General features: G+C 71.6%; 162 protein-coding genes and 1 riboswitch (2 of these 163 cut by a window edge). Of the genes, 85 read left to right on the top strand and 77 right to left on the bottom strand.

The window, feature by feature from the left end; all coding sequences use genetic code 11:
• Positions 1-2,159 carry the 5' portion of a TonB-dependent receptor gene (locus WMF44_RS05100; RefSeq protein ID WP_437297990.1) on the bottom strand. Its footprint begins 64 nt before the window's first position, so only the first 2,159 of its 2,223 coding nucleotides appear in the window; its start codon is at positions 2,157-2,159; its stop codon lies beyond the left edge, outside the window.
• A 238-nt stretch (positions 2,160-2,397) separates the two neighbouring features.
• Positions 2,398-2,605, bottom strand: a riboswitch (cobalamin riboswitch).
• A gap of 139 nt (positions 2,606-2,744) precedes the next feature.
• Here WMF44_RS05100 and typA point away from each other — a divergent pair.
• A complete protein-coding gene (gene typA, locus WMF44_RS05095) occupies positions 2,745-4,631 on the top strand; it encodes a translational GTPase TypA (RefSeq protein ID WP_437297989.1) in 1,887 nt (628 codons plus the stop codon).
• Positions 4,632-4,753: 122 nt separating this feature from the next.
• Positions 4,754-5,248 carry a hypothetical protein gene (locus WMF44_RS05090; RefSeq protein ID WP_437297988.1) on the top strand — a complete coding sequence of 165 codons (495 nt, stop codon included), beginning with the start codon at positions 4,754-4,756 and terminating at the stop codon, positions 5,246-5,248.
• On the opposite strand, the gene WMF44_RS05085 is transcribed toward WMF44_RS05090, so the two are convergent.
• Positions 5,236-6,174: a LysR family transcriptional regulator gene (locus WMF44_RS05085; protein ID WP_437297987.1), complete on the bottom strand. Its 939-nt coding sequence runs from the start codon at positions 6,172-6,174 to the stop codon at positions 5,236-5,238. The genes WMF44_RS05090 and WMF44_RS05085 overlap by 13 nt on opposite strands.
• A gap of 216 nt (positions 6,175-6,390) precedes the next feature.
• Here WMF44_RS05085 and WMF44_RS05080 point away from each other — a divergent pair, with 216 nt between their 5' ends.
• Entirely contained in the window at positions 6,391-7,200 is an 810-nt protein-coding gene (locus WMF44_RS05080) for a haloacid dehalogenase type II (RefSeq protein WP_437297986.1), read from the top strand.
• 207 nt (positions 7,201-7,407) lie between these two features.
• On the opposite strand, the gene WMF44_RS05075 is transcribed toward WMF44_RS05080, so the two are convergent.
• Both WMF44_RS05075 and WMF44_RS05070 read right to left on the bottom strand, forming a co-directional pair.
• Complete coding sequence (locus WMF44_RS05075) at positions 7,408-8,301, bottom strand: hypothetical protein (RefSeq protein ID WP_437297985.1); 894 nt, start codon at positions 8,299-8,301, stop codon at positions 7,408-7,410.
• Positions 8,302-8,775: 474 nt separating this feature from the next.
• Positions 8,776-9,408: a DUF1990 family protein gene (locus tag WMF44_RS05070; RefSeq protein ID WP_437297984.1), complete on the bottom strand. Its 633-nt coding sequence runs from the start codon at positions 9,406-9,408 to the stop codon at positions 8,776-8,778.
• A 266-nt stretch (positions 9,409-9,674) separates the two neighbouring features.
• On the opposite strand from WMF44_RS05070, the gene WMF44_RS05065 reads away from it, so the two are divergent.
• The 9 genes from WMF44_RS05065 to WMF44_RS05025 all read left to right on the top strand — a co-directional run bounded on the left by WMF44_RS05065 (position 9,675) and on the right by WMF44_RS05025 (position 17,423).
• On the top strand, positions 9,675-10,028 hold the full coding sequence (locus WMF44_RS05065) for a hypothetical protein (RefSeq protein ID WP_437297983.1): 354 nt from the start codon (positions 9,675-9,677) through the stop codon (positions 10,026-10,028).
• 5 nt (positions 10,029-10,033) lie between these two features.
• Entirely contained in the window at positions 10,034-11,215 is a 1,182-nt protein-coding gene (locus WMF44_RS05060) for a caspase, EACC1-associated type (RefSeq protein ID WP_437297982.1), read from the top strand.
• Between the two features lie 137 nt (positions 11,216-11,352).
• Positions 11,353-11,850, top strand: a complete 498-nt coding sequence (locus tag WMF44_RS05055) for an HD domain-containing protein (protein WP_437297981.1) — start codon at positions 11,353-11,355, stop codon at positions 11,848-11,850.
• On the top strand, positions 11,822-12,307 hold the full coding sequence (locus WMF44_RS05050; RefSeq protein ID WP_437297980.1) for a sigma factor-like helix-turn-helix DNA-binding protein: 486 nt from the start codon (positions 11,822-11,824) through the stop codon (positions 12,305-12,307). The genes WMF44_RS05055 and WMF44_RS05050 overlap by 29 nt, the downstream gene beginning before the upstream one ends.
• Positions 12,304-13,143, top strand: coding sequence for a nucleotide-binding enzyme (locus tag WMF44_RS05045; protein WP_437297979.1), 840 nt, complete (start codon positions 12,304-12,306; stop codon positions 13,141-13,143). Before WMF44_RS05050 ends, WMF44_RS05045 begins: the two co-directional genes overlap by 4 nt.
• 8 nt (positions 13,144-13,151) lie before the next feature.
• Positions 13,152-14,225 carry a DUF2169 family type VI secretion system accessory protein gene (locus tag WMF44_RS05040; RefSeq protein WP_437297978.1) on the top strand — a complete coding sequence of 358 codons (1,074 nt, stop codon included), beginning with the start codon at positions 13,152-13,154 and terminating at the stop codon, positions 14,223-14,225.
• Between the two features lie 122 nt (positions 14,226-14,347).
• Positions 14,348-15,190 (top strand): AraC family transcriptional regulator, encoded by an 843-nt coding sequence (locus WMF44_RS05035; RefSeq protein WP_437297977.1) that lies wholly within the window; start codon positions 14,348-14,350, stop codon positions 15,188-15,190.
• A gap of 43 nt (positions 15,191-15,233) precedes the next feature.
• Positions 15,234-16,421 (top strand): methylated-DNA--[protein]-cysteine S-methyltransferase, encoded by a 1,188-nt coding sequence (locus WMF44_RS05030; protein WP_437297976.1) that lies wholly within the window; start codon positions 15,234-15,236, stop codon positions 16,419-16,421.
• A gap of 279 nt (positions 16,422-16,700) precedes the next feature.
• Positions 16,701-17,423 (top strand): glutathione peroxidase, encoded by a 723-nt coding sequence (locus WMF44_RS05025; RefSeq protein WP_437297975.1) that lies wholly within the window; start codon positions 16,701-16,703, stop codon positions 17,421-17,423.
• Positions 17,424-17,628: 205 nt separating this feature from the next.
• On the opposite strand, the gene WMF44_RS05020 is transcribed toward WMF44_RS05025, so the two are convergent.
• Positions 17,629-19,122 (bottom strand): hypothetical protein, encoded by a 1,494-nt coding sequence (locus WMF44_RS05020; RefSeq protein ID WP_437297974.1) that lies wholly within the window; start codon positions 19,120-19,122, stop codon positions 17,629-17,631.
• A 196-nt stretch (positions 19,123-19,318) separates the two neighbouring features.
• Positions 19,319-21,115, bottom strand: a complete 1,797-nt coding sequence (locus WMF44_RS05015; RefSeq protein ID WP_437297973.1) for an AMP-dependent synthetase/ligase — start codon at positions 21,113-21,115, stop codon at positions 19,319-19,321.
• Positions 21,116-21,342: 227 nt separating this feature from the next.
• On the opposite strand from WMF44_RS05015, the gene WMF44_RS05010 reads away from it, so the two are divergent.
• Positions 21,343-23,070 carry a protein kinase domain-containing protein gene (locus tag WMF44_RS05010; RefSeq protein ID WP_437297972.1) on the top strand — a complete coding sequence of 576 codons (1,728 nt, stop codon included), beginning with the start codon at positions 21,343-21,345 and terminating at the stop codon, positions 23,068-23,070.
• Here WMF44_RS05010 and WMF44_RS05005 read toward each other — a convergent pair.
• Positions 23,021-26,872 (bottom strand): serine/threonine-protein kinase, encoded by a 3,852-nt coding sequence (locus WMF44_RS05005; RefSeq protein WP_437297971.1) that lies wholly within the window; start codon positions 26,870-26,872, stop codon positions 23,021-23,023. The genes WMF44_RS05010 and WMF44_RS05005 overlap by 50 nt on opposite strands.
• A gap of 169 nt (positions 26,873-27,041) precedes the next feature.
• On the opposite strand from WMF44_RS05005, the gene WMF44_RS05000 reads away from it, so the two are divergent.
• Positions 27,042-28,841 carry a sigma 54-interacting transcriptional regulator gene (locus tag WMF44_RS05000; RefSeq protein WP_437297970.1) on the top strand — a complete coding sequence of 600 codons (1,800 nt, stop codon included), beginning with the start codon at positions 27,042-27,044 and terminating at the stop codon, positions 28,839-28,841.
• 74 nt (positions 28,842-28,915) lie between these two features.
• Here WMF44_RS05000 and WMF44_RS04995 read toward each other — a convergent pair whose 3' ends face one another.
• The 3 genes from WMF44_RS04995 to WMF44_RS04985 form a co-directional block, all read right to left on the bottom strand.
• A complete protein-coding gene (locus WMF44_RS04995) occupies positions 28,916-32,251 on the bottom strand; it encodes a TIR domain-containing protein (RefSeq protein WP_437297969.1) in 3,336 nt (1,111 codons plus the stop codon).
• A gap of 272 nt (positions 32,252-32,523) precedes the next feature.
• Positions 32,524-34,380, bottom strand: coding sequence for a hypothetical protein (locus WMF44_RS04990; RefSeq protein WP_437297968.1), 1,857 nt, complete (start codon positions 34,378-34,380; stop codon positions 32,524-32,526).
• A 168-nt stretch (positions 34,381-34,548) separates the two neighbouring features.
• Positions 34,549-35,868: a glycoside hydrolase family 5 protein gene (locus WMF44_RS04985; RefSeq protein ID WP_437297967.1), complete on the bottom strand. Its 1,320-nt coding sequence runs from the start codon at positions 35,866-35,868 to the stop codon at positions 34,549-34,551.
• Positions 35,869-36,522: 654 nt separating this feature from the next.
• Between WMF44_RS04985 and WMF44_RS04980 the strand changes: the two genes are divergently transcribed.
• Together WMF44_RS04980 and WMF44_RS04975 are read left to right on the top strand one after the other, a co-directional pair.
• On the top strand, positions 36,523-37,242 hold the full coding sequence (locus WMF44_RS04980) for an RNA polymerase sigma factor (RefSeq protein WP_437297966.1): 720 nt from the start codon (positions 36,523-36,525) through the stop codon (positions 37,240-37,242).
• 338 nt (positions 37,243-37,580) lie between these two features.
• Positions 37,581-38,012: a hypothetical protein gene (locus tag WMF44_RS04975; RefSeq protein WP_437297965.1), complete on the top strand. Its 432-nt coding sequence runs from the start codon at positions 37,581-37,583 to the stop codon at positions 38,010-38,012.
• Positions 38,013-38,160: 148 nt separating this feature from the next.
• On the opposite strand, the gene WMF44_RS04970 is transcribed toward WMF44_RS04975, so the two are convergent.
• Positions 38,161-38,547 carry an NFACT RNA binding domain-containing protein gene (locus WMF44_RS04970; RefSeq protein ID WP_437297964.1) on the bottom strand — a complete coding sequence of 129 codons (387 nt, stop codon included), beginning with the start codon at positions 38,545-38,547 and terminating at the stop codon, positions 38,161-38,163.
• 14 nt (positions 38,548-38,561) lie between these two features.
• A complete protein-coding gene (locus tag WMF44_RS04965) occupies positions 38,562-39,557 on the bottom strand; it encodes a lysophospholipase (RefSeq protein WP_437297963.1) in 996 nt (331 codons plus the stop codon).
• A gap of 117 nt (positions 39,558-39,674) precedes the next feature.
• Between WMF44_RS04965 and lon the strand changes: the two genes are divergently transcribed.
• Positions 39,675-42,086 carry an endopeptidase La gene (lon, locus tag WMF44_RS04960; protein ID WP_437297962.1) on the top strand — a complete coding sequence of 804 codons (2,412 nt, stop codon included), beginning with the start codon at positions 39,675-39,677 and terminating at the stop codon, positions 42,084-42,086.
• A gap of 6 nt (positions 42,087-42,092) precedes the next feature.
• Here lon and WMF44_RS04955 read toward each other — a convergent pair whose 3' ends face one another.
• The 4 genes from WMF44_RS04955 to WMF44_RS04940 all read right to left on the bottom strand — a co-directional run bounded on the left by WMF44_RS04955 (position 42,093) and on the right by WMF44_RS04940 (position 47,614).
• The gene (locus tag WMF44_RS04955; protein WP_437297961.1) at positions 42,093-43,004 is read right to left on the bottom strand and encodes an N-acetylmuramoyl-L-alanine amidase; all 912 of its coding nucleotides are present in this window, start codon (positions 43,002-43,004) and stop codon (positions 42,093-42,095) included.
• A 162-nt stretch (positions 43,005-43,166) separates the two neighbouring features.
• Complete coding sequence (locus tag WMF44_RS04950; RefSeq protein ID WP_437297960.1) at positions 43,167-44,351, bottom strand: DNRLRE domain-containing protein; 1,185 nt, start codon at positions 44,349-44,351, stop codon at positions 43,167-43,169.
• A gap of 771 nt (positions 44,352-45,122) precedes the next feature.
• Positions 45,123-46,169 carry a hypothetical protein gene (locus WMF44_RS04945; RefSeq protein ID WP_437297959.1) on the bottom strand — a complete coding sequence of 349 codons (1,047 nt, stop codon included), beginning with the start codon at positions 46,167-46,169 and terminating at the stop codon, positions 45,123-45,125.
• A gap of 221 nt (positions 46,170-46,390) precedes the next feature.
• Positions 46,391-47,614: an MFS transporter gene (locus WMF44_RS04940; protein ID WP_437297958.1), complete on the bottom strand. Its 1,224-nt coding sequence runs from the start codon at positions 47,612-47,614 to the stop codon at positions 46,391-46,393.
• Positions 47,615-47,779: 165 nt separating this feature from the next.
• Between WMF44_RS04940 and WMF44_RS04935 the strand changes: the two genes are divergently transcribed.
• Both WMF44_RS04935 and WMF44_RS04930 read left to right on the top strand, forming a co-directional pair.
• A complete protein-coding gene (locus WMF44_RS04935; RefSeq protein WP_437297957.1) occupies positions 47,780-48,640 on the top strand; it encodes an MBL fold metallo-hydrolase in 861 nt (286 codons plus the stop codon).
• 270 nt (positions 48,641-48,910) lie between these two features.
• Positions 48,911-50,788 (top strand): hypothetical protein, encoded by a 1,878-nt coding sequence (locus WMF44_RS04930; RefSeq protein WP_437297956.1) that lies wholly within the window; start codon positions 48,911-48,913, stop codon positions 50,786-50,788.
• A gap of 103 nt (positions 50,789-50,891) precedes the next feature.
• On the opposite strand, the gene WMF44_RS04925 is transcribed toward WMF44_RS04930, so the two are convergent.
• The gene (locus WMF44_RS04925; RefSeq protein ID WP_437297955.1) at positions 50,892-53,354 is read right to left on the bottom strand and encodes an ATP-dependent helicase; all 2,463 of its coding nucleotides are present in this window, start codon (positions 53,352-53,354) and stop codon (positions 50,892-50,894) included.
• A gap of 179 nt (positions 53,355-53,533) precedes the next feature.
• Between WMF44_RS04925 and WMF44_RS04920 the strand changes: the two genes are divergently transcribed.
• Both WMF44_RS04920 and WMF44_RS04915 read left to right on the top strand, forming a co-directional pair.
• Positions 53,534-55,822: a D-alanine--D-alanine ligase family protein gene (locus WMF44_RS04920; RefSeq protein WP_437297954.1), complete on the top strand. Its 2,289-nt coding sequence runs from the start codon at positions 53,534-53,536 to the stop codon at positions 55,820-55,822.
• Complete coding sequence (locus WMF44_RS04915; RefSeq protein ID WP_437297953.1) at positions 55,819-57,021, top strand: P1 family peptidase; 1,203 nt, start codon at positions 55,819-55,821, stop codon at positions 57,019-57,021. Before WMF44_RS04920 ends, WMF44_RS04915 begins: the two co-directional genes overlap by 4 nt.
• A gap of 161 nt (positions 57,022-57,182) precedes the next feature.
• Here the strand turns inward: WMF44_RS04915 and WMF44_RS04910 are convergent, their stop codons facing one another.
• On the bottom strand, positions 57,183-57,560 hold the full coding sequence (locus WMF44_RS04910) for an STAS/SEC14 domain-containing protein (protein WP_272100194.1): 378 nt from the start codon (positions 57,558-57,560) through the stop codon (positions 57,183-57,185).
• Positions 57,561-57,713: 153 nt separating this feature from the next.
• A complete protein-coding gene (locus WMF44_RS04905; protein ID WP_437301530.1) occupies positions 57,714-58,949 on the bottom strand; it encodes a glycosyltransferase in 1,236 nt (411 codons plus the stop codon).
• Between the two features lie 185 nt (positions 58,950-59,134).
• Here WMF44_RS04905 and WMF44_RS04900 point away from each other — a divergent pair, with 185 nt between their 5' ends.
• From WMF44_RS04900 to WMF44_RS04880, 5 genes are all read left to right on the top strand, one after another.
• Complete coding sequence (locus WMF44_RS04900; protein ID WP_437297952.1) at positions 59,135-60,223, top strand: Gfo/Idh/MocA family protein; 1,089 nt, start codon at positions 59,135-59,137, stop codon at positions 60,221-60,223.
• Complete coding sequence (locus WMF44_RS04895; RefSeq protein WP_437297951.1) at positions 60,220-61,230, top strand: NAD-dependent epimerase/dehydratase family protein; 1,011 nt, start codon at positions 60,220-60,222, stop codon at positions 61,228-61,230. Before WMF44_RS04900 ends, WMF44_RS04895 begins: the two co-directional genes overlap by 4 nt.
• The gene (locus tag WMF44_RS04890; protein WP_437297950.1) at positions 61,227-63,692 is read left to right on the top strand and encodes a hypothetical protein; all 2,466 of its coding nucleotides are present in this window, start codon (positions 61,227-61,229) and stop codon (positions 63,690-63,692) included. Before WMF44_RS04895 ends, WMF44_RS04890 begins: the two co-directional genes overlap by 4 nt.
• Positions 63,693-63,840: 148 nt before the next feature.
• Positions 63,841-64,806, top strand: coding sequence for a hypothetical protein (locus WMF44_RS04885; RefSeq protein WP_437297949.1), 966 nt, complete (start codon positions 63,841-63,843; stop codon positions 64,804-64,806).
• 116 nt (positions 64,807-64,922) lie between these two features.
• Entirely contained in the window at positions 64,923-66,299 is a 1,377-nt protein-coding gene (locus WMF44_RS04880; RefSeq protein ID WP_437297948.1) for an O-antigen ligase family protein, read from the top strand.
• A gap of 66 nt (positions 66,300-66,365) precedes the next feature.
• Here the strand turns inward: WMF44_RS04880 and WMF44_RS04875 are convergent, their stop codons facing one another.
• Complete coding sequence (locus WMF44_RS04875; RefSeq protein WP_012233516.1) at positions 66,366-67,097, bottom strand: sugar transferase; 732 nt, start codon at positions 67,095-67,097, stop codon at positions 66,366-66,368.
• A 92-nt stretch (positions 67,098-67,189) separates the two neighbouring features.
• On the opposite strand from WMF44_RS04875, the gene WMF44_RS04870 reads away from it, so the two are divergent.
• The 5 genes from WMF44_RS04870 (at position 67,190) to WMF44_RS04850 (ending at position 73,311) form a co-directional block, all read left to right on the top strand.
• Positions 67,190-67,750, top strand: coding sequence for an ATP-binding protein (locus WMF44_RS04870; protein ID WP_437297947.1), 561 nt, complete (start codon positions 67,190-67,192; stop codon positions 67,748-67,750).
• Entirely contained in the window at positions 67,747-68,046 is a 300-nt protein-coding gene (locus tag WMF44_RS04865) for an STAS domain-containing protein (protein ID WP_012233514.1), read from the top strand. Before WMF44_RS04870 ends, WMF44_RS04865 begins: the two co-directional genes overlap by 4 nt.
• 328 nt (positions 68,047-68,374) lie before the next feature.
• Positions 68,375-69,934 (top strand): GumC family protein, encoded by a 1,560-nt coding sequence (locus WMF44_RS04860; protein ID WP_437297946.1) that lies wholly within the window; start codon positions 68,375-68,377, stop codon positions 69,932-69,934.
• Complete coding sequence (locus WMF44_RS04855; RefSeq protein ID WP_437297945.1) at positions 69,927-71,810, top strand: hypothetical protein; 1,884 nt, start codon at positions 69,927-69,929, stop codon at positions 71,808-71,810. Before WMF44_RS04860 ends, WMF44_RS04855 begins: the two co-directional genes overlap by 8 nt.
• A gap of 88 nt (positions 71,811-71,898) precedes the next feature.
• A complete protein-coding gene (locus WMF44_RS04850; protein WP_437297944.1) occupies positions 71,899-73,311 on the top strand; it encodes a hypothetical protein in 1,413 nt (470 codons plus the stop codon).
• 112 nt (positions 73,312-73,423) lie between these two features.
• On the opposite strand, the gene WMF44_RS04845 is transcribed toward WMF44_RS04850, so the two are convergent.
• The 4 genes from WMF44_RS04845 to WMF44_RS04830 all read right to left on the bottom strand — a co-directional run bounded on the left by WMF44_RS04845 (position 73,424) and on the right by WMF44_RS04830 (position 79,261).
• Positions 73,424-75,118, bottom strand: coding sequence for a SpoIIE family protein phosphatase (locus tag WMF44_RS04845; RefSeq protein ID WP_044963983.1), 1,695 nt, complete (start codon positions 75,116-75,118; stop codon positions 73,424-73,426).
• Between the two features lie 479 nt (positions 75,119-75,597).
• The gene (locus WMF44_RS04840; RefSeq protein WP_437297943.1) at positions 75,598-76,932 is read right to left on the bottom strand and encodes a nucleotide sugar dehydrogenase; all 1,335 of its coding nucleotides are present in this window, start codon (positions 76,930-76,932) and stop codon (positions 75,598-75,600) included.
• 233 nt (positions 76,933-77,165) lie between these two features.
• Positions 77,166-78,647: an oligosaccharide flippase family protein gene (locus tag WMF44_RS04835; protein WP_437297942.1), complete on the bottom strand. Its 1,482-nt coding sequence runs from the start codon at positions 78,645-78,647 to the stop codon at positions 77,166-77,168.
• Positions 78,648-78,649: 2 nt separating this feature from the next.
• Positions 78,650-79,261 (bottom strand): polysaccharide biosynthesis/export family protein, encoded by a 612-nt coding sequence (locus tag WMF44_RS04830; protein WP_012233507.1) that lies wholly within the window; start codon positions 79,259-79,261, stop codon positions 78,650-78,652.
• A gap of 272 nt (positions 79,262-79,533) precedes the next feature.
• Here WMF44_RS04830 and WMF44_RS04825 point away from each other — a divergent pair, with 272 nt between their 5' ends.
• From WMF44_RS04825 to WMF44_RS04810, 4 genes are all read left to right on the top strand, one after another.
• The gene (locus tag WMF44_RS04825) at positions 79,534-80,889 is read left to right on the top strand and encodes a 3-dehydroquinate synthase (protein ID WP_437297941.1); all 1,356 of its coding nucleotides are present in this window, start codon (positions 79,534-79,536) and stop codon (positions 80,887-80,889) included.
• On the top strand, positions 80,886-82,280 hold the full coding sequence (gene eboE, locus WMF44_RS04820; protein WP_437297940.1) for a metabolite traffic protein EboE: 1,395 nt from the start codon (positions 80,886-80,888) through the stop codon (positions 82,278-82,280). Before WMF44_RS04825 ends, eboE begins: the two co-directional genes overlap by 4 nt.
• Positions 82,280-83,161 (top strand): UbiA family prenyltransferase, encoded by an 882-nt coding sequence (locus tag WMF44_RS04815; protein ID WP_437297939.1) that lies wholly within the window; start codon positions 82,280-82,282, stop codon positions 83,159-83,161. Before eboE ends, WMF44_RS04815 begins: the two co-directional genes overlap by 1 nt.
• An 83-nt stretch (positions 83,162-83,244) precedes the next feature.
• Positions 83,245-84,909: a hypothetical protein gene (locus WMF44_RS04810; protein ID WP_437297938.1), complete on the top strand. Its 1,665-nt coding sequence runs from the start codon at positions 83,245-83,247 to the stop codon at positions 84,907-84,909.
• A gap of 76 nt (positions 84,910-84,985) precedes the next feature.
• Here the strand turns inward: WMF44_RS04810 and WMF44_RS04805 are convergent, their stop codons facing one another.
• From WMF44_RS04805 to WMF44_RS04790, 4 genes are all read right to left on the bottom strand, one after another.
• Positions 84,986-86,359 (bottom strand): alkaline phosphatase family protein, encoded by a 1,374-nt coding sequence (locus tag WMF44_RS04805; protein WP_437297937.1) that lies wholly within the window; start codon positions 86,357-86,359, stop codon positions 84,986-84,988.
• A 10-nt stretch (positions 86,360-86,369) separates the two neighbouring features.
• A complete protein-coding gene (locus tag WMF44_RS04800) occupies positions 86,370-87,254 on the bottom strand; it encodes a TatD family hydrolase (protein WP_437297936.1) in 885 nt (294 codons plus the stop codon).
• A gap of 23 nt (positions 87,255-87,277) precedes the next feature.
• Entirely contained in the window at positions 87,278-88,036 is a 759-nt protein-coding gene (locus tag WMF44_RS04795; protein ID WP_437297935.1) for an EboA domain-containing protein, read from the bottom strand.
• Between the two features lie 97 nt (positions 88,037-88,133).
• Complete coding sequence (locus WMF44_RS04790; protein ID WP_437297934.1) at positions 88,134-88,523, bottom strand: hypothetical protein; 390 nt, start codon at positions 88,521-88,523, stop codon at positions 88,134-88,136.
• A gap of 28 nt (positions 88,524-88,551) precedes the next feature.
• On the opposite strand from WMF44_RS04790, the gene WMF44_RS04785 reads away from it, so the two are divergent.
• From WMF44_RS04785 to WMF44_RS04775, 3 genes are all read left to right on the top strand, one after another.
• The gene (locus WMF44_RS04785) at positions 88,552-89,616 is read left to right on the top strand and encodes a PQQ-dependent sugar dehydrogenase (RefSeq protein WP_437297933.1); all 1,065 of its coding nucleotides are present in this window, start codon (positions 88,552-88,554) and stop codon (positions 89,614-89,616) included.
• 91 nt (positions 89,617-89,707) lie between these two features.
• Positions 89,708-91,564, top strand: coding sequence for an MYXO-CTERM sorting domain-containing protein (locus WMF44_RS04780; RefSeq protein ID WP_437297932.1), 1,857 nt, complete (start codon positions 89,708-89,710; stop codon positions 91,562-91,564).
• A 168-nt stretch (positions 91,565-91,732) separates the two neighbouring features.
• Positions 91,733-92,494 carry a YdcF family protein gene (locus WMF44_RS04775; protein ID WP_437297931.1) on the top strand — a complete coding sequence of 254 codons (762 nt, stop codon included), beginning with the start codon at positions 91,733-91,735 and terminating at the stop codon, positions 92,492-92,494.
• 17 nt (positions 92,495-92,511) lie between these two features.
• Here WMF44_RS04775 and WMF44_RS04770 read toward each other — a convergent pair whose 3' ends face one another.
• The 3 genes from WMF44_RS04770 to WMF44_RS04760 form a co-directional block, all read right to left on the bottom strand.
• Entirely contained in the window at positions 92,512-93,636 is a 1,125-nt protein-coding gene (locus tag WMF44_RS04770) for a glycosyltransferase family 2 protein (protein WP_437297930.1), read from the bottom strand.
• Positions 93,637-93,752: 116 nt separating this feature from the next.
• Positions 93,753-96,107: a peptidylprolyl isomerase gene (locus WMF44_RS04765; RefSeq protein WP_437297929.1), complete on the bottom strand. Its 2,355-nt coding sequence runs from the start codon at positions 96,105-96,107 to the stop codon at positions 93,753-93,755.
• Positions 96,108-96,109: 2 nt separating this feature from the next.
• Positions 96,110-96,655 carry a YdcF family protein gene (locus WMF44_RS04760; RefSeq protein WP_437297928.1) on the bottom strand — a complete coding sequence of 182 codons (546 nt, stop codon included), beginning with the start codon at positions 96,653-96,655 and terminating at the stop codon, positions 96,110-96,112.
• 451 nt (positions 96,656-97,106) lie between these two features.
• On the opposite strand from WMF44_RS04760, the gene WMF44_RS04755 reads away from it, so the two are divergent.
• Positions 97,107-97,940: an MBL fold metallo-hydrolase gene (locus WMF44_RS04755; RefSeq protein WP_020733205.1), complete on the top strand. Its 834-nt coding sequence runs from the start codon at positions 97,107-97,109 to the stop codon at positions 97,938-97,940.
• Positions 97,941-98,029: 89 nt separating this feature from the next.
• Here the strand turns inward: WMF44_RS04755 and WMF44_RS04750 are convergent, their stop codons facing one another.
• Positions 98,030-98,857 (bottom strand): sigma-70 family RNA polymerase sigma factor, encoded by an 828-nt coding sequence (locus tag WMF44_RS04750; protein ID WP_437297927.1) that lies wholly within the window; start codon positions 98,855-98,857, stop codon positions 98,030-98,032.
• 379 nt (positions 98,858-99,236) lie between these two features.
• On the opposite strand from WMF44_RS04750, the gene WMF44_RS04745 reads away from it, so the two are divergent.
• Positions 99,237-101,120: a S41 family peptidase gene (locus tag WMF44_RS04745; protein WP_437297926.1), complete on the top strand. Its 1,884-nt coding sequence runs from the start codon at positions 99,237-99,239 to the stop codon at positions 101,118-101,120.
• A gap of 34 nt (positions 101,121-101,154) precedes the next feature.
• Here the strand turns inward: WMF44_RS04745 and WMF44_RS04740 are convergent, their stop codons facing one another.
• From WMF44_RS04740 to WMF44_RS04725, 4 genes are all read right to left on the bottom strand, one after another.
• Positions 101,155-105,231, bottom strand: a complete 4,077-nt coding sequence (locus tag WMF44_RS04740) for a DnaJ domain-containing protein (RefSeq protein ID WP_437297925.1) — start codon at positions 105,229-105,231, stop codon at positions 101,155-101,157.
• On the bottom strand, positions 105,228-108,056 hold the full coding sequence (locus WMF44_RS04735) for a protein kinase domain-containing protein (protein WP_437297924.1): 2,829 nt from the start codon (positions 108,054-108,056) through the stop codon (positions 105,228-105,230). The genes WMF44_RS04740 and WMF44_RS04735 overlap by 4 nt, the downstream gene beginning before the upstream one ends.
• A 138-nt stretch (positions 108,057-108,194) precedes the next feature.
• The gene (locus tag WMF44_RS04730) at positions 108,195-109,151 is read right to left on the bottom strand and encodes a 3D domain-containing protein (RefSeq protein WP_437297923.1); all 957 of its coding nucleotides are present in this window, start codon (positions 109,149-109,151) and stop codon (positions 108,195-108,197) included.
• Positions 109,148-110,929, bottom strand: a complete 1,782-nt coding sequence (locus WMF44_RS04725) for a hypothetical protein (protein ID WP_437297922.1) — start codon at positions 110,927-110,929, stop codon at positions 109,148-109,150. The genes WMF44_RS04730 and WMF44_RS04725 overlap by 4 nt, the downstream gene beginning before the upstream one ends.
• A gap of 156 nt (positions 110,930-111,085) precedes the next feature.
• On the opposite strand from WMF44_RS04725, the gene WMF44_RS04720 reads away from it, so the two are divergent.
• The 6 genes from WMF44_RS04720 (at position 111,086) to WMF44_RS04695 (ending at position 121,527) form a co-directional block, all read left to right on the top strand.
• Complete coding sequence (locus WMF44_RS04720) at positions 111,086-112,228, top strand: SDR family oxidoreductase (protein WP_437297921.1); 1,143 nt, start codon at positions 111,086-111,088, stop codon at positions 112,226-112,228.
• Entirely contained in the window at positions 112,225-113,649 is a 1,425-nt protein-coding gene (locus WMF44_RS04715) for a GDSL-type esterase/lipase family protein (RefSeq protein ID WP_437297920.1), read from the top strand. The genes WMF44_RS04720 and WMF44_RS04715 overlap by 4 nt, the downstream gene beginning before the upstream one ends.
• A 132-nt stretch (positions 113,650-113,781) precedes the next feature.
• Positions 113,782-115,224: a serine/threonine-protein kinase gene (locus WMF44_RS04710; protein ID WP_437297919.1), complete on the top strand. Its 1,443-nt coding sequence runs from the start codon at positions 113,782-113,784 to the stop codon at positions 115,222-115,224.
• A complete protein-coding gene (locus tag WMF44_RS04705) occupies positions 115,224-115,877 on the top strand; it encodes a tetratricopeptide repeat protein (protein ID WP_437297918.1) in 654 nt (217 codons plus the stop codon). The genes WMF44_RS04710 and WMF44_RS04705 overlap by 1 nt, the downstream gene beginning before the upstream one ends.
• A gap of 374 nt (positions 115,878-116,251) precedes the next feature.
• Entirely contained in the window at positions 116,252-120,475 is a 4,224-nt protein-coding gene (locus WMF44_RS04700) for a protein kinase domain-containing protein (protein WP_437297917.1), read from the top strand.
• Between the two features lie 5 nt (positions 120,476-120,480).
• Positions 120,481-121,527: a tetratricopeptide repeat protein gene (locus WMF44_RS04695; RefSeq protein ID WP_437297916.1), complete on the top strand. Its 1,047-nt coding sequence runs from the start codon at positions 120,481-120,483 to the stop codon at positions 121,525-121,527.
• Between the two features lie 96 nt (positions 121,528-121,623).
• Here the strand turns inward: WMF44_RS04695 and rpsS are convergent, their stop codons facing one another.
• The 9 genes from rpsS to rpsL form a co-directional block, all read right to left on the bottom strand.
• On the bottom strand, positions 121,624-121,920 hold the full coding sequence (gene rpsS, locus WMF44_RS04690) for a 30S ribosomal protein S19 (RefSeq protein ID WP_437297915.1): 297 nt from the start codon (positions 121,918-121,920) through the stop codon (positions 121,624-121,626).
• Between the two features lie 2 nt (positions 121,921-121,922).
• A complete protein-coding gene (rplB, locus tag WMF44_RS04685; protein ID WP_437297914.1) occupies positions 121,923-122,753 on the bottom strand; it encodes a 50S ribosomal protein L2 in 831 nt (276 codons plus the stop codon).
• 2 nt (positions 122,754-122,755) lie between these two features.
• Positions 122,756-123,052, bottom strand: coding sequence for a 50S ribosomal protein L23 (locus WMF44_RS04680; RefSeq protein WP_012233478.1), 297 nt, complete (start codon positions 123,050-123,052; stop codon positions 122,756-122,758).
• A gap of 15 nt (positions 123,053-123,067) precedes the next feature.
• A complete protein-coding gene (gene rplD, locus WMF44_RS04675; RefSeq protein ID WP_012233477.1) occupies positions 123,068-123,691 on the bottom strand; it encodes a 50S ribosomal protein L4 in 624 nt (207 codons plus the stop codon).
• A 13-nt stretch (positions 123,692-123,704) separates the two neighbouring features.
• The gene (gene rpsJ / locus WMF44_RS04670; RefSeq protein WP_012233476.1) at positions 123,705-124,016 is read right to left on the bottom strand and encodes a 30S ribosomal protein S10; all 312 of its coding nucleotides are present in this window, start codon (positions 124,014-124,016) and stop codon (positions 123,705-123,707) included.
• Between the two features lie 10 nt (positions 124,017-124,026).
• A complete protein-coding gene (gene tuf, locus WMF44_RS04665; protein WP_437297488.1) occupies positions 124,027-125,217 on the bottom strand; it encodes an elongation factor Tu in 1,191 nt (396 codons plus the stop codon).
• A gap of 9 nt (positions 125,218-125,226) precedes the next feature.
• Positions 125,227-127,341, bottom strand: coding sequence for an elongation factor G (gene fusA, locus WMF44_RS04660; RefSeq protein ID WP_437297913.1), 2,115 nt, complete (start codon positions 127,339-127,341; stop codon positions 125,227-125,229).
• Between the two features lie 304 nt (positions 127,342-127,645).
• Positions 127,646-128,116 carry a 30S ribosomal protein S7 gene (rpsG, locus tag WMF44_RS04655; protein WP_012233474.1) on the bottom strand — a complete coding sequence of 157 codons (471 nt, stop codon included), beginning with the start codon at positions 128,114-128,116 and terminating at the stop codon, positions 127,646-127,648.
• Positions 128,117-128,153: 37 nt separating this feature from the next.
• Positions 128,154-128,552 (bottom strand): 30S ribosomal protein S12, encoded by a 399-nt coding sequence (gene rpsL / locus WMF44_RS04650; protein ID WP_012233473.1) that lies wholly within the window; start codon positions 128,550-128,552, stop codon positions 128,154-128,156.
• A gap of 1,428 nt (positions 128,553-129,980) precedes the next feature.
• Here rpsL and WMF44_RS04645 point away from each other — a divergent pair.
• On the top strand, positions 129,981-130,724 hold the full coding sequence (locus tag WMF44_RS04645) for a hypothetical protein (RefSeq protein WP_437297912.1): 744 nt from the start codon (positions 129,981-129,983) through the stop codon (positions 130,722-130,724).
• A gap of 78 nt (positions 130,725-130,802) precedes the next feature.
• Here the strand turns inward: WMF44_RS04645 and ppk1 are convergent, their stop codons facing one another.
• Positions 130,803-133,034 (bottom strand): polyphosphate kinase 1, encoded by a 2,232-nt coding sequence (gene ppk1 / locus WMF44_RS04640; RefSeq protein WP_437297911.1) that lies wholly within the window; start codon positions 133,032-133,034, stop codon positions 130,803-130,805.
• Positions 133,035-133,227: 193 nt separating this feature from the next.
• On the opposite strand from ppk1, the gene panC reads away from it, so the two are divergent.
• Both panC and tmk read left to right on the top strand, forming a co-directional pair.
• Complete coding sequence (gene panC / locus WMF44_RS04635; protein WP_437297910.1) at positions 133,228-134,118, top strand: pantoate--beta-alanine ligase; 891 nt, start codon at positions 133,228-133,230, stop codon at positions 134,116-134,118.
• Entirely contained in the window at positions 134,119-134,817 is a 699-nt protein-coding gene (tmk, locus tag WMF44_RS04630; RefSeq protein WP_437297909.1) for a dTMP kinase, read from the top strand.
• Between the two features lie 140 nt (positions 134,818-134,957).
• Here tmk and WMF44_RS04625 read toward each other — a convergent pair whose 3' ends face one another.
• On the bottom strand, positions 134,958-136,310 hold the full coding sequence (locus WMF44_RS04625) for a hypothetical protein (protein ID WP_437297908.1): 1,353 nt from the start codon (positions 136,308-136,310) through the stop codon (positions 134,958-134,960).
• Between the two features lie 606 nt (positions 136,311-136,916).
• Between WMF44_RS04625 and WMF44_RS04620 the strand changes: the two genes are divergently transcribed.
• Entirely contained in the window at positions 136,917-138,053 is a 1,137-nt protein-coding gene (locus WMF44_RS04620; RefSeq protein WP_437297907.1) for a vWA domain-containing protein, read from the top strand.
• Positions 138,054-138,089: 36 nt separating this feature from the next.
• Here WMF44_RS04620 and WMF44_RS04615 read toward each other — a convergent pair whose 3' ends face one another.
• Positions 138,090-139,262: a tetratricopeptide repeat protein gene (locus tag WMF44_RS04615; protein ID WP_437297906.1), complete on the bottom strand. Its 1,173-nt coding sequence runs from the start codon at positions 139,260-139,262 to the stop codon at positions 138,090-138,092.
• A gap of 338 nt (positions 139,263-139,600) precedes the next feature.
• Here WMF44_RS04615 and WMF44_RS04610 point away from each other — a divergent pair, with 338 nt between their 5' ends.
• Positions 139,601-139,822: a YdcH family protein gene (locus WMF44_RS04610; protein WP_437297905.1), complete on the top strand. Its 222-nt coding sequence runs from the start codon at positions 139,601-139,603 to the stop codon at positions 139,820-139,822.
• 259 nt (positions 139,823-140,081) lie between these two features.
• Here the strand turns inward: WMF44_RS04610 and WMF44_RS04605 are convergent, their stop codons facing one another.
• From WMF44_RS04605 to WMF44_RS04585, 5 genes are all read right to left on the bottom strand, one after another.
• On the bottom strand, positions 140,082-140,591 hold the full coding sequence (locus WMF44_RS04605; RefSeq protein WP_437297904.1) for a hypothetical protein: 510 nt from the start codon (positions 140,589-140,591) through the stop codon (positions 140,082-140,084).
• Positions 140,592-140,719: 128 nt separating this feature from the next.
• Complete coding sequence (locus WMF44_RS04600; protein WP_437297903.1) at positions 140,720-141,898, bottom strand: serine/threonine-protein kinase; 1,179 nt, start codon at positions 141,896-141,898, stop codon at positions 140,720-140,722.
• Between the two features lie 36 nt (positions 141,899-141,934).
• A complete protein-coding gene (locus WMF44_RS04595; protein ID WP_437297902.1) occupies positions 141,935-143,347 on the bottom strand; it encodes a serine/threonine-protein kinase in 1,413 nt (470 codons plus the stop codon).
• Positions 143,348-143,401: 54 nt separating this feature from the next.
• A complete protein-coding gene (locus tag WMF44_RS04590; protein WP_437297901.1) occupies positions 143,402-144,796 on the bottom strand; it encodes a formylglycine-generating enzyme family protein in 1,395 nt (464 codons plus the stop codon).
• Entirely contained in the window at positions 144,793-146,259 is a 1,467-nt protein-coding gene (locus WMF44_RS04585; RefSeq protein WP_437297900.1) for a formylglycine-generating enzyme family protein, read from the bottom strand. The genes WMF44_RS04590 and WMF44_RS04585 overlap by 4 nt, the downstream gene beginning before the upstream one ends.
• A gap of 164 nt (positions 146,260-146,423) precedes the next feature.
• On the opposite strand from WMF44_RS04585, the gene WMF44_RS04580 reads away from it, so the two are divergent.
• Together WMF44_RS04580 and WMF44_RS04575 are read left to right on the top strand one after the other, a co-directional pair.
• Complete coding sequence (locus tag WMF44_RS04580; RefSeq protein ID WP_437297899.1) at positions 146,424-147,380, top strand: hypothetical protein; 957 nt, start codon at positions 146,424-146,426, stop codon at positions 147,378-147,380.
• Positions 147,381-147,406: 26 nt separating this feature from the next.
• Complete coding sequence (locus tag WMF44_RS04575; RefSeq protein ID WP_437297898.1) at positions 147,407-148,441, top strand: PEGA domain-containing protein; 1,035 nt, start codon at positions 147,407-147,409, stop codon at positions 148,439-148,441.
• 167 nt (positions 148,442-148,608) lie between these two features.
• Here the strand turns inward: WMF44_RS04575 and WMF44_RS04570 are convergent, their stop codons facing one another.
• Positions 148,609-149,133: a GxxExxY protein gene (locus tag WMF44_RS04570; RefSeq protein WP_437297897.1), complete on the bottom strand. Its 525-nt coding sequence runs from the start codon at positions 149,131-149,133 to the stop codon at positions 148,609-148,611.
• Positions 149,134-149,473: 340 nt separating this feature from the next.
• Between WMF44_RS04570 and WMF44_RS04565 the strand changes: the two genes are divergently transcribed.
• A complete protein-coding gene (locus WMF44_RS04565; protein ID WP_437297896.1) occupies positions 149,474-149,602 on the top strand; it encodes a hypothetical protein in 129 nt (42 codons plus the stop codon).
• Between the two features lie 119 nt (positions 149,603-149,721).
• Here the strand turns inward: WMF44_RS04565 and WMF44_RS04560 are convergent, their stop codons facing one another.
• Genes WMF44_RS04560 through WMF44_RS04550 form a run of 3 tightly spaced genes read right to left on the bottom strand, consistent with a single transcriptional unit; the run spans position 149,722 to position 166,717 of the window.
• The gene (locus WMF44_RS04560; protein ID WP_437297895.1) at positions 149,722-157,605 is read right to left on the bottom strand and encodes a beta-ketoacyl synthase N-terminal-like domain-containing protein; all 7,884 of its coding nucleotides are present in this window, start codon (positions 157,603-157,605) and stop codon (positions 149,722-149,724) included.
• A gap of 11 nt (positions 157,606-157,616) precedes the next feature.
• On the bottom strand, positions 157,617-165,041 hold the full coding sequence (locus WMF44_RS04555) for an SDR family NAD(P)-dependent oxidoreductase (protein ID WP_437297894.1): 7,425 nt from the start codon (positions 165,039-165,041) through the stop codon (positions 157,617-157,619).
• Between the two features lie 26 nt (positions 165,042-165,067).
• The gene (locus tag WMF44_RS04550; protein WP_437297893.1) at positions 165,068-166,717 is read right to left on the bottom strand and encodes a PfaD family polyunsaturated fatty acid/polyketide biosynthesis protein; all 1,650 of its coding nucleotides are present in this window, start codon (positions 166,715-166,717) and stop codon (positions 165,068-165,070) included.
• Positions 166,718-167,215: 498 nt separating this feature from the next.
• Here WMF44_RS04550 and WMF44_RS04545 point away from each other — a divergent pair, with 498 nt between their 5' ends.
• Entirely contained in the window at positions 167,216-169,795 is a 2,580-nt protein-coding gene (locus WMF44_RS04545) for an ATP-binding protein (protein WP_437297892.1), read from the top strand.
• A gap of 60 nt (positions 169,796-169,855) precedes the next feature.
• Here WMF44_RS04545 and WMF44_RS04540 read toward each other — a convergent pair whose 3' ends face one another.
• A complete protein-coding gene (locus WMF44_RS04540) occupies positions 169,856-170,605 on the bottom strand; it encodes a hypothetical protein (protein WP_437297891.1) in 750 nt (249 codons plus the stop codon).
• A gap of 312 nt (positions 170,606-170,917) precedes the next feature.
• Here WMF44_RS04540 and WMF44_RS04535 point away from each other — a divergent pair, with 312 nt between their 5' ends.
• From WMF44_RS04535 to WMF44_RS04520, 4 genes are all read left to right on the top strand, one after another.
• Positions 170,918-172,114 carry a hypothetical protein gene (locus WMF44_RS04535; protein WP_437297890.1) on the top strand — a complete coding sequence of 399 codons (1,197 nt, stop codon included), beginning with the start codon at positions 170,918-170,920 and terminating at the stop codon, positions 172,112-172,114.
• Between the two features lie 105 nt (positions 172,115-172,219).
• Complete coding sequence (locus tag WMF44_RS04530; RefSeq protein WP_437297889.1) at positions 172,220-174,157, top strand: glycosyl hydrolase; 1,938 nt, start codon at positions 172,220-172,222, stop codon at positions 174,155-174,157.
• Positions 174,158-174,413: 256 nt separating this feature from the next.
• Positions 174,414-175,145 carry a hypothetical protein gene (locus WMF44_RS04525; protein ID WP_437297888.1) on the top strand — a complete coding sequence of 244 codons (732 nt, stop codon included), beginning with the start codon at positions 174,414-174,416 and terminating at the stop codon, positions 175,143-175,145.
• Positions 175,146-175,255: 110 nt separating this feature from the next.
• On the top strand, positions 175,256-176,749 hold the full coding sequence (locus tag WMF44_RS04520) for a carotenoid oxygenase family protein (protein WP_437297887.1): 1,494 nt from the start codon (positions 175,256-175,258) through the stop codon (positions 176,747-176,749).
• 200 nt (positions 176,750-176,949) lie between these two features.
• Here the strand turns inward: WMF44_RS04520 and WMF44_RS04515 are convergent, their stop codons facing one another.
• From WMF44_RS04515 to WMF44_RS04490, 6 genes are all read right to left on the bottom strand, one after another.
• Complete coding sequence (locus WMF44_RS04515) at positions 176,950-177,489, bottom strand: SDR family NAD(P)-dependent oxidoreductase (RefSeq protein WP_437297886.1); 540 nt, start codon at positions 177,487-177,489, stop codon at positions 176,950-176,952.
• A gap of 237 nt (positions 177,490-177,726) precedes the next feature.
• Complete coding sequence (locus WMF44_RS04510) at positions 177,727-178,386, bottom strand: hypothetical protein (RefSeq protein ID WP_437297885.1); 660 nt, start codon at positions 178,384-178,386, stop codon at positions 177,727-177,729.
• 630 nt (positions 178,387-179,016) lie between these two features.
• Positions 179,017-179,364 (bottom strand): hypothetical protein, encoded by a 348-nt coding sequence (locus tag WMF44_RS04505; protein ID WP_437297884.1) that lies wholly within the window; start codon positions 179,362-179,364, stop codon positions 179,017-179,019.
• Positions 179,365-179,637: 273 nt separating this feature from the next.
• A complete protein-coding gene (locus WMF44_RS04500; RefSeq protein ID WP_012233438.1) occupies positions 179,638-180,015 on the bottom strand; it encodes a response regulator in 378 nt (125 codons plus the stop codon).
• Between the two features lie 36 nt (positions 180,016-180,051).
• Positions 180,052-180,588, bottom strand: a complete 537-nt coding sequence (locus WMF44_RS04495) for a chemotaxis protein CheX (protein WP_437297883.1) — start codon at positions 180,586-180,588, stop codon at positions 180,052-180,054.
• A gap of 48 nt (positions 180,589-180,636) precedes the next feature.
• Complete coding sequence (locus WMF44_RS04490; RefSeq protein WP_437297882.1) at positions 180,637-183,426, bottom strand: nitrate- and nitrite sensing domain-containing protein; 2,790 nt, start codon at positions 183,424-183,426, stop codon at positions 180,637-180,639.
• 524 nt (positions 183,427-183,950) lie between these two features.
• Here WMF44_RS04490 and WMF44_RS04485 point away from each other — a divergent pair.
• The 3 genes from WMF44_RS04485 to WMF44_RS04475 are packed head-to-tail and all read left to right on the top strand — an operon-like array spanning position 183,951 to position 186,399.
• Positions 183,951-185,489 carry a hypothetical protein gene (locus WMF44_RS04485; protein WP_437297881.1) on the top strand — a complete coding sequence of 513 codons (1,539 nt, stop codon included), beginning with the start codon at positions 183,951-183,953 and terminating at the stop codon, positions 185,487-185,489.
• A 17-nt stretch (positions 185,490-185,506) separates the two neighbouring features.
• Positions 185,507-185,962: a hypothetical protein gene (locus WMF44_RS04480; RefSeq protein WP_437297880.1), complete on the top strand. Its 456-nt coding sequence runs from the start codon at positions 185,507-185,509 to the stop codon at positions 185,960-185,962.
• Positions 185,963-186,009: 47 nt separating this feature from the next.
• Entirely contained in the window at positions 186,010-186,399 is a 390-nt protein-coding gene (locus WMF44_RS04475) for a hypothetical protein (protein WP_437297879.1), read from the top strand.
• Positions 186,400-186,593: 194 nt separating this feature from the next.
• Here the strand turns inward: WMF44_RS04475 and WMF44_RS04470 are convergent, their stop codons facing one another.
• On the bottom strand, positions 186,594-187,103 hold the full coding sequence (locus WMF44_RS04470) for a chemotaxis protein CheX (RefSeq protein ID WP_437297878.1): 510 nt from the start codon (positions 187,101-187,103) through the stop codon (positions 186,594-186,596).
• A gap of 477 nt (positions 187,104-187,580) precedes the next feature.
• Between WMF44_RS04470 and WMF44_RS04465 the strand changes: the two genes are divergently transcribed.
• Positions 187,581-189,752 carry an alkaline phosphatase D family protein gene (locus WMF44_RS04465; RefSeq protein WP_437297877.1) on the top strand — a complete coding sequence of 724 codons (2,172 nt, stop codon included), beginning with the start codon at positions 187,581-187,583 and terminating at the stop codon, positions 189,750-189,752.
• Between the two features lie 24 nt (positions 189,753-189,776).
• Here WMF44_RS04465 and WMF44_RS04460 read toward each other — a convergent pair whose 3' ends face one another.
• Together WMF44_RS04460 and WMF44_RS04455 are read right to left on the bottom strand one after the other, a co-directional pair.
• Positions 189,777-191,198 carry a multicopper oxidase family protein gene (locus WMF44_RS04460; protein ID WP_437297876.1) on the bottom strand — a complete coding sequence of 474 codons (1,422 nt, stop codon included), beginning with the start codon at positions 191,196-191,198 and terminating at the stop codon, positions 189,777-189,779.
• 159 nt (positions 191,199-191,357) lie between these two features.
• Positions 191,358-192,896: a right-handed parallel beta-helix repeat-containing protein gene (locus WMF44_RS04455; protein ID WP_437297875.1), complete on the bottom strand. Its 1,539-nt coding sequence runs from the start codon at positions 192,894-192,896 to the stop codon at positions 191,358-191,360.
• Positions 192,897-193,531: 635 nt separating this feature from the next.
• Here WMF44_RS04455 and WMF44_RS04450 point away from each other — a divergent pair.
• Together WMF44_RS04450 and WMF44_RS04445 are read left to right on the top strand one after the other, a co-directional pair.
• Positions 193,532-195,280 (top strand): DUF1592 domain-containing protein, encoded by a 1,749-nt coding sequence (locus WMF44_RS04450; RefSeq protein WP_437297874.1) that lies wholly within the window; start codon positions 193,532-193,534, stop codon positions 195,278-195,280.
• Positions 195,281-195,284: 4 nt separating this feature from the next.
• Positions 195,285-196,757, top strand: coding sequence for a DUF1552 domain-containing protein (locus tag WMF44_RS04445; RefSeq protein WP_437297873.1), 1,473 nt, complete (start codon positions 195,285-195,287; stop codon positions 196,755-196,757).
• An 18-nt stretch (positions 196,758-196,775) separates the two neighbouring features.
• On the opposite strand, the gene WMF44_RS04440 is transcribed toward WMF44_RS04445, so the two are convergent.
• The gene (locus WMF44_RS04440; RefSeq protein ID WP_437297872.1) at positions 196,776-198,398 is read right to left on the bottom strand and encodes a GMC oxidoreductase; all 1,623 of its coding nucleotides are present in this window, start codon (positions 198,396-198,398) and stop codon (positions 196,776-196,778) included.
• 24 nt (positions 198,399-198,422) lie between these two features.
• On the opposite strand from WMF44_RS04440, the gene WMF44_RS04435 reads away from it, so the two are divergent.
• Complete coding sequence (locus tag WMF44_RS04435) at positions 198,423-198,989, top strand: hypothetical protein (protein ID WP_437301710.1); 567 nt, start codon at positions 198,423-198,425, stop codon at positions 198,987-198,989.
• 795 nt (positions 198,990-199,784) lie between these two features.
• Here WMF44_RS04435 and WMF44_RS04430 read toward each other — a convergent pair.
• The 3 genes from WMF44_RS04430 to WMF44_RS04420 form a co-directional block, all read right to left on the bottom strand.
• Positions 199,785-200,534, bottom strand: a complete 750-nt coding sequence (locus WMF44_RS04430) for an MXAN_6577-like cysteine-rich protein (protein WP_437301529.1) — start codon at positions 200,532-200,534, stop codon at positions 199,785-199,787.
• Positions 200,535-201,069: 535 nt separating this feature from the next.
• Complete coding sequence (locus tag WMF44_RS04425; RefSeq protein ID WP_437297871.1) at positions 201,070-201,255, bottom strand: hypothetical protein; 186 nt, start codon at positions 201,253-201,255, stop codon at positions 201,070-201,072.
• 57 nt (positions 201,256-201,312) lie between these two features.
• A complete protein-coding gene (locus tag WMF44_RS04420) occupies positions 201,313-201,759 on the bottom strand; it encodes a hypothetical protein (protein ID WP_437297870.1) in 447 nt (148 codons plus the stop codon).
• Between the two features lie 53 nt (positions 201,760-201,812).
• On the opposite strand from WMF44_RS04420, the gene WMF44_RS04415 reads away from it, so the two are divergent.
• Genes WMF44_RS04415 through WMF44_RS04405 form a run of 3 tightly spaced genes read left to right on the top strand, consistent with a single transcriptional unit; the run spans position 201,813 to position 203,814 of the window.
• Positions 201,813-203,165: an AAA family ATPase gene (locus WMF44_RS04415; RefSeq protein ID WP_437297869.1), complete on the top strand. Its 1,353-nt coding sequence runs from the start codon at positions 201,813-201,815 to the stop codon at positions 203,163-203,165.
• Complete coding sequence (locus WMF44_RS04410; RefSeq protein ID WP_437297868.1) at positions 203,165-203,386, top strand: hypothetical protein; 222 nt, start codon at positions 203,165-203,167, stop codon at positions 203,384-203,386. Before WMF44_RS04415 ends, WMF44_RS04410 begins: the two co-directional genes overlap by 1 nt.
• A complete protein-coding gene (locus WMF44_RS04405) occupies positions 203,383-203,814 on the top strand; it encodes a hypothetical protein (RefSeq protein WP_437297867.1) in 432 nt (143 codons plus the stop codon). Before WMF44_RS04410 ends, WMF44_RS04405 begins: the two co-directional genes overlap by 4 nt.
• A 361-nt stretch (positions 203,815-204,175) precedes the next feature.
• Here the strand turns inward: WMF44_RS04405 and trmB are convergent, their stop codons facing one another.
• Positions 204,176-204,844: a tRNA (guanine(46)-N(7))-methyltransferase TrmB gene (trmB, locus tag WMF44_RS04400; RefSeq protein ID WP_437297866.1), complete on the bottom strand. Its 669-nt coding sequence runs from the start codon at positions 204,842-204,844 to the stop codon at positions 204,176-204,178.
• Positions 204,845-204,955: 111 nt separating this feature from the next.
• Here trmB and WMF44_RS04395 point away from each other — a divergent pair, with 111 nt between their 5' ends.
• From WMF44_RS04395 to WMF44_RS04365, 7 genes are all read left to right on the top strand, one after another.
• On the top strand, positions 204,956-207,232 hold the full coding sequence (locus WMF44_RS04395; RefSeq protein ID WP_437297865.1) for a hypothetical protein: 2,277 nt from the start codon (positions 204,956-204,958) through the stop codon (positions 207,230-207,232).
• Positions 207,233-207,633: 401 nt separating this feature from the next.
• Positions 207,634-209,973 (top strand): TonB-dependent receptor, encoded by a 2,340-nt coding sequence (locus WMF44_RS04390; RefSeq protein ID WP_437297864.1) that lies wholly within the window; start codon positions 207,634-207,636, stop codon positions 209,971-209,973.
• A 231-nt stretch (positions 209,974-210,204) separates the two neighbouring features.
• On the top strand, positions 210,205-210,693 hold the full coding sequence (locus WMF44_RS04385; RefSeq protein ID WP_437297863.1) for a chemotaxis protein CheW: 489 nt from the start codon (positions 210,205-210,207) through the stop codon (positions 210,691-210,693).
• Positions 210,690-211,214 carry a response regulator gene (locus WMF44_RS04380; protein ID WP_437297862.1) on the top strand — a complete coding sequence of 175 codons (525 nt, stop codon included), beginning with the start codon at positions 210,690-210,692 and terminating at the stop codon, positions 211,212-211,214. Before WMF44_RS04385 ends, WMF44_RS04380 begins: the two co-directional genes overlap by 4 nt.
• A 108-nt stretch (positions 211,215-211,322) precedes the next feature.
• Positions 211,323-211,871 carry a YfiR family protein gene (locus tag WMF44_RS04375; protein WP_437297861.1) on the top strand — a complete coding sequence of 183 codons (549 nt, stop codon included), beginning with the start codon at positions 211,323-211,325 and terminating at the stop codon, positions 211,869-211,871.
• Between the two features lie 142 nt (positions 211,872-212,013).
• On the top strand, positions 212,014-213,579 hold the full coding sequence (locus WMF44_RS04370; protein ID WP_437297860.1) for a methyl-accepting chemotaxis protein: 1,566 nt from the start codon (positions 212,014-212,016) through the stop codon (positions 213,577-213,579).
• The gene (locus WMF44_RS04365; RefSeq protein ID WP_437297859.1) at positions 213,563-215,764 is read left to right on the top strand and encodes a hybrid sensor histidine kinase/response regulator; all 2,202 of its coding nucleotides are present in this window, start codon (positions 213,563-213,565) and stop codon (positions 215,762-215,764) included. Before WMF44_RS04370 ends, WMF44_RS04365 begins: the two co-directional genes overlap by 17 nt.
• Positions 215,765-215,794: 30 nt before the next feature.
• On the opposite strand, the gene WMF44_RS04360 is transcribed toward WMF44_RS04365, so the two are convergent.
• Positions 215,795-216,586 carry an OmpA/MotB family protein gene (locus WMF44_RS04360; protein WP_437297858.1) on the bottom strand — a complete coding sequence of 264 codons (792 nt, stop codon included), beginning with the start codon at positions 216,584-216,586 and terminating at the stop codon, positions 215,795-215,797.
• Between the two features lie 188 nt (positions 216,587-216,774).
• Between WMF44_RS04360 and WMF44_RS04355 the strand changes: the two genes are divergently transcribed.
• Both WMF44_RS04355 and WMF44_RS04350 read left to right on the top strand, forming a co-directional pair.
• Entirely contained in the window at positions 216,775-217,575 is an 801-nt protein-coding gene (locus tag WMF44_RS04355) for a DUF4339 domain-containing protein (RefSeq protein ID WP_437297857.1), read from the top strand.
• A 410-nt stretch (positions 217,576-217,985) separates the two neighbouring features.
• Positions 217,986-219,494: a glucose/sorbosone family PQQ-dependent dehydrogenase gene (locus WMF44_RS04350; RefSeq protein WP_437297856.1), complete on the top strand. Its 1,509-nt coding sequence runs from the start codon at positions 217,986-217,988 to the stop codon at positions 219,492-219,494.
• Positions 219,495-219,539: 45 nt separating this feature from the next.
• On the opposite strand, the gene WMF44_RS04345 is transcribed toward WMF44_RS04350, so the two are convergent.
• The gene (locus WMF44_RS04345) at positions 219,540-221,243 is read right to left on the bottom strand and encodes a delta-60 repeat domain-containing protein (protein WP_437297855.1); all 1,704 of its coding nucleotides are present in this window, start codon (positions 221,241-221,243) and stop codon (positions 219,540-219,542) included.
• 74 nt (positions 221,244-221,317) lie between these two features.
• A complete protein-coding gene (gene hcp / locus WMF44_RS04340) occupies positions 221,318-222,619 on the bottom strand; it encodes a hydroxylamine reductase (RefSeq protein WP_437301528.1) in 1,302 nt (433 codons plus the stop codon).
• A 332-nt stretch (positions 222,620-222,951) separates the two neighbouring features.
• Between hcp and WMF44_RS04335 the strand changes: the two genes are divergently transcribed.
• Positions 222,952-224,754 carry a CotH kinase family protein gene (locus tag WMF44_RS04335; RefSeq protein WP_437297854.1) on the top strand — a complete coding sequence of 601 codons (1,803 nt, stop codon included), beginning with the start codon at positions 222,952-222,954 and terminating at the stop codon, positions 224,752-224,754.
• A 51-nt stretch (positions 224,755-224,805) separates the two neighbouring features.
• Here WMF44_RS04335 and WMF44_RS04330 read toward each other — a convergent pair whose 3' ends face one another.
• Positions 224,806-225,228 carry a DoxX family protein gene (locus tag WMF44_RS04330; RefSeq protein WP_437297853.1) on the bottom strand — a complete coding sequence of 141 codons (423 nt, stop codon included), beginning with the start codon at positions 225,226-225,228 and terminating at the stop codon, positions 224,806-224,808.
• Between the two features lie 97 nt (positions 225,229-225,325).
• The gene (locus WMF44_RS04325) at positions 225,326-226,228 is read right to left on the bottom strand and encodes a LysR family transcriptional regulator (protein WP_437297852.1); all 903 of its coding nucleotides are present in this window, start codon (positions 226,226-226,228) and stop codon (positions 225,326-225,328) included.
• Positions 226,229-226,675: 447 nt separating this feature from the next.
• Between WMF44_RS04325 and WMF44_RS04320 the strand changes: the two genes are divergently transcribed.
• From WMF44_RS04320 to arsN2, 6 genes are all read left to right on the top strand, one after another.
• Positions 226,676-228,046 (top strand): glycoside hydrolase family 15 protein, encoded by a 1,371-nt coding sequence (locus WMF44_RS04320; RefSeq protein ID WP_437297851.1) that lies wholly within the window; start codon positions 226,676-226,678, stop codon positions 228,044-228,046.
• A 335-nt stretch (positions 228,047-228,381) separates the two neighbouring features.
• On the top strand, positions 228,382-228,687 hold the full coding sequence (locus WMF44_RS04315) for an ArsR/SmtB family transcription factor (protein ID WP_437297850.1): 306 nt from the start codon (positions 228,382-228,384) through the stop codon (positions 228,685-228,687).
• Positions 228,688-228,731: 44 nt separating this feature from the next.
• A complete protein-coding gene (locus WMF44_RS04310; RefSeq protein ID WP_437297849.1) occupies positions 228,732-229,208 on the top strand; it encodes an ArsI/CadI family heavy metal resistance metalloenzyme in 477 nt (158 codons plus the stop codon).
• Positions 229,195-229,911, top strand: a complete 717-nt coding sequence (locus WMF44_RS04305) for an aquaporin (RefSeq protein ID WP_437297848.1) — start codon at positions 229,195-229,197, stop codon at positions 229,909-229,911. The genes WMF44_RS04310 and WMF44_RS04305 overlap by 14 nt, the downstream gene beginning before the upstream one ends.
• A complete protein-coding gene (locus tag WMF44_RS04300; RefSeq protein ID WP_437297847.1) occupies positions 229,908-230,318 on the top strand; it encodes an arsenate reductase ArsC in 411 nt (136 codons plus the stop codon). Before WMF44_RS04305 ends, WMF44_RS04300 begins: the two co-directional genes overlap by 4 nt.
• On the top strand, positions 230,315-230,686 hold the 5' portion of the coding sequence (arsN2, locus tag WMF44_RS04295) for an arsenic resistance N-acetyltransferase ArsN2 (protein ID WP_437297846.1). The gene runs 69 nt beyond the window's last position; 372 of the gene's 441 nt are visible here — the first part of the coding sequence; the start codon lies at positions 230,315-230,317; the stop codon falls past the right edge of the window. Before WMF44_RS04300 ends, arsN2 begins: the two co-directional genes overlap by 4 nt.

The raw sequence follows: 230,686 nt of genomic DNA, 5'->3' as shown, positions 1-230,686 counted from the left end.
CCGGTGACCGGGGCCGGCTCGTACGGCAGCCGCGACGCGCTCGCGAACTGGACCTCGCGCCACGTCGTATCGAACAGGTTCTGGATGTCCGCGGCCACCTCGACGTTCTTCCACCGCAGCCCGGCGTTGGCGTCGACGACCGTGAACCCCTCGGCGGTGAGCGACTCGTCCTCGGTCGCGGGCCGAGCGCCGATCGCCTTGACCCGCAGCGCCGCGAACGGCGTGAACGCGCCGAACGTCGGGCGGACGCCGACGCCCGCGGTCAGCGTCCGGGTCGGCGCGAGGGCGACCGCGCTCGCGTTGCCGGCGTTCTCGCGGAAGCGCGCGCGGGTGAAGGTCGCGTCCACGTCCGCGAAGAGCCAGCTCCGGAGCCGGTAGCGCCCGCCGATCTCGATCCCGTAGCGCCGCGTCTGCCCCGACGCCTCGGTCGCTCCCGCGTCGCCGCTCCAGACCAGCTCCGAGTCCAGGTCGAGCAGGAACGCGGCCCCGCTCAGCGACAGCCCGCGCAGGGGCGCGACCCGCACGCCGACCTCGTAGCCCGTCGCGGGCGTGATCAGCGTCGCCGCCCCCTCGCCCAGCACCGCGCCCTGCGCGTCGTTCGAGTGGAAGCCCCGCCCGAAGTGGGCGAACAGATCAACCCCCTCGGCGGGCGACACGATCGCCGTGAGCTTCGGGAGCAGCTGCATCTGTCCCCGGGCGCCGCTCGACCTGTTCCCCGCCGCCTCGAGGTCCTCGCCCGGATCGTCCACGTTGACGTCGATCCACTGCGCGCGCGCCCCGAGCACGACGCGGAGCCAGCGCCGGAGCCGGGCGTCCTGCTCGACGTAAACGCCGATCTGGCTCTCGTCGACGTGGGTCCTGCTCTTCTCCTCGATCCGCTCGCGCGCCTCGTCGTGGTGGAGGGACTTGTCGATCGCGTCCGCGCGGATCTGCGCGCCGAGCGAGGTCGTGAACCTCGCCCCGCCGATCTCGTATTGCCGGCGGAACCGGAGATCGGCGCCCCCGACGGCGCGGTCGTCGTTCTGCTCGATCTGGTCGCCGTGGACGGGGTCCTCGCTGAAGAACGTGAAGTTCGAGTACAGCGTGAAGCGGTAGCGGACGAGGTAGGCGAGCGCGCTCAGATCGGCGTCCCGCCACGCCATCGAGGTCGCGACGGACGCCATGTGCCGCTCGGTCGCCCCGCCCTCGGTCGGATCCACGGCGCCGAAATGGTCGATGCACGGCTGTCCGAACGCCGACGGCGGCGGGTTCAACCCGCCCTGCTCACCCTCGCCGCACACGGCGCGCGCGGGGATCTGGCCGGAGCCGTGCCAGGTCGATCCATACGACATCCATGTCATCTGGACCTTGCCTGTGTTGCCCAGATCGTGCGTGGCCCGCAGGTACACGTTGAAGCGCTCGAGCCGCTCCGGACTCAGGAACGGCCCGTCGTTCCGGTAGATCTCCGCCGCGGCCACCGCGCGCCACGTGTCGCCGAGATCCGGCGAGGCGATGACGAGGCCGCGCTGGATACCGTACTGCCCCAGGCTGACCTGCGCGTGGCTCTCCTCGAGCTTCTCGGCGAAGCGCAGGTTGACGGCGCCCGCCGTACCGAAGTCGCCGATGCTCGCGTAATAAGGCCCCTTGTACCCGTCGAGCCCTGTCACGAGCTCCGGGATCATGAAGTAGAGATCGGTGAAGCCGTGCCCGTGGCCGTGGCTGACCATGTTGACGGGCACGCCGTCGACGAAGAAGGCGACGTCGGTCCCGTGGTCCGCGTCGAATCCGCGGAGGAAGTACTGGTTCGCCTTGCCGCCGCCCGCGTGCTGCACGGCGAAGAGCCCGGGGACCGCCTCGAGGAGGTCGCCCGGCCGGAGCCTCGGCCTGAGCTCGAGCTCCCGGTGTCCGACGGAGACGCGCGACGCGGCCTCGCTGCCCGGCTTCTCCGCCTGGATCGTGACCTCGATCGCGGCGTCGCCCGCGGGCGCGCCCTCGCCGGCGGGCGCTGCAGCGGCGGCCTCCGGCGGGGCAGCGGCGGCCTCCGGCGGGGCAGCGGGCGACTCGGGGGCGAGGCCCTCGGCGCGCGCGGGCCGCGCGGCGGCCAGCACCATGGATAACGCGGCGAGCAGATGAAATGGATGGCGGTGCCCGTGGCTCGTCGTGACCGTCTCGCGCAGCATTCGTGTCCTCCTTCGCCGCAATCGCGCGGAGCGGCGTCGGGCCGCTCGCGTCGAGCTCCGCGAGGACGAAATGGCTGGCCATCGCACGGTGCGCTGGACCGACCTCTCGCCCCCGCGGGCGACCGGAAGGCGACGCGGGGGGCGGTTCGGTATCCGGGACGTGGCAGAGGCAGAGCTGCACCGGCTCGGACCTCACCGCCTCCCTCGAGGCTCCCAGGTCGAACCGGCGCCGGATGTCTCCCGCCGCCGGGCGCTGGCAGGTCTTCGGGCTCGCGAGCGCTCCGGTCTGACCGGCTCCCTACTGTCCACCGCTTCCCAGCCCTCGTCGGGCCAGTGCATGGGGTGGAGGTCGTTCTCGCTTACCGCTGCGGGGCAGCCCCGGAGTTTCACCGGGTTCCCTCTTCGGCCCAGGCGAACGCCCGGGCACCAGCGCGGCGCGCACCCTATGGCCGCGCGCCTCCGGCTGTCAATCGCTACCGCTCCGCTCGCCCGCTCGGCGCGCGCCGCTCCCGCGCCTCGCGCTCCTCATCCGAGCGCCTCGACGCGCGGCCCCCGTGCAGGCCGGACGTTCGGGCTCTAGCGAGGATGGGCTCGCTCCTCCGTGGGTCGCGTGCTACACGGCCGCCGCCGTATATGCCCCGTAACGATCTCCGCAATATCGCCATCGTCGCCCACGTCGACCACGGGAAGACGACCCTCGTCGATCACATGCTGCGCCAGTCGGGCGCCTTCCGAGAGAACGAGGTCGTGGCCGAGCGGGTCATGGACTCGAACGACCTCGAGCGGGAGCGCGGCATCACCATCCTCGCGAAGAACACGAGCATCCGGTACCGCGGGGTCAAGATCAACATCGTCGACACGCCCGGCCACTCCGACTTCGGCGGCGAGGTCGAGCGCACGCTCATGATGGCCGACGGGGCGCTCCTCCTCGTCGACGCCGCCGAGGGCCCGCTGCCGCAGACGCGCTTCGTGCTCTCGAAGTGCCTCCAGCGCGGCTTCCCTGTCATCGTGGTCATCAACAAGATCGACCGGAGCGACGCGCGCGCCCACGAGGTGCTCTCCGAGGTGTTCGACCTCTTCTGCGACCTCGAGGCGAGCGACGCGCAGATGGACTTCTCGACGCTCTACGCGATCGCGAAGTTCGGCCAGGCGAAGCGCGAGCTCGAGCACGAGGCGAAGGACCTCGAGCCGCTCTTCGAGACCATCCTCGAGCGGGTCCCCGGCCCCTCCGGCGACCCCGACGGCCCGCTCCAGGTCATCGTCTGCAACACGACCCACGACGAGTACGTGGGCCGGCTCGCGGTCGGCCGCGTGGTCCGCGGCACCGCCCGGTCCGGCGCCGACGTCGCGCTCCTCGCCGAGGGCGGCCAGTCGCGCGGCTACGTGAAGATGCTCTACGCCTACGAGGGGCTGAAGCGCGTCGCGGTCGAGAGCGCCGTCGCGGGCGAGGTGATCGCGATCGCCGGGATCGACGCGGTCACGATCGGCGACACGATCACGGATCCGGCGCACCCCGAGGCGCTGCCGCGCATCGTCGTCGAGGAGCCGACGATCAAGATGAAGATCGGCGTCAACACGTCGACCTTCGCCGGCAAGTGCAAGCAGTCGAAGTTCCTGACGAGCCGTCACCTGAAGGAGCGGCTCGAGCGCGAGGCGATGAAGAACCTCGCGATCCGGGTGGAGCCGACCGAGGTGCCCGACACGTTCGTGGTGCTCGGCCGCGGCGAGCTCCAGCTGGCGATCCTCGTGGAGACGATGCGGCGCGAGGGGTACGAGATGCAGCTCTCGAACCCCGAGGTGGTGACGCGCGAGATCGACGGCGAGGTGATGGAGCCGCTCGAGCTCGTGGTCGTGGACGTGCCGGACACCTACGTCGGCATCGTGACCGAGCGCCTCAGCTCCCGGCGCGGCCGGATGGTGAAGATGACGAACCCCGGCTTCGGCCGCGCCCGCCTCGAGTTCCGGGTGCCGTCGCGCGGGCTCATCGGCTTCCGCGGCGAGTTCCTGACGGCGACGCGCGGGACGGGCCTGCTCAACACGATGTTCGACGGCTGGGCGCCCTGGGGCGGCCCGATGATGCGCCGCCCGACCGGCGCCATCGTCGCCGATCGCGTCGGCGTGGCGACCCCGTACGCGCTGCACCACCTGCAGCCGCGCGGCATGTTCTTCATCGTCCCCGGCGTCGAGGTCTACGAGGGGATGATCATCGGCGAGCACAACCGGCCGAACGACACCGACGTCAACGTCATCAAGGAGAAGAAGCTGTCGAACGTGCGCAACCACGGCAAGGACGAGAACGTCCTCCTGGCCAGCCCGCGGCTGCTCACGATCGAGACGGCGATGGAGTGGATCGACGGCGACGAGCTCGTCGAGGTCACGCCCGACGCGGTGCGCGTCCGCAAGAAGGTGCTCGCGTGCAACCGCCGGGAGCGCCGCGAGGACGCGATCGAGCAATCGCAGGCGGTGGAGTGAGCGGCGGGGGCGCGCTGAACGTCCGACGCGCGCCCCGGCCGTGCCTGCCGCGCTGGCCATCGGGGCGCGCGGAACGTGCGACGCCCGCCGCTGCCGTGCCTGCCGCGTTATAAGATGCCCTGATGAGAACGACGCTGATCTTCGCTTTCCTGGCTTCGCTGATCGCGCTCTCGGGGGCGGGTGCTTGCGGCGGGGCCGTCGTCGTCGACGGGCTCCCCGGGAGCTCCGACGGCGCCGGGGGCGCCGGCGCAGCCGGGGGCTCGCAGTCGGCGAGCTCCGGCGGGGCCTCTGTCGAGGAGCAGCGGGCCTCGTGCGATTTCTTCTGCACGCTCTTCGACGGCGTCACGTGCCCGGAGCTCCGGTGTCGCGAGCGCTGCGCCGACCTGCTCTCCGTGCAGCGCCCGTGCAACGCGCTGACCGCCCCTTTCTTCGATTGCATGGGCGAGACGATCGCCTCCGTGAACCATATCCCCTGCGAGTACCTCGCGCCGTCGATCGCGTCGCTCTTCGATTGCGTGAGCGGGCGCGATCCGGAGTGCAGGACCGATTTCCTGCCCCAGACGTGCGACGCGCCGTTCGAGGAGCTCAGGGCGTGCCAGCGCGATCAGGGCCGGTAGCGGGGGCGCTCGCCGCCTGACGCGCGCGGCCGCGCGCCGGGGTCGAGGGCGCTGCGGAGCGGCCCGAGGGCGTCGGCGACGAACGCGACGAGCGCCTTCACGCGCGGCACCCCGCGCGTGTCGCGGTGCACCCCGAGCCACAGCTTGCGCCCTGGCGGCGGCGAGGGCGGCGAGAGCAGGCAAAGGCCGGCTGTCGCGTCGCCGAGGTAGCGGGGCAGGCAGACGAGCCCGACGCCGGCGGCCCCCATCGTCGCCTGGGGCTCGCGGCCGTTGGTGCGCGCGGCGACGCGGGCCTTCGCGGCGACGGCGCGCACCCACGACAGGTCGGCGATCGCCGGAGGCTCGTCGTTCATGGTGACGAGGGCGTGGCCCTCGCACTGCCGGCCCCAGTCCGGCGGGCCGTGCTCGGCGAGGTAGGTCTCCGATGCATAGAGCCCGAACCCGATCCGCGCGACCTCGCGCTGGAAGACCTCGTGGTGCTCGAACGCGGCGGGGCGAAGGGCGATGTCCGCTTCTCGACGCGGCAGGCTCAGCCACCGCGCGTCCGCGATGAGATCGACGGAGATGGCGGGGTGGCGCGCGAGGAACGGGACGAGCAGCGGCCCGAGGACGCGCGTGGCGAGCCACTCGGACGCGGTGATACGGAGGTGGCCTCTCAGGCCTGCGTCGCGTCCGGCGGCGGCGCGCTCGGCGGCGAGCGCGTCCTGCTCCATGCGCTCGGCGTGGCCGAGCACGCTCTCGCCCGCGGCCGAGAGCGCGAACCCCGACGGCGAGCGCTGGAAGAGCCTCGCCCCGAGGCGCCGCTCGAACGCCGCGACGCGCCGCCCCACGGTCGGCTGGGTGACCTTCAGGACGCGCGCGGCGGCGGAGAGGTTGCCGTGCCGCGCGACGGCGAGGAAGTAGCGCAGATCGTCCCAGTCGAGCATGGCTCCGGGGCGCGGGGCGCTGCTGCCGGAGAGCGCTCCGCGCCATGCAAAGGTGCATGGCGAGTCTACGTCGATGGCGGATCCCCGGGCAACGGCGGACCGCGCATGCTCTCCCGCGTGCGTTCCCGCACCCGCGACCCCGCGCACCCAGGCACTCGCGCGCTCGCGCGCTCGCAGGTCGCGTGGTTCACGTCGGAAGATCGGATGGAGGCTGGCATGTTGACGAATCGTCGTGAGTTTCTCCACCGCGTGACCGGCACGGCCGCGGCGGGCTTCCTGGGCTCTGCCCCGGCCGGGACCGCCTCCTGTGCCGCGCAGCACGGGCCGGCGCCGCCGCGGCCGGCGGCCGGGTCGAAGATCAAGGCGGTCGCCTTCGACGCCTTTCCCATCTTCGATCCGCGCCCGATCGCGGCGCTCGCGGAGGAGCTCTGTCCGGGCAAGGGGGCGTCGCTGAGCGAGGCGTGGCGCGCCCGGCAATTCGAGTACACGTGGCTCCGGGTCGCGTCCCACGAGTATGCCGACTTCTGGCAGGTGACGGCGGATGCGCTTGTGTTCGCCGAGCGCGCGCTGGCGCTCGATCTCGGGGAGGAGAAGCGGGCGCGGCTCCTCGGCGCCTACCTCGATCTCCGGGCGTGGCCCGACGTGCTGCCGGCGCTCCGGGCGCTGAGGGGCGCGGGGATCCGGCTCTCGTTCCTGTCGAACTTCACGCCGAGGATGCTCGGGGCCGCCATCGAGAGCTCCGGTCTGGGGGGCCTGTTCGAGCACGTGCTCAGCACGGATGGGGCGAGGACGTACAAGCCGGATCCTCGCGCGTACCGGATGGCGCTCGACGCGTTCGGCCTCACGCGCGAGGAGATCGCGTTCGTCGCGTTCGCCGGCTGGGACGCCGCGGGGGCCCGGTGGTTCGGCTATCCCACGTTCTGGGTCAACCGCCTGGGCCTGCCGGCCGAGGAGCTCGGCGTGCGCGCCGACGCGACGGGAGCGAGCCTGTCGGATCTCGTGGAGTTCGTGAAGGAGAGGGCGTGACCGGCGGGGCCATGCCGTCGACGACCGAGTCGAGGCTGGAGCGACAAACGGGCTGAAACCACGAGAAAAATCAGGAATTTCACAGGGAGGCGGGGAGGCGGGGAGGCGGGGAGCGAGAGACGGCAAGAGGGAGAAATTCATTTCTTCTTCCTCCCCGCCTCCCCGCCTCCCTGTGAAAATTCTCCGGGTTTCAACGCAATCGGTGTTCTAGGGATTCCCCTGCTGCACGGCCTCGTCTCCGACCGTGCTTTGCTCGACCTCGTCGCCGTCGATCGGGGCGGGCGCTTCCGGGTCCTGCTGCTGTCCCCCGCCTTGAGCCGGTTGCGCCCGCGCGAGCAGGCGCGGCGTGATCTGCTCGAAGTCGTCGCCGTGGAAATAGTACCCGATCCTCCGGAGGTGCTGGTGACGCCGCACGATCAGGGTCCACAGCCGATCTCGCGCGTCCTCGGCGGGCGATCTCTCCTTCTTCTTCACCTCGACCCGCGCGCCGTTCGGGGTCAGGTTCTCGAGCAGCCACTCGCTCGTGCGCCCGAGCTTCTCGATCTCCTCCCGCGTGAACGGGTGAAGCCCCTTCAGGGCGCCCGCGTGCCGCAGGAACAGCGTCGCGAGCTCCATCCCGTCCCGGGCCATATCGTACTTGCCGGTGCCGGCCCGGATCTGCGCGACCCGGTCCTTGTCGAGCAGCCCGCGCCGGGCGAAGAGCTCCGCCTGCGTCAGCAGCTCCTCGCGCGGGCCGCTGATCTCCTGGAGCGCCCGCTCTATCTCCCTCGGGCTCGCCGTGCGCGGCAGCGCTTCGCGCGAGGCGAAGAGGAGCGCCCTGGCGATGTCCGGCAGCTGCAGCACCTCTTTCAGAGGGATGCTGGGCAGGTGCTCGCTCACGGCCTGGGATTGCTTCCTCGTGCCGCACACCGCCGCGACGCCGCGCTTCACATTGACCAGCACGATGCGCGGGTCGGCGCGGCACCCCTGCACCTCGGCCTCCGGGATCTCCGCTGCCATCGGCAGGTATTGCCTGTAAAGGGCCTCGTAGCTCCGGGTCTGCTCGTCTCCCGCGGCATCCGCCGGCGGGGCACTCTCTTGTCGGCTTTTCGTTCTCGCCATATCGCGGACCATAAGCAGCGGTCATCACGAGCGAAAGTGGCCGGTCATCGCCTGTAATCTGGTGAGGCATCATGCAGAGTCGCCCGCGCCCGCGAACCTGAGCGAGCCGCCGCGGGCAGGTTTGTATGCTGCACTTCATCGGGAGGCGCGCGCGTACTCATACTTGCATGATGGCTTACTTTTATAGGAGGCGATGCAGGCAGATCTACATGCTGGGTTACTTCCGGACGAGGCACCGCAGGAACTTTTGTATGATTTTTCACTTCAACGAGCCGCCGTGCAGGGGCGCTCGTCCGATCCCCGGCTCCCGGGGCTCCCAGGAGAGGCGGCGCCGGGAGTTGCGGAGCTTCGAGGCGCTGCGCAGGATGCGATTCCGGGTGCCGGCGGATGGCAGTGCGGGCCCTCGCGTGATGTGGTGAAGGGAGCTCGGCGCGCGGGGCCCGATCACGGGGACCGCTCCGCTGCCGGCGCGCCTCACGGCGGCGAGGTCACGGCGCTGCGCATGGCGCGCATGGAGTCGCGGGCGAAGCGCCCCTGGACCCGGCGCGCGTAGGGATAGCCGAGCCGGGCGAGGAGGTGGTTCGGCCGGGAGACGGCGAAGATGTCGTAGGCGACCTCGCCGGAATGCTCGTCGTGCTCGACGAGGAAGCGCTCCTCGCCGCGCTCGCCGTGCTCCTCCAACGTCCCGTAGGCGAAGCCGAACCGGCGCACAGGGCCGCTCGTCTCATCGACCGTGGAAACGATCCGGCACGCATTCAGCCAGTGAATCCCGAGCACGCGGACGAGGATCGCCACGGTGACACCGGCCTCCAGGGGAGCGTCGGGATAGCAGAGCTCGACCCAGCCGAGCCGGAACTGCGCCCAGCGCCGCATCGCCTCGACAGCGCGGTCGAAGAGCGCTGTGCCCTGGCCGAGCACCGCGCGGTGGTGGTCGACGTTGAAGCGGGCAGGCGGCCGCGGGCGGCCATCGCCAGCGCCGGTGCAGCCGACCTCCGCGTACGAGAGCGGCCGGCCCGCCTGGCGAGCGAGGAAGGCGCGGATCGCGGCATCGGAGGGGCGGGCGCGGGAGAGCACGAGGGGCAGGATAGCCGACCGCGGAGACGCCATCTTGAGGGCCTTACAGTCACGACGAAGCACGAGGAGCAACTTCGCTGCTGGCCGACCTGCACGGATCCGAAAGATCTCTCACGTAGGAATCAGCATGGATATGAGATGTGCTGGACGCTCGCGAAGCAGGCTTCAGGCGCGCTTCGCAGGTCGAGGACGACGGCGCGTTCACCACGCGATCCCGCGCGCGCGCCTGGCACCTGCCAGCGAGCGCTGATACGCTCCTCGGCGACTCGTAACAGCGAGGAGGTGCATGGCCAATGGACATGCAGTTCAAATTTCACGACGCCGATGTCGAGGCGGACCAGCTGGACGCGATGCTCGAGAGCCTGATGCGCGACATCGGCACCGCGGGCGCGACCCCGCGCCGCGCCGTTGAAGGCCACCTCCCGAGGAACGCGAAGGGAGACGCGTTCACCGTCGGCGCCATCGCGCTCGCCGCGCTCCCCGCGGTGCTTCCCCAGGTGATTCAGCTCGTCAATGAGTGGGTCGTCCGCGCGCCGAGGCGCCGCATTCGCATCCGGGGGAAGAACGGCCTGGAGGTCGAGTTCACCTCGGACAAGCCGCTCGGGGAGAAGGAAGTGCTCGACCTCGCGCGCCGCATCAGCACAATCAAATGACAGCCATGGACAGAGATCCTGTGCTGGGCGGACGGGACCGCATCGCGCTCATCATCGCGAACGGAATGTATGCGGACGGCAGGTTGCGCTCGCTCCAGGCGCCCGCCCTCGACGCATCGAAGCTCGCCGACACGATGGGAAACCCGGACATCGGCGATTTTCGCGTCCAGCGCTGCGTCGATGGCAGCCAGCTCGAAGTCCGGAAGGCCATCGGCGCGCTCTTCCATCGCCGCCATCCAGAGGATCTGCTCGTCCTCTACTACTCCGGTCATGGCCTGAAGGACGACTGGGGTCACCTCCACCTCGCCACACACGACACGGAGAAAGAGCTCTTCAGCGCGACCTCGGTCGACGCGGCGTGGATCAGCCGCCAGATCGACCAGTGCCCCGCGAAGCGCATCGTCCTGATCCTCGACTGCTGCTACAGCGGCGCGTACGAGAACTCCGCCAAGAGCGAGCAGGACAGCGTCGACATCGCCGGGACGTTCATGGGAGACGGCTCGGGTCGCGTCGTGATCTCCGCCACGACGTCGGTCCAGCTGGCGTGGCAGGCCGACCAGCCCGTGGGGGTGCCCCCGCAGTCGATCTTCACCCGCCACATCGTCGAGGGCCTGTCGACCGGCACAGCCGATCTGGACCGAGACGGATACGTGGATGTCCACGAGCTCTGCGAGTACGTGCAAGCGAGCATCAAGGCCGAGGGAGGCCGGCAAACCCCGCAGATGTGGACGCAGAAGTACGAGGGGCGGCTGCGCATCGCGAAGGCCCCGCTCCGGCCCACCATCCCGGCGTCGGGCGGGAACACCTCGATCACCCACGAGCTCTTCGTGTGCAACGGGCCCCTCGCAGGTCGGCGGTTCGTGCTCCCCCCTGGAGAGTTCACGGTAGGGCGAGAGCCCGACTGCTTCATCCGCCTCGATGATCCGAAGGTGTCGCGAAAACACGCGACGATCGTCGTCGGAGCGGATGAGGTGCGCGTGATCGACCAGGGGAGCACCCACGGGACCAAGATCGACGATCAGCGCATCACGAGCGCCTTGCTCCCGCAAAACGGCCAGATCGTCGTCGGGGGCACCGTGCTCAGGCTGGTCCGCCTGGAGGCCCCAGGCACACGTCAGACCGCGGAGACGGTCGCTCACCCGCCCACCGGGCCGAGGAAGCGATCGGCCACCCTGTTCACCCCCTGAGCCCTGGCGCGGGGGGCGCCCGCGCTATGCTTCGGCTCGCCCGGCGCGCGGGGCCTCCCGGTGGGTGTGACCGCGCCCCAGGGTGAAGGGGCACCGCTCGCCCGCAGCCCGCGGGCGGCCTGACCGCCCCCCCGTCGATGCACAAGGACCTCCTCGATCTCCTCCTCGCCCTCGACCGCGTGCCGCAGGATCCGCGCTGGCACCCCGAGGGCGACGCGCTCTTCCATTCCCTGCAGGTCTTCGACCTGGCCCGCCGCGAGACAGCGGATCGCTCGCTCTGGGCCGCGGCCCTGCTCCACGACGTCGGCAAGGCGTTCGCCTGCGCCGACCACGCCGAGGAGGGGGCCGACGTGCTCGCGGAGCTCGTGTGCCCGCGGATCGTCTGGCTCGTGCGGCACCACCTCCACCTGCTGCGCGCGCCCGGCGCGACAAAGCGGCGCCTGCGGCGCACGAAGGCGCTCGCGGACCTCGCGCGGCTCCGCCGCTGGGACGTCGGCGGCCGCTCGCCGGAGGCCACCGTGCTCCGCCCCGAGGCCGCCGTGGAGCTCCTGCTCGACGGCGCAGACTGGACCCTCCTCTCGATCGGCGGCGAGCCCGCCCCCTCCGATGACCTGCGAAAGGAGCCGCTCGCCTGAGCGCAAGGTCCGCCGGGAGGTCCTCTGCGACGACGTCGACCGCTGGGGCGACGATCGCCGGCTCTGGGGCGGCGAGGCCGAGCCGCCCGGGCGAGCGCGGCTCTGCGCGGCGGTGCGGGACGCGGTCGAGACGGCGCTGACGGCGAAGCAGCGGGAGGTCGTCGAGGCGTATTTCTTCGACGGCCTTTCGCAAGGCGAGATCGCGCGCCGCCTCGGCGTGGCGCAGCAGGTGGTGCAGAAGCGCCTGTTCGGGGCGCCGCGGGGCGGCCGGGTGGTCGGCGGCGCGATGCTCCGGCTGCGGCAAGCCCTCGAGCCGGCGGTCGCCGCGGCGCCGGCGCGGGCGGCGGCGCCGCGAGCTGCGGCGCCGGCGCAAGCGGCGGAAGCGCCGGCGCGGGCGGCGGAGGCGCCCGCAGCGCGCGCGGCGCGGGTGGCGCGGGTGGCGCGGGTGGCGCGATGAGCGCCGAGCGCTTCGGCGGGCTGCGGGCCCGCATCGCCGCGGAGGCCGCGCGCCTCATGTACGAGGAAGGCGTGGACCAGTACTTCACCGCCAAGCGGATGGCCGCGAAGCGGATCCTCGGCCAGGTGGAGGGGCGGCGGGCGCGCTACCGGCCCGCGGACCTGCCCTCGAACGGCGAGATCCGCGAGGCGCTGCTCCTCTTCGCCGAGCGCGCCGAGGGGAACCAGCGGACGCGCCGGCTCTTCGCGCTGCGCATCGTGGCGCTGGAGGCCATGCGCGCGCTCGCGCCGTTCTCGCCGCGGCTCATCGGCTCGGTCTCCACCGGCCATATCCGCCGCGGCAGCGACGTCGATCTGCACGTGTTCCCCGCCGACGAGGAGGCGCTGGAGCGGCACGTTCGGGCGCTCGGCTGGACGTTCGACCGGGAGCGCGTGACGATCCAGAAGGGCGGAGAGCTCCGGGAGTACGTCCACTACCACGTGGCGGACGCGGCGCCCCTCGAGCTCACGGTGTACGCCCCGCGCGACCTGAGGGCGCGGCCCCGCAGCAGCACCGATGGCAAGCCGATCGTGCGCCTCGGCGTCGCCGCGCTCTCGGCGCTCTGCGCCCGGGATCACCCCGGCGCGTGGGAGCGTTACCTGGAGACCGGCGAGGTGGAGGGCATGGACGCGCTGCTCGAGGCGGACGAGGACGAGCCGCTCCCCGGGCCGTTCGATGGGCTGCTCCACGAGTCTGGCGGCGCCGGCGAGGGCGGCGACGAGCCGGCCTGCGCCGAGCCCGGCGAGGAGGACGACCCAACTCAAGACTACGAGCCGCTCCCCGGCTTCGAGGATTGACCCTCGCGATGCCCCGGTGCTCTCATGGCGCGGTGAAGCCCGAGGACCCGCCCGTTCCCAGCGCGATTGCGGCGCCTTCCGGAACGGCGGCGGCGGGGGTGATGTGGCGCGCGCGGGGGCGGCTCCACCTCACGGTGATCGCCAAGGCGACCTTCGCCTTCGTCGACGGCGCACCGATGATCCCCGTCGAGCCGCAAAAAATCATCGATGCCGACATCCACCATCACAACCACCCGGGCCGCAGCGTCCGGTTGACGAGCGATCTCGCGCCCTACCTCGCGCGCATCGACGTGTTCTTCACGGGCCACGCGCACGCGCCGCCGGGCCCGCCCGCGGCGCCCTTCTCCGTGCGCCTCGCGCTCTTCGCCGGCGAGCGCCCGATCCTCGACAAGGCGCTCTCGATCGAGCCCGGCGGCGCGGAGAAGGCGATCCCGCTCGCCTACGAGCGCGCATTCGGGGGGCTCGGCATGGCCGACAACCCGTTCGGCACCGATCGCCCGGCCGTCCTGGATCCCTCGCGGCGCGACCGCCCGGCGGGCTTCGCGCCGCTCGGGAGCGTGTGGCCGTCGCGCAGGCGGCTGCTCGGGCGTACGCCCCACAAGGCGCTCGAGGGGCCCATCCTCGAGATCCCCGACGATTTCGACTGGAGCTACTTCCAGGCGGCCCCCCCCGATCAGCGCGTCGAAGCCCTGGTCGGCGACGAGTGGCTCGTGCTCGCGGGGCTCCACCCGACGCTCGCGGCGCTGCGGACGCGGCTCCCCGGGGCGCGCGCCCTCGCGCGCGTCCATGGCCTCTCCGCGTTCGGCGTCACGGAGGGGCAGCCGCTCGATCTCGTGCTGGACACGCTGCACGTCGACGGCGACCGGCAATCGTGCTCGCTGGTCTGGCGGCGCAGCTTCCCGCTCGCGGAGGCAGCGGCGCTCGCGGCGGTGCGTGTCGTCGTCGGCGTCGAGGTGCCGGGCGCCCCGCCCGCATGGCTGGCTCCTGCCGAGGTCGCGATAGCCGCCCAGAGCGCCGTCGCGACGTCCGATCCGACAGGGGTGACGCTCAACCGGTCCGATCGAGACGTCGTCAGTACGTGAGCGAGGACGTCGCGCAACCCATCCCGGAGGCGCTGACGACGGGCGCGGCCGCCGCGCGGCGGCGCAGCACGGGCGCAGGGCGCGTTGCCCGGCCTCGCCGCCGCAAGTACATTCGTTGACCCATGGACGTCACGACGCTGGTGCGGGGCGACGCCATCTCGGTGGTCGACTACCGGTGCCGCTCCGGACCCGGGGACGCGCCGTTCGCCGAGCTCCACCGCGGCTTCTCCGTCTCCTACGTGCGCGAGGGCAGCTTCAGCTACCGCGTCCGGGGGGAGACGTTCGAGCTCGTGGCCGGGTCGGTCCTGGTCGGCCACCCCGGCGACGAATACACGTGCTCGCACGAGCACGTCGTCGGGGACGAGTGCCTTTCGTTCCAGCTCGCGCCGGCGCTCGTCGAGGCCCTCGGCGACGGCGCCGGCGCGTTCCGGGCCGGCGGCCTGCCGCCGGTGCCCGAGCTGATGGTGCTCGGCGAGCTCGCGCAGGCGGCCGCCGAGGGCAGGAGCGACATCGGCGTCGACGAGGTGGGGGTGCTCCTCGCCGCCCGCTTCGTCGAGGTCGCCTCCGGCCGGAAGCGAAGGCCGCCGGACACCGGGGCGCGCGACCGCCGCCGCGCCGTCGAGGCGGCGCTCTGGCTGGACGAGCACGCGCACGAGCCGATCGACCTCGAGGGGGCGGCGCGGGAGGCCGGGCTCAGCCCGTTCCACTTCCTGCGGGTCTTCGGGAAGGTCGTCGGCGTGACCCCGCACCAGTACCTGGTCCGCGCCCGCCTGCGCCGCGCGGCGCGCCTCCTCGCCGACGGCGCCCGGTCGATCACCGACATCGCGCTCGACGTCGGGTTCGGCGACCTCTCCAACTTCGTCCGCACCTTCCGCCGCGCGGCCGGCGTCTCGCCCCGCGGCTTCCGGAAGGCGGCGCGGGGGGATCGCAAGATCTTCCAAGATCGCCTCGCCGCGCGCTCCTAGGATGGCCGCCGGACGCGGGCGCCAGCCTGCCCGCGAGGACCCCATGACAGTAGCGGCACACGGCTTCCTCCTGTTCGACACGGCGATCGGCCGCTGCGGCATCGCGTGGGGCGAGCGCGGCGTCGCCGCCTTGCAGCTCCCCGAGGCGCGCGAGCCCGAGACGCGGTCGCGCCTGCTCCAGCGCCTCCCGGGCGCCCGGGCGGCGGCGCCGCCGCCCGAGGTGCAGCGCGCGGTCGACGCGATCGTCGCGCTCCTGCGCGGCGAGGCGAGCGACCTGTCCGCCGTCGCGCTCGACATGGAGCGGGTGCCGCCGTTCCACCGCCGCGTCTACGAGGTCGCGCGCACCATCCCGCCGGGCGCGACGCTGACCTACGGCGAGGTCGCGGCGCGCCTCGGGGCGGTCGGCTCGGCGCGCGCCGTGGGGCAGGCGCTCGGGCGGAACCCGTTCGCGATCATCGTCCCGTGCCACCGCGTGCTCGCGGCCGGCGGCAAGGCCGGCGGCTTCTCCGCGAACGGCGGCGTCACGACGAAGCTCCGCCTCCTCGCGATCGAGGGCGGCCAGGCGCGCGGCGCTCCGGAGGCCGCGCCCGGCGGCGACTTCGGCTTCGATCCGGGCGCCGCCGTCGAGCACCTGCGCGCGTCCGACGCGGCGCTCGCGCGCGTCATCGACGCGGTCGGGCCGTTCGCCATGCGGATCGACAGGACGTCGAGCCTCTTCCTCGCGCTCGCGGAGTCGATCGTCTACCAGCAGCTCACCGGCAAGGCCGCCGCGACCATCTTCGGGCGCGTGCGCGCGCTCTTCCCGCGAGCGCACGAGGGCCCCACGCCCGCGCAGCTCCTGCGCGCCTCCGACGAGAAGCTCCGCGGCGCCGGCCTCTCGCAGGCGAAGCTGCTCGCGCTGCGCGACCTCGCGCGGAAGACGGAGGACGGCGAGCTCCCCACGCTCGCCGAGGTCCACGGCATGGACGACGAGGCGATCATCGAGCGCCTCACGCGGGTGCGCGGCATCGGCCGGTGGACGGTGGAGATGCTCCTCATGTTCCGCCTCGGCCGCCCGGACGTGCTGCCCGTGGACGACTACGGCATCCGCAAGGGCTTCGCGCTCGCGTTCAAGCGGCCCGAGCCGCCGGCGCGCGCGGACCTCGAGAAGCGCGGCGCGCGGTGGAAGCCGTACCGCACGGCGGCGAGCTGGTACCTCTGGCGCGCGGTGGATCTGGCGCGGGGCGGCTGACGCCTCGCCCCGCGGCGGCGCTGGGGTTGCCCAGCGGGGCGCCTCCTCTGGCGCGCGCGGTCGCCGTCGCCCGGGCGAGCAGCCTTCGCGGCGCGGCCGTCGGTCGAGCTCGCCATGGCGGCGCGGCCCTCGGTCGGGCTCGCCGTCGCGCTGGCCGGCGTCGAGGCTGGGGGCTACGTTCTCGCCGGCCCGAGAGCGCCGCGTGGAGCGCCGCACGACGCTGGACAAGGTTGCCGTCGCGGATGGCAACGAGGAGAGCACGGGAGGAGTACGTCAGTCATGCTGAAGAACCTCGAAGGGCAGCGCGTTCCGGATGTCACGTTTCGTACGCGTGTCGACGGTCAGTGGAAGGACGTGAGCACCAAGGACGTGTTCGCCGGCAAGAAGGTGGTTGTGTTCGCGCTGCCGGGCGCCTTCACGCCGACCTGCTCGAGCAGCCACGTGCCGCGCTACAACGAGCTCGCGGAGGAGTTCAAGCGGCGCGGGGTGGACACGATCGCGTGTGTGTCCGTGAACGACGCGTTCGTGATGGATGAGTGGTGCAAGGCGCAGGAGGCGGACAAGGTCCAGTTCCTGCCCGACGGGAACGGGGAGTTCTCCGAGAAGATGGGCATGCTCGTCGACAAGGCGAACCTCGGCTTCGGCAAGCGCTCGTGGCGCTACTCGATGCTTGTCGACGACGGCGTGATCAAGAAGATGTTCATCGAGCCCGAGGTGGAGGGGGATCCCTTCGATGTGTCGGACGCGGACACGATGCTGAAGTACCTGGATCCGTCGTCGGAGTCGCCGCACGACGTGCTGCTGTTCACGAAGCCGGGCTGTGGCTACTGCACCAAGGCGAAGCGGCTCCTCGACGCGCGGAAGATCCCTTACGAGGAGGTGGCGGCCTCGCCGCGCCGCCTGCGCGCGGTGAGCAGCAAGGGCTCGACCCCGCAGATCTTCATCGACGGCAAGCACATCGGCGGCGCCGACGAGCTCGAGGCCTACCTCGCGAAGGCCTGATTCACGGAGGCGGCCCGGAGCGACAAACGGGTTGAAACCACAAGAAAGAGCAGGAATTTCACAGGGAGGCGGGGAGGCGGGGAGCGAGAGACGGCAAGAGGGAGAAATTCATTTTCTTCTTCCTCCCCGCCTCCCCGCCTCCCTGTGAAAATTCTCCGGGTTTCAACGTGCTCGGTGCTCGGAGCGCCCCCGGCGACGGGGGTGCCTACGCGCCGCCCTCCGGGTCCGACGGCTCGGCGCGGAAATGGGTCACCGCCGGCGCCGAGGCCGGCGACACCGAGGCCGGCGACACCGCCGGCACCTCCACGGGGGCGACGGCCGAGCTGCGGCGCGCCGCGGCGGCGCACCTGTCGCTGTTCATGGCGAACTGCCCGATGCTGCTCCATAACCTGTCGAACTCGGCCTGATCGAAGGTCGACCGGGACTGGAACAGGTCGTATCCGCCGTATTTCGGGTCCGCTCCGTCGCCGTCCTCCGGGGCGATGAACCGATAATGGCCCATCACGTCGGCGTGGTCGGCGTCGACCAGGAAGCTGCGCTTCGTGTCCGGATAGACCATCGATACGCAGTTGACGATCCCGTCGTTCATCTCCGGCGTGAGCGGCTCGGTCTGGGTCGGGTTCTCGAACCGTGGCACGGAGCAGGGCGGCCCGAGGGCCTCGACCACCTTCGGCTCCTTGATGTTGGCCGTGATGCCGTGAAAGATGCCAAAGGCGCCCAGGAACGGGCCGCCGGGGTCACGCTTTGCCCGGGTGACGATCGACCGGAGCGCGATGCCCCGCTCCTCGTAGTACTTGCTCAGCTCCTCCTCGAGCTCCGCCCCGAGGAGGCTGGCTTTCCTGGTCCGCTTCGCGCTCTTGATGGAGGCCGCGAGCTCGCGCGGCCAGGCGCCGATACCGCGCGCGGACAGGCCATGCCTGGACCAGCGCTCCTCGCGCGACGGCCGGCCTGACAGCGGCAGGGGATCGAGATCCTCGAAGGCCTCGGTGTCCTCGGCGACGTGCAGCAGCCAGCGGAGCACGTTGAAGTACTCGCCGCGCGCCTCGGCCCTGGCGAGGTCGTCGCACGGCAGCGCGTGGAAGCGCTCGATCGTGTCGAGGGCGGCGCGGACGATGCCGTCCGATTGGCCGAACACCTGCAGGAGCGTCTTCGCGCGGCGGGCCGCGGAGCTCGCGTCCTTCGGGCCAGCCAGGCGGAGCCACCAGTGGAGGGCCCCGGCCAGGCCCGTGAGGAGGGGCTGCCTCCGGTGGAGGACGTGGGCGAGGTTCGTCCCGCGGTGCGGCGTCGAGAGGAACTGGATCGAGCAGACGCTCTCGAGGATGCGCTCCACCGGGACGCCGTAGACAGACCCTTTCTGCTCGGTCTCGGCCAGGAGCAGGAGCATCAGCGTCTTGATGTCCCGCCCGCCTGTCGAGTGGCCCACGAGGTGGACGCAGTCCCGCTGGCCGCGGCCCGCGCCCCCATGGAACACCCCCTGCCTGAACCGATCCGCGAGCCAGCGGAGGAGCGCGTGCGCGCGGGTGTCCACGCTCGCCGTGGGCAGGTTCGGGAAGCAATGCACCGAGAGCGGGCCTTGATACGGCCCGGTATCCGTGTTTCGGAGGATCTCCGTGACACCGCTGTAATAGACGATCGAACCCAGGATATCGAAACCCGCAAAGCCCGGCACGAGCACGAGGTGGCTTCTCGGTGAACTCATGGCTTTTCCCTCCCACATGAAACGGCCGCGCGCATCCCTCCGGGAGATGAGCGGCAGCCCGACGTTCTCTGATCGAGCGGGCGCTCGACGAACGCGCCGCGGGGCGCCTCGTCCAGGGCCGGACGAGCGCCGCGGGGCGCTCGCCGGCCGGCCGCCCGCCGGCCGGCCGCCCGCCGGCGGGGCCGGCGGCCCCCGCTCACTCGGCGGGATACATCTCGTCGATGGTCCCGCGGAAGCGCTGCTCGATCACGTTGCGCTTCATCTTGAGCGTCGGCGTCATCTCGCCGTCCTGCACCGAGAACTCGCGGCCGAGGACCGTGAACCGCTTGATCTGCTCGAAGCTGGCGAGCTCCGCGTTCAGCGCGTCGACGTGCGCCTTCACCTGGCCGACCACCTCGGGGCTCGTGATCGCGGCGTCGCTGCCCAGGGCGCCCCGCTCCTTCAGCTCGGCGAGCTTGACCTCGGTCAGCGTGATCAGCGCCGAGATGTACTTGCGGCCGTCGCCCACCATGCACACCTGGCTGATGATCTCCGCCGCCTTGAGCCGCTCCTCGATCGGGAGCGGCGCGATCATCTTGCCGCCCGAGGTCTTGAGGATCTCCTTCTTGCGGCCCCGGATCTTGAGCTGTCCGCGGTCGTTCCACTCGCCGAGATCGCCCGTGTGCAGCCAGCCGTCCTCGAGCGCGGCCTCCGTCGCCGCCTTGTCCTTGTAATAACCCACGAACACGTGCCGGCCGCGGGTCAGGATCTCGCCGTCCTCGGCCAGCTTGAACTCGACGCCCGGCACGGGCTTGCCCACGGTGCCCGCGCTCTCGATGCCCGGCTCGGTCATGCAGATGACGCCTGTCGACTCGGTCTGGCCGAAGTCCTCGAGGATCTCGAGGCCCAGCGCGCGGAACCACGTCGAGATGTGCGGCGCGAGCGCCGCCGCGCCCGAGGCGAGCACCTCGGCCTTGCCCAGGCCGAGCGCCGCGCGCACCTTGCCCAGCACGAGCTTGTCGGCGAGCTTGAGCTGCAAGGCGTCGAGCGCGCTCGGCGCGCGCTGCGCGTACTTCGCCTGGGCCACGCGGGCGCCCACGGCGAGCGCCCACTCGGCCAGCTTCTTCTTGGCGCCCTTGCCGCCGCGCACCTTCGCCATCACGCCTTCCATCATCTTCTCCCAGAGCCGCGGCACGCAGAGCAGCAGCGTGGGCTGCACCTCGGGCAGCTCGCTCGAGACGTTCTCGAACTTCGAGCAGAAGTTGACGGTGTAGCGCTGGGTAAGGCCCGCCCCGACGCACTGGAGCTTCTCGGCGATGTGACAGAGCGGGAGGAACGAGAACATCGTGCCGCGCGCGAACGGCAGGTTCCAGTACTTCACGGCCATGTCGGCCGTGTAAGCCAGGTTGTCGTGCGAGAGCATGGCCCCTTTGGGGTTGCCCGTCGTGCCCGAGGTGTAGATCAGGAACGCGCCGGCCCTGGGGTCGATCTTCGCCAGGTAGTCGGCGAACGTCTTCGCGCCCGGCTGCCCCGCGAGCGCGCGGCCCTCGGCCAGGGCCTGCTCGTACGAGATCGCCTTGGGAGAGATCGATGTGTCGCCGTCGAAGACGAGGATCCAACTCACGCTGTCAGGGACGGAATACTCGCCCTTCTCTCCGGAGATCTTCTGAAAGTACTCCTTGTTTTGCACCGAGAGCAGCGTCGCCTCGGTGTGGTTCAGGATGTACTGGATGTCTTTCGCGGTGGAGTTCGGGTAGAGGCCCGCCGACTTGCCCCCGACGAGCAGCGCCGCCAGGTCGACGTGGACCCACTGCGGGCAGTTGTACGAGAGGATCGCGCCGACCTGGCTCGCGTCGAAGCCCCTGGACTCCAGGAACAGCGCGAGGTGGTGAACCCGGTCACGGTACTCGCGCGCGGTGAGCGTCTTCCACTCGCCTTGAGATTTGAAGCGCTGGGCCGGCGCGTCAGGAGATTCGTTGGCCCACTGTTCCAGACGGTGGAGGACGGTGCTCATTGCATCTCCTGCGGCTCAAGGCCTCGGGGGTCGCGGGGTGGTCAGGATGCGGGAGCCGCCGGTGCATTGTCAATCAGCGTCGAGGAGCCCCTCGGGGCGACGTACCGCTTCCGCTTCCGCGCCGCGTACCGTCCGGCCCGCTCGTCTCGGTCCACGGTTCGGCGTGGCCGCCCCGCGCCGCGGCCTGATACGATCCGATAAGGAACCTCACCTCACGTGGCCCGTCCATGCGGCATGTCCCCGCGCGCTTTCAGATCGTCCGGCGGCTCGGGGCAGGTGGCTTCGGGATCGTGTACGAGGCGATCGATCGCGAGCGCGGGGAGCGGGTCGCCCTGAAGGCGCTCGCGCGCGTGGGCGCCTCGGCCCTCTACCGCTTCAAGCGGGAGTTCCGGGCGCTCGCGGACGTCACCCACGACAACCTCGTCCGGCTTCACGAGCTCATCGGCAGCGGGGACGAGTGGTTCTTCACCATGGAGCTCGTGCGCGGGGTCGACTGGCTCACCCACGTGCGCGGGCAGGGCGCCGCGGGCGGCGCCGCCTCGTGGCCCAGCCTGACCAGCACCGCGCCCCCGGACGAGGGGATCGATCTCGACGCCACGCTGGAGGAGCAGGTCGAGCATCCGCCCGCGCCCTCTCCTGCCCGCGCCGCCGGCGCGGAGGCGCCCGCCGACCTCGGGCGGGTGCGGTCCTCGCTCGTCCAGGTCGCGCGGGCGCTCCAGGCGGTCCACGCGGCGCGGCTCGTGCACCGGGACGTGAAGCCCTCCAACGTGCTCGTCACGGCCGAGGGGCGCGCCGTCGTGCTCGATTTCGGCATCGCCTCGCGCCTCTCGACCAGCGGCAGCGGGCAGAGCGCGACCGACGCCGAGCAGCTCGTCGGGACGCCGCGCTACATGGCGCCGGAGCAGGTGGGCGCGAGCGCCGCGGCGCCGAGCGCCGACTGGTACGCGCTCGGCGTGATGCTCTTCGAGGCGCTGGCAGGGAGGCCGCCCTTCACGGGCACGTCGATCGAGGTCCTCGCCGAGAAGCAGCGATCCGCGCCGCCCCGGCTCCGCGACGTCGCGCCGTGGGCGCCGGACGACCTGGCCGACCTTGTCGCCGATCTGCTGTGCGCGGCGCCGGAGCGGCGCCCCTCCGGCGCGGAGGTGGTGCGGCGGCTCGGCGCGGCGGGTGATCTCGCGGCGGCGCCCCCCGGCCCGGCGAGCCCGGTCGGTCGCGGCGGCCGCGGCCCGTCGCGCGCGGCGGAGGAGGCGCCGGCGACGCGGCCGCGGGAGCTCGAGGCGCTCGCCGGCGCGCTCGCGCGGGTGCGGGAGGGGCGGCCGGGGCTGGTCCTCGTCCAGGGCGCCGCCGGGGCGGACGGGGGCGCGCTCGTGCGCGCGTTCCTCGACGGCGAGGCCGGGGACGCGCTCGTGCTCGAGGGCAGGTGCCACGAGCGCGAGCAGGTGCCGTTCAGGGCGCTCGACGGCGCGATCGACGCGCTCAGCCGCCACCTCGTGCGGACCCCGCCGGGGGAGGCCGCCGCGCTCATGCCCCGCGGCGCCGCGGCGCTCGCCCGCGTCTTTCCCGTGCTCGCGCGCGTCCCGGCCGTGCGCGCGTCGCCGCCGCTCGCGGCGCCGCGGGGCGCGGCGGAGGAGGGCGAGGAGCGGCTCCGGGCGCGCGCTTCGGCCGCGCTGCGCGACCTGCTCGGGCGGCTCTCCGACCGGCGCGCCGTCGTCGTGTTCATCGACGACGCCCACGGGGGCGACGCGGAGAGCGCGTCGCTGCTCGCGGAGATCATGGCCTCGCCGGACCCGGCCGCGCTCCTGCTGATCGTCGCCTACCGCCCCGAGGACGCCGGAGCGAGCCCGCTGCTCTCGGCGCTCCGGACCTCCCCGGCGATGGCCGCGGTGCACACCGTGGCGATCGACCTCACGGGAACCCCGGCGCGAAGATCGCCGCCAGGCGCGCCGGGTTCCTGACGCCCTGGCCCGCCATCCACGCGTCCGCGGCCTGGACCAGGGAGCGGCCCTCGTCCCCGCCGAGGAGCTGGCCGCGGCGGCGGCGCGCGCAGGCGGCGAAGAGGGCCATCCCGCGCTCGTCGAACGCGGCCGCGGCCGCCGCGAGGAGCGACAGCGCCGAGGCGGCCTGGCCCCGCTGCGCCGCGATGGCGGCGCGCAGGGACATCACCATCGGAGCGACCCACGGCGCGCCCTCGCGCGACAGCCGCCGGGCGTCGCGCGCCGCGCCGCGGAGGAGGGCCCGGCCGAGCCGCGCGTCGCCGGCGCCGTCGCGCGCGGCGGCCTCCAGCGCCGCGGACGCGCGCAGGTGATGGATCAGGACGCGGTAGTACTGGAACCTCGGCAGGAACGACCAGGCGATCTTGCGCCAGCGGTCCTCGATCCTCCTCAGCGCCGCGAGCGGCGCGCCGGCGTAGACATCGATGCGCCCGAGCGCCACGGTCTCCAGGCAGTCGAGGTGATCGAACGCGCGGCGCGGCCAGCGCGCCATGGCGCCCAGCACCTCGTCGCGCGCGGCGTCCGGCCGGTCCGCGGCGAGCGGCACGATGTACGTGAGCCCCACCCGGAAGAAGCTGGCCGCGTAGAGGTCGCCGCGCGCGTCCGCGTCGGCGCAGCGCGGCGCCGCGAGGCGGGCCAGCGCGTCGAGCTCGCCGCGGTGGTAGTGGGCCACCATCATGAACCGGCTCGTGGTGCCCAGCTCCCACGCGACGCCCGCGCACCGCGCGCGCAGGAGGTCCTCGGCCTCGCGGCAGAGCTCGAGCCCCTCGGCCCAGCGCCCGGAGAGGCTCTCGACGACGCCGAGCATGCCCTTGTTGAAGGCGATGAGGTACGGGTCGCCGACCTTCTCCGCGAGCGCCGCCGCCGTGCCGTAGAGCCGGTGCGCCTGGCGGCGCCCCACGACGTGGTCCGTGCCGAGGTGCGCGATCTCGGTCGCGATGGCGCGGGCGAGGCGGTAGGGCTCGCCCGCGCGGAGCGCGAGGAGGAGGTGCCTCGCCTGGAACTCGGCGCCCTGGAGGACGTCGGCCATGGCGAGCCCGACGGAGGCCGACCAGCAGACGTCGAGGCGCGCCAGCGTCTCGGCCGGCAGATCGCGGGCGTCGCGCTCCCGGAAGCGCAAGCCGCGCACGCGCAGGAGCAGGCGGAAGAACAGGAGCGAGAGCAGCACCGCCCACCGGCGCTCGGCAAGGCGCATCCCCACGGCCGCAAGGACGCCCCGGAGCGCGCGCCTGCCCTCCTCGATGTGGCCGCTCACGAGCAGCTGCTCGGCGGCGCACCGCCGCAGATCGAGGCTCTCCCGCGGCGGCGCGCCCTCGGCCGCGGCGGCGTACGCCCGGGCCGCCTCCGCGCCGCGGCCGGCGTTGCGCAGGGCCTGCGCGAGCTTGACCCGCAGCGCGCGCGCCTCCCCCGCGCCGGCCGGCGCCGCCTCGAGCGCGGCGGCGAAGTGCTCCGCGGCGCGATCGAAGGCGAGCGCCTCGGCCGCGCGGTCGCCCGAAAGGACCGCGTAACGGGCCGCCTCGCCGGGGCGCCCGGCGCGGCGGAAGTGCACGGCGAGCACGTCCGCGTCGGCCCGCCCCGAGGCCTCCAGGACGGCGGCGAGCCGCAGGTGGACCTCGGCGAGCTCCGCCGCGCCGAGCTGCGCGAGGGCCGCCTCGCGGATGCGGTCATGGAACGCCTCGAGCTCCTGCTCGCCGTGCTGCCCGCGCGCGCGCACGACGCTGCCGGCCCGGAGCGCCGCGAGCGCGGCCCGCTCCTGCTCGGGGGTGAGCGCCGCGGCCTGCCGGGCGTCGCGGAGGTCGAGCGGCTTGCCCGACACGGCGATCACCTCGAGCAGGCGCCTCGCCTCGGCGGGCAGGCGCAGGAGGCGGTTCGCGAGGACCGATCCCAGCCGGACGCCGCCGTCGTCCGCGCCGCGCGCCGACTCCGGCGCGGCCTGGCCCTGCACGTCGCGCGAGAGCTCGATCACGAAGAACGGGCTCCCGGCCGCCTCCGCCGCGATCGCGTCGGCCTGCGCGACGGCCCGGGCGCCGCCGCCGAGGAAGGCCAGCGCGAGGGCGCGCCCCTCCTCGGGGGTGAGCGCGCCGACGGCCAGGGAGCGCACGTCGCCCTCGTCCCCGTCGCCCGGGGCTGGCGGGAGCAGCCGCGCGAGGAGCTCGCTCCGCTCGGCGTCCTCGCTCCGGTAGCAGAGGAGCAGCAGGAGCGCGGGCGCGTCGGGCTCGCGGAGGACGTCGGTGAGCAGCGCGGCGCTGTCGGCGTCCCCCCACTGGAGGTCGTCGATGAACAGGACGAGCGGCCGTCGATCCGCGATCCGCGCGAGGATCTCGCGGAGCGCGGCGAACCCGCGCCGGCGGAGCTCCCGGGCGTCCGGGGGCTCGATCTCGCGCCGCGGCGCCCGGGCGATCGCGTCGACCTGCCCGAGCACGGGGAAGAGGCGCACGACCGCGTGGACGTCGCGCGGCATGAGCTCGGCGGCCTCCAGCCTGGGGAGGCGCGAGAGGTGGCGGCTGAGCGCGTCGATCAGGCTGTCGACGGCCTTGTAGGGGACGGATTCCCGCTCGTAGCACCGGCCCTCGAGGATCACGGCGTCGTCCGCTCGCGCGCGCTCGTCGAGGAAGCGCCGGACGAGCGCGGTCTTGCCCGTGCCCGACGCGCCGTGGATGTGCAGGGTGGTCGCGCGCCCTCCCCTCGCCCGCTCGAACGCCGCGCGCAGCGCGTCGATGTGCCGCTGCCGCCCGACGAACGGCGCGCCGCTCCCGGCCGGCGGCCCCGGGCGCGCCTCGGCGAGCGGCGGCGCGCCGGCGCTGCCGCGGGCGTCGCCGCTCGGCGGCAGCAGCCGCCGGAGCACCTCGGGCGCCGGGGGCCGCTCGTCGGGGGCGCGGCGCAGGAGCTCCGCGCAGAGGGCGTCGAGGTCCTCCGGGATGCCCGGCGCGAGGGCGCTCGGAGGAGGCGGCTCTTCCACCTGCTTTCGCAGGATGACGTCGAGCGCCCCTCCCTCGAAGGGACGGCGCCCGGTGAGCGCCTCGTGGAGCATGACGCCCACCGCGTACCAGTCGCAGGCGGGCGACAGGGAGCCGGCCTTCGCCTGCTCCGGCGCCATGTACGCCGGCGTCCCCGCGATGTGGCTGCCGCTCTGGTCGATGGAGCCGCTCGAGAGCTCCGCCACGAGGCCGAAATCGAGGATGACGACGCGCCCCTCGCGCGTCACAAGCACGTTCGAGGGCTTCAGATCGCGATGGAGCTTGCCGGCCGCGTGGAGCGCGGCGAGGCCCTGGGCGAGCTGGAGGAGCGCGCTCCTCAGCGGCCCCCAGCGCGACGGCGCGGCGGCGGCCGGGTCGCGCCCGGCGTCGCCGGCGGCCGGATGGGGCCGCGCCGCCGACAGGTCCGGTTCCGTCGCGTCCGGGTCGTCCCGGGCGAGGCTGGGTGCGGAGGGGCTGGGCGCCGAGGCGCTTCGGGCGCCGCGGGCCGATGAGCCGCGCACGGAGGAGAGGAAATCGATGCCCTCGATGAGGTCCATCGTGAAAAACCACTGCTCGCCCTCCGAGAACAGCTCGTGGAGCGTGACCAGGTTCGGGTGGACGACCTCGGACAGGGCGCGGAACTCGCGCTTGAACCGGTAGAGCGCGACCGGGTCGAGGCGGTGGAGCGATTTCAACGCGACGCGCGCCCCCCGCTCGCGATCCTGCGCCTCGTAGACGGCCCCGAACGCGCCCTCGCCGAGGCGGCGGCCGATCGAGAATCGCGCATTGCTGGGGGGCGTCCGCTGCATCGAATCGCTCTGCAGTGCCCGGCCTGCGGGCGGCGAGCCTACCACGCGGTGCGCGCGATTCTGCGCCGGATTCCGCGCCGGATTCCGCGCCGGATTCCGCGCCGGATTCCGCGCCGACCTGGAGCCTTGCGCGCCCCGGCGCCGCAATGAGAGAGTCGGCCGCGAGAGGATGAGCGAGGCAACCGCGTCCGGCGGCCCGACCCGAACAGACGAGGCGCCGCGCGGGGCCGACGAGGGCGGCTCGTACCTGCTCGTGGTGCAGGGGAGCTCCTCGTCGGTGCTCCGCCTGCCGCGGAGCGGCGTGGTGCTCCTGGGCCGCGGGCCGCGGGCCGACGTGCGCCTCCGCAACACCGCGGCGTCGCGGGAGCACGCGAAGATCGTGCTGCTCGACGGGCGCGCGCAGCTCGTGGATCTCGGCAGCCGGAACGGCACCCTGCTGAACGGCGTCCGCGTCGACGGCGCGAGGCCGCTCGGCTCGGGCGACGTTGTGTCGATCGGCGAGGCGGTCGTTGTGATGCGGTGCCCGCGCCCCGCGAAGAGCCGGCAGGTCCTCGAGATCGCGGAGCTGCGGCGGAGGATCGAGGGGGAGATCGACAGGGCGCTGCGCCACGATCGGCCGGCGACGGTGATCGCCGTCCAGCTCGGGGCGGCCTCGGCCCGCGAGGTCGTCGCCGGCGCGCTGGAGCGGGAGCTCGCGGTGACCGACTTCGCGGGCTTCGAGGCCGACGACCGCCTCCTCGTGCTCTTGCCCGAGGCGGACGCGGCCGCGGCGGGCCACGCCGTGCAGCGGCTCGCCGACGCCGTGCACGCCGTCGGCGCGGCGCCGAAGGTCGGCGTGGCGACGGCGCCGGCGGACGGCTGCGACGCGGACACGCTCGTCGCGTCGGCCCGGGCCGCCGCGGAGGTCGCGCGCCCCGGGCGCCCGGCGACCGCGGCGGAGGCGGTGACCACGCTGGAGCTCGGCGGGCAGCGCACGGTGCTCGCCGACGCGGCCATGGTGCGCGTGTTCGATCTGATCCGGCGCCTCGCGGCGACGGACCTGCCGGTGCTGGTGACCGGCGAGACGGGCTCCGGAAAGGAGAGCGCGGCGCGCGCGCTGCACGAGTGGTCCCCGAGGGCGCGGCGGCCGCTCGTCACGCTCAACTGCGCCGCGATGCCCGAGAGCCTGGTCGAGAGCGAGCTCTTCGGCTACGAGCGCGGCGCGTTCTCCGGCGCTGCGGGCCCGAAGCCGGGCCTCCTGGAGCACGGCAGCGGGGGGACCGTCTTCCTCGACGAGATAGGCGATCTCTCGGCGAGCGCCCAGGCGAAGATCCTTCGCGCGATCGAGACCCGGCGGATCCTCCGGCTGGGCGACGTGCGCGAGCGCGAGGTCGACATCCGCGTCGTCGCCGCCACGCACAAGGATCTTCAGGGGGAGGTCAAGGCGGGCCGCTTCCGGCAAGATCTCTATTATCGCCTCGGCGCGGCCACGGTGATCTTGCCCCCTCTCCGGGAGCGCCCCCGCGAGATCCTCGCGCTCTCGCGGGCGTTCCTGGCCGACGCGTGCGCGCGGGCGGGGCGCGAGGAGATGGTCCTGTCGACGGAGGCGACGGAGCTCTTCACGGCCTATGCGTGGCCGGGCAACGTGCGTGAGCTGAAGAACGTCATCGATTACATCGCGGCGACGGTCACCGCGCGCATCGTCGAGCGCGGGCACCTGCCCGCTGCGCTCGCGGCGGGGCCGCCGCGCCCCGAGGGCATCCCGCCCTCGGTGGCGCCGGCCTCCCGCGCGGCGCCCTCCGCGAGGGGCGCTGGCCGGGCGTTCCGGCCGCTCGCCGAGGAGGTGAGGGAGCTCGAGCGCACGCGCATCGCCGAGGCGCTCGCCGCTGTGGGCGGGGTGCAGACGAGGGCGGCGGAGGCGCTCCACATGCCGCTGCGGACCTTCGTGCTGAAGATGAACCGTTACGGCCTGGCGAAGCGCAGGCGGTGACGCCGCCGGGCGCGGATCCGAGCGGACAAGGTGTCAGCAGGAGACGACCCGGCGCCTCCCCTCCCCCGTCCGGCTCATCCCGTGAACGCCCCGGTCCGGCGGAGCAGCTCGGCGCGCACCCCCTCGGTGGTGAGCCACCCGAGCCCGCACCGGGCGAGCTCATCGAGGAAGCTCGCGAGCTCCACCTCACCCCACACCGGCGCCCCGGAGCGCGTGATCTTGTCGGGGCCGAGCGGCACGTGGCGCGCGAGGAAAGCGTCCGCCAGGCCATCGGCGTCCGGAGACCAGGGTGCAGGGGCCGCCGGCTCCTGCGCCCAGTCGAGCTCCAGCATCTGGATGACTCCGCTATCCCCGGCGACGATCATCATCCGCGCATCCGACGATATCGAGACCGAGGTCGGGGCCCCAGGATGGCGTATACAGCCGATCTCGCGCGCGGATCGCAGATCCCAGACCTGGATCTCGCCACCCGCGCGGCAGGTGACAGCGAGCGCGCCGTCCAGCGTCACCGCGAGGTCGCGAACGGCGTCCCCCGAGCCCGCGAGGGTCGCGCGCTTCTCGGCGCGATGCACATCCCAGAGTACGAGCGCGCCGGACGGATGACCTGTGATCAGCCAGCTGCCGTCCGGCGACAGCGCAAGGACGCTCAGCTCGCACTCCAGCTCAAGCCTGCGCACGTCCAGTCCAGGGATGTGCCAGACCAGCGCGACACGGCCCTTGCCCACCGCCAGGAGCTGCCCATCTTCGCTGAAGCTCGGCCGAACCCGTGCGTCGATGGGTACGCCGTGGAGCTCGCGCCGCACGAGCCCGGGCAGGACGTTCGTCAGGTGGACGGCCCTGGGCGACGCGATCGCGATCAGGCGGGCGTCGTGGGTCATCGCCAGCGCGCCATTCGGGGTCTTCTCGGAGAGGCCGTGCTCGCCGGTCACGGTGTTCCACCATGTGCAACCGTCGGTCACCAGCACACCGTCGCCCGACAGCGCGATGCCGCGGTAGCCGAAGGAATCCTCCAGTATCCGGAGACGGGCACCAGAGCGCGGACTGACGACCTCGATCCGGCTCCCTGTGCCGCGAACGAGCGCCACGCGTCCGTCGCGGGAGATCGCGGTATGATGCGCGACCGTATCCCTCCTGATCAGATGCATTTCCCGGATCTGCCGGAGCTCCCCGCGGCGCGGGTAGGCGCCCGCGCGAGAGAGCGGGGCGAGCACCTCGGCGCGGAGCGCACCGACCTCGGCTTCATGAGCGGGCAGGGCGGGATCTGTCCGGCTCGCCGCGTGATCGAGGTAAACCTGCATCGCCGCAAGGGCACGCGGCAGATCGCCAAGACCCCTGTGAGCACGGCCGAGCTCGAGGCTGACCAGCGACTCTTCCTCGCGATCGCCCTCTGCGCGCGCGAGGACGACCCGCTCTTCGAGCAGAGCGATGGCCTCCTGCAACTTGCCCTGTCGAGCCAGGAAACGCCCGAGACGGCCGTGCGCGTGGGCCTCCACCCCGGGAGCGTCGGACCCGCCTGCCACCTCCACCTGTTCCCGGAGCAGCGCTTCCCACTCGGCTTTGAGTTGCGGTGTCAGCGCATCCGGCGGGATCGCCTCGTAGAGGTCGGCGACGCGCGCGATCGCGTCCAACCGTCTTGTGCGGTCGCCGCTCCGCCGCGCCGCGACGAGCCCGAGCCAGCCCTCGACGATCGCGCGCTCGTGAGGGAGCAAACGAGCCGCCGCGAACGTGCGTGCAAGCGGGTGCAAGCGGCGTCTGTGCCCCGACTCGATCAAACCGAGCGTTAGAATCGCCTCGATGCCGCTGCCAACTCCGAGCTCCGTCGCGCGGGCGCCGGAGGCGGCCAAGCCCACGAGGCACCGCCATGCTTCGTCGTCGAAGGTGGCGGGGAGCGCGCCGAGACGGCACCAGAGATCTCGAGTGGACGGCGCGAGGACATCGAACACGGCCGTCATCACGGCGTCCTCGGGGGTTCGGCTCCCCTGCGGCGTGGAGCACAACCGGGCGAGGAAGTTGCGGGGATCGCGGTGGAGGCCCCACTTGAGCACGCTGACCGTGATGCGGAGCGCGAACGGGGAGCCGCCACAGAGCCCGGCCAAGCGCTCTGCGAGCGGCGCGCTGATGTGCGGCACGGCCGACCACAACAGCGCCGCCGCGTCTCCGGGCGCGAGCGGGCCGAGCTCTCGCTCATATGCGCCGGACAGCCCGAGCGACCGCGGAGCCGTGATCAACACGACACCGTCGGTGTCCACGACGAGTGACTCGACCTGAGCGCGATCGCAGGCGTCGTCGAGGAGCAGGATGGGGCGGTCCCTGATCAGCGATGCTCGGTAAGCGGAGATCAGCGCTCGATCGTCGCCTGCCCCGCCGACCTCGACGTCGAGCGCGTGGAGCACGAGCCGCATCGCGGCGAGGGGAGCGAGCGGCGCATCGGTCGATCCCTGGAGGTCGATCTCGACGTACGGCCCGTGATGGGGCGCGAGCTCCTCGGCGACGCGGCGGGCGAGCGCGGTCTTGCCGACTCCATCCGGTCCGGACAGCACCACCGGCCCGCGTTCGAGGTGCTGGAGCACGTCGAGGAGCTCGCTCTCGCGGCCGATCAGGCCCACATCGACCAGGGGCTTGGACGACCGCGCATTGGGTGCGGGACGGACGGGCGCTGGGCTGAAAGGCCCCCGCGGCACATCCAACGTACTGGCCGAGGTCTCCTCCTCAGGGCCGAACGCTACAGGGCCGGAACTGCTCCCAGGTATGCCCAACCGACTGGCCATGGCCTTCCCAACAGAGCCGAACGTGGCGGAGCGCATCGCATCGCTGCTTTGAGGTGCGTGCGGGCTCCTCGGACAGTCAGGCACCGGGGCGAGGAGTCTCTGCTCGTACTCCGCCTTGAAAGCACGCCCGCCGCGGGGCCGTTCGGCCTCGGGCATGGAGAGGAGCTCGACCGCCGTCCGGATCCCGCGCGCCACGCTGGCCCAGGCCTCGTTCCGGTTGCGCCAGCTCGTGACCGGCCCGCGTTCGAGCGGGAGCGGGGTGAGGTCGGCGAAGGGTGCGCTCTGCCAGTCACAAGCGTGTACGAGGACAGGGATGACGACGGCCTCACCGGCCGCGTGCCGCGCGAGCGCGCGTGTCATCTCGCCCTCATAACAGGATTCGTGCGCCAGGTAGTCGGCGCTCACGAGCAAGAGCACGAGCCTCGCGGCCTCCAGGAGCGCAACGACCTTCGTCGTTTCCTCTCCGGGCTCGATGTGCGCCAGGTGCCACGTCCTGATCAGCCCCTGCCGCTTCATGAGACTGATGTGCACCTCCAGCCGGGCCCGCTGCCGCTCGTCGGCAGGGGCATAGGAGATGAATACATCGATGGGCGCGGGAACCGCCGGGACGGGCGACGTTGCAGGCTCTCGTTGCGGTGTCACGTCGGGTGTCCCTGGCGGCTGGCCGGTCCGCCGCGGCGCGAGACGTCCGCCAGCGACTCGGGCGGGAGATGCTACGCCTGCAGGGTGAGGGAGGCAATGGATCGCCCGGCGCCGGGTTCGATGGCGCTGAGCCCCCTGCTGAGAGGCTCGCCGCCGCGCGACGCGGCGCGCGGCGGCGAGCGCTCGCTTGGGTGCAGGAGTTACCCGGGATTAGGTAAGAGAGCTGCCTAACCCGGTCTCGGGCGCGCTCCGATCGGGTACCCTGGCGACGTTCACTTCGAGATGACCTTCGTGCACGTCGCGCCGAAGTCGACGTAGCCGACCGGGCAGCTCCCCCAGCACACGGGGCCCACGCCGCTGTAGCCGGAGGCGCAGGCCGGATAGCAGAGACCCGCGTCGTACTGCTGGCCCGCGCCGCAGCTCGTCGGCACCGAGCCGACGCCGCGCCCGTAAGAGCTCTTTCCGAAGATGTGCGCGTCGCGCCGGCACGTGCAGCCGTCGTTGCTATACCCCGCCGGGCACGTGGAGCAGCCCTTGGCGAAGGTCAGGCCGCAGACGTCATACCAGGGGCACGCGGAGTTGTCGGCGTTGATGATATGCGCGTCGCGCCGGCACGTGAGGCCGTCGTCCGAGTACCCGGCCGGGCAGCTCTGCCAGCACACCGGGCCGACCCCGTAGTAGCCCGACGCGCAGGCCGGATAGCAGAGACCCGCGTCGACCTGCTGGCCAGCGCCGCAGAGCGTCGGCACCGCGCCGACGCCGCGCCCGTAGCTCGGTTTCGTCACCGTGGAGGAGCACGTCGCGCCGTCATCGCTGAAGCCGGGCGGGCAGGCCGGCACCGCGGCGGGGGCCGGGACGGCAGGGTTCTGCACGTGGAGGCGCGCCTGGAACTCGTAAAGGCTGTGGATCGCGCCGGGGTTCGCCTCCAGCACCTGGATCATCGCGCCGTCGCCCACGACATCGGACAGGTCGAGCAGCGCGTCGGCGATGCGCTTCTCGTTCCAGTCCCGGTACTGGCTCGACGGGCACGCGTCCCCGCTGCCGCAGAGGCGGCCGCCCGCGCCGACCCGGGCTTGCTCCCAGTAGTTCGCGAAGCCCTCGTTGAAGGCGTACCCCTGGTTGGCGATCTCGGAGCCGTCGTGAGAGCGCCCGTAGACATAGGCCACGTCGTCACCGTTCCAGTGGTTCAGATCCCCGTCGGCGACGTGCCGCACGCTGTGCCCGAACTCGTGGGTGATGACCCGCCGGCGCGCTGCGGCCGTGCTCCCCCAGGTGCTCGTGAGGAAGTCCGTGCGAATGTTGATGTAGTCGTAGAACGTGTAGGGCGTGCCCACGTAGACCCCGCTCCAGCGGAGCATGCGCAGCGCGTGCGCGGGCGGCTGGGCCCCGCGGGCGGCGTGGAAGTCGCTCAGGGTATCGACGCCGAGCCGCCAGAGCTCGCAGTCGACGCCGCTCAGCGTGACCACGTCGACGTCGAGATCGCCGCTCGAGCGCGGGCTGCCTGCGACGTCGGCCCCCTGGCCCCGCGGCGCGTGCAGCTCGTCCATGATCGTGAGCGGCGTCGTCACGCCGCTCGAGCTCACGACGCCGTCGTACGTCACGTCGAGGTGCACGCTCGCGCTCGCGATCGACGAGATGGGGATCCTGAAATCGCCGTTCGCGTCCGTCACGCCGCTCCCGAGGCCGGGAATGCTGAGCGGCACGAACGCGAGCGCGTTCGTGATCGTCCCCGCGCCGTCCGGCGCGGCGCACTGCAGGCGCCCGATGACGGCCGTGGACGGCGGTACGCAATGGAGGCTCGTCACCTCCCCGACGCAGATCGAGTCCCACTGGGTGTTACAGCAGAACGGGTCCACCGCGCAAACGCAGCTCTGGACGGCCGCGTCGTTGCAGCCGGCGAACGAGTGCGGGTTCACGCAGTCGTTCACCTTGAGCTCGCTCTCGGCCTCGGCCGTCGATTCGGCGTCAGCCTCCGGCTCACCTGGATCGCCGAAGTCCTCCGAGCCCTCAAGATCGCCAGAGGGCTCAGCGCCCTCGGGGACGGCGCACGCGGCGAACGCCCCCGCGGCGAAGAACAGCGCGGCGGACGCACAAACCCTCGCCATTCCGACGTTTCGTGTCGATGACATGCCCCTCTCCTTGGTGTGGTCTGGACCGCTCCATGTCGTCCAGACACCCCAGGTACGCGGGCCAGGCCTCGTGGTTTCGCGCCGCCGTCCGGTTTCGCGACGGCCGTGCAAAGCGGCGGCCGTGGGCGCGCCGCGCCCTCCGCGCCGCCGGAGCGAAAGCGGCGCCGCCTACCGGTTGACGGCGCTCACGACGGCTTGCCACTCCGTCGAGAACGAGCCGTCCGTGCGCTTGATGTCCGTCCCCGTGTCCCACAGCACGGGAACGACGCCGCGAGACTTCGCCGCCTCCACCACCGACCGCATCCACAGCGTCCGTGACGCCGGCTCACGGGGGTAGTTCGTGCCCAGCGTGACGCCGAACTCGCCGAGGAGGATCGGGAGGCTCCGCTGCGCGCTGAACGCGCCGAGCGTGTCGAACTTGCTCTTCAGCTCCGCCTTCTCGGCCTCCGTGCCCCACGTCGTCTTGGGAGAGCCCCAGCTCTCCACCGTGTCGAGGCCGCAGAAGGTGTAGGGCGTATAGTAATGGATCGAGAGGAAGAGGCTCTTCGTGCCGGCCGGATCGGTCGGCACCTTGAAATCGCTCACGCACGTCCTGTCGATGTCCGTCACGAAGCCGGCGATGAGCAGGGCGCGGCTCGCGTTGTAGCCGCCCTGCCCGCGCACGGTGGTGACGAAGAGCTGGTTCATCTCGTTCAGGGCGGCGTAGTCCGGCGTCCCGCCGTCGTGAACGCCGTTGACCCAGTAGTTCCCCTCCTCGTTCATCCCCTCGAGGATCAGCTTGTGGCCGACGTCGCTGAAGGCCGTGGCGATCTGGGTCCAGTAGGACGCGAACCTGGTCTTGACGTCGCCCGTGAGCTTGTACTTGTCGGCGTTGTCCTCGTTGTAGATCCAGCCCCCGTCCCAGTGGATGTTCACGATCGAGTACATTCCTGCGGCCTCGATCCAGCCCACCACCTCCTTGACCCGGGCCATCTTGGCGGCGTCGATCGTGCCGTTGACGGCGTAGGTGTCCCAGGCCACGGGCACACGCACCGTCTTGATGCCGTGGCTGGCCATGCCGTTGATGAACGCCTGCGTGATCAGCGGCTGGCCCCAGCCCGTCTCCCAGTCGGTGGTGTTCTCCAGCGTGTTGCCGATGTTGGCCCCGATACCCATGTCGGGGACCATGGCCGCGGCGTCCACCGGCGTCGCTGATCCACCGGTCCCGCCGGAGCCCCCGACTCCCCCCGTACCGGCACCGCCCGTGCCGGCCCCCCCCGTGCCGGCACCACCCATGCCGGCACCACCCGTGCCGGCACCACCCGTGCCGGCGTCGCCCGCACCGGCACCGCCCGTCGCTGCGTCGCCCGTGGCGGCGCCTCCGCCGCTGCCGCCGGTGGCTCCTGCAGAGGCCGCGCCTGCGCCCGACGTGACATCGGGATCCGTCGAGCTGCAAGCGACCAGCAAGCCGAGAATCGAGAAGGAAGCGAGTCGATGCGCGTGGGTCATGGGTCCTCTGCGGGTGATGGAAAGGAGCTCGTCGCCCTCAGGTTGCGCTGCGCCCCTGCCAGCCGTCACAAATCGCACGGACGCTCCCGGACCGCGAACCGCGCCGGATCCTGGGAGCCCGAGCTCGGCCTTCACGACCAGGGGGGCGGCTCGCTGCTGGGACACCGATCACGTTGATCGAGCGAAAAATGAGCCGCCAAGGCGCCAAGGACGCCAAGAACAAAACACAATCTTGGCGTTCTTGGCGCGCTTGGCGGTTCGAATTCCTGCTCTTTTCTGGGGGTTCAACCCGTTTGTCGCTCCAGGGGGCGGCGCGCCGTCGCCCTGCCGCCGCGCGCGGGCGGGGCGCCCTCCGGGTGCAGGAGTTACCGGGATCAGGCAAGGGTTACCTAGCCCGGTCGTGCAAGAGTTGCACGAGCTCGCCAGGGGGACGCGTCACGCTCGCCGGAGCGCGCTGCGCCCGCGGCGCCGGCGCAGGCACGCAGGCTGCTACGACGACAAGGACCGAGCGCCTCGCAGGGTCTCGAACACCCGATGACCGAGCGGGGCGCGGAGCGGGTCACGCCCGCCGCATCCGCCTCGCATCTTTCTTCTGCCGCCTCCTGCTCGCCGCTTCCGTGCGCGCACACACGCGGACGCGGGCGAGGACGGCAGATGCATGACGAGACGAGCGAGGGCGCTCCCTGCTCGCAGCCCGAGGAGATCCGCTTGCCCGACGCCAACATCATGACGACATCCGTCCTCACCTCCGCGCTCGGCGGAGAGATTCGGTCCCTCCGATCCGTGATCGCCGCGCTCACGCCGGTGATTCACGCGCGGGTCGGCCGGGCGCTCCACCGTCGCCGCGCGCGGTTCGCGGGCGGCGCCGACGACCGCATGGACGACCTCGTGCAGGACGTGTTCGTCGAGCTGTTCCGCGACGACAGCCGGGCGCTCCGCGCCTGGGATCCGGCCCGCGGGTTGAGCCTCGCCAACTGGGTCGGCCTCATCGCCGACCAGACGGTGGCGGCGGCCTTCCGCCGCCGGAAACGGCAGCTCGACGACGCGGCGCTGCCGCTCGACGACGCGCCGGAGGAGGGCGCCCGGTCCGACGACGATCCGGAGGCCAGGGTGCTCGCCCGCGACGCGCTGGAGCGCCCCCTCGGCCTGCTCCGCGCGGAGCTCAGCCCCCTCGGGCTCTCGCTGCTCGAGGCGCTCCTCATCGAGGAGGAGCCGATCGCCTCGGTCTGCGCGCGGACCGGCATGAGCGCCTGCGCGGTGCAAGCCTGGAGCAGCCGCCTCAAGCGGCGGTTCGCGGAGCTGGCCGCCGGGGGCGGCGAGCCCGCGCGGAGCGGGCCCGGAGGACGGAGCAGGGCGGCCTCGCTCTGCGCGTGAGCGCGGCGGCCTCGCGGCGCGCCGCCTCAGCCCTCGGGCCCGGAGAGCCGCTCGGCGCCCTCCAGGGCGAGCGTCAATCGATCCCCTTCGATGCGAAGCTGCACGGCGACAGTCTAGCTGTTCGCGAGCGCCTGGCGAGCAGCTGCCGCTGCCAGATTGCCGCCATGGTGAAACGCGGCGATAAAGAAAATGATACGCGATGTCAGATGTGGCGAGCATCGCGCATACTCCTCTATCGACGACGACGAGACGCCCGGCCTTCGGATGGAGGCGGCGGCTCGCCCCTCACCACAGCGATGGGAGAAGACATCATGTTTCATGACACGAACCTGCGTTCGATGAAGATGCACCTTTGCGCGCTGCTCGCGACGACCGCGGCGCTCACGACGCTCCTCTCCGCGTGCGGCGCCCCGCCCGTTGGCGATCTCGAGGGCGCCGAGCAGGAGACCCTCTCCGAGCAGGCGGATGAGCTCGCGGGGCCCGCGGGCGGCCGCCTCACCTGCGCTGTCGTCCGCTGTATGGACGGGTTTGTCTGCGAAGAACGGAAGGGGAGGGCCGCGTGCGTGCCCGCCCCGCAGCGCCCGTGCGTGACCGACGACGACTGCAGCCTCGTCGACAATTACTGTGGAGGCTGCAACTGCGATGCCGTCCCCACGGGCACGGCCCCGCCCAAGTGCCTGGGAGAAGAGGTGGCGTGTCTGGTCGCGCCGTGTTCCGGCCTCACCGCTTCCTGCCAGGCCGGAGCCTGCGTTATCGCGAACGAGCGCTGAGCGGAGCCCCCACGACGACGTACCGAGCCGTCGCTCGCCCCGGCGCGGCGCGCCGTCGCCCTCGCGCGAGGCGCCGCCGCCCTCGCGCGGCTCGCCATCGCCCTCGCGCGAGGCGCCGCCGCCCTCGCGCGAGGCGCCGGCGCTCGCCTTACCCCGGATCGCGCCCGGGGATCTCAGGCCGCACGCGCACGCTCTTCCACCGCGCGAGCTGCACGAGCCCGGCGGGCGCGCCGCGCGGCTTGCTCACGTCCGCGGCCCTGCAGACGTGGACCTCCACCTTGGCGGCGCTCCGCGCCTTCGAGTACCACGCGGCGGCCGCCGCGGCGCGCTCGACCACCTCGCGCGGGACCTCCACGCGCTCGGGGTTGCGCACGATCACGTGGCTGCCCGGCGTGCCGCCGGCCACGTGCAGCCAGAGATCGTGCGGCTCGGCGATCTCGAAGGTGAGCGCGTCGTTGTCCTCGTCGCCGCGGCCGACGAGCACCTCGAAGCCATCGATCGTGAGCGTGCGGTACGGCCGCCCCTTGCTGCCCATGCCGGCCCCCGCCGTCAGCCGGGCGCGGCGCCTGCGCCCGGCCCGACGCCCGGCTGCGCGGGCCTCGCCGGCGCCCTCGCCTCGCCCGCCACCTCGGCGGTGAGCCACGCGAGCAGGTCCCGCACGACCTCCTCGCGGTTGATCTCGTTCAGCATCTCGTGGCGCCCGCCGGGGTAGAACCGCTGCGCCACCCTGCGGAGACCGGCGGCGCGGTACGCCTCGATCATCTGGGTGACGCCCTTGAGCAGCCCGCCGACCGGGTCGCGAGAGCCGGAGACGACGTAGATGGGCAGGTCCTTCGGGATGCGCGAGAGCCGCTCGGGGCGCGCGAGCGCCGCCATCGCGTCGAGCAGGTCGACCCAGAGCGAGGTCGTCGCCGGGAAGCCGCAGCGGGGATCGGCGATGTACGCGTCGACCTCGGCGCGATCGCGAGAGAGCCAGTCGAAGGGCGTGCGCGTCGGCGCGAACACCTTGTTGAAGCTGTCGAAGCTCATCGTCTGGAGGAGCTGGCTCTTGCCGCGCTCGCCCAGCCGCCGCCGCTCGGCGCGCGCCACGAGCCGGCCCGCGTCCACGAGCGCGTTCGCCTTGCCCGCGGCGCCGGAGAGCACCGCGCCGTCGATCGAGCCGCCGTGCTCGATCAGGACCTCCTGCGCGAGGGCGGCGCCCATGCTGTGGCCGAAGAGGACGACCGGCAGGCCGGGGTGCTCGCCGCGCGCGCGCGCGATGAGCTGCGCGAGATCGCGGGCGACCCGCTGGAAGCCGCCCTGGCTCGCGAAGAAGCCGAGCTCGTCGCTCCCGCGCGCCGTCGCGCCGTGGCCGCGGTGGTCGTTCGCGTAGACGACCCACCCGTCGGCGCAGAGCGCCTGCGCGAGGCGCGCGTAGCGGCCCGCGTGCTCCGACATGCCGTGCGCGACGTGGACGACGCCGCGCGCCCCGCCGTCCGGGAGCCAGCGGTACACGAAGAGCTCTCGGCCATCGTCCGCCTGAAACGTGAAGGTGTCCGCGGGCATCGCCGGCCGACCCTACCACCGCTCCGCGCGCGGCTGACCACGATTCTCGATGCTTCCGCGCCGAAAGGAGTTTTCGGTACGGTCCTCCATGGCATGAGGTTCGCACAAAGGCCGGCCATGCCCGAGCGCCGATCGTTGCCCGTGCTCTCGTTGCGCGACACCGTCCTCTTCCCTGGGATCGCGACGCCCATCACGGTCGGACGGCTGAAGACGCTCCGCGCGGTGGAGGCCGCCCTCCGGGTCGAGGGGGAAGACAAGCGCATCTTCGCTGTCGCCCAGCGCGACGCCGCCGAGGAGCCCACCGCGGCCGGCCTCTTCTCGATCGGCGTGATCGCCCGCATCACCCAGGTGCAGCGGTTCGGGTCGGGCCTTCAGCTCGTGCTCTACTGCGAGCGGCGAGCGGCCGCGCCCCGCTACACCGAGGTCGATGGCGTGATCCGCGCCCCTGTCATCGAGCTCGCCGATCTACCCCTCCGTCCAGAGGAGGACGGCGCCCTGGAGGCGCTCTCCCGCGAGGTGCGCGAGCGGGCCGTCGAGTACGGCCGTCACCGCGGCGCGCCCGAGGACGTGCTCAAGCAGTTCGTCGGCAGCATGTACGGCCCGGCCGAGCTCGTGAACCACATCGCCTTCTACCTGGACCTCCCGACCCCCGAGAAGCAGGCGCTGCTCGAGATCCTCTCGACGGAAGAGCGGATGCGCAGCCTCGCGCTGCACCTCTACCGGCAGATCGGCATCGTCGAGACCCAGGAGAAGATCAGGACGACCGTCGAGGAGGAGCTCGGCGAGCGGCAGCGGGAGATCTACCTGCGCGAGCAGCTGCGCGCGATCCAGAAGGAGCTCGGCGAGGAAGACGACGAGAACGCCGCCGCACGTCTTGAGCACAAGCTGCAGCGGGCCAACCTGCCGGCGGAGATCCTGCAGGAGGCCCGGCGCGATCTCGCGCGCTTGCGGCGCATGGGGCGGGAGACGTCGCCCGAGGCGCAGGTCCTCATGACGTGGCTCGAGTGGGTGGCGGATCTGCCCTGGAGCCAGCGGACCGACGACCACGTCGATCTCGATCGCGCGCGGGCGATCCTCGACGAGGATCACTACGGCCTGGGCGACGTGAAGGACCGGGTGCTCGAGTTCCTGGCCGTCCGGAAGCTGCGCCTGGAGCAGGCCAGGAGCGAGGGCGAGCGGAGCCGCGCGATCTCCCGCGGGCCGATCCTGCTCTTCCTCGGTCCGCCCGGGACCGGCAAGACGTCCATCGCGGAGTCGATCGCGCGGGCGCTCGGGCGCAAGTACGTCCGCGTCTCGCTGGGCGGCGCGCGCGACGAGGCGGACATCCGCGGCCACCGGCGCACGTACGTGGGCGCGATGCCCGGCCGCATCCTCCAGGGCATCAAGCGGATCGGCTCGAAGAACCCGGTGATCGTCCTCGACGAGGTCGACAAGCTCGGCGCCTCCTACCAGGGCGATCCTGGCGCGGCGCTGCTCGAGGTGCTGGATCCGGCGCAGAACGACGGCTTCGTCGACCACTACCTCGGACTGCCGTTCGACCTGTCCGAGGTGCTGTTCATCTGCACGGCGAACTTCCGCGAGACGATCCCCCCTCCGCTGTTCGACCGGATGGAGCCCGCGCTGTTCGCCGGGTACACCGAGCAGGAGAAGCACGAGATCGCCCGGAAGTACCTGCTCCCCCGGCAGCGGAAGGAGTGCGGGCTGCGCGAGGAGCAGCTGCGCGTGACGGGCACGGCGATCGGCGGGATCATCAGCGGATACACGCGCGAGGCGGGCGTGCGGCAGCTGGAACGGACGCTCGGCGCGCTGGCGCGGAAGGCCGCGCGCCGGATCGCGGCCGGCGAGATCGAGCGGGCTGTGGTGGGCGCCGACGACGACGTGAAGGAATTGCTCGGCCGCGCGAGGATGCGCCTTGAGCGGAGGCTCCAGTACGATCAGCCGGGGGTCGCGACCGGCATGTATTACACGCAGATGGGTGGCGACATCATGCACGTCGAGGCGAGCGTGATGCCCGGCAAGGGCGATTTCGTCCTCACGGGGCAGCTGGGCGACGTCATGAAGGAGAGCGGCCGCGCGGCGCTGAGTTATGCGCGAGCGCACGCGGCGGAGCTCGGCGTGCCGTCCGATCGGCTGCAGCGGCGGGACGTTCACATCCATGTTCCGGCGGGGGCGGTACCGAAGGACGGGCCGAGCGCGGGCGTGACGATGGCGGTGGCGCTTGTGAGCGCCCTGTCGGGCAGGCCGGTCAGGAGCGACATCGCGATGACGGGGGAGATCACGCTTCGCGGGACGGTGCTGCCGATCGGGGGGATCAAGGAGAAGGTGCTGGGGGCGCACCGCGCAGGGATCTTCGAGATCCTGCTGCCGGCGGACAACGAGGCGGATCTCGACGATCTGCCGGCCGAGGTGAGGAGCTCGCTCGAGTTCTACCTGGTGAACACGCTCGACGAGGCGCTCGCGCTCTGCCTGCGGCTCCGCTCGATCCGCCTGGAGGCGCCCGAGGAGATGCCGCACGCGCGGGCGTCCTGACGCGCCTCAGGTGGGCGGCGGGGAGACCGGCGCGCCGTCGCCGCCGAGCGCGCTGGCGCCGCCGAGCGCATCGGCCAGCGCGGCGGCGGCGGCTGCGGCGAAGGCGTCGAGCGTGGCGGGCTCGGTCCAGCGGGTCGCCTCGCGGGCGTCGAGCGCGTGGTGGGTCTCGACGAGGATGGAGGGCATGGAAGGGCGGCGCAGCACGAAGATGCGCTGTCCCGGGGGGCGCCGGTCGAGGAAGACGCCGGGCTGGGCGGTGTCCGGCGCGTACAGGCCGCTGTACGCGGCGCCGTCGTAGGGCAACAGGCCTGCTTCTTCCATGCGCCTCGCGAAGCCGCGCGCGAGCGCGAGCCGGAGGGCGCAGAGGGCCGGATCACCTTCGTCGGACCACAGGACGGCGAACCCCGGCGCGGCGAGGCTGAGCGGGCACTGGCGGCCCTGGACGGGCGACCACGTCTCGGCCCTGCCGCGCACGTCCGAGTGCAGGCTGACGAAGGCGTCGGCGCCCCACCGGGCGGCGTCCTCGACGCGCTCCGCGTAGGGCAACGGACGGTCGCCGGCCCTGCCCACGCGCGCCTCGAAGCGCCCGGTGGCGTTGAGCCGCTCGGCGAGGGCGCGCGCCGCGGCGAGGGTGAAGTCCTGCTCGTCGACGCAGAAGCAGGAGAGGTTGCCGGTGTTGCCGGGGGCGCCATGTCCGGCGTCGAGGTAGATGCGGCGGACCCCGAAATCCCGTGGAAAGACGGCGGAGGGGGCGACGACGCGGGCCCCTGGAAACGGCCACCCGCTCGGCGCGATCGGGAGCTTGAGGGCGCGCCGCGCCGCGATCTCGCGCGGGGAGCCCGGGGCGAGCGCCCGTGAGAGGGCGGCGACGCCGGCGGCGCCGGCGAGACCGAGGACGAGCTTCCTGCGCGAGATCACCGCGGCTCCGCTTGCTATCAAAGGCGGAGCGCGGCGTCAGGTTCTCGGCAAACGAGCGTGGCCGAGGTGACGAAGGAGGCGTGACGTGGCGACATCCCGAGATCGCCCGGGACGTCCAAGAGCTCGTGATCCGGCGCGCCCCGCACCTCGGCCGGAGCCCCGCTACTGGGCCGGCGTGTAGCAGACCTCGAGCTTCGGCCGGTTGGCGATGTTCGTTTGCTCGCTCGAGCGGATGTCGGTCCGACCGTTCACGTCGTGGAGCGCGACGCCGTGGTTCGGGGAACCATCCACCCAGGACTGGACGAGGGCCGCCACGTTGGCGGTCACGACGGCGCTCGCCTGGCCGACGGTGGCGATCGAGGCCTCGACGGCCGCGTTGTACCCGGGGAAGTTGCCGGCGTGCACGGTCGACTCCTGCCAGGGGCCGTTCACGCGGTGCAGCTCGATGGTGCTGGCGCTCTCCTTCCACGTGTGAGCCAGCGAGAGGGTCGCGGATTCGACGTCGGAGCCCGCCGGGATGAACGACAGATCGAAGGCCAGCACGCCCAGCTGCACGCCCTCCGGGAACGTGTTCATGACGACGTACGGGTAATCGCCGTACGGCCACGAGACGCCGGGCTGGATATGCGCATCCTGCACGCTCCCGTAGGTGCCGCGCTGCACGACCACGCACACGGGCTCGGCGGGCGGGGGGGGCTCGCAGGCGTCGCCGATGCCGTCGGCGTCGGCGTCGGCCTGGGAGGGGTTGGCCAGCGCCGGGCAGTTGTCGCACGAGTCGAACACCCCATCCTGATCCGTATCGGCGGCGACCACGGTGACGTTATCGAGCAGCGTCCCCTGGCCGTTCGAGGTGCCCAGGTCGTTGAACTGGAGGCGCGTCGTCGTGCCGGAGGCCACGAGGGTATAGGTGTAATAGACCCATGCGGAGCTGGCGGTCGTCAGCGTGGCCACCTGCTGGCCACCCCAGACGACGCCGAGCACGTTCTGGCTCGCGGTCGTGCCGGGGCGCGCGGCGAAGGCGAACCGGAGCTGGTAGGTCGCTCCCGGGACGGTCGTGAGGTTCTGATAGATGCCGCTCGAGGTCGAGGCGTCCAGCTCGACGTGCTGCTCGCCGTGCGCCGGGTTCATGCCGTTCGAGTGGTCATAGACCTGGATCTGACCATAGGCGGCCTGCCAGCCGGTGATCGAGCCGTTGTAGATCGACGACGTGCCGGGCCACACGTCCGGCGATTCGAAGCTGCCGTTCGTGACGATGTTGCCGGAGGGGAGCACCGAGCAGGAGACGAGCGCCGCCGCGCCCTCGCCGATGGCATCTTCGGTATCGTCGTGCGGCTCGGGTGCCGCCACGCAGCCGGAGATCATCAAGGCGAATGCGAGCGCGGACGCGGAAGCAGACGCGGAAGCAGACGCGGAAGCAGACGCGGAAGCGGAAGCAGCAGCAGAGATCGACAGATGGGCGGTTCTCATGGGAGAGCTCCTCGTTGCGGCGCCGCCATAGCTGCGCCGCGTCGCGCGGCGATCTGCCGCACGGTATGGACTTTGAAATCACTATTTACAAACAAGCGAAACGTTGATATGATGTTCCATTTGCCCGAAGGCGGAGCGCTGAAGGAGTCATTCGTCAATCAGCGCGTGCGGCGGGACGGCACGACGAGACGGTCGTCACCAGGCGTTCGCCTCCCGGATCGTGGCCGACCTCGACCTCCCTGGCCTCAGGCGGCTCTCGCTCCCCTGAGCCGGATGAGGGTCGTCGCGGGCCTGGCGATCGATGGACGGAGTCGGGCGAGCGCGGTCACTAGCGATTCTTGCAGCAGCCAGCCGTAGCGCTGTCTGGTTATATCATGAAATGGGCGCGCGGATCATCGACTTTCGCATCAGCCGGCGCCGCGACGCAAAAGGCTGTCCCCTGATCTCGTGACAAAAAGAGCTATGGTGGGCACCGCGGGCGCCGAGGGAAGAGGAGAGAGTAAAAATTATTCATCTCTCCTCGTTCCTCGTCCCTCGGCGTCTTGCTGCGTCGCCTGGCCGCCCTCCGTGCCTCTACGGTTCAATTTCTCCGTGTCATTGAACCGCGCGCGGTGCTCCCCGCGCTGAGACGACGCGGCGGCGCGCCGCCGCTCACCCCGGACACGCCGCGCTGCACCCTGCTCCCCCGCAGTCCACCCCGAGCTCGTCGCCGTTCTCCACGCCGTCCCTGCAAATGGGCGGCTCGCACGCTCCGGCCCAGCAGACCCCGCTCTCGCAATCCTCGCCGGACGCGCACCCGCGGCCGTCCGGGCAGCGGCGCGGGCACGTGCCGCTGCAGTCCACGCCGGTCTCATCGCCGTTCTTCACGCCGTCGTCGCACGTCGGAGCCTTGCAATGGGCCATCGCGCACACCCCCGACTGGCAATCCGCCCCGACCTCGCACGGGTCCCCGCCCTTGCACGGCTTGCATGGCCCACCGCAGTCCTGCGACGTCTCTCCGCGGCCCGCGTCGAGCGCCTGATTGACGCAGTGGACCGGCACGCAGAACACCCCATCACACGCCAGCCCGGAAGGGCAGTGCAGCGTGGGATCCTCGTCGAGGCACTCGACGCAGCGCCCCTTGTAACACCGACCCGAGCCCGAGACGGGGCAGATCACGTTATCGAGCAACGCGTTGAGCGGCTGATCGTAGTCGCACAGATCGGTCGTGCACTGGTTGCCGTCGTTGTACACGTCGTAGGCCGGCACGCTGATCACGTTCCCCTCCGGGGTACACTCGTCCTGCTTGCAGTCGCCGCGGATCTGCGAGACGAGCCGCCCCGGCCTGATCTCGAGCTCGCATCTCCCCTCCACGCACCGACCCGCGCCGCACCGCGGGTCCGGCGGCCCTGGGCAGTCCGCGGCGTCTTCGCACCACCCCGTCGGTCGGTCGATCACGCCCGAGCACTCCAGCGTTCCTTCCGCGCACTCGTCGCAACCCCGGCACTTGAGAAAGCAGTCCGGCTCCTCCTCGCCCGGCGGGCAGCAGATCACCTGGCCCGGCTCGGCGCAGACGCAGCGCTCCTCGACGCAGACCGTGCCCGGCACCGTCTGTTTGCTGGACAGGCAGTCGTCCGTGGTCGCGCAGTCGCCACCCATGTACGGGACGTCGCCACAGGCGAAAGGGAGCGCCGAGGCCGTGAGAGACAAAATTCCCACGATCCAATGCTTGGAAGAGATCATCGTGCGTCCAGTCCTCCGGCACAAGGCTGGGCAACCGGCACCCCGGCGGCCCCAATCCGCCGAGGTGTCGTTGGCCTGATCGTCGAACGGGCGCAGTATGGCGCGCCGTCCCTGCGGCCGTCACGCAAGTTTTCGCCAGTTACACCCTCTGGCGGGGCGAGGCGCTCGCGGGCCGGCCGATCGACGGCCGGGCCTGCTCACCCCTCGCCCGCTCTCCGCTCCCGCAGCGGCAAGAGCAGCCCGAGGAAGGCGACCGAGATCACGGTCCCCAGGGCGAACAGGCCTGCATAGCCGAGCCGCTGGGCGACGGCGCCCGAGAGCCACACAGCGGGCGATTTGCCGAGCACCTCCACGCTGGCCAGCAGCGTGTAGTGCGTCGCGCCGACCGACCGCCGGACACGCGACATCATGAAAGCGAACACCGCCGTCGTGAGGGCGCCGCCGAAGAGGTGCTCGGCCACGGTGACCGCGACGACGGCCTCCGCGGTGGGCGCCCCCGCCGCGGCGAGGTACCACTCGCCCGCCATCGCCACGGTGCGCAGCGCCGAGGTCACCGCGACGGCGGCGAGCAGCGGGATCCGGTGCGACAGCAGGCCTCCCGCGAGCGAGCCGGCGATCGACGCGACGAGGCCGTACGTGCCCACCCAGAGGCCGATCCGGTGCGGCGGGAAGCCGGCGTCGACGAGGAACGGCTTGAACATCATGTCGACCATCGCCTCGCCGAGCTTGTAGGTCCCGAGGAAGGCGACGACCCAGAGCGCGCCAGGCGCCCGCAGGGCGGCGAAGACCGCCGCGAGCACCTCGCGGAGCGACCGGCGCGCGCGCGCCTCGACCTCGCTCGCGGGAGGCTCGCGCAGCGCGAGCGAGGCCAGAGCCGAGAGGAAGACGAGCGCGGCCATCGCCCCGAACTGACCACCCCAGCCGATCCAGGCGCTCGCCCAGACGAGCAGCCCGCCCGCGACGAGCATGCCGACCTTGTAGCCGACCACCTGCGCGGCGTTCGCCAAACCGAGCTCACCGCGCCCGAGCAGATCGATCGCGAGCCCGTCGACCGCGATGTCCTGGGTGGCCGCGAGCAGGTTCATCAGGAAGACCAGCGCGAGCAGGGCGCCGAGGTGGCGCGACGGCGGGACGAACGCGGCGGCCGCGCACGTGAGCGAGAGCAGCACCCCGAGCGGCAGGATCCACGAGCGGCGCCTGCCGATCCGCTCCCAGCCGTAGCGGTCGACGAGCGGCGCCCAGAGCGCCTTCGTCGCCCACGGGATCGCGAGCGCTCCGGCGAAGCCCACGCCGGAGAGCGAGACGCCGCTCGCCCGCAGGAAGACGGGGAGCGCCGTCGCCTGGAAGCCGAACGGGATGCCCTGTGCAAAGTACAGCGCGGCGAGGGCGGCGATGGTGCCGGCGCGCGTTCGGTCTGCCACGACCGACAATCGTAACCGAGCGGACGAGCTTCGGTCGCCGGAAACACGGACACTGGCGTACGATTCGATCTCGATTCGATCTCGATTCGATCTCGATTCGGCCCCGATCTCGATGAGCACGCCGCACCGACTCACCCCGTCCGACGGCCGGACGAGCCCGCACCGATGATCGCCGACACGTTCTCTCCGCGGTCGCTCGCGCCGGCGGGCACGGTCCGGGTGCGGTGGCTGGGCACGGCGGGGTTCGCGATCGAGCACGCCGGCGCGGTGGTGCTCATCGATCCGTATCTCACGCGCGCCTCGCTCCTCCGTTGCGCGATCGGCCGGCTCGTCCCCGACGTGGCCGCCGTCGCGCGCCACGCGCCGCGCGCCGACGCCGTCATCGCGGGCCACACCCATTTCGATCACGCGCTCGACATCCCGGAGATCGCGCTCCGCACCGGGGCCACGGTCTTCGGCTCGCGCTCCGCGGCGGCGCTCTGCCGCGCTTCCGGCGTCCCCGAGGCGCGCGTGCGCGACGTCGAGCGCGCGCCGGGCGGCGAGCCCGTGGTCGCCGAGATCGGCCCGTTCCAGCTGCGCTTCTTCCCGAGCGCCCACTCCCGCCTGCTGCTCGGCCGGGTCCCCTTCCCCGGCGACATCTCCGATTGCGAGCAGGTCCCGCTCCGGGCCGAGCGTTACCGGTGCGGCGCCGTCTTTGCGGTGGAGATCCGGGTCGCGGGCCGGCGCATCGTCCACCTGGGCAGCGCGGAGCTCGCCGAGGCGGGCCTCGATTGCAGGGAGCCCGACCTGCTCCTGCTCTGCGTGGCCGGCTGGACCGCCTCGAGCGATTTCCCCGAGCGCGTCGCGCGCGCCCTGTCGCCGCGCGCTGTGCTCTTCTCGCACTGGGACAATTTCTTCCTGCCCCTCGATCGCCCCGCCGTCGCGCTCCCCGCGATGCAGGGGGAGCGCCTCGCACAGCGCCTCGGCCGGGCGTCGCGCGACATGAGATTGGGCGTGCTGCCACTGCTCGGCGAGGTGTGGATCTAGGTCGACGCGCCTTGTCTCCTCGCCGCCCCCGGGAACTTTGGACAAGCGTGGGGAGGGAGCGGGGAGGCCTTCCCCGGCCAGCGCGCTGCGTGCGAGAGGCCGCGCGGCGTCGCCTCGGCAGTCGCTTGCGACGATGGCGGAGCTCCGGCTAGATTCGCGCGCGCATGAGCGCCTCCCGTCGCTGGCCCTCGTCGCGCGCGAAGCGCTCATCGCGGCCGCTCTCCGTCACCCGCTTTTCCGGGCGGGCATCACAGATCAGGTGAGGATACCTTGATTTCGTTCATCGCCGCCTTCAACCTGCCGGACGCGAGCGATCGCGATCCCGCTGCGGTTCTCCGCCGCGCGGCGCTCCTCGTCGGCGAGCGGATGTCCTCCATGGGCCCTGCGCCCCGGATGACGCTGGAGGTCCTGCCAGAGGTAGGCGGCGGGTGGGCGCTCCTTACGCCGGCGACGCCGGAGCCGCGGGCGCGGCTCGACCTGCTCGATCAGGTGGTCACCGACACGCACGCCGTGCTGTTGTTCGGCGAGCTGCAAGGTGAATCCAGGGCGTCGCCCGCGAGCGCCGTCCTCCGCGCCTGGATGTCGGGCCGCGGGGACTCGGTGGCCGCGCTCGACGGCAACTTCTCCGCCATCGTCGTCGACCGCGCGGAGCGCACGGCCTCGGTGATCTCGGATCTGCTCGGCCGCCGGGCGCTGCGCACCCTGCACGCGGGCGGGGTCCTCTACGTCTCCCCGCACGACGTCGCGCTCGTGGCGACCGGGGCGTGCCCTGTCGTGATCGACCACGCCTCGGCGTGCTCGATCATCACCGCCGACTGGTCCATCGGCGGGCGGCCGCTGCTCGCGCGCGTCGAGCCGTGCGATCCTGCGCACTGGCTGCGCCTGCGGGGCGGCCGCCTGGAGCGGCTCCCCGCGCCGCTCGATCTGTTCGAGCGCCGCATCGACGCGCGTGACGCGGCCGCCGTCCGGGAGCGAATCGACCGGATCGTCGACACCATGCGCGAGAACACGCGCTTCGCCGCGGCGAGCAGCGACACGGTCCGGGCCGACCTCACCGCAGGCATCGACAGCCGCGCGGCCTTCGCGCTGGTCGCGTCGGTCGTGCCGGCGGAGCGCATCGTCGCCAAGACCACCGGCGCGACCGACAGCCTCGACGTGCGCGTGGCCAGGCGCATCGCCGCGCTCGTGGGCGCACGCCACGAGCACCGCGAGCTGGATCTGCCCATCCACGACGATTTCAGCCGTCACGCGGATCTCATCGCGTTTCACATGAACGGCGATTCCAGCGCCAAGCGCGCGATTGACAGGTATCCGAGCTGGGACGACCGCCCCGTGGGCTTCGAAGGCGGCGGAGGCGAGATCTTCCGTGGCTATTACTATGCTCGCCCCGGCCAATACACGCGGGTGGCCCGCGCCAGCGCGGACGACGTCGCGGCCTTCTTCGTCCGGAAGTGGCGCCGCCCGGCAGCGCTGAGCTTTCGCTCCCCCGATCCTCTGGCCGCCGTCCGCGAGCGCACCCGCTCGGTGGTCGAGGCGATGTTCCGGCGCTCGCCCGACCTCCACGACGTGCTCGATCAATTCTACCTCTTCGAGCGGTATGGCCGCTGGGGCGCGATCACGTCGCGCTTCGCCTGGTGGAAGACCTTCTCCCCGTACGCGAGCCCATCCGTCGTGCGGCTGGCGTTCGGCCTGCCCTCCCCGATTGGCACGCACGCCGGCCTCCACGACGCCATCGTGCGCCGCTTCTTGCCGTCCGCGCGCGGCATCCTCGTGAACGACAACTCCCTGCTTGCGCTCCAGGGACCCGGGCTCTCACGCCTGCTCGCGCGCGATCTGCTCTATGTCACCGGCGAGCTCTGGCGAGCGGCGAGCGCGTGGCGCGGCCGCTCGGGCAAGAAGCGCCGCTCGGCGGACGCCATGCGCGCCGACATGCTCGCGGGGCCGCTCCACGACCACGCGCGCGACGCGCTCCTCTCGCGAGACAGCATCGCCGTGGACCTGCTCGGGCACGAGCCCGTCGCCCGCCTGCTGGACGAGCACAGGGCGCGCCGGCAGCACCTGGAGACCCTGTGCAACCTCCTCGGCATCGAGCATTTTCGGCGCCTCGCCACGTCCACCGCCGCGGCCGCGGCCGCGTCCAGCCGCTGACACCGGGTCGCGCCGGGCCGTGAGAGGGGCCCGGCCGCTGGGCCGCGCTTCCCGCGCGGCCGGAGCCGTCCCTGGTCAACGCGCTGCCAGCGCCCCGCCCCTCTCACGGCCCGGCGCGCAGGAACGCCACCTTGATCCGCTTCTTCCCCCACCCGGAGAACTTCACGGTCGCGATCGGATCCGCCCCGGGATCCACGCTCTCGACCACGCCCGGCCCGAACCGCTCGTGGTACACCCGCATCCCGCGCCGCAACGCGAGCCCCTCGCCGCCCTCGGCGCCCGGGTCGACCGCCTCCCGCTCGACATACCGCTCGCCCGGCGCCCGGTCGGGGACGTCCATGCCGCGCGCCATGGCCCCCCTCGCCGGCTCGCCCTCCCGCGAGAACCGCGCCCCTGCGAACCGCTCGTCAGCCTGCGCCCCGGGCCTCCGCTCGCGGCCCTCCCACGAGCGCTCCTGCCCGCCGAACCGGAGCCCGGACGCGGCGTACCCGCCGCCCCCGCCGAAGCCGCCCTCGACCCGGCGCTGCGCCATCATGCTGGCGGGCGTCGCGATCGGGCGCACCGAGGCCGGCGGCAGATCCGCGAGGAAGCGGCTCGGCAAGCCGTAACGCGTCTGGCCGAAGATCGCCCGCCGCGCCGCGTGCGTGATCCAGAGCCGCTCGCGCGCCCGCGTGATCGCGACGTAGGCCAGCCGGCGCTCCTCCTCGATGTCGCCCTTGCGGTTCGGATCCTGGCTCCGGAACGGGAACAGGTCCTCCTCCATGCCGGTCAGGAACACCGCGTGGAACTCCAGCCCCTTCGCGGCGTGGATCGTCATCATCGCCACCTTGGGCACGTCCGCGAGCGCGTCGACGTCCGACACGAGGCTCACCCGCTCGAGGTAGCCCGCGAGCGTCGCCTCGTCGCCCGCGGCGGTCGCCTCCTGCTCGTAGTCGACGAGCGACTGCACGAGCTCGCGCAAGTTCTGGAGCCGCGCCTCCGACTCGACGCTGTCGTCCTGCTCGAGCGCCTTGGCGTAGCCCGACCGCGCGAGCACCTCCTCCGCCAGCGCGCTCGGCGACGCGCTCTTCGCCTCGGTCATGAGCCCGTGGATCAGATCGCGGAAGCCGAGCAGGCTGCGCTTCGCCGCCGACGCGAGCGGCGGCAGCTGGCCCCCCGGCATCGCCGACGGCGGCACCCGCCCTTCCAGGAGCGGATCGATCGCCTCGAACAGCGACACGCCCAGCAGATCCGCCGCCTGGATGAGCTTGTCGACCGTGCTCTGGCCGATCTTGCGGGCGGGCACGTTGATGATGCGGTTGAGATCCACGTCGCTCTTCGGGTTCGCGATCACGCGGAGGTACGAGAGCAGGTTCTTCACCTCCGCCCGCTCGAAGAAGCGCGTGCCCCCGATGATCTGGTACGGGATGCGCGCCTCGCGCAGCACCTCCTCGAGCACGCGCGACTGCGCGTGGATCCGGTAGAACACCGCGATCTCGTTCGGCGAGACGCCCTCCGCGATGAGCTCGCGGACGCACTCGACCACCCACGCCGCCTCGTCGTGCTCGCTGTCCGCCGCCACCACGTCGATCGGCGTGCCGTCCTGGTTCGCCGTCCAGAGCTCCTTCGGCTCGCGATCCGACGCGTGGCGGATCACGCCGAGCGCGCCCCGCACGACGTGCCCGATCGAGCGGTAGTTCTGCTCGAGCTTCACCACCGTCGCGTGCGGAAAATCGCGCCGGAAGCCGCGGACGATCCGGACGTCCGCGCCGCGCCAGCGGTAGATGCTCTGGTCGTCGTCGCCGACCACGCAGAGGTTGTCGTGGCTCTTGCAGAACGCCCGGACGAGCCGGTACTGCACCTGGTTCACGTCCTGGAACTCGTCCACGAGCACGTGCCGGAAGCGCCCCCGGAGATCCTCGCCGGCGTAGCTCGTCGGGTCCTCCGCGATGCGCAGCACGGCGAGCAGCAGGTCGTCGAAGTCCACCGCGCTCGCCGCCTTGAGGTGCCGCTCGTACGCCTCGAAGCACCGCGCGATCGCGTCGTCGAAGTAGCCCTTCCGCTCGAACTCGGCGGGCCCCCGCCCCTCCTGCTTCTCCGCGTGGATGCGCGAGAGCACCTGGCGGGGCGGATAGCGCCGATCGTCGAGGTTGAGCTCCTTGAGCACGCGGTTCATGACCGCCCGCTGATCGTCGTCGTCGTAAATGATGAAGTTCTTGTCGAGCCCGGCCGCCTCGTGGTGCCGGCGCAAGAGGCGCGCGCACACCGCGTGGAACGTGCCCACCCAGAGGTCCTTCACGATGTCGGGCCCGATGAGCCCCTCCAGCCGGCGCTTCATCTCGGTCGCCGCCTTGTTCGTGAACGTCACCGCCAGGATCCGGTAGGGCGGGACACGGTGCGTGACGATGAGGTTCGCGATCCGGTACACGATGACGCGGGTCTTGCCGCTCCCCGCGCCGGCGAAGATGAGGAGCGGCCCCGCCGCGTGGCTGGCCGCGCGCGCCTGCGGCTCGTTCAGCTCCTCGTGAGGGAGGCCAGGCTCGGGCGGCGGAGAGCGGTCGGCGTCGTGTGCGGCGAAACGATCCACACGGGGTCGCTAGCACGACCTCCGCGCGAGCGGGAGCCCGCCGAGCCCCGGAGCCCCCACCGGCGCTCTCCTGCTTTTTCCCCGGCAAATCACGCCCGCTGGCCGTAACCTCGCACGCGCGTGCGCCTCCGGCAGAGCACCGGGGAGCCGCGGCCCGGACGACCGGCACAGGAGAGACCATGCGCATCGCGCTCACGCACAACCTGAAGATCACGGGCTCCGCCGAGGAAGCCGAGTTCGACAGCCCGGAGACGATCGCCGCCATCGCCGGCGCGCTCGAGCGAGCCGGGCACGAGGTGGAGCGGATCGAGGTCAGCGGCCCGGCCTCCCGGGTCCTCGCCCGGCTCGAGGCGCTCCAGCCGGACCTCATCTTCAACACGGCCGAGGGCCACAAGGGCAAGACGCGCGAGGCGTTCTATCCGTCGCTCTTCGACGAGCTCGGCATCCCGTACACCGGCTCCGACGCCTACACGCTGAACGTCGCGCTCGACAAGTCGCTCACGAAGCGCGTCCTCGCGAGCTACGGCGTCGCCACCCCGCGCGCCCGCCTCGTCAACCGGACCACCCTGGACAGCGGCGCGCTCGACGACATGAGCTTCCCCGTCATCGTGAAGCCGAATTTCGAGGGCTCCTCCAAGGGCATCTTCCGGGAGTGGAGCGTCTGCGAGGACGCGCACCACCTCGCCGAGGTCGTCGAGCGGCAGCTCGCGCGCTTCGAGGCGGGCCTGCTCGTCGAGCACTACATCGCCGGCATCGACGTCGCGTGCGCCTTCGTCGACGGCCTCAAGGAGGCGAACGGCGCGCGCTCGAGCGGCACCGGCATCCCCGAGGGCGTCCTCACCCCGGTCGAGTTCGTGATCGATCCCCAGGTGCCGGGCAGCTACAACGTGTACGACTTCGACCTGAAGCACGCGAAGCCCGAGCAGGTCACGCGCCGGCCCGCGCAGCTGCCCGCGGCCACGATCGAGCGCATCCGGGCCATCACGGCGCGCGTCGTGCGCGCCCTGGACCTCAAGGATCACGCCCGCTGCGAGTTCCGGGTCACGCCGTCCGCCTCGCGCAGCCAGGGCCACGACGTCCACTTCCTCGAGGTCGACGGGCTGCCCACCCTCCAGCCGGGCGCCAGCGTCTTCGTCGCGGCGGCGCAGCGCGGCGTCGACTTCGACGGCGTGATCCGCGCCATCGTGAGGAGCGCCTGCAAGCGGCGGGGGCTGCTGCCGCTCCTGGAGAGCAACCAGCCGCGGCGGGCGAAGCGGACCGCGCTCCGCGTCGGCTTCACCTACAACATGAAGCGGAGCGACACGGCCGCGGCCGACAAGGCGGGCCCCGGCGCGATGCACGACCTGGAGGCCGAGTTCGACTCGCCGCGCACGATCCAGGCGATCGCGAGCGCCATCGAGAGCTACGGCCACACCGTGGTCCCGCTCGAGGCGATCCCGGACCTGCCGCGCGCGCTCGCGGCTTCCGGGGTCGACGTCGTCTTCAACATCGCCGAGGGGCTCCGCGGCCGCGGCCGCGAGGCGCAGGTGCCGGCGCTCTGCGAGCTGCTCGGCATCCCGTACAGCGGCTCGGACGCGACGACGCTCTCGCTCGCCCTCGACAAGGGCCTCACGAAGCAGATCCTGCGGGCGGCCGGCATCGAGACGGCCGAATGGCAGGTGGTCACGACCGGACGCGAGAAGCTGAAGCCGTTCCGGTACCCGGTGATCGTGAAGCCCAACGCCGAGGGGACCTCGAAGGGGATCACCTCCGCGTCCGTCGTCAAGGACGAGGCCGCCGCGCGCGCCGCGGCGAAGCAGCTGGTCGATCGCTACCACCAGCCGGCCCTCATCGAGGAGTACATCACGGGCCGCGAGTTCACCGTGGGCCTGCTCGGGGAGCGGCGGCCGAAGGTGCTGCCGCCGATGGAGGTCGTCTTCGTCGACCCGCCCACCTACCCCGTCTACGGCTACGAGGAGAAGCAAACGGACACGCCGCGCGTGCGCTTCGAGTGCCCCGCGCAGCTCACGCCGTCGGAGCTCCGCCGCATCGAGAAGGTCGTGCGCGACACGTTCGCGGCCCTCGGGTGCCGCGACGTGGCCAGGGTCGATCTGCGCATGGCGAAGGACGGCAGGGTGTACGTCATCGAGATCAACCCGCTGCCCGGCCTGACGCCCGACTTCAGCGATCTCTGCGTGATCGCGAAGGTGGCGGGGATGGATTACCGGACGCTGATCGGCGAGATCCTGGCCGGCTGCCTCAAGCGCTACCGCGAGGCCCGCGCCGCGTCGCCGCGGGCCGCGTTCGCCGCGGCGGTGCCTGCGCCGGGCGCCGCCGCGCCGGCCGCCAGCGCGGCGGTCGCCTCGCCGGCCGCCGACCCGGGCGCCGCGCCCACCCCGGCGCTCGCCGGGCCCGCGCCGCTCCCGGCGGAGGCCGCGCCCCTCTCCGACACGGTCTCCGTCGCGAGCGGCGAGGTCGCCGGCCCATGAGCGCGCCCTCGACCGCGCTCAGGCGCCCTCGGCTGCGCGATCTCGGCGTCGCGATCGGCCGCTTTCCGACCGGTCCGGAGAACGCGATCACGGACGTCCCTGGGGTGCGGGTCCACCACGTGACCAAGATCGAGGGCGAAGGCGAGCTCGTCCCCGGCCTCGGTCCGGTGCGCACGGGCGTGACCGCGGTCGTCCCGGCCGACGGCGACGTCTTCCTCGATCGGGTGTTCACCGCGAGCTACGTGCTCAACGGCGCGGGCGAGGTGACCGGCCTCTCGCAGATCAACGAGTGGGGCCTCTGCGAGACGCCGATCCTGCTCTGCAGCACGCTCTGCGTCGGCCGCGTCCTCGACGCGACCGTCGCGTGGCTCTCGCGCAAGCACCCCAAGATCGGCAAGGACTACGACGTCGTGATCCCGGTCGTCGCCGAGTGCGACGACAGCTTCCTCAACGACGCCGTGGGGCGCCACGTGGCGCAGGCCGACGTCGACGAGGCGATCGACAACGCCCGGGGTGGCCCCGTGGCCGAGGGGTGCGTCGGCGCCGGCACGGGCATGCAGACGTTCCACTTCGCGGGCGGGATCGGCACCTCGAGCCGGTCGGTCCCCGTCGGCGGGGTCGACGCCCTCGTGGGGGCGCTCGTGCTGTCGAACTTCGGTGATCGCGAGCTGCTCCGCGTCGATGGGGTCCCGGTCGGGCGGCTCATCAGCGACCGCTTCAACCACGTCCCGCGGCGGGGCCCCGCCGGCTCGATCATCGTGCTCGTCGCCACCGACGCCCCGCTCATCCACCGCCAGCTCGCGCGCCTCGCGCGGCGCGCCGCGCTCGCGATCGGCCGGACCGGCGGGTATGCGGCCAACAACTCGGGCGAGATCGTCCTCGCGTGGAGCACCGCGAACCGGGTGCCTCGCGTCGCCACCGAGCAGTGGAGCGCCCCCCGGTCGAGCCGCTCGCTCAGCGTGCACCCGCTCGCGCCGGGCCGGCACATGGCCGAGCTCGTCCTCGACACCGAGGTCGACGCGCTCTACGAGGCCACCGTCGACGTGGTGGAAGAGGCGATCCTCAACGCGATGTTCGGCGGCGTCGAGATGACCGGCCACAGCGGACACCACGCGCCGGCCCTGCCGCTGGACGCCGTCGCCGAGATCCTGAAGCAGTACCGCCCCCCGCACCCCTCCGACCCGCCCCCCCTCTTCTAGCGCCCCCCCGCCCCCTTCTCTTTGGCAAAAGCCCCGCCGAGCGGCGGTCACCCGCACAGGAGACGGGCCCAGATCGGCGTTTTCGGCGCGGAAGCGCACTCAGGTGCGCTGAGCACCGAAAACGTCGAGATGGGCCCGTATCCGAAGCGGGTGCCCGCCGCTCATTCCGGATCGCCGTGGAGGAGCCACTCGTGGGCTGCGTCCTCGTCCCAGAAGCGCCGGAGGACCTTGTCCGTGCCGCTCTCGCGCGCCACGCGGTTCAGCTGGAGCGCGACGATGTCGCTCTCGATGATCTCGGCGACGCGCATCACCCCGAGCTCCAGGCCGAACTCCTGGACGGCGCGGATCTTCTCCGCCACATCGGGGGACATCGGCCTGAACCCGCGGACATCGGCCTTGATCTTGATCTCCCGGCCCTGGAGGCTCTCGCACGCCTTCCTCAGCTCGCTGACGAAGTTCTCCATCTCCTCGAGGCGGACACGCCCCTCGAGGACGAAATCCACCATGGCGATGATCCGGTCGACTTTGATCTCGAACACGTTGAGAGACCTCCTGCCAGTTCCCGAAGGGGCGGGATGGGGCCGCGTGATCATACCCCGGATCGCGCGAGGACGCGCCTAGGGATCGCGACGCTCACGCGGCAGCGACGCTGGCCGTCGGCCGTCGGAAGCTCGGGCTGGGGTCGCCGCCCTTCACGCCGCGCGCGGCTCGCCGACGCGCGACTTGCCCTGTCCGCGCCGCACGGCGATCGCCTGCTCGTAGATGGTCTCGTACCGCGAGAGCAGCGTGGGCCACTGCCGCTCCTCGAGGATCCACGCCCGCGCGTTCTTGCCGACCTGCTCGAGGCGCGCCGGGTCCTTGAGCGCCTCCACACACCGCTTCGTGAGATCGGCGCTGTCGCCCGCCTTGAAGACGAACCCGGTCTCGCCATAACGGACGAGCTCCCCCATGGCCGCGACGTCGCTCACCATCACGGGCCGGGCCATGGACATCGCCTCGAGCGGCTTCAGCGGCGTCGTGAGCTCGGTCGTCCGGGTCCGGATGCGGGGATACACGAGCAGGCTCGCCATCGCGTAGATGTTGAACACCTCGTCGTGCGGCACCCGCCCGGTGAAGGTCACCTTGGACTCCACCCCTCGCTCGCGGGCGAACGCCTTGAGCTCCATCTCCTGGCCGCCGGCCCCGGTGATCACGACGTGCGCGTCCGGGATCTCCCGCGCGATGTCGCCGATCGCCGCGATGAGCGTCTGGAGCCCCTCGTACGGCTGGAAGGTGCCGACGTAGCCGATGAGCTTCTTCCCGGCGAGCCCGAAGCGCTCCCAGGCGCCGGGCGGGGCCTCCCGCGGCGCGAACTTGTCCGAGTCGACGCCGTTGCCCACGACGTGGAGCGCGTCCGTGCTGCGCACCCGCGGCGCGACAGCGCCCTTCAGCGCCTCGCAGATCGTCACCGTCGCGTCAGCGTACTTGTAGACGATCGTCTCGAGGCCGGCCGAGATCTTGTAAGGAGCCGAGTCCTCTTTGAATTTGCCCCGGTCGACGGAGGCGTTCTCCCAGAGGTCGCGCACCTCGTAGACGAGCGGCAGCCCGAAGCGGCGCGCCGCCGCGAGCGCCGGCAGCCCGACGAGCATCGGCGAGTGCGCGTGCACGAGATCGGGCTGAAACTCCCGGATCGCGTCCTCGACGCGCGCCTCCAGCGCCCGCACGAGCTGGAGCTCCCTGACCAGCGGCAGCTTCTTGCCGGTAGGCTCGCGCGTCCGCCAGTACGAGATGCCGCCGATCTCGTCCTTCAGCGCATCCCCGGACCCCTGCTGCGCCGACGACACCACCGCCGGCCGCATCCCGTGCTCGGCCTGGTGCTTGATGATGTAGTCGCTGCGGATCGTGTACCCCGCAATGACAGGCAGCGACGTATGAAGAACATGGAGCACGCGCAAGAATCACCACCCTTCTTTATGCTGCGCCGCGCAGCCTACCCGAGGCCGCCGCGACCGTCATCAAGCTCCTCCACGCGCGTGGATGCGCGTGGACGCGCGCGCCGCGGCGTCCGCGCTGACCGCGGGCCAGCCGAGAGCCTAGCTCTCGGCAGCCACGTTGCGGTACGCTCCGCCGCCGCATGACCCTCAAAATCGCGATCGTCGGCTGCGGCAAGATCGCCGACGGCCACATAGAAGAGATCCAGAAGATGCCGGAGCGGGCTCGGGTCGTCGCCGTATGCGACCTGGAGCTCCTGATGGCCGAGCAGATCGCGGTGCGCTACGGCATCCCGAGCCACTACGACTCGTTCGACCGGTTGCTCGACGTCGAGAAGCCCGACGTCGTCCACATCACCACCCCTCCGCAGTCGCACCTGTTCCTCGCCCGGCGCGCCATCGAGGCGGGCGCCCACGTCTACGTGGAGAAGCCGACTGCGCTGAACCTCGCGGACGTGCGGCGCCTCATCGAGCTCTGCACCGCCGCCGGGAAGAAGATGACCGTCGGCTGGGAGTACCAGTTCGATCCCCCGGCCGTCGAGATGCGCAGGCTCGTCGGCGACGGCGTGATCGGCGATCCCGTCCACGTGGAGAGCTGCTTCGGCTACAACCTCGCCGGCCCCTTCGGCGCGGCGCTCCTCGGCGACGGCTCGCACTGGGTCCATCGCCTCCCGGGCAAGCTGTTCCACAACAACGTCGATCACCTCCTGAACAAGATCGTCGAGTTCGTGGACGACGAGCAGCCGAAGGTCACCGCGACCGCCTACGCGCTCCGGGAGAAGCGGTTCGGCGACTCGCGCGACGACATGCTCGACGAGCTCCGCGTCACGGTGCAGGGCGCGCGCGTCAGCGCCTACGGGACCTTCTCGTCGCACGCGCGGCCGCCCGGGCACTTCCTCCGCGTCTACGGCACGAAGAACACGCTCCACGTCGACTTCGCGAGCCGCACGGTCACCCTCGACGCGTCGCCGAAGCTGCCGAGCGCCATCGGGCGCGTCGTCCCGGCCTTCGATCAGGCCCTCTCGTACCTCCGCGAGGGGGGCAAGAACGTGGTGCGGTTCGCCCGCAGCGATTTCCACTTCTTCTCGGGGCTGAACCGCCTGATCGGCCTCTTCTACGACAGCATCACGCGGGGCGCGGAGCTGCCCATCTCGTACCGGGACATGATCCGGGTCGCGTGGATGATGGATGAGATCTTCCGGCAGGTCCCGCAGGAGAAGGCGCGCACATGAAAGTCCTTGTCACCGGCTCGAACGGCTTCCTCGGATCGGCCCTCGTCGACCGGCTGCTCGCCCACGGCGAGACCGATCTCCGCTGCCTCGTCCGCCCCGCGAGCAACCGCTCGCGGCTCGACGAGATCGAGAAGCGGCGGGGCGTCCCCCTCGAGATCGCGGTGGGCTCCCTCGCCACGAAGGAGGCCGCCGAGCGCGCGGTCGAGGGCGTGGACGTCGTCTACCACGTGGCCGCGGCCATGGGCGGCGCGCCCGCGGACATGTTCCTGAGCACCGTCGTCGCCTCGAAGAACCTGCTCGAGGCGCTCGTCCACACCGGCCGATCGCCGCGCGTCGTCCTGATCAGCTCCTTCGGCGTCTACGGCGTCGCCGACCTCCCGCGGGGGTACATCGTCGACGAGAACACGCCCCTGGAGACGCGGCCCGCGCAGCGCGATCTCTACTCGCAGGCGAAGCTCCGGCAGGAGAAGCTCTTCTGGGAGTACCAGGGGCGCTACGGCTTCCCGCTGACGGTGCTCCGCCCCGGCGTCATCTACGGCCCCGGCGGCAACGCCTTCTCCAGCCGCGTCGGGATGAGCCTCTTCGGTGTGTTCCTGCACCTCGGCGGCCGCAACGTCCTGCCGCTGTCGTACGTCGAGAACTGCGCGGAGGCGATCGCCGTCGCCGGCCGGAGCGACGTCGCGCGGGGGCAGGTCTACAACGTCCACGACGACGACCTGCCCACGGCCGACGTCTACCTCGCCCGCTACAAGCGCGAGGTGAAGCCGATCCGCTCGCTCACGGTGCCCTACTTCGCCCTCACCGGGATATCGAAGCTCGTCGAGCGCTACCACGCCTACTCGAAGGGACAGCTGCCGGCCATCTTCACGCCCTACAAGAGCGCGACCTCGTGGAAAGGGAACCGGTTCGACAACACGAAGCTGAAGGCCCTCGGGTGGAAGCAGCTGGTCTCCACGGAAGAGGGCCTCCAGCGGACGTTCACGTACCTCAAGGAACGCGCGACATGACGGGTCGGCCGTCGCTCGCGTCGCTCGGGCTGGCGCTCGGCCTCGCGGGTCTGCTCGCCGGCTGCGAGCGGCGGCAGACCCCGGGGCCGCCGCCGGTCCACAGCGGCGAGGGCACCCAGTCCGCCACCGCCGCCCTCGCGGTCACGGCGCCGCGCTTCGACGGGCCGCCCGCGCCGCCGGCCACGCCGGCCAAGGGGCACCCCCGGCTCTGGGTGCGCGCGGCCGACCTGCCGAAGCTCCGGGCGCGCGCCACGCAGGCGAACCCCCTGTTCAAGGAGCTCGCCGCCGTGACGGCCGAGGCCGCGGCGGCGATGGACAAGGGCAACATCCCCTCCGAGGGCGACTGCACCCACGCCCGCATCTACTGCGAGGCGCACGCGGAGCTGTTCGCCTTCATGTCGCTCGTCTCGAGCGACGAGGCGGCCCGCAACGACCACGCCGCCCGCGCGCGCAAGATCCTGCTCTATATCGTCGATCGCGTGAACAAGGGCGATCCGCAGGATCCCTTCGTCCGCAGGTTCTCGACCGGCGACCGCGCCCGCTGGGCCGGCGAGTCGTTCGGCCTCACGGTCGACTGGATCTACGGGTACCTCTCGGCCCAGGACAAGGCGGCGATACGGCCCGTCTTCCTCCGCTGGGCGGAGGAGCAGCTGAAGTCGTCGACGACGAGCCACGATCACCCCGAGCCCGTGGGCAAGCTGAACGACCCGGCGATGCTGAAGGAGCCGAAGAAGCGCAGGTACGCCGTGAACAACTACTTCACGTCGCACATGCGCAACCTGACGCTCCTGTCGCTCGCCTTCGACGAGGCCGACGATCCGCCGGATCCGAAGCCGAGCGGCACCTACCCGCGGCTCAGGGACTACTTCGCCAACGTCACCGGGGCGTGGCTCTACATGACCGACAGCGTCCTGCGGAACGACGCGCGCGGCGGCGCGCCGCCGGAGGGCTTCCAGTACGGCCCCGCGACGCTGGCCTACGTGAGCGAGACGCTGCTCGCCATCCAGACGGCCGGCGAGGCCGATCCGGCGAAGTGGGGCCCGCAGGTGCACCTCGACGGCAACCCGTTCTGGCACGAGTTCATCCCGGCCCACCTCCACAGCCTGAGCCCCGCCACGCCGGCGGGCCGGCTCGGGCCGACCCACGAGGCCGCGTGGACGGGCGACGGGGAGCGCTACGAGTACACGGATCACATCGACCCGTTCACGGCGCTCGGCCTCCACGCCGAGAACAGCGGCAACGCCGAGCGCCTGAACGCGCTCCGCTGGATGGCCATCCACGCCGGCCCGGGCGGCGCCGCCGCCCTCGCGCGGCGCGCCCGCTCGCAGCTCGGCCAGGTCCACAAGCGCCACTCGATCATGTACTTCCTGCTGCTCGATCCGGCGATCACCCCGACCGACCCGCGCCCCTCCACCCCGCTCACGCACTACGGCCCCGGCCTCGGCCAGGTCTTCGCGAGGACGAGCTGGGGGCCCGAGGCCGCGTGGCTCCAGTTCCAGCTCGGCTGGGAGCAGATCGACCACCAGCACGGCGACGGCCTCAGCTTCGGCTTCTACCGCGGCGGCGAGTGGCTCACGAAGGAGCGCGTCGGGTACGGCGCCTTCATGGCGAACTCCGAGCAGCACAACACCCTCACGGTCGAGAACGACAGGAACCGCCGCCACGACGACCCGAACCGCGGCGAGCTCTGGCGGCGCGGGTCGCAGTGGCCGCTCGTGCACACGGGCGATCCCAGGGTGCTCGCGAAGAGCTTCGCCGAGGACCACGTCTACGTCCTCGGCGACGCGACCCCGCTCTACAACTCCGAGTACGAGAACATCCGCGACGTCACGCACGTCAGCCGCGCGCTCGTGTGGCTCAAGCCCGACCACCTCGTGCTCTACGACCGCGCCGCCACGGGCAAGGAGGGGCGCTTCAAGCGCTTCTTCATGCAGACGCCGAGCGCGGCGCAGGTCGCGGGGAAGCTCGCGACGGCCACGACAGCGAAGGGGCAGAAGCTCTTCGTGACCACGGTCCTGCCGGAGAGCGCCGTCATGGTGGCCGAGCCGTACAAGCCGACGGGCACCTGGGACACCAAGCCGGCCGAGAACGAGCCGATGCTCGCGACCCTGCGGGTCGAGCCGCCGGCCCCGATGCCGAAGGAGACGCGCTTCCTGCACGTGCTCCAGGGCGCGGCCGGCAACGCGACGGCGGATCCGGTGACGCTCGTGCGCACGAAGCGCGGGACGCCGTTCGCTGGCGCGGCGGTGAAGGGCACCCTGGTCCTGTTCCCTGTCGAGCTCGGCGCTGTGTCCGAGGTGCATTTCACCTCGCTCCCTGGGGTGACGAAGCACGTCGTCACAGGGCTCTCCCCCGGCGCCTCCTACGAGGTGATCAGGAAGCCCGCGGGCGGCGGCGACGAGATCACGATCCGCGCCGGCTCGACCGCCAAGGCCGACGAAGGCGGCGTCCTCACCTTCTGAGCGCCGTGTCGCAAGCGGTAAACGGTAAACGGCAAACGGTGAAGGGCAAACGGCAAATGCGACGATGACGCCCTCCGCGCCCGCTTGTCCTCCGCGTGGCGCGCTGCAATAATCCATTCTCCTTGCCCACGTCCTGTACGGAGATGCCATGAGCAAGAAGCGACTCGTCTCTGCCGGCGCATTCCTCGTCGCGCTGGGCGCCCTGTTCATCCCCATCGAGGGCACGGCGCCGGCCGCGACCGGCCCCATCGCGAAGGCCGGCTCGCTCGATCTGTCCGGCTTCGCGAGCACCCGGCCCGATACCCCGCTGGATCTCCTGTTCATCCATCACTCGTGCGGCGGCCAGCTCCTCACGGAGACGGGCGCCGAGAAGGAGAAGGCGTCGTGCGTGTACGAGGCGCACCCGAACGGAGGCGGGCTCAAGAAGAAGCTCACGGAGCAGGGCTACCGCGTCCACGAGGCCTCCTACGGCAGCGAGATCGGCGAGAACACCGACCTCTTCGACTGGGCGCCCAAGTTCCGCGACAAGATGGACAAGGTGCTCCGGGTCGCGCTGAACGACCAGATGCACCCGGACGGCGTGGTGAACCGGATCGTCGTCTTCAAGTCCTGTTATCCCAACAACCGCTTCGTCGGCGAGGGCTCCGCCCCTGGCAACCCGGCCGGCCCGGACCTGACCGTCTGGAACGCGAAGGCCACGCTGACGTCCATCCTGCCCGACCTCGCGAAGCGGAAGGACACGCTGTTCGTCTACGTCACCGCCCCCGCCAACATCCTCAAACGCTCGAAGGAGCCCGCCTGGAAGTGGACCGCGAAGCGGCTCCTCGGGAAGCCCTCCGACGCCGAGATCGCGCAGCGCCAGGCGGATCTCGCCCGCTCGTTCAACAACTGGGTCAAGTCGCCCGACGGCTGGCTCAGCGGCTATCCGGAGAAGAACGTCGTCGTCTTCGACTACTACGACGTGCTCACGAACAAGGGCGAGTCCAACTTCTCCCTGCACGGCTCGGAGGGGAACACCGACCACCACCCCTCGAGCGCGGGCAACGCGAGGGCAGCGGATGAGTTCGTCCCGTTTTTGAACCAGGCCGTGCGCCGCGTGGGCCTCAGCACGTAGCGTCGAGGGCCCGGAAACCACGCCGGAGGGAGCGAGCGCAAGTCGCTTGACGCGAGCCGCGATCCTCCGGAACGTCCCCCACCACCCGAACGGCGTCTCCGCCGAGGACCCTCGACATGCTCGCGCTCCCCGGGGTCATCCTTCTCATCGTCTTCATCTACGGCAGGCCTCAGGAGTGGGACGAGCGCTTCGAGAGCCTGCCGTTTTTGTACCTCTGGCTCGCCCTCGCCTTCATGGGCATGGGCCTCGATCTCGCCATGGGCAAGGTCAGGCTGAAGGCGACCCCGCAGCTCCGGTGGGCCATCGTCGTTTACTCCTGGTGCGTGCTCACGCTGGGCTTCCGGAACCCTGGCGAGTTCTCCGAGGGCTTCGTCTCGATCAGCGTGACGTTCGTCCTCTTCTTCCTGATCGGGCACAGCCCCGACGGCTTCAAGGGGTTCCAGAAGCTCGCCGCCACGGTGCTCATCATGGGCCTCTTCGTGGCGGGCGTCGCGATCCACCAGGGGTTCTCCTCGTGGCAGTGCCTGGCGATGACGCAGACCATCGGAGGCTCGCGCGGCGAGGCCGGCATCCCCGACGGCCGGTCCTGCGAGAGACGCGTGGACTGCCGCGAGGGGCCGGGCGCCGATCCCGAGGTCGAGTACCTGTGCGAGCGCGTCGGCCTCTTCAAGACGACGACGATCAACGGCCGCGTGCGCTGGCGCGGCGTGCTCCAGGATCCGAACGAGCTCGCGCTCACGGCGGGCATCGTGCTGCCGTTCAGCTTCGCGATGTTCGAGCAGAAGCGCTCCTTCACGCGCGCGCTCATGGTCTTCGGCTCGCTCCTCCTGATCGCGACCGCGATCATCCTCACGCAGTCCCGGGGCGGCCAGCTCGTCTTCGCGACGGTGCTGGGCGTCTACTTCGTCAAGAAGTACGGCGTCCGCGGCGCGATCTTCGGCGCGATCTGCGCGGCGCCGCTCATGCTGCTCGGCGGCCGCGGCGGCGGCGAGGCGGATGAGTCAGCGAACGAGCGCACGGAGATCCTGGGCGAGGGCCTGAACATCTACCGGATGTTCCCGCTGATGGGCGCGGGCTTCCGCCAGTTCACGGAGCACCACTGGCTCACCGCGCACAACGCGTACCTCCTCGCGCTCTCGGAGCTCGGTCCGCTCGGGATGTTCGCGTGGACGGCGATGATCTACCTCACCCTCAAGATCTCGCTTGTCGCGCTCAAGCGGTACGAGCACGGCGCCCAGTTCGCGGCGATCCGCGCCTGGTCCATGGCGATCATGGCCGGGTTCTGCGGGATGATGGTCGGGATCTTCTTTCTCTCGTTCACCTACCACTACGTGCTCTGGATCTACTTCGGCCTGGCGGGGGCGCTGTATTCCGCCATCAGGAGCGTCGATCCGAACTTCTCGATCCGGCTCGAGAAGCGCGACGTCTACCGGCTCATCCTGGCCGATCTCGCCCTGGTGCTCGTGATCGTCGTGCTCAGCAAGAGGGCCTAGCAGCGCCGCGGGGAGCGCCCCCGGTTCAGCGGAGACAGCGCCGGGGTCCGGAGGCGCGGCGCCCGCTCAGCGCCCGAGGCCGAGGACCATCACGAGCGGCGTCTTCACGATGATCGAGAGCTCCATCTGCAGGAACGTCGAGAGCTTCTCGAGCGACGCGGCGTACGCGAGATCGAAGAGCAGCTTCATCCGCATGTCGTCGGCCTCGGCCCCCTCCGCCTCCTCGAGGCCGAACGGGTTCGTCAGCGTCGCCTCGAACGCGGCGACCTCGCTCTCCGCCGGGGCGCGTCCGGTGTACCCGAGCGACACCTGCGCGAGCCCCGTGATGCCCGGCTTGATGTCGCGCATCCGCTCCTCGAAGAAGGGAATGGCGAGCGCGAGGTTGACCAGCAGCTCGGGGCGCTCGGGGCGCGGCCCCACGATGCTCATGTCGCCCATGAGCACGCTCCAGAACTGCGGGATCTCATCGAGGCGCGTCTTGCGCAGGAAGCGGCCGACCCGGGTGATGCGCGGATCGTCCTGCTGGGCGAGCACGGCCCCCGTCAATTTCTCGGCATCCACGCGCATGGAACGAAACTTGCGCATGTGGAATTCGACGAAGCGCGGGTAGGCCACGCCGTCCCGCACCTCCGTGCCGATGAGCATCCCGGCACGGCGCTGCATGTAGAAGATCGGCCCGGGCGACTCGAGGTAGATGGCCGCGCCGATGAGAGGGTAGAGCGGGAGGGTCAGCGTGAGACCCACGAGCGAGCCCGCGATGTCGATCGCACGTTTCGCTACACGAACGCCAGGTGTCACTGTTTACCTTGTGGCTCCCATAGTCGAGAACGTGGTAGGGTACAAGCTCGGATGGAGGTTTGGGCGTGATCCGACTCCGCGTACCAGGTTCGTTGACCTATCGCCACCTCGCCCTCCGCGTGGTGGCGGCCGCATGCAAGATGGCCGCGCCGGGGAGGGTCGAGGGCGGGTCGCCCGGCCTCACCCAGGAGGATTTCGAGGACCAGACCGTCTCGGCGTTCGGCGAGGCGTTCAACAACATCGCGATTCACGGATACCGCGCTGGCCCGCCGGGCGACGTCGATATCGAGATCGAATCCGACGCGGACGGCATTATCATCCGCTTGATGGACACGGGCTGCAGCTTCGATCCCGCGGCCATCGACAACCCTCCCATCGACGACCTCCCCGAGTCCGGGATGGGGCTCTTCATCATCAAGTCGTTCATGGATGAGGTCGATTACTGTCCCGGCAGTCCGAATGTCCTCCGTCTCGTGAAACGGAGGGAGGGCAGCTCGTGTATTGCCGGCGACGGGGGTGAGGGCAGCAGCGAACAAGAGCATTCCGACCCCGATTTCGCCGGGGCGACAGGGCATCGGACGAGCAGTTTTCGAATGCGGAGCGTCTCCCGTTCGGGCGCGACCCGCGCCGCAGGGGGAATCAAAATCCAATGAGCTATACGCGGACCGATAACGGCAGTGAGACGGTCGTGCAGTTCGAGGGGACCCTCGACGCAGTGACCGCACCGGAGTTCAGGACATTGGTGGACGAGCTGGTGGCCGAGAACCGGCAGAACATCACGCTCGAGCTCTCGTCCCTCCGGCTGATCGACAGCTCGGGCGTCGGCGTCATCGTCTCGCTGTTCAAGCGGGTACGGGCCAACGGCGGCCAGGTGCGCATCGTCGGGCTGAGGGATCAGCCGCGCGCGATCTTCCGCCTGCTGCGCCTCGATCGGGTGTTCCCCACGTGACGCTCGGTGGCGGCGCGCGCGCCGCCACCCCGGCCCCCGGCCCACCCGTCGACAACGGCTGCGGCGGCAGCGCCGCGCGGCAGGTGCCGCGCGGACGGCGCTGAGCGGCTGGAGTCGCCCGGACGGTGCCCTCCGTCGCCGCGGCGCTGGTTCCGCGTGCTGCGCGTACTGGGGCCGTGTTAGGCGTGGGGTTGCGCGGCGGGCAACGCCGAGTGCAACAAGCTGGCGCTCGCGCGGCGCACGTCTACCATAGGCAACCAGCCTGCCAGACCGGGGTGCGCGTTCTCCGGACCGGGCGGAGCAAGGCAACCTTCCAGGAGCGGGGACCATGGACAAGAAGATGAACCAGCAGCTCTCCGGGCCTACCCCGCCCCAGGAGGCGCTCGGGGCGATCCCCGCCGACGCGGCGGCGCGGCCTGCAGCAGGTCCGCAGCCGCCCAGCGTCAGCGCGATGATCAACCGGACGCTGGCGCACTGGTACGTGGCGGTGCTGGTGGCGATCGCGGGGCTCGGGTTCACGGTGCTCGTCGTGCAGTCGAGGAAGCCCGCGTACCGCTCCGAGACCGTGATCTTCTACCGCGAGGGCGTCAAGGCGACGTACCTCGGGCCCGACGGCCCCGACCCGCTCCGCACCCTCTCGGCGCGGCTCAAGGAGACGCTGCTCGCGCGCTCCAACCTCGAGAAGGTCGTGACGGAGTTCAACCTCTTCCCCGAGGTCCTCGAGAAGCGGGGCATGGTCGACGCGGTCGATCGGCTCCGCGCCAAGATCACCTTCAAGGCCCGCTCGCAGGACACCTTCGCGATCTCGGCCGAAGGAGCGACGCGCGAGCAGGCGCAGGAGGTGACGCAGCGGCTCGCGGACATCCTCGTCGAGGAGACGACCCGCATGCGCAGGTCGCAGGCGAAGCTGACGAACGAGTTCCTCGACGCCGAGCTGAAGCGCGCCGAGCAGGACGTCGAGAAGGCCGAGACCGAGCTCGCGGCGTTCCTGGCCGAGCACCCCGAGTTCGCCGCCGAGCAGAACTCGCCCGGCGGCGCGCAGGGCGGCGCCGCCATCCGCGAGCGGGAGCGGCGCGCCACCGGGACCGACCCGACCCTCGAGGCGCTCGAGCGGCAGGTGCCCCGCCTGCGCAGCCGGCTCACCGGCAAGCCGGAGCAGCCGGCGGCGAGCGCCGCCGGGGTGCCCTCCCCCGCGCTCACCCGGCAGCGGGATCAGGCCGAGCAAGAGCTCGCCACCGCGCGGCGGGATCTGGCCGACAAGCAGTCCCGATTCACCGAGCAGCACCCCGACGTCCGGGCGGCGGTGGCCCGCGTGACCAACGCCGAGGCGGCGCTGCGGCGCGCCGAGCAGGCGCTCATCCTGCCGCCGGAGCCGGTGGTGGAGGTCCCCGCGACCGACGAGGCCGAGAAGGCGAAGATCAAGGCCCAGCTCGCCGCTCTCGAGCGGGAGATCGCGGCGCGCAGGGGCGCGAAGAAGGGCAACGCGGCCGACGCGAGCGAGGCGGCGAAGCAGATCATCAACACCGAGACCGACTGGTCGCGGCTCAGCCGCGAGAAGGCGCGCGCGCAGCAGCGCCTCTCCGACCTCGAGGGCAAGTCGTTCCGCGCGGAGATCGCCGCGAGCTCGGAGCAGGGCGGCTACTCGGCGCAGATCGAGGTGCTCGACCCGGCGTACCGGCCGAGCGCGCCGTCGAGCCCGTCGCGGATGATCATCGCCATCGGCGGGCTGTTCCTGTCCGTTGCGGCCGGCATCGCGGCCGCCGCGGCGCGTGGCATCGTGTTCGACGATCGGGTTTACGACATGGAAGATATCGATCGAATGGCGCTCGCTCCGGTGCTCGTCGTCGTGCCGCCCGCCGCGCGCGCGCCCCGAGGGCGCCGTGGCTGAGACAGGCGGAGCTGAGCCGGGAAAGCCCCCGCCGGTCGCTTCCCTCGAGCGCGCGCTCGATCAGGTCTGCGACTTCCTGAGTCGCGCGGAGCAGACCGCGCGGGTCCGCGCCCTCGTCATCGAGGCGCGCCGGCTCCGCAACGTGGTCGGCAACTGGCGCTCGATCGCGCCCGATCCGGACGTGCGCGAGGAGATGATCGCCCGCGTCTTGCGCCTCGCGAACGACGCGGAGGACGTGGTCTCGGCGGAGCGCCCGAGCTCCAGCCAGGACGACCCGAGCGCCGCGTTCGACTCGCCGACCATCCGGCAAGATCTGCCCCCCTTGCCGCAGCACCCGCAGGCGATGGGGCTGCGCCTCGGCGCCGCGCAGGCGCCGGGCGTTCACCCCGGCGCGCAGCAGCCGCTCAGGGGGCCGTCGCCGGCGACGGCGCTCTTCCTCGGGGGTCCCGCGGCGGACCACGGCGAGCACCGCGGGCATCCGGGCACCGCGACGGTGCTCGGCATGCCCTCGCCGGCGCTGCCGCCCGGCCCCGAGCGGCAAGGCTCATCCCCCGCGATCGCGCGTGTCGTCGATCTGAGCGCGACGCTGAGCAGCCCTGGGCTCGTGTCGAGCGGCGGGAGGCCGGGCAGCTCGCCGGCGCTGCCGGTGCCGATCGAGCGGGTCATCGCCTCGCCATCGCGCGACGTGGGGGTCCGGGACGCGTCGGCGCCCCCCGGGGGAGCGCCGTCCCTCGATCGATCGTTCGGCGGCGCGTTCCCCTCGCCTCCTTCGCTCGTCTTCGATCGCGTGGTGCCGCCCGCGACGCGCGAGGTGACGGTGCGCGAGGTGCCGCAGCCGCATCAGCAGCAGCCGCCGCCGTATCAGCAGCCGCCGCCGTATCAGCAGCCGCCGCCCGAGCGGCCGATCGAGCGCTCGCTCACCAGCACGTTCAACTCGCCGCCCTCCCTGATCTTCAACCGCGTGGTGTCGACCCCGGCGCACCAGGCCGTGGACGCGAAGCTGCAGTCGCTGGATCCGACGTTCGAGGAGCCGCCGTCGCTGCACATCGAGCAGCTGCGCTCCCTGCCCACCTCACCGGAGAACGCCGGGTTGCTCCCGGAGGAGTCGCCGCGCGGCCCGGGCGAGCTCACCGTGCGCCCCGTGCCGATGCCGGACGCCGTGGATCCGAACATCGTGATGCTCCGCGCGCCCTACTCGCCCCAGGCCGACGCGTACCGGACGCTCCGGCGCAAGCTGCCGACGGGCGCGGGGATCACCATCGCCGTGACGAGCGCGGGGCCCGGCGAGGGCAAGACGTCGTGCGCCATCAACCTCGCGCTCGCCCTCCGCGAGACCGTCCGCGGGAAGATCCTCCTCGTCGAGGCGAACATCCGCAAGCCCGGCATCGCGAAGGCGCTGCGGTTCGAGCCCCCGAGCTGCTTCACGGAGCAGCTCCAGCGCCACGTCAACGACCGGTTCGCGCCCTGGGTCGTCGTCGATCAGGCGGCGCCCGCCGTGACGCCCGGCGACGACGGCAGCGAGTCGTCGTCGGACAGGAACGCCGCGCCGATGGGCGGCAGGTCGCCCGACGCGAGGCTCGCCCTCCAGACGCCCGTCCACATCCTGGCCGTCGATCCGCGCACGGAGCGGCCGCCGATCTTCGACGGGGTGGCGTTCTCGACCGCGATCGAGAGCCTCAAGCGCGCGGGCTACGCGTACATCATCATCGACACGCCGCCGGTGCTCGGCAGCATGGACCTGAACGTCATCGGCGACTCCGTGGACGGCGTGGTCCTGACCTCGCTGGTCAAGAAGTCGACCCGCAAGGCGATCCGCCAGGCCATCGAGCAGCTCCGGCCGGCGCCCATCCTCGGTGTCGTCCTGCTCGACGCCTGAACGGCCGGCGCGCGGCGCTGGCCTCCTTGCGCCGAAAGGTCGGGGAGGCATAGCCGAGCGCCGGCTCCATTGTTACCTTGCAGCCCTCATGCGCACCGGACGAGGTATTGCGGTCGCGGCCTTCGGCTGCGCGATCCTCACCCACCACGCCGCCCGGGCGCAGGACGCAACCCTCCACGGCGTCTTCACCGGGTCGATCGGCGTCACCGACAACGTGACCTCCGCGGCCGAGGCCGAGGCCGAGCCCTCGGCCGGTCCCGAGGCCGACGGCCTCGCGACCGTGAGCCCCGGCCTGATCTTCACCTACACGACACCGCGGACCGCGCAGACGCTGTCCTACACGTTCTCGACGAGCCTCTTCTTCCGGCACGCGGAGGCGAGCTCGTACTCGAACGTGGCCGCGTGGACCGGCCGCTTCGTCACGTCGCCGAGGACCTCGCTGACGCTCGGGGCGTCCGGGTCGCAGGGCCAGCTCAACACGTTCCAGCTCGAGCAGACGCCGGGGACCACGACGCTCCAGGGCAACGCGGGCGGGACGACGAACTTCGTGCAGGGGTCGTTCAACGAGGGGTTCTCGTTCCAGCCCTCGCCGGTCTGGTCGCTCGGGCAGGCGGCGACGTTCGCCGTCTACAACCCGCTCCTGGATCACCCGCAGCGCACGTACAGCGTGACGAACACGCTGAACGCGAACCGAAGCTTCCGTCACGACGTCGCGGCCCTCGCGCTCTCGGTCGGCTACACCCATTTCGACAACGTTCCGGTCACCGACACCGATCCCACGACCGAGGACACGTACACGTCGCGCGACCAGCTCATCAGCACGCTCGTGGCGAGCTGGCAGCATGACCTCGGGCGTCGCTTCTCGAGCCAGCTCGATCTCGGCGGGGTCGTCGCGACGGACCTGGCGGGCGGCGCCGGGTCGCTCGCGCGCCCGAGCGGGCTCGCGGCGCTGCGCTACTTGCACGAGCGGGGCGACGCGGCCGAGCTCGCGTACACCTACGCGGCCACGCCGAACGTCTTCCTGCAGCAGATCCAGCTCTCCCACATGCTGACGCTCCGCGCCGCCGTGCCCATCCGCCCCGCCTGGCACCTGTCGGTCGAGGGCTCGGCCAGCGCGCAGCTCTCGCAGCCTCTCGAGACGAACGCGGAGGGGGATCTCGACACGGGGCCGACGACGCTCGCGGTGCTCACCGACGTCGGGCTGCTCTGGAGCCCCGTCATCGTCATCCCCGACTTCGCGCTCGCGCTCCGGTACCAGCACGCGAACCAGCGCGTCGAGGCGAGGACGGCGGCGCTCCCCGACACGCGCGTCGTCCGCAACACGCTCCTCCTGTCCGTGTCGGGCGCGTTCCCGCGCCAGATGGCGCCGGGCTCGCGCATCTCGATGACCCAGCCGTTCGGCTCTGCAGGCCCCTCCGGCACGCCGCGCCAGCAGACGCCGAGCGAGCCGCTGGAGGACGAGGCGCCGGCGTCCGCTGGCGCTGGCGACGCCGCTCGCTGAACGCGACGGGGCGCGCTCCCCAGCGGCGGCCAGAACGCCGCCCTTGGCGCGCCCCGCTCGCGCCCGGAGCGCGCTCAGGTGCTCCGCCCGGAGGCCGCCGCCTGGGGCGCGCTCAGGTGCGCCGCGCGAGGAGGAAGGCCCTGTCGTCCTCGGGCAGCTGGTCGCCGCGGAACTCCTCGAGCATGTGCGTGAGCTTGTCGGCGATCGACGCGACAGGGCGGCCAGCGCTCGTGGCGCAGAGCTTGGCGAAGCCCGTGCCGAGCGCGTGCAGGCCGAGCATCTGCTTCGACGAGTTGCGCAGCTCGGTGAGCCCGTCGGTGTACATCGCGAGCACCTCGCCCGGCGCGAGCACGCTCTGGTGCGCCTCCATCGGCACCGGGCCGACCCCGAGCGCCGGGTTGACGGCCGCCTGGAGGTGCCGCAGGCCGCCCTCCGCGGTCGCCACGAGCGCCGGCGGGTGCCCTGCGTTGACGCACTCCATGCGGCCCGTCGCGGGGTCGAGGGCGACGGCCACCATCGTGACGAACGAGTGCTCCGGCAGGTACTCGCAGAGGTAGGCGTTCAGCCGGTCCATCATGCCCGTGATCCCGCGGCCGGCGTCGACCGTCGCGCGCACCATCGTGTGGACGCTCGATCCGATGAGCGCGGCCTGGAGCCCCTTGCCGCACACGTCCGCCACGGCGAGCATGAGGCGGCCGTCGGGCATCGGGACGATGTCCACGTAGTCGCCCCCGACCCACCGGCACGGCTCGAAGCCGAGCGCCACGTCCAGCGCCTTGAACTCCAGCCGCTTCGGGACGAAGGTCCGCTGGATCTGGTGCGCCATCTCGAGCTCGCGCTCGATCGCCGCGTGCGCCTGCGCGTGGCGCCGCGCCTCCCAGGCCGACTCGGCCTGCTGATACACCTCCGCCGCGAGCGCGATGAGCCCGAGCCACTCGACGCTGCCGAAGTCGGGCGGCAGGGTCACGTAGAGCAGGTTCATCATCTGCTCCTCGACGCGCAGCGGACAGGCCACGACCCAGAGGGCCATGACGTCGCGCGACATCGTGAGCTCGACCGTGGCGCTGTCGCTCACCAGGTTGCCGGCGAGCACCGGCTCGCGCGTGTCCTGCACCGCCGCGAGCACGCGGCGCGAGATGTACGGCGGGGCGACGGAGTCCTCGCGCCGGAGCGACTGGAACGGGCGGTGCGGCCCGGACAGGATCGTCAGCGCGCCGTTCTGCCGGAGCCGCAGCGCGAGCGCCATGCTGCCGTGGAAGTCCTCGCGGACCATCAGCTGGCAGAGCGCGTCGAACCGATCCGTCGCGTCCTCGATGCTGAGGAGCCGCCGCGACAGGTCCATCAGGGTGAACAGGTGCTTCGCCGCGATCCGCGGCGGGTCGAGCTCGCCGAGCTTGCGGATCGCGGTCGGTTTGTCCTCCTCGAAATGGAGGCCGCCCGGGTCGATCGGCACGCGAGGGGCCCGCGCCGTGAGCTGGAACTCGAGGATGTAGTCGCCGATCCCGATGCGATCGCCCGGCTTCAGCACCTTCTCGTTGATCCGCTCGTCGTTGACGAGCGTTCCGTTGGTGCTGCCGAGGTCGCGGATCCACCACCGGCCGAACGGATCGCAGAAGAGCTCCGCGTGGCGCCGGGAGACCGTGTAGTGGTCGAGCGTGAGCTGAACGCCCGGCGCCCTGCCGATGACGATGTGGGACTCCGTCAGCGGCCGTCGCGTCCCCGGGAGATCGCCGAGCCGGATCTCCAGGTGGCCCTTCCAATCCGAGCTCGACGGCGCAGGGCCCAGGCTGTCATCTGCAGGCGACATCGTTCGACCTGGCCCGACCATGGGCGGCGGCGTGGACATGGACCGTCTTTGATGGGTACCGAACCGGCGCCCTGACATCAAGGGGATGCTCGCGATTTCGCGAGCTCGGCAAGAGCTGCATCGGTCACCGGGTTACCGGGTTACCGGGTTACGTCGTTACGGGGTTACAGGGTCACGAGGATACGTGGTGACGAGGATACGCGGATACAAGGTGACGCGGCTACGAGGTCGCGAGGACACGCGGAGCCCCTCGCGGTTGCCGAGGAGTCACCCAGGAGCTCCGCCGTGGCGCCCGCGCCGCGGCGTGGGCGCCACGGCGATGCCCGCGGCGCGCCGCCCACAGCGCGGGAATTGAGCGACACGCCGCGGGGCCCGCGGCGACGCGGCAAGGACGCCGCCCCGCTGGATGCCTGGTCACCAGGACCGCCGCGCTGGCGTGCGACGCCTGTCCGCGCCGCTCGGGGCACCCTCGCCCTCCGTCAGGCCTTGACCACCTTGGGGTTCGCCGCGCGGTAGACGCCACGGGCGTCGACGATCAGGGCGGCGTTGTTCAGCACCAGATCGTAATCGACGACGGAGTGGTCGGTGACGATCATGACCGCGTCGTGGCTCTTGAGCGTGTCCTCGTTGAGGGGGACGGACGAGAGCTCCGGCAGGTGCGGCCAGGTGCGCATGCGCGGCAGCTTGGGCACGTGCGGGTCGTGGAAGCTCAGCACGGCCCCGAGCTTGCGCAGGAGCTCGATGATCTCGAACGCGGGGCTCTCGCGCGGGTCGTCGATGTCCTTCTTGTAGGCGACGCCGAGCAGCAGGACCTTCGTGCCCTTCAGCGCCTTGCCGCGCTCGTTCAGCGCGAGCTGGAGCTTGTTGACGACGTAGTGCGGCATCTCGACGTTCACCTCGCCGGCGAGCTCGATGAACTTGGTGGACACGCCGTACTCGCGCGCCTTCCACGCGAGGTAGAACGGGTCGAGCGGGATGCAGTGGCCGCCCCAGCCCGGGCCGGGGTTGAACCGCATGAAGCCGAACGGCTTGGTCGACGCGGCGTCGAGCACCTCCCAGACGTCGATGCCCATGGCGTCGTAGACGACCTTGAGCTCGTTCACGAGGGCGATGTTGATGGCCCGGAAGATGTTCTCGGTCAGCTTCGCCGCCTCGGCCGCGCGCGCCGAGGAGACGGCCACGACGCGCGCGATCGCCTGCGAGTAGAGCGCCTGCGACAGGACCAGCGACGCGCGATCGACGCCGCCGACGACCTTCGGGATGGTCGCGGTGCTGTGATCGCGGTTGCCCGGGTCCTCGCGCTCGGGCGAGAAGGCGAGGTAGAAATCCTGCCCCATGCGCAGGCCCGATTGCTCGAGGATGCCCTTGACGAGCTCATCGGTCGTGCCGGGATACGTGGTGGACTCGAGGACGATGAGCTGCCCCTTCCGCAGCTGCTCCTTGATCTTCTGGGCGGAGCCGACGACGTAGCTCATGTCGGGCTCCCGCTGGGCCGTCAGCGGGGTCGGGACGCAGATCAGGATGGCGTCGGGCTCACCGAGCCGCGAGAAGTCCGTCGTCGCCTCCAATAGGCCCGTCTTGGCTGCCGCCGCGATGCGCGCGGGATCGAGGTGCTTGATGTAGCCCTTCCCCTCGCTGAGCGCGGTGACCTTCGCCGGGTCCACGTCGAAGCCCAGCACGCGGAAGCCCTTCTCGATGAACGTGAGCGCCAGCGGCAGGCCGACATAACCCATGCCGATGATGCCCACCTGGGCTTCGCGGGAGTTGATCTTGGCCAGGAAGCTCTCGACCGCAGGGGGATGCGTCTCTGCCATTTCCTTTTATCTCCAGTGGTGGACGGGAGCCGCCATGCGGATCCCGACCCAGTTTCGAAGAGAGGGGCCCGACGCTACCACAGGCCCCCCAATTTCGCTCGAGTGTCGCGTGGGGCCCCAACGCTCGGAGGGGAAAGGTGCTCCTCGTTGCGGTTCGCACGCTCGTTGCGCCTGTTGCGTTCGTTGCGCTCGTCACGCTCGTCACGCTGGGTCCGTGACCTTCAGGAAACGCCTTATCGACGGCGGCGGATCGCTTCGCGGGCGAGCTGGAGGAAGTCCCGTGATGCCTGGCGCGCGATGACCAGCGCGGAAGCGACGAAGGCGAGCCCGCCGACCACCACCTCTGCGCCAAGGCGGCACCCGCGGGGCAGGTCGTGGAGCGACCGCATCCCGTAGCGAACGGCGAGCACCGCGGCGACCATCGGCATGCACGCGACGAGCGGGCGGACCAGCGGGCGCAGGAGCCGCATGTACGGGACGCCATCGGCGCGCTTGACCACCCAGAGGCTCGCCAGGGCGTGCACCCCGAACGCGACGCCGACGCCGGCGCAGGCCCAGAGCACGCCGCCGATCGTTCCGAGCAGCGCGATGCTGCCGACGATCGCGGCCACCTTGAGCCACTCCAGGACCATGATCGTCCGCGTCCGGCCGTAGACCTGCATGTACGAGGACAGGACCCAGCCGATCGGGCGCGTGACGCCGAGCGCGGACAGCACGGCGAGGAGCGGGCCGGCCGGCTCCCATGCCTCGTTGAAGAACGTGTCGTTCAGGATGGTCGGGGCGACCGCGCCGAGGCCCACGGCGAGCGGGAAGATGATGAGCGCGAGCAGCGTGAGCGCGCGGACGAGGGCCGCCTTGCGCTGCTCCGGCTCGAGCTTCGCGAACGACGGGACGAGCACGTCGCCGATGCGCTCACCGACCTGGGAGGCCGGGATGTCGGCGAGGTTCCACGCGAGGTTGTAGAGCCCGCCGACTTGCTCCCCGAACAGGCGGATCATGACGAGGTTGTCCCACTTGGAAGCCCCGAAGTTCGCCAGCGACCCGAAGTTGAGCGGGATGCCGAAGGCGAACAGCTCGCGCGCCTTCTCGCGCGACAGCGGGCTCGGCGTCAGCCACTCGGCGAGCTTCACCGCCGGGACCGTGGTCACCACGCGCACGACGGCGCGCAGGAGCGTCGCCACGACGATGGCGTTTCCCCCCCAGCCGAGCACGGCGAGGGAGACGGACGCCGCGGTGTAGGTGAGCTCGCCGGCGGCGTTCCGGAGGCTGACGCTGCGAAAGCGCATCTCGCGGATGAGCAGGCGATCGGGGACGTACCAGATCCGATCGATGATCATCGCGAGGATGAGCCCCGGCATGAACTCGAGCATCCCGGGCGCGCCGACGAGGTGCACCGCGATCGGCTCCCGGAAGAGGTATACGGCGGCGATGGCGACGAGGCCCGCCACGTGGAAGTAGACGGTCGCGTTGAAGACCATCTGGCGGTCGAGGTGGGGCCTCGACGCGATGAACTGGCCGGTCCCGAGGCTCGACATGAAGTGCGCCGTCATGATCACGACGGACGCTGCCGAGACCTCGCCGTACACATCCGGCGCGATGAACCGGGTGAGCACGAGGGTGCCTATCAGGCCGAGCACGCGCGAGCCGAGCCCGGTCGCGATCGTCCAGACCGCGCCGAGGACGGCCTTCCGGGCAAGCGCGGAGGAGCCGGCCACGATCAGGGCACGAAGACGGTATCGCCGGCCTTGAGCACGAGGTCCTGCTCGGGCCGCTTGCGCGAGGCGATTTCGTCGTAGTTGATGGGGATGTGCCGGAATTTGCCCGGGCTATCCATGCGGATGAGCAGGATCTGATCCGTCGAGGCGAACTGGTTGGGACCGCCGGCGAGCGCGAGCGCCTCGGAGACGGAGACGAAGTAGTTGGAGGCGAAGATGCCGGCGCGCGCGACGTTGCCGCTGACCACGAACCGGTAGCTGTTGATCCCGGTCACGGCGACGGTGATCACGGCCGTCTCGTCCTTCACGAACTCGGAGAGCCGCTTCTTCAGCTCCTCGCGCACCTGGGTCGGGGTCCTGCCGGCCACGTAGACGTCGCCGATGAGCGGCATCGTGATGACGCCATCGGCCCGGACGAGCGCCTCGCTCGACAGGTCGGCCATGCGCCAGACGTTGATCCGGATCTGGTCCCCCACCCCGATCGTGTATTCATGCTTACGCGGGTCGTACTCCTTCGCGTAGTTCGCGGGATTGTAGACGTACGTGGGCGCGCACCCGGCGGAGAACGCGGCGAGGGCGAGCCCTGCCGCTGCCGTCAGAAGCACTCCTCGCATGAAGGACCGTTTCGTGGGACGGGCTGTGCCTTCCATGGGCGTCTGCATTGAGGAGGATGTCAGGCGGTACGGGGTTGCGATCGCGCGGCGATCACGGGGCGATCACGGGGAACGAGGTGAACTCGGCCGTAAGGCGGCGCGATTCACCGAGCGGCGCCAGCATTGCAGGAAGGCCGTCCGCCGCCAAGGGGAAGTTTTCGTGCCGCGGCAAGACGCGGGATCCTCGCGAGGAACCAACTTGACGGGCCGATGACCTCTCTCGAAAGTCGGCTTTGATGCTGCTTCATCTGCAACGGATCGCGGTCCCCTTCGAGTACCCCGTCTACTTCACGGAGGGCGTCTTTTCGCCGAGCAACGCCGACCTGGCGGCCGCCATCGCCGCGAAGGAGCCGCGCCGGCGTCACCGCGTGCTGCCGGTGATCGACGGCGGCGTCGCGGCGGCGTGGCCGTCTCTCGCGGACGACATCGCGCGGTACGTGGGCGCGCGACCGGACCTGCTCACGCTCGCGGCCGAGCCGATCGTTGTGCCCGGCGGCGAGGCGGCGAAGAACGACGGCGCGGCGACGGCGGCGCTGCAGGCGAGGCTCGACGCGCTGGGGATGGATCGGCAGTCGTTCGTGATGATCGTCGGAGGCGGCGCGGTGCTCGACATGGTCGGCTACGCGGCGGCGACGGTGCACCGAGGCGTCCGGGTCGTGCGGATCCCGACCACGGTGCTCGCGCAGGCCGATTCCGGGGTCGGCGTGAAGAACGGCGTCAACGCGTTCGGGAAGAAGAACCTGCTCGGCACGTTCGCCCCGCCGTTCGCGGTGCTCATCGATCCGCGCTTCCTGGAGACGCTGCCCTTGCGCGACAAGGTGGCGGGGATGGCGGAGGCGGTGAAGGTCGCGCTGATCCGGGACGCGCGGCTGTTCTCGTGGCTGTCCGAGCACGCGCCCGCGCTCGCGTCGGGGTCGCTCGCGCCGCTCGCGCAGCTCGTGCGCCGCTCGGCGGAGATCCACCTCCAGCACATCGCGAGCGCGGGCGACCCGTTCGAGCTCGGGAGCGCGCGGCCGCTCGACTTCGGGCACTGGGCCGCGCACAAGCTGGAGTCGCTCACGAAGCACAGGCTCCGCCACGGCGAGGCGGTCGCGATCGGGATCGCGATCGACACGCTGTACGCCGAGCTGGCGGGCATGTGCAGCCAGGCGACGGCGGCCGCGGTGGTCGCGGCGCTCGAGGCGCTCGGCTTCACGCTGTGGGACGACGCGCTCACGATGACGCGCACGTGCGAGAGGGGGGAGCGGGGCGAGCGGCTCTGCGTGCTCGATGGGCTGGACGAGTTCCGCGAGCACCTCGGCGGGGAGCTCACGGTGACGTTGCTCGAGGACGTGGGGCGCGCCCGCGAGGTGCACGCGATGGAGGAGCGGCACATCGTCGCGGCGATCGCGCGGCTGCGCGAGCGCGCCGGGAGGCGGGACGCGCTCGCGGCGAGCGGCGCGACGGGAGCGGCGGGCGCGGCCACGGCAGCGGCGGGCGCGGCCACGGCAGCGGCGGGCGCGGCCGCGGCAGCGGCGGGCGCGGTCACGGCAGCGGCGGGCGTGGCCACAGGAGCGGCGGGCGTGGCCACGGGAGCGGCGCAATCATGAGGCTCGCGTGCGCGGGCGCGCCGCACCTCACGTACTGCACGAACATCCACGCGGGCGAGACGTGGGCGGAGGTGAAGCAGAGCCTCGAGACGCACCTGCTCGCGATCTGGTCGCGCGCGGCCGACGGGGAGGAAGGGGCGCTGCGCGGAGGAGGCGGCACCGGGGCGGAGGGCCTCGGGCCGAGCGCGCGCCGCCGGTGCGGGGTGGGGCTGCGGCTCTCGGCGAGGGCGGCGGCGGAGCTCGCCGAGCCGGCGGAGCTCGACGCGTTCCGCGATTTTCTCGAGCGGAACGGCCTCTACGTGTTCACGCTGAACGGCTTCCCGTACGGCCGGTTCCACGGCGCGCCGGTGAAGGAGCGCGTGTACCTGCCCGACTGGCTCGACGAGGAGCGGCTCGCGTACAGCGATCTCCTGGCGACGCTCCTGGCCGAGCTGCTGCCGGCGGACGAGGGCCTGATGGGCAGCGTCAGCACGGTGCCCGGCGCGTTCAGGCCGCGGGTGCGCACGCCGGGCGACGCGACGGCGATGGCGCGGCGGCTGGTCGAGCACGCGGCGCACCTCGTCGAGATCCGCCGCCGCACGGGCAAGCACATCGCGCTGGCCCTCGAGCCGGAGCCGTGCTGCTTCCTCGAGACGACGCCCGAGGCGATCGGCTTCTTCACCGATCACGTGTTCGCGCCGGAGCGTGCGCGCGAGCTGTCGGCGCTGGCCGGGATGAGCCTGCCGGACGCCGAGGAGGCGCTCCGGAGCCACCTCGGCCTCTGCTTCGACGCGTGCCACATGGCGGTGGAGTTCGAGGACGCCCCCGCGTCGCTCGCGGCGCTCCGCGCTGCGGGCATCGGCTTGCACAAGGTGCAGCTCAGCGCCGGGCTGCGCGCCCGCGTGGCGGAGCGCGATCCGGCGACGATGGCGAGGCTGCGCGCGTATGCGGAGGACGTCGTCTACCTGCACCAGGTGGTCGAGCGGCGTGGGGGCCCAGGCGGGGGCGAGCTCGTCCGCTACCTGGATCTGCCCGAGGCGCTGGCGGCGCTCGACCGCGGGACCGCATCGCCGCCCGCGGCGGAGCCGGAGGAATGGCGAGTCCACTTCCATGTGCCGATCTTCCGGGAGCTCGCGGGCGCGCTCGCGACGACGCAGCCGGAGCTGGCGGCGCTGCTGTCGCACCTGCGAGACTCGCCGGCGACGCAGCACCTCGAGGTAGAGACCTACACCTGGGATGTACTGCCGGACGACCAGCGCCGAGGCGGGCTGGTCGAGGCGGTGGCAAGGGAGCTCCGCTGGGTGGAGGAGCGGATGGTGGATAACGGAAGCGTGGGCGCCGGCGTCGGCGAGGGCAGAGGCGTCGGCGCGAGCTCCGGTGGCCGAGCGGACAGCCGAGCGGGGGCAGAGTGATGAGCTCGCGCGCACGGGTGTACCTGCGGCTTGGCCGCGTCTCGAACCTGCCCACGGTGTGGACGAACGTGCTCTGTGGCATGGCCCTGTCGGGGTCTGCGCCACGAGCGTCAGAAGTGGCGCTGGTGGGGTTCGCGGTGTCGCTGATGTACGTGGGCGGCATGTTCCTGAACGACGCGTTCGACCGGGAGATCGACGCGCGCGAGCGGCCCGAGCGGCCGATCCCGTCCGGGCTGGTGAGCGCCCGCGAGGTGTTTGCGGTCGGCTACGGCCTGCTCGGGGCGGGGGTGTTGATGGTGGGCGGCCACGCCTATGTGGCGAACCGGGGAATGGCGCCCGCCCTGGCGAGCGCGCTGCTCGCCGGCGCGATCGTGCTTTACGATGCCTGGCACAAGGGGAACCCGCTGAGCCCGGCGCTGATGGGGGCGTGCCGCGTGCTGGTCTATGTGACGGCCGCGCTCGCGGCGGGGGGACAGCTCGGGAGCGCGGTGCTCGCCGGGGGGGTGGCGCTGCTGTTCTATTTGATCGGGCTGACCGCGATCGCGAAGCAGGAGAACCTGCTGGCGGTGCGCAGCCTGTGGGCGCTCGGCTTCATGGCGGTCCCGTTCCTCGCGACGCTCGGCGCGCCGCTCACGGGGATGATGGGGACGATCGCGTACGGGGCGCTCGCTGGCTGCGTGATCCACGCGGTGAGGTTGCTGCGGGGGACGCGAAAGGATCGCATCCCGCGCGCCGTGGTGACGCTCATCGCAGGGATATCGCTGCTGGACGCGGTGCTCATCGCGAGGAGCGGCGCGCCGGGCGCCGGCGGCGCGGCGGCGCTGGCCATGCTGGGATTTCCGCTGACGCTGGTGATGCAGCGTGTGGTGAGGGGGACGTGAGAGCGCGCCGACAAGGACATCCATGCCTCGCTGCATCGCGCCACACGAGAGACAGTAGGTTGAACCCCTGGAGAGACGAAGACATGACATTACCTCGTGCTGGAATGTTGCAAGGCGGCCTCCTCGCGCTCGTCCTCGCCGGGTCCGGGTGCGGGCTCCTCCTCGGACTCGACGATTTCGACGACGCGCCTGCGCCAGGCGGCCAGGGAGCCGGCGGGAGCGGCGGCGCGGACACCTGCCCTCCTGACAAGACGGAGCAATGCTATAGCGGCCTACCTGGAACAGAGAAGGTGGGTCTATGCCGCTCCGGTACACGGACGTGCGACAGCGGCGGCGAAACATGGAGCGCCTGCCAGGGCGAGGTGGTGCCGCAGCAGGAGAGCTGCGCCTCCAGTGAAGACGAGAACTGCGACGGGTTTGATTGCGGACTCTGGGTCCGGACGACCGAAGCACCGAACAACAAATCGCGCATCAACTCGATAGCCATCGACAACCAAGGCAACATAACCATAGCTGGATCGTTCACAGAAACGATACAGTTCGGAGCCGAGCCGCTCGTCGGCCCAGCGCAAAACGACCCCTCTGCTCTTGACGCGTTCATCGTCTCGCTCGACAGCGCAGGAAAACATCGCTGGAGCCACCAGTTCAGCGACCCGACGAACCAGGAGGCGACGTCTGCGTGCGTCGATGGCGCTGGGAACGTCATCATCGCAGGAGTCAACAGCGGCAGAATCAACCTCGGCAAGGACGACATAGGCCCGGGAGTATTCGTCGCAAAATTCGACAGATCCGGCACACACGCATGGAGCAGCGGCATCGAAGGCTCTCCGGTAGGCGACTCAGGCTTCCTTGCGGGCGCTCCAAAGGTCGCGTGCACCCCGGATGGCGACGTGATCCTCGCGGGCCATTTCGCTGGCACCCTCCAGCTCGGCAAAGCGGAGTTTACCACTCATCCCGCGGACGCGTATGATATCTACGTTGCGAGGCTGGACGGAGATACCGGCTCATCCAACACGACGGACGGCGGATGGGTCCAACGGTTCACGAGCCAGGGGCACGACACCCTGGCGGGCGTCGCCGTCCATTCGAACAACAGCATCGTCATCACTGGAAATTTCGCCCAGAGGATCGAGTTCGGCAATCTCTCGCCAACAACCGCCAAGGGGATGTTCCTGACCCATCTCGACAGGACGGGGAAGCCTACCTGGGTGCGCGGCTTCGCCAACGCTGAGCCGACCGCACTCGCCATTGACACGCTCGGCAACATCTCTGCAACAGGGGCCTACGAACATCCCACCAACTTCGGCGGAGGGGACTTGCCGGAGTGGAGCCAAATGGCATTCGCAGCGCAGTTCAATATCGCAGGAAACCATAGATGGAGCCGAGGTTTCATCGGTGGGATCAAGACGTCGAGCATCAGCACGGACGCCGCCAATGACCTGCTCATACTCGCCACCGTCATGCACGACGTAACAATCGATGAAAACGAGATAATATATGTGTCCGAGTTTCCTTCCCCGATGACGATCAAGCTGGCCCCCGAGGGGAGGACGGTGTGGCGAAAATGGTTCCCCGTTCAGCCGATAGGCGTGGGGGAGGCAAGGGCCGCAGCGACGGATCCCAAGGGAGAGAGCGTCATCTCTGGGCGAGGAATAGATAGCGCGGGCCAAGGCGCGAACATCGATTTCGGAGCCGCACCACAGCCGATAGGAGACCACTCTCTCTTCATCGCGAAGCTCGGCAAGTGAACGTCATCGTGCAAGAACCTGCCGCGAGGATCTCGCCGCCAGCCGAGCGCCCGGTATAGGCCTCGTGGGAGAGCGGTCAATCGAATATGTGGCGCAGGACAATCTCTTTGATGTCCACTGCGCGGACGCTCGTGCCGGTCAGCAGCGACGCTTCGGTCGACGCGACGAGCGGCCCCTCTCCGGCGTGCTCGTTTAAACGACCATGTGAGCCTTTGACGAGAGCAGCGTCCAGCGGGATGACATCCATTAGGTAACGAAACCCTAGCTTCTTCTGGAGCAGCCTCCGCGCGACGCGCACCCGCGGGACACGCAGGTTGGAGTCGACGAAGAGCTCCACGGGATCGTAGCCTGGCTTGCGGTGGATATCGACCGTCCTCGCATACTCAGGGGCCTTGCTGTCGTCCATCCAGTAGTAATAAGTGAACCACCGATCCCTCCTAGCGACGGCGACGAGCTCACCTGATCTCGAGTGCTCCAACCCCGCGGCGTGCTTGCCCTCCCTGTCAAGGACGAAGTCCACCCCCTGCAGCCTCTCGAGCAGACCCTTCACCTCGCTGACACGCTCCGCGCGCCGCACGTAGACGTGCGCAACTTGGTGGTCCGCCACGGCGAACGCCTCGGAGCCCCCTGCGTCGAGCTTCTCCAGGCCACGTTCGACCCGCACTCGGAGCAACCCCTGTACACGTAGCTCCCGGTTGATATGCACGGCGCCGGTGACAGGCATGATGCCGTACTCGGAGAGGACGATCACCCGCGCCCCATCCTTGCGCACATGATCGATCAGCTCCCCGCACACAGCGTCGACGGCTCTGAGATCCTTCTCGATGGACGGATCACCCGGGCCGAGCCGCTGCAGGTTATAGTCGAGATGCGGGAGATAGACCAACGTCAACGTCGGACGGCGCGTGTCATACACGTGGCGCGCGCATCGCGCGATCCACTCGGTGGATCGGATGTCCGCGTTCGGCCCCCAGAAGTTGAAGAGCGGGAACTCGCCCAGCCGAAAGACGAGCTCATCGCGCAGCGATGCCGGCTCCGTGTAGATGTCCGGCAGCTTGAGCCCGTCCGCCCAGTAGATCGGCCTCGGCGTCACCGCGTAGTCCGCCGAGCTGTACATGTTGTACCACCAGAACAGCTTGGCACAGGTGAACGTGGGGTCGCGCCGACGCGCAGCCTCCCAGATCTTCTCCCCCGTCACCAGCTGGTTCGCCTGGCGCCACAAATTCACCTCGGCGATATCGCGAAAGTACCAGCCGTTCGCGACGCAGCCGTGCCCGCTCGGGAGGAGGCCTGTCGTGAACGTCGACTGGACGGTGCATGTGACCGCCGGCAGCACGGTCTGAAGAGGGCGCATCACGCCCTCCTGAGCGAGCCGCTTCAGGTTCGGCGTCGCATCGCCCAGGAGTTCGCCGGTAAGCCCGACGACATTGAGAACGACAGTGCGGTGCATACCTGTTCTGTCAGCTCTTCACGACGGGAGCCTGCCCGCGCAAGACCGAGTTGCCCTCGAACAGGGCGCGCTGATCCACCGCGGGCGCTTCGCCGAACTCCGCGAGATCGAGCCGGCCGCTCTGGGAGAAGAAAGCGAGGGGGTTCTTCCAGACGATCCGCTCAATCACCTCGTCAGCGATCCCATTCTGGCGCATGCGCGCCGCCGTCTTCGGGACCTTGAGCGGATCGCTCACGCCCCAGTCCGCCGCGCTGTTGATAAGGATCCGTTCGGCACCGAATGTCTTGACCAGCGCGACCATCCGATCCTCGTCCATCTTGGTGTTGGGGTAGATGGAGTGGCCGGCCCAGCAGCCGGTCGCGAGCACGAGCGGCAGCGTCTCCTCGTTGTTATGATCGACGAGCACACGCTCTTCAGGGAACCGAAGCTCCCGCACCAGCGCGAGCGTCCGCTCCGTGCCCCGCTTTTTGTCGCGGTGCGGCGTATGCACCAGAATCGGAAGATCGTGCTCTCGGGCGAGCTCGACCTGCTGGGCGAAATACTTCTCTTCCTCCGGTGTCATGTCATCGAACCCGATCTCCCCGACCGCGACCACGCCTTCCTTGTCGAGATAGCGCGGCAAGAGATCAATGACGCCTTGCGCCACGCGAGGGTTGTTGGCTTCCTTCGGGTTGAGCCCCAGCGTGCAAAGGTGACGAATGCCGAACTGACTGGCCCGGAAACGCTCCCAGCCGAGCAGGGAGGTGAAGTAGTCCTCGAAGGTGCCGACATGGGTCCTGGGTTGACCAAGCCAGAACGCCGGCTCGAGGATGGCCACGATACCGGCCGCGGCCATCGCCTGGTAGTCGTCCGTCGTCCGCGATGTCATGTGGATGTGGGGATCGAATAGCTTCAAGAGTCCCTCCGCAGCGCGCCGCTTCACTCGGGAATCCGCGTCGCGCGCTCACGCTCGTGGTCCAGAGAGAGCAAGCCTATGTCGGCCGGAATGATCCGGCCAGCCGCCCTCCGTTCGCTCGCGAAGTCCTCCGCCATCCTGGCGAGCTCGCCCGATCGCCGTCGATCGAGCCCGATGATCCGGGCGAGCGCCACGCCCATGAACATGGCCTTGAGGACCAACTGGTTGAAGTTGAGATCGGGAAAATAGGCAGCCGGGTAGGGATTCTCGCAGGCGATCGCTTCGAAGATGGGCAGCTCGTTCGTTCGGCACGCCTCGACCGCGAGCGGAACGAAGCGCTCTGCCTCGGTCAAGAACGGCAGTGCCCGCAAGAGCGCCTGCCGCTCCCGGCCGTCTCCCTGCTCATAACAAACACGGAGCAGCGATTCGAGCTCCGGTGCGGGCAGGCGCCTCGAAACCTGCGCCAGCATCGTTACCCGGCCGAGCTCATCCAGCGCCCGGCCATCGATCACCCCGGCGACACCGGCAGCCTCCAGGGCATCCCGCTCGTCGGGGTGAAGCCCGAGCTGCCCCCTACCGAGCACGCGTACCGCCGCAGTGAACGTCGCGAGGAAGCGGTCGAGATCGAACCACGTCGATGACTCGCTCTCCCGCGCGTCGGGCGTGCCGCCGAGACCCGCACCGGTCCCGGTCACCCGTTCGACACGATCCAGCCAGGAGCGCGCCGCCGACGGAATCCGGCGCGATAGAATTCCAAACAGCAGTAGGGAAGCGTCTTGCATTGTAGTCATGCCCGCCGGTCCGGGCGTCTGCCGCAAGATGCCGACGTCGCCGAGCGGTGGAAAGTTATACCAAGGGGCGCGCTGTTCGGATAGTGTCCTACTGCATGATGGACCAGAAGCGTTTCCTTTTTCCTTTTATGCCCATCGCAGCCGCCCTTTTCGGGCTCGGCTTCACCCTGAATGGCTGCGGCGGTAGCGAGAGCGGCGCAGGCGGAGGAGGCGGGGGAGGATCCGGTCCCGGTACAACGGGCTCCGGCGGCGGCACCTCGACCGGCGCCCCCACGAGCAGCGGAACCGGCTCGGACACCAGCACCAGCACCAGCACCAGCAACAGCACCAGCAGCAGCGGCAGCACCAGCGGCCCGGGCACGACCACGAGCAACGGAGCCGGAGCCGGCCCTGCGACCAGCGCCGGATCCGGCGCCGGTGGGAGCGGGACGATCGACTGCGACGAGCCGGGCGGGACCGTGCCGCCGCTCCGGCTCACGGAGGTAGCAAGCGGCCTGGTTCGGCCCTTGTTCGTAACAAGCGAACCGGAAGATGCCAGTCGGCTCTACGTCGTGGGGAAGGGTGGAACAATCCATCTCATCAAGGGCGGTGAACTGCAGAGCGCTGCGTTCCTGGACATCACCGCGGATGTCTATCAATCTGGCGACCTGAAGGAAGAGCGAGGTCTCCTCGGGCTCGCGTTTCACCCGCAGTATGCGAGCAATGGAAGGTTCTTCGTTTACTACAACACGAGATCGCGAACGATCGCCCTCCGAGAGTTCAGGCGTTCAGAGTCCAATCCGGACCAGGCGGTGCCGCAGGTGGGGCAGGAGGAGCAGCAGCGAAACACGCTGTTCTCGTTCCCGGTGCTGGTCGGCAACCACAACGGCGGGATGCTCGCGTTCGGCCCCGATGGAATGCTTTTCGTAGGCGTCGGCGACGGCGGCGGGAGCACCTCCGACCCCGATCCGGACAACAATGGACAAAACATCGAGGTGAAGTACGCCAAGATACTTCGTGTAGACGTCGACAATCACCCCACGGCGCCGGCGGGCAACGTCCCCGGTGGAGACCCGTACGTGTGGGACTACGGCCTGCGCAACCCCTGGCGCTTCAGCTTCGACCGCTGCAGGGGTGATCTGTACATCGGAGATGTCGGTGGGCGCCTCTTCGAGGAAATCAACATCGAGCCGCGCGGCCAGGGCCACAAGAACTACGGATGGAGCGTCACCGAGGGAGGCACATGCCTTCAGGAGGACCAGGCAACCAGCTGCGACTCGCCGACGATCACGCCGCCCGTCTTCGCGTACGACCACGACAGCGGCGATGGCTCGGTGACAGGCGGCTATGTCTATCGTGGGAGCAGGATCCCCGCGCTTCGTGGGAAGTACCTGTTCGGCGACTTTGAAACGGACCGAGTCTGGATGCTCACCTGGAAGGACGGCGTCGCCACGCCCAGGAGCTCGCTCAGCCAAGACCTCGGTTCTGAGAACACCATCGAGGGCCTGGCCTCGTTCGGCGAGGATGCGGCGGGCGAGCTGTACATCGTATCCTACGGCGGGGGCAGCATCTTCCGGATCGATCCGGAATAGCTTGGCCCGCAGTCCGCAGGGACCAGCGGGGGTGTCCATCGCTGGTCACTGATTTCCGAAGAGAGCAGTTTACCAGATCTGGGTTCGAGCTATGCAGAAGACGCGGAGACTGGCGGTGGGTTGGGTGCTGACGCTCGGGCTGCTGAGTCACGATGCGGCAGCCGGGATCGATGACCTCAAGGGCACGACGGCAGACGACATGCCACGGTCGAACAACTTGGGCACCGCCGAGCGCTGCTCCGGCTGCCATCGAGCAGAGATCGAGGAGCACCGGGATTACATGCCCACCGACACGTGGGCGGGCACCATGATGGCCAACGCATGGCGCGATCCTGTCTTCAAAGCCGCTCTCGCGATCGCCAACCAGGACGCGCCGGGGGTCGGGACCTTCTGCCTGCGATGCCACTCTCCCGTCGGGTTCCTGAACGGGAGAGCGACGCCCCCGGATGGCTCTGCATTCGACCCCGAGGCGTCGGTCGATGGGAAGATCGTCGATGGTCAGGGTGTCAGCTGCAGCGTTTGTCATCGCGCGATGACGACGTCAGACCCTGAAGCCACGACATCGTACATCATCAGCAACGCTCAGCTCGTGTTCGACCACACCCCCGCGGCGGCTGGGTTCACAGCTACGCCCTTGGTATATGGCCCATATCCGGACGTCGAGTCTGAATCTCACCTTGGAGATGCAGCGCCCGCGCTGGGCGAATCCGAATTTTGCGGCCAATGTCATCAAGTCACCAATCCGGAGGTCATGCTGAGGGACGCGAGCGGAGTCCCCACCCTCATCGAGTTCCCGCTCGACACAACCTACGAAGAATGGGCCTCCAGTGACTTCCGCAATGGCGGTTCGAACGCTCAAAGTTGCGTCGATTGTCATATGCAGAGGAGGATCGGCGAGCTGCCTGTCGGCGAGCGCGGACCGCTTCGAACCAATCCGCGCGCCCACATCCTCGTCGGCGGCAACCACTGGGGCATCCAGGCTGTCATGGCGGCCGACCCGGCGCGCGCCGCGGAGTACGCCGACTCCTTCCAGCTCGCGCTCGACGGCACGCTCAAGAGCCTCGCCTCGGCCGCCTCGGTCACGCTCGTCGACGCCCCGCAGGAGGCCGCGCCAGGAGAGGAGATCGCCGTCACCGTCCGGGTCGAGAACCTCACCGGTCACAAGTTCCCGACAGGCTATGCGGAGAGCCGGCGCGCCTGGATCGCCGTGTTCCTCGTCGACGAGAACGGCGTCGAACGGCCGCTGCTCGGCGGCTACGACGCCGACACCGGCGAGATCCAGCACGAGCCGCCCACCCACGAGTACCGCGCCGTGCACGGGCTATGGAACAGCGAGGCGGGCGTGGGGGAGAAGGAGGAGCACCTCGCGCGCCACGACATGATCATCTCCGATACGCGCATCCCGCCGAAGGGCTTCGTCCCGTCGCGGACCACCCAGCCGACCCAGGAGATCGACTTCGCCGATGGGAACGGCGGATACCGCAACTACGACGAGGCGCGCTTCACGCTCACCGTCCCGGCCAACGCCTTCGGCAGGCAGACGCTCTCGGCGCGCGTATACTACCAGTCGATGACGAAGGAGTACATCGAGTTCCTGCAGGCAGAGAACCGCACGGACAGCACGGGAGACGACCTCCGGGCCATCTACGAGGCGACCGGCGAGGCGCCGCCCATCCTCGTCGCGGCCGATGACGCAGAAGCGCCGCTCGATCTCGGAGAGCCGCCCGCCAACGCCAGCAGCAGCAACGGCGCCGGCGGCAGCGGCACAGGCGGCAACGGCACCGGCGGCGAGAGCTCGGCCGGCGGCAGCGTCAGCCGCTCCAGCGACGACGGCGGCTGCGGCTGCCAGATGCCCGGCAACGCCCCCGACGGGTGGCTCCCCGCGGGCCTCGCCGGGCTCGCCCTCGCCGCCGCAACCAGGCGCCGGCGCACCCACCGGCGGCATTGAGCCTCGCTCCACAACGAACCGCCGCAAGCGCGCGTCGCTGCGGGGCGGACGATCCACGATCGGCTCCGTCCCGCCGCTTCACCTGGAGACGGGCCCTTTTTCGCTCGCATCGCCCCGCCGGCGCCTTCATAGAGTGAGCCCACCCAGCGCCTCACGGCGAGCCTCGCCTTGCCCATCTCCCGCCTCGTCGACCCCCTGCTCGTGCTCCTCGTCGCCGCGGGCGTCGGCCTCGCGCTCTCCGGCGGCGACTGGAGCTTCCGGACACGCGGGGCGAAGATCGGGCGGGCGCTCGCGTGGAGCGCCTGGCTCGCGCTGTGGCTCCTCTCCACGCCCTGGCTCTCCAGCGCGCTCGCGCGCCGGATCAGCACCGTGCCGAGGGACCTGCACGCGGAGCTCGCCGGAAGCTCACCCGAGCGGCGGGTCCTCGTCATCCTCACCGCCGGCATCGACGCCGACGAGTTCGGCGAGCCAGCCATGGAACGGCAGTCGGCGGCAGGCCTCGAGCGCGGCCTCGCCGCCGTGCGGGTCTACCGCGAGTACGGCTTCGGCCACGTCATCGTCTCGGGGAAGGACGCCCGAGGCGCGCCCACCCAGCTCGCCGGCGCGATGGCCGATCTGCTCGTGGAGCTCGGCGTCCCCAGGAAGAAGATCATCCTGGAGACCGAGTCGCGCGATACCCGAGAGAACGCCCTCCACTCCACGCGGATCGCCCGCGGCCTGTCGGCCGACGCCGTCGTGGTCGTGACCAGCGCGCTCCACATGCCGCGCTCCCTCCGCATGTTCGAGCGCGCAGGGCTCGACGTCCTCCCCGCGCCGGTCAGGTTCCAGTCGCTGCCGCCCGAAGGGCCTGAGCGGCTGCTGCCGGAGTCGCTCTCCCTCAGGCGGTCGCAGCGCGCCGTTCACGAGCTCGTGGGTCTCCTGGAGCCGTAGCCCCGGCGCGCCCCGCGCTACCAGGTGACCTTCTGCGAGCCCCGGAGGTATCGCCAGAGGCCGACCACCGCCGCCGCGTTCAGGACCACGAACGTCCGCGCGAGCGCGCCGAGCTTGCCCGCAGCGCCCCCGAGCGCCGCGAGCAGGTAGAAGGCCACCTGCCCGCCGAACAGCGCGCGCGCCGCGTAGAGCGTCCACGAGGCGTCGCCGCTCATCTCGGCGCCCATCCACGCGACCGTCGACGTGATCAGCAGCGCGACGAGCGCCCAGGGGCACACGAGGCGGAGCAGCTTGTGCGAGAAGATCTCGAACCAGGACGGGTTCCTGAACGGGACGAGGAGCGCCGGGAGCAGCGAAAAGAGCTGATAATTGCCGGCCAGCGTGCGCACCTTGCGGCCGAACTCGCGCTCGTCGCCGAAGGCGTCGTCGTACGCGATCGCGTCGGGAGCAAACAGGATCGAACGCCCCTCGAGGCGGAGCCGCATCGGCACCCACATGTCGTCGAGGATGACGCCCTCCGGGAGGTGGCTCATGTCGGCGCGGCGGATCGCATAGATGGGGCCGGTCACGCCCACCATGCTCCTGAACCGCCCTTCCTGGAGGCGGATCCAGTTCTCGTAACGCCAGTAAGCCCCCGACCCCGCCGACCCCTTCAGCACCAGGTTGCCAGAGACGCAGCCCGCGTTCGGATCGGCCAGGAGCCGCACGAGCGCGCGCAGCGCCCCGGGCACGAGCGGCTGGCGGATGTCCGTCATCAACAGCACCTCGCCCGTCGCGACCCCGAGCATCGTGTTCACGCCGATCGGCTTGCCACGACGCGCCTCGCTGACGATCACCTTCACCCGAGGATCGCGCTCGGCCAGCTGCCGCGCCACGAGCACGGTGTCGTCCGTCGAGCCGTCCGAGAAGAGCAGGACCTCCAGCTTGTCCTTCGGATAGTCGAGCGCGAGGAGGCTCTCGACCTTCGCCGGGAGATACGACGCCGCGTTGAAGACGGGAATGCACGCCGTCACCGTGGGGACGTAGTCCGGATCCTCCTTCCGCTGCGCAGGCCGGAGGCGCGCCAGGACGCCGATAACGATCGGGTACCCGAAGTAGGTGTACACGAGCACCGCGACGGCCAGAAAGGAGGCAATGACCACGCTAAACTGTAGAGCGCCGGTCGGGGGCGGTTGTCAACCGACATGGATGGCCACGCCGCGGCACGGCCGTTCACGTTACACGTGCACTTGCAACGCGCACGCGCACGCGCACGGGATCAGTTCTGCACCTTCACGCTCCGGATGATGTCCCCATCCGCGAGCGCAACCCACGGCCCGGCGGCGACGCCGACGGCCGCGTACTGGCCGTCGAGGTGCGGCGCGCGCGCGTGCATCACGAAGAGCTGGCTCGATCCGGTGTCGCGGCCGGCGAGCGCGACGCCGACCCGCAGCGGCTCGAACGCGACCGGCGACGTCTCGCAGCGCAGCGCCGGCCTGCCGGGCGGACCTCCGGCGCCGTCGCCGAACGGCGCGCCGAACTGGGTGACGAAGCCGGGCACCACGCGATGGACGATCTTGCCGTCGTAATAGCCGGAGCGCGCGAGATCGACGAAGCGGGTCACCGCGATCGGCGCGAGCGCAGGGTCGAGCGTCATCGTGAGCTCGCCGGCGTCCGTGTCGAAGATCAGCACCGCCGGCGCGCGCACGAGCGCGGAGGCCTCGGCCGGCACCTCGCCGACCGGCGGCGCGACGGCCGGCCGCCCCGCCGCGCCCGCGTCCCCCGGCAGACCGGCGTCGCACGCGATCTTGCGGCCCCTGAGCACGCCGAGCGCCGTCCCGGCGCGCGCCCGCGTCGTGGGGTGGCTCGATCGGCAGAGCTGCTCCAGGCGAGCCTCCGCCGGCTTGAGCGCCAGCGCCCCCACCGCGTCGACGACCGCGCCGATCAGCTCCGGATCGTCGCGCGCGCCCGGGCGGTCGAGGATCGCGAGCAGCGCGGCCTCGATCGCCGGCGACGTGACCGCCGCGAGGGCGTCCTTCTCGTCGCTCCGCTTCCTGCGCTTCCGCTTCCCCGGCGCCTCCGACGCGCGCTGGGGCTGCCGCGCGATGACCTCCGCCGCGGCGGCGACGAGGCCCGGCTCCTCCGCGGCGAGCGCCTTCGCGAGCAGGTCGGGCGCGCCGGCGATCTCCTCGTGCGCGGCGATGAGCTCGATCGCGGCCTCCCGCGCGCGCAGATCGCCCGACGCGGCGTACGCGCGGAACGCGGCGAGCCGCGCGCCCGTGATGGCGTCGCGGCCGATCACCTCGACGACCGCCCGGGCGCCGATCGGGCCGCGCACCGGCGCGCCTGCGTCCGGCTTGCTCCCCGGCTCCGCCGGCGCCGTGACGTCACAGCCGAGCAGCAGCGGATCGCGGTAGTCCCCGCCCGCGAGGAGCCGGGCCGCGCCGCAGCGGAGCCACGCGACGCGGCGGAGGATCGCCGCGGGCGCGCTCGGCGGCGGCGGCAGGGCGGCGAGATCGCGGAGCGCCTTGCGCGCAGCGCCCGCGGATCCGAGCGCGTCGAGCGCGGTGAGCAGCACGCCGAAGTCCTCGCTCACGAGGCCCGTGAGCGCGATCGGGTCCGCGCTCGGGGCGAGCGCGGCGACCGCGTCGGCGAGGGCGCGCTGGCCGGGCGGGCCGAGCCGCTTGAGGGCGCGCGCGGCCTCGGCGCGCTCGCTCGCGGTGAACACCCCCTTCGCGGAGAGGACGCGCGCGAGCTCGGAGGCGGCCGCCTCCCCTGCCCGGCCGAGCGCGCGCACCGCGAAGAGCCGCGCGTCGGAGGCCTCCGCGAGCCGCGCGGTCGCGACGTCGCGGATGCGGGGGATGACCGTGAGCGGGACGTGCTCGAGGCGCCCGATCGGGTAGAGCGCCTCGGGGACCGGCGGGCTCGCCGCGCTCCCCGAGGCGAGGTTGAGCAGCGCGACGAGCGTCTCCTCGCGCAGCTTGAGCTTGATCGCGGCGAGATCGCCGAGCGCGTACGCCGCGTGGATCGCGCGCTCGCGCGGGCCGCCGAGCCACGCGACCAGCGTCGGCTCCGACGCCTCCGCGCCGCACCGCCCGATGGCGCGGGCGAGCGCGCCGCCCGCGTCGAGCGGCGGCGCCCCCGCAGCGGCGCCGCCGCCCGGCGCCGCCGCGGACGCGGACGCGGCGGCGCTCGCCGCGGACGCAGCGGGGCTCGGGCGGGCGTCGCGGGCGAGGGCGCGCGCGACGAGCGCCGAGACCGCCTCGGCCTCGCGCTCCTTGCACGAGAACCCGAGGCCGTAGGCGGCCCACGCGACCACCTCGTCGTCCTCGTCGGCGAGCGCCCGCGTGAGCCCAGGCCACGCCGCGTCTCCGCCGATGCGCGCGAGGGCCCGCGCGGCGGCGCGCCGCACGCCGACGTCGCGGCTCTGCTGGTCCGCGGGGCTCACCTCCAGGGCGGCGCGGCGCTGCTCGGCCGCGAGGAGGGCATCGAGCCGCCCCGCCGCCCCGGCGCTCGCGGCCGGCGCCGCCGCGGAGCTCCCGGCGTCGGGCGCGGGGCCCGGCGCCGGCTGCCCGGTGCAGGCGGAGAGGAGCAGCGCGAGGACGAGGAGCGGAGAGGAGCGCCTTCTCGGCATGATCACGGTTCACCCTCACGAGCGGCGTCGAGCAGCCAGGCGGCGCTCTCGCTGAGGATCCGCCTGCGGCGCATCGCGCGCGCGTCGAGCCACATCGAGACCACCTCGTGACCGCGCTGCCATGCGCGCGCAACCACCGGCTCGCCCACGCGCGACGCCGGCAGCCCGCAAGCGTCGATCCCGACGTCGTGGAAGTTCTGGAGAGCCCTGGCCATGTGCCAGGAGCAGGTGACGATCGCCGCGCGCCGCGCGCCCACGCGGCGCAGGAGGGCCGCGCTGAAGATCGCGTTCTCGTGCGTCGTCAGCGACCAGAGATCTTGAAGGATCGCGTGCGCCGGCACGCCGGCGCGCCGCAGCTCGGCGGCGAGCACGCGCGCCTCGACCTGCGCGCCCCAGCGGCGCCCGCCGCTGGCGATCACCCACGGCGCGACCCCGGCGCGGTAGGCCTCCGCGGCGCGCGCCGCGCGGCGCGCGCCGGGGGCCGCCGGACGCCCGGAGGGAAACACCCTGCAGCCGAGGACGACGATGGCGTCCGCGTGGAGCGGCATGCGACCGACCATAGCCCATCGGCCGCGGCCTCCGCGTGCCCGCTGCGCGCGATCGTCCTGCCCTCCCGCTGCCGCCCGCGGGCCGCGCCGCTCCGATGCCCGCGCCGCCCGCAGGCCGACCTGTGGCCGCCACCTGCGCCCCCCACCCCGCCGCCCGCGCCTCTGCCCCGCCACCAACCGCCTCCGCCCCGCCACCAACCGCCTCCGCCTCGCCGCCAACCGCCTCCGCCTCGCCGCCGCGCGCTCCCGGCCCCCCAGCGGCAGGCCGCGCCCGCCGCTGGGCCCGCAACCTATCCCCTGACTACATTGGCGCCTTGGCCCTGCTTCCCCGGCCAGGTCTCCACGTCTGCGACCTTCCTTGCTCCCGGTGCACCAGGCGGCTTGACGCTGCCCGCGCTCGGAATCTAATAGCTCTACCTTGAAACGGGCGGGGTTCAGCGAGCGAGGCAGGATGCGGATCAAGATGTGGGGGGTTCGCGGAAGCATCCCCACGCCCGGTGCAGGCACGGTCGAAGTAGGCGGCAACACGAGCTGCTATGAGATTCGTGCCGGCGAAACGCTGGTCATCCTCGATGGCGGGACGGGGCTCCGTCTCCTCGGCCAGGAGCTGGTCAAGGAGATGCCCTTCGAAGCCTGGATGTTCTTCAGTCATGTGCACTGGGATCACATCCAGGGGTTCCCGTTCTTCACGCCCGCGTTCGTGCGCGGGAACAAGATCCATCTCTACGGTGGCCTCAACGTCTCCCGGACGCTCGAGGAGACGCTGGCCGGGCAGATGGACTACCCGAGCTTCCCGGTGCACCTCACGGAGATGGGCGCGGCGATGACCTTCCGCGACCTCTACGAGGGCGAGGTGGTCACGATCGGCCCGAACGACGATGTGCGCGTGACCAACGCGCGCGGCAACCACCCGAACGGCGTGTACGCGTACCGCGTCGAGCACGAGGGCAAGGTCGTCGTGTACATCACCGACTCCGAGCACTACGCGATCGTGGATCCGAAGCTGAAGAAGCTCGCGATGGGCGCCGACGTGCTGATCTTCGACGCCATGTACACGCCCGAAGAGTACGCGGGCGAGGTCGGCGGCGGCCCGAAGACGGGCTGGGGTCACGCCACGTTCGTCGCGGGCTGCGAGCTCGCGAAGGCGGCGGGCGCCAAGCAGCTCGTCCTGCACCACCACGATCCCAACCAGACCGACGCGATGGTGCGCGAGAAGGAGATGCGCGCCCGCGAGCTCTTCCCGAACACCATCGCCGCGCGCGAAGGCACGGTCATCGAGATCTAGCGCGACGCCTCGCGAGGCTCGAGGCGGCAAGGAGCAGCGCGCGCGAGACGCGGCGCTGGAGCGCGCCGCGTCTCGCTGCCACGCGCGCCTCAGGCGCTCTTGGCCATGGGCTCGCGGGTGATCTCCTCGATGCGCGCGCGCATCCGCTTCTTGGCGCGCTCCTCGATCTGCCGCACGCGCTCCTTGCTGACGCCGAAGTCGGCGCCGAGCTGCTCGAGCGTCACGGGGCTGTCCGTCAGCCAGCGCTGGTTCATGATGGAGCGCTCGCGGGGCGACAGCTCGTTCACGACCTGGAGCAGCGCGCGCGAGAGCTGCGCGCGCTCGTCGGCGTCGCAGGCCTCGTCCTCCGGCGTGTGCGCGCTCGACGCGAGCCGCTCCACCGGAGCTACGCCGTCCTCGGTCGGAGAGCGCTCCAGGCTGACGTCGCGCGCCATGAGCAGCGGCAGCAGCTCGGCCGCCCGCTCCTCCGACAGGCCGCTCAGCTCCGCGAGCACCGCCGGGTCCTTCTCGTGCGTCTTGCGGTAGATGCGCAGCGCGCGCCGCTCGCTCTTCGACGACCCGAGGCGCACGATCCGGTACCCCCGCGCCACGTGCTCGCGGATCTCCGCCCGGATCCAGTAGGCCGCGTACGTCGCCAGGCGGCAGCCGCGGTCCGGATCGAAGCGCTCCGCGGCCTTCAGGAGGCCGATGTTCCCCTCCTGCACGATGTCCTCCATCGGCAGCCCCCAGCGGCGGTACTCGAGCGCGATCGTCATCACGAAGGGCAGACACGCCTCGATGAGGCGCCGGCCAGCGTCCCGGTCACCAGCTCGCCAGCGGAGCGCGAGTTCCCGCTCGGCCTCCGGGCTCAGGGTGGCGTAGTTCGCGAGCTCTGTACGATAAGCCGAGAATGCCGCACGATCCCAGGTGGCGCTCATGATCTCTCCGCTCTCCCACCGCGCGCCGATCAAGGAGGGCTTGCGAGCCCCTGCGGGCCGGCGGGCGGCACCGGGGCAGATGCAGGCGTGATGCCGGGATTGACCCTAGGAAATCGCCTTTTTTTGCGCTGGAATGCGCAACGTGTTCGGATCCCTCGACGGAAGCGAAAGCTTTGCGGGAAAGCGGAGGAGCACGAATGCGCAGCGCTGAGCCCAGATCCACAGCGCACGAGCGGCGAACGAGGCGGACGAGGTGCGCGCCGAGGCCCCGGGCCGCGGGCGACGGCGCCGCCCGCGCGGCGCGCGCGCTCGCTCTCCGCGCGGACGCCGCCGCGGTCGCCCCTGCCCCCGCGCGCCGCATCGTGATATCCGGGGAGCAGTGAGGACGCGCGTCGCGGGCTCCGTCGCGTGCATCGCCGCAAGCCTGGCGACGCTCGCCTTGCTCTCGCGCGAGGCGGAGATCCCCCTCGCGAGGGCGCGGCGCGGGATCGCGCGGCCCTTGCTCCACACCGTCGCGCCGGACGACGAGGAGATCGACGGCGCCGGCTGCGACCCGAACGCCCTCGACCGCGGCATCGCGGTGCCGACAGGGGCGCCGACGTCGCTCGGCTGCGAGCAGGCCCGCGCCATCGTGGCCCAGGCCCGCACCACGCTGGCCGCTCCGCCGCTCCGCGTCGATCCCGCAAAGTTTGCCGAGGCGACCTCCGACTGGCTGGATCCGCACGGGCTGTGGTCGGTCGCCCCCGACACGCCCGTGGGCGCCTCGCTGCAGCGGGAAGCCGCCGCGCTCCTGGACGAGCTGCAGGCGCCCGTGGGCAGCGGGCCGTGCGCGGCGGCGCTGCGCGTCGGGCAGGAGCTCGCCCGGTGGTCGCGCGAGCTCGAGGGGCTCTTCGATGACGGCTACCGGCGCGGCCTGGCCAGCCCGCCCGCGACCCACGCCGCGGCGTGGCAGCTGGTGTCGTCGGCGCCGTTCGAGGACGGCGCGGTGACGCGCAGCGCCCGGGACCTCGCGCGCAAGCTCGGCCGGGAGGTCGGCGGGCTGCGCGCGCATGTCGGGGAGCCGCTCGCCCGGTACGCCGACGCCGTGCGCGAGCGGGCGGCGCCCTCGATGAGCGAGGACGGTTGGGCGCGCACGGTGATCGCCGCCGCGGTGCGCGCCTACGTGCCCCAGCTGGACGCCCACGGCGCCTGGGCGCCGCTCGAGGAGGAGGTCTCCATCTACGATCTCGACCTCGAGGCGCACCCGCCGGCCCGGCTCTGGCAAGAGATGACGCGCACCGCGATCGGGGTGCGCATCGACCGCGGCGCGCTCGCGCCGCTCGAGGACGGGGACGTGGTGATCCGGATCCAGGATCTGCCGATCTCCGGCATGAGCGTCGAGCAGGCCGAGCAGCTCGCCGTGCTGTCCGACGTGCACCCCGGGGCGACCGCTCGCGTGACGCTGCTGCGGCGCGGGGTCGCGGCGCCCCTGGAGCTGACCGTGGCGCCGCGCCCGGTCGGGCCGCAGCCGGCCGAGGCGGCGCCCTCGGAGCTGCCGCTCGATCTGGTGCGCTACGGGGACGGCAAGATCGCGGTGATCGCCATCCCCGACGTGCCCGACGACCTCGGGGATCGGGTCGCGGCGGCGCTCCTCCGCGCGCGCGCGCAGGGCGACACGCGGGGCGTGATGCTGGACGTGCGCGCGAACGGCGGCGGCTCGACCGACGGCGCGATCGCCGCGCTCGGGCTGTTCCTGCCGGGCGTACCGCTGTTCCCGATGCGGCGCCGCGACGGCGGCGTCGAGGTGGAGCGCTCGCCCGACGTCCCGGAGGAGCGCGGGTGGAGCGGGCCGCTCGCGGTGCTCGTCGACGGCGACTCCGCGAGCGCGGCGGAGATGATCGCCGGCGCGATCGCCAGCTACCGGCGCGGCGTGATCATCGGCGATCGGACGTACGGCAAGGGGTGCGCTCAGGAATACCTCGACGACGACGCCCACGTCGGCGTGCTGCGGCTCACGACGCTCCTCTACGCGCTCCCCGACGGCGCGCCGGTGCAGAAGGTGGGCATCGTGCCGCAGGTGCAGCTGTCGCTGCCGGCGACGAGCGAGCGAGAGGCGCGCGTGGACCGGGCGCTCGGCCCGTGGCGAGGCCCCGACGTGCGCGATCTGCACCGCGTGCGCGACGTGCCCTGGCCGGCGCACGCAGGGCGGGTAGGGCCCTGCCGCGACGAGACGGTCTGCCGCGCGCTGCGGTCGCTCGGCGCGGTGCGCGCGGCAGCGCGCTGACGCGCGTGCGCTGAGGCGCGCGCGCGTCAGGGCGTCAGCGCTTCCAGAACTTGCCGAGGAGACCGCCCGCGGGCGTCGGATCGCTGGTCGTGCGGCTCCGCATCTCCTGCAGGCGGACCTCGCGGATGGCGTCGAGGTTCTTCGGGTTGAGCTCTGCCGCCAGGCGGAAATCGCCGATCGCCTTGTCGATCCTCCCCGAGCGCTTGAGGAGCATGCCGCGGTAGAAGAGCGCCCGCTCGTAGCGAGGCTCCTTCTCCAGGACGGCATCCAGCGTCTGGATCAGATCGTCGTAGTGCGCGCTCGTGGCCCCCTCCGCGAGCACGGGCGGATCGCCGCGCCGCTGCGCCTGGATCCAGACGAACAACGTCATGTACTCGGGCTGCTCCGGGTCGGCGTTGAGCGCGCGCCGCGCGCGGGCCTCGGCGCCGGCGAGGTCGTTCTTCTTGAGCAGGATCTCGGCCTTCTGAAACTCGAGCGCGGCGTCGACGGCGCGGGCGATCCGCTGCTCGTCCTCGGCGGGGGGCGGGGCCTCCTTCGGCGCGCTCTGGTACTCGGCGCGCCGCTTCGGATCGCTCAGCGTCTGGTAGGCCTCGCTGATGCGGGCGAACACGCGCGCGACGAGCGGCTTGACGTCCTGGAGCTCCGCCGGCGTCCGGTCGGGGTGCCACCGCTTGGCGAGCGCGAAATAGGCGCTCTGCACGCGCTCCGGAGGGGCGTCCTCCGCGACGCCGAGCATCTCGAAGAAGCCCTCGCCGTCGATCGACGCGGCGCGCGCCTCGATCTCCGCGCGGCGCGCGGCGAGCTCGGGGTTCGGCGCGGCGCGCGGCAGCGGCGGGAGATCGGGCGCGAGCGCCGCCGGTCCCTGCGGCTTCGCTGGCTCCACGGCGCGCGCCGGCGGCACGGGCGACGGCGCCTCGGCGCGCCCCGCCCCTCGCCCGGCCCTGCCGCCCTCCGAGCCGACCGCCGCCATCTTGACGGTGGGCGCCTGCGGCGCCGCAACGCGGGCGCCGGCGAAGGTCGGCGCAGGAGGCGGCCTCAGCGCCTTGGGATCCACGCCGCGGTAACCGCCGCCCGGATCGCCGCCGGACGCGCGCGGGTCGAAGGGCGCCACCGGGCTCGGCGTCGGCGCGCCGGTCCACGACGCCGCCTCCGGCGCCGCGGCAGGGGGTGGCGCCGTGGAGCGGCGCGGGGCGACCGGGACCCCAGCGCGCCTGCTGGACGGCGCGGCGACGTCGTCGGGCTGCCGCTGCGGTGCGCGGCCAGCGGCCCGCTCCCGGCCGGGCCCGGCGGGACCGCCGACCCCGACAGGGCGCCGGCCCGGCGCGCCGAGATCGAGGTGCCGCGTGATCGCGAGCGCGTAGATCATCAGCCGCACGACGCGCTCCTGCGCGACGCCGGCGGCGAGCAGCTCGGCCAGCGTCATGCGCCGCATCCGCAGGAGATCCACGATGGCCGCCTCGTCGCGATGGAGCTGGAACCGCTTCAGCTCGGCCTCGACGTGGAGCCCGAGCTGCCGGTTCTGGATCCGGTCCAGGGTCGTGTCGATCAGCGGATCGTCGGCGTGGAGCCGGACGCCCGCCATGATCACCGCGAGGGGCTCGCACCCGATGAGCTCCGGACCGCCGTAGGACGACAGCAGGTTCTGGGCGTCGTAGTAGGCGTAACGCGTCGCGGGCGGGAGATCGTAGAGCGCGACGAGCTTGCGCACGAGCTGCTCGCGCAGCACGCCGAACACCGTCTCCCTGTCGAGCAGGCCCCGGGAGACGAGCAGCCGGCCATGCAGCACCCGTCGCTTGGTGATGTCCCGGAGCGTCTCCCGCAGCGTCGCCTCGTCCAGGAGGCCGAGATCGAGGATCACCCGATCGAGCGGGGCGATGATCGTCCCGGTCCAGATCTTGGCCGGCACGCCTTCGCTGAAGAAGATGCCGTGGCGGACGCCGTCGGGGTCGATGAAGCACGTCGTGCCGGTGAGGCGCCGGTCGAGCATGTACACGAGCAGGTGGACGAGCGGCGTGCGCGCGAGCGTGCCCTCCGCGGTCGGCGGGTCGCCCGGCAACGACAGCACGGCGATCGGACCGGCCATCGCCGACGGAGGCAGATCGGACACGGGGTTGCGCTCGCGCCGCTGCGGCGGATCTCCCCAGCCGCGGGTGCGCACCGACGGCGGCCGCGCGCTCTCCTCGGGGACCTCGTCCGGATCGCTGTCTGTCTGCACCGACCACGACTCCTCTCCATGAGCGCCCGGGGCGGGCGAGGTTGGGTTCGCCACCGCGGCGGGCTCCAGATGCGGTGGATCGGGCCAGCGCGCCGTCGTGCGCCCTGACCGCAAGGGCGGAGACAGCCTGCCGGACGGCGCAGGCGGCAGATCCGCGAGCATCCTGGCGTCCGCGCCGTCGTCCGGCAGCCCCCCGAACGTGGCCTCGGGCGGCGAGGCGGGCCCGCGGGCGGCGTCGCTGGCCCGCGGCTGCGTCCTCCGGCTCGGCGGCGCGTTGGTCATCGGCAGCGTGGGCGACGAGGGCCGCGTGATCTGCTGCTGCGGCGGCATGCGCAGGTTGCCGAGCGGCGACGCCGGCGCGTTGCGGATCGGCGGCGACTCCGCCGCGAGCGCCGGCGAGCGGAGCGACACCTGCGGCGCCTCCTGGATCGCCGCGTGGGCGCGCATCGACGCGGCGGCGGGGTCGTCGCTCGTCGCGACGATCCGGCGGATGTGCCGCGGCGGCTCGCCCTGGCGAGGCCGCTCGGCGAGATCGACCTCGAGCGCGCGCGGGATGGGGCCGCCGGCGGCGTCAAGGACCAGCCGGACGCGCGGCTGCGAGTACCGGGCCGGGTGCGCCGGCGTCTGCACGACGAGCGCGACCTCGCCTGTCGATAGCTCCACGAGCGTGCCGGTCGGAAAGATGCCGAGCGCGCCCACGAGCAGCCGCAGCACCGCGCGGTCCGCCGGATCGGCCGCCTCCCGCTCGAGCTTGGCGATGGCCTCGTCGGCGGAGAGCGGCGCCTCGCCCGGGGCCGCGGTCAGGAGGTCGTTGAAGGCGCGGGCGGTCGCGAGGATCCGCGCCTGGAGCGTCGGCTGGCGGAGGCCGCGGTAGACAGGGCCGAGCGCCGGCTGGCGGCGCACCCAGTGCGCCTCGTAAGCCACGACGGTGCGCATCACGCTGGGCTCGTTGACGAGGCCGAGCGCGGTCAGCACGACCGCCGTGCCCGCCGGGACGTCCGCCTCCTGCTGCTCGCTCAGCTGCGGGACGAGCCCGCCCGAGCCGCTCGTCGCGGCGCCCGTGAGGCGCGGCCGGGCGATGTCGAAGAGCAGCGCCGCCATCGAGAGCCGCTGGAGCAGGACGACGTCGCTCGTGATCTGCCGCGCCATCGCGAGGCTCAGGATCGCGGTGTTCACGGCGCGCCCGGCGTCGTCGTGGTTCTGGTTGCGCAGCGCGGTGACGCCCAGGAAGGCCGGCGTCTCGTTCGCGGAGAGGTCGACGAGGCGCTGCGTGATGCGCTTGACGCCCTGCCGCAGGATGTACCGGCCGTGCCGCAGGTCGTCGTAGAACCGGCGGATGATCACGATCGCCGTCGCGTAGGTGCGCACGATCGCGGAGGTCTCGTCGCCCTCGCGATCGATCGCCACCTCGCGGCGGAGCACGGCCTCGTCCACGGCGCGCAGGCGGACGCGCGGCGCCGGGCGGTCGGCGAGCGCCGGCTTGCTGCTGCGGAGGGCCTCGGCGAGCGCGGAGGCGAGGGCGTAGAGATCGCTCGCGCGGACGTCCTTGGCGACGCCGATCTCGGAGTAGCCGCAGCGGCCGAGGACGTCGCCGAGCTCGAGCGCGCCCTCGTAGACGGCGCGGTTCGCCTTGAGGAGCTGCCCGGAGACGAACACCGAGCCGCGGGTGAACAGGATCGAGACGTTGTGACCGGAGCGCTGGCCGAAGTCCTGGACGAGCGAGACCGTCTCCTCGACCTGCCGCACCATGGCCTGGTTGTCGATCGCGTGCAGGGTCGAGAGCTTCACCAGCCGGAAGAGGGCCTGCACCACGCTGGCGGCGAGATCGCGCGCCTGCTCGCGGCGGATGTTCTCCGACACGTTCTGGCTGATGACGTCGACCTGGGGCGCCGTCACGGGACCTCCCCGGCGGTCGAGATCCGCTTGCCGAGGCGCGCGGCGATGGCCTCGGCGGCGGCGCCCGCGGCGTCGCGCAGCGCCTGGCTGTTCCAGGGCCGCCGCTTCGTGGCGGCGAGCGCGGCGTCGAGCGCCTCCTGCGAGCGCGCCTCGCGGCCGAGCAGCTCCGCCGAGAGGCAGCGGGTCTGCTCCGCCGCGTCGTCCGCGAGGAGGCCGTGCCGCTGGAGCAGCTCGACGGCGACCGACTCGCCGCGCGCCGGGTTGAGCGTGTAGAGCGCGCCGAGGAACTCGCGCCGCTCGTCGAGCGTGAGCTGGTGGAACGAGCTGTCCTGCACGCGGCGGACAAGCAGCGGGCCGGCCGCGCGGACCTGGTGGTGCGCCAGCGTGCGGAGCGCCGCGACGCGCACGTCGGGCGGCGCCGACTCGGCGAGCGAGAGCAGCTCGTCCCGGATCTGCTCGGGGCTCGTCGCGAGGTGCGCGATCGCCTCGCAGCGGAGCGCCGCGTTCGCGCACCCGGAGAGCCGCTTCAGCGCGCCCAGGGCGCCCTGCGTCCGCGACGCGGCGAACATCTTGAGGATCGGGCGGGCCACGTCGAGATCCAGCGTCATGAGCGCGTCCACGACCCCCTCCTCGTGCCCGGGCAGCGTCCGCTCGACGTGGCCGAGCAGCGCGCGGCGCAGCGCCTCGTGGCCGGTGTGCCCCACGACCTCCATCGCGACGGGCAGGGTCTCGCTGCCGAGCTTGTGCAGGATGGGCGCGAGCCGCTGCGCGACCAGATCGAGGTCCACGGGGGCGGGCTGCGCCGCGCCGCCGGGGGCGGCCGTCATGACGACGCGCGTCGCCTCGCGGAGGAGCAGCCGCATCGTGTCGGGCGGGAACATCCCCCGGGCGAGCTCCGTCGCGAGCGCGCCCCCCTGCTGCCTGGGCGCGAGCGCTTCGAGGGCCTTCTCGATGGCGTCGTGCATCCCGAAGAGCACCTCGAAGCGGCGCGCGAGGATGAGATCGCGCGCCGAGGCGGCCATCGGCTCGGTCACGAGTTCGACGTCCTTGTACCGCCTGGCGTTCAGGAAGGCGTCGGCCACGACCTCGACGAAGCGCTCGCTCCAGCGGTCCGGGCTCATGACGAGCTGCGTGCCGAGCGCGCGCTGCGCGACCGGGTCGAGCGCGAGCGCGCTCGCGGCGCGGCGCGCGGCCCGCAGCGCGGCGGCGTCGGTGTCGATGACCATCGCCGCCGCCTCGGCGCGGTTCGCCTTCTCCTCGGCGGCGCGCCGGGCCATGCCCTCGAGGTCGTCGGCCTCGTGCCAGAACTGCTCGCGATCGGCCGCGTCCCCCTCGACGAAGACGCTCACCACGTCGTAGCGCACGTGCTCGAGGCGGCGCTCCCACAGGGCGGCCGCGACGTCGTCCTCGGGGGCGAGGTCGCGCAGCGGATCGAGCAGCAGCACCTCGCAGAGGGCGCGCAGCTCGTCCTCCGTGATGCCAGGGAGCAGCTGGACGCGCCGCACGCCGGCCGCGAAGAGGTTGTACGGGACGAGGTCGAGCGGGTGCGACGGCTCCCACACCGTCCGCCGGCGATGCTCGAAGGCGTACGGCGTCAGCGTCCAGTGGACGAGGCTCCCGTCCGCGCGCAGCGCCTCCACGATCGCCTGGAAGGTCGCGCGGAGCTTGTTGTCCGCGTCCGGGTGGGTCCAGCCGTAGTGACGCACCGCCGGGAGCAGCCGCTCCATGCGGCGGAACACCTCGGTGAGCCGCGTGACCGCGGGGTCGTCCGGCTCCGCCTCGCCCGGCTCGTCGCGGGGCGCGGGCTCCTCCGCCGCCCGCATCCCGACGGCCGTGGGCGAGTCGTCCGGCGGGGGGCGCCTCGTGCTCTGCGGCGAGGAGCGGCGGGGCACGGACGCGCCGACCTCCTCGAGGACGCGCAGCACCTCCTGCCGCATCTGCGCGGCCGACTCGAAGCGGCTGCGCTTGTCCCAGGCGAGCGCCTTGTCGACGAGGCCGATGACCGAGGCGGGCAGCTCGGGCGCGATCCGCGCGAGCGACGGCGCCGGCGTCGTCGCCGCGAGGATGAACGCCTCGTTGTCCGAGCGCCCCTGGTGGAGGCGCTGCCCGCTGAGCACGGCGTACAGGGTCGCGCCGATCGAGAAGAGATCCGCCCGCCCGTCGACGCCCTCGGTCAGCCCCATCGCCTGCTCGGGCGCCATGAACGAGGGGGTCCCGAGCGCCGTGCCCGCCTTGGTCTTGTCGCCGGGCGCACCGCGCATCCTCGCCACGCCGAAGTCGAGCAGCTTCACCACGTTGTCCTTCGTGATGAAGATGTTCGCGGGCTTCAGGTCGCGGTGGACGATGCCCTCCGCGTGGAAGCTCTCGAGCGTGAGGAGCACCTCCCCCGCGATCCAGAGCGCCTCGGCGACGGGGAGCTTCCGGCTCTTGCGCTTCCAGAGCTGCTGGACGGTCTCCCCGTCGAGCAGCTCCATCACGAGGAACGGCTCGTCCTGCTCGGTGATGTCGTCGTCGAGGATCGCGACCCGGCCGGGGTGATCGATCTTGTTGGCGACGTAGCCCTCGCGCAGGAACCGCTCGCGGATGCCGACGTCGCGCGCGAACTCGGCGTGCAGGATCTTCAGCGCGGCGCGCGAGCCGTTCCGGTGGTGGGTGGCGGCGTACACGGAGGCCATGCCGCCCACGCCGAGGAGCGAGTCGATCCGCCACTTGTTCTTGACGGTCATCCCGAGGCGGGCGCGCGCCCGCTGCTTCTCGTCCGGCGCGTCCGTGACTTCCGAGGGCGGAGGGATGACGGACTCGGGGAGGACGCCACGTGAAGTCATTCGGCCACCGGAAGGCGGGAAATCGTATCACCTCCGCGCCCGCGCCAGGTTCCGGATTTCACGCGGGAGGGCGGCCGGCCTTACGGTCCCTCGCGCTCCCTCCGCGGGCGCCCCCGGCGACGCCGCGGGAGACCGCGCTCAGGAGGCCCCCCGCGCGGCGAAGATCGCGCGACAGCGCGCGTCGTCGAGCACGGGGCGCACGCCGCGATTCGACGGAAAGAGCGCGTTGAGGCGCGCGGTGACCGCAGGATCGCCGGTGAAGACGTCGATCTGCCGCCCGACGACCTTGATGCCGCGATCCTCGGCGAGGAAGCAGCCGTCGTGTCGGCCCCCGCCCGGGAGCGGCAGCCCGACGAGCTCGGGCACGAAGAGGGACGTGCCGAGCGGAATGACGCTCGAGTCGACCGCGACCGTGCGCAGCGGCGTGATGGGGCGCCCTGTCGCGCCGCGGCCATACGGGAACCGCCGCGGATCGAGCCGCTCGAAGCAGACCTGCTGGCCGGTGCGCGGGCAGACATCGGCGCACGCGCAGCCGCGTCGCGCGAAGCTTACCGTGTCACCCGAAGCGAGCCGGCCGCTGCCCTGGACGCAGACCTGGTCGTGGAACGCGCGCGGGACGCTCGCGAGCGGCGCGCAGGCAGCGCCGTAGAGGACCGCATCCTTCGGCCCTTCGCCCTCGCTCGGGAAGTCGTAGTAGGTGTTCCGGAACATGCCGGGTGCGAGCCCCTGCGCGGCCTGTGGCGCCGGCGCTGGCGCCGGCGTTGCGCGCGCGGGCCGGCCGTGCTCGCGCACGAGGATCACGGGGTCGCCCTGCGCTGAAGCCGCGCCCGCGGCGCCGCCCGGATCGGCCTGCGCCGCGCCGGGCGCTTCGCCGGGCGCGCCGTCGACAGCGGCGCTGGCGCGCCGGTCGCGATCGCCGTCGTCCGGGGAGGGCTCGTGGAGCCAGCCGCCGCCTCCGCGCGCGATCTGCGGCTCGCTCGAGCCGTCGTGGACCCAATCGGCGCCCCCCTTGGTCGCGCACCCCGCGGGGAGCGCGAGCAGGAACGCGTGGATCCCGCCGAGGACGAGCGCTCGCGCGCGTGCCGCGCTCGTCAAAAGGCGCCTCCGAGCCGGGCGAGCTCCCGGATCGCCGTGGCGGCGACGTCGGCGCGCGCCCAGAACGCGGCGGGTGAGCCGGCGCTCTCGGGCGCGGCGCCGGCCGCGATCACCACGGGCGCCGTGTCGCCCGCGCCCGGCTGGCCGAGGCGGCTCGCGACGAGCCGCAGCGGCTCGACCACCAGCGCGAACGCGATGTCCGAGCCGAGCGGCGCCAGCGCGGTCTTCATGGACGGGACCTCGCCGAGGCGCTCTCCCTGGAGCGCGCCGATCACGCTGCGGAGCCCCGCGCCCGGATCGTTGCCCACGGACGCGAAGAGGCCGTCGTCGCGGACCAGGTAGAGCAGCTCGATCGACGACGGCGGAAGCGACGCTCCCTGCGCGGCGGGCCCGCCCTTTCCGCCCTGCGGCCCCTTCCGTGCCGGCGCTCCTCCCGCGCCGGCGGGCGCGCTCGCCGCGGCGGTGCGCTCGAACCGCACCCGCCGCACGTCGCCGTCGAGCAGCGGAAGCGCCGCCTTGCCCGCGGAGACCCGGAGCCCCTCGCGCTGAAGCGCGGCCTTGAACGGCGGGAGCTCCGCGGTCCCGAGGAGATCCTGGATGGAGGCCTCGAGCTTGGCCCGGTCGCCCACGGCGGCGCGCACGAACGCCGTGGGGCCCGCGCCGTCGAAGCGGAGCCCGCCGGCGAACCAGTCGCCGCGCGCGTCCGACGCCGCGCGGATCGCGGCGCCGAGCCGCTCCCGCTCCGCGGCCGGGAGGTCGCCCTCGACGAGCCCGGCGAGGGCGTCGACGAGCCTGGGCACGCTCTCGGCGCGCGTCGCGGCCCGATCGCGGACGAGGATCCCGACGAGCGCGTCGGCGGGCAGCTCGAGCAGCGGCTTCACGTCGCCGACGGCGAGATCGGCCGACGCCTTCGACGCCGGGCCGCCCCCTGCCTTCGGCGTTCCGGAGACGCGCAGGTGCGCGTTCTCGTCCAGCACCAGCGTGAGGCGCGCTCGCTCGAGATCGCCGAGCATCGCGAGCGCGCTCTCGATCATCGGACCGAGCGGCACCGCGGTGGCGCGCGGCGCGCCGTCGGGCCCGCGCGCCTTGTCCCAGGCGCTCCGCGCCGCCTTGAGCACCGGGCCCTCGAGCGCGGCCCTCGGGATCTCGACCGCGAGATCCTCCTTCGGCACCTGCGCTTGCGGCATCGTCCGCGCGACGTAGGGGCCCAGGGAGATCAGGTCGCCCGGCGTCTCCGCGACGAGCAGGTAGTTGCCGAGGACGCCGAGGGCCACCGGGCTCGCGCCCTGGAGCGGCTCGAGCAGCGCGATCGCGGTCGCCGCGTCGGGCTTCGCGCGGAAGCGCGCGCCCTCGCCTCGCGTGAGCTGGTCGACGAAGCGCCCCCCGTCCTTCACGTGGAGGCCGAGCGCGGCCCGCGGGCGCGCCCCATCCGCGGCCTCCACGGCCGCGCCGAGCACCGGCACCCCGCCGTCGATCTCGGACGCGACGGTGATGGGCAGGCCGAGCAGCGACGCCGCGAGGGCGCCGGCGCTGCTCGGGAGGAGCGCCGCCGAGCCGCCGACGAGGGCGCGCGCCTTGGCCCACGTGGCGTCGGGCGTCGGGAGGAACGCCTCGGCGATGAGCCCCGCCGGCGCGGGCACGGGGCTCAGGGCCACGGCGCCGGCGTCGGACGGCGCGCCAGGCGATTTGCAGCCCAGCGCGCCCGCGCTCACACCGAGGACGATGGCCAGGAGCGCCGCAGCGCCGCGGCGCACGGCAGAGGTCGATCGCGCGATCACGACCCGAACGGTAGCGCCTTCCCGCCGCGATCGACCACGAACCTGCAAAATCGCCGCGCGCGCCGTGGCAGCCGCCCCCGTCACCCCCGCGCTGGTCCGAGGCGGCCTCAGCGGAAAGCCGCGGAGCAGGCGCACCGCTGCGGTAAGCTCCAGCCGATGCCTCGCCCCGGCTACGACAGCGTGGTGCTCATCACCGGCTTCCCCAAGTTCATCGCGCGGAAGATGCTGCAGCACATCCTCGCGTCGGAGCCGCGCACGCTCGTGGTCGCCGTCGTGCTCGCGAAGTCGTCGGCGCAGGCCAGCGCGGAGCGGGACGCGCTCCCGGCGGCGGACCGCGAGCGCCTCGTGCTGCTCGAGGGGGACGTCGCGGCGATGGATCTCGGGCTGTCGGGCGCCGAGTTCCGGCAGCTGGCCCGCGAGGTCGACCGGATCCACCACCTCGCGCACGTGGGCCACGCCGGGGCCGACCCTCGCACCGCCCACGCCGTGAACGTCGTCGGGACGGCCGAGGTGATCGAGCTCGCCCGCGCCTGCACCTCGCTCCAGTGCCTCGTCCATCAATCGAGCGCGTTCGTCGCGGGGGACCGGACGGGGATGGTGTACGAGGACGATCTCGAGGCCGGCCAGGCGTTCCGCAACCCCGTGGAGGAGACGCGGATGCGCGCGGAGGTGCTCGTGCGGCGGGCGATGCGCCACGTGCCGGCGGCGGTCGTCCGGCCGACCACCGTGGTGGGCGACGCGACGACCGGGGAGATCGACCGGCTCGACGGCCTGTACCTCCTGGTGCTGCTCATCATGGCAGCGCCGGCCGACATGGCGATCCCGATGCCCGGCCGCGGCGACGTGCCGCTCAACATCGTCCCGATCGATCACGTCGTCCGCGCGACGCACGCGATCGGCCTGAGCCGCCTCGCGCCGGGTCGCACGCTCCACGTCACCGATCCGCACCCGCTGTCGGCGCGGCGGGTCTTCGATCTCATCGCGCGGGCGAGCGGCCGCCGCGCCGCACGCGGTCACATCCCGTCGAACCTCGCCAAGGCGCTGCTCCGTACGCCCGGGATCGAGCGCTTCGTCCGCAGCCCGCGCGCGTTCGTCGAGCAGCTGATGACCCCGGTGCGCTACGACGCCCGGAACGCGGATCTCGTGCTCACGGCCGCGGGGATCGCGTGCCCGCCCTTCGAGTCGTACGTCGACGTGCTCGTCGGCGCCGTCCAGGAGCGCGTCCGCGAGCGGCGCGAGCGCCAGGAGATCGAGGTCGGCGCGGACGCCGAGCCCGACATCGAGGATCCGCTGTCGTGAGGGGCGCAGCCCGCCCCGCAGCCCGCGCGGAGATCCCGGAGCGCCGCGCGGCGTCCTGCCGCGCCCCGCGGCGGCGAGCGCCGGCGCGGCCCCCCTCCGCCGCGTCGCGGCGCGCCGTCGCGGCGCTGCTCGCGGCGCTTCTCGAGGCCGCGGCGCTCGGCTGCAGCGCGACGCGCGAGCACGTCGCGCCGCCCGCGCCCGAGGTGGGATCCGCGCCGCCCGCGCCTTCGCCCCCGCCGCGCCTCGCAGAGGCCCCCGCCCCGGAAGCGGCCGCGCCGAGCCCCGCGGAGGCCGCGCCGGCGCGCCCGCCAGAGCTGGATCTGCTGCGCCCCGAGGACGGGGCTTACGCCCACTTCTTCGCGGCGCTCCGCGCGCTCGAGCAGGGTCGCCGCCGGGATCACGTGCGCATCGCCTGGCTCGGCGACTCGCACGCCGCGGCGGACTTCTGGAGCGGCGCGGTCCGCGCCGCGCTGCAGCGGCGCTTCGGCGACGGCGGGCTCGGCTTCGTGCACCTCGGCTATGCCGCCTACCGCCACAACGGCGCGCGGCTCACGGCCGAGGGCAAGTGGCGGACCCGCCCGAAATCTCCGGGCGGCTCCACGCCGGCCGACGACGGCGTCTTCGGGCTCGGGGGCATCCTCTTCGGCGCGCAGACGGCCCCGGTGCGCGCGGAGATCTCGCTCACCTCGGCGGCGCCTTCCGCGCGGCTGCTCTGGGACGTGTGCTTCCGCCCGAGCGCGCCGACCGACGAGGTCGCGGTGACGATCGAGGGCGGCCCGAGCGAGGTGCTCCGCGCGGCCGCGGGCGAGGCGCCCGGCGCGCTGCAGCACACGCGGCTGGCGAGCGTGGGCGCGGTGAAGCTCGGCGTCGCGCCGTCGGGCGGGGCCGAGCTCTGCGGGCTGGTCGTCGAGCGCGATCCGGAGGCCGGGGCCGGGGTGGTGCTCGACACGCTCGGCATCAACGGCGCCCGCCTGGCGACGCCGCTCCGGTGGAGCGAGCTCGCCTGGGCCGCCGAGCTCGCGCGGCGCTCGCCGGAGCTCGTCGTGATCGAGTACGGCACGAACGAGGCGGGCGACGTGACCACGGATCCGTCCCTCTACGCGAAGCAGCTCGCCGAGCTGCTCGCCCGCGCCCGCAGGGTGGAGCCCGACGTCGACTGCCTGGTGCTCGCGCCGACGGACCGGAGGGACGCGCCGGAGCGCACGCCCGTCGTCCGAGACGTCCTGCGCGACGCCGCGCGGGAGGGCGGCTGCGCGTTCTGGGACACGTACCAGGCGATGGGCGGACGGGGCTCGATCGAGGCCTGGTACCGCGAGCGCCCGCCGCGCGCGTCGCGCGACGGCGTCCACCTGACCTTCCGCGGCTACCAGGAGCTCGGCGTGAAGCTCTCGAGCGACATCCTGGAGCGCTATCGCCCCTGACGAGCGTCGCCACCTCCGGGGTCGGTTCGACGCCGACGGCGGACGGCCGGCCCGGTGGCCTTGCTCGTGCTTTCCGCTGTTGTTGCTCGATCGGCGTGAAGGCTTCTCACGCGCGATGGGCGAAGGGGGCACATGCTTCATGCCGGGGACGTTGCAGGAGGTCGCTTCCGGCTGATCCGGCAGATCGGCGCGGGTGGGATGTCGAGCGTGTGGTGGGCGCGCCATGAGCTCATCGGCCGGGACGTCGCGCTCAAGCTGTCCCCGGCGCTCCGGGACGAGCAGGTCGTCGGGCGCTTCATCCGGGAGGCGAAGATCATCGGCAAGTTCCAGCACCGGAACATCGTCGGCGTCGTCGACGCCGGCGAGCTCCAGGACGAGGGTTACCTGTTCCTGGCCCTGGAGCTCCTGCGGGGCTCGCCGTTCGCTGACCGCCTCCAGCCGAACCGGCCGCTGCCGCCCGAGGAGGTGGTGCCCGTCCTCATCGAGGTGTGCTGCGGGCTCTCGGCCGCCCACGCCGAGGGCGTCGTCCACCGCGACATCAAGCCGGAGAACATCATGATGGCGACGGTCCCCGGCGAGGGGATCGTGCCGAAGATCGTCGACTTCGGCATCAGCCAGCTCACGGGCGCGGGCGACGCCATCACCATCGACGGGCAGCTGCTCGGGACGCCCTCGTACATGAGCCCGGAGCAGGCGCTCGGCAAGCGCACCATCGACGCGCGCGCCGATCTCTGGGCGGTCGGCGTCATGCTCTACGAGGCGCTCAGCGGCGCGCAGCCGTTCACGGGAGGCAACCACCACGCGGTCCTCCGGCGCATCCTCGAGACAGAGCCCGCGCCGCTGCCGAGCTCGATCCGGCCGCGCCTCCGGAAGATCGCCGGCCGGTGTCTCGAGAAGGACCCGGCGCGGCGCTACCCGGACGCGGCCTCGCTGCGCGCGGATCTCCAGGCCGCGCTCGACGATCTCGGCGCGAGCGCGCCCGCGCCGATCGTGATCCTCTCGCCGCCGGCCGCAGGCTCGCGGGCCGAGGAGGTGACGCGAGCCCGCGGCGCGCTCGCCGCGCCCCCGAGGCTCGCCGCCCGCGCCCTCGAGCGGCTCTGGACCCGGGCGCCGCGGGCGCCTCGATGGCGGGAGGCGACGACGATCGGGCGCACGCAGGGCGCCGCCCCGCAAGGCGCCGTTCCTCAGGGCGCGGCGCGCCGCGCGAGGACGATCCTGGCGATCCGGCTCGCGGGCGCCGCGGCGCTCGCGGCGGCGCTCGGCTCGGCCGCGCTGCGGGAGCAGGCGGACGCGGGGCCCGAGAGCGCGGCGCGCGAGAGCCTCCGCCCCGTGCTGGCCACGGCCTTCGCCGACGGCGGCGCCGCCTGGCGGCGCGGCCCGAGCGCGCCCGAGGCGACGAGCAGCGACGCACCGCCACGGAACGCGGCGAGCCGCGGCGGCGCGCCGAGCTCGCCCGAGCGCGCCTCGAGGGACCCCGGCAGCGACGGCGTCTCGTCGGCCTACGAGGACAAGCCCCCGCGCTGGCAAGCGCCGCGCGGGCCATCTCGACCCCGCATCACGAGCCCCGGGTTCTGATGACCAGCGCCGCACCGATCACCGCTCCTCGCCGACGCCGCTGGCGGCGCGCCGCCGCGCTCGGGCTCGTTTGCTGGGCGCTGCTCTCGCCCTCCTGGCTGCACGCGCAGGACGACAGCGCGACGCGCGCGCTGCGGCTTCAGTTCGCGCAGGGGCTGACGCTCGAGATCGCGGGGCGCTGGGCCGACGCGCTGGACAGGTTCGAGGCGATCGCCCGCCGGCGGCCGACGGCGAACGTGACGTACCACATCGGCCTCTGTCACGAGCGGCTCGGCCGGCTGCGCACGGCCGAGCGGACGTACCACAACGCGCGCGCGATCGCAGGCGCAGGCGCGGACGCGAACGCGCGGAAGGCGTCGCCGGGGGTGCTCGCCGAGATCGACGCGCGCCTCGAGGACCTCGAGGGACGGATGCCGAGGATCGTGCTGAACCTCGCCGGCGCGACCGACGGCGTGACCCTGCTGCTCGACGGCGAAGTGGCGCAGCCGTCGCGGGCAATCCGGGTCGATCCGGGCCCCCACGTCGCCGTGGCGCTCCGGCACGGGATCCCCGTCGCCGCGAGCGCCTTCTCGAGCCACGAGCGACGAACCAGGTTCGTGACGCTGACCGTTCACCCCGGTGCGCTCCGCGTGTCCAGCGTGTCGCGCCCCTGAGCTCGCCGACCTGGACGGCCCACACCGAGCTCCCCACACCCGGGCACCTGTGTGTGAACAGAGGGGCCCGCGCCCCTCGCTCCGGACATGATCACGCAGCGGTGGCGCGCCTTCGCGGAGCGCCCTCGCCGCGCCGCCCTGCGGCTCGTCGCGGGCGTGTGCCCGGCCGCACGCGCAGCGCCCGCACGCCGGCGAGATCTCGCGAGCACGTGGCATTTCGCCGCACGCGCGGGCGCTGGCCCGACCGTCCAGCGCCCGCTTGGATCCCACGCGAGGCCCACCTGACAGGGCGCCCCGGACACGCCCAAACTCGCCGAGTTTTCGGCCGTGAACGCTGGATCCAGCTTCTGACGTCCTGATAGCATGCGAATCCCATGGCGCTCGACAGGCCGCCCGGTGCGGGCTCTGCTTCGCGACTCGGCAACTATGAGCTGCTGAGAGAGCTCTCCGGCGGTGGCATCGGCTCCACGTGGCTGGCGCGGGCGTCCTCCGACGCGGGCGAGGCGAAGAGCGCGCCGCCCGTCACGATCCTGCGCATCTACCGGCACCTCACGAAGAAGGCCGAGACCGCCGACAGCATCCTCCGCGAAGCCGGGATGGCGCAGCAGGTCCGCTTCCCGAACGTGCTCTCGGTGCTCGACGCCCGCATCGCGGACGGCGAGGTCTTCATCGTCTCGGAGTACGTGGAGGGCGAGCCTCTGGGCGCGCTGGTGCCTTTGGCCGGCGCCGAGGGGCTGCCGCCGCCGGTGTCCCTCCGGATCGCGATCGACGTGCTGCGCGCGCTCGCGTCCGCGCACACGGCGCAGCCCGCGCCGCTCGTCCACGGCGAGCTGAACCCGACCCACGTCTCCGTCGGCATCGCCGGCGTCACCCGGGTCGGCGGGCTCGGCGTCGCGCGGGCCATCGCCGGGCTCGCGCCGATGGGGACGAGGAACCCCGATCGGCTGGCCTATGCCGCGCCCGAGCGGGTCAAGGCGATGGCAGCGCACGCGGAGGCCCCGCTCGATCCGCGCGCGGATCTCTTCTCGGTCGGCGTGGTCCTCTGGGAGCTGCTCGCGCGGCAGCGGCTGTTCTCGTCGAAGCTGGAGGCCGCGGTCATCCAGAAGGTGCAGTCGGCGCCGATCCCGCAGCTCGCGGGGCTCGCCGGGGGCGCCGTCTCGGCCGAGGTCGTCGAGGTCGTCCAGACGGCGCTCGAGCGCGATCCCGCGCGCCGCTTCGCGAGCGCCTCGGCGATGCTCGCGGCGCTGGAGGCCGCGGGGGCAGGGCGGATCGCCGGGGATGAGGACGTGGCCGCGGCGGTGAGCAGGCTGGCCGGCAAGACGATCGAGCCGCGCAGGACGATGATCGCGGCGGCCATGGCGAGCCCCGCTGGCGCGGACGAGCCGCGGCCGCCGCCGCGCGCGCGGGGGATGACGCTGGTGGGCGTGGCGATCCCCGCGGCCGACGGCGCGCTCTCCCCTCGCGGCGACAGCCCGCGTCAGCCGATCACCGCGCCGTCGCCGCGCGCGCGCGCGGCGACGCCTGGCGCGCCGCCGGTGGCCGCAGGCGGCGCGATCGCCGCGAGCCAGGTTCGCCCGACGAGCGGCGCGACGGCGACGAAGGACGCCGCCGCGCCGAAGAACGGCCTGGGGGCCAAGCCGGCGGCCGGCGCAGGCGCGTCGAACGGCGCGGGCCCTGCGGGCGCCGATGCGGCGCACGCCAGCGTCGACACCGGGTGGGGCTCGGTGGACGAGGTCCCCGCCCGCGACCTGCCCGGGCCGCGGCGTCCCGCACAGACCCTTCCGCGGATCGAGCTGTCGGGCCAGGGGACGGAGGATCGCGCCGCCGCCGGGGCGAGCACCGAGCGCGCCGCAGCGACGGGGGCGGCCACGGCGAAGGAGCAGCCGCCCGCGCGGCCGGCCGCGCCGCGCCCGGGCGATCTGGGCGACCCCCTCGTGGCGGCGCGGGCGACGCCGACGCCGGCCGAAGGGACGGCGCCGAAGCCGCCGACGCCGGCCCTGGGAGGGCCGTCCCCGAGGCCACCTCGCCCGCCGCCGCCGGCTCGCGCGGCGTCGCCGGCGCAGCCCGAGACGCACGGCAAGGTCGCCGCTGCAGCGCCTGCCGCCGTCGTGCCAGCGCTCACGCCGAGCCCTCCGACGCCTCGGGTACCTGTGCCGCCGCCGGCCGCTGCGACGCGCCGCACGCCCGTGGTGCCCGCCGTGACGCCGGCGCCACGCGCGGCCGCCACGCCCGCGCCGCCGCTGGCGACGGCCACGAGCCGCGCGCCGGCGACACCGTCGGCGCCCCTGCCGCCGGCCGCGCCCGCGCCGGCCGCGTCGGCAGAGCGGCCTCAGCCGCTGCCCCCCGTCGCGCCCGCGTCGGCCACCGCGCCTGCCATCCCTGTCGCAGCGAAGACCCCGCCGCCCCCGCCGGCGGCGGCCGCGCCTCCGGGCGGAGCGCCTGCGACGCAGGAGGGCGCGCGAGGCAACGGTCCGGCGTCGACCTCCAGCAGGACGGTCGCCACGCCGACCGGGATGCAGGGCCCGAACAAGCTCTGGGGTCGCGCGGCGTCGGCCGTGGACCAGCTGGGCCCGGGGAGCACCCTCGGCCGCTACGAGATCCTCATGCCGGTCGCCAAGGGCGGCATGGCGGCCGTCTGGGCCGCGCGCCTCCAGGGCACCCGCGGCTTCAGGAAGATCGTCGCCATCAAGACGATGCTGCCCGACGTCTCCGACGACCCCGACTTCGAGTCGATGTTCCTCGACGAGGCGCGTGTCGCGGCGCGGATCCGGCACCCCAACGTGGTCGAGATCCTCGACCTCGGCGAGGAGGACGACGTCCTCTACATCGTGATGGAGTGGGTCGACGGCGAGACGGCCGGCACGCTGCAGAAGGCCGCGAAGCGGCTCGGGGGCATCCCGCAGCGGATCGTGCTCCGCATCGCCTCGCAGATCTGCGCGGGGCTCCACAACGCGCACGAGCTCCGCGACGACGGCGGCGTGCTGCTCGACCTCGTCCACCGGGACATCTCGCCGGCGAACGTGCTCATCTCGACCGCCGGGTTCGTGAAGATCGTCGACTTCGGCGTGGCGAAGTCGAAGGGGCGCCTGCACGTCACGCGCGCTGGCGGCATCGTCAAGGGGAAGACGCCGTACCTCTCGCCGGAGCAGCTCGGCGGGCTCCCCATCGATCGGCGGAGCGACATCTTCTCGCTCGGCGCGCTGCTGTACGTGCTCACGACGGGGCTGCACCCCTTCCGCGCCGAGACCGAGCTCGCGACCATCGAGAACATCACCATCAAGAACCCGCTCCCCCCGCGCGAGCTGAACGGAGCGATCCACCCCGAGCTCGACAGGATCATCCTCAAGGCGCTCGAGAAGGACCCCGAGAGCCGCTTCTCGACGTGCGCGGAGATGCAGCGGGCCATCGATCAGGTCGCGTCGACGCTCGGCGAGCCCACGACCGACGAGGACGTGGCGGCCTTCGTGCGGCAGGCGATCGGCGAGATCCAGTCGAAGCGCGCGCAGGAGCTCCGCGACGCGATCGCGGCCGTCGACGCAGGCTCCGCCGTGAACTCGGAGCGCCGGCCCGGGGCCTCTCTGGAGGGCCACGCTGCCGTGGCCGACGTCGGCGCGGGCTCGCGCGAGGGCGCTCCCGCCGCGGCGGTGGGGTCTCCCCTTGCGGCAGCGGCGCCGGCCGGCGCCGGCCCGGCGTCCAGCAGAGGGGCCGCATCACCGGCCGCGGAGAAGGACGAGGAGCCGCCGGTCAGCCTGGAGCCGATCTCGTTCGAAGAGATCGCCGTGCCGGCGCGGCCTGCCGGGGTGCCGCCGCGGCTCATCATCGCGCCCGCCCTGCAGGCCGACGTCGCGCCCGGCGAGCCGGCCGAGCCGGTGAGCCCGCGGCCCGCCGCCCGCGAGGGCAAGCCGCTCGGCTCGTCCGCCAAGCGGATCCTCCCGGCGGCCGGCGTGCCCGCCACGAAGGTGCTCGCGGCGGCGGATCCGCCCGCGTCGCGGGCCGCGGCGCTCAGCGAACGCCTCGCGAGGCGCGGCTCGCGGAGCCTCGCCAACGACGCCGGCGAGGTCACGGCGGTCGACCGATCGTTCGAGACCGGGGAGCGGCGCAAGCGGCTCCAGCTGATCGTGGCTGGCGCGGCGATGTTCTGCGTGGCGCTCGGGGCCGTCGCGCTCGTCGTGCGCGGCGGCGACGAGCGCTCGCGTCCGGAGATCGGCAAGGCGCGCGTCGATGCGTTGCCCGCGGCCGCGGCGGCCGACGCCACCGCCACCGCGGCCGCGGCGGAGGCCGCCCCGGCTGCGCCCGTTCCGCCGGCGGAGCCTCAGGCGGCGGAGCCGGCGTCGCCGCCCGCTCCCGAGGCCTCGGCGGCGCCTCCCGAGGCGGAGCCGGCGCCCTCGCCGGCGCCCCCCGAGGCGGAGCCGGCGCCTTCCCAGACGGCCAAGGCGCCCGGGGCAGCGACGGCGCAGCCCATCGCCGCGCCGCAGGCGTCGCGCCCACCGTCGACCGCGCGCCCCCGGACGACGTCCACGCCGGCGAAGCCTGCGCCCAGGCCAGCAACGACCGGCAAACCCATCCCCAAGAAGAAGTACAACCCATCGGGTATCTGAACACCGTGCGATCTCGACCCTGGCTCCGTGCGCTGCTCTTCGGTGCGGCATCTTGCCTGTGCTTGTGCACGCTCCCCGGGCCCGCGTCCGGTGCGGACGGCGCCGCGGCGACGCCCGCGCCGGACGCGGTGGAGAAGGCGCAGAACCACTTCAAGAAGGGCGCCGCCCTCTACGAGAGCAAGCGCTACGCGCTTGCGCTGGAGCAGTTCCGGGCCTCGTACGCCACCGTGCCGAGCCCGAACTCCCGCCTCTACATCGCGCGCTGCCTCGCGGATCTGGGCGATCACATCGAGGCGTACCTCGAGTTCGATCAGGTCGCGGCGGAGGCCGCGTCCCGGGCGAAGGACGAGCCGCGCTATGCCCAGACGGAGCAGACCGCGCAGCTGGAGCGCGACGAGCTCGCGCGCAAGATCGCCCTCGTCACCGTCACGGTCGCGCACCCGGACGCGGCGACCTCGCTCGCGGTGGCTGGCAAGGACGTCCCGCGCGAGCGGTGGGGCAAGCCGTTCCCGGTCAAGCCCGGCAAGACCGAGATCGTCCTGCGCACCAAGCTCACCTCGACGCCGCAGACCGTCGATCTCTCGGCGGGCGAAGCGAAGACCGTCGCGCTCGACGCCGAGCCGAGCGGCCCGACCGAGGCCGGCTCCGGCTCTCCGGCGCTCCTCGACGAGGGCCCGAGCCCGCCCTTTTCGGAAGCGCCCTCGCCGCGTGCGCACCTGCGGCCTTACGCCTACGCCGCTGGCGGCGTGGGCGTGGCAGGGCTCGCGATGTTCACCGTCGCCGGGCTGATGGCGAACAGCACGTACAGCGATCTCGCCGAGACCTGCAGGGGCCCCTGCCCCGCCGAGCGCCAGGACGACGTCGACGCCGGCAAGACCCAGAAGACGGTCGCGAACATCGGCGTCGTGGTCGGCGCGCTCGGGCTCGTCACGGGCACGACCCTGCTCATCCTGAGCTTCACCGGCGGCGGCGCTGGCGGCTCGCAGAGCGCCACGGCCTCGACGCAGCTGCTCGTCGGCCCCGATTTCGTCGGTCTACGCGGCCAATTCTAACGCGGGCTCCGTAGCTGCAAAAAAAGGAACGGGCGGGATCGCTGCTGCGACCCCGCCCGTTTCATGTCGGATGCGCTCGCGGTTGACGCGGAGCGATCAGCGACCGCCCGGGCCCTTGGTGACCTTGGACTTCTTGTCCCCGGAGTGGCCGTGGAACGTGCGCGTCGGGGCGAACTCACCCAGCTTGTGGCCGACCATGTTCTCCGTCACGAACACGGGAACGAACTTCCTCCCGTTGTGCACGGCGAAGGTCAGGCCGACCGACTCCGGCAGGATCGTCGAGCGGCGCGACCACGTCTTGATCACCTTCTTGGCATTGGTCGCCTGGGCCGCCTGGATCTTCTCCAGCAGGTGACCGTCAATGAAGGGCCCTTTCTTGATGCTCCTCGGCATGACTAACCCTTGGTCCCGCGCCGCCGGACGATCATCCCGTCGGTGCGCTTGTTGTTCCGCGTCTTGAGGCCCTTCGAGAGCTGACCCCACGGCGAGCACGGATGACGCCCGCCGCTCGTCCGGCCCTCACCACCGCCCATCGGATGATCGACGGGGTTCATCGTGACACCGCGGTTGTGCGGCCGGCGCCCGAGCCAGCGCGAGCGCCCCGCCTTGCCGAGGCTGATGTTCGCGTGCTCGGAGTTCGACACCTGCCCGATCGTGGCGCGGCAATCGAGGTGCACCTTGCGGATCTCGCCGCTCGGGAGGCGGACCTGCGCGTAGTCGCCGTCCTTCGCCATGAGCTGCGCGGCCACGCCGGCCGAGCGCACGAGCTGACCGCCCTTGCCCTTCTTGACCTCGACGTTGTGGATCGAGGTGCCGGGCGGGATGAAGCGGAGCGTCAGGCTGTTGCCAGGCTTGATGTCCGCGTTCCGGCTCGCGAGCAGCGTCGCCCCCACCGCGAGGCCGTCGGGCGCCAGGATGTAGCGCTTCTCGCCGTCCACGTAGTGCAGGAGCGCGATGCGCGCCGTCCGGTTCGGGTCGTACTCGATCGAGGCGACCTTCGCCGGGACGCCGATCTTGTCGCGCCGGAAATCGATGATCCGGTAGCGCTGCTTGTGACCACCGCCGCGGAACCGCGACGTGATCCGGCCGTTGTTGTTCCGGCCGCCGGTGGACGTCTGCTGCTCCAGCAGCGACCGCTCGGGCTCGACCTTCGTGATCTCCTTGAAGTCGCTGACCGAGTAGTAACGCCGCGCCGGCGAGGTCGGCTTGAAGGATCTGATTCCCATCGCTATTCCGCCTTCTCGTCGAAGAACTGGATCTCGTCACCCTCCTTGAGGGTCACGATCGCCTTCTTCCAATTGCGCAGCTTCGCGTAGCCGCGCCCCATGCGCTTGTCCTTGCCGCGCATGATCAGCGTGTTGACGTCCACGACGCCCACCTTGAAGAGCGTCTGGATGGCGTCCTTGATCTGGATCTTGTTCGCCTCGCGGCGGACCTCAAAGATGACCTTGTTGCCTTGGTCGCGGAGCCGGCTCGACTTCTCCGTGAGGATGATTGGCCGGCGGATGATCTGCTCGGGCTGCATGTCGGACTCCCCTGACTAGCGAAGGCAACGCGCCTCGAGCGCCTTGGCGGCGTCCCTCGAGACGATGAGGTGGTCGTGCCTGAGGAGGTCGTAGACGTTGACCCCTTCCGGCGGCAGGTACTGGTGGTTCTCCAGGTTGCGGAGGCTCTTCACCAGCTTGTCGTTGCCGGCCGTGTCGACGACCAGCGACTTCCGATCCGCCTGCAGCGTCGTCAGCGTGGCAGCGATCGCCTTGGTCTTGATCTCGGAGACCTCGAGGCTGTCGAGCACGATGAGCCGGCCCTCCTTCGCGAAGAGCGAGAGCGCGCTCTTCAGGGCGCCGATCCGCACCTTGCGCGGCGGACGGTACGACCAGTCCTTCGGCTCCAGGGCGTGCGCCATGCCGCCGCCCGCGTGGTGCGGCGCGCGGATCGAGCCCTGGCGAGCGCGGCCGGTGCCCTTCTGGCGATAGAGCTTCTTCGTGGAGCCGGCGACCGCGCTCCGCTCCTTCGTGGCCTTGGTGCCCGAGCGGCGGGACGCGAGCTGCGCCTTCACGACCTCGTAGAAGAGGTGCTCCTTCACCTCGGTCCCGAAGACCTCGTCCGAGAGGTCGAGTTCGCCGACCTGCTCCCGCTTGAGGTTGTAAACGGTAACCTTCATGGTACCTGGACTCCTAGCTCTTGATCTCGACGTCGACGCCGGCCGAAAGGTCGAGCTTCATCAGCGCGTCGAGGGTTTGCTGCGTCGGCTCGATGATGTCGAGAAGCCGCTTGTGCGTCCGGATCTCGAACTGCTCGCGCGACTTCTTGTCGACGTGGGGCCCCCGCAGGACCGTGTAACGGCGGATCTCGGTGGGCAGCGGGATGGGCCCCGCGACGTGCGCCCCGGTCCGCTTCGCCGTCTCGACGATGTCGCTCGTCGACTTGTCGAGCAGCTGGTGGTCGAAGGCCTTGAGGCGAATCCGGATCTTGGTTGTATCAGCCATGGTGCTCTTCCTACGCGAGGATCTTGGTGACGACGCCGGCGCCCACCGTCTTGCCGCCCTCGCGGATGGCGAAGCGCATCTGCTCCTCCAGCGCGACCGGGGCGATGAGCTCGATCGTCATCGTGATGTTGTCGCCCGGCATCACCATCTTCACCCCCTCGGGGAGGTTCACCGTGCCGGTCACGTCCGTCGTCCGGATGTAGAACTGCGGCCGGTAGTTGGTGAAGAACGGCGTGTGGCGCCCGCCCTCCTCCTTCTTGAGGACGTACACCTCACCGGTGAACTTCGTGTGCGGCGTGATCGACCCGGGCTTCGCCAGCACCTGGCCGCGCTCGATCTCTTCCTTCTCCACGCCGCGGAGCAGACACCCGACGTTGTCGCCCGCCTGCCCCTGATCGAGCAGCTTGCGGAACATCTCGACGCCCGTCACGACCGACTTCTTCGTGTCCTTGAAGCCGATGATCTGCACCTCGTCGCCGACCTTGATCACGCCGCGCTCGATGCGGCCCGTGGCCACCGTGCCGCGGCCCTTGATCGAGAACACGTCCTCGACCGCCATCAGGAACGGCTTGTCGATGTCGCGCACCGGCTCGGGGATGTAGCTGTCCAGCGCGCTGAGCAGCTGCTGGATCGTCTCCTCCCACTTCGGGTCGCCCTGAAGCGCGGGCAGCGACGCGCCACGGACCACCGGCGCGTTGTCCCCGTCGAACTTGTACTTCGACAGGAGCTCGCGGACCTCCATCTCGACAAGGTCGAGCATCTCCGGGTCGTCCACCGCGTCGCACTTGTTGAGGAACACGACGATGTGGTTCAGGCCGACCTGCCGGGCGAGCAGCACGTGCTCGCGCGTCTGCGGCATCACGCTGTCGAGCGACGACACGACGAGGATCGCCCCGTCCATCTGCGCCGCGCCGGTGATCATGTTCTTGATGTAGTCGGCGTGCCCGGGGCAGTCGACGTGCGCGTAGTGGCGGTTCGCCGACTCGTACTCGACGTGCGCCGCCGCGATGGTCACCGTCTTCGTCTCGTCACGGACCGTCCCGCCCTTCGCGATGTCGGCGTACGAGATCGCCTTCGCCAGGTTGCGCTTCGACTGCACCTTGACGAGCGCCGCCGTGAGCGTGGTCTTGCCGTGGTCGATGTGACCGATGGTGCCCACGTTCACGTGCGGCTTCGTACGAGTGAATTTCTCCTTGGCCATGGCGTCTCTTTAACCTCGCTGCTTGGCGACGATCTCTTCCTGGATCGCTGCTGGAACCGGTGCGTAATGAGAAAACTGCATCGAATGGGTCGCGCGGCCTTGCGTCTTGGAACGGACGTCGGTCGCGTAACCGAACATGGTGGCGAGCGGGACCTCCGCGCGGATCACCCGGGTGTTCGCGCGCTGCCCCATATCGAGGATGCGGCCGCGCCGCGAGTTGAGATCTCCGATGACGTCCCCGAGGTAGTTCTCGGGCGACACGACCTCGACGGCCATCATCGGCTCGAGGAGCACGAGCCCCGCCCTCTTGGCGCCGTCCTGGAAGGCCATCGACGCGGCGACCTCGAACGCGGGCCCGGAGGAGTCGACCTCGTGGTAGCTGCCGAAGTGGAGCCGCACCTTGATGTCGACGACGGGGTAGCCGGCGAGCACGCCGCGGCCCATCGCGTCCCGGATGCCCTTCTCGATCGAGGGGATGAACTCCTTCGGGATGATGCCGCCGACGATGTCGTTCTCGAACACGAAGCCCGCGCCGCGCTCCGCCGGCTCGATGTCGATCCTCACGTGACCGAACTGGCCGTGTCCGCCCGACTGCCGGACGAAGCGCCCCTCCACGTCGGTCGCCTTCTTCGAGATGGTCTCGCGGTAGGCGACCTCGGGCTTGCCGACGTTGGCGTCGACCTTGAACTCGCGCTTCAGGCGGTCGACGATGATCTCGAGGTGGAGCTCGCCCATCCCGGCGATGATCGTCTGGCCCGTGTCCTCGTTCGTGAAGGTGCGGAACGAGGGGTCCTCGTAGGCGAGCTTCTGCAGGCTGAGCCCGAGCTTGTCGAGATCGGCCTTGGTCTTCGGCTCGATGGCGATCGAGATCACGGGGTCGGGGAACTCCATCCGCTCCAGCACGATCGGGTTCTTCTCCTCGCAGAGAGTGTCCCCGGTGCGGGTGTCGCGGAGCCCCACGGCAGCGTAGATGTTGCCCGCGTAGCAGACGTCGATCTCCTCGCGCTTGTTCGCGTGCATGCGGAGGATGCGCCCGAAGCGCTCCCGCTTGCCGCGCGTCGAGTTGAGCACGCTGACGCCGCTCTTCGTCGTGCCGGAGTAGACGCGGAAGAAGGTGAGGTTGCCGAACTGGTCGTTCATGACCTTGAACGCCAGCGCCGCGAACGGCTCTTCGTCGCTCGCCTTGCGCGAGACGACCTTGTCCTTCTTGTCGGGCAGCGTCCCCTCGACGGCCGGGATGTCGACCGGCGACGGCAGGTAGTTCACGACGCTGTCGAGCAGGAGCTGGACCCCCTTGTTCTTGAAGGCCGAGCCGCACAGGACCGGGACGATCTTGAAGCCGAGGGTGCCCGCGCGGATGGCCGCGTGGATCTCCTGCTCGGTGATCTGGTCGATCTCACCGGCGATGAACTTCTCCATCACCTTGTCGCTCGCGTCGGCGCACGCCTCGATGAGCTTCTCGCGGAGCTCCTTGCACCGCGGCAGGAGGTCGGCCGGGATCTCCTGCCAGTCGTAGCGCTGGCCCTTCGTCTCCTCGTCGAACACGGCGGCCCGGAGGGTCACGAGGTCGATCACGCCGCGGAACGAGTCCTCCGCGCCGAGCGGGTAGTGGATCGCCACCGGGTTCGCGCCGAGGCGCTCGCGGATGGAGTCGACGCACATGTCGAAGTCGGCGCCGACCTTGTCCATCTTGTTGATGAACGCGATGCGCGGGACGCCGTACTTGTCCGCCTGCCGCCACACCGTCTCGCTCTGCGGCTCGACGCCGTTGCCGCCGTCGAACACCGCCACCGCGCCGTCGAGCACGCGGAGGCTCCGCTCGACCTCGATGGTGAAGTCGACGTGACCGGGCGTGTCGATGATGTTGATCCGGTGAGAGACGCCCTTCTCGGGGCCCTGCTCCGGCGCCCAGAAGCAGTTCGTCGCGGCGGACGTGATGGTGATGCCGCGCTCCTGCTCCTGGACCATCCAGTCCATCGTGGCTGCGCCCTCGTGGACCTCGCCGATCTTGTAGTTGACACCCGAGTAATAAAGGATGCGCTCGGTGACCGTGGTCTTGCCCGCATCGATGTGGGCCATGATCCCGATGTTGCGCGTCCGTTCCAGGCTGTACTCGCGTGCCACTTTTCCTTCTCCGTCGTGTGATGCGTGGGGTGAGGGTTTCGGACTCAGGATGCAAAACACCCTCTCCAGCCCGGCCCGCCTCCGTTGTGGCGGGCACTTGAACCTGGAGAGGGTGTCGGGGTACAGCAGCAGCTTTTCTAGGTCCCGCGAGGGCGAGCGCTGTCGCGCTCCCTCGAGAGGACCGGCTCTGTAACCCGATCCTTATGTCAGCCGTGCCATCTCGCTCTACGCGTCTCCTCGCCTGGGGATGGGACCTGAAATGACGAACCAGCGCAGATCCGGGATCTGCGCTGGCCTCGCTGACCTACCAGCGGTAGTGGGCGAACGCCTTGTTGGCCTCCGCCATCTTGTGCGTGTCGTCGCGCTTCTTGACCGCGTTGCCGCGGTTCTGCGCCGCGTCGACGAGCTCGGCGGCGAGCCGCTCGCGCATCGTCTTCTCGCCGCGGCCGCGCGAGTAGGTCACGAGCCACCGCATCGCCAGCGCGACGCGACGCTCGGGGCGAACCTCGACGGGGACCTGGTAGGTCGCGCCGCCGACACGCCGGCTCTTCACCTCGAGCTTCGGCTTCACGTTGTCGAGCGCCTTGCGGAAGACGTCGATCGGCTCCTCCTTGAAGCGGTCGCGCACGATGTCGAACGCGCCGTAGAGGATCCCCTCGGCGGTCGCCTTCTTGCCCGACTGCATCAGGGAGTTCGTGAACTTGGCGACGAGCTTGTCCTTGTACTTCGGGTCCGGAATGATCTTCCGCTTCGGGACTTCGCGACGACGGGGCATCTTCGTTCCTCTGCTCGGCTTTCGCGCGTTGAGGCCGTCAGGCCTTCGGGCGCTTCACGCCGTACTTCGAGCGCTTGCGGTTGCGGGTCGCTTTGTTGGTTGAGCTCGGCCCGGCAGCGCCGGACGCGTCGAGCGTGCCGCGGACGACGTGGTAGCGCACGCCCGGCAGGTCCTTGACACGGCCGCCGCGGATGAGGACGACCGAGTGCTCCTGCAGGTTGTGGCCTTCGCCCGGGATGTAGCTCGTCACTTCCATCTGGTTGCTCAGCCTGACGCGGCAGACCTTGCGGAGCGCAGAGTTGGGCTTCTTCGGCGTCGTGGTGTAAACACGTACGCACACGCCTCGCCGCTGCGGGCAGGACTTGAGCGCAGGAGAGGCCGTCTTGTAACGAGCGGCCTCGCGGCCTTGGCGGATGAGCTGGCTGATGGTCGGCATAGTGACGCGGATTTCCACCTGAGGGATGGGGACGCGCAGGATACCCAGGAGGCGACCCATGTCAAGCGGGACGACACCCGTTCGTGTTGGATACGCCAGCGTGGCGTTCGTTCGCGTCGCTCCCGTCTGATGCGTCGTTGCGTCCGCCGCGTCAATCGCATCGTTCACGTCGCCACGTCGCCACGTCGCCACGTCGCCACGTCGCTTGCGTCGTTCACGCCGGTCGCGTCCGTTGCGCTGGCTGAAGCGCGGCGTCGTTCGTGTCGGGCGCGTCGGTCCCGCCGCGCCTGCGGAGGCCGTGCTCTGCACGTCCCGGCTCCCGGCCCCGCGCGAAGGGCTCGTGGGTCGCGGCGCGCGGCGGGGGCCGTCCGCGCGCGTCTCGTTCGACGGGGCGCTCGGCGAGCGACCGCGGCTCCCGGGACGCGCGGGAGCCTGCGCGCGCCGCACGAGTCGGACGCCGACACGCACCGCGGGCCCTTGGCGGCCCGCCTGCTGTTCGGTACGGTCGCTGCGTGGCGAAGAAGGTTTCACGCGCCCAGCGTAAAGAAAGCCGGCGCAAGGCGCCGCAGAGCAGCGCTGCGTCGAGGCCTGCGTCAGGCGTGGACACGGGGCCCTCGTCGCGCGGCGAGCAGGGCGACAGCGCGACAGCGCGAGGGCCCGCGGTAGCGCGCGTCGATCCGACGGCGAGCCGAAGCGGCGACGACCCGCGCGGCGCGCACACACGCGGCGCCGCCGCGCCGAGCAGCGCGGAGCCCGCGCGGGCGCGCGACGCCGGCGATCGATCCCATCGGAGAGGCGGCGTCGAGGCGCAGCCCGCGCGAGCGCGCGGAGGAAGCGCACAGAAAAAGCCAAAGCGAGATCGCGCGCTCCTTGTGTTCCTGGGCCTCGTGGCGCTCGCCGCGGTGATCGTGTTCGCCGCGCAGTCCCCCCGCGCCCCGGAGCGCGCCGCGCCCGAGCCCGCGAGAGCCGCTCCGGCAAAGACACACGCCGCGGAGCCGGCCACCCCGTCCCTCGCCGCGCCGACGGCGACCGACGAGCCGCCCGCCCCACCTCCCGTCGACTCGTCGCCGCCGACGATCGTCACCGCCGAAACGCCCGCAGCGGAGACGGCGCGCGCTGCAACCCCGCAGCGTGCTGCATCGCCAGCGGGGACAGCTGCCAGCGCTTCTCCATCAGGAGCAGGCACCGGAGCAGCCGCAGCCGCCCCGCCGAAGAAGCGCACCAGCGCACCGAAGCCGGCCGCCGCGCCGCCCGTGGCGACACCGACAGCCGTGGCGACACCGACAGCGGGGGCGACGCCGGCAGCGGAGGCGACACCGGCAGCGGGGGCGTCGACAGCGGAGGCGGCGCCTCCGCCGGAGCCGGCGCAAAAGCCAGCCGAGCTTCCACACGAGTGATCGCAACCGCCGTGATGAAAGGACGCCCGAGATGCTTCGCTTGAATGCTTCGCCCGACGCCGCTCGAACGCCGGGCCGCTCGCCGCGATCCCGCGCGCGGGCGCTCGCCCTGCCGCTCGGCGTCGCGCTGTCCGGCTTCCTCGCCGCGGCGACGGCGGGCGCGCAGCCGGCGCCGCAACCCGCGCCGCCCGCCGCCTCCGCGCCGCCCGCTGCCTCCGCGCCGCCCGCTGCCTCCGCGCCGCCGTACCCGGTCCCGTACCCGGCGCCGCCGCAGGAGGCCCCGCTGGCTCCGCCAGGGGCCTCGCCGGGCTATCCGCCGCCTGGTCCCCCGGGCGGCTACGCTCCGTACGGCGGCGCCTACGCTCAGCTCCCGCCGGGCTACCCGGTGACCCCGGCGGAGATCCCGCCTGCTCCGCCCCCGGTTCCCCTGCGCCGGAAGAGCCCGGGCCTCATGCTGGGCGGCATCGCGCTCACCGCCGGCGGCACGATCGCGTTCTTCACCGGGACGGGCCTGCTCGCGTCGGCGAGCAACCGATACGAGATCTACTGCGATTTCGGGGGCTTCACGGGCATCTGCGAGACGCGCACCGACGGGCGCCGCCAGCTCGCCGGCGCGCTCGTCTCCGTGGCGGGCGGCATCATGATCGCCGTGGGCATCCCGCTCTGGGTCATCGGCGGGAAGAAGGTGCCGGTCAGCGACGCGACGCCCAAGGCGTCGGCCCAGACCACGCTCTCGCTCGGCCCCGGCTCCGCCGCGTTGCAGACGCAGTTCTGAAGGCTCCCCTCGCCCGATCCTCCCCATCCCCGCGCGCGGGGTCGCCGGGAGGCCTCTACCGCTCCTGCGCGTCGTCGCTCAGGGCAGACCCTTCTTCTTCTTGGCGCCCTTGCGGTGGCGCGGCCCGCCGTCGTCCGTGCCCGCGGGCATGCGGAGGATGTGGAAGCGCCCGCCACCGCGCGCCAGCGGATCGCTGAGCTTCACCCGCTCGCGCGCCAGCTCGATGAAGCGGTGCTGCGACCGCAGCTGGGGGGCGCCGGCGGGCTGCTGGAGCTTGTGGTAGCTGCCGTCGCTCGCGAGCTCCCAGGTCTTCGCCGTGTCGGACATCACGGTGTTCAGCATGTCCTCCACGCGCGCGCGGGTGGCGGGCTCGATGATCGGGATCATCAGCTCGACGCGGCGATGGAAGTTGCGCGGCATCCAGTCGGCGCTCGACATGTAGATCTCCTCGCTGCCGCCGTTCGCGAACCGGAACAGGCGCTTGTGCTCGAGGAAACGATCGATGATCGCGCGCACCTGGATCCGCTCCGACAGGCCCGGGATCCCCGGCCGGAGGCAGCAGATGCCGCGCACGGCGAGCTTGATCTCGACCCCGGCCTGCGACGCCGAGTAGAGCGCGTCGATGACGTCGACGTCCACGAGCGCGTTCATCTGCGCCACGATCTCCGCCCTGCGCCCGGCCCGCGCGTGGGCCTCCTCGCGCGCGATGAGGCCCAGCACCGCCTCGTGCAGGCCGAGCGGCGCCACGAGGAGGCGGTTCCATTTGGGCGGCGCGCTGTAGCCGGTCAGCAGGTTGAAGAGCGACGTCATGTCCTCGCCGATCTCCCGGTTCGCCGTGAACAGGCCGATGTCGGTGTAGAGCCGCGCGGTCTGCGGGTTGTAGTTGCCCGTCGACAGGTGCACGTAGCGGCGCAGCTTGTCCTTCTCGCGCCGTACCACGAGCAGCGCCTTCGCGTGCGTCTTCAGCCCGAGCAGGCCGTAGATCACCTGCACGCCGCTCTGCTCGAGCGTCCTCGCCCACTGGATGTTGCTCGCCTCGTCGAACCGCGCCTTCAGCTCGACGATGGCCGTCACCTGCTTGCCGCTCTCGGCCGCGCGCGCGAGCGCCTTCAGGATCGGCGAGTCGCCGCCGGTCCGGTAGAGCGTCTGCTTGATCGCGAGCACGTTCGGGTCGTCGGCGGCGCGGGAGACGAACTCCGCGATCGGATCGAACGACTCGTACGGGTGGTGCAGGAGCACGTCCTGCTCCCGGATGACGGCGAAGATGTCCTCGACGTCCCGGAAGAGCGGCGGGACCTGCGGCGCGAACGGCTCGTCCCGGTACTCGCGGCGCTCGTCGTCCGCGACGATGCCCATGAGGTCGGCGATGTGGAGCGGCCCAGGCACCCGGTAGACGGCGTGCGACGCGTCGACCTTGAGCGCGCGGCAGAGCCGCTGGACCGAGGTGCCGGCGCCCTCGCCGAAGCCGATCTCCAGGCGCACGGCGTTGCCGCGATCGCGCCGGCGGAGCTCGGCCTGGATCGTCTCGAGCAGGTCCTCGCCTTCCTCCTCGTCGATCTCGAGGTCCCAGTTCCGGGTGACGCGGAAGGGGTACGTGCCGCGCAGCCTGCCCGAGGGGAAGAAATCCTTCACGTGCCGGGCGATCACGTCCTCGAGCAGGACGAACGCGCGCGTCGCGCCCTCCACGCGGACCCGCATCAGCCGGCTCAGCCCCGGCGGCACCTGGATGACCGCGAAGCCTGGCTCCTGCGCTTCATGCTCCCGGGAGAACATGATCCCGAGGTTGATCATCTTGTTGCGCAGGTGCGGGAACGGGTGCCCCGGGTCGATCGCGATCGGCGTGAGGATCGGGAAGATGTCCGTGCGGAACCGCTCGTCGAGCGCGCCGAGCTCGGTCGCGCCGAGCTCATGGGGCCGGACGATCACGATGCCGGCGCGCTGGAGCGCCGGGATCAGATCCGCGTGCCAAAGCTGGTAGGCGTCATCGACGAGCGCGTGGACCCGCGCGCTGATCGCCACGAGCTGCTCGTGGGGCGTGAGCCCGTCCGGCGGGACCTCCGCGATCGTGCGCTGCGTCTGCGCCTGGAGCCCGGCGACGCGCACCATGAAGAACTCGTCGAGGTTGGAGAAGAAGATGCTCAGGAACTTGAGGCGCTCGAACAGCGGCACCTCGTGCGATCTGGCCTCCGACAGCACCCGCGCGTTGAACTCGAGCCACGAGAGCTCGCGGTTCAGGTAGTGCGTCGGGTCCCCCTCGATCGGGATCGCCCCCGGGGCGGCCGATGAAGCCGATGAAGACGATATCGACACCGGGCCGCTCGACGGGGCGGAGCTCCCCCCGGACCGCGCGCTGGAGGGGCCGCTCGGGCGCGGTGCAGGCCCGGCGACCCGAGCCGAATCCACGTCGTCTTCTGAGTCGGGAGCGAGGGCGCTATCTGGGGTGGACGGCGGGTCAGCCATGATCGAAGCTCCGATTTTGCCGTACGTCTGATAGGGTTCAACTATGGAGTTTTGGCGACATCCTGGCGACCTCAGGGTGGCGTGCGATCGGGCTCGTGCGGGAGGGAGCCGCGTCGGCCTCGTGCCAACGATGGGCGCGCTCCACGCAGGCCACCTCGCCTTGATCACGGAGGCGCGGCGGAGGACGGACTTCGTGGCCGTCACCCTCTTCGTCAACCCGACCCAGTTCGGCGCGGGAGAAGACCTGGCGCGTTACCCGCGGACGCTCGAGCGAGACCTCGCCGCCTGCGCGGAGGCCGGCGCCGACGGCGTGTTCGCGCCGGACGTCGCGGCGATGTACCCGCCCGGCGAGGAGACGCGCGTGCGCGTCGGCGCGACAGCGGGCCCGCTCTGCGGCGTCCATCGGCCCGTGCACTTCGAGGGCGTCGCCACCGTGGTGACGAAGCTGCTCGCGCTCGCCGGGCCGTGCGTCGCCGTCTTCGGCCGGAAGGACTACCAGCAGCTCCAGGTCATCCGGCGGCTCGTCGCCGACCTGTTCCTCCCCGTCGAGATCGTCGGGGCCACGACGGTGCGCGAGCCGGACGGCCTCGCCATGTCGTCTCGGAACGCCTACCTCTCGCCCGAGCAGCGGAGCGCGGCGCGCGCCATCCCGCTCGCCCTCGCCGGCGCGTGCCGCGCCTTCGCCCGCGGCGAGCGGCGCGCCGCGGCGCTCCTCGAGCCCGCGCGCGCGCGCCTCGCGGCGGCCGCGACGAGCGTCGATTACGTGGACCTCGCCGATCCCGGGTCCCTGGCGATCTGGAGCGACGCCGCGGCGATCGGCGATCGGGCGCTGCTGGCGGTCGCCGTCCGCGTCGGGACGACGCGGCTCATCGACAACGTCGTGCTCGGGGAGGACGCGCCGCCCGTCGCGGAGTCGAGCGAGGAGGCGAGCTAGATGCCGAAGACGAGAGGCGAGCAAGAGAGCCCCGCGTCGCGCCCGGCGGGGGAGGCCGGCCGTGGCGTCTTCGTGGTGTTCGAGGGCATCGACGGCGCCGGCACGAGCACGCAGGCCGAGCGCTACGCGGCGCACCTCAGGGCGGCGCGGCGCATGGTGCACGTCACCCGAGAGCCGAGCGCCGGGCCGGTGGGCGCGCTGCTCCGGCAGGTCCTGACCCACCGGATCTCGCTCCCCGGCGCCCGCCAGGCGGAGATCATGGCGCTGCTCTTCTCGGCCGATCGCCTCGATCACCTCGGCGCCGAGATCGAGCCGCTCCTCCGCGACGGGTACGTCGTGATCTCGGATCGCTACGACCTGTCGAGCCTGGCCTACCAGTCCACGACGGCGGGCGAGGACGGGGCGGGCTCCGGGTCGATCGTCGAATGGATCCGCGAGCTCAACCGCCACGCCCTGAGGCCCGACGTCACGGTGGTGATCGACGTGGCGCCCGAGATCGCCGAGAAGCGCCGCCGCGGCCGCGGGGGGGCGGCGGAGCTGTTCGAGAAGACCGAGCTGCAGGCGCGGCTCGCGGAGGCATACCGCCGGGCGGAGGAGCTCGTCCCGGGGGACAGGGTCATCCATATCGACGGGGATGGCGCGGTCGACGAGGTCGCCCGGGCGATCACGGCGGCGCTCTCGGCCGTCGTGGAGCGGTGAGCCGGGGCCCCGCTCGGTACTGGTCAAATTGGAACAGGGAGACGGGGAGGCGGGGAGAACCAACTTAGTAAATCTCCCTGTCTCCCCGTCTCCCTGTGATCTTTCTCGGGCAAAGTTGACCACCACCCCCGTCGCGGGCTCTACGGGCAAGCCGCGTTCGCGATCTCCACATCGTCGATGTTCCAGCTCGAGACGGTATCGACGAAGGCTTCCCGCCCGATCTCGTAGCCGAAGCGGACGCGCAGGCTGGCGTTCTTGTAGGGTGTCAGGTCATGGACGACCTTCGTCCAGGCCGAGTCGCGGACGCCGGGGTACGCGCCCGACTCGAAGAGCACCTTCCAGCGGACGCCGTCATAGACCTCGACGCGGTTCGTCATGTGAGGCGCCTCATCGCTGTTCAGGAGACGCCAGAACGTCAGGTACACGCCGCCCGCGACATCGGCGTTGACGACCGGGCTCGTCAGGTAGAAGTACGGGTGGACCCCGAGGGGCGCGTTCCCTCCGATGACCACGCCGGCCACCCCGTTGTCCGACGTCGCCGTGTGATCGAGCGCCGGATCGGCGTGCCCGTAAGTCTGCCCGGTTGAGGCCTTCGCCGCGCCGATCTGCCAGGTCGGACCGAGCTCCCACCCGGCCCCGTCGCTCTCGAACGTATCCCGGAAATAGACCACCGGCGCCGCCGCGGCGGCGCCGCCCTGACAGACGCCGGCCAGGCAGGACTCCCCCACGGTGCACGAGTCGCTGTCGACGCAGATCCCGCCGTCGGGAACCGGGCGCGCCGTGCACACCCCGGCCTCGCTGCAGACGCCGCGCGTGCAACCGACCGCCTGCGAGAGGCACGACTCCCCCGGGGTGGGGATGGAAATACAGGCGCCGCTCTCGTCACAGACGCCACGATTGCACTCGTCGGTCCCAGAGAGGCAGGCGCCGCCCGGTCCGATCGGCTCAGCATAGCAATTGCCAGAGCCCGGATCACAGGCGCCATCGTTGCACCCGACGCTCAGCGCGCTGCAGTCCTTCGGGACGCCCCCCTCGCAGCGGCCGGTCTGGCAGGTCTTGCCGACCATGCAGAGATCGCCGGAGTCCGCGCACGGCGCCCCCTCGTTCCCCGGAACCGCCTCGCACGCACCGGTGGCCGGGTCGCACGCACCGACATGACAGGAGTCCGGCACGTGGAAGAAGAAGCAGTCCCGCGGCGTCCCGACGCAGGCGCCGTCCAGGCACGCCGCGTCGAGGAGACAGCGGTCTTCCGTCGCGCACGGGGCCCCGTTCGCCCTCGGCTCCACCCCGCAGCGAGGCGCGCCGCCCGCGTCGACGCACGTGACCACGTGACAGGCGTCCGGCGCGAGGCCGCAGTCCTCCTGGGCCCCGCCCTGGCAGACCCCCTCCTCGCACGTCTCGCCGACCGTGCAGGCGTCCCTGTCGTCACAGGGCTCCCCGCCCGCGCTGGGGACGAGCTCGCAATCGCGCGTCGCCTCGTTGCAGACGGCCATGACACATTGCGAGGTCGGGACGAGCGAGCAGTCGATCCGGCACGGCGCGCCGTCCCCGCCTGCGCCGCCCCCGCCGCTCGAGACAGCCGCCCCAGCGGCGCCGCCGGCCCCCGCCGGGCCCGAGCTGCCCGCGGATGTCGCAGTCGAACAGCCGAGATCCGTCAGGGCGACAGCGGAAAGTACCCATGGAATCCACCTAGTCATGTTCGCCTCTTTCCAGCAAGCGTGACGCACCTCGTGGGAATTACGCGTCCTTCGCGGCTGCGCAAGGAAACATGATGTTCCCGCGCGCGAGCACCCGGAACGGTCGGCGCGCTCAGCGACGAGCAAAGACGCCGAGCCTCGCCGCGCCGGCGCGCGCGAGAGACCGCGAGAGCTGCGACAAGCGACGAGAGCCGCGACAAGCGACGAAAGAAGAGAGAGCAACGACAGCACGACACGAGCGGGGCTTACAAACCGGAGAGCCCCTATCGCGCCTCGATCGAGAACTGCATACACTGACGAGATCGTCTCGGAGCTCGGCCACCCCTCGATAGACAGACCACTTCGCGCGTGGAGCCCCGCGGCAGCGAGCCACGTCGCGCCCATTTTCAGAGGAGCGCAGAGATGTCCTTCCGACGTCATTTCGTGTTTGCCCCTTTCCTCGTCGCCGCCGGGATCGCGGCGCAGTCGGGCGGCTGCGCGGCCACCGAGGACGAGAGGCCCGCGACGATCCCCCCGCCGGACGGCGCGGCGAGCGGCAGCGGCGGCTCCTTCGGCGTGAGCAGCGCGAGCGGAGACACGTCGCTCGGCGAGGGGGGAGGGCTCGGCGGCGCCGGCGAGGGCGGCCTCGGGGAGGGGTCTTCCTGCGCCCAGGCGAGCGCGGAGGCCACGCTCGTGCCGCTCGATATGCTCATCCTGCTCGACCGGTCAGGCAGCATGCTCGGCTCGAAATGGGTCGGCGTCACGAACGCGCTGTCGGCGTTCGTGACCGACGCCGCCTCGGCCGGGATGAACGTGGGGCTGACCTACTTCCCGCGGAGCAGCAATGGGCAGAGCGACTGCAACCACACGAGCTACGACGAGCTCGCTGTCGCCATCGGCGAGCTGCCGCTGAACACGCCGGAGCTCACCGCCTCGATCCAGAGCACCTCGCCGGGCGGCGGGACGCCCATGCGCCCGGCGCTCCAGGGGGTGCTCACGAACGCGACCGCCTACAAGGACGCGAACCCTTCCCACAAGGTGATCGTCGTGCTCGCGACCGACGGCGATCCCTCGGGCTGCTCCGGAAACACCGTCGCGAGCACCGCGGAGATGGCGCAGAAGGCCCTCCGCTACAACGGCGTCCAGACGTACGTCGTCGCGGTGCAAGGCTCGACGCTCACCAACCTGGACCAGATCGCCGCCGCCGGCGGGACGATCCGCGCGTTCGACGTCACGGCGGACATCACGGCGTTCTCCGCGAAGATGGCCGAGATCCGCGCGTCGGCGCTCCCGTGCGAGCTCCTCATCCCCGCGCCGCCCGCGGGCGCCGTCCTCGATACGAACCGGGTCGCTGTCAGGTTCGCGCCCGAGGGCGCGAGCCCGCTGGAGGTCCCGAAGGCGGACGACGCGACGGACTGCGGCACGGGGCCGGGGTGGTATTACGACGACGATGTGCTCCCGAAGAAGATCATCCTCTGCCCCGCGTCCTGCACGACGGTGCAACACGAAGTGCGCGCGGAGCTCGACGTGCTCTTCGGGTGCGCGCCGACGCTGAACTGAGCCGCGCGGGCCCCACCCCCGCCGCCCGCGCGGGGCTCACGGCCGCTTCGGCGCCGCCGTCTTCAGGGCGTCGAGCGCCGCGAGGAGCTCGGCCTCGGTGAACGGGAGCCTCGCGAGGGCCGCCTGCTCGTCGGCGAGCGCGAGCTCTATCTCGCGCTGCGCGTCGCGGGCGCGGAGGACCCACGCCGACGACTCCCCGGTGCGGTCACCGAGGCGCACGGTGCCGGCGAGCATCGTCTGCCCCTTCTCCAGGAGCACGCGGTAGCGCAGGCGCATCGCCCCCTCGAACAGCTGCCTCTCCCTCGGGGTGTCGGCGCTCCGCGGCGGCGGGACCTGCATCACGTCGCGGTGGAGCTCCTTGTAGAGCTGTCCGATGCGGTAACCCGCCATCGCCGACCAGTGGGCGTCGAGGCTGCGCATGGCCTCGGTGTAGGCGCTCTGCGCGTCGAGCAGCCCCTGGCAGCGGCGCTCGAGCGCCTCGGCGAAGTTCGCCGGCACCGGCACGAAGGTGATCGCCTCGCTCCGGCGCCGCCGCACCTCGCCGAGCGCGAAGCTCACCTGCGCGAGCTCGATCGGCGGCTTGCCGGACTCGCCAAGCCGGTGCTCCTCGATGAGATCGCGCGCGAGCGCGACCTGGCGCGCCGCCTCCTCCACGAGATCCTGCTCGACCAGGCCGAGCGCGAGCGCGCCGCGCGCCTCGATCGCCTCCAGCACGCTCAGATCGCCGAGGCGGAGCAGGCGGCGCGCGACCTCGACGAGCTCGGGCCACCGCTCGAGGGCGGCCGCCGCGCGCGAGAGCCGGAAGAGCGCGCCGCGCGCGACCGCGTGGTCCGGGAAGCGCTGCGCGACATCGCGGTAGCGCTCGGCCGCGAGCGCGCGGTCGCCGAGCGCCTCGTGCGCGAGCCCGGCGTTGAACAGGCTCGGGGGCGCGACCTCGCCGCCCGGCGCGAGGCGGGCGAGGCGCTCGAACAGGGGCGCCGCCTCACGCGCCTTGTCGGCCAGGAGCAGCGCGCGCGCCCGCTCGAACTCCGCCGCGAGCTCGGCGTCCGAGTAAGGCGACACGACGACCGGTGCGAGCTCGACCGGCGCGCGCGCCGAGGCCGGCTGCGGCGATCGCGCCGGCGCCGGCACGTTGGCCTCCGAAATGCATCCGCCCAGGACGACCGCGAGGGCCAGAAGGGCGACCGAGGTGGCGCAGGAACTCGACATTGCCGGGGAAGAATAGCCCGACGCTCGAGGTTGTTCCGCAACGTGCATGGACGGAGAGTCCGGCCCGGCCGTCCGGGACACCGGTGGATTGCTGTACGCCGTAGGGCAATCCCTGACTACAACGGCTGCTCTGTGAAATTGCAGAATGGCCTCGCCCGACAAAAAGCCTGCATGGATCCGCCATGTTGCGGTAATCTCGCATTCGTTCATCAGGCCGCTGTCTCGGCGTGTAGCTCGGTCGGCGGCGTTCTCCTCTCCAGCGACGATCGGAACGAGGGCTTTTGTTGTGGGCCCTCGAAGGCATCACGGCCCCGTTGTGGGGCCTTGGAGGTGGGCACATGAAGCATCAGATCATCTCTCCTCGCGCGGTGACTGGAATCGGCCCGGAGCAGCGGCTGAGCATGGCGGAAGCGCGTCACCGCGAGCTCGACTCACGCCTCAGGCAGCTGGGTCGACGGGCGTTCCTGACACCGGGGGAGAGAATGGAAGCTGCCCAGCTCAAGAAGCGTAAGCTCGCCGCGAAGGACGAGATCGAAACCCTGCGCCGGCGGTTGTCGTAGCGAACGACCCCTCGCCGACCCTCGATCCTGCGCCACACACGGCGCACCCCCCGCCCCTTTCCGCTCTATTCCAGACATCCCGAGCGCCCACGCAATGGGCCGCTCGAACGCTGCGCGCGCCGCACGGATCTCCGCGCGCCGCTGGGATGCGCGCGCGCCCGAGCGCCACGGCGGACGGGGACAAGCGCACGCAATGCGATGCGCGCACCCGAGTCGATGCCCGCGAGGCGCGACGAGCGGGGACGTCAGCGCGCGACGGTCAGAGCGTGGGCGCCGACGGCTCCGACTCCGACGGCGGCTCCTCGGGCGACGCGGGAGCGTCGGTCTGCGGCGCGGCGCCCCCCTCCGGCAGCGCCTCGGCGCCGCCGTACACGTCGCGGTTGAGGTCCGCGAGGGTCTCGGTCAGGCGGTTCTTCTGCTCGCTGGTGATGCCGCCGGGGGCCTGCTTCTCGGTCGCCGCGGCGAGCCCGAGCCAGTGGCGCGCGTTGTCGCGGTAGCCCTTGCGCGGATCGGCGACGCCGGTGCCCTGCGGCGCGAGGTCGGCCAGGCGGTAGTCCGTCATGCCCCGGAGGTAGGCGTACTGCGCCCGCTCCGGGACCGAGAACGAGTCCTGATCGTGCTCGAGCACCCGGAACAGCGCCAGCGCCTGCTCGAACCGGTTCGCCTCGTAGTGGCTGCGGGCGCGATCGAGATCCTGCGTGTAGGTCGCGCAACCCGACGCAAGGGCGAAGGACGAGAGAAGGAGGACGCACGGGACCAGGCGGCGCATGCGCGCAGGGTATCTCCCGTATCGCCGGGCGATCAAGCAAGAAGGCAGCGCGCCACACACCACGGGCCACGCTGGCCGCTGACGCACGGCGCGCCGTCGCACGCCGCTCCGCATCCAGCGGACCGCCGTCAGCGCAGGAGCGTCGCGGCGAGGACGCCGCTCACCGCGAGCAGCGCGACCGCCAGCAAGACGACCGCCCAGACGAGGCCGCGCGCGGGCGCAACAGGGCGCGCGGCCGCGACCGCGCCCGGCCCCGTCGCCGACGACAGGGGAGCGACCGGGGGCTGCGGCGCAGCAGCCGGGGGCTGCGGCGCAGCGGCGACCGGCGCCTGGCCGTCGCTCGAGGGCAAGGCCACCGTGTCGGCCGTCTCCCACATCCCGGCAGGGGGGCGCACGGCCGAGGGCGGCTTGCCGTCCGGGAGGCCCGCGGAGGAGCCGCGATCCATCGAGTCGGCGACGCCCGACGCCACCATGAACGCCTCGGAGAGCTCCCGGGCCGAGGCGAAGCGCGCGTCCGGCTCGACGGCGAGCGCCTTCCGCATCCAGGCCTCGACCTCCACCGGGATGCCGGCGTCCGGCGCCGCCGCGGTCAGCGCGGGCGGGGGCGCGCCCAGGATCTTGGCGATGAGCGGCCCGAGCGCCGGGGCGGTGAAAGGACGTTCCCCCGTGAGACACTCGTAGACCACGACGCCCAAAGACCAGAGATCGGACCGGTGATCGACGCTCTTCAGGCCTCTCGCCTGCTCCGGGCTCATGTAGTAGGGCGTCCCGAGGAGCGCCCCCGTGCGCGTGGGATCCATGCCGGTGATGGCGAGCGCGTCTGTCACCTTCGCCACGCCGAAGTCGAGGATCTTGACGATCTCCCCGTCATCCTCGCGCGCGATAAAGAGGTTCTCGGGCTTGATGTCGCGGTGGACGAGCCCGACCTCGTGGGCGCGCGAGAGGGCGCGGCAGACGTGAGAGACGATCTTCGCCGTCTCGGCCGGCGTCAGGCGCCGGCGCGCGGAGAGGCGATCGCGCAGGCTCTCGCCTGCCAGACACTCCATCGCGATGTACGGTAATCCATCGTCCGTGAGGCCATGATCGAGCACCTTGACCACATGGGCGCTGCGGATCCGCGCGGCGATCTGCGCCTCACGGTCGAATCGCGCCCGGGCGGTCGCGTTCTTCGCGGCCTCGACGTCGATGAGCTTGATGGCCACCGGCGTGCGCAGCGACAGGTGCTCTGCCAGCCACACCGAGCCCATCCCGCCCCTGCCGAGGAGCCGGGCAAGACGGTACTTCCCGGCGATACGTTGACCTTCCATGGCGCGGGAGCAGGGTAACGCGGGGCGCGCTCGCCGTCAGTACGGGAGTTGGTCGACGATCCCCCGCGCTTGCGTCGCCGGCGCCGACGGCGGCGGTGTCGGCGACGTCGCCGGTGTCGCCGGCGCCTTCAGCGTGCCAGAGAGCGCGCTCGATGAGGGCCGCTTGGATGACGACGCGGCGGACGGCGCGACGCCTGCGACCGCAGGCTCGTCCCGAGCGGGAAGGGGCGGAGCGGGCGAGCGCGACATGGATGCTGGGGCCGGAGGCACCGCGACCGCCGCGGGCGGCGGCTCCACCACCGCTTCCGCCGAAACGAGGACCGGAGCGGCAGGCCCTTCCGGCGGCGGGGGGCGGAGCGCCGCGAACGCCACCACGAGGAGCGCCACCACGAGGAGCGCCGCGGCCGCGAACGCCCTCTTCAACGATCGCGCGCGCCCGCCAGGGGCCGCGAGGGCCGGAGGCGCCGCGACGGCTCCCGAGCTCGGAGGCGCGGCGAGCGGCGCGAGCGCGCCGACGACCTTGCCTCCCGCGAGCGCGCCCGCCGACGTGGGATCGGTGTAGCGGCCGAGGACCTCGACGAGCGGCGCCAGATCGTCGAGCCGATCCTCACGCCGCTTTTGCAGGCAGCGGTCGAGCACCCCGGCGACGTCCGCGGGCAGGTCGGGCACGGCCGAGCGGATCGACGGCACCTCGCGCTGCAGGAACGCCGTGTACATCTCGCCGAGGTTCTCGAACTCGAGCGGCCTCCGGCCGGTGAGCGCCTCGAAGAGGATGACGCCGATCGCCCAGATGTCCGCGCGATGATCGATGTCCTTCTCGCTCATCGCCTGCTCGAACGACATGTAATGAGGCGTCCCGAGGATCGAGCCGGTGCTTGTGTTGCCTCCCTGCGTCTCCGAGCTGATGGAGGTCGGGTCGAGCACCTTGGCGATCCCGAAGTCGAGCACCTTGGGCACGCACCCGCCGGCCTGCGGCTCCGAGAGGAAGATGTTGTCCGGCTTGAGGTCGCGGTGCACGATCCCCTTCTCGTGCGCGGCGCGGAGCGCGGAGGCGACCGGCACGAGGAGGCGCGCCGCCTCGTACAGCTGCAGGGCGCCCCTGCGCTTGCGCAGCCCGGAGAGCGGCTCGCCGCGGAGCAGCTCCATGACCATCACGGGCGTGTGCTCCTCCTCGAAGACGTCGAGCACCTCGATCACGTTCGGGTGCTGGATCGCGGTCGCCGCCTTGGCCTCGCGCAGGAAGCGCCGGGTCTGCGCGGCGTCGGCGGCGCCGCGGATCATCTTGAGCGCGACGTCGCGCCCGGTGCCGACGTTCCTGGCCGCGTACACATCACCCATGCCGCCGCGGCCGATGAGGCGCTCGATCCGGAAGCGCCCGGCGATGATCTTGCCGGCCGGGAGGGAGCCCTGGAGATCGTCCGACACGAGCGGCAGCGTACCGTGGTTCACGGCCATCCGCAGCGGTTCGCGGTCCCGGGGCGGCCCCGATCCGCGGGAGCGCGGTCACATCGGCTGCGCGCAGCGGAAGCCGGTGGCCGGGTTGAACGCCGACGCCCTCTCATGGCTGCGCGCGGTGGCCCGGGCCCCCAGCTTGTAACCCGACCAGGAGCTCCCACGATAAGAGAAGGCCGGCGCCGCGCCGGGGGCCTGCTCGCGACACACCGGATCGACGAGGAGCGGCCCGCCCGACTGCCAGCAAGGCGCGGCGTAGGGAGCGAAGGTGTCGGCCACCCACTCGGACATGCTCCCGGCGAGGTTCCGGATGCCAAGGGCGGTCACGTCGCTCGGGGTGCCTCCGGCGACAGGCCCCCAGGGCACCGGCGCGTCGAGCGGCCGACAGCCGGAGCTCTCGAACGCGTCGTGGTCGACCTCCCCGCTGCCCCGGCCCCTGCCGAGGAGCGCCATCGCGCAGAGATCGCCGCCGTTGCCCCAGGGATAGGCGGTCTCGTCATCGAGGTTGCCGGCCGCGTACTCCCATTCAGCCTCTGTGGGGAGCCGCTTCCCCAGCGCGGAACAGGCCTCCTCCGCCAGCGCGTGGGTGACGCAGTTGACGGGCAGCGCGTCGTTCGCGCCATTGGACACGCCGAGATACGTGCACGCGCCCAGATCCGACCCCGGCGCGTCGAGGTCCCTGGCCACGGGCGCTGATCGGATCTGCCCTGTCGCCACGAGCTCCCGGACCGCGCCCACGGTCACCTCGTCCGCGTCGAGGGCGAACGCGCCGAGCTGCACGAGGCGCTCGGGCTGGCTCAGCTCGTCGAGATCGATGGTGTATCCGGGTCGCGGCGTCCCGAGAAGGAAGACCCCTCCGGGCACACACACCATCCCCGCCAGCACCGGCCCCTGGCAGGGTACCGGGGCCGCGCTCGGCCAGGAGCCGGGCTCGGGCCGGGCCCCGACCTCGGAGAGCAGCGGGAGCACCGGCTCCGGCGCGAGCGCGCCCGCCTCCGGGTCGCAGGTCGCGCGCTGCTCGGGGAGGCTCGGGACGCCGAAGCAGCGCATGGACAGATCGAGGGCCACGTGTGTCTCGCCATCGAGCGGCGGGAGCCTGGCGACGGCGTCGATCAAGGCCGGACCGCGGGGAAGGCCGTCGGGGCCCGCCTGCTCGGCCCGGTAGAGCCGCGCGCGGACCCGCACGGCGGCGCCTTCCTCCCGCGGGACCACGCCGAAGCTGACGGGCAGGCTGCCCGGCCCATCCACCCCGATGAGCCGCATGCACCCGGTGCAGATCGCGCCCTCGCCCATCACCTCGAGCAGCAGGTGATCACCGAACCGGGGCGCCGGGGCGTCCGTGGAGACGCTGACGAGCCACTGGCGAGGCTCGGGCTCGCACGCCGAGAGCGCCGACAGCAGAAACCCGGCGGCCGCGAGCGCCGTCGACAGGCCACGAGCCGTCACGGCGCACCTCCCGCGTAGACGCACCGGAAGCCGTGAAGCGAGTCCAGGACATCGCCTCTCCGGAACGCGGGCCTCGTGTTCGCGGGGCCGCTGGCCCAGTCTCCACCGCGGGCGGCGCGCGCGTTGATGGCCTCATCGTCGCAGCGGGGCTCGACGAAGATCCCGGGCGCGCTCCAGCAGCCCTCTCCGTAAGGAACCAGCTTGTCGGCGCACAGCTCGCTCAGGCTCCCGCCGAGATCCAGGACGCCATCCCTGGAGCTGTCGCCCAGGCCACCGCACGTCGCCGAGGGCCGATGCGAGCCGACCTCCTCCGGCCCCGGATCGCCAGGGCACAGCGTCCCCCGCCCGGCGCTCGCCGTGCAGCACGCGGGAGACGCGTCACCCCAGGGATAGATTCGCCCTTGCCCTCGGCCCCGCGCGGCGTGCTCCCACTGCGCCTCCGTCGGCAGATCACCGCCGCTCGCTCTGCACGCCTCCCGGGCAAGGCGCCACGAGATGCAGTTGAGCGGATATCCATCGTTCGCTCCGTCGGCGGCGCCCAGCCAGCGGCAGTCTGCGAGCCCCGCCCTGCTCGGATCAGGCCCGGTGAGGTCATCACCCTCCGCGTGGAGGCGCCCCTCGTTCAGCAGCGCACGGAGACGGCCAACAGTGAACTCCGTCCTGTCCATGAAGAACGGTCCCACATGCACCGGCCGCGGCGGCACGACCGAGACATAGCTCTGCTCGTCGACGCCGGCGAGCTCGGCCTGGCCGATGACGCTGAATCCGCCGGGGATGCAGACGGCATCGGCGCCCTCGGGCGCGGCGCCGCAGGGGATCTCGCGCGCGCGCGGCCACGTGCCGGCGCGCGTCGCGCCCCTCTCTGCGCCTGATCCGACGAGGATACCCTCCGATGGGGCCGCCGTCCGCCTCAAGGCATCGATGCATGTGTGCGGCGGCTTGCGCAGCGACGCGGGCACGCCCAGGCAGTCGGCCGAGAGCGTGAGTTGCACCGTCTCCGCGCCAGACGCGGGAAGCGCGACCTCGATCAGCCGGTCGATGGCGGCCTCTGGCGGAGGATCGATGGTCGAGAACCCCCTCCCCTCGATGGAGTCCTCACCCCGCGTCGCGACGGCGCCGCGGAACGCCCGGATGCGCAGGCGGAGCACGGCGCTCCCCTCCTCCGGCGCGGCCACCCCGAAGGAGAACGGCCAGGACGAAGGGTCCGGCAGGACGAAGTTCGCCGTGCAGTCGACGTCATCGATGCAGCCGGGGCGCCACGCGCCGTCGAACCCGTCGATGCGCACCGTATCGATGACCGCCTCCGGCGAGATGGCGGGGTCTGCCAGGAGCTGCGCGGCGACCGGCGCGTCGGTGTCCACGACGACGAGGAGCTGCGGTCGCTCTCGCTCGCCGCAGGCGCCGGAGAGCCCCGCCGCAGCGAGCACGGCGAGGATCGAGAGCGCGCGTGTCGGTTCGACCACCTGCCGCCTTTCGCCTTTCTCGTTGCCGCCCGACGGGACCCAGGGGTAGTCTCCTCGCTATCATCGAGGAGGGGCGAGGCCAAGAGGGTTCTTTCGCTTCTTCATCCGAATCATCCGAATCACTCGTCACCCGAACATCGCTCTGCCGCTCGCGAGGAGATTGTATGTCGTGGGTCACCCGGCCAGTGCTCGCCGCGCTCTTCGTAGCCATCGCGGCGGCGCTCTCCCCCGCGTGCGACGGCGATTCCCCGTCCGGAGATCCGGGAGCGGCGGCGAGCACGGGAGCGGGCGCCGGCGGCGGCAACGGTGATGGCGGCGGTGAGGCCACGTACGGCGCGAGCGCGTGCGGAACGTGCGTGGAGCAGACAGCGTGCTTGTCCCAGGTGAACGCGTGCGCGGCCGACCCGGGCTGCGCCGCCTACCTCGACTGCCTCGACGCTTGTCCGCTGGGCCCAGGTGGGGACGCGGACATCGCGTGCGAGCAGGCGTGCCCGCCCGTCACCGGCTCTCTTGGCCAGAGCGCGAAGCAGGCCTTCATCGACTGCCGCCTCGCCGGCCCGGGCGCGGCGTGCGCCGGTTGCGGTCAGATCCCCGCCCCGACAGACCCGGATTTCAACCAGACGTGCTCGCCGTCGGCGGATCCGAACACCTGTTACAAGTGCGAGGACGAGCGCTGCTGCGAGACCTACCAGGCTTGCAGAGACGACCAGGATTGCCAGGACCTTGTCACGTGCGTCAAGGCGTGCGCCGAGGACCCGGATGACGCGGCCTTCTCGCCCTGCGAGAGCGCGTGTTACCAGGCGCACACCGCCGGCTACGTCGCCTACAGCCACCGGATGGCGTGTATGCAGTACTTCTGCTTCGACGACGACGCTTGCGGCAACGAGCCGCTGGACCCCTGCGTCAAGTGCCAGAACCTGCACTGCGCCGACGAGATGGCGGCTTGCCAGCACGAGATCGAGTGTGCGTTGCTGGACAACTGCAAGGTCCCGTGCGACGTCGGGGACCAGGCCTGTCTCATGGAGTGTGACTCCATGTTCCCGGACGCGCTGGCGACCCACAACGCCGCGCTCGCTTGCGCGCTTGCCCACTGCGAGATCGCTTGCGGCGGGACGGACTGAGGGCGCGGCCAGGGACGAGGGGTACGATGCGGACGCGATGGATCCTGGGTGGCCTGGTCGTGGCGGCGGTCGATCTCTCGACGGCCGGGCGCGCGCGCGCCGAGGCGCCGGCCCCGGCGGCGGCGCCGGCAGAGGCGGCGGCGGTCGATGAGCGCACCGCGCGCGGCAGGGCGGCGTTCCTGCTCGGCGTGCAGCGATCGAAGGACGCGCAGTGGGGCGAGGCGCTCGCCGCCTTCGAGGAGGCGGCGGCGGCGCGGGACGCGCCCATCGTCCAGTACAACATCGGCTTCTGCGAGCGCGCCCTGGGCCGCTACGTCGCCGCGCGCCGCACCTTCCGCCGCGTGCTCGCGGCCCCCGAGGGCCTGGCGGCCGCGCAGATCGACGACGCGAGGGCGTTCGTCGCCGAGCTGGATCAGCTCGTGGTCCGGGTGGCGGTCACGCTGGATCCCCCGGGCACCCCGCTGACCGTCGACGGGCGCGCGCTCCGGCTGGCGACCGACGACGGGACCCGGGTCTTCGTGACGCTCCCCGGATCGGCCGAGCGCGCGGCGGCGCCGGTGGAGAAGAGCTTCACCGTGGAGCTCGATCCCGGGGTCCACCTCTTCCGCGCGGCGCGGCCAGGGCGCCAGGATGCGTTCGTCCAGAAGACTTACCGGCCGGGGGAGAAGGCCACGCTCGATCTGCACCTGGACATCCTCCCCGCGCGCGTGGCCGTGCGCGCGGAGCCGGCGCAGGCGCTCGTGCGCGTGGACGGCCGCGAGGCCGGGCTCGCGCCCATCGACCTCGAGCGGCCGCCGGGGAAGTACAGGATCGAGGTGGTGCGGGACGGGTTCGAGACGTACGCGGCGACGCTCGATCTGCACGCGGGGCAGCGGGCGGATCTGACGGCCAAGCTGATCCCGGTGCGGCCGTCGCTGTGGACGCGGTGGTGGTTCTGGACGGGCGCGGCGGCGGTGGTGACGGGAGGCGTGGTGCTGACGTACGCGCTGACGCGGCCGGAGCCGGACTACAACGGGGGGAGCCTGAACTGGGTCGCGGAGCCGGCGGCGATCAGATGGTGAGGGGCGTCGGGCGCGCGAGGCGCCCAGATGCCAGGGCCGCCGTGCTGCGCGCGAGGCAACCGAGCGGCGCGCGTACGGTGGGGCAGCTACAAAGGCCCGGCTTGGGCGGAGAGGAAGAAGGAGAGATTCACAGGGAGGCGGGGAGGCGGGGAGGCGAGAGATGGGGATCAGTCGTTCGAGCCATCAGGCTCGGCGCCGACTGCTTCGGGCGGCATCGATGCGGGGCGGCCGGCGGTGCTGGGGTGGCCGTCTTCGGTGCGACATCGGGAGAACCGGACAGCCTCCGCATCGCGGCGTACCAGGCGTCGGATCCCGCGACGGAGCACCGGCGTGTTGAAGTTGACGAGCAACCCGACGTCCAGGTGCGTCAGCTTCAGGTATGTGAGCACCTGAGCTTCATAGACGGGCAGCAGGTGTTCGACGGCCTTGAGCTCCAGGATGAGCTTCTCCTCGACGACAACGTCGAGTCGATAACCACACTCGAGCGTGGCCCCCTTGTAGGTCACTGGAAGTGGCCTTTGCCTCGCGAAGCCTAAGTCCATGAGCGACAGTTCACGACACAAACATTCTTCGTAGGCAGACTCCAGGAGCCCGGGACCGAGGTGGCGGTGCACCTCGATGCACGCTCCGATGACTCGCTCGGACAGATCCCACAATCTTCTCGTTTCCCTGTCACTCCGTGCCGGATCCATGCTCATGCCTATATATCGACGCAAAACCAGCTCTGGTTGCGCGAATTGACGTCACCGGGGACCGCCCCGCAAACGAGCGATCTGAAAGCCGTCAACCCCCAAGCGAGCAACCTCGAAGAACGGCCCACCTCTCGCCTCTCCACCCTGGTCTCTATATATCTCTCTCCTCCCCGCCTCCCCGTCTCCCTGTGTAATCTCTCTTTCTCTGTCTCCCTCCCAACAAGCCGCTGCTGCCGACCGCGCGTCGCGCGGCGGCACACCGGCAAGACGATCGACTGCTGTCCTCGCTCGCCTTGTCGCTATATTTCCCGGCGCCTGCGATGTCGAGACCGAGGCGCGGATGCTGGTCGATGGCGAGGTCTTCCGGACCTTGCTCGGCAGCGGCGCGCAATCAGCTCTTCCCGCCGAGCCAGAGCGCGAAGCCGATCCCAAGCTGGCGCTGGGGCGGATCTCGAAGAAGGAGGGATGAGACGAAAGCCCGAGCGCCTCTACCGCTTGTTCGGCGTCAGCTCTTCGAAGCGAAGCTCGTCGAAGCAATCCGCGCTGTCGCGCGCTCGCAGAGATGGCCGCACTGAGATCCGACTCGGCTCACCCCCCGAGCCGCCTCCCGAGGAGCCGCGCGGCGAGCTTCCGCAGCCAGTCCGCCCGCCGCGCGTCGGGCGCGACGAGCCGCCCCGTGCGCGCGGCCTCCAGGATCGCCGCCGTCTCCGGCGTCGGGTCGGCGCACGCCTGCAGCACCCGGAAGACCGTCGCGTCCTCGTGCGCGACGCCCGCCTCCTCCACCCAGGCGTCCACCGACGCCGCGAACGCAGGATCCCCGGGGAACGGCTGCTCCTCCGCGTTGCTCGGGCCGAGCCCGTTGATGCCGCTGATCACGAGGTCCTTGCGATCCTTGTAGGTCAGCCCCGCGAGCTCCTCGGGCAGCAGCGGGCGGCCGATCCAGATGTCCTGCACGCCCATGCCGAGCGGGAACTCGAGCCGCCGCTCGAGCGGCTCCGGCGGCAGCGCGCCGGAGAAGCGCACCGGCACCACCGGGACGCCCACCGCGAGCGCCATGTCGATGAACGAGCCGCTCATCTTGCGCACCGGCGTGCGGCACTCGAGCGACCGCGTGCCCTCGACATGCACCATCACGCCCTTGCCGGCCCCCTGCATCTCGGCCCCGAGCTCCGCGATGATGGTCCCGAGCGACGCCTTGTCCTCGCGATCGAAGTACGTGATCACCTTCGGATCACGCGCGCCTGGGTACGCGAAGCAGTGCGCGAGCATCGTGCCGAGCCACGTCGTCCGGTGCTCGGCCTTGGCCAGCGTGACCGTCGAGACCCCCGTCAGGCCGGACACGGCGATGCCGAACAGCAGCGACTCCACGCCGACCTGATGGTTGCCGAGGTAGAGCAGGCTCCGGCCCTTCACGGCGCGGAACGCCTCGGGATCGACGACGTGCACCCGGCGGATGAACCGCTCGATGAGGCCGAAGTACAGGTCCTCCGCCGGCCACCGGCCGATGCCCATGGCCTCGCCCCAGTGGCGGCGGACAGGCGCGATGTCGATCACGGGCGGGCCCGCGTCGCGGACCGCGACCTCGGAGCCCTCGCGCGCCACGGCGAACGGCCAGCGCGTGAGCGGCTGCGCCGAGGAGACGCCGGCGAGGGACACGGTCGACGGGTGCACGCCAGCGCGCCGCGCGACGTGATCCTTCACCGCCGCCGCCTCGACGAGGTCGCCCGACGCGGCGTAGAGCTGCGCCACGGTGCCGGGCATCCAGTCCATCGTGCGCACGTCGGCGGGGCTGCAGCGCGCCTCGCCCGACGCCGCGTCGACACGCGAGACAGCGAGGTCGACCGGCGCACGATCGCGCAGGAACGCCCGGCGGATCCCGGGAGGCGCGCCGCCGATCGGCCCCTGCGGGAGCAGCACCTCGACAAGCCGGAGCTCCAGCCAGACGCGCTCTCCCGCCGCGGCCCCTGCCTGCGCGATGGCCTGCACCCGGAACGAGACGAAGCGATCGTCACGGCCCTCGTAACGCACCTCGACGCGCACCGGCGACGCGGGCGCCGGCCCGTACAGGCGGAGCGACGGGATGCGCGACGGGAACGCGATCTGGGCGGGCGGGCACTCTGGATCCCACAGCGACAGCCGGTCGTGCGGGATGGTGTGGGTCAGCGCGTCGAGCATGCCCTGGTGCAGCGTGCCGGGGGGCACCGAGCCCTTCGCGGGGTCCAGCAGCGCCGACGATCCGCGCGCACCGAGCCGGAGCGCCGTGAGGTACTGGAACGCAGGGCCGTGGAACAGCGTCCCCGCGGCGTACGGATCGTCCGCCTCCGGCGCGTCGAGCGCCGGCTCCGGCGCCGGGGCCGGCGGGTAGTCACGGGCCACCCGCACGCGGCCGGTGCACACGGGCTCGAACCGCGAGAGCGCCGGGTTCGATGCCTCGCGCCACGCGAGCAGCCGGACGTCGAGGACGTCGCCCGATCCGGTCGCCTCGGCCTTGACGCGCACCGGCCCCGGCACGGGCAGCCAGCGCTGCACCACCACGTCCTCCACGGCCACGACAACGCTCCCCGGGCGCGCCCGCAACGCGGCGCCGGCCAGCCGGTCGACCATGCTCATCCCGGGGAGCGCCGGGACCGTCCACGTGGGGCGGTGGTCCGCGACCCACCCGTCCGGGTCCAGCACCTCCTCGACGTCGTCGAGCGCCGGCGCCGGCGCGGCCTTCGCCGCGGGCTGCTCCTGCGGGCGCAGGCGCGGGCTCCCGCCCACGGCGCCCGGGAGCGAGGCGAGGCTGCGCGCGCTCGCGCGCGGGTCGAAGCCGACGTCGCGCCGCGCCCGCGGCGAGGCGCCGTCGACGATCCGCACGCCGAGCGTCGCGCCATAGATGCGCAGGCCGTCCACCCAGAGGTAGGACTCGGCGATGACGTAGGGCCCGCGATCGTCGCGGCCGACCTCGAGGATGTCGGTGTCGACGGTCACCCGCCGGCTGGCCGGCAGCACCTGGCCCCGGTACCGCCAGGAGTGCTCGTGCCCCGTCATCACGGGCTCGAACCGCGGGTCGCGGAGGCCCGCGTGGAGGTCCTGGTGCAGCATCCAGAACTGGATCGTCTGCAGCATCGCCTCGATGCCGAGCGAGCCTGGCTGCACGGGATCACCCAGGAAATGAGCCTTGAAGAACCACTCCGACGCGTGCACGTCCCGCCGCGCGCGGAGCCGGCCGAGCCCCTTCCGGCCGCCGGCCTGCCACAGGCCGTCGATCCGGTCGATCATCAGCAGCGACGGCCGCGCGAGCCCGAGCTTGCCCCCGCAGTACCGCGCGGGGCGCTCGCGGAGATCGACCTCGAAATCGGACGGCTCATCGAGCGCGGCGACCTCCTCGGGCCTCGGCGGGATCCCGATCTGCGTCGCGAGCGCGGCCTTCGGGAAGAAGCCGAACACCGTGTCGAGGTCGTACACCCGGGCGCCGCCGAGGCTGCACTCGACCCGGAACGAGAGGATGATCATGCCGCCCGACCGGGACATGTTCGTGAGCCGCGATCGGGTGCGCAGCGCGCTCACTGCCGGCGCCGGCGCCGGCAGGACCTCGGCGTGCAGGGTGCCCTTGCCGTCGAGGTTGCGGAAGTACAGCGCGTTGTCGGTCGAGAGCGCGCAGCCGGCGTAGCTCGCGAGCCAGCCGCACGTCTGGAGCGCGGCCTCGAGCACCACCGCGAACGGCATGGTGAGGCTCGCGTTCTCGTCGAAGTACCACGCGTCCTCCGGGACGTCGTACTCGACCTCGACCTCGGCGCCGGCCTTCATCGACGCCATGGGGCGCGAGACCGACAGGACCCGGCTCATGAAGTGGTACGGCGGCCCCGGGAGCCGGGCGACGTGCTGGCCCCCGTCGAACCTGCGGTAGAGCGGGCCGAACGCGTCCGACGGCCGGCCCCAGGCGCACGAGAGCAGGCTCCGGTAATCGAACGGGAAGCCGCCGGCGTCCGCGTGCCCCGCCGAGGCGGCGCCGTCCGGCGGCGGCGCGCCCGTCTCGGACCAGGGGACGCGCGCGACCGGCACCGGCTCGACGTGGCCGTCGAGCAGCTCGGGGGCGCTCGTCAGCGGCCAGTCCGGGCTGAGGCGCAGGCCCACGCGGCGGGCGTGGAACGCCTTGAGGCCGTCGACCGTGCACAGGAAGTCGGCGAACACCGTCGGACACGGGCCGTCGTGGACCTCCTCGACGAACACCTCGTACGTGAGCACGCGGCTCGTCGGGACCACCTGACCGCGGCAGCGGAGCAGGTACGGGATCTCCGGCACGGGCTCGAAGCGGAAGCCGTCCGCGTCCACCGTGAAGCCCATGGCCGCCATGTAGAACGCGAGCGCCTGCAGGCAGCCCTCGAACATGAGCGTCCCCGGCATGCAGGGGTCGTCCTTGAAGTGGCCCTCGAAGTACCAGCCGTCCTTCGTGATCGGCAGCGTGGCGCGGAGATAGCCGCGCTTCCACGGGCCGCCCGCCGGGTCGAACACGTCGACGCGATCGAAGAACAGCATGGGCGGGGCGCTGATCCGCGGCGTCCTGACGTGGGTGCTCAGACGATCGAAGCCGGGGCCGAACGCCGCCGCGCCGTCGCCGGCCGCGAACGCGAGCAGGTCGGCCCGGTCGAACGCGGACTTGCCGCACGCGATCCGGGGCGGATCGAGGCGGGCGGTCGTCGCGGGCTCGGCGGTGTCCGCGTCCCAGAGCACGCCGCCGGAGCTCGCGAGCTCCTCGTCGGTGAAGAAGCCGGCCTGGCCCTTGCGCGTCTTCAGGCGCAGCTCGCCGCCGATCCGGCAGTCGTAGTGGAAGAAGAACAGGCGGACGTCGCCGTGCTTCGCGTGCCCGTCGACGTGGATGTCGTAGACGAGCGTGTCGCCCGGGCGCGGCAGGCCGCCGTAGAAGGTGAGCTCGCAGCCGAGCAGGCGGTAGACGCGCTCGCCCTTGTTCTCGAAGTCCGCGCCGAGCCAGCTGATGAGCAGCAGGTCGGCCTGGCCGCTCTCGATCATGACGCCGGCCGGCATCGCGCCGTCGTGCAGGTACCAGGAGTCCCACCGCACGTCGGTCTCGGTCCACATCGTGCCGAGCTTCATCGAGCCGGGCTCGGCGTCGATCCCGGTGACCCGATCGGCGAGCAGCAGCGGCGGCATCGGCATGCGCACCTGGCGGCGATAGGCGTCCTGCCGGGCGAAGAGCGGGCCGAACACGTCGGAGATCCGGCCCGAGGCGAGGTGCTCGAGCTGCTCGCGGCTGAACCGGGGGCCGCGGGGCGCAACGGAAGGCGCCGCGGAGAGCACCGGCTGGGCGGACGGGCGCGGCGCAGGCGACGGCGGGTACTGGTCAAATTTGAACAGGGAGGCGGGGAGGCGGGGAGAAAAATCGGAGGAAATCTCCCTGTCTCCCCGTCTCCCTGTGATCTTTCCCGGGTAAAGTTGACCATCACCCGACGGCGCGGCGGAGGGGCGCGGCGGCTCGACGACGGGCGGCGGTTCAACGACGCGCGGCGGCTCGAACGGACGCGGCGCCTCAGCGCGGGCGAGCTGCGGCGCAGCGGCGGAGCGCGGCGCCTCGATACGGACCGGCGCGGCGTGGGGCACCTGCGCCAAGGGGGCCTCGACCACCACCGCGGCCGCGCCCGACGACGCCTGCACGAGCGAGTCCAGCGCGCGCTGCCGCATCTGAAGGAACCGACGGTGGACCTGGGCCTGCTGCTCCGCCCACTCCTTGTGGATCTGCGCCAGCTGCACGGTGAACGCCGCGGCACCGGCGATCACGTCGCCCGGGATGTCCACGGCAGCGGCCGCGACGACGGCCGGTCCGACCGGCGGCGGCTCCTCTGTGAGGCCCGCGGCGACGGCCGTGACGACCGCCGGCCCGACCGGCGGCGGCTCGTCCCAGGACGGCGCCCGATCCGCGTCGGCGGCAGAGAACCCCGTGGGGCCGGGGTACAGCGGCGGCAGGTCGTCGAGAGCGGACGGCAGAGGCGGCGCAGGTTCCATGGAGTCTCCGGGGGATGAACAGGAGGCCGCGCCGGGCACGACGATCGCCGGCGGGTGGGCGGGGAGCGTCAGCGTCGGCCCCTCCGCCGATCGCGGCGGCGGGAGCGGCGCGGCGGGGCCGCCGGCCCCGATGCGGACCGACAGCGAGCCGCCGCCGAGGCCGGCGCAGCGGACCTCGGCGACCCGGATCTCGTCGGACCACGGCGCCCCGTCGGGCTTGCGGCCGTGACGGCAGGCGAGCACCGCGGCGGCCACGTGCAGCAGGCCCGAGGCGGCGTGCGCGTGGCCGAACCGCGGCGCGAGATCCGTGGACGACAGCACGAGGCCAGGGTCGGACGGCTCGTCCACGACCACGGCCAGGACCGGGTGCCGCTGCCGGACGGCGTCGTCGAGGCGCTCGAGCACGAGCACAACGGCGGCGTCGCCGGGGGGCAGGCGGACGCCGAGCGCCTCGAGCGCGGCCGCGTGGGCGGGCTCGCACGAGAGATCCACCGCGCCGACGATCGCCGCGTCCACCGTGCCGGCGCGCAGGGCGCGGGACGCGACGCGCAGCGCCCAGGGGCCGGACAGCTCCTCGGCCGCGATCGTGAACGACGGTCCACCGACGTCGAGCTGGCTGTTCAGCCGGTTCGCCGGGATGTTGGGCATGTTCCCGACGACGCCCGCCGCCTGCAGCGCGGGGATGATCGCGTCCTTCAGCGCGCCGACGTCGACCGACGGACCGAGCCGCGCCGGCGCCGTCTCGGCGAGCCGCCAGCGCGTCATGTACCGGCACACCTCGGTGTCGGCGCCCATGCCGATCAGCACGGCGGTGCGATCGCGCGGCAGCGCGAGCCCCTCGGTGGCCTCGATCGCCGCCTCGAGCAGCAGCGTCTGCTGGGCGAGCGCCTGCTGCAGATCGCGCGGCGGGAACCGGAGCCGATCCGCGGGCAGCGCGACGGCCGCCCGGCGGGGATCCGCGCCGCGGCCCGAGAGGAGCGGCTCCGCGAAGGCCCGGACGCCGCTGAGCTCACCGACGCACAGGCCCATGGCCACCACGGCCAGGGGGCCTGCCGGCGCGGAATGCGCGGCCGCGACGGCGCGCGAGGCCGCTGCGGCGAGCTGCGGCGCGGCGTGGGCGGCGCGGCCCCTCGGCGAGGACGGCTCGTACGCCTCCACGAGGAGGTGGGCGTTGTTCCCGCCGAACCCGAACGCCGACAGGCCCGCGAGCCGCCGCCCCTCCCACGGCTCGGCGCGCTGCAGCACCCGGAAGGGGCTCGAGGCCACCGCCTCGCTCAGCGGATCGGCGTGCAGCGTCGGCGGGCGGACGCCGGCCGCCATCGCGCCGAGCAGCTTGAGGAGCCCGGCAGCGCCGGCCGTCGTCACGAGGTGACCGAGGTTCGACTTGAGCGAGCCGAGCGGGACCTCGCGGGAGCCGAACACCTCCTTGAGGGTCGCGATCTCCGTCGCGTCGCCGAGCGGCGTGCCCGTCGCGTGGCACTCGAGCAGCGACACGTCGCGGGGATCGAGCCCGGCCATGGCGTAGGCGGCCCGCATCGCGCGCAGCTGGCCCTCGACGGAGGGCGCCAGGAGGCCGCGGCCGCGGCCGTCGTTCGACAGGCCGATCCCGCGGATCACGCCGAGGATCGGCCTGCCCGCGGCCTCCGCGTCCGACAGGCGCTCCAGGACCACGAACGCCGCGCCCTCCGCCGGGACCAGGCCGTCGGCCTCCGACGAGAACGGGCGGCTCTGCCCGGTGCGGCTCATGGCCGACAGCGCGCAGAACCCGATGTGCATGAAGAGGTCGTCCGAGCGGCACACCGCGCCCGCGAGCATCCGGTCGGCCTCGCGGTCCTGCAGCCGCTCGCAGGCGAGCGCGATCGCGTACAGCGACGACGCGCACGCGGCGTCGAGCGCGAACGCCCCGGCCCCGAGGCCGAGCACGTCGGCCAGCAGGTGGGCGGGTAGCCCCGACATGAACCGGTTGCGCGGATCGGGCCGCGGGACGCCGGCGAGATCGCCGAGCCACGTCGACTCGGCCCACGCCGACATCGCCGACGACGGGAACGAGAGGTTCCCGAGCACCGCGCCCGCGCGGTCGGACCGGCCCTCGTGCCCCGCCTCGCGCAGCGCCTCGCGGCCCGCGTGGAGCACCCACTGGAAGAGCGGGTCGAGCGCGAGCAGGGACTCCGGCGGCCCGCCCCGCCGCGGGAACGGGTCGCTGGCGAGCACGCGGCGGAAGTGCTCGTCGAACCCGGCGACGTAGCCGCCGCGGTCGCTCCACGCGCGGTCCTTCGCGTCGCGCACGTCACGCGCGCCGCGCGCGGAAGGCCCCTCCTGCGCGAGCGCGCGCTCGCGCGAGAGGCGCCAGCGGCCGTCGGGCGCGGCGGACAGGAGGTCCCGGCCGGCGAGCACGTTGTCCCAGAGGGCCGCGGGGTGGAGCGCGCCCGGGAGGACGCACCCGCGGCCGACGATCGCGATGGGCTCGAACACGCTGGCCTCGATCACGCCTGGCCGCGCGCCGTGTCGGGGCGCAGGACGTACTGAACGTCGCGCAGCTCCGCGACGAGCGAGCCGCGGTCGTCGACGAACGCGATGTCGGCCTTCGTGCGATCGCGGGCCACGATCTGCCCGCGCACCACCGCGCGCAGCGGGCCGTCGGACGGCCCCTCGGCGAAGGTGTGCAGCGCGCCCACGGACATCGGGAGCGCCGCGCCGCCGAGCACGTGCTGCGTCCACAGCGTCGCGAGCTGCAGCCCGCCGTCGAGCGCCGCCGGATCGGTCTTCCACGGCTGAGCCACCCAGCCGGCCTCGCGGAGGCCCACCACGGTCCCCGCGATCCCGTCGCGGCTCACGCCGTCGAGCCGCCGGATCACCTGGAAGTCGCGGCCGTGGAAGAGCGTGCGGCCGTCGTACAGCTCGCCGCCTGCGGGCCACGGGCCGAGCTCCGGCGCGGCCGGGCCCTTCGGGGCCACGCGCCCTTCGGGCTGCTGCATCTGGATGGTCGCCGCGTAGTGCAGCGCCCCCTGCGGCCCGCGCAGCTCCGCCGCGAGCACCGCGCCGTGGCCGTTGCTCACCTCGCGGCAGTCGACGCGGAACACCTCGCCGCCGGACTCGTACGCCGCGAGCTTGATCCCGCGCAGGACCCGCACGTCGCGGAGCTCGGTCACGACGAGATCCGGCCTGCACGCGCGCGCGGCGCGGGCGAACCACTCGAGCGCGATCACCACCGGCACCACGGGCACGCCGTTGATGGCGTGATCGCCGAGGTAGGGGTGCGTCGCGCGGTCCGCGCGGACGGCCAGCGCGACCCGGCCGCCGTGGCCCTGGGCCGCGAGCGCCTTCGGCTCCGCGCCGAGCACGAGCTCGACCGCGCCGGGCGGAGCGCCGCCTTGCGCGCCGCGATCACCCGAGGCGTCGCACAGCTCGTCGAGGAGCATCTTCGCGCCCGCGGCGAGCGGGATGAGCGGCACGCCGAGCTGCGCGAAGTGGGCCTCGAGCGCCGCGTTCACCATGCCGCCTTGCCAGGGGCCCCAGCCGAGCGACTTCACCCGGCAGCCGGGGCGGCGGGCAGCCTCGGCGGCCGCGACCTTGTTCAGGACCTCGTTCGCCATCGCGTAGTCGCACTGCCCCTTGTTGCCGCCGCGCGCGGCGATCGAGCTGAAGAGCACGATCGCCTTGAGCGGGTCGCCCGCTGTCGCGCCGAGCAGGGCCCGGAGGCCGTCGACCTTCGTGCTGAACACGCGCTCGAACTGCTCGACCGTCTTCTCGGCGACGAGCTTGTCGGCGAGCACGCCGGCGCCGTGGACGATCGCCGTGACGGAGCCGAGGGCGCCGCGCACGCCGTCGAGCGCCGCGGCCACCGCCCGCGCGTCGTTCACGTCGACGGGGACGTAGAGGGCCTCGCCGCCGGCGGCGCGGATCGCGTCGAGCGTCGCGCGGACCTCGCGGTTCGCGAGGATCTTCGCGACGCCCCGGCCGATCTCGGCCGGGGTCACCCGCTGGCCCGCGGAGGTCGCCGCCTTGACGAGCGCCGCCTTGAGCGCGGCCTCGCCGTCGGCGCCGCGGCAGGCGGCCGGCTCGTCCTCGAGCGCGGTGCGGCCGAGCAGCGCGAACCGCGCGTGGCTGGCCCTGGCGAGCGCGATCAGCGTCGCCGCGGTGACGCCGCGGGCGCCGCCGCTCGCCACGACCACATCGGACGGCCCGAGGGGGAGCGGCCCGGGCTGCGCGTCCTGCCGGACGCTGCGCGGCGTGGTGCGCCGGCCGTCCGCGCGCAGGCCGATCTCGAGCTCGACGCCGCCGGACAGGAGCTCCGAGGTGATGGCCTCCGCGAGCTCGCCGCCCGAGCGGCCGGCCCGCTCGAGGTCGATCGCGCGGCAGGACGCCTCGGGCCACTCCAGCGCCGCGGTCTTCACGAGGCCCGGCAGCCCGCCGACCCAGGCGCGGTCCGAGCCCGCGAGGCCGAAGTCGCCGCCGGTGTCCTGGACCGTGACGAAGAGGGCCGGCTTCGCCGCGATCGCCTGGGCAGCGAGGAACGCCTCGCGGTGGACGGCGAGCGCCGCGTCGGCCGTGGCCAGCTCGCGCAGGCCGCCGAGGAACACGGCGCCGCGCGCGCCGCGGGGCACGGCGGGGGCGTACTCGGCGGCGATCCCGCGCGCCGCGAGGGCCGCGACGAGCGCGGGGCCGATCGCGTCGTGGCCGGTGACCACGAGGGAGCCTGCGTCGAAGAGGCCGGGCATCGCGAGGCCGGCGGCGGGCGCCGGCTCCTCGACGAGCGTCCACCGGCCGAGGGGCGCGGAGGCCGGCTCCTCGGCGGGCTCCGCCGGGGCAGCGCCGGCGGTGGCAGCGGCGGGACCGAGGCTCGCGCGGAGGTGGTCGACGACCTGCCCCAGCGTGCGCAGCTGCGCCAGCGCCGAAGCGTCGACCTCCGCCAGCCCCGGCGTCCGATCGCGGACCGCCGACAGGATCTCCACCCGCTTGATGCTGTCGATGCCGAGGTCGCTCTCCAGCTCCATCTGCAGCCCCAGCATCTCCGCCGGGTAGCCCGTCGTCTCCGCGACGACCGCCATCACGACTCGCTCCACCTCGGCCGCGCCAGGCGCCGCGCCCGAAGCGACGGCAGGCGCGGCGGAAGCGGCGGCAGGCGCGGCGGAAGCGGCGGCAGGCGCGGCTGCGGCGGGCGCGGTGGCGACTGCCGGGCTGGCGCTGGCGGCCGGCAGCGAGGCGCGGAGATGGTCGACGACCTGCCCCAGCGTGCGCAGCTGCGCCAGCGCCGACGCGTCGACCTCCGACAGCCCGGGCGTCCGGTCGCGGACCGCCGACAGGATCTCCACCCGCTTGATGCTGTCGATGCCGAGATCGCTCTCCAGCTCCATCTGCAACCCGAGCATCTCCGCCGGATAGCCCGTCGTCTCCGCGACGACCGCCATCACCACACGCTCCACCTCGGCCGCGCCAGGCACAGCGACGGACGCGACTGCAGGCGCCGCGACGGCAGGAGCCTTCGCGGCGGGCGTAGCGACAGCCGGGCTGGCGCTGGCGGCCGGCCCAGCGGCCGGCAGCGAAGCGCGGAGATGGTCGACGACCTGCCCCAGCGTGCGCAGCTGCGCCAGCGCCGACGCGTCGACCTCCGACAGCCCGGGCGTCCGGTCGCGGACCGCCGACAGGATCTCCACCCGCTTGATGCTGTCGATGCCGAGGTCGCTCTCCAGCTCCATCTGCAACCCGAGCATCTCCGCCGGGTAGCCCGTCGTCTCCGCGACGACCGCCATCACGACTCGCTCCACCTCGGCCGCGCCAGGCGCCGCGCCCGAAGCGACGGCAGGCGCCGCGACGGCAGGCGCCTTCGCGGCGGACGCGGCGGCAGCCGGACTGGCGCTGGCGGCCGGCCCGGCGGCCGGCAGCGAGGCGCGGAGGTGATCGACGACCTGCCCCAGCGTGCGCAGCTGCGCCAGCGCCGAGGCGTCGACCTCCGACAGCCCAGGCGTCCGGTCACGGACCGAGGACAGGATCTCCACCCGCTTGATGCTGTCGATGCCGAGATCGCTCTCCAGCTCCATCTGCAGCCCGAGCATGGAGACGGGGTATCCCGTCTTGTCCGCGACAACGTCGAGGACCAACCGCTCGATATCGACACGCGGCGCAGCGGCGACCGCCGCCTGCGTTGCCACGACGGCCGCGGGCGCGGCGCCGGCCTTGGACACCGCCACCGCCGGCGCCGCGGCCGCAGCCTTCACAGCGGCAGCAGGCGCCGCTGTGGCCGCTTTTGCTGTCACGGCGGGCGCTGCAACGGCCGCCTTCGCGGCCACGGCAGGCGCCGCCTGCGCCGGCAGCGAGACGGCCGTATGGAGCTCCCCGCCTGCGCCGTTCAGGGCCACGCTGCTCCTGCCCTCGCTGGAGCGCGCAGTCGGCGCCGCTGCAGGTCGTACGGATGCCTCCGAGACAGGCCCCGCATGCACCGGAGCGAGGAGAACCGGCGCAGGCCGCACCTCGGACACCGTCGTCGGAGCGACCGGGTACGAAGCGCCGGTCGCCAGCGCGGCAAGCCCTGAGAAGGACGCCTCGGCGGCCTGGAGGAAGGCGATGTGGCTCTCGGCCATCGTGCGCTGGTACACGCTGTGGGCTTCCGCCGTGGCGCGCTGCGCCTCCTGGTATGCGGCCAGCCACGACGCGCTCACCGCCGGCCGCGACGCGCTCACCACAGGCGCCGACGCGCTCACTGCCGGCCGTGACGCGCTCACCACTGCCGTCGACGCGCTCACCGCCGACCGCGACGTGCTCACCACAGGCGTCGACGCGCTCACTGCCGGCTGCGGCGCGCTCACCACCGGCGCCGACACGCTCGCCACCGCAGACGTCACCGCGCTCACTGCCGGCGCCGACGCGCTCACTACCGGCGCCGACGCGCTCACTGCCGGCGCAGACGCGCTCACTGCCGGCGCAGACGCGCGCACTGCCGCCTCCGGCGCGCGCACTGCCGCCTCCGGCGCGCGCACTGCCGGCGCCGACGCGCGCACTACCGCCTCCGGCGCGCTCACCACCGCCCGCGCCGCCTCCGGCGCCGGCTTCTGCGCCGCCCGCGGCGGGCTCGCCGCCGGCAGCGCCTTCGCGCCCCCCTGCGGCGGGTACGGCTTCCCGTAGTTGCTGCCGTTGATCTGCAGCGCCAGCTTCGGCTTCGGCAGCGCCCGCGGATCGCTCGGCGCCGCGAAGCCCTCCCACAGGACCCGCGTGTCCAGCGGCACCCCGGCCACGGCGAGCCGCGCCACCGCCTCGAGCAGGCTCGTCACGCCGTGCTTGCCCTTGCGGTCGAGCGCCACCGCCCGGTGCGGCCGGCCGCTCAGGATGTCGCCGACAAGGTTCGTCAGCACCGAGCCCGGCCCGACCTCGACGAACGTGCGCACGCCGTCCGCGTACATCCGCTCGATCTCCTCCACGAACCGCACCGGCTCCGCGAGCTGCCGCGCCAGCCGGTCGCGCGCCGCGTCGCCGCCGCCCGCGTACGGCTCGATCTCCGCGTTGCTGTACACGGGCGCCGCCGGCGCCTCGACCGCGACGCCCGCCAGGAACTCGCGGAGCGGCGCGCTCGCCTCCGCCACGAGCGGCGAGTGGAACGCCGCGGCCACGTCGAGGCGCCGCGCCTGGATCCCGGCGCCCTTCAGCCGCTCCTCCGCGGCCTCGATCGCCGCGACCGAGCCCGACAGCACCACCTGCTTCGGGCCGTTGTGGTTCGCGATCACCACCCCGCCGAGGCCGAGCGCCCGCACCTCGTCGATCCCCCGCGGGACCGCGATCATCGCGCCCCGCTCCGACGACGCCGCGCCCATCAGCTCGCCGCGCCGCCGCGCCACGCGCAGGAGGTCCGCCGCCGACAGCGCGCCGGCCGCGTGCAGCGCCGTGATCTCGCCGAAGCTGTGCCCCGCGAACGCCTCGGCCCGCACCCCGAGCGCCGCGAGCAGCGCGAGGTGCGCGAGGCTCGTCGCGCCGATCGCCGGCTGCGCCCACCGCGTCTCGCGGAGCCGCGCCTCCTGCGCCGCCCGGTCCTCGTCCGAGAACACCGGCCGCGGGAACACCACCTCGTGCAGCGGCGCGTCCGCGATCGCGACGCCCGCCGCCGCGTCCCAGGCCGCGCGGGCCGGGTCGAACGTCATGAGCGCGTCCGCGCCCATCCCGACGTACTGGCTCCCCTGCCCCGGGAACAGGAACGCCACCCGCCCCGGCGCCTCTCCGCTCGCGCAGTGCACGAGCGGCGCCGAGAGCGCCTGCTCCGGCCTCGCCTCGAGGTGCGCCGCGACCTGCTCGAGCTTCTTCCTGAGATCCGCCTCGTCCGTCGCGCACAGCCCGAGCCGCGCCGGCCTCGACGCGTCGAACGAGAGCACCGACTCCCGCGCCAGGAAGCGCAGGATCTCGGGCACCTCCGCCTCCTTCGCCAGCGCCCGCGCGCGATCCGCGAGCGCCGCCGGCGTCTCCGCCGACAGGAGGAACAGCTCCGCCGGCAAGGCCCGCACCCGCCACGCCTTCGGCGCCGGGCCCGTGTACTCCTCCAGCGCCACGTGGAAGTTCGAGCCGCCGAAGCCGAACGAGCTCACCGACGCCCGCCGCGGGTGGTCCCCCGGCCGGATCCACGGCCGCGCCTGGGTGTTGAGATAGAAAGCGGTCTTTTCTATGTCGAGCTTGGGGTTCGGCTTGTCGACCTTGATGGTCGGCGGCAGCACCTTGTGGTGCAGCGCCATGATCGCCTTGAACAGGCCGGCCGCGCCGGCCGCCGCCTTGGTGTGGCCGATCTGCGACTTCACGCTGCCGAGCGCGCACCACTGGCGATCGGCGCGCCCCGACTCGTCGAACATCACCCGCAGGCCCTCGAACTCGGCCGCGTCGCCGGCCTTCGTCCCGGTGCCGTGCGCCTCCATCAGCTCCACGGTCTCGGGGCCGTACCCGGCGGCGGCGTACGTCCGGCGGAGCGCCTTCGCCTGCCCTTCCGGCACCGGCGCGTACACGCTCTTGCTCCGCCCGTCCGACGACGAGCCGATCCCGCGGATCACCGCGTAGACCCGGTCCCCGTCGCGCTCGGCGTCGTCGAGCCGCTTGAGCGCCACCATCGCGATGCCCTCGCCGAGCAGCGTGCCGTCGGCCTTGTCGGAGAACGGCCGGCAATCGCCCGACTTCGACAGCGCGGGCGTCTTGCTGAAGCACATGTACATGAACGCGTCGTTCATCGTGTCGCAGCCGCCCGCGATCACGAGATCGGACTGGCCGAGCGCCAGCTCGTTGATCGCCATCGACATCGCCGACAGCGACGACGCGCACGCCGCGTCGGTCACGCAGTTCGTCCCGCCGAGGTCGAGCCGGTTCGCGATGCGCCCGGCCACCACGTTCCCGAGCAGGCCCGGAAAGCTCGACTCCTGCCATGGCACGTAGTTGCCCGCGATCTTGTCGCAGGCGCGCTTCACCTCGTCCTCCGGATACCCGAGATCCCGGAGCGCCTTCGCCCACACCGGCCGCTGGATCCGGCTCACCATCGAGGCGAGCAGCTCCTGCGCGGAGGTGACGCCGAGGATCACGCTCATCCGCTCGCGGCTCATCGACTCGAACTGCCCCTGCGCCGCGTCCTCCAGGACCCGCTTCGCCACGATCAGCGCGAGCAGCTGCGTCGTGTCCGTCGCCGGCACGATCGAGGGCGGCACGCCCCACTCGAGCGGATCGAACGGCACGTCCTTGAGAAAGGCGCCGCGCTTCGCATACGTCTTGTCCGGGGCGGACGGGTCGGGATCGTAGTAGTCCTCGACAAGCCAGTGGGTGCTCGGGACATCCGTGATGAGGTCTGTCCCGGACAGGATATCGCGCCAGAAGCCGTGCGCGTCGAGCGAGCCGGGGAAGATGGCGCTCACGCCGACGACGGCGATGTGCGGGATACGCGAAGACGAAGGATGCATGAGGACCTCGGCAGGTGGTCAGGCGCTCAGGCGAGCGGGCGAGGAGTGAAGTGGAATGCGGCGCTCGGCACGGGGACGCCGTACGTCCGGAGCTGCTGCGCGCGCGTGACGACGGCCGCGCCCTCGAGCAGGTTGCGCGCGACCTGGACCGCGGTGCGGCGCGCCGGGTCCTCGAGGAACGACCCCTTGACCCAGCGGTTGAACGCGCCCATGGCCGGGCCGCACCAGATCTGGTAATCGGCGCGGCGCTTCGGGTCCCCGGCGATCGCCCACTTGCTGGACATGCCGAGATACCAGCGGAAGATCAGCGCCATCTTGTGCTTCGGCTCGCGCGCGGCGCGCTCGAGCTCGGCCGGGTCGCGCTCGGCGAAGAACCGCTCGCAGCCCGCCCACACCTCGTCGCACGACATCTGGAACAGCTCCCTCTCGATGCGCGCGCGCACGTCGCCGGGCAGCGACTCGATGGAGTCGTGGGCGACGTAGAGGTCGTAGAGCCGCTGCGCGCGGACACCGAACATCGTGCCGCGCTTGAGCACCTGGACCTGCACGCCGAGCTCGAACATGTCGGCGGCCGGCGTCATCACCACGTCCGGGAGATCGGCCTGGGCCAGCATCTTCTTGCCCTCGTCAGACAGGCCCGACTCGATGCACGACTGGTTGACCGAGCCCGTGAGCACGTACGCCGCCCCGAGCGCGAACGCGGCGGCGACCGACTCCGGCGTGGAGAGGCCGCCGGCGGCGCCGACGCGGATCGGCCGGTGATACCCGTACTTCGCCGCGAGCTCGTCGCGGACGCCGAGGATCACCGGGAACAGCGCGACGAGGGGCTGGTTGTCGGTGTGACCGCCGGAGTCCGCTTCCACGGTGATGTCCTCGGCGACCGGGAGGCCCCGCGCGAGCTCCGCCTCGTCGCGGGTGAGCCACCCGTTGCGAACGCAGGTGTCGAGGATCTCGGCCGGCGCGGGCGACAGGAAGCGCGCGGCGACCTCCGGGCGCGAGATCTTCGCGAACAGGTGGTTCTTCCGGTCGACGCGGCCGTCGGGCAAGCGCTTGACGCCGCTGTAGGCGAACCGCACGACCATCGGGTTCAGGCCCATGTAGGCGGCCGCCTCGGCCCGCCGGACTCCCCTCTTCAGGTAGAGCTCCACCGTGTCGCTCTCCAGCCTGGGCTGGTTCGGAGCGTGGATGAGGTTGCAGCCCCAGGTGGGGCCGTCCGTGCCAAGCTCCGCGGAGATCTCGTCGATCGCCTGCTCGATCCGGTGCAGCCCGAGGCCTGCGGCGCCGAAGAACCCCATCATGCCTGCCTTGGCCATCGCGATCGTGAGCCGCGTGGTGTGGATGCCGTTCGCCATCGCGCCGGCCACGTAGGGGAAGCGCAGGCCGTGGACCTCGACGAAGGAGCGGTCTCCGAGCCACTCCGGGTACAGGGCGGGCAGCGTTCCGAGGAGCGGGAACGTCGGGACCCCGTTGACCTGATCCTCGCGGAGGACAGCGCCGCCCCGGGACACGCCGACGCGCCCATCCGGCGTCTCGCGCACCACGTGCACCGGCTCTCGCACGCAGGAGACGGCCTCCCGCAAGTCTGTCGATGTGAACGCGGGGAGCCAGGGCCCGCTGCGCCAGATGCCGATCGGCTGGAGGCCGGCGCTGCGGATGACCTGCGGATCCTCAATCATGCTGAGCTGCCTCCTAATGACAAGCACGGCCTCTATAACACCCGTCGTGAGCGGCCCGCGGTAATGGTTCGGTCACGGCGCAACGGCGGGACGGACCCGTTGACCAGGCGATGAAAGCGCTTTCCCCCGGCTCCTCTGCGCCTGACGCGCCCTCGTGACGCACCGCGCCTTTGTTTCGTGACTGTCACGCGCACCGCAGCGCGGCGCTCACCGCGCAGGCGCCGGCGCGCGCCGCGCGGGCGCCGGTGCAGAGCTGGTGGCGTTCGGGGCCTGTGGGACGAGGCCAGCGACGCGCAGGCCAGCGCCGCCGGGAGGGCTCGACGGGACCGACACCAGGCGCTACCACAGCGCCCGGCGTCGAGGTGAGCGGCGGATCGGACGCGCCAGCCTGCTCGGGCGTCACTTTTACACGACCGCACGCGCTCGACCGCGGCGTCCCGGTACGGAGCAGGTTTGATGTCGCCCGCGCTCGCCTTATGCTCCTGTGACGATACGACGATGAGACGTCTCTACCGCCTCTCTGCCAAGATCAGCAGGCTCCTCGCGGCCCGTCGGACGCGCGAAGCACGCGCGCGGACGTCCCGTGTAGCGCCGCCGGAAGAGGCCCCGACTGGCACCGCCGCCCAGGAGTGGACGCCGGCGCCCGCCGACCAGCAGCAGGCGGTGCTCAAGTACGTCATCGCCAACGTCCCCCACGCCATCTTCTGGAAAGACCGTCACGGACGGTTTCTCGGGGGAAATCAGAACTTCCTCAACGACACCAACACGAAGGTGCTGGAGAACCTCGTCGGCAAGACCGATTTCGACGTGTGGGGCAGCAAGAACGCGGAGTGCTTCGTGCGCATCGACCGGGAGGTCATGGAGGGCGGCACCCCGATGCTCGACGTCGAGGAGCCGCTGCTGCGCCCGGACGGCGAGCAGCGATTCCTGCTCACCAGCAAGGTGCCCATCCGCGACGAGCGGGGCGAGGTGACGGGGATCCTCGGGATCTACGCGGACATCACCGAGCGCAAACGGATGGAGATCGAGCTCCAGAAGGCCAAGGAGGCGGCGGACGCCGCGGCCTGCGCCAAGGGAGAGTTCCTGACGGTGATGAGCCACGAGCTCCGGACGCCGCTCTCTCTCATCCTCGGACCGCTCGAGTCGCTCCTGTCCAGCCGGGACGAACCGCTCTCGCCGCGGGTGCGGGCGGACCTCGAGCTCATCCAGCGCAGCGGGCGGCGGCTCCGCCGGCTGGTGGACGATGTCCTCGATCACCAGAAGATCGAGGCCGGCAAGATGCAGATCGACTGGGAGGCCGTCGACGTCGGAGAGCTCGTCTCGGACATGGTGGAGGAGGCTCGCCCGGCGGCGGCGCGCGGCGGGCTCGATCTCTCGATTCACGTGGATCCCGAGCTGCGGAGGGTCCCCGCCGATCGGCGCAAGCTCGAGAAGATCGCGCTCAACCTGCTGGGCAACGCGCTGAAGTTCACCCCGCCTGGCGGGCGCGTCACCGTCGACCTGCGGGCGCTCGATGGCCTGTTCGAGCTCTCGGTCGAGGACACCGGCCCTGGCATCCCGGCGGACAGGAGACACCTGCTCTTTCAACGGTTTCAGCAGATCGACGCCTCGGCGACGCGAAAGCACGAGGGGACGGGGATCGGGCTGTCGCTGGCCAAGGAGCTCACGGAGCTCATGGGCGGCACGGTCGGCGTGGAGAGCGAGCCCGGGGTCGGCTCTCGCTTCTTCGTGCGGCTCCCGCGCGGCGCGGATTTCCTGGCAGCGCGGCGGGCGACCGCCGCGCCCGAGCCGCCGCGATCGCTCAACGGCGCGGGCACCGCCGAGCCTCCCCCGTCGTCGGTCAACCTCCGCGGCTTCGAGGTGCCTCCGCCGTCCGCCGCAGGCGCGCCCCGCGCCGGCGGCGGCGCGGAGGGGCCGCGCGTGCTCGTCGTGGAAGACAACCCGGACATGAGATCGTACCTGGCGGACATCCTGTCGGCCGGACACGAGCTCGCCCTGGCGACGAACGGCCGGGAAGCGCTCGAGTCGATCGCGGCGAAGCGGCCCGATGTCATCGTCTCGGACGTGATGATGCCGGAGATGGACGGATTCGAGCTGGTCAGGCGGCTCAAGGGGGATCCCGCGCTCCGGGACATCCCTGTCCTCCTCTTGACGGCGAGGGCGAGCGGCGCGGAGGCCGTGGGGGGGCTCGACGTCGGCGCCGACGAGTACATGAGCAAGCCGTTCGACCCCCTGGAGCTCAGGGCGCGAGTCCGCGCCGCCGAGCGGCTGCACCGCGCCTATCTGGAGCTCGCGGCGAAGAACGACGAGCTCGCGGCGACGCTGGAGCGGCTCTCGGAGACGCAGCAGGAGCTGCTCCAGGCGGGCAAGATGGCGGCGATAGGGACGCTGGTGGCGGGGCTGTCGCACGAGATGAACAACCCGGTCTCGGCCATCCTGATGAACGCCCAGCTGCTGCTCCGGCGGCACCGGAAGGGGCACGGCCTGCCCGACGAGGCCTCGCTGCTGAAGGCGCTCGGCACCATCGAGCGGCAGGCGATCCGGTGCTCGGATCTCGTGACGGCGCTGCTCGAGTACGCGCGCGGCAAGCCGATCGGCCGGGAGCCGTGCGACGTGCGCGCGGCGCTCCGCCGCGCGGTCGACCTGTCCGCGCCGCGCGCGCGCGAGCGCAGGGTCCACCTCGAGACGGACGGCGCCTCATCGGCGCTGCCCGAGGTGCTCGTGAACGCATCGCAGCTCGAGTCGGCCTTGCTCAACGTGATAGGCAATGCGCTCGACGCCAGCCCGCACGGCAGCGCCGTGGTCGTCGAGGCTCGCCCGCTGCCGCGCGGGGACATCCACGGCGTGGAGATCGACGTGCACGACCGCGGCTGCGGCATCCGCGCCGAGGACCTGAGCCGCATCTTCGAGCCGTTCTTCACGACGAAGCCGCCCGGGCAAGGGACGGGGCTCGGGCTGTCGCTGACGCACCGGTTCATCGAGGAGCACCAGGGCAGCATCCGTATCGAGAGCGCGCCGGGCGAGGGCACGACGGTGCGCATGTGGCTGCCCGCGCGGCAAGCGGAAGGGGCGGAGTGAGGCGAGGGAGCGAGCCATCGCGACAACGCCGGCCACGCCGGTCATACCGGCCACGCGGGGTCAGCTCGCCGGCGAGGCGCGGAGCTCCGCGGCGAGCGCCGCGCCCAGGGCGAAGAACGCCGGCCGGGCGGGCTCCGGGCCGCCGCCCAGCCGGCGCTCGAGCCGCGCTGCATCCCAGCCGCAGGCGTCGTAGGTCTCCAGCGCGTGCCGGTCGCGCCTGGACAGCCGGGCCCTCGCGCCGCGGAGCGCCGCGGTCATGGCCGGCAGCACCGCGGAGAGCGCGCGGCCGGTCTCCCCCCAGTCGTCGAGCGACGACGGGCTCTCCAGCACATCGACGACGAGGCCCGTGAAGAACAGGCCGACGACGGCCTCGCAGAGGCGATCCAGCGCGCCGCGCACGGCGTCGTCGCCCATCGTCCAGAGCGCCGGGTCCGGGTTGAAGTAGCCCAGGAACGCTTGCAGCATGAGCATCGGCGTCTCGGGCATCAAGAAGCGACGCTCGCCCCGCTCGCGCGACCGCCTGCGGAGCACGCGCATCATCGAGATCATGATCTCGCCGACCGCGAACCCCTGCTGCGCCTGCTCGGTGAGATCGTCGCCCATGTCCACCTCGACGCGGATCCCGGGGGCGAGCCGGGCGACGAACGAGATCCCGAGCGGGTGCACGAACAGCGTCCTCGTGGCGAGCATCTCGACGTCGCGGAGGACATCTTCGGGGAGGACCGCCGCATAGGCGACGAGCGCGCGCTGGACCGCGCCGGTGATGAGCGGGTCCTCGGGGACGTCGTCGACCAGATCGCCCAGGCTCATGATCGACTCCGCATGATCGCGGCATAGCACAGCTGGACCTGGACGAGGAGCGGCGCCCGCTTCGCGCCGGATGCCCTCGATGCCGCCGGCGGCAGCGCGACATCGGAACTGTCATTTATTTGCGGCGAGCGATCTGTCATTTGTCTGTGACGAGAGATCTCGTCATTTATTGATCACGACGGGGGAGGGAGGCCACGGCGCCCGCGACCCCCTAGAGCCGACAGCGCACCGCATCAAGCTCGCCCTCGAGCCGGAGCTCGATCTGCGGCGCGCGCGCGCCGTACGGGCGTCCCTGTGTGGTAGCTTCGGCGCATGACCAGCGCGGGCGCGACGCTGCCAGTCCCGGTCGCGACGCCGCGTCGAGCCGCGTTGCGCGCCCGTCTCGCCGAGTTCCTGCTCGTCGGGGGCGCGACGCTCGTGCTCTTCCCGCTCGCGTGGCTCGCCCGCAGGGCCGTCGGGCTCGACGCGGCGGAGCTCGCGATCGGCTTCCTGACGTTCCACGCCGCGTCCGTGATCAACGATCCTCACTTCGCGGTGACGTACCTGCTGTTCTACAAGGACGCGAGGCGCCGCGCGTTCGGCGGCGCGTTCGCCCCGGCGCAGCGAGCCCGCTACCTCCTGGCCGGCCTCCTCGTCCCGGCCGCGCTGCTCGCGTGGGCGATCGGGGCGCTCTCGACCGGCTCCGCGCGGTCCATGGGCTTCATGATCCAGCTCATGTTCCTCCTGGTGGGCTGGCACTACGTGAAGCAGGGCTTCGGCGTGCTGACGGTGCTCTCGGCGCGGCGTGGGTTCCGGTTCGGCCCCCTGGAGCGCAAGGTGATCCTCGCGCACTGCTTCGCGGCCTGGGCGTACGCGTGGGCGAGCCCGGCGGATCCAGGCAGGGAGGTCGAGGAGAAAGGCGTGGTCTACACGTCGCTCGCGCACCCGCCGGCGCTCGAGCCCGTCACCGGGCTCGCGTTCGGGCTCAGCGCGCTCGCGCTGCTCTGGGTGCTCGCGCGCAGGTGGCGCGTGGAGCGGCGCCCGCCGCCGCTCGCGCCGCTGGCCGGCTTCCTCATCACGATCTGGCTCTGGACGGTCTACTCGAGCCTCGATCGGCTCATGGTGTACGTGATCCCGGCGCTCCACTCCGTTCAGTATCTGTATTTCGTCTGGCTCATGAAGCGGAACGAGGCGCGCGACGCCGAGGGCCCGCCGCTGTTCGGGCGCCCTACCGGCTTGCGCCTCGGGCTCCTGGCGGCGACCGCCGTCGGCCTCGGGTGGGTCGTGTTCCGCGGCGCGCCCGCGCTCCTCGACAGCGCGCACGGTGCGCACGGCGCGCACGGCGCGCTGGTGCTGAGCTCGAGCGGCGGCGAAGCGATGTCCGACCTGGGCCCGACACCGTACTTCGCGGCCGTCTACGTGTTCGTGAACATCCACCACTATTTCATGGACAATGTGATCTGGCGCCGGGAGAACCCCGAGACAGCGTATCTGCTGCGACGGGACGACCGAGGCGGCGCAACCGGCTGAGCGAGCATGCCGGCGGCGGCGGGCCCAGCACGCGGCGGTTGACACTGAACCGATTAAGAAGTTTCATGTCGCCCTGTCACCGCCACGGTTCGCAGGGAAGAACGCATGAATCTCATCCAGCTCAGCCCACGCTTCTACGCCGCATTCCTCCTGTGCTTGACGGCCGCTTGCGGGTCGTCGAGCGACGACACGCCGCCGGAAGGCTCGGGGGGCGGGTCGTCGGGCACGTCCGGAGCTACATCGTCGAGCGCCTCGGGAGGCGCGTCGTCGAGCGCGTCCGGAGGCGCGTCGTCGAGCGCGTCCGGAGACACGTCGTCGAGCACCTCGACAGGCACGCCGGACGACACACCGGAGTTCCCGGACACGCCGAGGGGCGAGCTCCTCGAGGAGCTCTGGACCTCGTCTCGAGCCGGCAAGTTCCGGTTCGGTTACGAGAACGCCATCACGTGGGGGCTCTACGATCCGGGCACCAAGCAGCTCGTGTCGACCAACGGCTGGTTCTCGAGCATGGCGGGCGCCGCCAGCCGCGGCGAGCGGGGCTGGTCGTCGGACGCCGGCGCCACCGTGGGAGAGAACCCCGGGCTATTCGGCGTCTCCCTCGACGCGATGGTCTTCGATCCGGTCCCCTGGAATCGCCGCGACGTCACAGCGGACGCCGCGGCGTACATGCTGGAGCAGCCGGGCGGGATGGTCGCCGTCGACTGGCACACGCCCCCGTGCAACTACGACGTCAGCACCTCGGACTTCGCGGACGCCATCGAGACGCCGCTCGCCACCCTCACGGTCGACGGACAGAGCGTCCCGATTCACGCCCAGGGCGGAGGCACCCCGTTCTATGCCGAGACGTACTATTCGCGCTCCCTCGGCTCCAGCGCGGACATCCCGGAGAACCTGAAGTGCATCTGCAAGATCGCCAACGACGTGCCGATCGAGCAGGGGACCCACGCCGGGATCTCGGCGCGCGACTGGCTCGTGGCCCACGCGAAGTACGTGGCCCAGTTCTTCCGCGAGCACGGGCTCGACGGCAAGCCGATCGTCCTCCGTCCGTTCCACGAGCACACAGGCGGATGGTTCTGGTGGGGTCAGCCCTACTGGAACTGCCAGGCCCTTCTCGACGACGATCAGGCCGTCACCGGCCCCGCCGCCTACAGCGCCGCGTACCGCACGTTCGCCGAGGCCGTCCGGAGCGAGCCGGGGATGGAGAACGTGATCTTCGCGTACTCGACGGACAAGGTGCGAAAGCTGAGCGACAGCGAGGTGACGCCCGCCGAGGCGAAGGTCAGGGATCCAGAGAGCCTCTCTCGCGACATGCTCCGGGCCCGGCTCGTCGAGGAGCTCTCCGAGCTGGGCGCGGCGTACGAGAGCCCGCCCCAGGAGGCGATCGCGGCGCTCGAGGACGAGGGCCAGCCGCCGTCCGCGCTGCTGGAGGCGTACTACCTCGAGGCGTACCCTGGCGACGACCTCATCGACATCCTCGGCATCGATCTCTATTACCCGTACGAGCGCGCGGCGTCCCCGGCAGATCTCGAGGACATGAAGGCGATGGCGAGCGCCGTCGCGGCGATCGGCGCGGCCAAGGGCAAGCCTCACGCGCTCACCGAGACGGGCACCTACCGGCTGCACCTCCTCCACCGGGTCGGCAAGCTCGCGGCGGGCGCGTCGCTCACGCTCTACCCGGCAGACCACGTGAGCAAGTGGCACGACACCCTGTTCGATGAGAGCCTGCGGACGGACTTCCTGGCCAACTACGGCCTCGGCTCGGCGGGCGCCGTCACGCTCTCTTCCGCCGAGGTAACGAGCCTGTTTCCGGACGCGGGGCGGGGCGCGCTCACCGAGGACTGGTACAACACCCACCTCCTGGATCTCGCCAAGAGCGCCGGCGTCGCTTACGCGCTGACGTGGCAGACCTACTACGACGGCAGCGACTTCGACAACAAGGCCGTCTACTACTATGTCCCCTTCCCGGGCCACCCGGAGGCGGACAACTTCCGTCGGTTCGCGGACGATCCGGCGGTCTGCTTCGGCGCGACAGCCTGCCAGTAGCCCGGCGAGGAGGCGAGGAGCGGAGCGCGGACATCCGCTCTAGACGTGAAAGCTGCGCCGAGCCCCGGGCTTCGCGGTCAGGTGTCGACGTTCAGGCGTCGACGTTCAGGCGGTCCCAGGCGGCCCAGGGCCGCCGGAGCGAGGGAGCTCCGGCGGCTCTTTCACTGTCCCTGTCGCCGCGGCCGAGGGCTCCCTCCCGGCGCGCGCTGGCCTCGACGACGGCGCTGGAGTAAGGGGAGATCGTTCAGGAGGCACCATGGGCATCTCCATCGCGTACTCGGGCAAGCTCCGCGACCCGAGCGTCGTCCCCGAGCTCGTCGCGGATCTCGCCGCCAAGGCCGCGGCCGCCGGCTGGCCCAGCAAGACCATGAAGGAGCTCGTCGCCGATCGGCGCGTGACGTGCTCGGGTCTCGAGGGGATCACGCTCTATCCCCACCGCGAATGCGAGCCACTCCACTTTCACTTCGACGGTGAAGGCACCTTCATCAACCACACGTACCACGCGCTGCTCAGCGACTCGAAGATGGCGGACATGATGCGTCAGGCGCTGGCGGAGTCCGCGGCCATCACGCGCAGCCTCACCCGCGCAGCGCAGGAGAATGCGGGGCGCGGCGGAGGGCCGCGCGTCAGCGTCAGCGTCCCCAGCCTGCCGGAGGCGCCGGGCGTCGAGTTCTTCAAGGAGGGGAGCCGCTACAACTGGACGAAGACGCAGTTCGCCGGCCCCAAGGTGCACGTCGCGGTGTGCGCCATCCTGCGGTACGTGAAGCAGCGTTATGCGCCCGAGCTCGACGTCAAGGACGACAGCGGGTACTTCGTCGACGGGGACTACGAGAAGCTCGAGGGCCAGCTCGCCTACGTCGAGCGCCTCACCTCGCTCGCCTCGCAGGCCATCGAGGCCGCCGCCGCGAGCAAGGGCCCGATGACCCTCGACGCGTTCGTGGAGCGGATCAACGAGGAGCTCGCCGAGGCGAAGGACAGGCTGCACTGACGAGCGCCGGCGCCGGTGCGTCGGCCGCTTCGACGCCCGCCAAGGTGATCGATGATGACATCACCAGCGCCCGATGTGATCGTCGATCCCATCGGCCGCCCGGAGGTCCCATGTCCATCGCCCTGTCCGCCCTCGACTTCGACGCCGCCCTCCAGGCCGCCTTCGCCGGCGCGGGGGGCGCCTCCACGGACGCCGCTCGCGGAGCGCGCGCCTTCGATCACCCGATCGACCTCGAGGCCGAGTACGGCTTCACGCCGCTCGCCGTCGAGGGGACGCTGCCCGAAGGCCTCGAGGGCACGCTCTTTCGGGTGGGCCCGGCCCGCGCGACCCTCTTCGGCGTCCGCGTACCGCACTCCTTCGAGGCCGACGGCGGGGTGCTCGCGGTGCGGCTGTCGGGCGGTCGGGCGGAGGGCGCGCACCGCCTCGTGCGCAGCCGCGGCCTGGTGGAGGAGCTCGCGGCCGGGCGGCGCCTCTACGGCTCGACCCTGTCCTGGCCGAAGCGCGTGCTCCACGCGCTGCAGGGCAAGCGCAAGGGCAAGAACGTCGCGAACACGAGCCCCTTCCTCGCCGGCGGCCGGCTGTTCGCGCTCGTGGAGTCCGGCAGGCCGACGGAGCTCGATCCCGCGACGCTCGACACGCTCGGCGAGAGCGATCTCGGCGGCGCGCTGGGTCCCACGTTCTCGGCCCACCCGCACCGCGTGGCCGCCAGGAAGACGAGCTACAACTTCGGCGTCCGCTACGGGCGCAGGACCCAGATCGACCTCTACGCGGTGGACGACGACGGGCGCGCGCGCTCGCTCGGCGCGGTGCCGCTCCCGGCGCCGGTGATGCTCCATGACTTCTGCGCCACCCGCCGGCACCTCGTGTTCTTCGTCTCGCCCGCGATCATCCGGGTGGGGCGCGCGATGCTCCAGTGGGGAGGCTTCGAGTCCTGGGTGCGCTTCGAGCCCCGCCGGGGCACGGAGGTGATCGTCATCGACATCGACGACGTCTCCCGCGTGCGCCGCTTCGGCGTCGACGCGTTCTTCCAGTGGCATTTCGCGAACGCCTACGACGACGGTGAGGACCTCGTCGTCGACCTCGTTCGCCACCGCACGCTCGCCACGCTCGGCTCGATCGGCAAGGACCCGGATCGGCCCGAGCTCGCCTCCGTCGACGGCGGCGTCCTCGTGCGCCACCGCGTGCGCGCGGGCCGCGAGCAGCTCCTCGTGGAGGACCTCGGCGGCGTCGTCGGCGAGTTCCCGCGCGTCGACCCCCGGGTCGAGGGGGATCGGCACGGTGTCGTCTTCCTCGCCACGAAGGGGCGGGCCGACGACCCGCACGGAAACGCCATCGCGCGCGTCGACGTCGACACGGGCGCGATCACCCTGGCGCCGGTCGCGCACCACGAGCGCCCGTCGGAGCCGGTCTTCGTGCCGCGCGCGCCCGGCGCTCCCGAGGGCGACGGCCACGTGCTCGCCCTGGTCACCGACGCGAAGGCCGGGAAGAGCGCCATCCACGTCTGGGACGCCGCGCACCTCGACGATGGGCCAGCGGCGCGGGTCCACCTGCTCCACGCCTCGCCCCAGACCTTCCACGGGGCGTTCCTGCCCCGCGCGGACTGAAGGCGGCTACTTCCGCCCTGGCTGGCGCGTCGCCGTAAGGCAGGGAGAGGAGGTGGCGCCGCGCCGAGCGAGAGGCTCGTCGGGCGTCGAAACCGCGGTGATATGGGAGCTAGAGCGACAAGCGAGTTGAAACCACAAAAAAGCAGAAATTCACAGGGAGACGGGGAGGCGGGGAGCGAGAGACGGCAAGAGGGAGAAATTCATTTTCTTCTTCCTCCCCGCCTCCTCGCCTCCCTGTGAAATTTCTCCGCGCGGCGGGGCCGCTCGCGTCGGAGTCGCGGTGCTCGAACGTGCGCAGGCGCTCGTACGCTCACCGTCGCGTCGCTCGCTCTTTGGCGATCTCGTCGCGGCCGCCCTTCTCGACGAGCGCCGGGAACATCCTGCCGAGGCGCCAGAGGAAGCGTGCGCGCGAGGGGAGCCCGATGACGGGCACGTCGTCGGCCGCCGCATCGAGCGCCTCGCACGCGAGCGCGTCGGCCGGGTAAGGCGGGCCGGCGAGGGCCTCGAGCAGGCGTCGCGCGTTCGGAACCCACGGGGCCGCCGGCAGATCGCGGGGGCTCTCGGAGTCCAGGATCGGGGTCTCTACCGCGGCCGGGTATTGCCGGGCAGAGCACGTTGACGTGGACGCCGCATGCCACCACCTCGATTCGCAGGCTCGTGCTGAGGCCGACGACGGCGTGCTTGGTCATCGCATACGGCGTGAAGAGCTGCGCAGGGCCCAGGCCGGCGAGCGATGCCACGTTGAGGATATGGCCGCTCTTCTGGCGCAGGACAGGCCATACGACAACGTCGTTCGTGTCAAGCTCCCTTTCGGCGCGCCGAGCCTACACGAACGCGCTCTCCGCGATGCCGTCGGTAGGTGCGCACACGCGCGATGTCGGTTCTGCGGCAGCTGGAGGAGCGCATAGCCATGTACGTCGAGCCCCCAATTCGCAGGGAACTCAGGACCCCTGCCGACTGCCGATCGAGAGGCCATGTCAGGGCCCGACCACGTCATCGCCCGAAGAGAGAAAGACGACGAGTGCCGCCTGCACCGCACCGGTGATCAACCCCGTCGCGAGCAGCGCCACAACGGTCCTAACGAGCAAGCCCGCGCGCAGAGCCGAGAGCCGAGGCCCCAGCAGCACCGCAAACCCACCGAGGACGATCGCCAGAGCGCTCGCCTGCACCAGCCCGAACAGCGCATCGCCGGGCGTCGCGAACTCCTGGATCGACTGCCACGACGCGCGCAGTGTAGCGCCGTGCCCAAAGGTCGTCGCCCCCACGCCCACGGCGATCATCAGGCCCGCAGCCACGGGTGCCGTGAACGGAAGGAGCGCGTACGGTCGCCAGAGCGGGCGCTGGGCGCCGAGGCCATGGTGGACCTCCCACGCGAGCGCGACGCTGCAGGCGGACGCGGCGACTTGGGCAGCGCCAGTGCGCAGCGCGGAGACCGCCAGCAGCCAGGCCAGATGCTTCTCTGCGCCGAACGCTGCCAGCGCGTGTCCGATCTGGAAGGCGAGCGCGGCGCCCCTCACCAGCGAGGCCCCGACAAGCCACGTGACGAAAAGCCTCGCAGCGCGTCGTGACAATGGGCCCGCGGGGACGGGCTCGACCGGGGCGCGCGGCGCCTGGTATGGGTTGTCACGCTGGTTCATCGCCCTCGACACTGACAGAGCACGCGCGGGGCGCATAGAGGGAATGCCTCCTCACAAGAATTTGTGGGGCTGCAGGGCGCCGCGCCCAGCGGAGCGAGGCTCGGTGCACCGTCGGTACCAGCGGCCGTTAGCCGGGCTGGGCTCTCGCCGGCTGCTATCGCCTACATAGAACTGCGTTCAACCTGTCGAAGAGCTCGTCGGGGGCGATCTCGGCAGCCAACAAGATGACGAGCGCCTGATGCCACGGGCGCTCTGCATTGCCGCGTGCGACGAACAGCGTTTCTCTGATGGCATCACCGAACAGGCCAATTCGCGGTATGCGGTCGCAAGGTCGGCATGCGTCGCCTCGTCTTCAATGTCAATGAGGTCCGCGACCGCGTTGGCAGGCAGGCTCAGCTCAGCGGCTTCTAGCCCCCCAGATCTCCGCAATTCGCCCGGGAGGCCCCGCCCGAAGAAGGTCGCGCAGCGCTCCGCAACAGGACGGGCACAGGCGTCCAAGGTCGTTTCGCCAGTGCGCAGGCTCCTCCAACAGCGTGTCACAGATCGAGCAGGTCGACGCTGGCCACCATGGATCGAGAGCAAGGCGCGTACTCATCGGGTCATCCTGGAAAGACGCCTCAGCAAATCCGCTCAGCCGGCACCCGCCTCCGGGCGCTCGGCTGAAACGGCTTGTTCGGCATCGTCCTCGTCCACTGTTGTAAAGAAAACGTGCCCCGTGTTCTTGAACCGCAGAAAGCTCCACCAACTCAAGGCGTCGACGCCCTCCACCTTCAGCACCGGAGCCCCACCCTGATTCAAGGGTGCATACTCCCCAGTGGTCCAGTCCGCGAGAACCATTGCCCTGGCTAGTTCTTCTGCTTGCTTCACTGAGTGGGCTCGAACCGCGCGCGTCGCGAAAAAGCCAATGATCGGTGATCCCCCGTCTGCCACCTCGACCCTTATACCCATCCCTTCGAGAATCACGCTGTAGTAAGGCATCGACCCATTCCTGCTCGAGAGGCCGAACGAGTAGTCGACTGGCCAACCGACGCCCGTGGCCCAGGTCTGCCCATTCGGGCGCGTTCGGTGACCTCCCGCACATAGGGTCACACGGATCGGCGCTGCCCCGCAACCGCCGAGCGCTGTCCAGCGCCGCAGGTAGATCCGTCCAATACCGGCGGCAGCCGCCGATTTTCCGTAGTGCCGGAGAGCGACGACCCTCGATCGGGCCGAGGTCGCGGAGAGATGGCCGCGGCTCGCGCGGCCGCGGCCTCAGGGCTCGCCGGCGAGCTTCTTCACCGCGGCGAGCAACAAATCCGGCTTGAACGGCTTGATGATCCAGCCCTTCGCGCCGGCCTTCCGGGCCTTCTCGATGAGCTCCGGCTGCCCCTCGGTGGTGAGCATCAGGATCGGGACGCCCGGCGCGAGCCCCTTGTCCCGCAGGCTCTGGATCATCTCGATGCCGTTCATCACGGGCATGTTCACGTCCGCGATGATCATCGCCAGCTCATCCTTGTGGGCGGCGACCGCGGCGACCGCGTCCCGGCCGTTGTCCGCCTCCAGCGTGCCATAGCCCGCCCCCGACAGGAGAATGCCGACCTGCTGGCGGACCGTACTCGAATCCTCGACGAGAAGAATCTTCTTGGCCATGTGACGTGTCTCCTCTTGCGTGTACGGCCATCCGGCTCAGAACAGCAGCACTTCGCCCTCGGGCTGCGGATCGGGCATGTTCACCTCCTCGAGCTCCAGCGCGCCGTCGGGCGCCAGCGCGTCGAAGAGCACGACGAGCCGGTCGTTCGCCGCGGCGAACAGGAGCCGCCGGAACCCCTCGCTCAGCTCCTCCCTGGCGCGCAGGTGCTCGCCGATCGCGGCGCTCGGCGTCGAGAGCACGATGACCAGCCCGAGGTGGCGCAGGCGGTTCTTCACCCGCCCGAGCAGCTGGTTCGAGAGCTCGCTCGCCCAGTCGCACACCATGTCTTCGTCGAGCTCGCGCTGCTCTCGCAGCGGGTGGCTGCGCGTGATGAGCGCCACGGGGGCGACGATGGTCAGGCTCCCGCGAAGGTGGTCGCCCGTGAAGCCGATGAAGGAGACCACGGCGTTGCCCGGCGTCGCCTCCGACGCCGCGTCGTCCAGCCGCAGGAGCTCGACGCCGTTGTCACGAAACAGGTGGACGCACGACGAAGCGAGCTCCTCATGGATGCGGTCCCAGCTCTCCGAGTTCATTCCCCTCTCCTCGATCTCTCGCTCTGCATTGTCGATGTGCTCACCGTGTCACGCGCTCCCCGAGGCCATGCCCGGGCTCGATCCGCCCCGCGAAGGAGGAGGCGAAAGCGAGCCCCGCCCGCTCGGAGGCGGAAGCGAGGCAGTCGTGAGCGACACCCCCGCGGCGTCGCCCGTATCCCGGGGGAACCGGAAGCGGAAGGTCGTCCCCTGGCCGCTCTCGGTGTCGAGCTCTATCCGGCCCGCGAGCCGCCGGCACTCGTGGAGCGCCACGCCGAGCCCGACGCCGCGGCCGGAGACGTCCGTGACCTGCTCGGTCGTGCTGAAGCCCGGCGCGAACAGCGCGGCCTCGAGATCGCACCGCGTCGCACCCGGCAATCCGACGGCCAAGGCCTTCTCGCGCACCCGCTCCCAGTCGATGCCCGCGCCGTCGTCGCCGATCTCGATGACGATCTCGTCCGCCGTGATCCGCGAGGCGAGCGTGAGCGTGCCCCTCGACGGCTTGCCCGCCGCCTCGCGCGCCTCCGGCCGCTCGATCCCGTGGTCCATCACGTTGCGCACGACGTGGCCCAGCGCCTGCCACATCCCGGCGAACCGCGGCGCGGGCAGCCGGACGCCCCCGGCGTCGATGCGGACCTCGGGCTTCGGCTTGCCGAGCTTCCGGGCCAGCGTCTCGGCCTGGTCCTTCATCCGGCTGAACCGCACCTCGGTCCGCTCGTCGCGGAGGGCCGTGATGGCCCGCTCGATCTCGGCGGGGTCGCGGCGCTGGCGCACCATGGCGAGCAGGGCATCGACCTCTTCATGGCCGACGTCGGCGCGCGAGGACTGCGCCGTCGACGCGAGCAGGACGCTCACGCGCCCCACGAACGCGAGCCACACGTCCCTCAGCGCGTCGATCTGCTCGTCGGACGGCAGCGCGCGCTCCTCGACGACGAAGCTCTCGATCTCGTGCGCCACCCTCGCCACGCTCGTCACGTCCCAGAGCCCGGCGTTCCCCTTGATCGTGTGCACGAGGCGCATCACCTCGTCCACCTCGCCGCTGGACCGCGCGCTCACCGCGTCGACGAGCTTCGTCGTGTCGTTGACGAAGCCGACGAGGCCGAGCCGGTCCTTCACGGCCCGCTCGAACACCTGGATGTACTCGTGCTGCTGCTCGGCCTCGCGCACGGAGGCGATCGTGGACGTGACGTCCGTGATCACCATCAGCGCCCCGTTGAACTGGCCCTCTCCCGACAGGATCGGCTTGAAGCCGAGCGCGAGGTAGCGGCCCTCGCGGTGCAAGGTCTTCGGGAGCTGATCGAGGACGACCTCGAGCGGGAGGAAGTCGTCGCAGGCCGCCTCCCACCCCATCCTGAGGAACGCGCAGGCCCGCGGATCGTGGCCGGCGATGCGATCGGCGAAGTGCTCGTCGCGCGCCGGTACGCCGAAGAGGCGCTCGAAGGCGGCGGAGTGCACGGGCTCCATCGTGCCGTCCCGGTGGATGGTCACGAGGGCCTGATCGACGTTGTCGAGGACGAGGCGCATCTCCCGGTTGCGCTTCTCGAGCTCCGAGGTCCGCTCGGCGACCGTGGCCTCGAGGTTCTGCCGGTGGCCCTCGAGGACCTCGTCGCGCGCCTGGATGCCCGCCAGCATCTCGTTGAAGGCGTCCGTCAGCGCCCCGAACTCGTCGTCGGCGGTCTTGCGGGCGCGCGTCGTGTAGTCGCGCGTCCGCCGGACGTGGGCCGCGGCCTCGCCGAGGACCTCGAGCGATCGGGAGATCCCCCGCACGAGGACCAGCGCCAGCGCGACCGACACGAGGAGCACGAACGCCGAGACAGCGACGCCGTCGCGCACCGTCCTCCGCGTGTCCGCCACCCTGGCCGCCGCGGCGCGCCGCATCCCGGAGATCGCCTCCTCCTCGATCGCGGCGAGCCCGTCGACGCGCCCCTGCTGCGCCTCGAACCACGCGTCGTGATCGATCGCCAGCGCCTCGTCGGTCGACCCGATCGCGGCGGCGCGCAGCTCGTCGGCGCGCCGCACGCGCGGGTTGGAGCGGGCGGCGTCGTAGAGCGCCCGCGCCGGCTCCGACGCGTTGGCGATGAACTCCTCGTGATAGAGCTGCTCCTCCGTCATCAGCGTCACGAGCGTCTTGAAGGCGCCCGGCTCGAACTGCGTGGACGCGAAGGCGTGCGCGAGCAGCGCGTGCTGGCGGCTGGCGCGCTCGGCGAACTCGTGGACGGCGACGATCGACTGGATGCTGCGCAGGAGCTCGCCCTCGTCGCTCAGCTCGGAGAGGCCGGCGTTGGCCCGGATGAGGCTCACGTTGATGCCGCCGAAGACCCTCAGCACGCTGTCGAGCGACACCGTCTTCGCGTCGGCCTGGCCCCGGAACGCGGCGAGCTCGCCGACCTTGGCGCGCCCCTCCGCGAGATCGCGGGCGAGCCGGCGCGGCAGCCCGGAGAGGTCGCGCGCGGCCAGGAACGCGTCGAGCTGGGCGAGGCTCTCGTCGGTCGCCGCCCGCGCGTCCCGGAGCTGGCCGCCGGCGCGCAGGAGCTCCGCCGCGCGATTGAGCGGCGGCGTGGCGTGGCGCTCGCCCTCGACGTCGGTCGTCTCCGGAGGACGGGCCTCCAGCCCCTCGACCAGCGCGGTCCACGCCCGCTCCTTCTGGAGGGCGTGCAGCGGCTGCGCCATGATCGAGGAGAGCTGCGCGAGGTCCTCGATCGAGCCTATCCCCGCCGCCCTCGCCGCCTGCTGCCGCGCGTCGCCGACGATCATCGACGCCAGCAGCAGGGCCCCCGCGACGGGGACGCCAGCGAGCGACCACAGCTTCAGTCGAATGGAAGCGCTACGCAATGTCGGCATGCCCCCGTACCCCCGGCGTGGCCCGCGCGGCGCGGCGCCCGCGCGCATCTCGTGTGCTTCGTGACGAGGGATCTCGCGCGAACGCCTGTCCCCCCGCGCGGCGCACTCAGCACGAGCCCCGGGCGAGCTGCCCCCCGCGCGCGGCGCGGAGGGTGCACGTGCTGCAGATGACGCAAGTGACGCAAGCGATGCAAATGACAATCAACACGTGCACACGTGGAGTCGTCATCAACGTTCGGCCGCACACCATGTACGCTCCCCTGATTCACGTTCTTTCCTGTTGTGATGTCTCACCCAGTTGTGGTGCACCGGAGCGTCACGGAGCGCGTCGAGTTCACGCCCGCCCTCGTGGCCGTGTATGCTACGCGTGAAGTTCGCGAGTCCGCAAGAGCGCGTGCGACGCCGGCTGGAGCCGCGACGAAGGCTCTGCGAACGGGGAGAAATCAATGATGATGGGTCGGAGTTCACTGCGGCGAGCGCGGACAGGTCGCCTCGCGCGCGCTTCGAGCGCAGCCGTCGGAGCAGTGCTCTTCACGGCATCTCTCGCGCACGCGCAGGGCCCTGGCGCCGGCGTCGCCCCGGCGCCCGCCGCGACCGGAGCGCCCCCCGCCGCGCCGGCCACGACTGGGGCGTCCGCCGCCGCGCCTGCCGCGACCGGAGCGGCCGCCGCCGAGCCCGCCACCGGCGCGGCCGCCGCCGAGCCCGCCACCGGCGCGGCCGCGGTGACCCACGCCGCTACCGGAGCGGCCGCCGCCGAGCCCGCCACCGGAGAAGATGCGATGGCCGCGCGGCTCGCCGCTGCGGAGAAGCGCTCGGCGGAGCTCGAGAAGCGCCTCGAGGCGCTCGAGGAGGCGCAGGCCGCGCCGGAGCACGACGACAACAAGGATCTCTTCCGGATCTACGGGTTCGTCGACGTCGGCGTCCAGCGCACATGGGTCCCGGAGAACTCGGGCCTCGCGGCCGCCCTCCCGCAGGCGAACGCCACGAACTTCGTCGTGGGGAACTTGAACCTCTACCTCGACGCGCAGCCGACCGATCACTTTCGCTTTCTCGGGGAGCTGCGGTTCACGACCGCTCCCGGCGGCTCCCCGGTCCAGGCGGACGCGGCGACGCTGCCGCCCGGCGTGGTGGGCAGGACGACCACGCAGCCGTACGGCACCTTCGACTCGACGGCGATCGCGATGGGCTCGCCGACCACCTATGGGGGGCTCGTCTCGATCGAGCGCGCCCACATCGACTGGACGCGCTTCAACCTCTTCAAGGTGCGCGTCGGGCAGTTCTTCACCCCGATCGGCATCTACAACGTCGACCACGGGAGCCCGGTGCTCATCACCGCCGCCATCCCCTATTTCATCACATCACGCCTGTTTCCCACGCGGCAGACCGGGATCATGATCTATGGCAGCACGTTCGCGGGCCCGTGGGAGCTCGGGTACAACGCGTACGTGAGCAACGGGCGCAACGAGGACGCGCCGTTCGCCTTCGACGACAACCGCGGGTTCGGCGGCCGCCTGCACGCCAGCTACGAGGACCCGGGCAAGATGGCGTTGAAGCTCGGGGCGTCGTTCATCGCGAGCAGCTCCCGCGACTGGGTCGCCGATTACAAGGTCGGAGAGTTCAACCCCGACATCCATGCGACGTGGTCGTTCCAGGAGTACACCGGGGCCGGCGACGTCTCGCTCGACATCGGGACCACCCGCCTGCGCGCGGAGGCGGCGGTCGTCCGCGTGGTCTACGACGAGGGAAAGCGCCAGGGGGGCTTCGGGGTCTACGCGCCGGACGCCTGGAAGACCTCCACGTACGCCGTGGCGGCGCACCGGCTCGATTTCCTGGACATGGAGCCGTTCGTCATCGGCGCCGCCCTGCACGCGCCCTTCTACGGGCACGACACCATGTTCCAGGTGGGCGGCGGCTTGAACTTCTACATCACCCCGGACGTCACACTCCGGACCCAGGTGCTGCGCACGATCATGACCGCCCTGCGCGATCAGCCCCCGGGGGTGCCGGAGATCGAGGACTTCCACACCACGAGCGCGCTCGCGCGTCTGATCCTGGCCTTCTGAGAGAGGTTCGACGCACCATGAAGCGTTACTCCCTGCTGCTCCTCCTGGCCCTGCTCGGCATGACCCCATCGGCCTCGTCCTTCGCGGTGGAGGACGAGATCGTCATCGTAGTCAACCAGACCAACCCCGCGCGGGCGGCGAGCCGCGACACCCTCCGCCCGATCTTCCAGACGACGCGCACCGAGTGGTCCGGCAGGTCGATGATGCCGGTGAACCTCCCCGAGGACTCCGCGCTGCGGAAGCGCTTCGACCTGGCGGTGCTGGGCCTCGATCCCGAGGGCGTCGCCCGCTACTGGATCGACAGGAAGATCCGCGGCGGCGAGCGGCCGCCGCGCAAGGTGGCGAGTCCGAGCGCCGTGCTCCGCGCCGTGGGCGAGGAGGAGGGTGGTATCGGCTACCTCCTTGCCAGCGACGTGAACCCCACCGTCAAGGTGATCGCGCGCATCCGCGACGGCCGGGTCTTGCCGCCGTGAGTCCGTGGAGAGAGGAACGAACGATGGTCATTCACCCGTCTCGCATCATGCCGCCCACCCGTCGCGGCGCCCTGGTCGTCGCCCTCGGCGCGATCTCCGCGGCGATGCTCGTGGGATGCTGGGATTCCGACCCCTGCGACCCGGGCCAGCAGGTCATCGGAAACGCGTGCTTCGCACCGTTCCCGCCGCCCGGCGTCACGAGCAGCGGAAGCGCCGTCGGCAGCGGCGGCAGCGATGCCACCAGCAGCGGCGCCACGGGCAGCGGCGGTAGCGACGCCACCGGCAGCGGCGGCAGCGGCGGCGCCACCGGCAGCGGCGGCGCCACCGGCAGCGGCGGCGCCACCGGCAGCGGCGGCGCCACCGGCGGCGGTGGTAACGGCGACGGTGGCGCCACGGGTAGCGGCGGTGCCAGCGGTACCGGCGGCGGCGGCCCCTAGAGCGACAAGCGGGTTGAAACCACGAGAAAAAGCAAGAATCTCACAGGGAGGCGGGGAGGCGGGGAGCGAGAGAGGGCAAGAGGGAGAAATTCATTTTTCTTCCTCCCCGCCTCCCCGCCTCCCTGTGAAAATTCTCCGGGGTTCAACATGATTGGTGTTCGAGACTGCGCGGCGCGGGTGCCGCGCGAGAGCGCTCAGAACAGGATCACCTTGCCATCGAGCGGAAGCGGGGACGAGTTCGAGAACACCAGCGAGCTCTCGTCGAAGTCGCCGCCCAGCGTGACGACCACCTCGCCCTTCAACGTCCGGAAAGCATAGCAGAACTGCTGTTTGCTGCCCCGGTACCGCCGCGCCACGTCGCTCGCGCGGCGCAGCTGCGGCAGCTCGGCGTGAAGCGCGATCTGGAACCGCGCGAGGCGGCTCTTCACCTTTCCCATGAGCTGATTGACGACCTCGCGCATCCAGTCGTCGACGCTGTCGAGCGCGGGCGGCAGCCCCGTCATCGCGCGAAACACGCCAGGGTGCGCCGACAAGGCCAGCAGGCCGGAGAAGCCGGGCGCGGAGAACTCGACCGTGCTCGCGGGATCGCTGTGAACGAGCGCCTCGTCGCGGCTCTCCCCGATGTCCGCAGGCGCTATGGCGACGCCGTAAAAGTGGAAGAGCTCCACGGTCGCGCCCTGAACGAGGACGTCGATGGTCCGCACCTTGCGCGATGAAGGAGACCTCGAAGCAGGCGACGGATCGCTGGACGGGCCGGAACGCCCAGGCCCGGAGGATGGCTGCCCGGATCGGGGCGGTGGGAGCGTGTCGCGACGCTCGGCGCCGGGGCGGTCAGGGATGCCGTGCCCTGACCGCAAGTCGGACTCACCCTCCGGTGTCGTGCTCCGCCGCCGCATGACAAACGCTCAACTTAGCTCATCTATCCCTCGAGGACCAATGCGGTCCTCGGACAGGACGTGCGAGCACGCGACGGCTTATCTATCACGCCTGATCACGCCTGACCACGCCTAACCACACGTAACCATGCACGTCAACGCTCGGCGACGTGTGAGCGCACACACTTTCTCTGCTCACCGGACGCCGCGCGTTGCGCTTTACAGGCGTGGCCGGCAGCGCGCGAAGCGGCGGGGTCCACGAGGAGATTGACATCAGCGAAAGTTCCAGGATTCCCTGATCGCCCGATGCTGAAGCGCAGAGATTTCCTTCGAGCCACGCTCGTCACCGCCGGCGCGCTGGTCGTCCCGGCCTGCGGCGATGATCCCGAGACGATCAACCCGCTCGACGACGAGCGCGAGCTCGCGGACGGCTCCGAGTACTTCCCCCAGTCGGTCGCCTCCGGCGATCCGCGCCCCGGCAGCGTCGTCCTCTGGACCCGCCTGCAGGACGGCGCAGCGGATCTCGATCTCGAGGTCGAGGTCGCGACCGACGCCGGGTTCGCGCGGCGGGTGGCGCTCGACGCCGGACAGGCGAAGGTGAAGGCGCTCGCGAGGCACGATCACTGCGTGAAGGTGAAGGTCCGCGGCCTCGCGGCGGGCACGGTCTACTACTACCGCTTCATCTACGTGAAGGGCGACACGAGCTACGCGTCTCGCGTGGGGCGCACCAAGACCGCCCCGGCCGAGGAGGCGGACGTCAAGGTCCGCTTCGCCTACGTGTCGTGCCAGGATTACGTGGGCCGGTACTACAACACCTACCTGGCGCTCGCCCAGGAGGAGCTCGATTTCTTCGTCCACCTCGGCGATTACATCTACGAGACGGACGGCGATCCGAGCTTCCAGAGCGCGACCGGGCGCCGCGTCGTCTTCACCGACGTGGCCGGCAGCATCTCCCTCGGTGAGGGCGACGGCGCCTACCACGCGGCGAGATCGCTCGACAACTACCGGGAGCTCTACAGGACATACCGCTCCGACGCGAACCTCCAGAAGGTCCACGAGAGCTTGCCGATGATCGCCACGTGGGACGACCACGAGTTCTCGAACGACTGCTTCGGCGCCACGGCCACCTATTTCGACGGCCGGCAGGACGAGACCGACGCGGACCGGCGCAAGGCCGCGAACCAGGCCTGGTTCGAGTACCAGCCCGTCGATTACGGCGACGACGTCGAGCTCGACCCGGACGCCTCGCTCCCGGACGAATTCCACATCTACCGCGACTTCGTGTTCGGCCGGCACGTCCACCTGGTGATGACCGATCTGCGCAGCTACCGGCCGGATCACCTCATCCCCGAGGACGCTTTCCCCGGCAGGGTCGCGCTCGATCAGCCGAAGCTCGTGGCCGAGCTCGGGGAGGTCCCCGCGGCCGCCCTGCCCTACGTGGACGTGGAGACCTACGGCGACGGCATCTATGCGCCGGTCCTCCTCGGGGCCGCGGAGACCGTGGGCTACGACCCCGCCGAGGTCACGGGGAAGATCAGCGTCGCCTTCATCAACGAGATCGTCGCCGCGGCGAACGAGGACCTGCCGGAGGACATGCAGATCCCCCTCATCGACGCCGCGGAAGCGGGCCTGGAGCGGGGCATCGCCTACGTGGATTTCGGCAAGCTCAACGCGTACGGCATGATCGGCACGCGCTACTTCATGGCCAAGGACCCCTTCGATATCTACGCTGCCATCCGCTACAAGGAGACGCAGGGCGCGAGCGAGGACGTGATGGGCGCCGAGCAAGAGGCCTGGTTCCTCGACACCATGGAAGGCTCGAAGGCGACCTGGAAGGTCTGGGGCAACGAGTACTGCCTCGTCCAGCTCGCCGTCGATCTCAGCCCCTATTCCCTCCCCGCCCAGTTCAAGCGCAGCTTCTACACGACCACCGACGCCTGGGACGGCTTCCGCAACAAGCGGGACGAGCTGCTCGAGAGGCTCGTCAGGCTGGGGGGCGTCGTGGCGATCACCGGCGACGTCCACGCCTTCTACGCTGGCACGCCCGGACCGAGCGGCGATCCAACGAAGAAGATCGTCGAGCTCGTGGGCGGCGCCGTCTCCTCGGCGTCCTTCCGCGAGATCCTGACGAGCCAGGTCTCGAGCGATCCAACGCTGCGCGGGCTCCCGGGCGCCGCGGCGCTCGCCCTCAGCATCGACACGCTGCTCACGTCGCCCGAGACGAAGATCAACCCGCACCTCGCCCACGCCAACAGCAGCGCCCACGGCTATGTGGTGGTCGAGGCGAGCGGGCAAGAGCTCGTCGCCGACATGCGGAGCATCAAGGCCTCCGAAGCGCAGACCGACTACTCGGGGAGGATCGGCGACCTGAAGATCAGCAGCAAGCGCTTCCGCGCCCTCCCCGGGGAGAGCGAGCTCTACCTGGACGACGGCGGCGCCTGGAAGCGCTGGGATCCCACGACGCAGGCGTGGGTCTGACGCCCGGCGGCCCGAACAGACCGTTCACGGCATCAGGTGGAGCATCGCCATCATCCCCAGATCCGCGTGGTCGAGGATGTGACAGTGGAACATCCACATGCCGGCGCGATCATCGAACGGAATGGCGATCCGCACGGCCTTTCCAGGCACGAGGTTGACGGTATCGCGCCATGCGCGCACGGGCGGCTCGGCGCCGTCGATGTCGAGCACCTGAAAGAAGAACCCGTGCAGGTGGAACGGGTGATCGTAGTTGGTGGTGTTCGTCAGCGTCCAGATCTCGACCGTGTTCGTCTTCGCAGAGAACATGAGAGAGCCGTCCGTCTGGCCGTTGATCCCGAGCACCGCTCCGTCGGTATCGCCCTGCTCCATGAACTCCACCGCCTGTCGTTGCGCGCCCGCGGTGTCGATCGAGGCGATCTCGGCCAGACGCTCGGGAAGCGGCGGCGCGCCGCGCCCCGGGGGCTCGTCGGCCAGCTCGAGACGCATGAGATCCTTGGGCTTCTCTTCGCTCGGCAGGTGGAATCGATTCGCGTCGAGGAGCGGGATCACCACCGACTGGCCCTCGACGGGCAGCATGGTGAGCTCCGCGCGCTCCCCCGGGGCGAGCCTCACCTCGTCCACGGGTAGCGGGCGCTCCGAGAGACCCCCATCTCCGCCGACGAGCACGAGCGGCTGGTCCGGCACGGCGAAGCGGAAGTAGCGGCTGCGCGCGGCGTTGACCACCCGCCAGCGCTGCGGAACCCCCTCCCGCGCCGCGACCGTCGGCACGATCTTCCCGTTGACAAGGACCCTCGAGCCCTCGCGCCCGAAGTAATCGCCGAACCATCCGCTCTCGTCGGCGGGGGTGAGCGAGCCGTCTTCCTCGATGCCGATGTCGCTCATCACGAGCAGCAGCTCGTCGCCGAGCGGCGCCTCCTCGGCATCCTCGACCACGAACGCGCCGTAGAGGCCCGCACCGACCTGGGCGCTCGAGCGAAGGTGAGGGTGGTACCAGAACGTGCCGGCGTCCGGCACGGTGAAGGAGTACTCGAAGCCCTCGCCCGGCTCGATGGGCTTCTGCACGTGCTGCGTCCCATCCATGGCCGCCGGCACGCGCAGACCATGCCAGTGGACCGTCGTCGCCTCGGGAAGGTGGTTCTGGAGCTTCACCACCACGCGGTCGCCCTTCTTCGCGCGGATCGTCGGACCGGGGAGCATCCCGTTGTAGGTCCAGACCTCGGTCGTGAGCCCCGGGACCACCTCGATCGCGGCCACCCTGGCCTCGAGGTGCACCTCGACAACGTCGGGCGCGGGGTCGTGATCCTCGGCGTCCGGCAGCCGCAGCGCGTCGTCCCAGCCCGCCGGCTGCCGGAGGTCCGGCGGCGCCTCTTCCACGCCGCAGCCCGTGAGCAGGATCACGAGCGACAGGATCACCGCCATCTCTCCGGCAAAGCGTGCCGAGGACACGCATCCTTTGCGCCTTGCGCGGGGCAAGGCGCATCCGATCCAGCGCATGCGCCGCCCTCTGCAAGGCGCGATCCCTCACGCGGGAGCCGACCTGTGGGTTGTGTGGGGTGACCCCGCGGGCCGTGGAGCGAGCCGCGCCGCGGGGCTGCGCGGCGCGGGCTACCGCCCGAACGCGCCGATCGTGAGGCTCGCGCCGTCGTTGCGCGCCCTGGCCTGCTGGTGCGGCGTGTACTGGTGCTCGACCGGCGGGAGGCCGTCGAGCGAGGCGCCAGCGCCGATGAGCGGCGCGCTCGCGGCGGGCATGAAGTCGTGGTCTGCCGCGGAAGCGAACGCCGGATCGACGCCGAAGATCGAGTCGTCCAGGCCGTCCACCTGCCCGATCACCTTCACCACCTCCCGGACGGGATCGAACGGCAGCCACCCGTTCGTCACCCAGTTCCCGGACAGGGTGAGGGCCCCGGCGGCCACGCCGTCGCGGTCCCCGAGGAAGGTGACCGCGCGGAGCTCGGTCGGCTCCAGGCTGCTGGCGAACACGTTGTTGCGGGCGTCGATCCGCTCGTCGTTGGTCGAGGCCTCGAACATCGCCGAGCGATCGTAGTCGTCGTAGTTGTCGTTCTTGACGAAGACGGTGTTGGAGAAGAAGTGGAGCGTGCCCTTCCTGTAGTACTCGGTCTGCCCGCTGTCCCCGCCGTAGTGGATCATGGACGCGCCGTAGCCGTTGCGCAGGAGCACGTTGCCGTAAATGAACGTCTCGTGGAACGACGGCAACGCGACCGAGTCGGTCGCCTCCTGCGCGTCGACGAGGTCGATCAGGTGGGCGCCGTCCTCGATCCAGTTGTACCGGATGACGACGCCGGCCGAGCGCTCCTTGATGTTGTTGCCGTGGCCGCCGCGCGTGGGACCGAAGCGGTTGAACTGGTAGATGACGTTCGAGGCCTCGTTGTAGACGTTGTGCTCGTTGTAATCATCCATGCCGTTGTCGTGGATGTAGTTGGATTCGATGAGCACGTTCGTGGTCAGGATATCCCCACCGGCCGTGCCGATGAAGAGGCCATTGGCGTTCTCGTGCACCTCGCAGGCGCGGATGGTCACGTGATCGCCGCGCTCCACGAAGATGCCAGCCGCGTTGCCCGAGTAGGCCACCCCCGACCCCGCCTTGTCGGTGAAGCGGTGGGGGGGCGCTGCGTTCTTGATCTCGAGCCCCTCGATCGTGATGTGGGTGGGCTCGAGCTCCCACGCGTCGTCGTGCTTGTGCCCGACGATGATGAGCCCCCGCACCTGGTGGCCGTCGAAGGGGAAATCGAGCTCGGGCCGGGTGGTCGCGTCCTGACCATCGATCACCGGCAGCTCGCCGTTCGGCCCCGGGACGCCACAGAGCCGGATCGGTTGCTCGGCCGTCCCCTGGCCCCCGAGCATGATCTTCTCGTGGTACCCCTCGGCACGCCAGAAGACGCGCACCGTGTCGCCGGCGACGAGCGATTCAAGCGGGACGTCGCCGATCGCCTCGAACTCCTTGCCAGGGCCGACCTGGTAATCCCTGCCGCTTCCGACGTGGCTGCAATCGACGTGGATCGGCGGAATGTTCACGACGGGCGGAGGGAGCGGCGCCGGACCGCCCCGGCCATACGTCGGCTCGCCAAGCTCGCCGGTGCAACCGGCGGCGAGGAGCAACCCGGTCACGCAAGCTCGAACCCTCACAGAATTCTCCACGATATGGGCCATAAAAGCTCCATTGTAATTTTACAGACCGCGAGGCCTTCTCGCCTCAGTGCGGCAAGATGACACGTCGATGCACTTTGTCATGCGCCCGGACATTGCTGTTGTCGCATCTTCCGCCCCCAAGGTAGTAGGATGTAATCCAGATTCGCGCCGGATGCCGCTTTCGCGAAAGGCTCGCCGACGGGGCGTTCGTTACGTTCGTTACATCAAACCATCTTCCTTACATCGAACCATCGATGACAACGGCGCTCCTGTGAGAAGAAGTCGAGCCGCCGAGGACGCCAAGAAGGGATTTTTCTCGCATCTCTGAGGGCTCCTGGGGTCCTGTCGGTTCTCTTCGATCAACGGCCCCTCGCTTCATTCGAGACGATGACGTAGGGTATGCACAGGGTGCATGAGCTCCATGCGGCCCGTGAGCTGGATCCCACCGATGCGTTCGTCGATTATCCACGATGGATGGAAGCCCCGGTTCAGCGATCGCTCGATGCCAATCCCCGGCGGACGGCGAACACGCGGCACAGCGTGGCTCGATGATTCCCGGGAGGCGGGAGGATCGCGTCGAGGCCCCTGCGATCCAGCCCGCTGTGTTCAGCGACCGCGCGAGGAGTGAAGCCATGAAGCGAACAGAGCCCGACGGCGTGAACCCCCTCGACGTCCTCGATAGATTCACCGCGCCAGGGGGGCGCGCGACGGCGCTCGCCGGCGCGATCGTCCTCGCGGCGTCCCACCTGCTCTCGGGCTGCGTCGGCGACCTCGGAGGCGACCGCGGCGGGTCGCCGAGCGCGAGCGGGCTGGTCGACGTCGCTCCAGCGGGGATGCGCCGGATGACGCCGGAGCAGTTCACGAGCTCGATGCGCGACCTGTTCGGCGATCCGGGGCTCGAGCTCGACCTCGACCCGGACGCGGGAGAGGTCGCCTCGCTCCTCGCCGTCGACAAGCTCAACGCCGCGGCGGAGGCGATCGTCGCGCGGCGCGCGTCGTGGGGGACGCCGGTGTTCCCGTGCGACACGAGCGGCGCGGACGACGAGGCGTGCGTGGACGGCTTCGTGCGGGCGTTCGGGCGCCGCGCCTTCCGGCGCACGCTCGACGAGGCCGAGGTCGCGATGCTCAAGGGCCAGTACGCCCGGGCGCGGAAGGAGCAGTCGTTCGAGGACGCCCTGCTCGTCGTGCTCGAGACCATGATCCAGTCGCCCTACGTCTATTACTTCGTCGAGCTCGGCCGCGACGGGGACGGGAGCGAGCCGCTCGCCTCCGGCGTCCGTCCGCTCACGGGCTTCGAGCGGGCGTCGCGCCTGTCGTATTTCCTCTGGAACACGACGCCGGACGACGCGCTGCTCGACGCCGCGGAGTCCGGCGCGCTCGACACGGCGGAGGGCGTGCGCGCGCAGGCGGAGCGGCTCCTCTCGAACGACCGCGCCCGCGCCACGGCGAGGCGCTTCTTCGCCGATTGGCTGGAGCTCGACGGCACGAACAAACACGCCTCGCTCGAGAGCGCGCCGAAGAGCCCCGCGATCTATCCCGAGGATTCACCCGCGCTGCGCGCCGCCATGCGCGCCGAGCTCGAGGCCCTCGCGGAGCGCGTGCTCTTCGAGGGGGACGGCAGGTTCGAGACGTTGCTCACGACGACGGACGCCTACGTGAACGGGCCCCTCGCCGCGCTCTACGGGGTGGAGGGCCCCGCCGACGAGCGCACGTTCGCGTGGGTCTCCCTCCCCCGCGATCAGCGCGCGGGGATCTTCACGCGGGCGGCCTTCCTGAGCGTGTTCGGCAGCCTCGAGGTCAAATCGCCGATCCGCCGCGGCGCGTACATCCTGGAGCAGGTGCTCTGCCGCCCCCTCGGCCCGCCGCCCCCCAACGCGAGCGACGTGCCGGTCAAGGGCGGAGCCGTCGAGGAGAACGGCGAGGTGGTGCACAGGACGATCCGCCAGGACGTCGAGGCCAAGACGTCGAGCGGCGCCTGCGCGAGCTGCCACAGGACCATCAACCCGATCGGCTTCGCGTTCGAGCATTACGACGCGCTCGGGCGATGGCAGTCGCAGGAGGCGGGCGGGGACGCGCAGGCACCCTACCTGCTCGACATCGACGCACGCGGCGGCCTCCCCGCGCTCCCTCCGGACGAAGAGGGCGTGGAGGTCGACGGCGGCGTCGGGATGTCGGCGGCCCTCGCGGCGAGCCCCGCGGCGCGCGCCTGCCTCACGAAGCGCTTCTTCCAGACGGCGCTCCGGCGCGTCCCGATCGACCAGGATCTCGCGTCGATCGAGGCGGCCACGCCGACGCCCGAGAGCGGCGGCAGCGTGCGTGATCTCATCGTCTCCCTCACGACCAGCAACGCCTTCTTGCACCTGCGCCAGATCGAGGAGTGAACCCATGAGCCGCGCCGCTTTCAGCCGAAGGAATTTCCTCCGCACCGCGACCGGTCTGTGCATCGCCCTGCCGCTGCTCGAGGCAACCCATGGGGACCTCTGGGCCGCGAACGGCAGGGCCAGGCGGTTCATCGTGTTCTTCAGCCACGGCGGCACGATCACGTCTCGCCACTCCTCCGGGGAGAAGGGGGATCCCTGGAAGCCGGGCGCCTGGAGCATGCTCGACCTCTGGGCGCCCGGCGGCGAGGGGTCGGCGCTCGAGGTCCTCGGCGAAGAGATGGCTCCGCTCGAGGCCCACAAGGGCGACCTCACCCTGCTCCGCGGCGTCGACGACGCCGCCGGGATGCTCCAGGGAGACTACGGCGGGCACCACGGCTGCTCCAACGCGACCGTGCTCACCTGCGCCGATACGACCTCGGGAGGCGACGACGCCAGGGCGCTCGGCCCATCGATCGATCAGGTGATCGCGCAGCGGCTCGCCAGCGAGAGCCCGGCGCCGTTCTCGTCGATCGATCTCATGGTCGACGGACACAACTACGGAGAGCCGCTGTACAACGCGGCGGGCGAGCAGGTGTCCAGCGAGAAGGACCCGACGAGCGCCTTCGACCGGCTCTTCCAGGACGTCACGGAGACAGCGTCGGGTCCGACGCCCGAACAGCTCCGGCTCCGCGCCCACCGGAAGAGCGTGCTCGACGGCGTGAGCGAGCACCTCGCTGCCCTGAAGGGGCGCGTGAGCGCGGCCGACAGGCACCTGCTCGACGCGCACGCCGAGCACATCCGGAGCCTGGAGAAGAAGCTCGAGGGCATCTCCAACCTGGCGGCCTGCACGAAGCCGGATGTCGGCGGAGCGCCCGTGTACAAGGGATACGGCTCCTACACGGGAGGGGGAATCGAGGAGGCCGCACCCCTGCTGGTCGACGTCCTCCTGCATGCGTTCCGGTGCGGTCTCACGCAGGTGGCCACCTTCCAGGTGGCCGACGTCCTGACGAGCTGGCTGCCCCAGCCCTACAGCACCGACCTCGGCCACAGCCTCGGCCACGCCGCCCTCGACGTCGGCCCGAGCGGCGCGGAGCCCGACAGGCTCGAGGACTGGCGCGCGACGATCCTCGCGAACCGCACCTGGCGTATGGAGCTCTTCGCACGCCTGCTCGAAGGGCTGAAGAGCACGCCCGAGGGCGACGGCACGATGCTCGACAACAGCGTCGTGCTCTTCACGAGCGAGTTCGGGTGCGGCGGCGGGCACTCGCCCCGCGATATCCCCGTCCTTCTCGCCGGCAAGGCGGGCGGCAGGTGGCCGGGCGGCCGCCACGTCAACTACAACAAGCGCGCGAGCGCGGATCCCACCCAGTCCGAGTACGAGACCGACGCCTCGATGCACAACGTCTACACATCGATCCTGCGCGCCTTCGGCTACGAAGACGAGCACTTCGGGAACGACACGGCGTACAGGAAGGGCCCGCTCGCGGAGCTGCCGTGAGAGGCGCATGCGGCGCCTTCAGCGCGCCCCGCTGCTGGGAAGCTCCGCGGCCCCGGAGAAGGCAGGGTTGTCGCGCCTCGGGGGCAGCTTGCTCATCGCCCGCTCCGCCATGGCGGTGATGGTGAGCGACGGGTTCACGCCCAGGTTCGACGGCACCATCGAGCCGTCGACCACGTAGAGGCCCTCGTGGCCGAACACCTGGTTGCGCTCGTCGATCACCCCGCGCTCGGGGCTCTCGGCGATGGCGCAGCCGCCGAGGATATGCGCCGTGGTCGGCACGTTGAGCACCGCTTCGTTGATGGCGTTGCGCGGGGTGCCGTCCATCAGCACGGCCAGCCGCTTGCCGACCTCGTTGGCGACGGGGATGTACGCTGGAGGCTTCGGCTGGTCGGGCGGCCTGCGGGTCGTCATGCCGCCGCGTTTCCAGACGAGCTGCATGTAGTTGTCCAGCGTCTGCATCACGAGGAGGATCGTGGAGCGCCGGGCGAAGTTGAACGGCAGGAGCCCCGAGATCAGGTCGATGGGGTGGAGCAGCCGCCGCCCCAGCCAGCGCAGCCAGCGCGGCAAGCCCGGCGCGTCGTCGGTGAGCACCGTGCCCAGCGCGCCCATCACGTCCGAGCCGGCGGGGTAACGCACCGGCTCGATGTGCGTGCGCGCGTCGGGGTAGATACCGCTCGTGATCGCGATGCCGCGGGAGTAATCGACCCGATCGTCGCTGGCCGTCACCCCGAGGATGACCTCGCTGTTGGTCCGCACGTAATGGCCGAGCTGCGGGGAGAGATGGGGTAACCGGCCCTCGGCCCTCGCCTTCAGCAGGAGCTTCACCGTGCCGAGCACGCCGGCGCTGAGCACCACCGCCCGCGCCCGGAGCGCGCGTCGGCGCTTCCTGAGCAGCGCGGTCGAGCGCTCCAGGGTGAGCTCGTAGCCGCCGCCCGGGAGCGCGTCGATGGCGGTGACCATCGTCTCGGGCTGGATGGTGCAGCCCTTCTTCTCGGCCAGATAAAGGTAGTTGAGGTCGAGCGTGTTCTTGGCGCCGAAGCGGCAGCCCACCATGCATCCGCCGCAGTGGACGCACGTGGCGCGATCGGGCCCCTCGCCGGCGAAGAACGGGTCCGGCACGCGCTGCCCTTCCTGCTCGCCCTCCCTCGCGAAGAGGACACCCACGTTCGCGACGTGGAACGTGTCCCCCCGGCCCATCTCGTCGGCGATCTGCCGGAGCTGCCGGTCGGCCGGCCAGAGCTTCGGGTTCGCGGTCACGCCGAGCATGCGCTTCGCGAGCTCGTAGAAGGGCATCAGCTCGTCGCGCCAGCTCGTGCCGGCCGGCCAGCCGGGGCTGGTGAAGGCCTCGGGCGGGGGCACAAGCAAGGTGTTGGCATAGACCAGCGAGCCGCCGCCCACGCCCGCGCCCGAGAGGATGAGCGTGTCCCTGAGCGGCGTCAGCCGCTGGATGCCGTGACAGAGCAGCCTGGGCGCCCAGAGGAACTTCCGTACATTCCAGTTGGTCTTCGGAAAATCCTCCTTGCGCCAGCGCTTGCCGCACTCGAGCACGGTGACGCTGTAGCCCTTCTCGGCGAGGCGCAGCGCGGAGACGCTGCCGCCGAAGCCCGAACCCACGATGGCGAAGTCGACGTCGAAATCCATGCCACCCGCTTCTCGAGGCGGAGTATGGCCCGTTCGGTCTCTCGAGCCCACCGGCGGACGCGCCTCGCGCCTCGCGCCTGCAGCGAGGCGGAGCGCCGGCTCGGCTGGATCATCGGCCAGCACCACGCCCACCTCATCCCGCGCGGGCTGCCGGGCGAGGGCAATCTCCTCGTCTTCGACAACGGGGGCTGGGCCGGCTACGGCTCCGCGGCGCCCAGGACTACGCCGCCGAGGCGGATTTCTGCGTCGCGCCCACGGAGGGGAGCGAGGCGCAGAGATGATCGGCGTCAGGCGGACCTGCGCGCGGGCGCCCACGCGCTCGGCGCGCTCCCGTGCGCCTCACGGCGCGGCGAGCTGGCCTCGTCGGTCGCCGCGCGGAGCGAGGAGCGCGCGCTGCTGGTGACCGGCGGGGCGCCCGCGGGGGCGTGGGAGGCGCTGCGCGTGGCGGCGGCCGAGCCCGGAGGCGGGGAGGCGTCGGCGGCCCTTCTGTGGGGCGCGTGGCGGCCTGCTCCCGACGAGCGCGCGGTCGCCCGCGGCGGCGGCGCGGAGCCGGAGCGCCGCGACTCGACCGCGGCGCGCCGGGAGGGGTGAGCGCCCGGCTCCGAGCCCTCCAGCGGCTGCGCGCCATCCGGAGGCGCGGCGTCCCCCCACCGGTCGTCCCAGGCCTCGATCCTCGCATCCGCCAGCTGGCGCGCGACCGCCTCGAAGAGACGATCGAACGCGGAGCGCTGGGTCTGGTCGCGGGCCGTGCGGTCCCGCTCCCCCGCTGGATGGGGGAGGAGAAGGATTGAAGCTATCCGGAAGTGAAGGCCAAAGGCGAGCACGACCTCGGATGCCCCAGCCGATCCTCGACGGCCCGCGCCTCCTCTCGGAAATTCCCCCGCGCCCGAGCACGCCGCAGGGGCTGCCGCAGCGACCGCGGCGACCCTCGCAAGAAATAAGGATTCCCGCCTCATACCCGTACGTACCCCGAGCGTTCTCGTTCGGCTCAACGAAAACGCCGCGGCAACCCCGGCGGAAGTTTCTTGTCAGGAGCTCTTCCTTTGTGGCGGCGAGGCGGTCCGCGGGAGAAGAGGGAGCGCAGCACGACGATGACATTCCGTGTCTGCCGGAGGTCGCGGACGGCGCAGCCGACGGTACACGGCTCGTTGAGGCTCATCACACCTCCGATGGATCGGCGAACGCTGAAACGGCTCCCTTTTCCGTGTCCTCGACCTCCTGGTTCCGTCCGCCAGAGGTCCGGCGAGAGATTTCAACGCAAAGACGCAAAAAAAAAAGAAGAAGCAGACTATGTCACTCTTGCGTCTTTGCGCCCTTGGCGTCTTTGCGTCAACTTCTCGCTTCGTTCGCGAGACAGATCCCTGGCGGGATTGCTGACACGCGGAACTAGCGACAGATACCCGTGACGCAGTTCTGCCCCTCGGCGCAGGCGGTGCCGCACGCTCCGCAGTTGCTCTCATCGTTGCTGAGATTCACGCATCGATTACCGCAGTACGCCAGCCCCGCATTGCACGTGCACTCGCCAGCGGTGCAGAACGAGCCGCCGCCGCATGTGTTGCCGCACGCCCCGCAGTTGAACTGATCGAGGTTCGTGTTGACGCAAAGCGGATCGCAGTAGGTCTGCCCCGCCAGCGGGCATGTGCAGGCGCCGGCCTGGCAGGTCGAGCCCGCTTTGCAGGTGGTGCCGCAAGCCCCACAGTTCATGCTGTCCGTCTGCGTATCGACGCACGCGGGATCACAGAACGTCTGGGTCGGGGGACACGGAGGTTCGCTGGCCCCACCCTGTCCCCCCGAACCGTCGAGGCCACCTTGCCCTCCCGCGCCGCCAGTGCCGCCCGCGCCGCCGTCACCGCTCCCGCCTTGCCCTCCGGCCCCCCCGAGCCCCCCCGCGCCGCCGGTGCCACCCGCGCCGCCGTCCCCGTTCCCGCCTTGCCCTCCGGCCCCCCCGAGCCCCCCCGCGCCTCCATCACCGCTCCCGCCTTGCCCTCCAGCGCCCCCGAGCCCCCCCGTGCCCCCCTGCACGTCTCCACCACTCCCCGCGTTCCCGCCGGTAGCGCTACCGGTGCTCGTGGTGGTGGAGCCTGACGTGGCGCTCGTCTCCTCCTGGGTGCTCTCGCCACCGCTACATCCGACCATCGGTGCCGAACAGACGGCCACGCCCGCCAGCCAACCCAGGATCCCCATGTTCACGCGCGCACGATGCATGTCGTCCTCCAGATGTAAGAGGTAAGTGGGGTCGTGCCAACATCATCGCTTGCTCTGGGCAGCTTCGACGACTCCCATGGACCGCTGTCGCTGCGGACGGCGCGCGCGGCTCAGCTTTTTCTCATCTCGGGTCCGAAAAGGACACATGAGCCTCAACACCGGCCGACCGGCCCCGTCCTTCGCAAGGCGTAGAGGCGCTCGACTCCCACGCTTGCGACACCACGACGGCATCGGTCCACGATCAGGGTCGGCGACGCACATGCGGCGATGGGCGCGGCGCCTGGCGCAGGCTTGGCTCCCTCTCGCGATTCGGCAGCATCGTGGCGGCCACCGTGCGTGCCCGGGCGGGGATCCCCAGAGCTCGAGCATGGCCTGCTGAGCAGCGCGCAGTGCTACTCCTCAGCCATTCTCCATCTAATCCTCGTCGTCACTCTCCATCTCGGTGTTCGGCGTGGGCCGGGAGACGTCATGTTCCTGCCGCAACCCCGAGTACAACAATGAAGGATCCCACGACCGGCAATAGCCATATCAGCGCGCTTTGCAGGAGCTTCTGGTCGCGCGAGTACAGCTCGCTCCGCCACAGGCGCACCGTGATGAACGACTGAGCGAGGATCGCCGCGGCGACGGTTGTCCACGTGAGGATCGAAAGCATGACGTGCAGCGTAGCCGCCATCCGCCTCACGCGCCCCGTCGAGCGCGTCCAGCCGGCTCAGCCGGCGTCCTGGCCGGGATCCAGCGGCGCGCCGCCGGCCGCGCGCGGCCGCCTCCGGTAGCGCAGCCGGCTCACCGGCAGCCCGTCGGCGATCGCGTGGTGCTCGCGGGGGCTCCGCGCGCCGTAGGGGTTCTCGGCGAGGTGCGGCGATCCGGGCGCGTCGCCCGCCGGCTCGAACGCGGGGTGCGCGCCGATCTGCTCGGCGTACAGCGCGCCGCGCTCCTCGACGTCGGTCTGCACGAAGAGCTCGCCGCCGTCCACGAGCAGGCGCGCGAGGCTGTCGAGCAACGCCGGGCCCATCACGAGGCGCTTCTTCCACCATGGAGCCAGGAAGTGCAGGAAAAACCGCGCGATCGACGCGTTGGCGTTGAGCGCCCGGACGCGGCCGCCGAGGCCGCCCTTTCGCAGACGCCCGTCGACGATCGCCGCCCGCGAACGTGACACCCCTGGAGCCCGGATGCTTGACGCGGTGGGCGTCCTCCGCTTCCCTTGGAGCCGTGCCTATCACCGAGCTCCACATCGAAGGCTTGCGCACTATCCAGAACGTTCACCTGCGCCTGAACGGACTTACGGTGCTTATTGGCGACAATGGATCTGGGAAGAGTAGCATCCTGGAAGCGTGCGAGATTCTTCGACGGACGACAGGGCCTCGGTTCCTCGACGAATTCCATGGCATCCACGGCGGACTCACGGCGTTGTTACGCCAGGGCGCGAAGCGGCTTTCAATCGGGCTGACGATCACGCCACGAGCGGGACGGGCCAAGCTTGGAGATATCGAAAGCATCATGACGGACACGTACGAGCTCGTCAAGTACGAGCTAACGCTTGTTCCCACGGGCCCGTTCGCCTCGGTCCATGAAAGAGTGTCTGCCAAGTTCACACCGCAAGGAAGACGACATGTGACTTCCATGGGCGCCCGGAGAAAGAGGGCAAGAAGCGTGAACGAAGGAGCTTCAGGTGCCGAGAATCTGGAGATCCTGTTTGAGCACGAGGGGGACAATTTTGTCTTTTTTGCCGACCGAGCCAAATGGTACACTTCTGGACCGGAAGATGGACGGAACCCATTCCTGGCCGAGCTAAACTACGGCTCATCGGACGACAGCTACGGCGATATCGTGTGGACAACGCTGCACTTCATCGGAAGTCATCTCAAAAATTTCAGCATCCATCTTCCATTCGAAACAACTCCCGCATGGGCGGCCCGCGCACTCGACCGCAAGTCCGCACTTCGCTCCTCGGCCCTTCTCACTCCCGCCGATCACCTGGAAAAGCTGGGCATCAACCTCGCCAGCGCCTACCACGCCCTCAAGAACAGATTCGGCCGCGACCATTGGGACAAGACCCTGGAGTACCTCCGTCTCGGTCTCGGCGAGCGCATCGAGGACGTGGTTACCTGGGCCGACCCGGGCGGTGGCAACATCGGACTCTCGCTCAAGCTGGTCGGTCTCGATCTAGCGATCCCCGCAGCGCAGCTCTCCGACGGCATGCTGTCGTACCTTGCATTCGTTGCGCTCTTCCGCCTCCACACCACGAAGCCTTCACTCGTCACCTTTGATGAGCCCGACCTGCACCTCCACCCGCACCTGCTGATGCGCGTACTCGACATGTTCGAGTCAATGGCTCGCGATTGCCCGGTTCTCTTGGCTACGCACTCCGACCGCCTCCTCGACGGCCTTCGTGATCCCGCGAATTCTGTGGTGCTCTGTGAGCTCGACGAGCATGGCGCAACGCGTCTCGTGCGGCCGGATCGGCATATGTTAGAGAGATGGCTGGAACGCTACCGTGGACTCGGTGACATCCGCGCTGCGGGACATGCAGCTTCCGTGCTCACGAAGGCAGAGCTCAGCTGATGTCGGCCTCGGTCACGATCCTCTATGAGGATCAGCGCGCGCACGGCAGCAGCTTCGGATTGCATACGCTCGTGAAAGCCTGCGTCCACGATGCGCTGAGCGGCGACAGATATCGAATCGAGAAGATGCTCGCCGACGCGCGCCCACTCAAGGGCGTGCAAATGTCCTCCGTGCCTGCCGCGAGGAGCTGGATCTCATCGCGATCGACGGGCGCGACGTGATCGCGGTCATCGACAACGATGCCATCCGACATCATCTCAAGTTGCCACGAATGGCGAGCCATGCGGACGTGGAGCAGGAGATCCGGAAAGGGTGCCGTGCGCCGGACCGACTCTTCATTGTCCTGTTGGTACAGAACACCGAGAGCGTGCTCACGGCGGCAGCGGAGTGTGACGCCTCACTCGATCCCAGGCGGGTCGAGCGCGCCGTGGAGCACAAAGACATGCTGGAGCGGGATGCCATCTTCTTGGAGCTGTCACGCGAGCGTGCGCGCATGCGGCGGGACTGCGTGCTCGACAAGATGCCATCGCTTCGCACGCTGATCGATCTGTTGGTCAGCAAGCTGCGCCCCGCTGCTGGTGGGACAGCACCCGCGAAAACCGCCGGTACCCCCAAGGGAAAGCGGACGAGACGTGGGGGGAAGCCATAGCTCTGCCTTGGAAATAGCGAGCTAAGTGCTTGAATTTCCATGCCTGGTGGTGCGCCGCAGGCGCATCGCGTCTACTGCGGGAAGTTGCCCCGGTTCAGCAGAAAAACCGCCAAGCCGCCAAAGACGCCAAGGGGAGAGGGGAAAGCTGGCCGTCCGGGCATTCCCCCCTGTTCCCCGGTTTTCTTGGCGTCTTATGGCGTCTTGGCGGTTCGCTTCCCCGGCCGACTTCCCGTAGCAGAGATAGACGCCTCGAACATGTCCAACGTGAACCATGCTCCAGGTCGATCTGCGCCGATCGCCGACGCGCCGGAGAGCGACGTCGAATTACGAGGCACGCTCGGCCTGCGATGCTTGAGAAGGTCTATCCGTCGCCCGGCGGCATACTGCCCGCGCCCCGCGGCCGCCTCCGGTAGCGCAGCCGGCTCACCGGCAGCCCGTCGGCGATCGCGTGGTGCTCGCGCGGGCTCCGCGCGCCGTAGGGGTTCTCGGCGAGGTGCGGCGATCCGGGCGCGTCGCCCGCCGGCTCGAACGCGGGGTGCGCGCCGATCTGCTCGGCGTACAGCGCGCCGCGCTCCTCGACGTCGGTCTGCACGAAGAGCTCGCCGCCGTCCACGAGCAGGCGCGCGAGGCTGTCGAGCAGCGCCGGGCCCATCACGAGGCGCTTCGTGTGGCGCTTCTTCCACCACGGATCCGGGAAGTGCAGGAAAAACCGCGCGATCGACGCGTCGGGGCGGAGCCGCGCGAGCGCCTCGCGCGCGTCGGCGTTGAGCGCCCGCACGCGGCCGCCTAGGCCGCTCTTCCGCAGGCGCCCGTCGACGATCGCCGACCACTTCAGGCGGATCTCCAGCCCGAGCAGCCGCGCCTCGGGGCTCGCCGCCGCGCGCTCGAACAGGAAGCCGCCGCGGCCGGGGCCGATCTCGATCTCGACGGGGCCGGCGCCGGGGATCAAGGCGTCGATGGAGACGTCGTCGCCGTCAGGGAAGCGAGGCGCGTCGGCGTAGGGGTGGTTCGGGCGCGGCTGGAAGACCATGGAGCCCCGGCGCTCTACCAAATGCCGGCCGCCCCGGCGCGGGAAATCCGCCGGCCACCCGGCGCGGGAAATCGCTGTCCCCGGGCGGCGCGGTGGTATGCGTCGGGCCCCATGGCGGCACCTCCGGCCCCCTCCCGGCTGCGCGCCCTCGCCGCGCGCGCCCTCCCCTATGCGCCCGCCCTCGCCGCGAGCGGCGCGCTCGGCGCGCTCTGCGTCAGGGCGATCCTTGCGCAGGCCGGGCGCCCGGCCCTGCCGCTCGACGACGCGTTCATCCACATGCAGTACGCCCGGCGGCTCGCCGAGGGCGGCTTCTTCAGCTTCGTCGCCGGCGACGGCTACTCGAGCGGCGCCACCAGCCTGCTCTGGCCCGTGCTGCTCGCCCCCTTCCACGCGCTCGGCCTGCGCGATCTCTCGCTCGTCTATGCGGTCTGGGCGCTCGGGCTCGTGTTCCACGCCGCGCTCGCCGTCGAGACAGCGCGGCTCGCGCGCCCCCTCGCCGGCCCCGCGGCCGCCGCCGGCGCAGGCGCGATGTGCGCCGGGTTCGCCGCGTTCGCGTGGTTCGCCTGGAGCGGGATGGAGACGGTCGCCTTCGCCTGGATCCTCACCCGCACCGCCCGTCTGGCAGCGGCGCTCTGCGAGCCGGCACCGCCAGAGGCCGCCACGGACAGCGCAGCCCCCGCGCAGCGGCCCGGCGCGCCCGCGCAGCCGCCCACCGCCCCGATCGCCCGCTCCCTCGCGCTCTGCGGCTTCGTCGCGCCCCTGCTCCGCCCGGAGGGCGCGCTCGCCTCCCTGCTCGCCGCGATCGCGCTCGCCCTCTCGGCGTCACGCGCCATGCCTCCAGCCCCCTTCCCGGCGCCGCCCCTCTCCGCTCCACCCCTCCCCTCCCCTCCATCCCCCTCCCCTCCATCCCCCTCCCCTCCATCCCCCTCCCCGCCATCCCCCTCCCGCAGCGGCGCTCTCTGGCACTCCGCGCGCTCCGCCGGGCGACTGCTCACCCTCGCGCCGCTCCTCGGTCCGCTCGTCGTCCCGGCCTTGAACCTGCTGCTCGCGGGTCACCCGACCTCGTCGACGACGTCCGTCAAGTGGCTGATCGGCAACCCCAACTACGACGGACCGACGCTCTGGGCCGCGTTGCTCGACAACGTCCGGCTGCTCGTGACCGACGTGATCGACGGCGGCCAGTGGACGGCCGTCTTCCTCCCCGAGGGCTCCGCCGCCGTCATCGCCCTCGGCGGCGTCGCGCTCGCCGTTGCAGCGCACCGGAGGGGCCGCCCAGCGCACGCCGTGATCGTGGGCGCCCTCGCGCTCGGCGCGCTGCTGCCCTGCACGTACCTCAGCTTCCTCTGGAACCGCGTGCGGTACGTCTGGCCCTTCGCGCCGGCGTGGATCGTCATGGCCGCCTGCCTCGCGCGCGAGCTCGGCGACGCCGCCCAGCGGCTCCGGCCCTCGCTCCACTACGTGACGCCCCTCCTCGCCGGCGCGTTCGCCGGCGCCCTGGCCGCGCGGCTGCCGTGGGCCATCGGCGACCTCGCCAACTCCGCCCGCGCCATCGATCGGCAGCAGGTCTGGCTCGGCCGCTGGGCCGCGCGGCACCTGCCGGAGGACGCCAGGGTCGGCGTCAACGACACGGGCGCGCTCGCCTACTTCAGCGGCCGCAGGACCTTCGACGTCGTGGGCCTGACCACCGAGGGCGAGGCGCGCTACTGGGTGGCCGGCGCCGGCTCCAGGTTCGAGCACTACGAGAAGCTGCCCCCGGAGCGCCGGCCGACCCACTTCATCGTCTACCCGCACTGGATGGCGTGCCCGCCGGTGCTGGGCCGCGCGCTGGTCGACGCCACCGTCGAGGACCAGGCCATCCTCGGCGGCACCACGATGATCGCCTACGAGGCGCGCTGGGACCTCCTCGGCTCAGGGGCGCTGCCGGTGCGGTCCGTGCCCGGCGAGCGGATCCTCGACGAGCTCGACGTCTCGGACCTCGAGTCCGAGGCGGCGCACACCTATGCGCTCGATCCGCTCGCGGACCAGCGCAACATGGCCGTCGCGCTCGCCGCGCCCGAGAGCAGCGCGCCAGGGGAGCTCGACGTCACGCGCACGGAGCTCGCGGACGGCGGCCGCTACCACCGGACCGCCGATCGCTTCGTCGCCCGCCTCGCGACGCCCCCCGCCGAGGCGCGCCTCGTGCTCCGGGTGGCCTCGGACGACGGCGCCGAGCTCGCCGTCTCCGTGGCGGGCGAGGAGATCGGCACCATCGACGTGCCGCGCGGACCGTGGGTGGAGCGGGCGCTGCCCCTCCCCGCCGCGCGCCTCGCGACGCCGGCCCCCATCGCCATCACCCTGCGCCGCGGCGCTGGATTCCACGCCTTCCATTACTGGATCACCGGGCGCTGACGCCGGCCCCCAGCGCGGCCGCTCACCGGGGAACACCAACACCACACCTTCTCACATCGACTCCCATCGAGTCGTGCCCCGGGAGCAACTCCCGCTCCCGAGATGCACTCTCGAGAGTCGAGAGCGCGCCGGCGGGCCCGCGGCGCTCCACGTCGAGCGTTCAGGACAGCCGTTGACGCACCCGGGCATTCGTGTAACATCGGGATGTTCGCGCAATACAGCAAGTCAGCGAACACATCCGTTGCAGACTCGTGGGGGAGGCCGGGCAGCGCGCGCCCGCTGGCGCCGCCGCGTACAGCCATGGCCGGCAGTTCAGGCGTGCCCCAGGACCTCGGGCCGCCGGCACGCCGGCTCGCCCCGATCCCGTGCGCCCTGCCCGGCGCTCGAACGTGGGGAAATCCATGCGCAAGTCGGCTTTGCTCCTCTGCTCGCTGCTATGCCCTCTCGGGGCGGCGGGCTCCTCCTGGGCGCAGACCCCGGGGAGCGAGGCGCTGGCCAGCGGCGATGACGGCGGTCAGGGGCAGTTCCTCTCGCTCGATCTCGAGGAGCTGCTCAACGTGAAGGTCTCGTCGACTGGCTTCTTCGAGACCGAGAGCAAGACGTCGACCGGTCAGGCGCGCCTCTACGACGCGCGCACGCTGAAGCTCTACGCCGTCCGCTCGCTCGACGACCTCTTGCAGGCCCACCAGCCCGGCGTCCTGATCGGCGAGCACGAGCGCACCTCGCGCCTCATCGGCGTGCGCGGCGTGCTCATCGACAACAACGCCAAGACGCTCGTCATGGTCGACGGCGTGAACACGAACATGCGCGCCCATTTCGGCGCCATCGGGAGCACGCTGGCCGTGCCCCTCACCGGAGACATCGAGCGGGTCGAGGTGATCCTCGGCCCCGGCGCCATCGTCCACGGCTCCGGCGCGATCAGCGGCTTCGTCAACGTCCTCAGGCCCACGGGGATCACCCGCCCCGGGCTCTGGGGCAAGGCGTCGTATGCCTCCGGCGACACGCGCACCCTGGAGGTCAGCTACGGCGGCCTGCTCAGCGAGAAGCACAACGCCGATTGCTTCCTCTACTTCGGCCACGCCGACAACGAAGGAGAGCTGCCCCAGGCGCCCCGGCCGGACACCGCGGAGCTGTACGGCAACGCCTACGCAGGCGTCACGACGTCTCCCTTCCTGCGCCACACGCGCGTCAACGCCCTCGGCGAGCCGAGCTACAAGGGCTTCGGCCGCTTCCGCTACGGCTCCGAGCGCAGCCCCGTCAGCGTCGACCTGCGGCTCGACTACGCGCAGACGTCGATGATGGGCAACGCGCCGAACAGGGGCATGACCCGCGAGCAGCTCGCGGGCCAGTGGTCCGACAGCAACACCGGCCATGTGCGGCAGAGGACGTTCGCCGTCACGCCGGAGATCCACCTCCACCTCTCCAGACAGCACAAGGTCGAGCTGGTCCCGACCTTCTCGGCCTTCGAGACGGCCCTCGTCCCGGCCGACTGGGTCGCGGACGAGATGGCGAAGGCGGTGAATCCGGTCCCGGGCGCAGGGGTCCTGCCGGTCGGGGGCCTCGGCGAGGAGCACCGGGACATCAAGGCGGTCTACAAGACGACGGCGCTGCCGAACAGCCAGATCGCCATCGGCGCGTCGGCGAGCCACAAGCGCTTCAGCGGCCAGAGGTCCCGCTGGGGACGGCTCTACGGGACCGCCTTCGAGTCCCCGGAGAGCTTCTCGTGGACCGAGCTCGCCGCGTTCGGCGAGAGCACCGCCACCTTCCACGATCTCACCGTCTCCGCGGGCCTGCGCTTCGATCACACCGAGTTTGGAGAGCTGAACCTCCGCGGGGGCCTCTCGCGCGAGCCCGAGCCGGTGGACAGCCCCTCCTACCGCGTCGCGGCCGCCTACGCGATCAGCGACACGCAGAACGTCAAGCTGTCCTATCAGAAGGGCTTCCGCTTCCCGGACGCCGCTTACTTCAACTGGCTCGAGCAATTCAACGCCGCCTTCGAGGACGAGCCCATCGCGCCGCTGCCCTCGCTCGTTCCGGAGTCCTCCCACCTCGTGGAGCTCGACTATGTCGTGGGCATGCTCGACGAGCGCCTCGCCCTCGACGTCGCGGTCTTCTATGAGCGCTACAAGAACACCCTCGGCTGGGTGTCGTGGGATCAGGTGCGGCCCGAGGACTTCGAGGACCACGTGGCCCACAACCCCAGGCACCCGTCCGCGGGCGGCTGGTGGGGCAGCTTCTCGAACAGCACCGCGGACGTCGACGCCCTCGGCGGCGAGATCGGCGCGATCGCCGACCTCGGCGGCGGCTTCGCGGGGGACCTCTGGTACAGCGTGTCGAAGGCGTTCGGCGCCGAGAGCGACCTCAACATCCTGACCAACTGGGACGGCGAGACCTGGGCGAACTACCCCATCCACCTCGTCAAAGGCCACCTGAGCTACAGCGCCAGCCGGTTCACCGCCGGGCTCGCCGCGACCTTCCGGACCGGCATGAACAGCCACGGATCCAGGGACGCGCCCGCCCACGACACGGACGAGCTGCCGCCCAGAGATCGGCTGGCGGCGCGATCGGCGTTCAACCTCGACGCCGCTGTGTCCTTCTCGCCGATCGAGCGCGTCTGGGTCTCCGTGTTCGGCAAGAACCTCACCTTCAACAAGGTCCCTCCACCGTCCTACGCCTCGCACCGGCTGATCATCACCACCGGTCGCCCCTACGTGGGCGCCTCGGTCGAGGCGTCTTACTGACGCCGCCGGCCCGCGCGGGAAGGCGGCCCGCGCGGGAAGGCAGCCTGCGCGGGAAGGCGGCCTGCGCGGGAAGGCGGCCTGCGCGGGAAGGCGGCCCGCGCGGGAAGGCCACGCGCACGACAGCGACAGCAGAACCGACGTAAGAAATCTCCCGACACCGCGCAGCCCGATACGAATGCACCTCCCCGGCGTCTGCCCTTGTGATAAATCGAGGACACCTTGTCCGAAGCAATGAGCCAGGTTCACGATCTGCGCGACGACGCACCGGACAAGGGCCCGCGCGAGAGGGCCGTTGTCGATTTCCTGCTCTTCGACATGTGCGCGGTGACTTTCGCGCTGAGGGCGCGGCAGGTGGAAGAGGTGATCGCGTGGCGCGCCCCCTTGCCGCTGCCGCGCACCGACCCCCGGGTGATGGGTATCCTCCAGGACCGGGGGAGGATCATCGTGATCGTATCGCCCGTCCCCGCGGAGCCGGCGGCTACCCCGCTCCGCATCGTCGTCTGCCGCGCTGCGCGCGGCTACCTGGGATTGCCCGCCGGCAAGACGCGGTGTGTCGCCGCGGTCGAGGTGTTCGGGGAGCCCGCGCCAAACGCTGTCGTCGACACCAGCGAGGGAGCAGTGACCTTCCTCGACGTGACCCACCTGGTCGACGCTTCCGACGCTGCGCCTCGGCCCTTCGTGGCGACGCGCGAAGCTCAGGGCATCTGGTCGAATCCATGAGCGTTCCGAGCTCCCGATCCCCTGCGTCCAGGGCCAGACCGCCGCTCGATTCGGCCGATGAGGCGCCCCCGGCGAGCGCGGCCCCGCTGTCGCGCTCGCCGGCGAGCGCGCCGGCGAGCACGCCGGCGAGCACGTCGACAACCGCGCCGACAAACGCGCCTGTGCTCGTGATCGACGACAGCGAGATCGCCCGAGAAGAGGTGTCTCGCGTGCTGCACGCTGCCGGTCTTCAGGTGCTCGCGCTCCCCTCCCCCATCGGGGCGACGCAGGCCATCGTGCGGCACCAGGTGCGCGTCGTCGTCCTCGACGTCTTCATGCCCACCATCCGCGGGGACCGGCTGCTCACGCTGTTCCGGAAGAACCAGCGGCTCGGGCAGCTCAGCGTCATCCTGATGTCCGGACACTCCGAGCGGGAGCTCGAACAGCTGAAGCTGGAGGTCCAGGCGGACGCGGTCCTCTCGAAGCGCCACCTCGATCGTCTGCCGGCCCTGGTCAAGCGGCTCGCCGGCAAGGAACGCTGACGTGGGGACCGCGGTCGCCTGATGCCACGCCCGTCGAGGATCCGTCCGCGATCGTACAGAGCTCGCCAGCGGAACATGGTGTCTCCGATCTCGACGATTCGAATGCTGATGGCCGCGGCCCTCCTCACGACCGTGAGCGCCGAGAGCCGCTCTGCCGCCTCCGTCCCCTACGAGCTGCGGGGCGCCATCCTCCTGCGGTCCATCGGCTACGAGAGCGGGTTCGCGAGCCGCGCGGGCACGGCCGTGCTCGCGGTCGTCGGGGCGGAGTCGGGCGCGAGCGCGGAGGACGCGAGCGCGATGGCGGCCGTGCTCTCCAGGCTGGCCGCGAAGACGACCGTGGCCAAGCGGCCGGCGTCCGTCCTGCGCGTGACGTACAGCGGAAGGGCCCAGCTGCAGGAGGCGCTGCGCGCCGCCGGCGCCGAGGTGGTCTATGTGGCGCGCGGGCTCGCCGCGGCCATCCCGGACATCCCGTCGCGCGAGGGGGCCGTCGTCCGCATCGTCGTGTGCGGCGACGGCGACGACACGAAGCGCGGCTGCGCCGTCGCCGTGGGGCTCTCGGGCGCGAAGCCCGAGCTCCTGCTGAACGTGAAGCACGCCAACGCCATCGGCCTCCGCTTCGACCCGCAGCTCCTCCGGCTCGCCCGCATCGTCGACTGAGACCCTCGCGGCGTCCGTCACCGGACGCCGCGCATCGCCGCTCGCAGGTCCACGGCTCACGGTTCACGACTCGCGATCTCCCAACGCATCGCCCATCCAGCGCCCCTCGTTCAGCGTCCGCCATCGCCGCCCCTCACCCGCCATGCTCAACTTTCGCTCCATCCGCTGGAAGATCGCCGCCCTCGTCGCGTCGGTGGCCATCGTGCTGTCGGCGCTCGATCTGTGGCTGATCCCCGAGCACGCCGCGCGGGCGAGCGAGGCCGAGCTGCGCGAGCGCGCCGGGATCCTCGCCACCATGCTGAAGGAGCCCATCGGCGTGGCCATGGACCTCGAGCAGCCGCCGGAGACCTTCCCGGACACCCTGCGCACCGCGATGACCGATCCCCTGGTGAGCTGGGTGTCGGTCTACGACGCGAGGGGGCAGCGCATCGCCGCGATCGGCGCGGCGCAGGCGCCCGAGGGCGCGCGGGGGCGGGGCGACGCCGGCGTCGTCGTCAGCGAGGCCCCGATCCGGTCGCGGAACGGCGATCGCCAGCTCGGGACGCTGGCCGTCGGGCTGCGCAGCGACCGGATCGCCGAGCGCCGCGCCGACGCGCGCAGGACGATCGCCCTGCAATCGGCGGGGATCGCGCTGCTCGGCCTGGGCCTCGCCTGGGTCATCTCGGCGCGCATGACGCGCTCGATGGCGCACATCAAGGAGGCGGCGGACCGGATCGCCCGCGGCGACGTCTCGGCCCGGCTGTCCCTCAGGATCTCGGACGACGAGCTCGGGGACATGGCCAGCGCGTTCGAGCGGATGAACACCCAGCTGCGCGAGCTCCAGGAGACGGCCGCGCGGGTCGCGGGCGGCGATTTCACGTGCAAGATCACCGGCGACGGGGAGCTGTTCGCCGCGTTCCGCTCCATGGTGACGAGCCTCCAGGAGCTCGCCTCGCGGATCGGCAACACCTCGGCGGAGGTCGCCTCGGCCGCCGCCGGCATGTTCTCGTCGGTGCGCGAGCAGGAGACGAGCGCGAGCCAGCAGAACGCGGCGCTCGAGGAGATCCGGCGGACCGTCGAGGCCCTGACCGCCAGCGCGGATCACATCGCGAAGGACGCGGCCACCGTGCACGAGACGGCGCAGCGGAGCCTCGTCAGCGTCCAGCACACGGCGGAGCAGACGCGCCTCGTCAGCTCCCACTCGGACCGCATCGGCGAGATCCTGTCCTTGATCCAGAGCATCGCCGACAAGTCGGACCTGCTCGCGCTCAACGCCGCGCTCGAGGGCACGAAGGCCGGCGAGGTGGGGCGCGGGTTCTCGCTCGTGGCCGCCGAGATGCGCCGCCTGTCCGAGCACGTCATGGACTCGGTGCGCGACATCCGCAAGCTCGTGGCGAACATGCACGCGGCCTCCCACGCGTCCGTGCTCGCGACCGAGGACGGGATCAAGCTGGCCCGCGACACGGCCGCGGCCGCCGCGCAGATCTCGGACGCGGTGGACCACCAGCGCGAGGGGACGGCGCGGGTCAAGACGGCGATCGTCAACATCGTCGGGGCGGTGAACGACACGCTGACGAGCAGCGTGGCCGCGACGCGCTCGGCCGAGTCGCTGCTCCAGCTGTCGCACGAGCTCAAGACGACGGCGAAGGCCTTCCGGGTCAAGCCGCTGGGGGCGAGGGCCGGCAAGCCCGAGGGCGCGGAGGCGGACGCGGATGAGGAGCCGGGCTGATCTCGTCGCCGCCTTCCACCGGACCATGCCGGACCGCGTGGCCCAGGCGACGGACCTGTGGCTCGGCTACGAGCAGGGCCAGACCGGCAACCTGCAGGTGCTGCGCCGGCTCCTGCACACGCTGAAGGGCGAGGCGCACATGCTGGAGCTCGCCGCGTGCGGCGACCTGGCCGAGCTGGCGGAGGACGTCATCGACGCGGTGCGGGGCGGCGCGCGCCCCACGCAGCTCACCGGCGACAGCCTCCTCGGCGCGCTGGAGGGGCTGGGGCTCCTTTCGGCGAGCCCCGGCGCCGAGGCCGCGCCCGAGCTCGAGATCGTGAAGGAGACCCTCCGCGCCGCGCGCGCGGAGCTCGGCGGCGGCCCGCCCGCCGGCGAGCTCGCGCCGCCGCTCGTGCCGGCGTCGGCGTCGGCGTCGGCGTCGGCGTCGGATTCCGTGCACGAGAGCGTCCTGCCGCCGCGGCTGGACCAGCCCGACGCGCCGCCCGACCCCGCCCAGCCGACCGCCCGCGCGGCCCTCGACGCCGAGGCCGTCGGCGCGCTCTTGCAGGAGCTCCAGCGGCTCCACGGCGAGCGCGAGGTCATCCAGCGGCGGCTCCGCGAGTCCCAGCGCATGCTCCGCGCGCTGCTCGTCGAGATCGACCCCCGCGGCGCGGACGTGGATCGGTTCGCGGAGCGCATCGCGAAGACGCTCGGCTATGGCGCGGAGATCGAGCGCCTCTTGAGCGCCGTCCGGGCGGACTGGTCCAGCAACGAGTTCGCGGCGGGGCGCGCGCTCGGCGAGCTCGACGAGGTGGTCCGGAGGGCGTCGGTCGTGCGCACCGAGCGCCTGCTGAACCAGGTCTCGCTCGCCGCCCGGAGCGCGGCGCGCATGCTGGGCAAGGACGTCGAGGCGCGGGTCGAGGGGACGGGGCTGCTCGACGCGGCCGTGGAGCGCCGCCTCGAGCCGGCGCTGCTGCACCTCGTGCGCAACGCCATCGACCACGGGATCGAGCCGGCGGACGTCCGGGCGCGCCGCGGCAAGCCCGCGCGCGGGACGGTGGCGGTGACCGTGGTCCAGACCGACGCCGCCGTGCGGGTCGAGGTGAAGGACGACGGCGGCGGGGTCGACTTCGCCCGCCTGCGCGAGGTGCTCGCGCCGTCGGTCCCGGGCGCCGCGACCCTCGACGACGCCGAGCTCATCCCGTACCTGTTCGCGCACGGGCTCACGACGAGCCGCAGCGTCGGCGCGATCTCGGGCCGGGGCGTCGGGCTCGACATCGTGGCGCGCGAGATCGGCGCGCTGGGCGGGCAGGTACGGGTCGACTCGAAGCCCGGGCTCGGCACGACGATCGTGCTCGTGGTGCCGAAGAACCTGCACGGCGAGGAGGTGGTCCCCATCTCCAGCGGGCGCTTCCGGTGCGCGGTGCCGACGCACGCCGTGCACTCGGTCGTGCTGCTGGAGGACGAGGAGCTCCTGCGCGCCCCCGACGGGCCGCGCGTGCGCCTGACCAGCGACGCCTGCGCGGAGCTCGCGCCGCTGTACGCGCTCGGGGCGGTGCTCGGCGACGGAGGCCCGCCCGGGCCCGGGGACGCGGCGCTCGTGCTGCACCACGCCGCGGGCCTGTTCGCGGTGAGCGTGGACGGCTACGAGAACCCTCGGCTGGTCGCGCTCGTGCGCTCGGAGGAGATGCCCCTCACCTCGCCGCTCGTGCGCGGGGTGGCGCCGACGGCGGACGGCGAGGCGATGCTGCTCCTCGACGTGGAGCGGCTGTTCGCGTACGCCCGGCAGGCGCCGCGGGACGCGCCCTTCGCCGCCGCCGCCGAGCAGAAGCGGGAGCCGCTCGCGCTGGTCGTGGAGGACGCGCCCGTCGCGCGGGAGCTGCTCTGCGGCATCCTGCGGTCGATGGGGCTGCGCGTGGAGGAGGCGAGCGACGGGCGGGAGGGGCTCGCGCGGGCGCGGGCGGCGCCGCCCGACGTGGTGCTGACCGACCTGGAGATGCCCTACATGAGCGGCCTGGAGATGGTGGCGGAGCTCAGGCGCTCGCCCGGGCTCGCCCGGGTGCCGGTCGTGGTGCTGACGACGGCGGCGCAGGAGCAGAGCGAGGCCGCGCTGCGCGGGCTCGGCGTGCGGGCGGTGCTGTCGAAGCAGCGGTTCGTCGAGGAGGAGCTGCGCCGGATCATCGCGGCCAGCCTGGAGGGCGCGTGACGGCGGGCGCGTAGAGCGCCCGCGCGACCGTCACTTCTCCGCGGAGGCCGCCGGCAGCGCGACGGAGATCTCGACGCGCCCCGGAGGCAGCTTGGTCTCCCCGAGCGCGGCGGCCGCGGGGTCGTGCTCGGCGTGCCCCACCGCCGACAGCCGGGCCCCTGCCACCGAGCACTTGTCCTGGAGCGCCTGCGTGACGGTCGCCGCCCGGACCGCGGAGAGCTCCCACGGCGTCGGATAGGCGGCCTGCAAGGGGGCCGGCACCGAGGCCGGAGGACCGCTGACCGCGCCGACGCGCAGCGGCGCCTGGCCGCCGCCGCTCGCGGACAGCGCGCCCGAGACCTGGCACAGGAGGGCTTGCCCCTGCGGGCTCACGTCGACCGTGTTGGGGAGGAACACCGCGCTCTCCGAGAGCGCGACGAACGCCTGTCCCTCCGCGACCGCGACCGCCGCGACCCCTTTCTTGACGTGCTTGTCGAGCTTCCCCGCGAGCTCCGCCTTGATCTGCCCGACCCGCTCGACGCCCGACTTCTTCGCGGCCTCGGTCTGCTGCCGCTCCGCCTCGCCCTTCTCGATCTGCGCCGTCTTCGCCTGGAGCTCCCCGCGCACCTGGCTCAGCGTCTGTTCGAGCTCTTTGGCCCTCTGGTTCGACTTCCGCTGCTCCTCCAGCAAGAGCACGTGAGCGCGGTGAAGCGGGACGTAATATGCCGCCACGAACGCGGCGGCCGCGACGAGGAGGAGCGCCGGCATCACGCGCATCCAGCGTCGGAAGCTGGACGATCCAGCGCTGTTGCCGGCCGCGATCGCCTCATCCGCGATGTTCATGACTGCCTCCATGCTCCGCCGCCATCGCCGGCGAGGATACCGGCATGGCGAGGATCCCGCCAGCGCCACGGGTCACACCTCACTCATTGCAAAAATCCGCACCGTCTCGAAAGCACGCGGCGCCTCATGTCGGTGTGTACGGTGCGCTCGCGCCGTGGCATCCTCGGGGACGCAAGGGAGGACTTTGTATGAAACCGCCGCCCCTTCCGGCCAGGCGTCCGGCGCCGCCCGTTCCGGCAACCGATGATCGCGAGAGTCTCTGGCACGTCGCGATCGCGCCTGACGACATCAAGGTGCTCACGTTGGACAAGCTCGACGATCTGTTCCGTCTCGACGTGATCGACGAGACGACGAAGATTTGGCGCCCTGGCATGGCCGCCTGGCAGCCGCTCGGCGTCGTGGCGGGAATCGAGCCGACGCCGCCCGAGCCGGCGCAGGTCCAGGGTCCTCCGCCGAGCACGGCGCGCCCCGGCCCGCCTCCGCCCCCCCCGCGCGCCCCTGCGCGGCGGAACATGGACTCCGACCATCCGACGCCGGTGGCGTCGCCCATGTCGTCCACGATGCCGCTCGGCGCCCCGATGTCGCTCGGCGACACGATGCCGCTCCGAGCGCTGGACGACAGCTCGCCTCACCTCGTGACGCGGACCGAGGTGCAGGCGCCGCCCGCGGCGATGCTCGCGGCGTCTCGGCCCACCTCGCCGCCGTGGATGCCGGAGGCGCGGGAGCCGGAGTTGTTCAACGAGTCGCCCTACGCGGCGCCCCGCGCGCGCGAAACGGGCCGGGCGCAGCGCCTGACGCTCGCGCTGTCGGTCGTCGCGGGGCTGGTCGTGACGCTCTACCGCAATGACGTCCTCCTCGACGCCGCGCGCTCCTCCGGGCATCAGGACGTGTATCTGAAGGTCGAGACCGCGCTCGGCGGGCCCGGCTTCGGGACCCCGCGCTCGATCGAGAAGCTCGACGTGTCCGCAGAGCCGGCGCCGGCGAAGTAACCCCACCGAGATCCAGCGCTCCTTCGAGCGCCGCGCGACCCCCCACATCTCGAGCTCGGCCGAGCTGCGACGCTCGGCCGTCCTGGCACGGCGACCCGGACACGAAGTCCGCCGAGGCGCAGGCGACGCCACGCGCGCGAGAGCAGCCATGTTCGCGCCACGAGCGACATAGTGGCTCGTTCACGCACAATGTCATCCGCCGACATCGCAAATCAACGTTGTCAGTGCGAGCGAGCTCCACATTTGCTATAGTAAAGACCTTACTCTAATCGGGGAGGGCCCTACCGGATGTCTCGCAATCCCCGGTTGTATGCCGAGATTTACCCGGCGCGTCCGCCACGCATGGCGCGGTGGGATCTGGTTAGCACCGACACTTGAAAATCACATGAACAAGACAGGGAGGTGGTCCTATGTCGCCCTTTATCTCACGCAACCTGGCTGTCGTTCTGGCTCAAGTTGGTTTGCTCACCACGGCTTCGTGGAGCCTCACCGGATGTGGCCCGGCGGGTCCCCCGGACGAGCCGCTCGAATCCAATGCTCAGGCCATCGTCGCCGAGGAGGCCGGTGATGGCGACGAGGTGTGCTCCGGCGAGGAGCCGACCTTCACCTCGCGCGAGATCGTACGGGATCTCTCGTTTCCCATGCGGATCGTCTGGGGGCCGGATGGCTACCTGTGGCTCACCGAGCGCACGGGGAAGCGGGTCGTGCGCGTGAGGCCGGAGGACGGCCTTCAGAAGACCGCGATCACCATCCCGGAGGCGTTCCAGTCGGGAGGTCAGGACGGGCTGCTGGCCCTGGCGCTGCACCCGGATCTGCTCAAGCACAAAGGGAAGGACTACGTGTACGTCTCCTTCACCTACAACGTCGGTGAAGATCCAGCGGTGGACCGCAGGACGAAGATCCGCCGCTACACGTACAACCGGGTGACCGAGACCCTCGGGAGCCCTGTCGACGTCATCACGGGCCTGCCGGGGAGCGACGATCACAACTCCGCGCGGCTCCTGTTCGGGCCCGATGGGAAGCTCTATTACACCATAGGGGATCAGGGGAACAACCAGTTCGCCAGGATGTGCAACCCGAACCGCGCGCAGGAGCTGCCCACGGCGGCCGAGGTCGCGGCGCACGACTGGCAGAAATACGTCGGCAAGATCCTGCGCTTGAACGTCGATGGCTCGATCCCGAAGGACAACCCGAAGATCGACGGGGTCCGCAGCCATATCTACTCGTACGGCCATCGCAACGCGCAGGGCCTCACGTTCGGCCGGGGCGACAAGCTCTACGCGAACGAGCACGGGCCGAAGAGCGACGACGAGCTGAACCTCGTCCAGGCCGGCAAGAACTATGGCTGGCCGTACGTCGCCGGCTACAAGGACGACCAGGCGTACACGTACGACAACTGGTCGGCCTCGAGCCCGACGCCGTGCAACGAGCTCTTCTGGAGCGACTTCGCTCCTCCCGAGTCCGTGCCGCGGCAGCTGGAGAGCGCCTTCAGCCATCCGGACTTCAAGGAGCCGCTCCTCACCTTCTACACGGTCCCCAACGACTACGTCTTCTTCGACTGGGCGTGCGGCTTCAGCCAGTACATCTGCTGGCCGACGATCGCGCCCTCCTCGCTCCACTACTACCCTGCCGGGCACGGCATCCCCGGGTGGGATCACGCTCTCCTGATGACCTCCCTCAAGAAGGGCGCCGTGTACAAGGTGAAGCTGAGCCCGAACGGGAAGACCGTGGAGGGCGAGCCCACCGTCCTCTTCCAGACCACGAACCGGTACCGCGATCTCGCGATGAGCCCGGATCGCAAGACCTTCTACATCATCACGGACACCACGGGGAACACGAGCGGACCGACCGGCGGCGTCACGACGGTCCTGGACAACCCGGGGGCGATCCTCGAGTTCAAGTACACGACATCCCACTGAGCCAGCACCGGAGTCGCGGGCCTGCGTCGTACCGGCGCAGGCCCGTCAGTTCCAGAGCCGCGCGACGAGGCCGTGGGTGGGAAAGGTCTGCCGGGTGCCGGCCACGAGCAGCTTGCCGTCGGTCGAGAGCGTCATCGACTGCACGACGTCCTCTTCGCCGAGGTAGAGCGCCTGAACGCCCTTGTCGCCGAACGTCGGATCGAGCGCGCCGTCGGGCAGGAAGCGCACGAGGGTGGGCTGGCTGTTCGCGCCCTGCCCCACGTTGCCGGCGACAACGATGCGGCCGTCGGGCATGAGCGCCATGTCGACCGCCTCGCCGCCCGCGAGGCCGGCGAGCGCGAAGCCGTCCTCTCCAAAGGTCGTGTCGAGCAGGCCGTCGGCGTCGAGGCGCACAACGAGGAAGTCGCTCGATCCCGCCTCGGTGCTCCGGGCGCCCACGAGAATGCTGCCATTGGGCTGGACGACCACGGCCACCGGCTCCTGCTCGCCGGGCCTCACGATCGTCAGGTCTCCCAGCCCGCTGACCGCGCCGTTCGCGGCGAGCTGCGCCAGCACGATGTCCCGATCGCCGCCCTGCTCCGCCCAGCCGGCCACCAGCAAGCCGTCCGGACGTGCCGCCAGCGCCGTGCCGGCGCTCGGGCCGACGCCAAGCGGCGCGATCCACCCCACCGAGGCGAACTTGGTGTCGAGGTAGCCGTACGTCGGGTTGATCGCCGCGACGAACAGCTGCCCATCGCGCTCGCCGGTCACGAGGAGCTGCTCGGACGCCGACAGATCCATGGCCGTCACGTGCTCGTCGCCGCCGAGATCGATCAGGCCCTTGCCCGTGTTGGCCGAGTCGATGGTGTCCTGCGTCCCGTTGTCCCGGTAGCGCAGGAAGGCGATGTCGTCCGTGGCCTCCCCCCTGGCGTAGCCGGCGAGGAAGACGGCGCCGTTGAGGAGGCGCGTGATGCCGCGGATCTCCTGGTATTCCGTGCAGCTGCAGAAGCTGCTCGTCACCCGGCCGCCCGCGAAGGCGGCGTCGAGCGAGCCGTCGCGCAGCACGCGGAAGCCCTCGAGCTTCGCCGCGCCGAGGCCGTTGATGCTGTTGCCGGCGGTCAGGATCTGCCCCGACGCCGCCTGGCGGATGTCGTGGAGCCCTCCGCCGTCCGAGGCGAGGTTCCACGAGGTGATGCCCGCCGCGCCGAAGCTCTCGTCGAGCGTGCCGGGCTTGCCCGTGACCACGGCGCGCGCGCTGTCGGTGCGCGCCATCCGGCCGGAGGTCGCGATGAGGTCGAGGTCGAACGCCGTGCCCAGCGTGAGCGCGCCCGAGGCGCCGACCTCCAGCGTGCCCCTGCTGCTGCCCGACGGGATGGTGATCGGGTCCGCGACGAGGCCGACGGGCGCCGCCTGCACGTCGACAACGACCGGCTCGTCGAAGCCGCCGATGCGGGTGATCGCGACGGTGACGTGGTTGACGCCGTTGTAAGGGACATCGACCAAGTCCGCCAGGATCGCGAACGTGAAGTCGCCCTCGGCCTGGCCCCCCTGCCCGCCGCCTCCGTCGGCCGTCCCCCCGCCGGAACCAGAGGGGGACCCAGAGGGGGACGAGGACGACGAGGCGCCGCCGCCGGCGCCCGAGTCGAGCGACACGTCCTCGATGCCGAGGAGCGCCTCGCAGCCGAGGAGCGCCGCGGCGCCCCCCAGGAGGGCCGCGCGGGCGGCCACGCGGGCCAGGGCGGCGGTTCGTCGATGGCTTGTGCTGTTCACGGCCCGCCAGGCTAGGTCACCCGCGGGACGGCGTCGAGACGGCGGCCGCCTCGCGGGCGCTCGCGCACAGGCGCTCAGGCGCTCGCGGGCGCCCGGTGGAGCTGCAGCAGGTCCATCGACGGCGCCCTGCCGGTCAGCCGGAGATCGTAGCGCTGCTGCAGCAGCCGCAGCACGTTCGGCGAGAGGAACGCTGGCAGGCGCGGCCCGAGCACGATGCCCTTCACGCCCAGGCTGAGCAGGGTCAGGAGCACCGCCACGGCCTTCTGCTCGAGCCACGAGATCACCAGCGTCAGGGGCAGCTGGTTCACCCCGCAGCCGAGCGCCTGGGCGAGCGCGCCCGCCACGCGGAGGGCGCCGTAGGCGTCGTTGCACTGCCCCATGTCGAGCAGCCGCGGCAGGCCGAGGTGCGTGCCGTGGTCCTGGTTGCGAATACGGTACTTGCCGCAACCCAGCGTGAGAATGAACGAGTCCCGGGGCGTCTGCGCGGCGTAGTCCGTGAAGTAGCTGCGCGCCGCCTCGGGGCCGTCGCAGCCGCCGATCAGGAAGAACCGGCTGATCTTCCCGGCCTTCACCGCCTCCACGATGGCGCCCGCGTGGGCGAGGATCGCCTCGTGGTGGTAGCCGACCTCGGTCTCGCGGACGAAGCGGTCGGGCAGCGGCGGGCTCGCGAGGGCCGCCTGGATGACCTCGGAGAAGTCGCCGCCGCGCACGCGCCGGCCGCCGGGCACCGCGGTGACGCCGGCGGTGAACAGGCGATTGCGGTAGGCCTCCTTCGGGACGAGCACGCAGTTCGAGGTCATCAGGATCGGCCCAGAGAACGCCAGGAACTCGGCCTTCTGGTGCTGCCACGCGGAGCCGTAGTGGCCGACGAGGTTCGGGTGGCCCGCGAGCTCCGGATACGCGTGCGCCGGCAGCATCTCGCCGTGGGTGTACACCCTCACGCCCGTCCCCTCGCACTGCCGGAGCAGCTCGGCGAGGTCCGAGAGATCGTGCCCCGAGACGAGGATCCCCGGCCCCGCCACGGTGCCTTCCCGGACCATCGCCGGCTGCGGCTCGCCGAAGCGCATGCGGTGGCCCTCGTCGAGCATCCTCATCACGAGGAGGTTCACCTGGCCGCACTCCATGCAGAGCTCGAGGAGCGCCTCGGGGTCGAAGCTCACGTTGGTCAGCGTGGAGAAGAGCGCCTCCTCGAGGAAGCCGTTCACCCGCTCGTCGCGCATGCCGAGCTTCCGCGCGTGGTGCGCGTAGGCGGCGACGCCCTTCACCCCGTAGATCAAGAGCTCCTGGAGCGACTGCACGTCCTCGTCCTTGCCGCAGACGCCGGCCGTGGTGCACCCGGTCCCGTGGGATGCTTGCTCGCACTGGTTGCAGAACATGGTCATGACGGACCTCGAGGGTTGTGGGCCCACGCGCGCCGCGCGGGCGCCGGCCGGAGAGCGCGCGTGGTCCGCAGCGCAGCCACGCAGGGCGCGTCCTCGGCGGCCACGACGTCAATCAACGATCGTGCCGGCGGCTCGCCCCGGATCCCGAGAGGCCAGAAGGGGACAAGGCCGGGCTCTCGGGCGCTGCCCCGCGCCGGCCGAGGCGCAATCACGGCGCAGGGGTGCAAATGGTGCGCGCGCCTGAAACGGATAGCGCGGCAGCCCTGTGTGTCAGTAGTATGGAGGATCCTTGAACTCTGAATGAGGTCGCAGTGGAAAATCATACCATGGTCAAACGAGGGCGCTTTGCCCGGTTTCACCGTTCCATCTCGCTCGCCCTGATCTCGCTGAGCGTTGCCTGCGGCCAGGCACCGGCTGGCGACGGAAACGGCAACAGCAACGGCAGCGGCAACGGCAGCAGCAGCGGCGGCGGCAACGGCAGCAGCAGCGGCAACGGCAGCAGCAGCGGCGGCGGCAACGGCAGCGGCGGCGACGGCAACGGCACCACGGCGCCGCCCCCCTCCCTGATCGGGGACGTGTCGTTTTCCACGCCCAGCCAGACGTTCAGGGATCAGATCCAGGTGGGGATGTCCACCCCCATCGAGGGGGCCGAGATCCGCTACACGCTGGATGGGCTGCTGCCGACAGCGTCGTCCACGTTGTACACGGGCGAGCCCGTGACCCTCACCGAAACGACGCAGGTCCGCGCGCAGGCGTTCGTTGGAGGCGCCGCGAGCGGCGCGGTGAGCACCGGCCTCTACATCGCGCGCACCTTCGACGCGACCTCTGATCTTCCCATCGTGATCATGGACGGTTACGGCATGGGCAAGCCGACGGACAAGGAGGTCTACTTCGACGCCGCGGTGATGATCTGGGAGCCGGTCAACGGCGTCGCGTCGATCGCGTCGCTGCCCACGCAGGCGATGCGCGGCGGGTACCACGTGCGCGGTCAGTCGTCGCGGAACTTCCCGCAAACACCGTACAAGCTCGAGCTGTGGGGCAACGACGACAAGGACCTCGACTACCCGGTGCTGGGCATGCCCGCCGACTCGGACTGGGCGCTGATCCCTCCCTACTACGACCGCACGTTGATCCGCAATCCGTTCACCTACGGCCTCGGCCGCGACATGGGCCTCCAGGTGCCACGGGTCGAGTTCGCCGAGGTCTACCTGAACTACGACGCGCGCGTCATCGGCGAAGCGGATTACCAGGGCATCTACTGGATCTCGGAGACCATCAAGAACAACAAGGTCCGCACCGATCTCAAGGAGCTCGAGGAGACGGACCGGGCACTGCCGGACATCAGCGGCGGCTACATCTTCAAGTTCGACCAGGCGGCCGCCGAGGAGCCGAAGCTCACCTGCACCGGGTCGGATCCCCTCCCGTCGTTCAGCTTCGGCGCCGGCGGGGGTCCCCGTCCCGACGAGGGCGGCACGTGCTGGATCGATCTCGAGGTCGTGGACCCCGATCCCCTGAACGACGAGCAGGCGACCTGGCTGACGCAGTACATCCAGCAGTTCCACGACAGCATCCACCAGACGCCGATCGGCGATTACGCGTCGTTCATCGACGTGCCGTCGTTCATCGATTACCTGATCATCAGCGAGCTGACGCTCAACGTGGACGCTTACGTGCGGAGCGCCTACTATTTCAAGGATCGCGATCAGAAGCTCAAGGCCGGCCCGCTGTGGGACTACAACTTCGCGCTCGGCGGGGTGGGCGCCCTGAGCGCGATGCCGCAATCGGCGACCGACACCGGCTGGCGCTTCAGCGGCACGAGGAACGTCAACAACTGGTATCAGAAGCTGACCGCGGATCCGAGCTTCATGGCGCAGGTGAAGGCGCGCTACACGGCGCTTCGCCAGACGCACCTGTCCGAGGCCGCGATCGAGGAGCGCATGAACAGGCTGAGCGCGCCGCTCGCGCAGGCCGTGGTCCGCGACTTCGCCAAGTGGCCGGTGTCGAGCATCATCGAGTCGAGCGAGGGTTTCCTCGGCGGCCCCACCGCGCCGACGTGGGAGGGGCAGCTGCAGAGCATGCGCGACTTCCTGCGGGCCCGGCTCGCCTGGATGGACGCCAACCTGCCGTGACGCGGCGCGAGCCGCCGCGCGCGGCCCTGCTCGGCCGCGCGCGGCGAGGCGCTAGCTGCGCTGCAGCCGGCCCACGGCGAACGCGCCGTCGCCGAGGAGGGCCTGCGCGCCGAGCGCGATCATCAGGAAGGCGACGTACTCCCAGCCGCCCCCCTGGCCGGCGAACATCCAGCCGTTCGGCAGGTGCACGAGCAGCGCGCCGATCATCACCGGCAGCAGCAGGAGCGAGACAAGGCGCGTCCTGAGCCCGGCGAGGAGCGCCGCGCCGCCGAGCAGCTCGGCGAGGAACACGGGATACGCCGTCCAGCCCGGGAAGCCGCTCGCCGCGAAGAACGCGACGGTGCCCGGCAACGTGAACACGAGCGGCTTGGCGAGCGCGTGCGCCAGGAACACGGCGCCCAGCCCGAGGCGCAACATCAGCGCGGCCAGCTCGGCCGAGCGGGGAACGGAGAGGATCGCTTCGACACGGTTCATAGTTGATGCCTCCATGAACCGAGGAGTAAGCCCCGGCGCCGCGCCACGGTAGAGCGCGCCCGGGAACGAATTGTTCTCCGGGGAGAACGATCTGCCGCTAGGCCCACGAGATGCCGCGGAACGCGGCCGCCAGGTGGTCGATGAGCCGCCGCACCCGCGCGGGCGGGCGCCGGCCGGCCGCGTGCACCGCGTAGATGCCCATGGGCCTGGGCGCGAACGCGTCGAGCAGCGTGACCAGCCGCCCGGCCGCGAGATCCTCGTCGACCATGAAGCGCGGCAGCACCGCGAGGCCGATCCCGGACACTGCCGCCTCGCGGAGCGCCGTCCCGTTGCTCGCCGTCAGCGGGCCGGAGACGGGGACGGAGAGGCGCCCGCCGGCCCCGTAGAAGCGCCACTCGTCCTCGACGCGCAGGTGGAGGTAGCGCAGGCAGTCGTGGCGCAGGAGATCCCCGGGCTGCTCGGGCCGCCCCCGCCGATCGAGGTAGCCCGGCGCGCCGACCACGTGCAGCGCCGTCGTGGCGAGCTGGCGCGCGACGAGGCTCGAGTCCTTGAGCTTCGTGATCCGGATGGCCAGGTCGACGCGCTCCTCCACGAGGTCGACGAGCCGGTCGTTCAGCATGAGCTCGACGTGCGCGCCCGGGCTCGCCCGGAGGAACCGCGCGAGCGGCTCCGCCAGGTACATCTGCGCGAAGCTGACCGGCGCGTTGAGCCGGATGCGGCCCCGGTCGGCGTCGGACGCGCCCCGCACCGCGGCGGCGGCCTCCTCGAGCACGCGCGCGCAGCGCGCATAGAGGTTCATGCCGGCGTCCGTGACGGTGAGCTTGCGCGTGGTGCGCACGAGCAGGCGCTCGCCGAGGCGCTCCTCCAGGCGCGCGACCCGGGTGCTCACCATCGACTTCGACACCCCGAGCTCCGCCGCGGCCGCGGTGAACGAGCGGCGCTCGACGACGCGCGCGAAGCACAGCAGGGCGGGCAGATCGTCGAAGAGCGGGTCGACCATGCGCCCACTGTGCGCGGCGGGGCGGATTGTTCGCAACAGCGAACATCCCGGGCTCGGCGCCGCCCGCCACGGCCCGGCGAGGGGCGATGCCGCGCGGCGGGCGGCCAGGGCCGCTCGCGGAGCGCGACGTTCACTCGCGGAGCGCGACGTTCAGAGGAGCGCGACGTTCAGAGGAGACCAGGCGACGACGCCGCGACGCTCCGCTGGCCGCGTGACGCGGCGCGCGACCGCCGTACGCCTGCTGTCGACGCACCGGCACCGCCTGTCGCGGCGTCGCTCCACGCGGGATTTCTGCACGAGAGCAGCAAGCCCCGTGCCCGGGCCTGCGAATGGATGGCAGCAAGAAGGCGTTCGAGCTGGGCCTCCCACACCACGTCGCCGCGATCACGCGTAGCGCCCGGATCGGCGCCCCGCTATAAAGGAGCAAACCACGAGAGAGGGGGTTCCATGGCCAGCTCATTCGGTTACCTGAGCACGAGCGTCGACGTCTCGTCCGTATCGTTCGACGCGATCAGCAAGTACATGCAAGTGCTCCTCCTGCGGAACATCGCGACGGGGACCTGGGTCTTCAGCAAGGGCGCGATGCAGTCCGTCAAGGGGTGCGTGCTCGCGTCCCCGTCCACGCCGGACGACAGGGGTCAGACCGACCAGGACTATGTGCATCACTGGATCCGGGACGCGGCCATCTGCATTCCGGAGGCGCTCGACAACCCGGTCTTCACGGCGCGGACCATCTGCGAGGATTACACGATGTTCTCGGCGCTGTGCCAGGAGAACGCCGAGCGAGCGAGCAGGTTCGCGCTGGCGTGCTTCCACATCGACGGCACCGTGCGCGACAACTGGACCTCGCAGACGGATGGCCCGGCGCACCGCATCTTGTCCCTGCTCGCCATCGAGGATCGGCTCTCGCTGCAGGCGCTCGCCACGGCCAGGTCCGTCATCGAGAAGGACACCCGGTACCTCCTCTCGGCCTACAAGGAGCAGACGCACAACCTCTGGGAGGAGACGGCCGGGTTCAGCTTCTATGCCCGCTCCGTGCAGCGAAAGGCGTTCCTCTCGCTGATCAGCCGCGCCGACGAGCACGGGCTCTCTCCGTACATCAACGACATGTGGGCGGCCGCGGAGTGGCTGGGCAGCCAGATGGCGACGCACCAGGGCACGTACGACGGGCAGCCGTACTACGCGTCCATCACGGGGCCGAACGGCAGGCCCGTCGAAGGCAGGGGAGCGACGCTCAACGTCGATGTCGTCATGTCGGCCGTCTACGGCTCCACGAACTGCGCGGATCCGGTGCTGCTCTCGACGGCCGCGCTGGTGCGCGAGGCGTTCACCCAGGGCGACCGGCGGTACCGCATCAACGACGCCGATTGGGCGCTGCCTCGGAGCAGGGGGCCGATGATCGGGCGGTACCCGGAGGACACGTACGACGGCAACCTGTCGGATGCTGGTCCGGACGCCGGTCACCCGTGGGCGCTCACGACGTGCAACTTCGCGGAGCTCTATTTCATGCTCGCGGCGAAGATCAAGAGCTCCCCCGGCGCCGTGCTCGTGAACGCCACGACGCAGAAGTTCTTCGCGCAGGTGGGCGTGAGCGATCCCGCCGATCCGGACATCGCGGCGAAGCTGATCGACGCGGGCGACAGGATGCTCGAGGCGGTGATCTACCACTCCGATCGCCTCCAGCTGAGCGAGCAGTTCGATCGCGACAACGGGTACGAATGCAGCGTGAGCGATCTGACCTGGAGCTACGCCACCTTCCGGAGCGCGGTCAGGGCGCGCGAGGCCGCTGTGGGGGATTTTCCGAGCCGCCACGGGTAGCCTCGTTCTCCACGAGGTCGGCCGCCCGGGGTGGTGATATCTCACTCGCGCGGAGGAACTTCACTCAAAGGCTGTATGGTGGGAAGTCCTCGGGTTCGCCCTCGACGGACAACCCGCTGCGCCGTCCAGGGACGTGGGCGCGGCGCGGAGAGCTCAGGCGGCTCGCTGCCCAGCCGAGCCCATGACCACCGAAAAAGCCTCGTCATCGCGCGCTCGGGTTCCCTCGATCCGGACGAACACCGCGCAGGGCGCAGTCCGAGCGGCCGCTTCGACCACTTCGATTTTTTTGGAAGAACCCCCTTGCGCAACTACTTCTGGATCCGTAGAAGTAGTGCGTGCCCTCGACACTGGAGCGTCACGCTGAACAACTGGCCGCGCTCGGTCACCCCGTCCGCCTCGCGGTTCTGCGCTTCGTGGTGCAGGCCGGCGCCGACGGCGCATCCGCAGGCGAGATCCAGGCGCACATGCACATGCCTGCATCCACGCTGAGCCATCACCTGAAGCGGCTCGTCGACGCCGGCGTTCTAAGGACGCGCGGAGAAGGAACGTTCCACTACTACAGCGCCGACTACGCGGCGCTTCGCGGCCTCACGGACTACATCTGGGAGGACTGCTGCAAGCGCGGGAAGAGTTGCTGTTAATTTTTTTCTCCATTATTTCGAAAAATTTGGAAGGATCACCTGAGATGAACGTCCTCAAGCCTCACGTTTCGCTGAACATCTCCAACATCGATGCCTCGGTCGCGTTCTACGAGAAGGCGTTCGGTGTGCGCGCCGCGAAGCGTCGGCCTGGCTACGCCAAGTTCGACCTTGCGTCGCCTGCCCTCAACCTGACCATGCAAGAGGCGCCGCGCACGGGCGTCAACGCGAGCCATTTCGGCATCCAGGTCGCGAGCACCGACGACGTGCTCGAGGCCAGGCGCGCCTTCGAGGCGGCCGAGCTCAAGACCTTCACGGAGGAGAACACCGCGTGTTGCTATGCGGTGCAGGACAAGGTCTGGATCGAGGACCCCGACGGCAACTCGTGGGAGGTGTTCGTGGTGAAGGGCGACGCGGACGTGATGGGAAGCCAGCCTGCGAAGAGCGAGCCTGCGAAGAGCGAGGCGGCGTGCTGCGCGCCTGGCTGCTGCGCGCCCGCGAAGCTCGGCGATGCAGCGCGCTGATCTCACCCGAAGGGCCGTCGCCGAAGCGCTCGGGACGGCCCTCCTTCTCGCGACGGTGGTCGGGTCCGGGATCATGGCGGAGCGCCTGGCCGGCGGCAACGCAGCCATGGCGCTGCTCGCGAACGCGATCGCCACGGGTGCTGCGCTGGTCGCCCTCATCCTGACCCTGGGGCCCATCTCCGGCGCGCACTTCAACCCAGTGGTGACCGTGGCTGACGCTTCGCAGGGCGGCCTTCCCTGGCGCGAGGTGCCACCGTACGTGCTCGCCCAGGTGGCCGGCGCGTTCGCCGGGGTAGCCGCAGCAGACACGATGTTCAATTTGCCGGTCTTCTTCGTGTCGAGGCACGTCCGTACAGGGTTGTCGCAGTGGTTCAGCGAGTTTGTCGCGACTTTCGGTCTGCTTGCGGTGATCTGGGGATGCTCGCGCCGGCGCTCCGAGGCGGTGCCGCTCGCCGTGGGTGCGTATATCACCGCCGCATACTGGTTCACCGCATCGACCTCGTTCGCGAACCCTGCGGTCACCGTCGCCCGCGCCGCGACCGACACGTTCGCCGGCATCCGTCCCATCGACACCCCGGGTTTCATCGTCGCCCAGGTCGCCGGCGCTGCGGCCGCGACAGTGTTCTTCCGCTGGCTGGTGCCAAACCTGCCCCAGCGCGCATCCGATGTCGTCGTTCCACGGGAGGAGGCCCGCACGTCATGACAACCACACCGAAGCTGATCGTCTTTGCCTGCGTCCACAATGCGGGCCGATCGCAAATGGCCGCAGCATGGTTCAACGCCCTGGTCAACCCGTCGCAGGCGCGCGCCATCTCGGCCGGCACCGAGCCCGGCTCGCGCGTTCACCCCGAGGTGCGCGAGGTGATGCTCCAGGTCGGGATCGACCTGTCCGGGTCGACGCCGCAGAAGCTCACGGACACGCTCGCAGCGGACGCGTACATGCTGATCACGATGGGCTGCGGCGAACCTTGTCCGGCGATCCCAGGCATTCGCCGCGACGACTGGCCCTTGGAGGATCCGAAGGGAAAGCCGCTGGAGCGCGTCCGTGTTATCCGCGACGAGGTGAAGGCGCGCGTCGAGGCGCTCATCGCGGCCGAGGGGTGGAGTTGAGCAACGCGAAGATCGAGCCGGCTGCGTCGGGCGATCTCGACGTGGTTCGGGAGCTCCTTGTCCGCGCGGAGCTACCGACGGCGGGCCTGCTCGACCAGTTCCCCGCCGCGTACGTGATCATGCGGCGCAGCCTGGAGCTCGTGGGCGTAGCTGGGCTCGAGACGTACGGGCGAGCTGGCCTGCTGCGCTCCGTGGCCGTGGAGCGGACGCTTCACGGGCAAGGGCTCGGCCGGGCGCTCGTCGCCAACCGCATCGATGCGGCGCGGGTGGAGTCGCTCGAGGCCGTCTACCTGCTGACCACGACCGCTGCGGACTATTTCCGGGCGCTCGGCTTCGCCTCGACGCCGCGCGAGGCGGTTCCAGCCGAC

It is taken from the genome of Sorangium sp. So ce426, from assembly GCF_051475585.1.
GTDB lineage: Bacteria > Myxococcota_A > Polyangia > Polyangiales > Polyangiaceae > Sorangium > Sorangium cellulosum_B.
The sequence above is the reverse complement of the archived record's forward strand: the minus strand, read 5'-3'. Positions and strand labels throughout refer to the sequence as shown.

What these genes read in the sequence shown, in the direction of transcription:
- typA (WP_437297989.1), top strand. Translation starts at nt 2,745, where the DNA reads ATGGGCTCGCTCCTCCGTGGGTCGCGTGCTACACGGCCGCCGCCGTAT.
- WMF44_RS05090 (WP_437297988.1), top strand. Translation starts at nt 4,754, where the DNA reads ATGAGAACGACGCTGATCTTCGCTTTCCTGGCTTCGCTGATCGCGCTC.
- WMF44_RS05085 (WP_437297987.1), bottom strand. Translation starts at nt 6,174, where the DNA reads ATGCTCGACTGGGACGATCTGCGCTACTTCCTCGCCGTCGCGCGGCAC.
- WMF44_RS05080 (WP_437297986.1), top strand. Translation starts at nt 6,391, where the DNA reads ATGTTGACGAATCGTCGTGAGTTTCTCCACCGCGTGACCGGCACGGCC.
- WMF44_RS05075 (WP_437297985.1), bottom strand. Translation starts at nt 8,301, where the DNA reads ATGGCGAGAACGAAAAGCCGACAAGAGAGTGCCCCGCCGGCGGATGCC.
- WMF44_RS05070 (WP_437297984.1), bottom strand. Translation starts at nt 9,408, where the DNA reads ATGGCGTCTCCGCGGTCGGCTATCCTGCCCCTCGTGCTCTCCCGCGCC.
- WMF44_RS05065 (WP_437297983.1), top strand. Translation starts at nt 9,675, where the DNA reads ATGCAGTTCAAATTTCACGACGCCGATGTCGAGGCGGACCAGCTGGAC.
- WMF44_RS05060 (WP_437297982.1), top strand. Translation starts at nt 10,034, where the DNA reads ATGGACAGAGATCCTGTGCTGGGCGGACGGGACCGCATCGCGCTCATC.
- WMF44_RS05055 (WP_437297981.1), top strand. Translation starts at nt 11,353, where the DNA reads ATGCACAAGGACCTCCTCGATCTCCTCCTCGCCCTCGACCGCGTGCCG.
- WMF44_RS05050 (WP_437297980.1), top strand. Translation starts at nt 11,822, where the DNA reads ATGACCTGCGAAAGGAGCCGCTCGCCTGAGCGCAAGGTCCGCCGGGAG.
- WMF44_RS05045 (WP_437297979.1), top strand. Translation starts at nt 12,304, where the DNA reads ATGAGCGCCGAGCGCTTCGGCGGGCTGCGGGCCCGCATCGCCGCGGAG.
- WMF44_RS05040 (WP_437297978.1), top strand. Translation starts at nt 13,152, where the DNA reads ATGCCCCGGTGCTCTCATGGCGCGGTGAAGCCCGAGGACCCGCCCGTT.
- WMF44_RS05035 (WP_437297977.1), top strand. Translation starts at nt 14,348, where the DNA reads ATGGACGTCACGACGCTGGTGCGGGGCGACGCCATCTCGGTGGTCGAC.
- WMF44_RS05030 (WP_437297976.1), top strand. Translation starts at nt 15,234, where the DNA reads ATGACAGTAGCGGCACACGGCTTCCTCCTGTTCGACACGGCGATCGGC.
- WMF44_RS05025 (WP_437297975.1), top strand. Translation starts at nt 16,701, where the DNA reads ATGCTGAAGAACCTCGAAGGGCAGCGCGTTCCGGATGTCACGTTTCGT.
- WMF44_RS05020 (WP_437297974.1), bottom strand. Translation starts at nt 19,122, where the DNA reads ATGAGTTCACCGAGAAGCCACCTCGTGCTCGTGCCGGGCTTTGCGGGT.
- WMF44_RS05015 (WP_437297973.1), bottom strand. Translation starts at nt 21,115, where the DNA reads ATGAGCACCGTCCTCCACCGTCTGGAACAGTGGGCCAACGAATCTCCT.
- WMF44_RS05010 (WP_437297972.1), top strand. Translation starts at nt 21,343, where the DNA reads ATGCGGCATGTCCCCGCGCGCTTTCAGATCGTCCGGCGGCTCGGGGCA.
- WMF44_RS05005 (WP_437297971.1), bottom strand. Translation starts at nt 26,872, where the DNA reads ATGCAGCGGACGCCCCCCAGCAATGCGCGATTCTCGATCGGCCGCCGC.
- WMF44_RS05000 (WP_437297970.1), top strand. Translation starts at nt 27,042, where the DNA reads ATGAGCGAGGCAACCGCGTCCGGCGGCCCGACCCGAACAGACGAGGCG.
- WMF44_RS04990 (WP_437297968.1), bottom strand. Translation starts at nt 34,380, where the DNA reads ATGTCATCGACACGAAACGTCGGAATGGCGAGGGTTTGTGCGTCCGCC.
- WMF44_RS04985 (WP_437297967.1), bottom strand. Translation starts at nt 35,868, where the DNA reads ATGACCCACGCGCATCGACTCGCTTCCTTCTCGATTCTCGGCTTGCTG.
- WMF44_RS04980 (WP_437297966.1), top strand. Translation starts at nt 36,523, where the DNA reads ATGCATGACGAGACGAGCGAGGGCGCTCCCTGCTCGCAGCCCGAGGAG.
- WMF44_RS04975 (WP_437297965.1), top strand. Translation starts at nt 37,581, where the DNA reads ATGAAGATGCACCTTTGCGCGCTGCTCGCGACGACCGCGGCGCTCACG.
- WMF44_RS04970 (WP_437297964.1), bottom strand. Translation starts at nt 38,547, where the DNA reads ATGGGCAGCAAGGGGCGGCCGTACCGCACGCTCACGATCGATGGCTTC.
- WMF44_RS04965 (WP_437297963.1), bottom strand. Translation starts at nt 39,557, where the DNA reads ATGCCCGCGGACACCTTCACGTTTCAGGCGGACGATGGCCGAGAGCTC.
- lon (WP_437297962.1), top strand. Translation starts at nt 39,675, where the DNA reads ATGCCCGAGCGCCGATCGTTGCCCGTGCTCTCGTTGCGCGACACCGTC.
- WMF44_RS04935 (WP_437297957.1), top strand. Translation starts at nt 47,780, where the DNA reads ATGATCGCCGACACGTTCTCTCCGCGGTCGCTCGCGCCGGCGGGCACG.
- WMF44_RS04920 (WP_437297954.1), top strand. Translation starts at nt 53,534, where the DNA reads ATGCGCATCGCGCTCACGCACAACCTGAAGATCACGGGCTCCGCCGAG.
- WMF44_RS04915 (WP_437297953.1), top strand. Translation starts at nt 55,819, where the DNA reads ATGAGCGCGCCCTCGACCGCGCTCAGGCGCCCTCGGCTGCGCGATCTC.
- WMF44_RS04900 (WP_437297952.1), top strand. Translation starts at nt 59,135, where the DNA reads ATGACCCTCAAAATCGCGATCGTCGGCTGCGGCAAGATCGCCGACGGC.
- WMF44_RS04895 (WP_437297951.1), top strand. Translation starts at nt 60,220, where the DNA reads ATGAAAGTCCTTGTCACCGGCTCGAACGGCTTCCTCGGATCGGCCCTC.
- WMF44_RS04890 (WP_437297950.1), top strand. Translation starts at nt 61,227, where the DNA reads ATGACGGGTCGGCCGTCGCTCGCGTCGCTCGGGCTGGCGCTCGGCCTC.
- WMF44_RS04885 (WP_437297949.1), top strand. Translation starts at nt 63,841, where the DNA reads ATGAGCAAGAAGCGACTCGTCTCTGCCGGCGCATTCCTCGTCGCGCTG.
- WMF44_RS04880 (WP_437297948.1), top strand. Translation starts at nt 64,923, where the DNA reads ATGCTCGCGCTCCCCGGGGTCATCCTTCTCATCGTCTTCATCTACGGC.
- WMF44_RS04865 (WP_012233514.1), top strand. Translation starts at nt 67,747, where the DNA reads ATGAGCTATACGCGGACCGATAACGGCAGTGAGACGGTCGTGCAGTTC.
- WMF44_RS04860 (WP_437297946.1), top strand. Translation starts at nt 68,375, where the DNA reads ATGGACAAGAAGATGAACCAGCAGCTCTCCGGGCCTACCCCGCCCCAG.
- WMF44_RS04850 (WP_437297944.1), top strand. Translation starts at nt 71,899, where the DNA reads ATGCGCACCGGACGAGGTATTGCGGTCGCGGCCTTCGGCTGCGCGATC.
- WMF44_RS04845 (WP_044963983.1), bottom strand. Translation starts at nt 75,118, where the DNA reads ATGTCGCCTGCAGATGACAGCCTGGGCCCTGCGCCGTCGAGCTCGGAT.
- WMF44_RS04840 (WP_437297943.1), bottom strand. Translation starts at nt 76,932, where the DNA reads ATGGCAGAGACGCATCCCCCTGCGGTCGAGAGCTTCCTGGCCAAGATC.
- WMF44_RS04830 (WP_012233507.1), bottom strand. Translation starts at nt 79,261, where the DNA reads ATGCGAGGAGTGCTTCTGACGGCAGCGGCAGGGCTCGCCCTCGCCGCG.
- eboE (WP_437297940.1), top strand. Translation starts at nt 80,886, where the DNA reads ATGAGGCTCGCGTGCGCGGGCGCGCCGCACCTCACGTACTGCACGAAC.
- WMF44_RS04815 (WP_437297939.1), top strand. Translation starts at nt 82,280, where the DNA reads ATGAGCTCGCGCGCACGGGTGTACCTGCGGCTTGGCCGCGTCTCGAAC.
- WMF44_RS04810 (WP_437297938.1), top strand. Translation starts at nt 83,245, where the DNA reads ATGACATTACCTCGTGCTGGAATGTTGCAAGGCGGCCTCCTCGCGCTC.
- WMF44_RS04805 (WP_437297937.1), bottom strand. Translation starts at nt 86,359, where the DNA reads ATGCACCGCACTGTCGTTCTCAATGTCGTCGGGCTTACCGGCGAACTC.
- WMF44_RS04795 (WP_437297935.1), bottom strand. Translation starts at nt 88,036, where the DNA reads ATGCAAGACGCTTCCCTACTGCTGTTTGGAATTCTATCGCGCCGGATT.
- WMF44_RS04780 (WP_437297932.1), top strand. Translation starts at nt 89,708, where the DNA reads ATGCAGAAGACGCGGAGACTGGCGGTGGGTTGGGTGCTGACGCTCGGG.
- WMF44_RS04765 (WP_437297929.1), bottom strand. Translation starts at nt 96,107, where the DNA reads ATGCCGAGAAGGCGCTCCTCTCCGCTCCTCGTCCTCGCGCTGCTCCTC.
- WMF44_RS04760 (WP_437297928.1), bottom strand. Translation starts at nt 96,655, where the DNA reads ATGCCGCTCCACGCGGACGCCATCGTCGTCCTCGGCTGCAGGGTGTTT.
- WMF44_RS04755 (WP_020733205.1), top strand. Translation starts at nt 97,107, where the DNA reads ATGCGGATCAAGATGTGGGGGGTTCGCGGAAGCATCCCCACGCCCGGT.
- WMF44_RS04750 (WP_437297927.1), bottom strand. Translation starts at nt 98,857, where the DNA reads ATGAGCGCCACCTGGGATCGTGCGGCATTCTCGGCTTATCGTACAGAG.
- WMF44_RS04735 (WP_437297924.1), bottom strand. Translation starts at nt 108,056, where the DNA reads ATGACTTCACGTGGCGTCCTCCCCGAGTCCGTCATCCCTCCGCCCTCG.
- WMF44_RS04720 (WP_437297921.1), top strand. Translation starts at nt 111,086, where the DNA reads ATGCCTCGCCCCGGCTACGACAGCGTGGTGCTCATCACCGGCTTCCCC.
- WMF44_RS04710 (WP_437297919.1), top strand. Translation starts at nt 113,782, where the DNA reads ATGCTTCATGCCGGGGACGTTGCAGGAGGTCGCTTCCGGCTGATCCGG.
- WMF44_RS04705 (WP_437297918.1), top strand. Translation starts at nt 115,224, where the DNA reads ATGACCAGCGCCGCACCGATCACCGCTCCTCGCCGACGCCGCTGGCGG.
- WMF44_RS04700 (WP_437297917.1), top strand. Translation starts at nt 116,252, where the DNA reads ATGGCGCTCGACAGGCCGCCCGGTGCGGGCTCTGCTTCGCGACTCGGC.
- rpsS (WP_437297915.1), bottom strand. Translation starts at nt 121,920, where the DNA reads ATGCCGAGGAGCATCAAGAAAGGGCCCTTCATTGACGGTCACCTGCTG.
- rplB (WP_437297914.1), bottom strand. Translation starts at nt 122,753, where the DNA reads ATGGGAATCAGATCCTTCAAGCCGACCTCGCCGGCGCGGCGTTACTAC.
- WMF44_RS04680 (WP_012233478.1), bottom strand. Translation starts at nt 123,052, where the DNA reads ATGCAGCCCGAGCAGATCATCCGCCGGCCAATCATCCTCACGGAGAAG.
- rplD (WP_012233477.1), bottom strand. Translation starts at nt 123,691, where the DNA reads ATGAAGGTTACCGTTTACAACCTCAAGCGGGAGCAGGTCGGCGAACTC.
- rpsJ (WP_012233476.1), bottom strand. Translation starts at nt 124,016, where the DNA reads ATGGCTGATACAACCAAGATCCGGATTCGCCTCAAGGCCTTCGACCAC.
- tuf (WP_437297488.1), bottom strand. Translation starts at nt 125,217, where the DNA reads ATGGCCAAGGAGAAATTCACTCGTACGAAGCCGCACGTGAACGTGGGC.
- rpsG (WP_012233474.1), bottom strand. Translation starts at nt 128,116, where the DNA reads ATGCCCCGTCGTCGCGAAGTCCCGAAGCGGAAGATCATTCCGGACCCG.
- rpsL (WP_012233473.1), bottom strand. Translation starts at nt 128,552, where the DNA reads ATGCCGACCATCAGCCAGCTCATCCGCCAAGGCCGCGAGGCCGCTCGT.
- WMF44_RS04645 (WP_437297912.1), top strand. Translation starts at nt 129,981, where the DNA reads ATGCTTCGCTTGAATGCTTCGCCCGACGCCGCTCGAACGCCGGGCCGC.
- panC (WP_437297910.1), top strand. Translation starts at nt 133,228, where the DNA reads ATGGAGTTTTGGCGACATCCTGGCGACCTCAGGGTGGCGTGCGATCGG.
- tmk (WP_437297909.1), top strand. Translation starts at nt 134,119, where the DNA reads ATGCCGAAGACGAGAGGCGAGCAAGAGAGCCCCGCGTCGCGCCCGGCG.
- WMF44_RS04625 (WP_437297908.1), bottom strand. Translation starts at nt 136,310, where the DNA reads ATGGCCGTCTGCAACGAGGCGACGCGCGATTGCGAGCTCGTCCCCAGC.
- WMF44_RS04620 (WP_437297907.1), top strand. Translation starts at nt 136,917, where the DNA reads ATGTCCTTCCGACGTCATTTCGTGTTTGCCCCTTTCCTCGTCGCCGCC.
- WMF44_RS04615 (WP_437297906.1), bottom strand. Translation starts at nt 139,262, where the DNA reads ATGTCGAGTTCCTGCGCCACCTCGGTCGCCCTTCTGGCCCTCGCGGTC.
- WMF44_RS04610 (WP_437297905.1), top strand. Translation starts at nt 139,601, where the DNA reads ATGAAGCATCAGATCATCTCTCCTCGCGCGGTGACTGGAATCGGCCCG.
- WMF44_RS04605 (WP_437297904.1), bottom strand. Translation starts at nt 140,591, where the DNA reads ATGCGCCGCCTGGTCCCGTGCGTCCTCCTTCTCTCGTCCTTCGCCCTT.
- WMF44_RS04600 (WP_437297903.1), bottom strand. Translation starts at nt 141,898, where the DNA reads ATGGAAGGTCAACGTATCGCCGGGAAGTACCGTCTTGCCCGGCTCCTC.
- WMF44_RS04580 (WP_437297899.1), top strand. Translation starts at nt 146,424, where the DNA reads ATGTCGTGGGTCACCCGGCCAGTGCTCGCCGCGCTCTTCGTAGCCATC.
- WMF44_RS04575 (WP_437297898.1), top strand. Translation starts at nt 147,407, where the DNA reads ATGCGGACGCGATGGATCCTGGGTGGCCTGGTCGTGGCGGCGGTCGAT.
- WMF44_RS04570 (WP_437297897.1), bottom strand. Translation starts at nt 149,133, where the DNA reads ATGGATCCGGCACGGAGTGACAGGGAAACGAGAAGATTGTGGGATCTG.
- WMF44_RS04565 (WP_437297896.1), top strand. Translation starts at nt 149,474, where the DNA reads ATGCTGGTCGATGGCGAGGTCTTCCGGACCTTGCTCGGCAGCGGCGCG.
- WMF44_RS04555 (WP_437297894.1), bottom strand. Translation starts at nt 165,041, where the DNA reads ATGCATCCTTCGTCTTCGCGTATCCCGCACATCGCCGTCGTCGGCGTG.
- WMF44_RS04550 (WP_437297893.1), bottom strand. Translation starts at nt 166,717, where the DNA reads ATGATTGAGGATCCGCAGGTCATCCGCAGCGCCGGCCTCCAGCCGATC.
- WMF44_RS04545 (WP_437297892.1), top strand. Translation starts at nt 167,216, where the DNA reads ATGAGACGTCTCTACCGCCTCTCTGCCAAGATCAGCAGGCTCCTCGCG.
- WMF44_RS04540 (WP_437297891.1), bottom strand. Translation starts at nt 170,605, where the DNA reads ATGAGCCTGGGCGATCTGGTCGACGACGTCCCCGAGGACCCGCTCATC.
- WMF44_RS04535 (WP_437297890.1), top strand. Translation starts at nt 170,918, where the DNA reads ATGACCAGCGCGGGCGCGACGCTGCCAGTCCCGGTCGCGACGCCGCGT.
- WMF44_RS04530 (WP_437297889.1), top strand. Translation starts at nt 172,220, where the DNA reads ATGAATCTCATCCAGCTCAGCCCACGCTTCTACGCCGCATTCCTCCTG.
- WMF44_RS04525 (WP_437297888.1), top strand. Translation starts at nt 174,414, where the DNA reads ATGGGCATCTCCATCGCGTACTCGGGCAAGCTCCGCGACCCGAGCGTC.
- WMF44_RS04520 (WP_437297887.1), top strand. Translation starts at nt 175,256, where the DNA reads ATGTCCATCGCCCTGTCCGCCCTCGACTTCGACGCCGCCCTCCAGGCC.
- WMF44_RS04510 (WP_437297885.1), bottom strand. Translation starts at nt 178,386, where the DNA reads ATGAACCAGCGTGACAACCCATACCAGGCGCCGCGCGCCCCGGTCGAG.
- WMF44_RS04505 (WP_437297884.1), bottom strand. Translation starts at nt 179,364, where the DNA reads ATGCCTTACTACAGCGTGATTCTCGAAGGGATGGGTATAAGGGTCGAG.
- WMF44_RS04500 (WP_012233438.1), bottom strand. Translation starts at nt 180,015, where the DNA reads ATGGCCAAGAAGATTCTTCTCGTCGAGGATTCGAGTACGGTCCGCCAG.
- WMF44_RS04495 (WP_437297883.1), bottom strand. Translation starts at nt 180,588, where the DNA reads ATGAACTCGGAGAGCTGGGACCGCATCCATGAGGAGCTCGCTTCGTCG.
- WMF44_RS04490 (WP_437297882.1), bottom strand. Translation starts at nt 183,426, where the DNA reads ATGCCGACATTGCGTAGCGCTTCCATTCGACTGAAGCTGTGGTCGCTC.
- WMF44_RS04480 (WP_437297880.1), top strand. Translation starts at nt 185,507, where the DNA reads ATGAAGCGTTACTCCCTGCTGCTCCTCCTGGCCCTGCTCGGCATGACC.
- WMF44_RS04475 (WP_437297879.1), top strand. Translation starts at nt 186,010, where the DNA reads ATGCCGCCCACCCGTCGCGGCGCCCTGGTCGTCGCCCTCGGCGCGATC.
- WMF44_RS04465 (WP_437297877.1), top strand. Translation starts at nt 187,581, where the DNA reads ATGCTGAAGCGCAGAGATTTCCTTCGAGCCACGCTCGTCACCGCCGGC.
- WMF44_RS04450 (WP_437297874.1), top strand. Translation starts at nt 193,532, where the DNA reads ATGAAGCGAACAGAGCCCGACGGCGTGAACCCCCTCGACGTCCTCGAT.
- WMF44_RS04445 (WP_437297873.1), top strand. Translation starts at nt 195,285, where the DNA reads ATGAGCCGCGCCGCTTTCAGCCGAAGGAATTTCCTCCGCACCGCGACC.
- WMF44_RS04440 (WP_437297872.1), bottom strand. Translation starts at nt 198,398, where the DNA reads ATGGATTTCGACGTCGACTTCGCCATCGTGGGTTCGGGCTTCGGCGGC.
- WMF44_RS04435 (WP_437301710.1), top strand. Translation starts at nt 198,423, where the DNA reads ATGGCCCGTTCGGTCTCTCGAGCCCACCGGCGGACGCGCCTCGCGCCT.
- WMF44_RS04430 (WP_437301529.1), bottom strand. Translation starts at nt 200,534, where the DNA reads ATGGTCGGATGTAGCGGTGGCGAGAGCACCCAGGAGGAGACGAGCGCC.
- WMF44_RS04425 (WP_437297871.1), bottom strand. Translation starts at nt 201,255, where the DNA reads ATGCTTTCGATCCTCACGTGGACAACCGTCGCCGCGGCGATCCTCGCT.
- WMF44_RS04410 (WP_437297868.1), top strand. Translation starts at nt 203,165, where the DNA reads ATGTCGGCCTCGGTCACGATCCTCTATGAGGATCAGCGCGCGCACGGC.
- trmB (WP_437297866.1), bottom strand. Translation starts at nt 204,844, where the DNA reads ATGGTCTTCCAGCCGCGCCCGAACCACCCCTACGCCGACGCGCCTCGC.
- WMF44_RS04395 (WP_437297865.1), top strand. Translation starts at nt 204,956, where the DNA reads ATGGCGGCACCTCCGGCCCCCTCCCGGCTGCGCGCCCTCGCCGCGCGC.
- WMF44_RS04390 (WP_437297864.1), top strand. Translation starts at nt 207,634, where the DNA reads ATGCGCAAGTCGGCTTTGCTCCTCTGCTCGCTGCTATGCCCTCTCGGG.
- WMF44_RS04385 (WP_437297863.1), top strand. Translation starts at nt 210,205, where the DNA reads ATGAGCCAGGTTCACGATCTGCGCGACGACGCACCGGACAAGGGCCCG.
- WMF44_RS04380 (WP_437297862.1), top strand. Translation starts at nt 210,690, where the DNA reads ATGAGCGTTCCGAGCTCCCGATCCCCTGCGTCCAGGGCCAGACCGCCG.
- WMF44_RS04375 (WP_437297861.1), top strand. Translation starts at nt 211,323, where the DNA reads ATGGCCGCGGCCCTCCTCACGACCGTGAGCGCCGAGAGCCGCTCTGCC.
- WMF44_RS04370 (WP_437297860.1), top strand. Translation starts at nt 212,014, where the DNA reads ATGCTCAACTTTCGCTCCATCCGCTGGAAGATCGCCGCCCTCGTCGCG.
- WMF44_RS04365 (WP_437297859.1), top strand. Translation starts at nt 213,563, where the DNA reads ATGAGGAGCCGGGCTGATCTCGTCGCCGCCTTCCACCGGACCATGCCG.
- WMF44_RS04360 (WP_437297858.1), bottom strand. Translation starts at nt 216,586, where the DNA reads ATGAACATCGCGGATGAGGCGATCGCGGCCGGCAACAGCGCTGGATCG.
- WMF44_RS04355 (WP_437297857.1), top strand. Translation starts at nt 216,775, where the DNA reads ATGAAACCGCCGCCCCTTCCGGCCAGGCGTCCGGCGCCGCCCGTTCCG.
- WMF44_RS04350 (WP_437297856.1), top strand. Translation starts at nt 217,986, where the DNA reads ATGTCGCCCTTTATCTCACGCAACCTGGCTGTCGTTCTGGCTCAAGTT.
- hcp (WP_437301528.1), bottom strand. Translation starts at nt 222,619, where the DNA reads ATGTTCTGCAACCAGTGCGAGCAAGCATCCCACGGGACCGGGTGCACC.
- WMF44_RS04335 (WP_437297854.1), top strand. Translation starts at nt 222,952, where the DNA reads ATGGTCAAACGAGGGCGCTTTGCCCGGTTTCACCGTTCCATCTCGCTC.
- WMF44_RS04330 (WP_437297853.1), bottom strand. Translation starts at nt 225,228, where the DNA reads ATGAACCGTGTCGAAGCGATCCTCTCCGTTCCCCGCTCGGCCGAGCTG.
- WMF44_RS04325 (WP_437297852.1), bottom strand. Translation starts at nt 226,228, where the DNA reads ATGGTCGACCCGCTCTTCGACGATCTGCCCGCCCTGCTGTGCTTCGCG.
- WMF44_RS04320 (WP_437297851.1), top strand. Translation starts at nt 226,676, where the DNA reads ATGGCCAGCTCATTCGGTTACCTGAGCACGAGCGTCGACGTCTCGTCC.
- WMF44_RS04310 (WP_437297849.1), top strand. Translation starts at nt 228,732, where the DNA reads ATGAACGTCCTCAAGCCTCACGTTTCGCTGAACATCTCCAACATCGAT.
- WMF44_RS04305 (WP_437297848.1), top strand. Translation starts at nt 229,195, where the DNA reads ATGCAGCGCGCTGATCTCACCCGAAGGGCCGTCGCCGAAGCGCTCGGG.
- WMF44_RS04300 (WP_437297847.1), top strand. Translation starts at nt 229,908, where the DNA reads ATGACAACCACACCGAAGCTGATCGTCTTTGCCTGCGTCCACAATGCG.